Raw genomic sequence first — 223540 nt, forward strand, 5'->3', positions numbered from 1 at the left:
GCCGCACCGGCCCGCTTCGAGTCGCACGAGCGCGAGCCCCAGGCACGTCGAGTTACCAGCCTCTTGGCACGTCCCACCAGCCCCACGTTTATCGGGTCACCCGAGAATCGTGTGACGCATGTGACGCCGCGTCGGTGCGGGCTGCGCTCAGCAAGACTTACCCCTGCTCAGCATGAGTCTCTTACCCATGCTCACCCGGGGTTTATCGGGTGACCCGAGAAACTTGTGGTTCGTGGGGCGTCGCTCAGGGGGCGAAGGGGGCGGTGGGGCTACCCACGGCGGGTCACGTCCAGCCTCACGGGCCCCTTAGCCTGGACGGCATGACCGACGCCACCTCCGCAGCACCTGCGCGCCACGACGGCCGCGCCCCCGGCGACCTCCGCGAGGTCCGCATGACCCGCAACTGGCTCGACCACGCCGAGGGCTCGGTGCTCGTCGAGTTCGGGCGCACCCGCGTGCTCGTCGCCGCGAGCTTCACCGAAGGGGTGCCGCGCTGGCTCAAGGGCCGCGGCACCGGCTGGGTCACCGCCGAGTACGAGATGCTGCCCCGCTCGACGAACACGCGCAGCGACCGCGAGTCGCGCCGCGGCAAGGTCGGCGGCCGCACCCACGAGATCAGCCGGCTCATCGGGCGCAGCCTGCGCGCCGTCATCGACACCTCGGCGCTCGGCGAGAACACCGTCGTCGTCGACTGCGACGTGCTCCAGGCCGACGGCGGTACCCGCACCGCGGCGATCACCGGCGCGTATGTCGCCCTCGCCGACGCGGTGGCCGACGCCCGCGCCCGCGGTCTCATCCCCGCCTCCGCCCAGCCGCTCACCGGCTCGCTCGCCGCTGTCTCGGTGGGCGTCGTCGACGGCCGCGCCGTGTGCGACCTCGACTACCCCGAGGACTCGACCGCGCAGACCGACATGAACGTCGTCATGACCGGCACCGGCGACTTCGTCGAGGTGCAGGGCACGGCCGAGGGCGCCCCCTTCGACCGTGCGCTCCTCGACCAGCTGCTCGACCTCGGCGCGGCCGGCTGCGCCCAGCTCACCGTCCTGCAGCAGCAGGCCCTCGAGGCCCCGGCGCGCGAGCGCGTGCGATGAGGGTCGTCCTCGCCACGCACAACGAGCACAAGGTCGAGGAGCTGCAGCAGATCCTCTCCGGCCCGCTCGGCGACCTCGGTCTCGAGGTCGTCTCGATGGCCGCCTACCCCGAGGTCGGCGAGGTGCCCGAGACCGAGGTGACCTTCGTCGGCAACGCCACGCTCAAGGCGCGCGCGGTGGCTGCCGCGACCGGTCTGCCGGCTCTCGCCGACGACTCCGGCCTCAGCGTCGACGTGCTCGGCGGCTCTCCGGGGGTCTTCTCCGCGCGCTGGTCCGGTCTGCACGGCGGCGAGGACCTGCCCCGCGCCGAGCGCGACCGCCGCAACCTCCAGCTGCTCCTCGACCAGCTCGCCGACGTGCCCGACGAGCACCGCCGGGCGGCCTTCCGCTGCGCCGCCGTCCTCGCGCTGCCCGGTGCGGAGGACGTCGTGTCGACCGAAGGTCGGGTCGAGGGGGTCGTCGTGCGAGAGCCCGTGGGAGAGAACGGCTTCGGGTACGACCCGGTCTTCGTGCCCGACGGCGGGACCCGCACGCTCGCCGAGCACTCCGACGAGGAGAAGAACGCGATCAGCCACCGCGGCGCGGCCTTCCGCGCGATGGTGCCGCTGCTGCGCGAGCACCTCGCCTGATCTCACCGGTGCCGAAGGCGGGACTTGAACCCGCACACCCGAGGGCACGAGAACCTAAATCTCGCGTGTCTGCCAGTTCCACCACTTCGGCGCGACGCCCGTCGTGGGCGCGGTGGGAGTCTATGGGGGTGACGACCCACGACTACACCGCGACCCTCGTCTGGGAGGGATCCACGGCGCTCGGCTACGAGCACTACGACCGCGGCCACGCCGCCGGGGTCGGCGGTGAGCAGCTCGAGCTGAGCGCCGACCCCTCCTTCGGCGGTGACCCGGCGCGGCTCAACCCCGAGCAGCTGTTGCTCGCGGCGGCGAGCAGCTGCCAGCTGCTGTCCTTCCTCGCCGTCGCCGCGCGGGCGCGGCTCGACGTCGTCGGCTACCGCGACGCGGCGCAGGCCGTCATGGACGAGGCCGACCCACCCCTTCGCGTCGGGCGGATCACCCTTCGCCCCGAGGTGACGGTGCGCGGCGACGTGCCCGACTCCCGCATCCACCACCTGCTCGAGGTGGCCCACCGCGAGTGCTTCGTCGCCCGCTCGCTGACGAGCGAGGTCGTCATCGAGGCGACCGTCGTCCGCGCCACCTAGACCGCCCGCTACGACGCAGTACTGGTCGTGATCACGACCAGTACTGCGTGGTAGCCGGGGGTCGTGGCGGGGCGGTCGGGCAGGGGCGAAGGGGGGGCGAAGGGGGAGTCAGCCAGCCCGACGGGTGCGGGCGGGGACCGACGAGGGGTCGAAGCCGTAGGGCAGCTCGAGACGGTGACGCGTCATCAGCGCGTCGTCGCCGAGCACCTGCGCCGTCGCGCCGTCCGCGACGACCTGGCCCGCGGCGAGGACGACGGATCGCTCGCACAGCTGCAGGGCGTACGGGAGGTCGTGGGTGACCATGAGCACGGTGACGTCGAGCGCGTCGACGATCTCGGCGAGCTCGCGCCGCGACGCCGGGTCGAGGTTGCTGCTCGGCTCGTCGAGCACGAGGATCTCCGGCTCCATCGCGAGCACCGTCGCCACCGCGACGCGCCGGCGCTGCCCGAAGGAGAGGTGGTGGGGCGCGCGGTCGGCGTGGTCGCCCATGTCGACCGCCTCGAGCGCCGCGTGCACCCGGGCGTCGAGCGCGTCGCCGCGCAGCCCGAGGTTGCGCGGGCCGAAGGCGACGTCCTGGCGCACCGTCGGCATGAAGAGCTGGTCGTCGGGGTCCTGGAAGACGACGCCGACGCGGCGACGGACCTCGAGCATGTGCTCGCCGTCGACGGGCAGCCCGGAGACGCGCACGCTGCCCGCCTCGGGCACGAGGATGCCGTTGAGGTGGAGCACGAGGGTCGTCTTGCCGGCGCCGTTCGGGCCGAGGAGGGCCACCCGCTCGCCGGCGTGGACGTGCAGGTCGACGCCGCGCAACGCGTGGTGGCCGTCGGGATAGGCGTGGTGCACCCCGCTGAGGTCGAGCACCGGCGCGCTCATCGCACGCCCCCGCCGGTGAGCGCCCACGCGGTCGTCGCGACGACGACGGCCGCGGCGGGCACGACGAGCGCTGCGGACCAGGTCGTCGCCCGCACGGCGACGCCGTCGTCGAGGTCGACCCGGCCCTGGAAGCCCCGCGAGAGCATCGCGAGGTGCACCCGCTCCCCGCGCTCGTAGCTGCGCACGAAGAGCGCGCCCGCCGTTGAGCCGAGGACGGGCCAGGACCGCAGCCCGCCGGTGCGGAAGCCGCGGCTCTCGCGGGCGACACGCATCCGGCGCATCTCGCCGCTCACGACGTCGAGGTAGCGGATCATGAAGGACAGGACGAGCACGAGCTGGCGCGGGACGCGCAACCGGGCCAGCCCGCTCACGAGGTCGCCGGCCTCGGTCGTCGCGGCGAGCAGGACCGCGGCGAGGGCGCCGAGCGACCCCTTCGCGAAGAGCCCCCACCCGGCCCACAGGCCGGCCTGCGAGAGCTCGAGGGGGCCGACCGGCACCGTCGGGCCCGTGGCGATGAAGGGCATCGTCACGGCGAGCAGCACGAAGGGGATCTCGACGACGAGCCGTCGGGCGAGGTAGCGCGGAGGGACCGTCGAGACGACGGCGACGCCGACGAGCAGCGCGAGGTGGACCGCGAAGGCCCAGACCGCCTCGCGCGGCGTGCCGACGACGGCGAGCACGAAGCCGAGGGTGGCGACGACCTTGACGTGCGCGGGGGCGCGGTGCAGGAGGGAGTGGCCGTGGAAGTGCAGGGTGTGGCCGTGGGGGCCGCCCACCTACTCCTCCCGCCGGCGGCGCAGCAGGAGCAGCAGCCCGCCCATGAGGACCGCGGTGAGCCCGACGCCGACGACGCCGGCGAGCGCGCCGCCGAGTCGTCCCTCGACGCCGCGGGTCTCGTACTCGGCCATGGGTGAGTCGGCGGTCGGGCTCTCCTGCGCGGTGTCGCCGAAGCCGACCTGGCTCGCGACGTGCTCGAGGCCGTCGGGGTGCGAGGAGGCCCAGCCGGAGACGACCCCGGCGAGCAGGAGCGAGACGAGGAGGCCGACGACGACGAGGGTGCGGGTCGAGACGCGGCGGCCGGTGCCCTGGGTCTGCACGGCGGGACGGGTCATCGGGTGGCCTCCGGGGTCGTCGGGGCGAGGCGCTGCTCGCGCTGCCGGGCGAGCGCGGGCACGGCGCCGCGCACGAGGTCGGGCCGCGTGGCGAGCACGGCGGAGACGACGAGCGCGGTGATGACCGCCTCGCCGATGCCGATGACGGCGTGCCAGGTCACCATGAGCCCGACCATCGTGGAGAGGTCGACCGGCGCCTGACCGCCGACGGCGAAGAGCAGGGTGAAGACGAGGGCGGTCGCCGGCACGGAGACGGCCGCGGCGACGGCGGCCGCGGGGGTGACCATGGCCAGGCGGCGGGGGAGGACCGAGCGCACGGCGACGAAGACCGTCCAGCCGATCCACACGCCGGCGACGGCCATGAGCAGGACGTTGGTGCCGAGCGCGGTGATGCCGCCGTCGGCGAAGACGAGCGCCTGCACGACGAGGACGACCGTCACGGCGAGCGTCGCCACCCAGGGCCCCACGAGCACGGCGGCGAGGGCGCCGCCGAGGAGGTGCCCGCTCACCCCGACGCCGACGGGGAAGTTGAGCATCTGCGCGGCGAAGACGAAAACCGCGACGAGCCCGGCGAGCGGGGCGGCGCGGTCGTCGAGCTCGCGCCGGGACCGGGCGAGCGAAAGGGCGATCGCGCCGGCCGCGACCGCTGCGGTCCCGACCGAGGTCGGGATGTCGAGGAAGCCGTCGGGGACGTGCACAGGGTCGCTCCGTCGCGTTGGGTACGTTGGCAGGTGGACCTCGAGATCTTATTGCAGTTCTGTTGCACCTAGCGAAGGGAGACGGCCGATGGCCGCACGACTCAGCCCCGGGGACACCGCCCCCGACTTCACCCTCACCGACGACCGCGGCGAGCAGGTCACGCTGTCCGACCTGCGCGGTCGCAAGGTCATCGTCTACTTCTACCCGGCCGCGATGACGCCGGGCTGCACGACGCAGGCCTGCGACTTCACCGATCGCATCGACGTCCTTCAGGACCAGGGCTACACGGTCCTCGGCATCTCGCCGGACAGCCCGGACAAGCTCGCGACCTTCCGTGAGAAGGAGCACCTGCGGATCACGCTGCTCTCCGACCCCGACCGCGAGGTGATGACCCGGTACGGCGCCTACGGCGAGAAGAAGCTGTACGGCAAGACCGTCACCGGGGTCATCCGCTCGACCGTCGTCGTCGACGAGCAGGGCGAGGTGACGCACGCGATGTACAACGTCAAGGCGACCGGTCACGTCGCGAAGATCCAGCGTGACCTCGGGCTCCAGACCGCCTGACGCAGCCCCCATACTTGACCGCAAGTCACCGCGAGAAGGACGGACGAGCCTGACATGAGCAACACCACCCCGAGCCAGACGGCCCTGGAGAACGACATCTCGGCGCTGCGCGACCGCCTCGCCCGCTCGATCGACGAGCTGGCCGACCGCGCCGCCCCGAAGAACGTCGTGGCCCGCCAGAAGGAGTCGGCGAAGGCGTCGTTCTACAACGCCACCCGAACCCCCGACGGGCAGCTGCGCACCGACCGCGTCGCGATCGCCGCCGCCCTCGTCGTCGGCGTCGTCGCGCTGAAGATCATCTCGAGCCGCCGCAACCGCTGGTAGGCGAGCTCACCCCTTCGCCCACCAGCGCGAAGGGGGAGCGCGAGGGGCCCCGGTCAGCCGACCGGGGCCCTTCGTCGTGCTCGGGTCAGCGCTCGCCCGCGAAGGGGCCTCCCTCGCCGAAGACCCGCTCGGCGAAGCGGGTGGCGATGAGCTCGTGGGTCTGCGTGTCGGGGTGGAGGGCGTCGGGCAGCGGGTGCTCGGTCTCGTCCTGCTCGCCGTAGAGCGAGAGCCCGTCGAGGAGGTGCAGGTGGGGGTCGTCCCGGCGCGCGACGACCTCGGCGAGGGCCTCGCGCACGCGGCGCAGGGTGAGCCGGCCGAGCTCGTCGCCGCCGACCGGACCGGTGGCGACGAAGCGCACCTCACCACGCTGCAGCCGCTCGACGTCGAAGGCACCCGGGCCGGACGCGTCCTCGTGGATCCCGCAGTGGATCGGGGTGACGAGCACGAGCGGCGTCGTGGGGTGGCCGTCGCGGATCGTGTCGAGGAAGCCGTGCACGGCGGGCACGAAGGAGCGCAGCCGCATGACGTCGCCGTTCACGACGTTGATGCCGACCGCGACGCTGAGGAGATCGGCCGGGGTGTCCCGCATGACGCGGGCCATGAAGGGGTCGACGAGGGCGCTGCCGCCCAGGCCGAGGTTGCGCAGCTCGACCCCGGCGCCGCGGGCCACGAGCGAGGGCCAGGACCGCGCGGGGGAGGTCGCGTTCGACCCCTGGCTGATCGAGCTGCCGTGGTGCAGCCAGCGCGGCCCGACGGGCTCGACCGGGGCGACCGGGGCGTCGGCGCGCAGCTCGACGAGGTCGACGACCTCGTTGTGGGGGAGCCAGAGCTCGACGCGCTTCTCCCCGGCCGGCAGCCCCTCGAAGCGCGACACGTGCGCCTCGCCCGCGCTCGTCTGCGTGCTGCGCGTCGCGAGGTCGACGAGCACGGTGTCGCCGCCCGTGAGCTCGTCAGAGGCGACGAGAGCGCCGTCGACGACGAGATCGACCTGACCGCGCGGGCGCGACAGTCCGCGGTAGGCGGTCCGCGTCGGGTGGGTGACGAGCTCGACGACGCCGGCCGTCGTCGTCATCGCCACCCGGACCCCGCTCGGCTGCGCCTGCATCGAGAGAAGCTGCGGGTCGGGGAAGCGCGTCGTGACGTCCTCGGGCAGGCGGTGCGGGCGCAGCCCGCGAGAGGTCGTCTCGAGGTGGTCGTGACCGCGGACCAGGCCGGGGGCGAAGGGGACGGCGGTGACGGTGCTCATCGGGTCGGCTCCTCGGGGCGGGACGTCTCGGGCGGGACGACGAAGGGCCCCGGTCGTCGACCGGGGCCCTTGCTGTGGTGCGCCATCAGGGACTCGAACCCCGAACCCGCTGATTAAGAGTCAGCTGCTCTGCCAATTGAGCTAATGGCGCGCGAGAAGAGACAGTAGCACCGGTGCAGCGGAGGGTGAAATCGGCTGCGGGCCCTGCCTCCTCGCGGTCAGCGCAGGTCGTCGTCGCGGAAGTCGAACTCGTCGTCCTGGCGCTCGCTGCGACCTCGCAGGTAGGCCACGAGGGCACCGAGGAGGGCCAGTCCGCCGAGGGCGACGAGCAGCCAGACCCACCACGGGCTGCCGTCCTGGGCGCCGTCCGCGGTGCTCTCGACGGGCTCGTCGGTCGACGGGCTCGAGCTCGTCGTGCTCGGCTCGGTCGTCGTCTCGCTCGGGGTGGTCGTCGAGCTGCTGCTCGGGGTGTCGGACGTGCTCGACGTCGAGCTGGTGGAGGACGAGCTCGAGGTCGTCGTCGAGGTCGAGGAGGGCTCGCTCGTCGAGCTGCTCGACGGCTCGCTCGTCGAGGAGGTGGAGGGCTCGCTGGTGCTCGACGTCGTCGACGGCTCGGAGGTCGAGCTGCCGGAGGGCTCCGGGTCTTCGCCGCCCGAGGACGTGTAGGTGAAGGTGTAGGACCCCGACACCGGGTGGCCGTCGGCGCTCGTCACGCGGTAGGAGACGGTGTACGTGCCCTCGTCCATGCGCGGGTCGAGGGACTGGTAGACGGTCGGGCCCTCGACCGTGGGCTTGCCCGTGCTCGCGGTCGTGCTGCCGGACTTCACCGTCACCGAGGTGAACTGGGGGTCGATCGACTCGTTGAAGGTCAGCGCGACCTCCGGGGGCACCGCCGTGAGGGTCGAGCCCGAGGTCGGGCTCGAGCGGACCAGCGCCGCGTGGGCCGACGCGGGCAGCGCGCCGGCGAGGGCGAGCACCGCGGCGACGCAGGCGACGAGGGAGGCGCGCAGGGCGCTGGTGGGCGAGATGACGGCGCGAGCTGAGGTCACGTGTCCATCCTGCCCGAGGCCCCTGACAGGCGCCTGCGAGGGGGTGGTCGGAGCACCCCTGACGAGCAGGTAGGATCGTCGCCGTCGTGCTGGGCGCTCCGCCCAGCAGGTCGTGGTGGGTGTAGCTCAGCTGGTAGAGCACCGCGTTGTGGTCGCGGGGGTCGCGGGTTCAAGCCCCGTCACTCACCCCAATGACGAAGGGGACCCGGTCGAGCCGACCGGGTCCCCTTCGTGCGTCTCGTGCAGATCCCGCCCGACGCCGGCGGGCCCGACCGATCAGGCCTGCGGCGAGCCGACCTGGTGGCGGGCGGCGATGCCGCGCAGGGTCTCGCTGTCGAGGCCGGGCGGGGGCACGAAGACGGCCTCGCGGTAGTAGCGCAGCTCGGCGATCGACTCGGTGATGTCGGCCAGGGCGCGGTGGCCGCCCTGCTTCTCGGGGGAGGCGAAGTAGGCGCGGGGGTACCAGCGGCGGGCGAGCTCCTTGATCGAGGAGACGTCGATGATCCGGTAGTGCAGGTGCCCGTCGAGCTCGGGCATGTCGCGGGCGAGGAAGCCGCGGTCGGTCGCGACGGTGTTGCCGCCGAGCGGGGCCTTGCGGGCCTCGGGCGCGTGCTCGCGGACGTAGGCGAGGACCTGCTCCTGGGCGTCCTGCAGGGTCGTACCCTCCGCGAGCTGGTCGAGCAGGCCCGAGCTCGTGTGCATCTCGCGCACGAAGTCACCCATCTGGGCCAGGGCCGCCTCCGGCGGGCGGACCACGACGTCGACACCCTCGCCGAGCACCGTGAGCTCGTAGTCGGTGACGAGCGCCGCCACCTCGACGAGCGCGTCGTGCTCGAGGGACAGCCCGGTCATCTCGCAGTCGATCCAGACGATGCGGTCGTTCGTCGACCGGGCGGACGGGGCGGGCGTATCGGAGGTCACGCGACGACTCTAGCCACTGGGGTCGGCGCGGCCCGGGGCGCCGTCGGCGGGCTCGACTACCCTTCGCGCATGAGTTGGCCGCAGCAGCCCCCGTCGGGCGGGCACCCCCAGCCCCCCACCGGGCAGCCCCCGGCCCCCGGCGCCCCCGCCCGCAGCGGACCGCCCGCGCCCTCCGGCCCGCCCGCTCCGAGCGGCCCGCCCGCCCGCAGCGGTCCCCCCGCGCCGGTGTCGTCGCGCCCGGGCCCGCCCGCGCCCCAGCACGGTCAGCACGACTGGGTCGAGCCGTACTCCGAGCCCCAGGAGCACTGGAGCAAGCCGCTCAAGGAGGCGTGGGGCTACGAGCAGCGCGGCCACCAGCAGCCCGTGCAGCAGCACTACGACCCGCAGTACGTCACCGCGCAGGCCCAGCACAACCCCACGGTGCGCCCGGGCGTGCGGCGCTGGGTCATCGGCGGGCTGATCGCCACCGCCTTCTCGGTCATCGCGCTGATGTTCGCCGCGTACTTCTCGCTGAGCTTCGGGGTCATCGCGACCCTGCTCGGCCTGCTCTTCGCGATCATCCCGCTCGGCATCGTCATCCCGATCTTCTTGTGGCTCGACCGCTTCGAGGCCGAGCCGTGGCGCTACCTGCTCGTCGCCTTCCTCTGGGGAGCGCTCGCCGCCACGCTGCCCTCCATCGTCCTCAACACGGCGGCCACCGTCGTCGTCGCGTCCTCGCTCGACGCGACCTCGGCCAACACGGTCGGCGCCGTCGTCGTCGCACCCCTCGTCGAGGAGACCTTCAAGGGGCTCTTCCTCGTCGTCATGCTGCTCTTCCGGCGCAACCAGCTCAACGGCCTGGCCGACGGCGTGACCTACGCCGGGCTGTGCGCGGCCGGCTTCGCCTTCACCGAGAACATCCTCTACCTCGCCCGTGGTTACTCCGAGATGGGCGGCGAGGCCTTCGCGACGATCTTCGTGCTGCGCGGGGTCATGTCCCCCTTCTGCCACCCGATGTTCACGGCGATGACCGGCATCGGCGTCGGCCTGGCCGCGTCGACCCGCAGCACGGCCGTCAAGGTCGTCGCCCCCTTCGTCGGCTGGTGCGCCGCGGTGCTCCTCCACGCGGGGTGGAACCTCTCGGCGAGCAACGGGCTCATCGGCTTCGTCCTCGGCTACGGCGTCGGCTTCCTGCTGCTCATCGCCTTCATCATCTTCATCGTGTGGGCGCGCGGTCGTGAGGGCCGGATCATCGGCCACTTCCTCCAGCCCTACGTGCAGACCGGCTGGCTCGCCCCCGGCGAGGTGACGATGCTGTCCTCGATGCGTCAGCGGCGCGAGGCGCGCACGTGGGCCAAGCTCAACGGCGGTCCGCAGAGCCTGAGCTCGATGCGCGCCTTCCAGGACACCGCCTCCGAGCTGGCGCTGCTGCGCGCCCGGATGCACAACCACCGGGTCGACGACGCGTCGATCTCGAAAGAGCGCGTGCTCCTGGACTCGATGACCGCCCGCCGTCGTGAGTTCGCCGGGATGTCGATCCGCTGATCGCAGAGGGCCCGATCCCGCTGATCTCGGTCAGGGGAGGGTGACCACCTCGACGGGCTCGTCGGTGAGCGCGGCGACGCTCGCCCGGTGGTCCGGGCAGCGCAGGACGACGTCGGCGAGCGTCACGGCCGTCGGTCGCTCCTCGCGGGCCCGCCAGTCGACGAGCGCGGGGGCCTCGTCCGGCCCGGTGACGACGACCTCAGTGGGGTCGACGACGAGACCGTGGCCGGTGGCCTTGAGGATCGCCTCCTTGCGCGCCCAGACCTGGGCGCGGGCGGCGAGCAGCGCCTCGCCCTCGTGCCCGGCGAAGCCGTCGGCCTCCTCCGGTGCGAGCGTCACCTGGGCGAAGCCGCCGAAGTCGGCCTCCGTCACGTGCTCGACGTCGACGCCGAGCTCTGGCCCCTGGGCCACCGCGACGACGGCCAGGGCGTCCGTGTAGGACAAGGAGTACGACCACTGCGGGTGGCCGACGATCGTCGGCTTGCCGTGCTGGGTCGAGCCGCACGTCGGGCAGTGCCGGTCGAAGGCCAGGCTCGAAGGGTCCACGCCGAGCAGGTCGCCGAGGACGCGCCGCACGTGCGCGTGGGCGGTGACGAAGGGGGAGGGCGCGCGCTTGCGGTCGGCCCGCGCGCGCTCGGCGTCGTCGAGGAGGTCCCGCAGGGCGGGGTCGTCGACGACCTCCGTCTCGGCGAGGCTCACACGCAGGACCATGGCTCGCATCATGGCAGGTCGTCCGCGCTCGTACACTGACCCTCGCGCGGGCACGCCCGCGAGCCCCCGTAGCTCAGCTGGACAGAGCAAGGGCCTTCTAATCCCGAGGTCGCAGGTTCGAGTCCTGCCGGGGGCGCTGGGCGCAAGCCCGCTCCGCGGGCTGCACCCAGCGCGCGGGGCAGAAGCAAACAGGTGCTCGAACGAAGTGAGAGCGCCGCGGGGGCGCTGGGCGCAAGCCCGCTCCGCGGGCTGCGCCCAGCGCGCGGGGCAGAAGCAAACAGGTGCTCGAACGGAGTGAGAGCGCCGCGGGGGCGCTGGGCGCAAGCCCCGAGTCCGTGGGGGCGCGCCAGCCAGCGAGGGTCGGCGGCCGGGCATCTCTGCCCGGGCCGCCGACTCGGTCAGAGCAGCTCGACGCGGTCGGCCTGAGGCCCGCGGTCGCTCTGGCGCACCTGGTAGCGCACCCGGTCACCGGGGCGCAGCGGGTCGGCGCCACGGATCACCGAGACGTGCACGAAGAGGTCCGCGCCTCCCGCGTCGGGGGTGATGAAGCCGAAGCCGCGCTCGTCGTCGTAGCGGGCGACGACCCCTTCGCCACCTCGTGCCGGGGGACCGTCCGAGCCGCGCCGGTCGTCCGAGCGCCCACGCGACGGCGGGGCGTTGCGCGGGGGTGCGTTGCGCGGGGGTGCGCTGCGCGGCGCCTCGCGCACGAGGCGCACGTCGCGGGCCTGCGGGCCCCGGTCGCCCTCGACGACCTCGTAGGCCACGCGGTCGCCCTCGACGAGCCCGGGGAGCCCGTCGGCCAACGACCGGACGTGCGCGAAGACGTCGTCGCCGCCGGTGTCCGGCTCGATGAAGCCGAAGCCCTTGTCGTCGTCGTACCAGGACACGGTCCCGTCGGCGCCGTCGGACGGCGCGGCCTCGCGACCGGCCTGCGCCCCCAGGGGGATGAGGTTCTCGGCCTGCAGGCCCTTCTCGCCCTCGACGACGAAGAAGGCAGCCCGCATGCCCTCGGAGAGCACGCCGCCCCCGAGGACGGCCGAGCTGTGCACGAAGACCTCGGTGCTCTCCCCGTCGGGCGTGACGAAGCCGTACCCCTTCGCGGGCTCGTACCAGGCCACGGTGCCGAGGACGCCGAGCGCGTCTGCGTCCTGGTCTGCGGTCACCCGGACACGGCGCGCCTGCGGGCCGCGGTCGCCCTCGCCGATCTCGAGCTCGACGACCTGCCCCTCTCGGAGCACCCTCGTGCCGTCGCCACCGACGATCTCCGAGGCGTGGACGTAGAGGTCCTCGCCCCCGTCTGCGAGGGCGATGAAGCCGAACCCTCGCTCGGTGTCGAACCAGCGGACGGTTCCCTCGGTCATGGCTGACTCCTTCTTCGTGCTGCCACTGCTGTCACCCCAGTGTCCCCGACGCGGGCGCACCGGACCGACCGCGTCGCCCACCCGCTCGCGGGGGCGAGCCGGGAGACGCCGGGCGGCGTCCCCCTTCGCGCAGGTCAGCGACGGTGCCGTGCGGGGCGAAGGGGGGCCGCTGGGCTAGGTTTGGGCCATGGCCGCCACACCCCCTGCGCAGGGGCTCCCGAGCAGCGACCTCCTCTCTCAGGTCAGGGTCCTGCGCGACGAGGTGGAGCGCGCCGAGCTCCCCCTCGACATCCCCTCGACCGACTCCGCCCGCGAGGGCCGGGCCGCGCTGCTCGCCCAGCTCGACGACTACGTCATCCCGCGACTGGCCTCGATCGACGCGCCCCTGCTCGCGGTCGTCGGGGGCTCGACGGGCGCCGGCAAGTCGACCCTCGTCAACTCCGTCCTGCGCCGCGAGGTGAGCGCCGTCGGCGTCATCCGGCCGACGACGACGAGTCCGGTGCTCATCCACCACCCCGGTGACGAGCGGTGGTTCCGCGACGCCCGGGTCCTGCCGTCGCTCGCTCGGGTCACCGGCTCGCCCTCCGACCCGCAGCCGGGCACCGTGCGGCTCGTCCCCTCCGACACCCTGCCCGCGGGGCTCGCGCTCCTCGACGCCCCCGACATCGACTCCGTCGTCGCCGCCAACCGCAGCCTGGCCACCCAGCTGCTCCAGGCCGCCGACCTCTGGCTCTTCGTGACGACCGCCGCCCGCTATGCCGACGCCGTGCCGTGGGAGCTGCTGCGCCAGGCCTCCGAGCGGGGCACCGCCGTCGCGATCGTCCTCGACCGCGTCGACCCGGCTGCGATGGGAGAGGTGCGTGGCCATCTCGTCGAGATGCTGCGGGAGCAGGGTCTGCAGACCTCGCCGGTCTTCACCGTGCCCGAGGTCGACCTCGACCGTGCGGGCCTGATCCCCGAGCCGGACATCGCGCGGCTGCGCTCGTGGCTCGGCGCGCTCGCCGGCGACCAGCGCGCGCGCACCATCGTCATCCGGCAGACCCTCGACGGCGCGCTGCGCTCGCTCGACACCCGCACGGGGGAGCTCGTGGCCGCCCTGTCGACGCAGCAGAGCGCGGTCTTCGACCTCAAGGGAGCGGCCTTCGCCGCGTACGACAAGGCCGAGGAGCAGGTCAAGGACGGCATGAGCGACGGCCAGCTGCTGCGCGGCGAGGTCCTCGCGCGCTGGCAGGAGTTCGTCGGCACCGGCGAGCTCTTCAAGAAGGTCGAGGCCGGCGTCTCGCGCGTCCGCGACCGCATCGGCGCAGCCTTCCGCGGTGCGCCCGCCCCGTCCAAGCCGCTCGACGAGGCGCTCCACGACGGGGTCGCCACCCTCGTGCAGGCCGAGGCCGACGCCGCCGCCGCGACGGTCGCCCGGCGCTGGCGCAGCACCGAGGCCGGGCCCGCGCTCCTCGACGCCCGCCCCGACCTCGCCCGCTCCTCCGCCGACCTGCAGGAGCAGATCGAGCGGGCGGTGCGCGACTGGCAGGGCGACGTGCTCGACATCGTGCGCGCCGAGGGCAGCAACCGCCGCACCAACGCCCGGATCGCGGCCTACGGGGTCAACGGGATCGGGCTCTTCCTCATGCTCGTGAGCTTCGCCCACACCGGCGGTGTCCTCGTGGCCCCCGAGGTCGCCATCGCCGGTGGGACGACCGCCGTCGCGCAGAAGGTCCTCGAGGCGATCTTCGGCGACCAGGCGGTCCGCGAGATGTCGACGAAGGCCCGCGCCCTCCTCCTCGAGCGCGTCCAGGGCATCTACGCAGCCGAGCGCGAGCGCTACGAGCAGGCGCTCGGCGCGATGACGATCTCCGACGGCCAGGTCCGCCGGCTGGGCCAGGCCGCCGAGGCCGTGCGGGCGGCGCGATGAGCCCGCTGCTGCCGGGCCGGTCGAAGGCGAGGGCGCTGTCGGTCGAGGAGCTGCGCGACCGCTCGGCGAGCCTGCGCGAGGCGCTGGACGAAGGGGGAGACCTCCTCGACCCGACGGCGTCGGCGCGGGCGCGCGAGGTGAGCGACAAGGTCGACGAGCGCACCCGTCTCGTCGGCGGTCGCACTGTCGTCGCGCTCGCCGGGGCGACCGGCTCGGGCAAGTCCTCGCTCTTCAACGCGCTCGTCGGCGAGGAGGTCGCCCAGGCCGGCATGCGCCGCCCGACGACCTCGACGCCGACCGCGGCGGTCTGGGGCGAGGAGCCCGTCGGCGACCTGCTCGACTGGCTCGGCGTCGGCCGCCGGCACACGGTGCAGGGGCGTGACGACCTCGAGGGGCTCGTGCTGCTCGACCTGCCCGACTTCGACTCGCGGGAGTCGGCCAACCGCGAGGAGGCCCGCCGCGTCCTCGAGCTCGTCGACGTCTTCGTGTGGGTGACCGACCCGCAGAAGTACGCCGACGCGGTGCTCCACGACGAGTACGTCGCGGTGCTGCGCGAGTACGGCGCCGTGACGATCGTCGTGCTCAACCAGGCCGACCGCCTGCGCGGCGACGGGGTCGCCCGGGTGACCGCCGACCTGGCCCGGCTGCTCGAGCGCGACGGCATCCCGGGGTCGAAGGTCATCGCGACCTCGACCCGCACCGGTGAGGGCATCGACGCCCTCGGCGAGCGACTCCACGTCGCCGTCGCCGCGGCCGACGCGAGCCGCCACCGCCTCGGTCTCGACCTCGCCGACAGCGCCCGTCGTCTCGCCCGCTCGGTGGGCGAGCGCGAGGTGGAGGTCGACCGGCTCGGCTCCGGCGAGCTCGTCGACGCGCTGGCCCGCGCCGCCGGCGTGCCCACCGTCGTCGCCGCCGTCGAGCGCGACTACCTCATGCAGTCCGCCGCTCGCACGGGCTGGCCCCTCACCCGGTGGGTGCAGGGGCTGCGGGCCGCGCCGCTGAAGCGGCTGCGCCTCGACCGCGCCGAGGCCGGCATCACCGATGCCGACGTGCGCGCCGTGCTCGGCCGCTCCTCGATCCCGCCGCCCACCCGCTCGGCCCGCGCCGCCGTCGACCTCGCTGCGCGCCGGCTCGGCGAGCACGCCGGGCAGGGCCTGCCGACGCGCTGGGCCGACGCCGTCGCCGACGCCGCGGCACCCTACGACGAGCGTCTCGCCGACGAGCTCGACCAGTCGGTCCTGCGCACCTCGCTGCGCGGGCGCGACCCGCTGTGGTGGGGGCTGCTCGGGGCGCTGCAGCTGCTCCTCGCCGCGGCGGCGGTCGTCGGGCTGCTCTGGCTCGTCGTCATCGCGGTGGCCGGCTGGCTCCAGCTGCCGGACCTGCCCACCTACGACATCGGGCCCTTCGCCACCCCCTTCGTCCTGCTCGTCGGGGGGCTGATCGGCGGCCTGCTCGTCGCCGGTCTCGGGCGGGTCATGGCCCGGGCCGGGGCCCGACGGCGTGGTGCCGCCGCGGACAAGCGGCTGCGCGAGGCGATCCGCGAGGTCGCCGACCGCGTCGTCGTCGAGCCGGTGCGAGCCGTGCTCGCCCGCCACCGCCGCGCTCGCGAGGCGGTCGCCCGGGCCCACGCCCGGTAGTCGTCCACAGCCCCGCTCTCGCCCGGGCCGCCGTCCACAGCCGGACGGCGGCCCGTGGTGCGTCCGGGTGCACCGCCGGACAGTGGGCGTGCACGGACCACTTCGAGCAGTGAGGGCACGACATGTACGAGACCTATGTGACGATCACCGGCCGGCTCGTCGCCGACCCCGAGACCCGCACGACGCGAGCGGGCCAGGTCTTCACGACCTTCCGGCTCGCGACGAGTGAGCGGCGGCGCACCCGCGACGGAGTCTTCGAGGACGGGCCGACCTCCTTCTACAACGTGGCCGCCTACCGGGCGCTCGGCGTCAACACGCGCACGGCGCTGCACAAGGGCGAGCCGGTGGTCGTCGTCGGCCGCCAGCGCGTGCGTCAGTACCAGCGCTCCGACGAGAGCTACGGGACCTCCGTCGAGGTCGAGGCGATGCACGTCGGTCACGACCTGCTGTGGGGCCAGACGGTCTTCTCCCGCCCGGTGCGCGACGAGAGCGATGTCGTCGAGGCCGGCTTCGGCGGCGAGGGAGCCGTCCCCGGCGTCGGGCTCGTCGACCGGCTGAGCGGCGAGATCGGCGATGCGCGGCACGAGCACGAGGGCTCCGGGCCCGAGGGCGAGGACGAGCAGGAGGTGCTCGAGGAGCCGGTCGCGCGGAGCGCGTGAGCGGGGCGGTCGGCGGATTCGGGCGCGGGGTGCCAGGCCGATAGCCTGGCACCATGCCCGAGTTCATCTACACCATGACCCGTGCCCGCAAGGCGCACAACGAGAAGGTCATCCTCGACGACGTCACGATGTCGTTCTACCCCGGCGCCAAGATCGGCATGGTCGGCCCGAACGGCGCCGGCAAGTCGACGATCCTCAAGATCATGGCCGGGCTGGACCAGCCGAGCAACGGCGAGGCGCAGCTGGCCAAGGGTGCCTCCGTCGGCATCCTCCTGCAGGAGCCGCCGCTCACCGAGGACAAGACCGTCCTCGGCAACGTCGAGGAGGGCCTGGGCGAGATCAAGGCCAAGCTCGACCGCTACAACGCCATCTCCGAGGAGATGACCGAGCCCGACGCCGACTTCGACGCCCTCATGGCCGAGATGGGCTCGCTGCAAGAGGAGATCGACCACGCCGACGCGTGGGACCTCGACTCCCAGCTCGAGCAGGCGATGGACGCGCTGCGCTGCCCGCCGCCGGACGCCGACGTCACCGTCCTGTCCGGTGGTGAGCGCCGTCGCGTCGCGCTGTGCAAGCTGCTGCTCTCCAAGCCCGACCTGCTGCTCCTCGACGAGCCCACCAACCACCTCGACGCCGAGTCGGTCCTGTGGCTCGAGCAGCACCTCGCCGCCTACCCCGGCGCCGTCGTCGCCGTGACGCACGACCGGTACTTCATGGACAACGTCGCGCAGTGGATCGCCGAGGTCGACCGCGGCCGGCTCTACCCCTACGAGGGCAACTACTCGACCTACCTGGAGAAGAAGCAGGAGCGTCTGCAGGTCCAGGGCAAGAAGGACGCGAAGCTCGCCAAGCGCCTCGCCTCCGAGCTCGAGTGGGTCCGCTCCAACGCCAAGGCGCGGCAGACGAAGAGCAAGGCCCGTCTCCAGCGCTACGAGGAGATGGCTGCGGAGGCCGAGCGCACCCGCAAGCTCGACTTCGAGGAGATCCAGATCCCGCCGGGCCCGCGCCTGGGCAGCAAGGTCATCGAGGTCCACGACCTCACGAAGGGCTTCGGCGACCGCGTCCTCATCGACGGCCTGAGCTTCACCCTGCCGCGCAACGGCATCGTCGGCGTCATCGGCCCCAACGGCGTGGGCAAGACGACGCTCTTCAAGACCATCGTCGGCTTCGAGCAGCCCGACTCCGGCACCGTCGACATCGGCGACACCGTCGAGATCAGCTACGTCGACCAGAGCCGCGGCGGCATCGACCCGGAGAAGTCGCTGTGGGAGGTCGTCTCCGACGGTCTCGACCACATCCAGGTCGGCCAGGTCGAGATCCCCAGCCGCGCCTACGTCAGCCAGTTCGGCTTCAAGGGCCCGGACCAGCAGAAGAAGGCCGGGGTGCTCTCCGGTGGTGAGCGCAACCGTCTCAACCTCGCGCTGACGCTCAAGGAGGGCGGCAACCTGCTGCTCCTCGACGAGCCCACCAACGACCTCGACGTCGAGACCCTCGGCTCGCTCGAGAACGCCCTGCTCGAGTTCCCGGGCTGCGCCGTGGTCATCAGCCACGACCGGTGGTTCCTCGACCGCGTCGCGACGCACATCCTCGCCTACGAGGGCACCGAGCAGTCGCCGGCGAGCTGGTACTGGTTCGAGGGCAACTTCGAGGCCTACGAGAAGAACAAGGTCGAGCGCCTCGGCGAGGACGCGGCCCGCCCGCACCGGGTCACCTACCGTCGACTGACGCGCGACTGACCCGCCTCACGACGACGACGGCCGCCGCCGCCCACCCGGGCAGCGGCGGCCGTCGTCGTGCGGCGGGGTAAGGGGCGTCAGCCCCGGTAGAGCTCGCCGAGGGCGTCGTCGAGATGCGGGTGCTCGAAGACGAAACCGGCGTCGGCGAGCACCTGCGAGGTGCAGTGCCGACCGGTGAGGGCCAGCGCCGGGTCGGAGCGGAGGGCGACCGCCCCGACGCGCAGCAGGGCGGCCGGGGTCGGGGGAGCCGCCGGCCGGCGCAGCACCCGGCGCAGGGCGGCCATGAGCTCGGCGTTGCGCACCGGCTCCGGCGCGGCGGCGACGACCGGCCCGTCGGGCAGCGTCGTGTCGGGCTCGAGGCCGAGCGCGGCCCGGGCGACCCGCACCCAGTCGTCGCGGTGGATCCAGCTGAACCACTGCCGCCCGGACCCGACCCGCCCGCCGAGACCGGCCCGCGTGAGGCGGGCGAGGACCTGCAGCGCCGGGGCGTCGCGGTCGAGGACGATCGAGGTGCGCAGCAGGTGCACGTGCTCGGCGCGCGCTCCGTCGACGGCTGCCTCCCACGGCTGGGCCACCCCGGTCATCTGGGGCAGGCCGCCGTCGGCGGGCAGCGGGGTGGTCTCGGTGATGCGCTCCTCGCCGCTGTCGGACCAGATGGCGGTCGTTGAGGCCTGCAGCCAGCTGACGAGCGGGCGCTGAAGCTGCTGGCTGGCGCTCACGAGGGCGTGGGTCGGCTCGACGCGGGAGGTGCGCAAGGAGGCGATGTTCGCAGGGGAGGGACGCACGTCGACGAGACGGCCGGCGAGGTTGACGAGCGCCACGCCGGCATCTGCGGTCGCCTCGAGCTCGTCGGCCCAGGCACCGACGGTGCGGCCGTCCCACTGCACCTGCCGGTACGGGAGGGAGGCGTCGGGCGACCGGGTGAGCAGGACGACCTCGTGCCGGTGGCGCAGCAGGTCACCGGCGAGGAGCCGGCCGAGCGCCCCGGACCCGCCCGCGACGACGACCTTCACCCGCGACGGGTCGGGGGAGAGGCCGCACTCGAGGGCGAGGCGGGCGGACGTCGTCGAGAAGTCCTGCGCCAGCGCGCCGGCGACGCCGAGCACGACGGCCGGGGTCATCGCCCCGTGCACCGAGACGACCTGCTCGAGCCGGGTCGCGTCGTCGACCGCGTCGAGGGTCCAGCGCACCCGCATCTCCCCGGTCGGGTTGGGCTGGCTGATCTCGAGGACGCGGCCCTCCTCGTGCGCGGTGACCTGCAGCGGCGGCGCGGTGCGCTCGTGCAGGGCGCGGAAGGCCCGGCTGCTCAGGGAGTACGAGCCGGTGGCACCCACGGCGACGGGCCCGTCGAGCCTGGCCCCGGACACCGCCGGCTGCCACCGCGACCAGCGCGAGAGGTCCGAGATCACCGACCAGACCTGGGCGGGGGGGAGGTCGAGCTGGGCTGAGGTCGTCCGGGTCCACGCCATGCGGCCATCCTGTCCCACGCCGTAGCGTGGCCGGCATGAGCGGGCTGCACGAGTTGCTGGCAGGACGGGACCTCGTCGAGGACGAGGAGCTCCGTGGGGACCTCGCGGAGCAGGAGCGGCTCGAAGGGGTGACCTTCGTCGGGTGCACCATCACCGGCTCGGTCTGGGCGCACGCGGTCGTCGCGCGGTGCCGCTTCGAGGACTGCACCTTCGAGGGGGTGGACCTCTCGGGCACCCGTCTGCCGGACACCGTCCTCGACGGCTGCCGTCTCGTCGACGTCCGGGCCCTCGGCGCCGCCTGGAGCTCCTTGGCCCGCCCGACCATCCCGCCGGACCCGAGCACGTGGACCGGCTGCCGGCTCGACCTCGGCTCCTTCGGTGGCGCGGACCTCACCGGCGCCCGGTTCGAGCGCTGCTCGCTCGTCGAGGCCGATCTCGACGGCGTGGTCCTGCGCGGTGCCCGGCTGGACGACTGCGACCTGCGGGGGACCCGGGTCATCCGGGCCGATCTGCGCGAGGCCGACCTGCGCGGCAGCCACGGCTACGTCCTCGACCCGCGCGACAACGAGGTCGCGGGGCTGCAGGTCGACCTCGTCGGCGCGGTGGGGCTGCTCACCCCCTTCGGCATCGAGGTGGGCTGACCCGACCCGGTCAGGACCTGCTGGCCGCGGCCCAGGTCGCGGCGAGCTGGCGGGCGAGCCGACGCAGGTCCTGCGGGGCGTCCGCCATCGCCTGCTCCAGGGTCACCGGGCCGGGGGCGGCGGCGAAGACGGCGGTCACACCGGCGCCCACGAGCCGGTCGACGTCCGGGCCGAGCTGCCCGGCGACCGCGATCGTGGGCACCCCGTGCCGCTGCGCGACGCGCAGCACCCCGACGGGGGTCTTACCCGACAGGCTCTGCCCGTCGAGCCGTCCCTCGCCGGTGACGACGAGGTCGGCGCCACGCACATGGTCCTCGAGCCCGACGGCCTGCGCGACGAGGTCGACTCCGGTCGCGAGGCGCCCTCCGAGCAGCGCGACGACCGCGAAGCCGATGCCGCCCGCGGCCCCTGCACCGGCGACCTCGGGATCGGCGCGAGGGTGGTGGCGCTGCACCACGTCAGCCAGACGACGCAGGGCGTCGTCGAGCCGGTCGACGTCCGCGGGGTCAGCACCCTTCTGCGGGCCGAAGACCGCCGCGGCACCGCGGGTCCCGCACAGCGGGTTGTCCACGTCGCACGCGGCGACGAGGTCGACCTCCCGCAGACGCGGATGAGCCCCGGACAGGTCGACGGTCGCGAGCTCGGCGAGCCCGTCGCCACCGGGCGGGATCGTCTCGCCCCGGTCGTCGAGCAGCCGGATGCCCAGCGCCTGGCACAGACCGGCACCGCCGTCGGTCGACGCGCTCCCGCCCAGCCCCAGCACGACGCTGCTCACGCCGTCGTCCAGGGCCCGGGCGAGGAGCGCGCCGGTGCCGTAGGACGACGCGCGTCCGGCGTCGCGCAGCCCGGGCTCGACGAGGGCGAGGCCGGTGGCGGCGGCGACCTCGACGACAGCCGTCCGGCCGTCGGGCAGCAGCGCGTAGGTCGCGGCGACCGGGCGCCCGAGCGGGTCGGGCACCTCGAGCGCGCGCCGCGTGCCACCGGTGGCGCCGAGCACCGCTTCGACGGTGCCCTCGCCGCCGTCGGCCATGGGGACCTCGACGACGGTCGCCGACGGGTCACCCTCGCGCCAGCCCTGGGCGAGCGCTGCGGCGACGGCGGGGCTGCCGAGGCTCTCCTTGAAGGAGTCAGGGGCGATGACGACTCTCACGGGCCGCCTGCTCACACGACGACGAGCGAGAGGACCCAGACGACCGCGATGGCGGTGAGACCCTGCACGAGGGTGGCCATCGTCTGCGCCCGGTAGGCCTGCTTGACGCTCATCCGGCTGAACTGGCTGACCACCCAGAAGTAGCTGTCGTTGGCGTGCGAGACGGTCATCGCGCCGGCGCCGATCGCCATGACGACGAGGACGCGGCCGAGGTCGGTGTCGAGACCGAGGTCTCCGACGAGCGGTGCCATGAGCGCCGAGGTCGTCACGAGGGCCACGGTCGAGGAGCCCTGCGCGGTCTTGAGCGCCGCGGCGACGAGGAAGGGGACGAGGACCCCGATGCCGAGCTCGGAGAGCTGCTCGCCGAGGTAGGTCCCGACATCGGTCGCGGTGATGACAGCGCCGAAGGCGCCGCCCGCACCGGTGATGAGCAGGATCGGGGCGGCGGCGACGATGCCCTCGCCGACGCGCTCCTCGAAGGCCGCCATGAAGCCGCGCCGCGGCAGCAGGGCGAGGGAGCACACGAGCCCGATGAGGAGGGCGACGACCGGCAGGCCGACGAAGCGCAGGACCCCGGTGGCGGTGGAGCTGCCGAGCGGCGCGCTCGGCAGGGCGGCGATCGACCCGAGCATGATGAGGACGAGCGGGACGAAGATCGGGGCGAAGGCCGCGCCGGGGCTGGGCAGCCGTCCGGCGGACTCACGCATGCTCTCGAACTCGCGGATCTTCTCCTCGACCTCGGCCGAGCTCACGCCGTCCGGGGTCTCGTGGCGGAAGCGGGTCGCCCACAGGTTGCCCGCGACAGCCGAGACCGCGGCGATGGGCAGGCCGACGAGGATGACGAGCCCGAGCTGGCTCTCGAGACCGAGGTTGCCGGCCGCGGCGATCGGTCCGGGGGTCGGCGGCACGAGGGTGTGCGTCGCGTACAGGCCGGTGGCCAGGGCGACGGACATCGCGACCGGCGAGGTGCGCGCCCGGGTGGCGATCGACTCCTTGAGCGAGTTGAGGATGACGTACCCGGAGTCGCAGAAGACGGGGATCGAGACGATGTAGCCGATGACCGAGACGGTGATCGTCGGGTGCTTCTCGCCGATCTTGCGCACGACGAGGTCGGCCATCGTGATGGCGGCACCCGACTTGTCGAGGACGACCCCGATGATCGTGCCGAGCGCGATGACGAGGCCGATGTTGCCCAGGGTCGTGCCGAAGCCGGTGCTGATGATCCCGATGAGCCCGGGGTCCTCACCGACGGGCAGGAGCGGCAGCGTGAAGGCGAGCCCGCCGAGCAGGGCCGCGAGGAGCAGCGCGAGGAAGGGGTGGAGCTTGAGCACGCTGGCGGCCACGACGAGCGCGACGACCACGCCGACGAGGATGACGACGTCGACCATGGGAGGCCTCCTTGCCTTGAGTCGCGCCCGGGCCGTGGGGCACGGCGGGCGTCGGGACGTCCGGGTGACCGGACCCGGACAGCGTGGCGGACACCGCTCGCGTCGACCATGGTCGACTGCACAGGGATCGGTGATCTGATGACCCCTTCGCGATGCATCTGCACACCAGACGGCTAGCGTCTCCTCGTGACCACGCTGACCGCGGCCCTCGCCGCCCGGATCGTCGAGCGGACGATGGCGGTCGTCGCCCGCAACGTCAACGTCATGGACGAGCGGGGCGTCATCCTCGCGAGCGGGCAGCCCGACCGGGTGCACACCCGGCACGAGGGCGCGCTGCTCGCCGCCGAGCAGGACCGCACGGTCGTCATCGACGACGTCCACGAGCTCTTGCTCCGCGGGGTGCAGCCGGGGGTCAACCTGCCCCTGCACCACCGCGGCGCCGTCGTCGGGGTCGTCGGCATCTCCGGGCCGCCCCAGGAGGTCGAGGTCCTCGGCGACCTCATCCGCGTCACCGCCGAGCTGATGGTCGAGCAGGCCGCGGCGCTCGAGGTCGGTCGGTGGCGCGAGCGACGGCGGGAGGACTTCCTCGTCGCGGCCGCGGGCGGCCTGCTCGACGAGGACGCGACGACCGAGATGGCCGAGACGCTCGGCTGGGACCTCGCCCTGCCCCGCAGGTGCACCGTCCTGCGGCCCACGGGCGAGGCCCACGTCGACCTCCTGGCGCTCCAGCGCAGGGTCGCCGGTCTGCTCCCGGAGCAGGCGGGCGCGGCGCGGGTCGGCGCCGTCGGTGACCAGGAGCTCGCGGTGTGGTGGCCGGCGGGTCCGTCACCGGTAGCGGCCCTCGGGGCGCTGCCGGGCACCGCCGTCGTGACGGGCGAGGAGCACAGCGGTGGCGAAGGGGTGCACCGCGCCTTCGTCTCCGCGCACGAGTCCCTGCGGGTGACCACCCTGCCGGGCGGGGGCTACGACCCCCAGGACCTCGCCCTCCTCGCCCTGCTCGTCGGGCTGCGGGGCGACTGGCGCGGCGCGGGTGTCGCCGCGCCGTGGCGACGCCTCGTCGAGCAGGACCGCCACGGCGAGCTGCAGCGCACGGTGCGCTCGTGGCTCGCGCACGACCTCGACGTCGCCCGGTGCGCGGCGGACCTCCACGTGCACCGCAACACCCTGCGCCTGCGGCTGTCCCGCGTGGAGACGATCACGGGGCTCGACGTGCGGCGCGTGCCGTCGCTGCTCCAGCTCTACCTCGGTCCGCTGCTCGACGAGGGACCCGTCTCGAGCTGAGGGGCGTGGTCTCGACCTGTACCGGAGCGGTCAGCGGCGCACGAGCGCTGCGGACTGCCGCGCCGACCACGTCCGGTCGGCGGCGTCGATGCTGCGCCGCGAGCCCAGGTCGACACCGGCGCGCTCGGCGGCCCGGCGCACCCTCGGCGAGTCGAGGTCGGGCAGCCGCATCCGCTTCGGGGTGATCGTGCGGTCCTGCTCGGCATAGCCGCGCTGGCGCTGCGCCTGCTCGCCGGCGAGGGAGTCGGCGCGCTGCACGGTCGTGCTGGTGGCGCGCACCGTCGTGCCGGTGAGCGGCGTGCTGACGAGCGGGGTGTACCCGCTGCGGTGGCCCGCGACGTTCGGGTGGTAGCTCTCGCTGATCGGGCTGGAGAGCCCGTTGAGCCACTCGACGTCGTCGCACACGGCGTGACCGGTGAAGGCGCTCGTGGGGTTGGCGAAGGCGAAGCCCCGCGCGCTCGCCGCCGTGCGGATGCGCGAGTTGAGCAGGTCGGCGGTCGCGTTGAGGCGGCTCTGCTCGGTGGGGGAGAACCACGTGAGGGCGTTGCAGTCCTCGCCCATGAAGATCCGGGGGTAGCCCACGACGACGACGGTGGCGTCGGGGGCCTTGGCGCGGATCGAGCCGTAGAGCGTGCTGAGCCGGCCGGGCAGGGTGCCGTTGATGAAGGTCGTCGCCTTGTCGATCGCGGCGTTGCAGCTGCTCGCCCAGGCCGGCAGAGCGCACTCGGTGAGCACGTCGGCGAAGCCCGCGTCGTTGCCGCCCACGGAGATGCTCACCCGGCTCGTCGTCGTGCTGAGCGCGGAGAGCTGGGTGCTCGTGACGTCCGCCGTCGTCGCCCCCGAGCAGGCCCGGAAGTTGAGGTCGAGACCGCGTGCGGAGGCGATGAGCGAGGGGTAGGCCCGGGCCGAGCGCTGGCACGACGTGCCGTCGGCGAGGTAGTCGCGCGTGCCGGTGCCCGAGGAGTAGGAGTCGCCGAGGGCGACGTAGCCACCGGTGGCCGCGGCCCCGGCGTCGGTGACGGCCAGGGTGCTCACGAGGGTGAGGCTGGCCAGCGTGGCGAGGGTACGGACAGGGCGCACGGCATCTCCTTCGACGCGGGGTTCCGTCGCACCGTAGGGCAGCCCCGGCGGCTGCGGTCGAGCCCTTGCCAAGTCCGGGTGAAGTCGTGACCGGCCCCATACCGTGACCTCGTCGACCCCCCTTCGCGACCCGGATCAGGGCGCTCCGCTCTGCCATGCTCGCCTGATGGCGACGACGACAGCCCCGGACAGCTCCGAGCACGACACCAGGCTCAGTCGCAGCATCACGACGACGCTGCTCTTCTTCTTCATCGTCGGTGACACCCTCGGTGCCGGCATCTACACGCTCGTGGGCACGATGGCCACCGATGTCGGCGGGATGCTCTGGCTCCCGCTCGTCATCGCGCTCGTGCTGGCGCTGCTCACGGCCGGCACGTACGCCGAGCTCATCACGAAGTACCCCCACGCCGGAGGAGCCTCGCGGTACGCCGACCGGGCCTTCGACAAGCCCTTCGTCACCTTCATCATCGGCTTCCTCATGCTGTCCTCGGGCATCACGACGTCGGCGGCGCTGGCCAACGCCTTCGCCGGCGACTACCTCGCCTCGTTCTTCGGCGACGAGAGCCTGCCCTCGTCGGTCGCCATCCCGGTGCGGCTGGTCTTCCTCGCTGTCCTCATCGCGGTCAACCTGCGCGGGGTGCGCGAGTCGCTGTCGGCCAACGTCGTCTTCACCTGCATCGAGGTCTCCGGGCTCGTCCTCGTCATCGTGCTCGCGGCGATCGTCTTCGGCAGCGGCGACGGCGACCCCAGCCGCATCCTCACCCCGGCCTCGGACACGCCGCTGCTGAGCGGGGCCTTCGCGGCGTCGATCACCGCCTTCTTCTCCTTCCTCGGCTTCGAGGCCGCCGCCAACATGGCCGAGGAGGTCAAGGAGCCGACCCGGGCCTACCCGAGGGCCCTCTTCGGCGCGATCCTCACCGCCGCCACGGTCTACCTGCTCATCGCGCTCGGAGCGGCGATCGTCGTCGACCCCACGACGATGGCGGAGTCGACCGGACCGCTGCTCGAGGTCGTCAAGGCATCGGGCATCGGCGTCCCGTCCTGGCTGTTCTCGGCGATCGCGCTCGTCGCGATCACCAACGGCGCGCTGCTCTTCATGGTCATGGCCAGCCGCGCGACCTACGGGCTCGCCGAGGTGGGCCTGCTGCCGAGCGTCTTCGGCAAGGTGCTCGAGGGCCGTCGCACCCCCTGGGTCGCGATCCTCGTGGTAGGCGGCGCGACGATGGCCATGAGCATGATCGGCGACGTCAGCCAGCTCGCGGACACGACGGTGCTCCTGCTCGTCCTCGTCTTCATCTCGGCCAACGTCTCGGTGCTCGTCCTCAAGAAGAAGGACTCGGTCGACCACGACCACTTCACCATCCCCAGCGTCGTGCCGGTCCTCGCCCTGCTCGCCAGCCTGCTCCTGCTGACCCAGATGGAGTCGACGGTCTGGCTCGTCGGTGCCGGCTACCTCGTCGTCGGCGTCGTGCTCTTCCTCGTCGCCCGCGCCACGCGCAAACGTGAGGTCGCGTCCGAGGGCACCATGGAGGACCGCGTCTAGGGCCCGGCCCTCTCCGAGCATCACCCGGCCACCCGGTCAGCGGAAGTCCCGCGACCGGGTGGCTGCTGCGACCGGCAGGCGCTCGAGCCGGTCGGCGACGACGTTGATCGCGCCGGAGCGCCGCTCGAGCGTGCCGCGCACGAGCAGCGCGGAGGCCGTGCGCGAGTGCGGTCGGTAGCGGCGGAAGACCCCGACCGAGCAGATGACGTTGATCATCCCCGTCTCGTCCTCGAGGCTGAGGAAGGTCACGCCCTGCGCGGTCGCGGGCCGCTGACGGTGGGTGACGAGACCGGCGACCGTGACCCGCTGGTCGCTCTCGGCGGTGCGCAGCTCCTGCGCGGAGAGCACCCCCATGCTGTCGAGGAAGCCGCGCTCGTGCGCGATCGGGTGGTCGCCCGTCGCGATGCCCGTCGACCACAGGTCGGCGACGGTGCTCTCGCGCGCGCTCATCTCCGGCAGCTCCGGCGCCCCGACGTGGGGGGTGACGACCTCGAGCTGGCCGGGCCGCTCGCGCGCCGCCGCCCCGGCGCCCCACAGCGCCTGGCGACGGGTCAGCCCGAGCGCGTCGAAGGCCCCGGCCGTCGCCAGCGCCTCGACCTGCGGCGCGGTGAGCTCGACCCGCCGGGTGAGGTCGACGAGCGAGACGAAGGGGCCGTTCGCCTCGCGCTCGGCGACGACCCGCTCCGCCGTCGGCACGTCGATGCCCGTGACGTCGCTCAGCCCGAGCCGCACCCGCAGGTGGGCGTCGCGCCGGTGGGCCGCACCGGGCTCGGGGGCGTCGGGGTCGAAGGGAGGGATCGCCGGCTGCTCGCGCTCGAGGCAGCTCTCCATCCCGCTCGGGCGGACGTACCCGCCGGCAGGGGCGGGTCCCCCTTCGCCTGGCAGGTCCTCCTCACCCGCCCACCGGGGCACCTCGCCGCCCGCCTCGAGATCGGCGTGGACCGAAGAGGCGAGCAGGCACGGGCGGGCGACCTCGACGCCGTGCCGGCGGGCGTCGGCGACGAGGGTCTGCGGCGAGTAGAAGCCCATCGGCTGGCTGCGCAGCAGCCCGGCGAGGAAGGCCGCGGGGTAGTGCAGCTTGAGCCAGCTGCTCGCGTAGACGAGCAGCCCGAAGGACAGGGCGTGGCTCTCGGCGAAGCCGAAGTTCGCGAAGGCCTCGATCTTGGCGTAGATGTCGTCGGCGACCTCGCCGGTGATGCCGTTGGCGGCCATGCCCTCGTAGAGCCGCTCGCGCAGGCTGGCGATCTTCTCGACCCCCCGCTTGGAGCCCATCGCCCGGCGCAGCAGGTCGGCGTCGTCACCGGTGCACCCGCCGACGGCGACCGCCATCTGCATGAGCTGCTCCTGAAAGAGCGGGACGCCCATCGTGCGCTCGAGCACCGGCACGAGCTTCGGGTGGAGGTAGGTGACCGGCTCGGCACCGGTGCGCCGGCGGATGTAGGGGTGGATCGCGCCGCCCTGGATGGGGCCGGGCCGGATGAGCGCGATCTCGACGACGAGGTCGTAGAAGCGGCGCGGCAGCAGCCGGGTGAGCGTGCCGATCTGCGCCCGGCTCTCGACCTGGAAGACGCCGATGGAGTCGGCGCGGCACAGCATGTCGTAGACGGCCGCCTCCTCCTTGGTGATCCGCTCGAGGCTCCACTGCTCGCCGAGGTGGTGACGCAGGTGGTCGAAGGTGTGCTGGATGCAGCCGAGCATCCCCAGCCCGAGCAGGTCGAACTTCACCAGTCCCATCCACGCGCAGTCGTCCTTGTCCCACTGCAGGACGGTGCGGTCCTCCATCCGGGCCGGCTCGATCGGGCAGACCTCGCTCACCGGTCGCTCGGTGAGCACCATGCCGCCGGAGTGGATGCCGAGGTGGCGGGGGGCGCCGAGCAGCTCCTCGGCGAGCTCGACGACGGGGGCGGGGATGTCGTGGTGGCCGTCGAGGACCTCACCCCACCCGTCGATGGTCTTGCTCCACGCGTCCTGCTGGCCCGTCGAGTGGCCGAGCGCCTTGGCGACGTCGCGCACCGCCGAGCGGGGGCGGTAGGTGATGACGTTGGCGACCTGCGCGGCGTTGACCCGGCCGTAGCGGGCGTAGACCCACTGGATGACCTCCTCGCGGCGGTCGGAGTCGAGGTCGAGGTCGATGTCGGGCTCCTCGTCGCGGGTCGTCGCGAGGAAGCGCTCGAAGGGCAGGTCGTAGTAGATCGAGTCGATCGCCGTGATGCCCAGGGCGTAGCAGACCGCGGAGTTGGCCGCCGAGCCGCGGCCCTGGTGCAGGATCCCCTGCTCGCGGGCGAAGGCGGCGATGTCGTGGACGATGACGAAGTAGCCGGCGAAGTCCTTGGTCTCGATGACCGAGAGCTCGCGCTCGATCCGCTCGTGGTGGGCGGCGGTCGCGTGGGGGTAGCGCCGCGGCATGCCCCGGGCGACGAGCTCGCGCAGCCACGACATCGCCGTGTGGCCCTCGGGCACGTGGTGCTGCGGCAGCCGCGGGGTGGCCCGGCGCAACGAGAAGGCGCACTCGGCGGCGACGTCGACGGTGCGCTCGACCGCGCCGGGGATGTGCCCGAGCAGCCGGTGCATCTCCTCGCCGGAGCGCAGGTGGGCCGCGCCGGTGCCGGCGATCCAGCCGTCGAGCTCGTCGAGGCTGCGCCGGGCGCGCACCGCGGCGACGACCTGGGCGAGCCGGGCGGCGTCGGGCCGGGCGACGTGCGCCCCCGTCGTCGCGACGACCGGGGCGCCGGCCCGACGGGCGACCTCGGCGAGGGCGTCGGCGAGGTGGTCGTCGCCGGGCAGCCCACGATGGCTCACCTCGACGAGCACGGCGTCGTGCCCGAAGGTCTCCTGCTGGGCGCGCAGCGCCCGCTCGGCGGCGTCGAGGTCGAGGGGCCCGACGGGGGACCCGCCCCCGCCCGGTCCGGCGAGGGCCCGGCGCACCGCGCCCTTGCGACAGCCGGTGAGCACGACGACATGACCGGCCAGCTCGTCGGCGACCCGGCGCAGGTCGTGCACGGGCCGGCCCTTCTCTCCGGCGAGCTGCCCGGTCGTCAGGGTGGCGGAGAGGCGGTGGTAGCCCTCGGGCCCGCGGGCGAGGAGGAGGAGGTGCTCGCCGACGGGGTCGGCGACCCCGGCCTGCGGCTCGGGCAGCCCGAGGGAGAGCTCGGCGCCGAAGACCGTGCCGAGGTCGTGGCTCTCGGCGGCCTCGGCGAGGCGCACCGCGCCGTAGAGCCCGTCGTGGTCGGTGACGGCCAGCCCCGTGAGCCCGAGCCGCACCGCCTCCTCGACGAGCTCCTGGGGGCTGCTCGCGCCGTCGAGGAAGGAGAAGTGCGAGTGCGCGTGCAGCTCGGCGTACGGCCGGGTCGACCCGGGACGGGGCCGGTCGATGCGCGGGGGAGGGGTGTACGCCTCGCGCTTGCGCGACCACCCCGGCGCGTCGCCGCCGTCGGGCCACGGCAGGCCCTCGCGGGTGAGCCGGGTGTCGGAGAGGACCCGCTCGAGCTGCGACCAGCTCTGCTGGGGGTTGTGCCAGCCCATCAGGAGACCTCGGGCGAGATGTCAGTCATACCGGGCCTCGGTCCACCACTGCCCGTCGGCGTGCAGGAGCAGCCAGGCCTGACCGGTGACGTCGACGACCTGCAGGCGCGCGGTGCGCCGCCCGTCGGGCGCCCACCAGCGCTCGTCGGCGGGCCAGGGCCCGGCCCACCCCTGGACCGGACGGGCCGGGCCGCCCGGGGTCGCCCGGACCGTGGCGGGCGAGGCGCTCACGGCCCCGCGCTCGGTGACACCGACGAGATGGCCGCCGCGGTCGAGCAGCTCGGCGGGGGCGGGGGCGGTGTAGACGCTCGCCGGCGCGGGCGCCGGCAGGTGCCCGGGCCAGGGCGCGTCGTCGACACGTGGCGCGGCCACGCCCCACGGGACGAGCCGCTGCCGCTCGGCCGGCCCCCGCCCGCCGACGGGCTCGGGCCGACCGACGGCGTCGTGCCCGAGGGCGGACTGGATGCGCGAGGCGGCCTGGCGCACCTGCTCGCCGGCCGGGTCCGACCACAGCCCGTCGGCGACGGCGGTGACGTCGGCGGTCTCGTCGGGCACGAGACGCACCTCGCTCACCGGGGCGCCGGGGGCCTCGGCGTCGAGGGTCCACGCGAGCCGGTCGAGCAGCGCCGCGGCGTCGAAGAACCGGGGATGGGCCCAGCGTCGCTGGAGCGTGCGCCCGGAGTCGGTGACGACCTCGACCCACACCGCGGTGCACACGAGGTGCTCGCGCTCGAGGGAGTCGACGAGCCGCTGCGCGGCCGCGCCGGCACCGGTGACGACCTGCTCGGCGCGCCGCAGCGCGTGCTCGAAGTGCGCGCTCTCCTCATGGGTCGCCGGTGGCCGCCGGGGCAGGAAGGTCGCGTCCTCGAGACCCCGCGCCGTGCGGTGGCAGCGCACCCCGCGCTCGCCGAAGCGGGCCCGCACGTCGGCCTCGTCGAGCAGGGCGAGGTCGCCGAGGGTGCGCAGCCCGAGACGGCGCCACAGGTCGGCGAGATCGGGCTCGCCGAGGGCGGTGACGGGCAGCGGCGCGAGGAAGTCGGCGGTCTGCTCGCCGGGCAGCGCCGCGCAGTCCTGGGCGTCGGTGACGCGGGCGACCTGCTCGGCGGCGAAGACGGTGTCGGCGACACCGGCCCGCACGTCCTCGACCCCGCGCCCGACGAGCCGCTCGCACAGCAGCGCCCCGACCGGCACCTCGCCGCCGTGGAAGCGGGCCGGGCCGTCGACGACGAGGGTCGCCGTGCCCGGACGGACGACCTCGACCCCGGCGACGACCTCCTCGAGGTCGGGCAGCAGGCTGGCGAAGAGCCGCTCGTCGGCGCCCGGGTCGTGGGTGAGGGTGAGCAGCTCGGGGCAGCGGGACTGCGCCTCGCGCACGCGCAGCCCGCGCCGCACGCCGAGCCCGCGGGCCGCGGCGGAGCAGGCGTGGATCTCCCCCTTCGCCACGAGGCCGATCGGCTCGCTCAGGCGAAGGGGGGAGCCCTCGCCCGCGTCCCAGACGGCCGCGCGGACCGGCCAGTCGGGGCACCACAGGACGAGCCGGCGGCCGCCGGTGGCGAGCGCGGTCGTGCCGGTGCGCACGGCGGCGCGGGCCATCAGCTGGCCGCCTCGAGCAGCCCGCGTCGGTCGCGCCGCGTGGCGTCGTCGCTCGCGCCCGGCAGGCCGACGAGGCCGTCGGGCCGCTGGACGAGCGCCACCTGACGGACGGGGGCGCTGCGCGGGCGGACCTCGGCGACGAGCTCGCGGCCGAGCAGCCGGCCGCGGCCGTCGGCCAGACCGGTCCACGACTGCGAGAGCACGCGCACGCTCGCCTCGACCCCGGGCCACCGGGTCTGCTCGCCGGGGGCGTCGTCGAGCAGGACGACGAGGGCGGCGGAGCGGGCGCGCAGCCGGGCGGAGAGCCGCGTGACGTCAGCGCGCGACGGCGTGTGCGGCGGGCGGACGGCGACGAGGGGGAGGGCCTCGACGAGGGTCGCGGTCGTCTCGACCCAGGTCTCGCCAGGGGAGGGCACGGCGAGGGTGCGCTCGAGGTCGAGACCCAGCCCGCGGGCCGACTCGACGCCGAGGTCGGGCAGCCCGACGAGCCCGCACCAGCGGCCCTGCGCCGAGCCGCCGGCGAGGAGGCTGAGGAGCAGGGTGTGCGAGCCGTGCACCGCGTAGGTGCAGCCCGCGACGAGCCCGCCGGGGACGAGCGCGTCGACGACCGCGGAGCGCGAGAGCGGCTCTCGGGTGCTCGTCGTACGCTCCATCGCACGCACCCGGTCTCTCAGGGCGGCGATGTCGATCTCGGGCATGACGTCATCGAACACCTGTTCGACTGGCGTGGTCAACCTCGCGTCCACCCCGTGCGCCGAGCGGCCGGATAGCCTCCAGCCATGCCCCCGCGGACGCCCCGATGAGCCTGCTCGAGCCGACCCCGTGGCTCGTGCTGCTCGCCGGTGCGCACCTCGGCTTCCAGCTGACGGTCGACCGCGTCGTCTACCCGGCGCTCGTCGAGGTCGGGCACGAGCAGTGGGCCGGTGCCCACGCCGCCCACTCGCGCCGGATCACCCCGGTCGTCGCCGTGATCTACCCGCCGCTCGTCCTCGTCGTCGCGTGGCAGCTCGTCGCCCACCCGGCCGTCGCGGCGGGCTGGCTCGCGGCTGCCGGGACGCTCGTCGCGGTCGTCACGACGGCGCTCGTCGCGGCCCCGACCCACGGTCGTCTGGGCCGGGGGGCCGACGAGCAGGAGCGTGCGCGTCTGCTGCGCCGGCTGGCCCGCGCCGACCACGTGCGCACCGCCGGTGCGCTCGTCGCCGTGGCCGGCGCGGTCCTCCTCATCGCCTGAGCGTCGGGCACATCTGGCCCTCGCATCGAGTGAGCACGAATCGCCGTCACGCCGATGACGTAGCGGCGATCCGCGCTCACCGGGCCGAGCCGTGCGACGGGCGCCGCGTCTGGTCAGGTCGTGCGGGCCTCTCGTCGCCGGGCGAGCAGCCCCCGACCGGCGTCGATCAGCACGAAGACGAGCAGCGAGATCCCGACGAGCGGCAGGGCCAGGCCGACGACGAGGGCCACCGCCGCGACGCCCGCGAGCCCCCACCACGGGGCCCGGGCGAGAGCGCCGCGCGCCGGGGCGCGTCCGCCGACCCGTCCGGGCCGGGTGGTCCCCCGTCGCCACCACATCGCGTAGCCCCACACGACGCTCGCCGCGATGCCGCACGCGAGGACAAAGAGTGCCACCTGGTTGGCGACGCCGAAGAGGGCGCCGATGTGCAGGTCGATGCCCCAGCGAGCGAGCTTGGCGACGAAGGGGTGCTCGGCGAAGGTCACCCGGTCGGTCACCTCGAGGGTGTCGCCGTCGACGGCGACGGTGTCGACCTCGGTGGGGTAGGCGGCCCGGATCTCACGGACCACCCACGCGCTGCCCTCCGCCGCCGGGGCGGAGACCTCGACCTGGCCGGCGTCGATGCCCGCCTGCCGGGCCGCCCCGAGGACCGTGTCGAAGCTCACCGGTGCGACGCGCGGGGCCTCACCGGACCCGCCGTCGCCGTGGTGGCCCGCGTGGTGCGCACCCGCCGCGGCCGTCCCGCCCGACAGCTCGGTGTCGAGGGCCGGTGCTGACCAGCCCAGCTGCGCCCGGAGGTCGGTGACCCGCTCGCCGGCGAGCTGCGACCACGTGATGCCCGTCGCGGAGAGCCCGAGCGCCCCGACGAGCACCCACGCGCCGACCGCGGCGTGCCGGTCGCGGGTGCGCCGGTAGCCGGCCCGTCCTCGTGGGGGCAGGAGCATCTCGCGCAGCCGCCGGGTGCGCCGCAGCCGGCGCACCCACAGGCCGAGACCGGCGAGGGCGACGACCCACAGCCACGAGGCGGCGAGCTCGCTGTAGAGCCGCCCGGGCTCGCCGAGGTGGAGCCCGCGGTGCAGCTGGTCGACCCAGGTGCGTACGGGCAGCGCGCCGCTCGTGCCGTAGACGGTGAGGTCGCCGCGCACGGCGTTCGTGTACGGGTCGACGAAGATCGCCCGGCTCTCGCTCTCGCCGAGACCGGGGGCGGCGAACATCACCCGCGTCGTCGACCCGGCGTCGGGGGCGGGGCGCACGGCGGCGACGCGCTCGCCGCCCGTGTACGCCTGGGCCGTCGCCACCTGCTCGGACAGGGGGCGGTGCACGCCGGTGCCGTCGGTGCTCAGCTGCTCGGCGTAGACGACGCGCTCGATGCTCGGCGTCAGCGCGTAGATCGCCCCGGTGAGCGCGGCGACGAGGACGAAGGGGCCGACGAGCAGCCCGGCGTAGAAGTGCAGCCGCAGGAGCAGCTGCGGCAGCCATCCGCGGGCGGGGCGGTCGCGCCCGGGTGGCGCGGCAGATGGCAGGGGTGGGGTGGGGGAGGTCGTGCTCGACGTGGTCGTCGACATGGGGGGTCGCTTCCTGGTACGTCGCCGCCCGGGCTGCCGGGTCGGCGCGATGACGAAGGGGGAGCGCTCGCGCGACGAGAGGCCGTCGCGGTGCGCGGGTGGCGAGACCGGCCGTCCATGCTGGGCACGGCAGGTGTCGCCGACGACCCCTCGCCGGAGGCGGGGGTCAGGCGAAGGAGTCGGCGAGGCCCGACGGCGGGCCCCTGCGGCTGATCTCCTGCGCGAGCTCGACGAGCCGGGCGGTCGGCAGCGCGCGGGGCGCGGGGGCCGGTCGCACGTCGGTGCCAGGTCGGGCGAGGTGCACCGGGGCGGGAGGGGCGAGGAAGGCCGCGACCGCCAGGGCGAGCACGTGCAGCCGGCGCGACACCTCCTCGCCGCGGTGCAGCGCCGCGGTCGTCACGACGGCCGCGACGAGGTGCGCGAGCCACATCGAGCTCGAGGGCATCGTGTGCGCGCCGGTCGTGGTCGTCGTCAGCAGGGCCTCGCCCTGGGCGGTGAGCCCGAGCTGGCCGAGGTGCCCGGTCTGACGCACGTGCTCGAGGTGACCGGCACCGCCCGGGGCCGCGCCGAGCGAGAAGAGGGTGTGGAAGAGCAGCTGGCTCACGGCCACCGAGGAGCCCAGGCGCGGCAGGGCCGGGCGCCACCGGGCGAGCAGGGTGCACGCGGGCACGGCGAGGGCTAGCGGGACGACGACCCCGAGCACGTGCGGCACGGCGCCGCCGGCCAGGACGTGCGAGCACAGGGCGACCGCGGTGGCGAGCGCGGCGGCCGCGCTCCCGCGCGCGATCGCGCCGCCCCGGCTGGTCATGCGGTGATGATGGCAGAGGTGGGCCGGGCGCGCCGGTCGGGCGCGATCAGCCCGGGTGGGGCGAGGCGCCGACGAGCCGGAGGGCGAGCGCGCCGTAGGTCTGCTCGATCTGCTCCGGGGTCTGCTGCACGCCCGGGTGGTACCAGCGGGCGACGTCGACGACGAGCGAGAGCAGCGCGAGCGCGGCCGCGTGGGTGTCCTCGACCTCGAAGTCGCCCGAGGCCACCCCTTCGTCGACGACCCCGCGCACGACCGCGTCGATCTCACGACGCAGGGTGAGCACCTCGTGCTGGTGCTCGGGGGAGAGGTGGCGGAACTCGTACTGGACGATCCGGGCCACCTGGTGCTGCTCGGCGTGCCAGCGGGCGAAGGCGCCGATCATCGAGCGGAGCGTCTCGGCCGGGGCGCTCGAGCGCGCGGCGGCGCGGGCCAGCGCGTCGCGGGCGACGGTGTGCCCCTCGCGGGAGAGCTGGAAGAGCAGGTCCTCCTTCGAGGCGAAGTGGACGTACACGCCCGCGGGGGACAGCCCGGCCCGAGAGGCGATGTCTCGGGTCGTCGTCGCGTGGAACCCCTTCGCGCCGAAGGCATCTGCCGCCGCCTCGTAGAGGCGGGACACGGTGGGCGACTCGCTCGACGGCGTCGCGGATGAGGTGCTCGTCACTTGCCCAGCATGCCCGGCGACGCCTACGCTAAGCAAGCGCTTAGCCATGCTGGGCGCGTCCCGACCACCGCGAGCGAGAGGCCATCAGGCATGCCCCGCAACATCTACGACGAGGACCACGAGTCCTTCCGCGCCTCCGTCAAGGAGTTCGTCGAGCGAACGCTCGTCCCCCGTGCGGAGGAGATGATCCGCGAGCACCGGATCCCGCGCGAGGTGTGGCTCGAGGCGGGCAAGCAGGGCTTCTTCGGCCTGACGATCCCCGAGGAGTTCGGCGGCGCGGGCATCGACGACTACCGCTTCAACGCCGTCCTCGCCGAGGAGCTCGCAGCCTTCAACGCCGCGACCGCGTCGTGCTTCGGCATCCACTCCGACATCACCGCGCCGTACGTCGTCGCGCTCGGCACCGAGGAGCAGAAGCAGCGCTGGCTGCCGACGGTCGTCACCGGCGAGACGATCCTGTCGATCGGCATGACCGAGCCCTCCGGCGGCTCCGACCTCGCCGCGCTGAAGACGACCGCCGTGCGCGCCGACGACGGCTCGGGCGACTGGGTCATCAACGGCAGCAAGACCTTCATCACCAACGGCCACCAGTGCGACCTCGCGGTCGTCGCCGCGCGGACCGACCCGACGAAGGGGGCCAAGGGCATCTCGCTCTTCGTCCTCGAGGCCGGCGACGCGGGCTTCACCAAGGGCAACCCGCTGGACAAGATCGGTCAGCCCGAGTCCGACACCTCCGAGCTCTTCTTCGACGACGTGCGCGTGCCCGCCGACCGCCTCCTCGGCCCCGAGGGCATGGGCTTCGTCGCGATGATGCAGAAGCTGCCGCAGGAGCGCCTCGGCAACGCGATCGCCAACATCGCCGGCGCCGACCAGATCCTGCGCGAGACGATCGCGTACACGAAGGAGCGCAAGGCCTTCGGCCAGCCGATCGGCACCTTCCAGCACAACAAGTTCAAGATCGCCGAGCTCGTGACGAAGGTCGAGGTCACGCAGGCCTACGTGGACGACTGCGTCACCGCGCACGCGCAGGGCCGTCTCACCGCCGTCGACGCCGCGAAGGCCAAGTGGTGGGCCGCCGAGGTCCAGTGCGGCGTGCTCGACGAGTGCGTCCAGCTGCACGGCGGGTACGGCTTCATGACCGAGTACCGCGTGGCCCGCGCCTGGCGCGACGCCCGCGTCCACAAGATCTGGGCCGGCACGAACGAGATCATGAAGGAGCTCATCGGCCGCGACCTCGGGCTCTGAGGAGGGCGCAGGGGAGGTCGTGGGCGAGGAACGAGCCCGCGGCCGAGCCGGAGTCGACGAAGAGCCCGCAACGACTCGGGCTCTGAGGAGGGCGCAGGGGAGGTAGGCCTCCTGATTCGAGGAAGGACCGTCACCTCGAGGTGACGGTCCTTCTTCGAATCACCGGCGAAGGGGGGTCAGTCCCTGGTCCGCGCGGCCCAGATCGCGCCGACGTGGGTCGCGTCGGTGCCGCAGCACCCCCCGACGACCTCGAGCGCCGGCAGCGAGCGCTCGAGCTCGACGTGGGCCGCGGCGAGCTCGGCCGGGTCGCCGGGGTCGAGGCTCGTCATCGCGTCGAGCTCCTCGTGGCTGCGCTCGGAGGCGTTGACCTTGAGCCCACGCACGCGGTCCCACGGCCCGCTCAGCCCGGCGGCGACGTGCTGCGGGTGGGCGCAGTTGACCATGTACGCGTCCGGAGCGGCCTGGGTGTCGGTGGCCTCGACCGCCTCCTGCAGGCTCGTCCCACCGGGCAGGCGCCCGTCGACCTCGACGGTCCAGCCCACCCACACGGGCACCCCGACGTCGCGCGCCGCGCGCACGACGCCGACGGCCTCGCCGACGTCGGTGAGCGTGAGCACCTCGACGTGGTCGGCGCCCGCCCCAGCGAGAGCCGCGACCTGCGGGCGGTGGTACTCCGCGGCCTCGTCCGGGTCGACCCGTGCCCCCGGCCGGTAGCCGTCGCCCCTCGGGCCGAGCTGCCCCACGACCCGCACGGCCGGGACGCGGTCGGACCACTGCTCGCCGATCTCGCGCAGCAGGGCGACCGCGTCGGCGTTGGCGGCGGCGAGGGCCGAGGCGTCGTCGCCGAGGAGGTCGCCCCAGTCGCTGCTCGCCCGCCAGGTCGGCGTCTCGAGCTGCAGCCCGACGCCGTGCCGCTCCGCGACCTGCGCGTAGCCCTCGTAGTAGTGCCGGAGCAGGTCGCGGCCGTGCGCGTCGCGCAGCAGCACGTAGGCCGCGAAGTGCGGCAGGTCCACCCCGTGGTGGTAGATGAGGTCGGTCTCCAGACCCCCGTCGCTGACGTGCTGCATGGCGATCCCCTCCCCGTCGGCCCCCCGACCAGGCAGTGTCCCGCTCGGCGGGCGAAGGGGGCCACCCCCATGACGGGAGCGGTCCCCCTTCGCGGCGGTGGTCTCAAGGCTCAGGCCCTGGGGGGCCTTCGTCCCTCGACCATCGAAGGGGCTAGCGGGAGGCGAGCTCGGCGAGGACGTCGTCGACGGCGTCGTAGGAGCTCTGAAGGCCGCCCTCCATGCCCGACTCGACGACCATCTGCACGGTCTCGGGGGAGTCGTAGGTGATGACCGCGCGCAGGTGGGTGCGTCCCTCGCTCTCGGTGTACGTCGTGTCGACGAGCGAGTAGGGCGACTCGAGGTTGTCGAAGCGCTCGGTGTGCACGAGGTGGCCCGGTCGCTCGATCGTGCGGTAGTGACCGGAGAAGGACACCTCGTCACCCGAGGAGCCGGCGCGCTGGGCGAAGTGCCACGCCCCGCCCTCGCGCAGGTCGATCTCGCAGACGGTGACCTCGCCGTGCCCGGCTCCCCACCACCGCCGCACGTGCTCGGGGGTCGTCATGACCTCGAAGACGAGATCGGCAGGGGCGTCGAAGGTGCGGGTGACGACCAGCTCCGGGCCGTCGGTGGTGACGGTGGCGCGCTCGCGGGCGCCTCGGGGTGCAGTGCTCATGGCTTCTCCTGGGTGGTGCCCTGCGTCGAGGGCGTGCTCATGGTGGCGAGGTAGTCGCCGAGGTCGTCCAGCCGTCGCTCCCAGTGCTCCCGGTAGAGCTCGAGCCACGTCGTCGCGTCCTGCAGCGGGGTGGCCTCCAGGCGGCAGCGGCGTCGCTGCGCGTCGGGGGTCTTCGAGATCAGCCCGGCCCGCTCGAGCACCGAGAGATGCTTGGAGATGGCGGGCAGGGACATGGCGAAGGGCTGCGCCAGCTCGCTCACCGTGGCCTCGCCGTCGCCCAGGCGCGTGAGGATCGCGCGCCGGGTCGGGTCGGCCAGGGCGGCGAAGGTGGTGCTCAGCTCGTCTGCCATGTGCTTAACCTAGCGGTTGATTAACCAAGTGGTCAACGACTGGTCCGGTCCCGCCGGCTCCCGTCCCCGCACCCCCCAGGGGGCGTCGGGGCCGCAGGGCGTGGTGAGAGGATGGGGGTGATGACGCAGCCAGCCCCGACCACCGCGCCCGTGGGCGCCCATGTCCTCACCGTGTCGGACCGCTCGGCCCGTGGTGAACGCGAGGACCTGTCCGGTCCGGCCGGTCGCGAGGCCCTCGAGGGCGCCGGCTTCGTCGTGACGACCTCGGTCGTGCCGGACGGCGCCGACAGCGTGCGCGACGAGCTGCGGCGGGTGCTCGCCGAGGGGGTGCGCGTCGTGGTCTCGACCGGGGGCACCGGTGTCGGCCCGCGCGACCGCACGCCCGAGGGCACGCGCGAGGTCCTCGACGCCGAGCTGCCCGGCGTCGCCGAGGCGATCCGCGCCCACGGCGCGACGAAGACCCCGCACGCCGTCCTCACCCGTGGTCTCGCCGGCGTCGTCCACGCGACGGCAGACCACCCCGGTGCCGTCGTCGTCAACCTGCCCGGCAGCCCGAAGGCGGTGCGCGAGGGCCTCGAGGTCGTCGTCCCGCTGCTGGCCCACCTGCTCGACCAGCTCCACGGAGGCGATCACCGATGACCTGGCGCGCCCAGATCGCGACCGACCCGATCGACCTGACGGCCCTCATGGCCGAGGTGGGCGGTCCCTCGCACGGGGCTGTCTCCACCTTCGTCGGGCAGGTCCGCGACCACGACCCGGAGGCGTCCGGCGAGGTCGTCTCGCTCGACTACTCCGCGCACCCTGACGCGGGCCGTGTCATCGACGACGTCGTCTCCGCCGCGGTCGCCGCCGGTGATCCCGACGGCCAGGCCCAGGTCGTCGCCGTGCACCGCGTCGGCCACCTCGAGGTCGGCGACCTCGCCCTCGTCGTGCTCGTCGCGAGCGCGCACCGCGACCTCGCGATCACCCTGTGCCGCGACGTCGTCGAGGCGGTCAAGCACGGCGTGCCGATCTGGAAGAAGCAGCACGAGGTCGACGGCAGCCACCAGTGGAGCGGGCTCTCGTGCTGACCGACGGCCACGGACGCGTCCACCGGGACCTGCGGGTCTCGCTCACCGACCGGTGCAACCTGCGCTGCACCTACTGCATGCCCGCCGAGGGCATGCCCTGGCTGCCCACCCCCGACCTGCTGACGACCGACGAGCTCCTGCGCGTCATCGAGGTCGCGGTCGCGGCCGGCATCACCGAGGTCCGGCTCACCGGGGGCGAGCCGCTGCTGCGCCCCGACGTCGTCGACGTCGTCCGCGGTGTGGCCGCCATGAGCGGCGAGCACGGCCCGGTCGAGGTCTCGCTGACCTCCAACGCCCTGCGCCTGCCCAAGCTCGCCCAGCCCCTCGCCGACGCCGGCCTCGCCCGGGTCAACATCAGCCTCGACACCCTGCGGGCGGACCGCTTCGCCTCGATGACGCGGCGCGACCGCTTCGAGGACACGATGGCCGGCATCGCCGCGGCCGACGCGGCCGGCCTCGCCCCCATCAAGATCAACACCGTGCTCATGCGCGGCGTCAACGACGACGAGGCCGGCGACCTGCTGCGGTGGGCCCTCGACCACGGCTACGAGCTGCGCTTCATCGAGCAGATGCCGCTCGACGGCGGTCACACGTGGCAGCGCTCGGAGATGATCACCGCTGCCGAGATCCTCGGGTGGCTGCGCGAGGACTTCGACCTCGTCGAGATGCCCGGTCGCGGGGCGGCCCCGGCCGAGCGCTTCGTCGTCGACGGCGGCCCCGGCACGGTCGGGATCATCGCGTCGGTGACGATGCCCTTCTGCGGGGCGTGCGACCGGCTGCGCCTCACCGCCGACGGCCAGCTGCGCTCGTGCCTCTTCGCCCGCGGCGAGACCGACCTGAGGACCCCCCTTCGCGACGGGTCCTCCGAGGAGGAGGTCACCGCGCTGCTCCACTCGTGCCTCGCGGGCAAGCGCCCCGGTCACGGCATCGACGAGCCCGGATTCCTTCAGCCACCGCGCCCGATGAGCGCGATCGGCGGCTGATCAGCCCCCGGCGAAGGGGGGCAGCACGTCGACGACCGAGCCGGTCGGCACCTGCGGGTCCTCGCCCTGGGCGTTGCGCCCGTCGACGAGCACCGCGCACCGCGGCAGCACGCGCGCCACGGCGTCGCCGTGACGCTCGACCGTCGCGGCGAGCACCGCGGACAGCAGGCCCTCGGGCACCTGCTCCTCCTCGACGCCGGCGGCTTCCGCCGCCCCGCCGAACCACCTGACCTGCACGCTCATGACTGCTCCTCCGGCACCGGGGGTGCCTGCTCGATCGTCGCGACGATGGCCCGCCGCAGGGCGACCTGGTCGACCTCCTCGCCGCGCGCCTGCGCCGCACCGACGGCCAGGCCGAGGACGTAGGACGACACCGGCGCGAGCGGCCGGTCGTAGCCGTGGGCGACCTGCTTGGTGAGGACGTGGATGCCGGCGACGTCGACGAGATCGGGGTCGACCGCGACCGCCTCGCAGGCCATCTCGACCCACTGCCGCCAGCGCTGCACGGTCGCGGCGTCGCCGCGCAGCCGCGGCTCGCGGGGGGCGTCGGCCGGGCGCTGCGCCTGCCAGGTCCGGGCGTCCGTCGGGGTGTCGATGTCGGCGACCGCGGCCGGGTCGACGGCGACGGTGGTGAGGCGCAGCGAGGACAGCAGGGCCTTCATCGAGCGGTTGCGCACGGTGTCGAGAGACTCGACCGCGCCGCGCAGCGCCGCCGTGCGGTGGATGCCGAAGAGCCACTGCGGGTGCTCGGCGTCACCGGCCAGGCAGATGCCGTCGACGTCGTCCTCTCCGTCCTCGTCCGCGCGGGCCGCCGCCTCGAGCAGGGTGGCGATGCCGGCGGCGGGGTCGGCGAGGTCGCTCGCGAGGAGCAGGGTCCACCGCGCGGGGCTCGTCACGGCCTGCAGCCCGGCGTCGGTGCCGGCCGCCGGGCCGCCCGACGGGGGGTCCTCGAGCGTGCGCACCACGTCGTCGGGGGCGTCGATGCCTCGCCCGACGAGCACGCGGGTCGACGCCGACCCGGTCGCCGCGAGGACGCGGTCGAGCAGGCGCTCGCCGTCGACGGTGAGGTCCGCCTTGACCGCTCCTCCGAGGCGCGAGCCGGCGCCGCCGGCGACGACGACGACGTCGTACTCGACGGCGCTCATGCGTGGTCCTGCGTCTCGGGGCGGGTCCACGACCCGGAGCGCCCGCCCTGCTTGCTCAGCACGCGGATGTCGGTGATGCGGGCGGTGCGGTCGACGCCCTTGACCATGTCGACGACGGCGAGCGCTGCGACGCTCACGCTCGTCAGCGCCTCCATCTCGACACCGGTGCGGTCGGCGGTGCGCACCGTCGCGACGACGTCGACCCCCGTGTCGGTGATCGTCAGGTCGACGGTGCACCCGTGCACGCCGATGACGTGGGCGAGGGGGAGCAGCTCCGGGGTCTTCTTCGCGGCCTGGATGCCCGCGACGCGGGCGACGGCGAGCACGTCCCCCTTCGGCACGGCGCCGTCGCGCAGCAGGGCGACGACCTCCGGCGCGACCCGCACCGACCCGGCGGCGGTCGCGGCCCGGACGGTCGGCGACTTCTCGGTGACGTCGACCATGCGGGCGTGCCCGCCCTCGTCGAGATGGGTGAGGGGGTGGCTCATGCCAGGCTCCTGATCGTCAGGAGGTCGCCCGGGGCGACCTCGGTGGTCTCCTCGGGCACCTCGGCGAGCGCGTCGGCACCGGCGAGCGAGGTCACCATGTGCGACGCCGACCCCCGGCGGTGCGACGGGGTGGCGAGAGGGCGCAGGTCCTCGCCCTGGGTGATGCGCACCGGGACGAGCTGGCGCCGACCGGGCGGCGAGCGCCACCCGGTCGCGGCGACGGCGTGGGTGGTCGGGCGCGGCGCCCGGCCGAGCAGCGCGTCGAGGAGCGGCCGCACGACGACCTCGAAGGAGATGGCCGCGCTCACCGGGTTGCCCGGGAGCGCGACGACCGGGGTGCCCTGCCAGAGCGCCCAGCCCTGGGGCTTGCCCGGCTGGACGCGCACGTGACGGTAGGTCGCGCCCGCGTGCTCGGTGAGCACGTCGCGGGCCACGTCGTAGGCGCCGACGCTCGCCCCACCGGTGAGGACGACGACGTCGGCCTGCGCGGCGAGCTCGTCGAGGGCCCGCACGACGAGGGCGGCGTCGTCGCGCACCGTGGGCGGCACGACGACGTCGGCGCCCTGCTCGCGGGCGGTCGCCGCGAGGTGCGTCGCGTTGGACTCGTAGACCTGACCACGCCCCAGCTCGCCACCGGGGGCGACGAGCTCGTCGCCGGTCGCGGCGACGGCGACGACCGGTCGGCGGCGCACGGGCACCTCGGCGTGCCCGGCGGCGGCGACGGACGAGAGGACCCGTGCGGTGAGCGTGGTGCCGGGCTCGGCGACGAGGTCGCCGGCCTGGAGGTCCTCGCCGGCCCCGCGGACGTGGGCGCCCTGCCCGCGCTCGGGGGCTGCGGTGACGTGGACCCGCTGCTCGCCGCCGTCGGTGAGCTCGACGGGCACGATCGTGTCGGCGTCGCCCGGCACGGGTGCGCCGGTCATGATCCGCACGCACTCGCCCGGCCCGATCGCCGGGTCGTGCGGCGAGCCCGCGGGCACCTCGCCGACGACGGCCAGCTCGACGGGCGCGTCCGCGACGTCCGCCCAGCGCACGGCGTAGCCGTCCATCGCCGAGTTGGCGAAGGCCGGGACCTGGCCGCGCGCGGTGACCGCGCCCGCGAGCACGCGGCCGTGGGCGTCGTCGAGCGCGACGACCTCGACCGGGGTCGGGCCGGGCACGAGGCGCAGGACCTCGGCGACGTACTGCTCGAGCGTCAACAGCTCGCGGGTGGTGCTCACGGGTGCCTGCTCCTAGTAGCGGGGGAGAGAGGGGTCGACCTCGTCGACCCACGCGAGCATGCCGCCGTCGAGCACCTCGAGCTGCTCGTAGCCGTGGGCTCGCAGGGTCGCGGCGGCCAGGGTCGCGCGCGGCCCGGCCTTGCACACGAGGACGACGGTGCGGTCGCGCGGGACGCCGAGCGCGTCGGGGTCGCCGTCGCGCAGGGTGGCCAGGGGGATGTGCGCCGAGCCCGGCACCATCCCGAAGGCGATCTCGGCCGGCTCGCGCACGTCGAGGACGAAGGGGGAGCCCGGCGCCTCGACGAGGGCGGCGAGGGCGGTCGCGCTCACGGTCGTCGTCTCCGGCGCGGCCGGGGGAGCGGTCGCGGCCTGCCGCCGCACCGCGGCGTCGTACCGACCCGACGGGGCGAGGGGGATGGAGCGCTGCGTGCTCGCCATGCTGTCGACGTACAGGACGCGGCCCAGCAGCGGCTCCCCGGACCCGGTGACGAGCTTGATCGCCTCGCTCGTCATCATCGACCCGATCTGCCCGACGAGCGCACCGAGCACCCCGGCGTCGCCGCAGGCCGGGACCGACCCCGGCTCGGGCGGGTCCGGGAAGAGGTCGCGCAGGCCGACCGCGGGCAGCCCCTCGGGCGCAGCGGTCCAGAAGGTCGTCACGTGCGCGGCGGTGCGGTACACGGCGGCCCACACGAGCGGCACGCCGAGCTCGGCGCAGGCGGCGTCGACGGCGTACCGCGTCTCGAAGTTGTCGCTGCCGTCGAGGACGAGGTCGTGCCCGGCGAGGACGTCGCGGGCGTTCTCGTCGGTGATGCGCACGTGCCGTCCGACGACGTCGCAGTCGGGGTTGAGCCCGCGCACGCGGTCGACGGCGCTCTCGACCTTCGACAGTCCGACCGACATGGCGTCGTGGATGACCTGGCGCTGGAGGTTCGTCGCGTCGACGGAGTCGTCGTCGACGACGGTGATCGCGCCGACCCCGGCGGCCGCGAGGTAGAGCAGGGCGGGGGAGCCCAGGCCGCCCGCACCGACGACCGCGACCCGCGCCGCGAGCAGCCGGCGCTGGCCCGTCTCGCCGATGCTCGGCAGCAGCAGGTGCCGTGCGTATCGGGTCAGCTGCTCCGGGCTCAGGGGCGGTCCTGGCTCGACGAGGGCGGGGAAGGGCATGGGTCGACGGTACGTCGTCGTCGCGGGTGTCGCGGTGCTCGGGGTGGTGATCAGCGGCGGGTCAGCTCGGACTTGTCCCACCCCCGGCGAGGTGCCCGGCTGCCCGTGCCGCGGCCCGGACGGCTGTCGCGCGACCGGTAGACGAGGTAGGGCCGGGTGAGGTAGCCGATCGGCGCGCTGAAGACGTGGACGAGCCGGGTGAAGGGCCACATCGCGAAGAGGATCATCGCGGTGAGCGCGTGCAGCTGGAAGCCGAGCGGTGCGGCGGCCATGAGATCGGGCTCGGGCGCGAAGGTGAAGATGCTGCGCCACCACACCGACACCCCTTCGCGGTAGTCGTACTCGCCGCCGAGGCGCAGGAGCGAGCCCGCGATCGTGTTCCAGATCCCGAGGACCATGACGAGCCCGAGGAAGAGGTACATGACCTTGTCGTTGAGCGTCGTCGCGCTGAAGACCGGCCCGGTGGTGCGGCGGCGGTAGACGAGGATGACGAGCCCGGCGACGGCGGCCAGCCCCGCCGGGATGCCGCCCGCCAGCGCGACGACGTGGTACGTGTGCGCGCTGATGCCCAGCGCGTCGGTCGCGACCTTCGGGATGACGAGGCCGATGACGTGGCCGGCGACGACCCCGAGCATCCCGAAGTGGAAGAGCGGGCTGCCGATCCGCAGCAGCCGGTCCTCGTAGAGCTGCGAGGAGCGGGTGGTCCACCCGAACTTGTCGTAGCGGTAGCGCCAGACGTGCCCGACGACGAAGGTCGCGAGGGTGAGGTACGGGACGATGACCCAGAGGAAGGTGCTCACCGGGGTGCTCCTACGGGGATGGTCGGGCCGGGCGTGAGCGCCTGCGGCGGGGTCGGGCGAAGGGGGTCCGCGGCGGCGCTGCCGCAGGTGGTGCCCGAGGTGCGCGCGAGGTGCTCCTCGACCGCCGGGTCGTGGGTGTAGGGGGACTGGTCGATGCCGACGTCCTCCTGGGGCGGGCCCTGCGCGATGAGCCGGGCGAGGGCCTGCTCGTCGTCGTCGCCGAGCGCGGGCAGGGTTGCCCGCAGCGCCTGGACGACGGGCAGCCACGGCGAGGCCTTGCCCTTGAGCGCCGTGTGCAGCAGCTCGACGCCGACGCGGTGGTCGTTGATCAGCCGCCAGGCGGTGGCGGCGTCGACGGTCGCGCCGAGCTCGAGGACGACGCACAGGTGGTCGGGCAGCTCCGCGCCCTCGTCGGCGAGCTCGACGCCCGCGCGGCGGTAGGCCTGCTTGAACTGCACGAGCGCGGCACCGCGCTTGCGGGTGTCGCCGTGCAAGAAGTACGTGAGGTGCAGGGCGCACCGGCGGGTGACGTCGAAGGTGTCGACGTACTGCGCCTGCAGCTCGCCGAGGGGAGTGCTCTCGAGGTGGTCGACGACGCCGGTGAGGCGGTCGCCGACGCCGGGGGGCAACCCCTTCGCGCTCTCCCGCAGGACGGGCAGGAGCGTCAGGAGGCGCTCGTCGGGGTAGTCGAGGAGCAGCGAGATGATCTGCCACGCGTCGGCCTGGGCGCGCTCGTCGAGGGCGGGTGCGCTGCGGCGGTGGCGCCGCCACGGCATCACGGCCGATCACCGGACCCTCGGGTCGGGAACATGCCCTCGGGGGTGCCCTTGCCGTCCCAGTTGAGCAGGTTGACGCGCCCGGACTTGCTGCCGCCGCCGACGAGCTGGTCGGAGGTCTGGCGCTCGGCGAGCATGTGGAAGTTCTCCACCGCGACCGGGGTCGTGCCACCGCGCCCGGAGCCCTCGCCGAAGGGGCCGGAGAGGTCGTCGAGCTCGGTGTCGTAGCCCGAGACCGCGCAGTCCGTCGCGAGCTCCTCGAGCCCGTGCGCCTGCTCGCCGTGGGCGGTGGGGATGACGTAGCGCTCGTCGTACTTCGCCAGGGCGAGCAGGCGGAACATCTCGTACATCTCCTCCTCCTCCATCCCGACGGCCGCGGGGATCTCGCCGCGCGGGTCGCGCCCGAGGTTGATGTCGCGCATGTAGGAGCGCATCGCCGCGAGCTTCTTGAGGACCTCGTCGACGGGCCGGACGTCGCCGGCGGTGAAGAGGTTGGCGAGGTACTCGACGGGGATGCGCAGGGTGTCGATGGCGGCGAAGAGGTTGTCCGCGTCCTCGCCGTCGTGCCCGGTCTCGGCGACGACGTCGACGACGGGCGACAGCGGCGGGATGTACCAGACCATCGGCATCGTGCGGTACTCCGGGTGCAGGGGCAGGGCCACCTTGTAGTCCATGATGAGCCGCCGCACGGGCGATGCCTTCGCGGCCTCGACCCAGTCACCGGGGATGCCGGCCCGCTCGGCCTCGCGCTGCACCTCGGGGTCGAAGGGGTCGAGGAAGACCGAGCGCTGCGCCTCGTAGAGGTCGTGGTCGTCCTCCACCGAGGCCGCGTCGAGGACGCGGTCGGCGTCGTAGAGCATGATCCCGATGTAGCGCAGCCGCCCGACGCAGGTCTCGGCGCACACCGTGGGGATGCCGACCTCGACCCGGGGGTAGCAGAAGGTGCACTTCTCGGCCTTGCCGGTCTTGTGGTTGAAGTAGACCTTCTTGTACGGGCAGCCGGTGACGCACATCCGCCAGCCGCGGCAGCGGTCCTGGTCGACGAGGACGATTCCGTCCTCCTCGCGCTTGTAGATCGCGCCGGAGGGGCAGGACGCCGCGCAGCTGGGGTTGAGGCAGTGCTCGCAGATCCGCGGCAGGTAGAACATGAAGGTCTGGTCGAACTCGAACTTCACCTTGTCCTCGATGCCCTTGAGCATCGGGTCCTTCACGGCGTGCTCCATGCTGCCGCCGAGGTCGTCGTCCCAGTTCGCCGACCACGAGACGTTCATCGCCTTGCCCGAGATGAGCGAGTAGGGGCGGGCGACGGGGAAGGTCTTCTGCGCCGGGGCGTCGAGGAGGGTCTCGTAGTCGTAGGTCCAGGGCTCGTAGTAGTCCTGGATGCTCGGCATCTTGGGGTTGGAGAAGATGTTGAGCAGCTTGTTCAGCCGCCCGCCGGCGCGCAGGCGCAGCCGGCCGTTGGCGGCGCGCTCCCAGCCGCCCTTCCACTCGTCCTGGTCCTCGTACCCGCGGGGGTAGCCCAGACCGGGCCTGGTCTCGACGTTGTTGAACCACACGTACTCGGTGCCGGCTCGGTTGGTCCACGCCTGCTTGCAGGTGACCGAGCACGTGTGGCACCCGATGCACTTGTCGAGATTCATCACCATCGCCATCTGGGCCATGACTCGCATGTCAGTACTCCACGTCCTGGTCGGTGCGGCGGCGGATCGTCGTGACCTCGTCGCGGTTGTTGCCCGTCGGGCCGATGTAGTTGAAGAAGTAGGACAGCTGCGCGTAGCCGCCGATGATGTGGCTCGGCTTGAGCAGGATCCGCGTGAGGCTGTTGTGGATGCCGCCCCGCTTGCCGTCGGTCTCCGTGAGCGGCACGTCGATGAGCCGGTCCTGGGCGTGGTGCATGTAGACCGTGCCCTCGGGCATCCGGTGGCTGACGACGGCCCGGGCGGCGACGACGCCGTTGCGGTTGACCGCCTCGATCCAGTCGTTGTCGCGCACGCCGATCTTCGCCGCGTCGACATCCGACATCCACACCGTCTGACCGCCGCGGCTCAGGCTGAGCATGAAGAGGTTGTCCTGGTACTCGGAGTGGATCGACCACTTGTTGTGCGGGGTGAGGTAGCGCACCGACAGCGCGATGCCGCGGCCCTCCTCCTCGACCTGCTCGCCGAGCGGGGTCTCGCCGAAGAGCCGGGTCATGTCGAGCGGTGGCCGGTAGACCGGCAGCGCCTCGCCCATCCCGAGCATCCAGTCGTGGTCGACGTACATCTGCTGGCGACCGGTGAGGGTGTGGAAGGGCTTGTGCCGCTCGATGTTGATGGTGAAGGGGGAGTAGCGCCGTCCGCCGGACTCGCTGCCCGACCACTCCGGCGAGGTGATGACCGGCACCGGCGCGGCCTGGGTGTCGGCGAAGGTGATCTGCTTGCCCTCGTGCTCCGACGCGAGGTCGTGCAGCTGGGTCCCGGTGCGCTTCTCGAGGAAGCGGAAGCCCTGGGTGGCGAGGTGGCCGTTGCTCACGCCCGAGAGGTGCAGGATCGCGTCGGCGACCTGGATGTCGGTCTCCATCCGCGGCTGGCCGGCCCCGGCGCCCGTGCGGGCGACTCCGTGACGCCCGCGCAGCAGGTCGATCTCGCGCCCCACCTCGTAGCGCACGCCCTTGGTGAGCATCCCGGCCTTCTCCATGAGCGGGCCGATCGAGGTCATCTTCTCGTAGGTCGCGGGGTAGTCGCGGGTGACCTCGACGAGGACCGGCATGGTCTTCCCGGGGACCGGGTCGCACTCCCCCTTCGCCCAGTCCTGGACGCGGCCGTGCACGGTCGCCATCGCCTCGGGGGTGTCGTGCCACAGCGGCTTGGCGACGACGTCGGTGCGGGTGCCGAGGTGGTCGACGGCGAGCTCGGAGAAGCGCTTGGCGATCGTCTTCCACGTCTCCCAGTCGCTCTTGGACTGCCACGGGGGAGCGATCGCGGGGTTGAAGGAGTGCACGAAGGGGTGCATGTCCGTCGTGTTGATGTCGTGCTTCTCGTACCAGGTCGCGGCCGGGAGGACGACGTCGGAGAGCAGCGTCGAGCTCGTCATCCGGAAGTCGAGGGTGAGGAGCAGGTCGAGCTTGCCCTCCGGTGCCCGCTCGGGCCAGACGACCCCCTCGGGGCGCATCGACTCTGGCGCCTCGGCGGCCCGCACGGCGTTGTCGGTGCCGAGGAGGTGCTTGAGGAAGTACTCGTTGCCCTTCGCCGAGGAGCCGAAGAGGTTGGCCCGCCACAGCGAGAGGACCCGGGGGTGGTTGTCGGGGGCCTCGGGGTCCTCGACGGCCAGGCGCAGGGTGCCGGCCTTGAGCGCGGAGGCGACGTACTCGCCGACCGGCACCCCGGCCTCCTTCGCCTCGTCGGAGACGGCGAGCGAGCTGCGGTCGAACTGCGGGTAGGAGGGGGTCCACCCGAGGCGGGCCGACTGGACGAGCAGGTCCATCGTCGAGCGGCCGGCGAAGACGCCGGTGCTGCCGTTGACCTCGTCGGCGGTGAAGGTGTCGTAGCGGTACTGGCTCGTGTTGACGTACCAGTACGCCGTCTGGTTCATGTGGCGCGGCGGGCGCATCCAGTCCAGCGCGAAGGCCATGTGCTGGAAGCCCATGATCGGGCGGACCTTCTCCTGCCCGACGTAGTGCGCCCAGCCCCCGCCGTTGCGGCCCTGGCAGCCGGTGATCGTCGTGAGGACGAGCATGGCGCGGTAGATCTGGTCGGAGTGGTACCAGTGGTTGGTGCCGGCGCCCATGAGGATCATGCCGCGACCGGTCGTGTCGATGGCGTTCTGCGCCCACTCGCGGGCCAGCCGGACGATCTGCTCGAGCGGCACGCCGGAGATCTCGGCGCCCCACGCGGGGGTGGCCGGCACCCCCGGGTCGTCGTAGCCCGTCGGCCAGGCGCCGGGCAGGCCGTCGCGGGCGACGCCGTACTGGGCGAGCATGAGGTCGAGGACGGTCGTCACGAGGTGGTCGCCGACCCGTCGCACGGGGACGCCGCGGCGCTCCTCGCGCACGGCGCCGGCGACGTTGTCGAAGCGGGGCAGCTCGACCTCGACCGCGTCGGGTGACCCGTAGAGGGACAGGCGCGGGCGGATGTCGCCGAGCTCGAGGTTCCACCGGCCGGCACCCTCGTCACCGAATCGGTGCCCGATGGAGCCGTTGGGGATGACGACCTCGTCGGTGCGCTCGTCGATGACCGCCGTCTTCCACATGGCGTTCTCGCTCGTGCTCTCGGCGCAGTCGATGTCGCCGGCGACGAGGAACTTGCCCGGGCGGTAGGAGGTCGCGCCGTCCGTCGTGACCGCCTCGAGGCTGACGAGGTAGGGCAGGTCGGTGTACTGCTGGTTGTACTCGGTGAAGAAGTCGACCTGACGGTCGGCGAAGTACTCCTTGAGCACGACGTGCCCCATCGCCATCGCGAGGGCGCCGTCGGTGCCGGGCGCGGCGGCGACCCACTCGTCGGCGAACTTGACGTTCTCGGCGTAGTCCGGGGCGACCGCGACGACCTTCTGACCGCGGTACCGGGCCTCGGCCATCCAGTGCGCGTCCGGCGTGCGGGTGAGCGGGACGTTCGAGCCCCACATGATGAGGTACCCGGCGTCCCACCAGTCACCCGACTCGGGGACGTCGGTCTGGTCGCCGAACATCTGCGGCGAGGCGTTGGGCAGGTCGGCGTACCAGTCGTAGAAGGAGAGCATCGGGGCGCCGATGAGCTCGTTGAAGCGGGCGCCGGAGGCGTAGCTGACCGGTGACATCGCCGGGATGGGGGAGAAGCCGGCGATCCGGTCCGGGCCCCAGCGCTTGATCGTGTAGACGTACGCGGCGGCCACCATGTCGGTGACCTCCTCCCACGTGGCCCGCACGAGACCGCCCTTGCCGCGCGCGCTCTTGTAGCGTCGGGCGGCCTCCTCGTCCTGCACGACCGAGCCCCACGCGACGACGGGGTCGCCGTAGCGGGCCCGGGCCTCGCGGTACATCTCGAGCAGCACGCCGCGCACGTAGGGGTAGCGCACCCGGGTGGGCGAGTACGTGTACCAGGAGAAGGCGGCACCGCGGGGACACCCGCGCGGCTCGTACTCGGGACGGTCGGCCCCGGTGCTCGGGTAGTCGGTCTGCTGCGCCTCCCACGTGATGATCCCGTCCTTGACGTAGACCTTCCACGAGCACGACCCGGTGCAGTTGACGCCGTGGGTGCTGCGCACGACCTTGTCGTGGCTCCAGCGGTCGCGGTAGAAGGAGTCGCCGCTGCGTCCGCCCTCGACGAACATCGCGCGCTGGTCGGGCGAGATGCCGGCCCGGGTGAAGAAGCGGCGGGTGCCGACGAGCGCCTCGGAGATCGGGCCGTCGAGACCGGCCGAGCGCGGGGGCGTCGGGGTCGAGGGCGTGGGCGAAGGGGTCATGCGGTGCCTCCAGATCGAGAGAAGGGGGCCCGGGTCGTCACGTGGGCCAGGCAGCGGTGGGGCTCGACGAAGGGCTCGAGCGAGAGCTCGGTCTCGGTCTCGCCGAAGACCTCGAGGGTGCCGCGCATGAGTCCTCGGTGGACCCCGCACACCACCTCGGGGTTGGTGCGGGCGAGCGAGAGGAAGGGGCAGCTCTCGAGGGTGACCTCGGCGGTGCGCCCGGAGCTGTCGGTGCGCAGGTTCGGGGTGTAGCCCCACTCGCGCAGGACGTCGATCATCAGGCCGACCTTGCTCAGCCACACCCCGGGGCTGCGAGCCGGCTCGCTCGAGGGGGAGTGGTGCACCAGCGACGGCGCGTGGGTGTGCGCCCACGCGGCGCCGGCCTCCTCAGGCGTCATCGGCGCGCCGTCGCTGCGCACGAACATCTCGGCGAGCAGACCGGCGAGGACCTTGTATCCCTCGGCGTCCTTCGTCGGCTCGAGCTCGCCCGGCGCGACGGCGTAGCGCTTGCTCGGGCGTCCGGCGCCCGAGGAGCGCACGAAGTGGCTCGTGAGGATGCCGGCCCCGACGAGCTGGTCGAGGTGGAAGCGCACGGTCGTCGTGTGCAGGCCGACGAGCTCACCGAGCTCCTTGGCGGTGAGGCCGTCCTCACGGACGGCAGGCTCGAGGTTGGCGAGCGTGTCGACGATGTCGCGACGCACCGCCGACCGGAGCAGGCCGGCGCCCTCGTCCCCCGGCGGGACCGGGGGCTGGGACGGGAGTCGGGTGACGTTCACGCGCTCAGTCTGGCAGATAAAAAGCAATGACCGGACACCTGGTCCGGCGCGTCGACCGCGGCCCTATTCGGCAACGCTGAGAGGTCGTAATTCCCTGCTACGGCAGGGTTTGTCACGCGTTCAACCATCTGCGACCGGGCCGTCGTAGACGTGGTCGAAGGGGGTCTGCGCCGGGTGTAGGGTCATTTTTAAGCGATTAAAAGGAGACGTCCGAAGGGGGCGTCCGGGCTCACGAGGAGCACCCCATGGCGGCAGCGCCAGCAGCACGTCCCGCACCCGAGCAGACCGGCGGCGCCGGCTACCGCGGCGCGACCCGCGTGCTCGTCATGTCGAGCACGGCCTTCACCCTGATGTTCGCCGTGTGGCTGATGTTCGGCGTCCTCGGCGTGCCGATCCAGGCCGAGCTCGGTCTCAGCGAGCCCCAGCTCGCGTGGATCTCCGCGGTCGCGGTGCTCAACGGCTCGATGTGGCGCCTGCCGGCCGGCATGCTCGCCGACCGGGTGGGCGGCCGGGTCGTGACGATCGCGATGCTCCTGCTCACCGCGATCCCGTGCTTCCTCGTCACCCAGGCGGGCAGCTACGCCACCCTGCTCGTCCTCGCCTTCCTCGTCGGCTTCGCCGGCAACCTCTTCAGCGTCGGCGTCGCGTGGAACTCCGCGTGGACCCCCAAGGAGCACCAGGGCTTCGCGCTCGGCGTCTTCGGCGCGGGCAACGTCGGCGCGTCGGTGACCAAGCTGCTGCTCGTCCTCGTCCCCGGCCTGCTCACGGCCACCGCCGGCGCGACCTATCTCGGCGTGGTCGAGGGAGGGTGGCGGGTCATCCCGGCCATCTACTCGGTCGCGCTCGTCGTCGTCGCGCTGCTCACCTACCTCGTCGTGCCCCGGCAGGACCGGATGGCCGGCCAGGGCAAGCCGCTGCGGGCGATGCTCACGCCGCTGCGCGAGCTGCGGGTGTGGCGCTTCAGCCTCTACTACGCCGCCGTCTTCGGCGCCTACGTCGCGCTGTCGGCCTGGATGCCGCACTACTACGTGAGCACATTCGGGGTCGAGCTGCGCACCGCAGCCCTGCTCACCGCGCTCTTCATCTTCCCGGCCTCGCTGCTTCGCCCGCTCGGCGGCTGGGTCTCGGACCGGGTCGGGGCCCGGCGGGTCATGTACGCGACCTTCGTCGTCATGCTCCTCGCGAGCGGCGTCCTCATGATGCCGAACGGGCACCTCGTCGTCGTCCACGCCGACGGCTCGACGAGCGAGCACCTCGCCTACGGCCTGGGCATCGCCCCCTTCACCGCCCTCCTCGTGCTCCTCGGGTGCGCGATGGGCATCGGCAAGGCCGCCGTCTTCAAGCACATCCCCGAGTACTTCCCCGACAACGTCGGCTCGGTCGGCGGGCTCGTGGGGATGCTCGGCGGGCTCGGGGGCTTCTTCCTCCCGCTGCTCTTCGCCTACACGAAGCAGTGGAGCGGCTTCCCGACGAGCACCTTCTTCGTCGTCTTCGTCCTCACGGCCGTCTGCCTCGCGTGGATGCACCTCACGGTCGTACGGATGCTCCACGACGAGTCGCCCGAGCTCGCCGACCACTTCGAGGCGCCGCAGGGCGCCCTCGCCACCCGCTGATCCTCACCCCTTCGCGCAGACAAGGACACCACCGATGAGCAGCACGACCCCCACCGCCCGAGCAGGTCGCACCGGAGGCGAGTGGCTCCAGTCCTGGGATCCCGAGGACGAGCAGAGCTGGGACAAGCCGCTGGCCTGGCGCACCCTGTGGATCACGACCTTCTGCCTCACCCTCGCCTTCGTCGCGTGGTTCCTGCCGAGCGCGATCATCCCCAAGCTCACGGCGCTCGGCTATGACCTCAGCGCCTCGCAGTTGTACTGGATGGCCGCGATGCCGGGTCTGGCCGCCGGGCTCTTCCGGCTCGTGTGGATGGTGCTGCCCCCGATCATGGGCACCCGCAAGATGGTCGCGCTCACGACGCTGCTCCTCGTCTTCTCCACGCTCGGCTGGGGCGTGCGGGTCCAGCAGCCCACCGCGCCGTACTGGGAGCTCATGACCCTCGCCTTCCTCGCCGGCATCGGCGGCGGCGCCTTCTCGGGCTTCATGCCGAGCACGAGCTACTTCTTCCCGAAGCGGATGCAGGGCACCGCCCTGGGGCTGCAGGCCGGGCTGGGCAACTTCGGCGTCTCGCTGGTGCAGCTGCTCACGCCCTACCTCATCGCGCTCAGCGGTCTGGCGATCTTCGGTGGCAGCCAGATGCTCTCGGCGCCGGGCAAGGAGCCGACGCAGGTGTGGTTCCAGAACGCCGCCTTCGTGTGGATCCCGCTCATGGTGCTCGGCGCCGTCCTCGCGTGGACGATGCTGCGCTCGGTGCCGGTGCAGGCCAACATCCGTCAGCAGTTCGACATCTTCGGCAACCAGGACACCTGGTGGATGACGCTGCTCTACATCATGACCTTCGGCACCTTCTCTGGCCTGTCGGCGCAGTTCGGCCTGCTCATGGCCAACCTCTACGGCAGCGGCAACGACGCGATCGTCACCGGGGCGGGCGCGAGCGCCCAGCTCCTCGTCCCGGGCTACGAGGTGCCCGACGTCGTCAAGTACGTCTTCCTCGGCCCGCTCGTCGGCGCCGGCGCGCGCGTGCTCTTCGCGCCGCTCACCGACCGGATGGGCGGGGCGGTCTGGACGCTCGTCTCGGGCATCGGCCTCGTCGCCTCGATCGCCTTCACGATGACGGCCCTCACCCCCGACACGACCTCGGCGGCCACCCTTGAGGCCGGCTTCACGAAGTTCCTGTGGGGGATGCTCGCGATCTTCCTCTTCTCGGGCATCGGCAACGCCTCGACCTTCAAGCAGATGCCGATGATCTTCGAGCGCCGTCAGGCCGGTGGCGTCATCGGCTGGACCGCCGCCATCGCGGCCTTCGGGCCCTTCTTCTTCGGGGTCGGCGTGACGACCTTCGGGGCGCTCGCCTTCTACGGCATCGGCATCGCCTGGGCGCTCATGTGCATCGCCATCACGTGGTGGCGCTACGCCCGCCCGGGGGCGCCGAAGAAGAGCTGACCTGGCAGGACAGGGGGCAGGGGCCGTCCGTGCGGGAGCGCACGGGCGGCCCTTGTCGTCGGGATCGGGGCCTGCGCACCGTAGGCTCAGGGCGTCCTCGACCCCGACCGCAACAGCACAGGAGAAGACACGCGTGGAGATCTGGCCCGGCGCCCCCTACCCCCTCGGAGCGACGTACGACGGGTCAGGAGTCAACTTCGCCGTCTTCTCCGAGGTGGCCGAGCGCGTCCAGCTCTGCCTCATCGACGACGACGGCGAGCAGACCTGCGTCGAGCTCACCGAGGTCGACGCCTTCGTCTGGCACTGCTACCTGCCGCAGGTGCAGCCCGGCCAGCGCTACGGCTACCGCGTCCACGGGCCCTACGAGCCCGAGCAGGGCCACCGCTGCGACCCGAGCAAGCTGCTCCTCGACCCGTACGCGAAGGCGATCGAGGGCCAGGTCGTCACCGACCCGGCGCTCTTCTCCTACGACTTCGAGGACCCCTCGGTGCGCAACGAGGAGGACAGCGCCGGCAAGACGATGCTCTCCGTCGTCATCAACCCCTTCTTCGACTGGGGCCACGACCGCCCGCCGCGCCACGAGTACCACGAGTCGGTCATCTACGAGGCCCACGTCAAGGGCCTGACGATGACTCACCCCGACGTGCCGGAGGAGATCCGCGGCACGTACTCGGCCATCGCCCACCCGGCGATCATCGGCCACCTCACCGATCTCGGGGTCACCGCGATCGAGCTGCTCCCGGTGCACCAGTTCGTCAACGACACCGGCCTGCAGGACAAGGGCCTGTCGAACTACTGGGGCTACAACACCATCGGCTTCCTCGCCCCGCACAACGGCTACGCCTCGAGCGGGCGCGGCCAGCAGGTCACCGAGTTCAAGACGATGGTCAAGGCGCTGCACGAGGCGGACATCGAGGTCATCCTCGACGTCGTCTACAACCACACCGCCGAGGGCAACCACCTCGGGCCGACCCTGGCCTTCCGCGGTCTGGACAACGCGTCCTACTACCGCCTCGTCGACGACGCCCCCCAGCACTACTACGACACGACGGGCACCGGCAACAGCCTGCTCATGCGCAGCCCGCACGTGCTCCAGCTCATCATGGACAGCCTGCGCTACTGGGTCACCGAGATGCACGTCGACGGCTTCCGCTTCGACCTCGCGGCGACGCTGGCCCGGCAGTTCCACGAGGTCGACAAGCTCTCGGCCTTCTTCGACCTCATCCAGCAGGACCCGATCATCAGCCAGGTCAAGCTCATCGCCGAGCCCTGGGACATCGGTGACGGCGGCTACCAGGTCGGCAACTTCCCGCCCCTGTGGACGGAGTGGAACGGCAAGTACCGCGACACCGTGCGCGACTACTGGCGCGGCGAGGGCGCGACCCTCGGCGAGTTCGCATCGCGGCTGACCGGGTCCTCCGACCTCTACGAGCACTCGGGCCGCCGCCCCTTCGCGTCGATCAACTTCGTCATCGCCCACGACGGCTTCACCCTGCGCGACCTCGTCTCGTACAACGACAAGCACAACGAGGCCAACGGCGAGGACGGGCGTGACGGCGAGAGCCACAACCGCTCGTGGAACTGCGGCGTCGAGGGGCCGACCGACGACCCCGAGGTGCTCGCCCTGCGCGCCCGCCAGCAGCGCAACATCCTCACGACCCTGCTCCTCAGCCAGGGCGTGCCGATGATCGCCCACGGCGACGAGCTCGGTCGCACCCAGGACGGCAACAACAACGTCTACTGCCAGGACAACGAGACCTCGTGGATGGACTGGGAGCTCGAGCTGCCCGACCAGGAGCTGCTCGAGTTCACCCGCGCGGTCGTCTCGTTGCGCCGCGAGCACCCCGTCTTCCGTCGCCGGCGCTTCTTCGCCGGCCGGGCCGACCACGGCGGTGAGTCCGCGATCGGCGACATCGAGTGGTTCCGTCCCGACGCCCAGCACATGGGTGACGAGGAGTGGGGCGACTCGGCCTCCGGGGCCATCATGGTCTTCCTCAACGGCCAGGCGATCCCCGAGCCGGACGAGCGGGGCAACCCGCTCGTCGACGACGACTTCGTCATGCTCTTCAACTCCAGCCCCGACCCGGTGACCTTCACGCTCCCCGGCGAGGCGTACGGCCAGTGCTGGGTCTGCGTCATCGACACGGCGGCCGACGTCGTCGACGGCGGCGAGCACGACGCCGGCGCCCAGGTCGAGGTCGACGGCCGCAGCGTCGTCGTGCTGCGCAACCGGCGCGACGCCGGGGTGACCCCGACCGGCGCCAACCCGCTCGGCTGACCCGAGGGCACGAAGGGGGGGGGTCCCGACCAGCCGGTCGGGACCCCCTTCGTCGTCCGGGCGCGAGGCGTGCCGCGTCGTCCGGGCCGGTCGAGCGCTACGGGCGCAGGGCCGCCGTGAGCTCGGTGAGCGAGGTGCGGGGCGAGCCGGCGACGGCCTCGTCGAGCCACCGGCGGTGGGCGTCGCGGACGGCGGGCCACTCGTCGTCGGTGATGGAGAACCACGTCGTGTCGCGGCTGCGCCCCTTGTAGACGAGCGCGTTGCGGAAGGTGCCCTCGAGGGTGAAGCCGAGCCGAGCGGCGGCGGCGCGCGAGGGCGCGTTGAGCGAGTCGCACTTCCACTCGTAGCGGCGGTAGCCGGCGGCGAAGGCGTGCTCGGCCATGAGGTGCATCGCCTCGGTCGCGGCGGTCGTGCGCTGCAGCGGCGGGGCGAAGAGGATGTTGCCGACCTCGACGCTGCCGGCCGCGGTGTCGGTGCGCAGATAGCTCGCCATGCCGACGACGAGGTCGTCGCGGCAGATCGCCAGGGCCCAGGACGCGGGCGCGCAGAGCGCGTCCTGCAGGACGGCCCGCAGCTCGTCCTCGTCACGGGGCGGGTCGGTCTTGAGGTAGGTGAAGAGCGCCGGCGGGGCGGCCGGGCCTCCGAGGGCGGACCACAGCGAGGGGGCGTCGTCGACGCGCAGCAGGCGCAGCGTCACGGTGCGTCCGGCGAGACGCTGCGGGCGCAGCGGCTCGCGCGGGGTCCAGCCCGGCAGCGACGGGCCGACGGGCTCACTCACCCTTGACCCGCATCATGCCCTCCTGCGCGACGGAGGCGACGAGCCGGCCGTCCTGCGTGAAGAAGCGACCGGTCCCGAGCCCGCGCCCGCCCTGCGCCGACGGCGAGGTCTGGTCGTAGAGCATCCACTGCGTCGGGTCGACGTCGCGGTGGAACCACATGGCGTGGTCGAGGCTCGCCGGGCGCAGACGACGGTCGCCCCACGCGAGGCCGTGCCGGCGCAGCACCGGCTCGAGGAGGCTGAAGTCGGAGACGAAGGCGAGCAGCGCAGAGCGCAGGTAGGGGTCCTCGACGGGCTCGGAGATCATCCGCACCCACACCTGCTGGACCGCCTCGCCCGGCTCGCGGGCGGGCCCGGCGAGGTCGCCGGCGGGGTAGCGGTGGTCGAAGGGCCGCTCGGCCAGGCGCTTGGCCTGCGGGACGTCGTACTGGTCGTAGACGGCGTTCATCGACGGCAGGCTGTCGGGTCCGGGCACCTGAGGCATCGGGTCCTGGTGGTCCAGCCCGCCGGCCGGGTCCTGGAAGGACGCGGTGAGCGAGAGGATGGGGCGGCCGTGCTGGATCGCGTGGACGCGGCGGGTGGAGAAGGAGCGGCCGTCGCGCATCCGCTCGACGACGAAGCGGATGGGCATCGTGTCGTCGCCGGCGCGCATGAAGTACGCGTGCAGGGAGTGGGGGAGGCGCTGCGGGTGCTCCTCGCGCAGGCTGAGGCTCGACGCGACGAGGGCCTGGGCGAGCACCTGGCCGCCGAAGACCCGGTTGTGCGGCTGCTTGATGCTCGCGCCCTCGAAGACGTCGGCGCCCTCGGTGCCCAGGCTCGTCGAGCGCTCGCCGTCGATGCCGGTCACCTCGATGCGGGCGCTGCCGAGGGGGCGCAGGGTGAGCACGTCGAGCAGCTCGCGCAGGGTGGCGGCCTGACGCTCGGCGAGGGGACGCTGGTCGGTCACGGGGGTCCTTCGGGTCGGGGGCGCTGGGCGAAGACTAGGCGATGAGGGGGGTGGCGAGGTCGTGGCGGGCGTGCGCCCCCGGGTCGAGCTCGGCCCAGGCGCGGGCCATCCGGTGCACGGCGTCGCGCAGGGTCGGCTCGGGCAGGGTGAAGGGGATGCGCAGATGCCGCTCGAGACCGGGCTCGGGGGCGAAGCGCGGCCCGGGGGCGAGGATCACCCCGTGCCGCTCCGCGGCGACGACGAAGGGAGTCGACACCGGCTCGGGCAGGGTCACCCACAGGCACAGCCCGCCGTGCGGGACGCGGGTGCGCCACTGCGGCAGGTGCTCGTGCAGGGCGGCGACGAGCGTGTCGCGCCGGGAGCGGGCGACCTCGGCGCGCGAGGCGGTGATCTCGTCGTCGTGGGCCATGAGCTCGAGCAGGGCGAGCTGCTCGAGCACGGGGGAGCCGAGGTCGAGGGTCGTGCGCGCCGCGGCGAGCGGCCCCATGAGACGGGCGGGCGCCCGCAGCCAGCCCACCCGCAGGCCGGACCAGTGGCTCTTGCTCGCGCCGCCGAGGGTGATCGTGCGGCGGTGGTGAGCGGCGAAGGGGGAGGGCACCCCCGGCCCGTCGACCCGGGTCTCGACGAGGGTCTCGTCGACGACGGCGAGCACGTCGTGGCGGGTGAGTGCCCGACCCAGCCGCGCCCGCTCGCCCTCGCCCATGAGGTGCCCGGTGGGGTTCTGGTAGTCGGGCAGGAGCAACGTGGCGCGAGCGCCGGTGCGCGGCAGGGCGGCCTCCCAGGCGTCGAGGTCCCAGCCGGTCTCGTCGACGGGCATGGCGACGAGCCGGGCGCCGTCGGCGCGCAGGGCCTCCATGCCGTTGGGGTAGGTCGGGCTGTCGAGGAGCAGCCGGTCGCCGGGCCGGAGGAAGGCGCGCGACGCGATGGCGTGGGCACCCACCGCGCCGCTGGTGATCATCACCTCGTCCGCGCTCGTCGGCAGACCGCGCTGGGTGTACCGCGCGGCGACGGCCTCGCGCAGGGCGGGCACCCCGAGCGGGTAGTAGCCCGACCCCTGCAGGTAGGTCGGCCAGCGGGTGAGGGCCTGCTCGTAGGCCGTGTGCATCTGCACCGGCGGCGGCATGACGGCGCAGGTGAGGTCGACGACGCCGGTGTCGCCGCCCTCGATGCGCGGCATGAGGGCGCCGCGGCCGTCGCGGCTCGCGGCGTCGGGCAGGTCGGTGACGGTGCCGGACCCGCGCCGGGAGCTCGCGTACCCCTGCTCGGTGAGCAGGGCGTAGGCCCGCGTGACCGTCGCCCGGCTCACCCCGACGGTCTCCGCGAGCGCGCGCTCGCTGGGCAGCCGCGTGCCGGCCGGGACCCGGCCGTCGTCGACGAGCAGGCGCAGGGCCTCGGCGACGGAGCGGTAGGCGGGGTGGCGCTCCGGTGCGCGGCCGAGCAGGGTCGCCAGCCGGGTGGGAGAGATCGTGCGGGTCATGCGAGCCACTTTGTCATGATTGGCTCTTCTGCGGCAGGGGTCGGCACGGCACCATCGGTCTCATGAACGCACCACGCCGTGTCGCCCTCGAGGCGATGACCCCTCTCGAGCAGCTCCGTGCCGGGCAGACCGCCCGGCGGCTGCCGCAGCTCTTCGTCGGTCTGGCCCTCTACGGCGCCGCGATGGGCATGCTCGTGCGCAGCGAGCTCGGCCTCGACCCCTGGGACGTCTTCCACGACGGCGTGCGCCGTCTCACGGGTCTGAGCTTCGGCACGATCGTCATCGGCGTCGGGGTGCTCGTGCTCGTGCTGTGGATCCCCCTTCGCCAGTGGCCGGGGCTGGGCACGGTCGCCAACGCCGTCGTCATCGGCCTGGCCACCGACGCGACCCTGTCGCTGCTCGACACCCCCGACGGCCTCGTGTGGCGGTGGGTCCTGCTCCTCGGCGGCATCCTCGTCAACGGCTTCGCCGGGGCCCTGTACATCGGCAGCCAGTACGGCCCCGGGCCGCGCGACGGGCTGATGACCGGCATCGCCCGGCGCACCGGCGGGTCGATCCGCCTCGTGCGCACCTCGCTCGAGCTCACCGTACTGGCGCTCGGCTGGCTGCTCGGCGGGGTCGTGGGTCTGGGCACCGTCCTCTACGCCGTCCTCATCGGACCGACGATCCAGCTCTTCCTCCCCTTCGTCACCGTCGACCTCTCGGCGTCACGGCGCCGTCCTGCGCACGCGGGCGCGCAGCCGGCCGACGCCCCGCTCGAGCCGGTCGCCTCAGCCCTCGAGCCCGAGGGCGAGGGGCAGGACGGCCTCGGCACCCGCGCGGCGCAGCAGCCGGCCGGCGACGGTCAGGCTCCAGCGCGAGTGGACGACGTCGTCGACGAGGAGCACGGGGCCGCCTGCCGTCGCTAGGGCGGAGGCGAGCTCGGGCCCGACCGAGAGGCGGTCCCACACCCCGGCGAGCCGGAAGGCGCTGTTGCCCCCCGGCTCGCCGACCGGTCCGTCCTCGACGAGGTCGAGGGTGCCGAGCATCGTCAGCCGACCGACCTGCGCGAGGTGCTCGGCCACCGACCCGACGAGCAGGGGGTGTCGCCGCGAGGGCATCGCGACGACGCCGACCGGGCGCTGCGCCCACGGCCACGCGGCGAGCACCTGGACGAGCGCGCGGGTCATCGGCTCGGGCACGGGCGCGTCGGGCGCGGCGAGCACCTCGCGCACCCGGGGTCCCCACCCGAGGTCGGTCGTGCGGGCGAGGGCCCGGCCTTCCTCGACCTGCTCCTCGGCCGGGATCCGGCCCTTGACCTCGACGCCGAGCCGCGGCATCCCGGTCGGCCACGAGACCCGCGGGTCCAGCGGCACACCCGGACGCTGCAGCGCCTGGCTCGCGCTCGTGCGGGCATCGGCGGCGACGCCCTGCGGCACCCAGCCGGGGTCGCACACGTCGCACCGCCCGCACGGCTGCGCGCTCGGGTCGTCGAGGCAGGCCTGGAGGTAGGCCATCCGGCAGGTCGTCAGGGTGAGGTAGCGCCGCATCGCGTCCTGCTCGTCGCGACGGGCCTGGTCGACCCGGGCGTAGCGCTCGCCGTCGTAGGTCCACGGCTGCCCGGTGCTGATCCACCCGCCCTGGACGCGGCTCACCGCACCGTCGACGTCGAGGACCTTGAGCAGCAGCTCCAGACGGGTGCGTCGGATGTCGACGGCGGTCTCGAGGGCGGCGGTCGAGAGGGGGCGGCCGGCCTCGGCGAGGGTGCGCAGGACGACCTCGGCCTGGTCCTCGCGCGGCATCGACGCAGAGGCGAAGTAGCTCCAGATCGAGCTGTCCTCGTGGCCGGGCAGGAGCACGACGTCGGCGCGGTCGGTGGCGCGGCCGGCACGACCGACCTGCTGGTAGTAGGCGACCGGCGACGAGGGTGCTCCGAGGTGCACGACGAAGCCGAGGTCGGGCTTGTCGAAGCCCATGCCGAGCGCGCTCGTCGCGACGAGGGCCTTGACGTCGTCGCGTCGCAGCGCCTCCTCGAGCCGGGCGCGGTCCTCGGCGTCGGTGCGGCCGGTGTAGGCGGCGACCGTGTGGCCGGCGTCGCCGAGGGCCCGGGCGACGTCCTCGGCGGCCGAGACCGTGAGGGTGTAGATGATGCCGCTGCCGGGCAGGTCGTGCAGGTGCGTCGTCAGCCAGGCGAGGTGCTCGTCGGGACCGGCGACCGGCAGCACGCCGAGGCGCAGGGAGTCGCGGGCCAGCGCCCCGCGCACCGTCGTCACGTCGTGGCCCCCGGCCCCGAGCTGCTCGGCGACGTCGGCGACGACCCGCGCGTTGGCGGTCGCGGTCGTCGCGAGCACCGGGGTGTCCTGCGGCAGGCGCTCGAGCAGGTCGGCGATGCGCCGGTAGTCCGGTCGGAAGTCGTGGCCCCAGTCGGAGATGCAGTGCGCCTCGTCGACGACGACGAGGCCGCAGCGGCGCACGAGGTCGGGCAGCTGCTCCTCGCGGAAGCGGGGGTTGTTGAGCCGCTCGGGGCTGACGAGGAGCACGTCGACCTCGTCGGCGGCCAGCGCCGAGCGCACGTCGTCCCACTCCTGGGCGTTGGCCGAGCTCATCGACACCGCGCGCACCCCGGCGCGGTGGGCGGCGGCCACCTGGTCGCGCATGAGCGCGATGAGGGGCGAGACGATGAGCGCCGGGCCCGCGCCCCGGGCACGCATGAGCGAGGCGGCGACGAAGTAGACCGCCGACTTGCCCCACCCGGTGCGCTGCACGACGAGCGCCCGGCGCCGGTGCTGGACGAGGGCGGCGATCGCCTCGAGCTGCCCGTCGCGGAAGTCGACGTCCTCGCGCCCGACGAGACGGCGCAGGGCGGCACGGGCGGCCTGCGCGACCTGGGGGTCGACGTCGACGTGCGTGCCGTCGGTGCTCGCGAGGTCGGTGGGAGCGGGGGAGGAGCTCATGTCCTCCACCGTAGGCGAGGGGTGCGACGGCGCCGCCCGGGCGCGCGCTGGGCAGCGCCGCCCGGCTGCGGGCCGGGCTGGGAGGATGACGCCATGCCGATCACCACGACCCTCGTCCCCCTTCGCTGGAGCGACATGGACGCGTACGGGCACGTGAACAACGTCCAGTACCTGCGCCTGCTCGAGGAGGCGCGGATCACCGCCTTCGCGCAGTGGTTCGGGTCGGGGTCGGAGGAGATGCTCCAGGGCGGTGTCATCGTCGCGCGCCAGGAGATCGAGTACCTGCGCCCGCTCGTCTACCGCCTCGCCCCCGTGCGCATCGACCTGCGGGTGAGCCAGATCGGGGGCGCGAGCTTCGAGGTGGGCTACGAGGTGGGCGACCCCCAGGACGTCGGCGACGCGGTGTACGCCCGGGCCGAGACGACGCTCGCGGCCTTCGACCTCGCCACCGAGCGGCCGCGGCGCCTGCCGCAGACCGAGCGCGACGCCCTGCGCGCGCAGCTCGAGGCCCCCGTCGCGCTGCGGGGTCGGCGATGAGCGCCCTCGTGCTCGCCGACGAGCAGGTCGGCGCCGACCTGGCCACCTACGTCGGCCGCGCGAAGCGTCACGACGAGGACGGCGCCGCCCGGCTGCAGGCCGTGCCCGCGGGCGACGCCGGAGTCCTCGCCGTGTGGACGTGCGTGCTGCCCGGGGCCGGTCTGACGCGTTCAGGCCTCGTGCTCGGCCTGCGCACCCTGCCTCTCGGGGCCCCTCCCGAGCCCCTCGACACCGTCGTCGCGCTCGCCGCCCTCACCGACCGGCTGGCCCGAGCCGGCACGTCCGCCGAGCTCGCCGTGCCGCCGACGACCGTCGCCGCCTCGTGGGCGGCAGTCAGCCCGCCCCGCGGGGGCTGGGAGCCGGTCGGGTCGCTGCCGGCCTCGCGGCTCTACGACACCGCCACCGCAGGCATCGTCGAGGTGGCGACGGGCACCCCGCAGGGCGCGGGGTCGAGCGCCGTCGCCGACCTGCGCTCGCGCGTCTGGGATCGTCGCGTCGAGGTCCCCGGTGGGTCTGACGGCGCGTCGGTCCCGGCGGGCGCAGCCTTCGGGATGCACGTCCTGGGCTTCCTCGGCGAGGACCCGGTGACGGTCCACGCGCAGGGCCCGTGGGTGCGGCTCACCTCCCGGGCCGGCTACGTCCTCGCGCGCTGACCCCCCTTCGTAGGCTGGTGCCGTGAGCACCGACCCCACGACCGTCCCCGCCGACCTCGACGACGCGGCCCTGGCCTCCGAGCTCGTCCACCGCGCGGGCGCGCTCGCCGCGGAGATGCGCGCCGAGGGCCTCACCGGGGCCCGCAAGACGTCGGTCTCGGACGTCGTCACGGCCGCCGACCACGCCGCCGAGGAGCTTGTCGTCTCGGTCCTGGCCCGGCTGCGGCCCGACGACGGCATTGTGGGCGAGGAGGGCGCGGAGGCGCCCTCGCGCAGTGGGCGGACCTGGGTCATCGACCCCGTCGACGGGACGTACAACTTCTTGGCCGGGATGGCCTACTGGTGCAGCGCGCTCGCGCTGCGCGACGACACGGGCGTCGTGCTCGGCGCGGTGCACCAGCCGGTGACGGGCGAGCGGTGGCTCGGCGGGCGCGACCTGCCGACGACCCTCGACGGCGCACCGCTGGAGGCCCTCGCCGACCTGCCGCTCGAGCAGGTGTGCCTCGCGACCTACCTCCACCCGACGCGTCTGGCCGACCCCGCCCTGCGCGAGCCGTGGCTCGCCGCGTGCGAGGGGGCGGCGACGGTGCGCATGCTCGGGTCGGGCTCGTGCGACCTCGCCGCGGTCGCTGCCGGCCGCGTCGGCGTGTGGGCGCAGCCCCTCGTGCCCGCGTGGGACTGGCTGCCCGGTGAGGCCCTCGTCCTCGGCGCGGGCGGGCGCACGGCCCAGGTCGACGTCCGCGGCACGACATGGAGCGTCGCCGGCCGCCCCACCGCCGTCGAGCAGGTCCTCTCCGCCCTCACCCGCTGACGCGCCGCCCCAGCTTTCCCGCCCAGGGCGGGAACATTCGACCTCGGGCAAGAACATTTCTTTCCCGAGGTCGAACCTTCCCGCCCTGGGCGGGAAAGTGCGAAGGGGGGGAGCCCGTCTGTCAGTCGTCGGTGAGGGGGGTGCCGCGCTCGGCGAGGACGTCGCGCAGGACCTCGATCCGGTCGCTGACGATGCCGTCGACGCCGAGGTCGAGGAGGCGGTGCATCTCGTCGGCGTCGTCGATCGTCCACACGTGGACGTGCTTGCCGGTCGCATGGGCCGCGCGCAGCAGCGCCGGGGTGACGAGGGTGATCGGGCGGCGCCCGAGGAGGTGCTGGACGGGGATCTGCAGCGCCTGCGCAGGGGAGTGGAGCAGGCGCGAGAGCACCCCGGGCAGCAGCCGCATGCCGGCGACCCCCGCCGGGCCGGCCGACGTCGCCAGGCGCGGGCCGAGCAGGCGCCGCGCCGCGCGCAGCCGCTCGTCGGAGAAGGACCCGACGCACACCCGGTCGATCGCCCCGTGACGCCGCACGACCTCGGCGAGCGGCGCGACCGCGCCGGGCGCCTTGACGTCGATGTTGAAGCGGATCGTCGGGAAGCGCTCGAGCAGCTCGTCCATGAGCGGCACCGCGTCACCCGCCGGCGTGCGGGCCCGGCTCACGCGCGACCACGGCAGCTCGGCGAGCGAGCCGACCCCGTCGGTCACCCGGTCGAGCACCGCGTCGTGGAAGGCGACGAGCCGCCCGTCGGACGTCGCGTGCACGTCGGTCTCGAGGTAGCGGTAGCCCATGGCGACCGCCTCCTCGAAGGCTGCCGCCGTGTTCTCGCGCCCGACGTTCGGCTCGTACCCGGCCCCACCGCGGTGCGCGAGCCCGATGGGGGTCTGCGCCTGGAAGTACGGGTAGTCCGACGCCGGTCGGGCCACCCGGGCCGAGAGCATCAGCCCTCGCTCGCCAGGGCGGCCCACACGGCCGTGTCGCTCGGGACCTGGCCGTCGGCGAGCGGCCCGGAGGCGACGAGCACCTCGGCGCCGGCCGGCAGCGCGACGGTCGCGTCACCGAGGTTGGCCAGGACGAGCGTGCTCTCGCCGACGACGAAGGCGACGACGTCCTCGCCGAGCCCGTCGACGTGGGCCAGCGAGCCGCGGCCGAGGGCGCGCTCGCGGCGCACCGACAGCAGCCGGCGGTAGAGCTCGAGGGTCGAGCCCTCGACGCCGGTCTGGCGGTCGACGGCGAGCTCGCCGTAGGACGGCGGCTGCGGCAGCCACGTGCGCCCGCTCGGGCCGAAGCCGTACCCGGGGGCGTCGCCCTCCCACGGCATCGGCACGCGGCAGCCGTCACGACCGAGCTCCTCGCCGCCGGTGCGGCGGAAGGTCGGGTCCTGGCGGTACTCGTCGGGCAGGCTCGTGTGCTCGGGCAGCCCGAGCTCCTCGCCCTGGTAGACGTACGCCCCGCCGGGCAGCGCGAGCATGAGCGTCGTCGCGGCGCGGGCCCGGCGCAGACCGAGCTCGGCGTCGGGCTGGGGGTCCTCGGCGCCGATGCCGTTGGGTCGCGGGCCGTCCTGCGGCAGCCCGAAGCGGCTCGCGTGACGCACGACGTCGTGGTTGCTCAGCACCCACGTCGAGGGCGCGCCGATCTCGTCGTAGACCCGCAGCGAGGTCTCGACGACCTCGCGCAGGGCGCCGGCGTCCCACCGGGTGTCGAGGAAGTCGAAGTTGAAGGCCTGGTGCATCTCGTCGGGACGCACGTACCGGGCGAGACGCTCCGGCGGGCGCACCCACGCCTCGGCGCACAGGATCCGCTCGGGGCCCTCGGTGTAGGAGTCGAGCACCCGGCGCCAGTCGCGGTAGATCTCGTGCACGCCGTCCTGGTCCCAATACGGGCTGTCGGCGGTGTTGTTCTGCTGGAGCATGTGCTCGCGCGGCGCGTAGTCGGGCAGCCCCTCGGCCTTGACGAGGCCGTGGGCGACGTCGACGCGGAAGCCCGCGACGCCCCGGTCGAGCCAGAAGCGCAGCACGGACTCGAACTCCGCGCGCACCTGCGGGTTGGTCCAGTCGAGGTCGGGCTGACCGGTGTCGAAGAGGTGGAGGTACCACTGGCCGGGCTCGCCGTCGGCCTCGGTGACACGCGTCCACGCGGGCCCGCCGAAGACGGAGGTCCAGTCGTTCGGCGCCTCGCTGCCGTCGCCGCGCCCCTCGCGGAAGATGTAGCGGGCCCGCTCGGGGGAGCCGGGCGCGGCGGCCAAGGCGGCCTGGAACCACGCGTGGTCGACCGAGGTGTGGTTGGGCACGAGGTCGACGACGACCTTGAGGTCGAGCTCGGCGGCGCGGGCCATCATCGCGTCGACGTCGTCAAGGTCGCCGAAGAGCGGGTCGATGTCGCGGTAGTCGGCGACGTCGTACCCGGCGTCGCGCTGCGGCGAGACGTAGAAGGGGGAGAACCACACCGCGTCGACCCCGAGGGCGCGCAGGTGGGGCAGGCGGGCCGTGATGCCCGCGAGGTCGCCGACGCCGTCGCCGTCGCCGTCGGCCCAGCTGCGGGGGTAGACCTGGTAGATCACGGCGTCGCGCCACCACGCGGCGTCGGCCGGGGCACCGGCGTGCAGGGGGGTGGTCTGCAGGGTCGTCGTCGGGGACGCAGTCATGCGCAGATCGTCGCAGCGCGGGACCCGTCGGTGCAAAAGGGCGTCGGACCCTCATCCCACGGCCCAGCCGCCCCGGGCGCCCGGGCCGTCGACCCGGCGGAATGGCTCGGCCTCCCGCCGGGTTGGCATGAGCATGCGAGCGATCACCTATGACCAGTACGGCGACGACAGCGTCCTGCAGCTCACCGAGCGCGAGACGCCGAAGGTGGGACCGAGCGAGGTCCGCATCCGCGTCACCCGGGCGAGCGTCAACCCCGTGGACTGGAAGGTCATGTCCGGCGGGCTCGACCCGCTCCTCGACGCGCACTTCCCCGTCGTGCCCGGCTGGGACGTCGCGGGCGTCGTCGACGCCGTCGGCCCCGACACCCCCGAGCACGCCGTCGGCGACCGGGTCGCCGCGTACGCGCGCAAGCAGGTCGTCTCCGGCGGCACCTACGCCGAGTACGTCACCGTCGCCGTCGACGACGTGGCCGCCGTGCCCGACGGCGTCAGCGACGACGACGCCGCGGCGCTGCCGCTCGCGGGGCTGACCGCCCAGCGCGTCCTCGAGACCCTCGAGATCGGCTCGGGCGACGTCGTCCTCGTCCACGCGGCGTCCGGCGGTGTCGGTCACCTGCTCTCGCAGCTCGCCGTCGGGGCCGGCGCCCGGGTCATCGGCACCGCCTCGGCCCGCAACCACGAGCGGCTGCGCGCCCTGGGCGTCGAGCCGGTCGAGTACGGCGACGGCCTCGTCGAGCGCGTCCGCGAGCTCGCGCCCGAGGGCGTCGACGCGGTCGCCGACCTCGTCGGCGGGGTCCTCGACGACAGCCTCGCGCTGCGTCGCGACGGCGGGCGGCTGGCCTCGATCGCGGACGCCTCGGTCGAGGAGCACGGCGGCCGCTGGGTCTGGGTGCGCCCCGACGGCCCCCGGCTGGCCCGTCTGCTCGACGAGGTCGCCGCCGGGCGTCTGCACGTCGAGGTCGACCGGGTGGTCCCGCTCGAGCAGACCGCCGACGCCTTCGCCGCGAGCCGTGACGGCTCGGCGGCCGGCAAGATCGTCCTCTCGGTCAGCGACCCCGCCGTCGCCTGACCCACCACGCACGAAGGGGGACCCCCGACCGGCCGGTCGGGGGTCCCCCTTCGTCGTGCTCAGGGCGGCGCCGTGCTCAGAGCCGGTTGCCCTCGTCGTCGGAGTTGACGAGCATGTGCGCGGCCCGGAAGAAGTAGTCGCGCATCTGCTCGGCGTGCGCCTCGGGCAGGTCGACCTGGTCCATCGCCGCGTACATGTGGCGCAGCCAGCGGTCGCGCATGTCGAGCGTCACGGCGAAGCCGACGTGCCGCATCCGCAGGCGCGGGTGCCCGCGCAGCTCGTTGTACGTCGAGGGCCCCCCGAAGTACTGCTCGAGGAACATCCGCAGGCGCACCTCGGCTGGACCGAGGTCCTCCTCGGGGTAGAGGGCGCGCAGCTCGGGGTCCTCACGGACCCCCTCGTAGAAGGCGTGGACGAGGGCGACGAAGGTCTCGTGACCACCGACCTGGGAGTAGAAGGTCTCGCCGGGCTGGACGAACATGCGTCCAGTCTCTCAGGCGGCACGGGGGCGGGCCGAGCCCGCCCCCGTGCCGTGCCCGAGGTGCGCCGGGCTCAGACCGTGGCGACCGGGGGGAAGGGCGGGCCCTTGACCCCTTCGCGGTCGAAGGCGTCCTTGACCCGGCGCCTGATCTCGCGCTGGACGCCCCAGTGCTCGTCGGGCGCGCAGCGCGCGAGGACGCGCATCGTCACCGTGCCGCCGGTGATCGACTCGACGCCGAGCAGCTGCGGCGGGTCGAGCACCGCGCCGGACCACTCCGGCTCGTCCTCGAGACCGGAGATCGCCTCGCGGATGATCCGCCCCACCCGGTCGACGTCCTCGCGGTAGGAGAAGGGCAGGTCCACCGTCGCGGTCGACCACCCCTGCGAGCGGTTCGCGATCCGGATGATCTCGCCGTTGCGGACGTACCAGACGACCCCCTGCGCGTCCCGCAGCCGGGTGATCCGCAGGGTGACCTCCTCGACGGTGCCGATGGCCTCGCCGGTGTCGACGAGGTCGCCGACGCCGTACTGGTCCTCGAGGATCATGAAGACCCCGGAGAGGAAGTCCTTGACGAGGCTCTGCGCGCCGAAGCCGAGCGCGACACCGCCGACGCCCGCGGACGCCAGGAGCGGCGCGAGCGGGATGCCGAGGAGCGCCATCACCGTGAGCAGGGTGATGAGCGAGATGACGAAGGTGACGACCGAGCGCAGCAACGAGCCGAGCGTCAGCGTGCGCTGACGGTGCCGCTCGGTGTTGATGCCGGCCTTCGTCGCCACCATGCCGACGGCGGAGCGCCCGCGGTCGACGATGCGGCCCTCGCGACGCGAGACGGTCGTGTCGACGAAGCCGCGGATCGCCCGGTGCAGCACGGCCCGGGCGACCACCGCAGCGACGACGGTGACGAGGATCTGCAGCGGCACGCCGGAGAACCAGCCCCAGGCGTCCTGGGCGGTCACCGCCGCCATGCTGCTCGCGCCCTCGCTGACGGGGGACAGGGTCGAGCTCGTCCGCACCAGATCAGGCCCCCGTGCTCTGCGCGTCGCGCTGCTGGGCCGCCACCGCGCGCGCGACGGCGTCGCGCTGCTCGGTGAGGGTGCGGCGCAGCCCGGCCGGGGCGTCCGGGTGCTCGGCCAGCCACGCGTCGGAGGCGGCGAGCAGCTCGGGGCCGGCGAGGGCCATCGGGTAGAAGAGCACGACGATGCTCTCGGCGACCGCGTGCGTGCGCTCGGACCACACGCGCGTCAGCGCGTCGTGGTAGCGGGCGACGAAGGGGGAGAGCAGCGCCGGGTCGCCGACCCGGCCGAAGCCGAGGGCGTGGGCGTCGACGACGGAGTTCGACGTCGTCGCGTCCTCGACACCGGCGTGCCAGGCGGCCTCCTTCGCCTCCGGCGTCGGGGCCGCGCCCCGGGCCCGGGCGGCGCGCTCGCGACCGGTCGCGGTGTTGTCCTGACCGGCCTCGGCGTCGACGTCCTGCGCGGCGCGCTCGCCGGCGGCGACGAGGGCGGTGAGCAGGGTCCAGCGCATGTCGGTGTCGACGGCCAGGCCGCGCGCGTCCTGCGAGCCGTCGAGCAGACCGGCGACGAAGGACGTGTCGTCACCGGGGGCCGTGAGGTCGGCGACCGCGGTGACGAGCTGGAGCTGGGCGTCGCTGCCGGGCTCGGCGGTCCGGGCCAGCTCTTCGAGCCGGTCGCGCACCTGGGTGCGCAGCCCGGCCCGCGCGGCCGGGTCGGAGTAGGACAGGACCGCCGTGCGCAGCTGCTGCAGGAGCGTCTTGAGCAGGGTGGAGTCGTCCTGGCCCTCGAGGGCCGCCAGGGCGATGGGCACGTACTCGCGCGCGGGCAGCTCGGCGTCGCGCGTCATGTCCCACGCGCTCGCGAGGCACAGCGACTCGGGCAGCGAGTCGGCGAAGGCGCGCGGATTGCTGCGGAAGGTCGCCAGCGAGCGGGCGTCGAGCCGGATCTTCGCGTAGGCGAGGTCGTCGTCGTTGACGAGGAGCAGGTCGGGCTGCTGACGGCCGACGAGCGCGGGCACCTCGGTCACCGCCCCGTCGACGTCGAGCTCGATGCGGTCCGTGCGGGTGAGGACGCCGTCGACGAGGTCGTAACAGCCGATCGCGAGCCGGTGCGGGCGCAGCGTCGGGTGCTCGTCCGTCGCGCTCTGCTCGACGCGCGCCGCGGTGATCGCGCCGCGGTCGTCGACCTCGACGACGGGGCGCAGGGTCGCCACGCCAGCGGTCTCGAGCCACAGCGCCGACCACGAGCGCAGGTCGCGGCCCGAGGTGGCCTCGAGCTCGTCGAGGAGATCGCCGAGGGTCGTGTTGCCCCACGCGTGCTTGGCGAAGTAGGCGCGCAGGCCGTCGCGGAAGGCCTCGCGGCCGACGTAGGCGACGAGCTGCTTGAGCACCGAGGCGCCCTTGGCGTAGGTGATGCCGTCGAAGTTGACCTCGACGTCGGCGAGGTCGCGGATCGGGGCGACGATCGGGTGGGTGGTGCTCAGCTGGTCCTGGCGGTAGGCCCACGACTTCTCGTGCGTCGAGAAGGTCGTCCACGCCGAGGCCCACTGGGTGGCCGCGGCCTGGCACGTCGTGCTCGCCCACTCGGCGAAGCTCTCGTTGAGCCAGAGGTCGTTCCACCACTTCATCGTCACGAGGTCGCCGAACCACATGTGCGCGAGCTCGTGGAGCACGGTGAGCGCGCGGCGCTCGACGAGGCTGTCGGGGACCTTCGAGCGGAAGACGTACATCTCGTGCAGCGTCACGCACCCGGCGTTCTCCATCGCCCCGGCGTTGTACTCGGGGGTGAAGACCTGGTCGTACTTGTGGAAGGGGTAGGCCTGGTCGAACTCCTCCTCGAAGAAGGCGAAGCCGGCCTTCGTGAGGTCGAAGAGGTGGTCGGCGTCGAGGTGCGCGCTCAGCGAGCGGCGGCAGAAGATGCCGAGCGGCACCTCGCCGGCGCGGGTGATCACGCTGTCGCGCACGACGTCGTACGGGCCGGCGACGAGGGCGGTGATGTAGCTGCTCATCCGCTCGGTCGCGGGGAAGGCCCAGCGGGCGACCCCTTCGCGCACGGGCGACGGCTCCGGCGTCGCGGAGTTCGAGATGAGCACCCAGTGCGCGGGCGCGGTGACGTCGAAGGTGAAGGAGGCCTTGAGGTCGGGCTGCTCGAAGACCGGGTACATGCGCCGGCTGTCCGGCACCTCGAACTGCGTGTAGAGGTAGACCTCGCCGTCGACCGGGTCGACGAAGCGGTGCAGCCCCTCGCCGGTGTGCATGTAGCGCCCGGTCGCCTCGATCGTCAGGACGTTGTGCTCGGCCAGGCCGGGCACCCGCAGGCGGGAGTCGGCGTACAGCTCGCCGGGGGAGAGGGTCGTGCCGTTGAGGGTCACCGAGTCGACCGACTCGCCGATGAAGTCGACGAAGGTCTCGGCGCCCGGGGTCGTCGCGGAGAAGGTGATCGTCGACGTCGTCGCGAAGGTCTCCTCGGACACGGTGAGGTCGAGGGTGACGTCATAGCTCTCGACCCGGACGAGGCCGGCGCGGGTCGCGGCCTCCTCGCGGGTCAGGTTCGTGCCGGGCACGGGGCCTCCATCGGTGTCGTCCTGGGGACGGCGGCCGGGTCACGGCGCCGTCGGGTGATCCTCCTCATGCTGACACAGGGCCTGCGGGGCTCACCGGCCCGGGCTTCTGCCAGGATGCCGCCATGGCGACCGAGAGCGTTGACTTCTACTTCGACCCCGCGTGCCCGTGGGCATGGATGGCATCCCGCTGGATGATGGAGGTGGAGCAGGTCCGCGACGTCGACGTCCACTGGCGGCAGATGAGCCTGTGGGCGCTCAACGAGGGCCGCGACATCCCCGAGGGCTACCGCGAGTTCCAGGAGCGCATCCACGGCATGTCGCGTGTCCTGGCCAAGGCGCTCGACGCGCACGGCGACGAGGTCGCCAAGCCGCTGTACGACGCCCTCGGCGAGCGCATCCACCACCAGGGCCGCAGCGACTTCGACGCGATCACCGCCGAGGCGCTCGAGCAGGTCGGGCTGCCGGCCTCGCTCCTCGACGCCGCGCAGGACGAGTCGCTCGACGACGTGCTGCGCGCCAAGAAGCAGGCCGTGAGCGAGCTCGTCGGCGACGACGTCGGCACCCCGACGATCACCGTGGCCGGCTCGAGCTTCTTCGGCCCGGTCGTCAGCCCCGCCCCGAAGGGGGAGGCCGCCGGCCGGCTGTGGGACGGCTGCGTGGCCGTCGCGGGCACCGACGGGTTCTTCGAGCTCAAGCGCTCGCGCACCCGCGACCCGATCTTCGACGTCTGACCCGGTCCGCTCCCGGACCTCACCACCCAGCAGCACCCACCCGAGAGGTATCACCACCCCATGCGCGTGCACATCGGCGGAGACCACGCCGCCTACGAGCTCCAGCAGGAGCTCATCGCCCACCTGCAGTCCGAGGGCCACGAGGTCGTCAACCACGGCCCCTTCGACTACGACGCCGTCGACGACTACCCGGTCTTCGTGCTGCGCGCCGCCGAGGCGGTCGCGGCGGACCCGGGCAGCCGGGGCGTGGTCCTCGGGGGGTCCGGCAACGGCGAGCAGATGGCGGCCAACAAGGTGGCCGGCATCCGTGCGGCGCTGTGCTACGACGTCGAGCTCGCGCGCCTGGCCCGCGAGCACAACGACGCCCAGGTCATCAGCATCGGCGGGCGCATGCAGCCGGTCGAGGTGGCCACCGAGATGGTGCGCGTCTTCCTCTCCACGGACTTCACCGGCGAGCCCCGCCACCAGCGGCGGATCGACATGGTGACCCGCTACGAGCAGACCCGAGAGCTGCCCGAGCTCTAGGCAACGCCGGGGGATCGACCCACCCGAAGGTGGGCGATTGGCCCATATACAACGCCCAACCCTGGACAGTGAAGTCTTTTTCTTCAAGACTTGGTCAAGGAATCGTGTCCCACGAGGGCTGGGACCTAGTGTCGAGACGTCACCGCTCCTCCGAGCGGCGGCCCGACGACCAAGGGACACGCGATGTCGACCACCACCTCCCAGAGCGGGCGCCTCGCGCTGCCCGAGCTGGGGGCATCGTTGGTGCGCACGCTGGCGCACTCGAGCTCAGCGCCGCGCGTCGTCGTCCTCCTCACGGCGGCGCTCGCGATCACCCTCGGCAACCCCTACGCACCCCAGTACCTGCCCGTCTCCGCCTTCGTCCCCGTCATCCTCCTCGCGGGTGTCGTGCTGCCGGTCCGTGCGCTCGCGGCGACCTACGTCGCCGTGACGACGATGATCATCTGGGTCGTCGCCTTCGGCACCGGAGGCCCGTACTACATCGCCCCCTTCGCCTGCGCGGCGACCATGGGGACCCTGCTCGCCACCTCGTACTCGCGCTCCCAGCACGGGGTCGGCGCCTTCACCGGCGACCGGATGATCATGGAGCTGCGTGACAGCCTCTTCGCGATCGGCGAGATCCCGCCGCTGCCCGCCGGGTGGCACGCGGAGCGCGCCTTCGCCACGGCCCACCACCAGGCCTTCTCCGGTGACTTCGACGTCGCGGTGCTCCAGGAGGACCACAGCCGGCTCGAGGTGATCCTCGTCGACGTCGCCGGCCACGGGCAGAAGGTCGCGACGCGCTCGCTCGCCCTCTCCGGCGCGCTGTCCGGCCTCGTCGGGCAGGTCGACCCCGCGGGCGTGCTCACCGCGGCCAACGGCTACCTCGCCCGGGCGAACTGGGACGAGGGCTATGCGACCGCGGTCCACCTCGACGTCGACCTCGAGAACGGCTGCTTCAACCTCGCCCACGCCGGGCACCCGCCCGCCGTCCAGTTCGTCGCGGCGACCGGCCAGTGGCAGACCGTCACCGCCGCCCTCGGGCCGGCGCTCGGCCTGCTGCCCGACGCGGTGTACCCCCGCGTCGAGGGAGTGCTCGAGCCCGGTGACGCGCTGCTCGTCTACACCGACGGCGTCGTCGAGTCGCCGACCGCCGACGTCGCCGACGGCATCGACTGGATGCTCGGCCGGGCCGAGGCCTCCGTCGGCGCCGGCCTGAGCGGGCTGACGACCGAGCTCGTGCGCCAGGGTCGCGCCGGCGAGGCCGACGACCGCGCCGCAATCCTCATCCGGCGCAGCTGACCGGGCCGTCCGGACCGGGGCGGGGGCGCCGTAGGATCGGCGTCCGATGACCCCTGACCAGCCCCACGACGACCCGTTGCGCCGCCCCGCGCACGACCGCCCGCCCGCCCCGAACGGCCGGCCCTCCTCGGGGGTGCGCACCTTCACCCCCCGCTGGCGCAGCTCGCCGCTCACCGACGAGCGGATGGCTGCGCTCATGCCCCGCTACGGCGTCGAGTCGCAGCGGCTCGACGAGGCCGCCCGCGCCCGGATCTACGGGCGGGTCGCCCCCTTCGTCCTCGAGATCGGGTCGGGCCACGGCGCCGCGGCCCGCGCCTACGCCGCCGCGCACCCCGAGCACGACGTGCTCGCCGTCGAGGTGCACGTGCCCGGGATCGCCCGGATGCTCGCGGCCGCCGACGAGGAGGGCCTGACCACCCTGCGGGTCCACCGCGGTGATGCCCTCGACCTGCTCCACTACGCAGTGCCCGACGGCTCGCTCCAGGCGGTCCACCTCTTCTTCCCCGACCCGTGGCCCAAGGCGCGGCATGCGAAGCGCCGCTTCGTCCAGCAGCACACCCTCGACCTCTTCGCGCGACGGCTGCGGCCCGGCGGCCACGTCCTCGTCGCCACCGACCACGAGCTCTACGCCCAGCACGTGCGCGAGCAGCTCGCCGAGCACGGCGGGTACGAGGTCGTCGAGGGGGAGCGGCCGTCCTGGCGGCCCACCGACGGCTTCGAGGACAAGGGCACCCGCGCCGGTCGCGTCATCCACGAGCTGCGCCTCACGCCGCGCGGACGCGGATAGGGTCGCGACATGTCCCAGCGCACCAGCTATCTCCTCGTCGACGGCGAGAACATCGACGCCACCCTCGGCACCTCCGTCCTCGGCCGACGTCCCCACCCCGAGGAGCGGCCGCGCTGGAACAAGCTGCTCGGCCACCTCGAGCGGCGCTGGCAGCAGCCGGTCAAGGCCCTCTTCTTCCTCGCGGTCGACGAGGACCTGCCGATGTCCTTCGTCCAGGCGCTGCTCGCCATGGGCTACACCCCGGTCCCGCTGAGCGGCCCGGGCAAGGTCGTCGACATCGCCATCCAGCGCACCGCGGACGCGCTGCTCGACCGGGCCGCCGACGTCATGCTCGTCAGCCACGACGGCGACTTCACCCCGCAGATGACCGCGCTCTCGCGCGACGAGGACCGCCGCCTCGCCGTCGCCGGCTTCACCGAGTTCGTCTCCACCGGGCTGCGGCAGGTGCCCGGCCTCGAGGTCGTCGACCTCGAGTACGAGATCGGCGCCTTCACCTCCGCGCTGCCGCGCGTGCGGATCATCCCGATCTCCGAGTACGACCCCGCCGACTTCATCTGAGCGAGCCGGGACGACGAGACCCCCGCACCAGGTCGGTGCGGGGGTCTCGTGGCGTCCGTGGACGGACGGGGGAGCGGGCGACGGGAATCGAACCCGCGTAGCCAGTTTGGAAGACTGGGGCTCTACCATTGAGCTACGCCCGCACACCTCTCGCGGCCTGCCCGCGAGGTGCGGGCTCTGCTGCGCGAGGAGCACGGGTTAGCCTAATGCGCGCTCGGACGCCGACCGAATCGGCTCCCGGGTGACGGGGTATGGCGCAGCTTGGTAGCGCGTCCGCTTTGGGAGCGGAAGGCCGCCGGTTCGAATCCGGCTACCCCGACCCGTCGTGCGTCCGACCGCTCAGGTCGGGAGCATCGGGCCACCGGTGCCGGCGCCGAAGAGGCGCTCGGTCAGGCCCGTGCGGGCCCCCTTCGCCTCGAGCGCGCGCTGCACCTTGGCGACGTTGGAGCGGGTGGGCCAGGCGAGCCACAGCATGACGGGGACCATGACGAGCCCGAGCAGGGCGAGCGGGCCCCACCCGCTGACGAAGGCGAGCATCACGGCGACGATCCCGGGCGCCTCGACGAGCGCGCAGCGCACGATCGTCGAGGACTGGAGAGCGGCGACCGCGGTGCGACCGGGGTCGCGGTCGGCCGGGTCGACCGGCGGGACCCGGAAGCCGACGGTCGTCGCGGCGCCGACGCCGGCGAGGGCGACGACGGCGAAGACGGCCAGCCACAGCGGGTCGGCGCCGCCGTCGGTGCCGGCGCTCACCAGCCCGACGAGGCTGACGAGGACGAGACCGCTGCACATCGCGGCGACGACGATCTTCACGGGCTGCAGGGCGGTGGCGGGCGTGGCCGATGGCTGCGACATGGCTGGCACCCTAGGGCCCGGCGGGCTCGTTTGGGTCGCGCGGCCGGTGTGACGGTAGTGTGACGACCTACGTCTGCGTCCACCTCAAGGAGCAGCCGGGACCGGTCCCTGCGGGGTCGGAGACGGCTCGTGGGCGTCAACCGTTGACCACCCGCCAGAGATCCTTTGGAGTGCCTGCAGTGAAGAGTGCCGTCGAGAAGCTCAACCCGACCCGGGTCAAGATGACCGTCGAGGTCACCAGCGAGGAGCTCGCGCCGCACGTCGACGCCGCCCTGAAGACCATCGGCTCCCAGATCCAGGTCCCGGGCTTCCGCGCGGGCAAGGTCCCGAGCCGCATCATCGAGCAGCGCGTCGGCAAGGCCGCCGTCCTCCAGGAGGCCGTCAACGAGGCCCTGCCGGAGTTCTTCGGCCAGGCCGTCGAGGCCGAGGAGCTCAAGCCGCTGGGCCAGCCCGAGGTCGAGATCACCTCGCTGCCCCTCGAGGACGGCGAGCAGCTCGAGTTCACCGTCGAGGTCGACGTCCGCCCCGAGGTCACCCTCCCCGACTACGACGGCCTGGCCGTCACCGTCGACCCCGTCACCGTGAGCGACGAGGACGTCGAGGCCCGCATGACCGAGCTGCGCGAGCGCTTCGGCACCCTCACCGGTGTCGACCGTGCCGTCGAGGACGGCGACTTCGTCTCCATCGACCTGCGCGCCGAGATCGACGGCCAGGAGATCGACGCCGTCGAGGGCATCTCCTACGAGGTCGGCTCCGGCACGATGCTCGAGGGCATGGACGCCGCGCTCGTCGGTCTGAGCAAGGGCGAGAGCGCCGACTTCACCTCGCCGCTCGCCGGTGGCGACCAGGCCGGTCAGGACGCCTCGTGCACCGTGACGGTCCAGTCCGTCAAGGTCCGCGAGCTGCCCGAGGTCGACGACGACTTCGCCCAGATGGCCAGCGAGTTCGACACGGCCGAGGAGCTGCGCGCCGACGTCGCGAAGCAGGCCGAGCAGGCCAAGAAGTTCGAGCAGGGCATCCAGGCCCGCGACAAGGTCCTCGAGACCCTCCTCGAGCAGGTCCAGATCGACCTCCCGGAGAGCATCGTCGAGGGCGAGGTGCACCAGCACCTCGAGCAGGAGGGTCGCCTCGAGGACGACGAGCACCGTGCCGAGGTCGACGAGTCGACCCGCAAGGCGCTCACCTCGCAGTTCCTCCTCGACGCGATCGTCGAGGCCGAGCAGGTCGAGGTCGGCCAGCCCGAGCTCGTCGAGTACCTCGTCATGCAGGCCCAGCAGTACGGCATGGACCCCAACCAGTTCGCCCAGCTCATCGACCAGCAGGGTCAGGTGCAGGCGATGGTCGGCGAGGTCGGCCGTCGCAAGGCCCTCGCCGCGGTCCTCGACAAGGCGAGCATCACCGACACCGACGGCAACGCGATCGACCTCGACGAGCTCGTCCCGGACGCCGAGGGCGAGAGCGACGAGTCGCTCGAGTCCGAGGCCCCCGAGGTGACCGAGGACGACAGCGCGTCGACCGAGACCGAGGCCCCCGAGGCCGAGGCCACGCAGGAGCAGGACGCCCCCAAGGCCTGATCCACCGCACCTCGCGACGAAGGGGGGAGCCGACCACGCGGTCGGGTCCCCCCTTCGTCGCTGCCGCAGCACCGCAGCACGCACCACCGCAGCACGCACCACCGCAGAAGGAGCCCGGCGTGACCACCGCCGCCCGCACGTCCGCCGTGCCCCAGGAGCGCGCCCACCGCGCGCTCCTGCTCGTCTTCGCCCTCGCCGGGGTCGTCTTCGCGACCTGGGCGAGCCGGCTGCCGGACATCAAGTCGATGCTCGGCCTGACGAGCGGCGAGCTCGGCATCACCCTGCTCGCGGGCAGCGTCGGCTCCCTGCTCGCGCTGCCGGTCGCCGGTCGTCTCGCCGAGCGCGTCGGGACGGGCCAGGCCGTCGTCGTCGGCGCGGTCCTCGCCTCCGTCGGGATCCTCGGCGTCGGTCTCGGCGCCCAGGTCGCGGGCTCCCGACCGCTCATCTCCGCCGGCCTCTTCGTCACCTCGGCGGGCGTGAGCCTGTGGGACGTGTCGATGAACCTCCAGGGCACGACCGTCGAGCGCGCGCTCGGACGCTCGACGATGCCGCTCTACCACGCGTTCTTCAGCGGCGGCACGGTCCTCGCGGCCCTCGTCGGCGCCGGTCTCGTCGCCCTCGACGTCTCGTTGCTCGTGCACTTCGTCGTCGTCGTCGCGCTGGCCGCCACGCTCGCGCTGCGCACCCAGCGCCACTTCCTCGCCGACCCACGGCTGCCCGACGAGCCGGGCACGACCGGCGTCGCCCGCTCGGCGTGGCGCGAGCCGCGCACGGCGCTCATCGGCGTCTTCGTCCTCGTCGCCGCCTTCACCGAGGGCACGGCCAACGACTGGATCGCCGTCGCCTTCGTCGACGGGCACGGCGTGCCGACGTGGGCCGGCGTCGTCGCCTTCGCGTGCTTCCTCGGCGCGATGACCCTCGGACGGGTGCTCGGCACCCGCCTCCTCGACGTCTACGGCCGCCGGCGGGTGCTCCTGCCGATGCTTGTCGTCGCCGCGGTCGGCTCGCTGCTCGTCGTGCTCACCCCGCCCGCGACGGCCTACGTCGGCACGCTGCTGTGGGGCTTCGGCGTGAGCCTGGGCTTCCCCGTCGGCATGAGCGCCGCGGCCGACGACCCGCGCCGCGCCGCCGCGCGGATGTCGGTCGTCGCGACGATCGGCTACGCGGCCTTCATCGCCGGCCCTCCGGTGCTCGGCCTGCTCGGCGACCATGTCGGCATCCTGCGCGCGCTGCTGCTCGTCGCCGTGATGATCCTCCTCGCCCTCGTCACCCTGCCCGCCGTCGTCGAGCCCGACGACGACCGCGCCCCTCGGCCCGTGCGGGGCGCATGACAGGTGTCATGCGGCCCCGATGACGAAGGGGGCAGCGCCCCCTCCGCCCGCCGCGGCAGGGTGGGGGCATGGACCAGGACACGCGAACTGAGCAGGGGGCGCCCCCGGCGCTGCGGCTGCGGCAGGTGACGAAGCACTTCACGCTCGCCCGGCAGCGGGTCGAGGCCGTGCGCGGCGTCGACCTCGAGGTCGGGCACGGCGAGGTCGTCGCGATGCTCGGGCCGAACGGCGCCGGCAAGACGACGACCCTCGACATGGTGCTCGGTCTCACGCAGCCGTCGTCGGGCGGTGTCGAGGTCTTCGGCACCGTGCCGCGCGCCGCGGTCGACGCCGGGCGGGTGTCGGCGGTGCTCCAGACCGGCGGCCTGCTCCGCGACCTCACGGTCGAGGAGACCGTCGAGGTCATCGCCTCGACCTTCGCCTCGCCGCAGCCGGTCGCCGAGGTCATGGAGCGGGCCGGGATCACCGCGCTGGCCCGTCGCCGCGTGAGCAAGTGCTCCGGCGGCGAGCAGCAGCGGCTGCGCTTCGCCCTCGCGCTCCTGCCCGACCCCGACCTGCTCGTCCTCGACGAGCCCACGGCGGGCATGGACGTCGGCGCCCGGCGCGACTTCTGGGCGGCGATGCACGCCGAGGCCGCGCAGGGCCGCACGATCATCTTCGCCACGCACTACCTCGAGGAGGCCAACACCTTCGCCGACCGGATCGTCCTCATGTCCGGTGGCGTCGTCGTCGCCGACGGCACGACCGAGGCCATCCGCGCCCGGGCGACCGGGCGCGTCGTGAGCGCCGACCTCGCCCCCGAGCTCGACGCACGGCTCGAGGCCGCTGCGGGGGTGCACTCGCTCGAGCGGCAGGGGCCGCGGGTGCGGGTGCTCGCCGCCGACTCCGACGCGCTGGCCCGCACCCTGCTCGACCTCGGCGGGTCCAACCTCGAGATCACGACGGGCTCGCTCGACGAGGCCTTCCTCGCCCTCACCGGGCAGGGCGCCCACGAGCGCCACCGCACCACCGACGAGACCACCGAGCACGAGACGAGCGGGAGCCGGGCATGAGCATCAACCCCACGTACACGGGCATGGAGCTGCGACGGATCGTGCGCGACCCGGTCGGGCTCTTCTTCACCGCCGCGCTGCCGGCCTTCCTCTTCGTCATCTTCGGCGCGACCCAGTCCTTCAAGGACGAGTCGGCCGGCAACGGCAACGTCGGTCTCTACATCATGGTCTCGATGGCCGCGTACGGCGCCGTGACCGCCACGACCTCCATCGGCGGCGGGGCGGCGGTCGAGAAGATGCAGGGCTGGGGCCGTCAGCTCGGCCTCACCCCGATGCGCGACGCCTCCTTCGTCCTCAGCAAGGCGGTCACCGCGCTCACCGTCGCGTGCGTGCCGATCGGTCTCATCTACTTCATCGGGGCGCTCACCGGCGCCGAGGGCACCGTGCAGGCGTGGGTCCTCTCGGCGCTCGTCGTCCTGGCCGGTGCGGGGGTCTTCGCACTCTACGGGCTGTGCGTCGGGCTCGCCTTCCGCTCGGAGAGCGCCGTCGGCGCGGCCTCGGGCACGCTCGTCATCTTCGCCTTCCTCGGCAACGTCTTCACCCCCCTGTCGGGCACGCTGCTCGACATCGCCCGCTTCACCCCGCTCTACGGCTACATCTCGCTGGCGCGCTACCCCATCACCGAGGGCTGGCTCGTGAGCACGCAGGACGGTGCGGCGATGGTGCAGGAGCCGCTGTGGGTGCCGGTGACCAACCTGCTCGTCTGGGGCGCGATCTTCGCCGTCGTCGCCACCATGCTCGTGCGCCGCAGCCGCGGCCGTCAGTGACCCCCGGCGATGCCCGGCGCTAGCCTGCGGCCCATGGAGCGACGACGCGGCGACGTGGTGGGGGAGGAGGTCGAGCGCGACCCCTGGGCCCGCTTCGGCTGGCTGCTCGGCGCGGTCTGGCTCGTCTTCATCGTCTTCCCGGTCGTCTCCATCGTCCAGGACGACGCGCCGTGGCCGTGGCGCGCGCTGGGGATCCTCGTCGTCCTCGCCTTCTGCGTCGTCTACCTCCACGCGATGCGGGCGGAAGACCGGCCCGAGGGCACGAGCTGGAGCGTGTGGACCTACCTCGCGGTCCTCGTCGCCCTCACCCTCGCGACGATCCCCACCGCCGGCATCGCCTCGCTCGGGCTCGTCCCCTTCGTCCTGGCCCTCGCCGGCATCGCCCTGCGGCCCTGGCAGGCCCTCGTCGCGCTCGCCCTGGCCCTGGGCATCGCCTCGGTCGTCGTGTCCCAGGTGGGCATCGAGCAGCTCGCCTTCGTCTACCTCGTCTATCCGATGGTCACGCTGACGCTCATCCTCGTCGGCGGCCTCGACCGCAGCTCGTCGCGGCGGCGCGCCTCCGAGCAGCGCCTGTCGATCAGCCAGGAGCGCGAGCGGGTCGCCCGCGACGTGCACGACGTCCTCGGCCACTCGCTGACCGTCGTCACCGTCAAGGCCGAGCTCGCCGAGCGTCTCGTCGACGTCGACCCGGAGCGGGCCAAGGCCGAGCTCGCCGAGCTGCGCTCCATCGCGCGCCAGTCGCTCGCCGAGATCCGGGCCACCGTGGCGGGGCTGCGCGTCGCCCGCCTCGCGGACGAGATCGACTCGGCACGCGGGGCGATGGCCGACGCGGGCATCGCGCTCGTCGTCGACGGCGACCCGGCCGAGGTCGACCCGCGGCACCGGATCACCCTCGCCTGGGCGCTGCGCGAGCTCGCGACGAACGTCGTGCGCCACAGCGGCGCCACCGGGTGCGTCGTCACCCTGGGCGAGGACCGCCTCGTCGTCGTCGACGACGGGCGGGGGCCGCGCTCGGGACGCGAGGGCAACGGCCTGCGCGGGCTGCGCGAGCGGGTCGAGCCGTCCGGCGGGAGCGTCGTCGTCGAGGCGGCCGAGCCGGGCACGCGCGTGGAGGTGACGCTGTGAGCATCAAGGTGCTGCTGGCCGACGACCAGGCCCTCGTGCGGGGCGCCCTCGCGGCCCTGCTCGGTCTCGAGCGCGACATCGACGTCGTCGGCGAGGTCGGCCGCGGCGACGAGGTCCTCGCCGCGGTGCGGCGCACCGGGGCCGAGGTCGCCCTGCTCGACATCGAGATGCCCGGCATGTCGGGCATCGACGTCGCCGAGCAGCTCTCCCGGGAGGAGCCGTCCTGCCGGGCCCTCGTCGTGACGACCTTCGGGCGGGCCGGCTACGTGCGCCGGGCCCTCGAGGCCGGTGCGCGGGGCTTCGTCGTCAAGGACACCCCGGCGAGCGAGCTCGCCGAGGCGGTGCGCCGGGTGCACTCGGGTCTGCGCGTCATCGACCCGACGCTCGCCGCGGAGTCGCTCTACGAGGGGGTGAACCCGCTCTCCCCGCGCGAGCGGGAGGTCCTGCGCGAGGCGCTCACGGGCGCACCGGTCGCGAGCATCGCCGCGCAGGTATACCTCTCGCCGGGCACGGTGCGCAACCACCTCTCCTCGGCCATCGGCAAGACGGGCACGACGACCCGGATGGAGGCGGCGAGGGTCGCCCAGGACAACGGCTGGCTCTAGGTGCGGCGCGGTGTGCGATCCGGGCGGGTCGGACCCTAGGGTTGTGCGTCATGACCGACATCTCGCCGGACGTCTCCCCTGACGACGAGCTCCTCGAGGCCGCCGTGGAGTCCGACCTGCTCGAGCAGGACCCTCACGAGCCGAACTTCGCCCAGGTCTTCTACCCCGCCCGACCCCGCGCCCTTCGTCCGCGGGGCCGGCTGCGGCCCCAGGGGTCGCCCTCGCCGGCCGAGCTGCGCTCCGGTGAGCCGCTCGGGGACAACCCCGTCTACGTCGAGTGGCTGCGCGACCAGTCGATGCTCGCCGACGCGAAGGCCATCGCCCGGCAGTTCTCGGCCGTGGGCTCGATGTGGCAGAACCCCTACGCCACCCCGGACCCGCGCCTCGCGGTCCAGACCGCGTCGGTGTGGTTCACCGCCTACCCGATCTCGATGATCACCCCGCCCGGGCGCTCCTTCCTCGCCGCGCTCGGCGACGACGAGCTGTGGCGCACCTTCGCCGACATCGGCATCCACGGCCTGCACACGGGCCCGGTCAAGCAGGCCGGCGGGATCTCCGGGTGGAGCCCCACGCCGAGCATCGACGGGCACTTCGACCGCATCTCGACCCACATCGACACCGCCTTCGGCACCGAGGACGAGTTCCGCGAGATGTGCGTCACCGCCGCCGCGCACGACGGCACGGTCATCGACGACATCGTGCCCGGGCACACCGGCAAGGGCGCCGACTTCCGCCTCGCCGAGCTCGGGGTCGACGACTACCCCGGGATCTACCACATGGTCCTCGTGCCCGAGGAGGACTGGCACCTGCTGCCCGACGTGCCCGAGGGGCGCGACTCGGTCAACCTCGACGAGGAGGCCGAGGCCGCACTGTCGGAGGCGGGCTACATCGTCGGCCGGCTCCAGCGGGTGATCTTCCACGTGCCCGGGGTCAAGGACACGAACTGGAGCGCGACCTCGGCGGTCACCGGTCCCGACGGCATCCGGCGGCGCTGGGTCTACCTGCACTACTTCAAGGAGGGCCAGCCCTCGATCAACTGGCTCGACCCCACCTTCGCCGGCATGCGCATGGTCATGGGCGACGCCCTGCACAGCCTCGGCGACCTCGGTTCCGGGGGTCTGCGGCTCGACGCCAACGGCTTCCTCGGGGTCGAGAAGTCCGCGGAGGGCTCGCCCGCCTGGTCCGAGGGGCACCCCCTGTCCGAGGCGGCCAACCAGCTCATCGGGTCGATGGTGCGCAAGATCGGCGGCTTCACCTTCCAGGAGCTCAACCTCTCGATCGACGACATCGCGACGACCTCCGAGGCCGGGGCCGACCTGTCCTACGACTTCGTCAACCGGCCCGCCTACCAGCACGCGCTCGCGACGGCCGACACGGAGTTCCTCCGGCTGACGATGCGCGAGGCGATGGCTCGGGGCGTCCACGCGGTCGGGCTCGTCCACGCGCTGCAGAACCACGACGAGATGACCTACGAGCTCGTCCACTTCGCCAGCGAGCACCGCGAGGAGGAGTTCACCTTCCGCGGCGAGCAGGTGAGCGGCGAGGTGCTCGCCGAGACGATCCGCGGCGAGCTCACGGAGCGGCTCACCGGTGACGCCGCGCCATACAACCAGGTCTTCACGACCAACGGCATCGCCTCGACGACGGCGTCGATCATCGCCGGGTCGCTCGGCATCACCGACCTCGAGGCGATCGGCGAGGAGGAGGTCGCCCGGATCCGTCAGGCGCACCTGCTCCTCGCGAGCTACAACGCGCTGCAGCCGGGCGTCTTCGCCCTCTCCGGGTGGGACCTCACCGGCGCGCTGCCGCTGCCCGCCGACCACCCGGACGTCGCGCCGCTGCTCGACGGGGGAGACACCCGCTGGATCCACCGCGGCGCCTACGACCTGCTCGGCGTCGACCCCTCCGCCCAGCGCTCGATGTCCGGCATGCCCCGGGCCCGCTCGCTCTACGGCACCCTGCCCGAGCAGCTCGAGGACGAGACGTCCTTCGTCTACCGGCTCAAGCAGATCCTCCACCTGCGCGGGTACTTCCAGATCGCGACGACGAGCCAGGTCGACGTGCCCGACGTCGCGCACCCGGCGATGCTCGTCATGGTCCACGACTACGAGAGCATCGAGGGGCAGATGCAGGTGACGGTGCTCAACTTCGCCGCCGAGCCGATCTCCGGCACGGTCATCAGCGAGCACCTCGTCCCCGGCGCCCGGCTCATGGACATGGGCGACGGGTCGACCTTCGGCGAGGTCGACCAGCTGCACGGCTTCCACGTCGAGCTCGAGGCGCACGCGGCGCTGGCGCTGCTCGTGCGCTCCTGAGGCGGGGCGGACCGCCCCGGCGGGCCGCCCCGGCGGGCCGCTCTCTCATCGCCGTCTCATCCACGTCGTCCAGGGTGGGTGCATGCGCCGCACCCTCACCGCCGTCCTGCTCGCCGCCGCCCTCCCGCTCGGTCTCTCCGCCTGCGTGCTGCCGCTCGGGGGAGAGGACGAGCCCGGGTCGAGCCAGACCGAGGAGGACGGCGGCGACGGTCAGGACGAGGGCGACGACGGTGACGACGGTCAGGACGGCGGCGACGACGGCGAGGACGACGACGGCGGCGAGGACGACGACAGCTGACACGGTCGAGCCCCCGTCGCCGCCGTTAGCGTGAGGTGATGACCCAGCCCCCTCGCCGACGCGTCCAGGTCCGCCCCCTCGGGGGTGCCGCGGGATGCCTGACGATGATCGTCGTCTCGCTGCTCCTGTCGGTCCTGCTCACGGTGCTGCTCAACCTCGTGCTCTGAGCGGGCGCGCGGCTCCCCCTTCGCGCCCGGTTGCGCCCACGGCGAACACGCAGATGGGTCGGGAGTAGCGCCGGACCCTTCAACGTTAGGGTCACTGACAACGCCATCACGACACGAGAGCGAGCGAGCGTGAGCAACCCCAGCGAGATCGTCGCGGCAGGCCCCCAGGGCGGCCTCGGACTCGACGACCACATCTACCAGCGGCTCCTCAAGGAGCGGATCATCTTCCTCGGGTCGGACGTGCGCGACGACAACGCGAACGCCATCGCGGCCCAGATGCTGCTCCTCGCGGCGGAGGACCCGGAGAAGGACATCTGGCTGTACATCAACAGCCCCGGCGGCTCGATCTCCGCCGGCATGGCCATCTTCGACACGATGAAGTGGATCCCCAACGACGTCGCGACCGTGGCCATGGGCCTGGCCGCGTCGATGGGCCAGTTCCTCCTGTCGGCCGGCACCCCGGGCAAGCGCTACGCGACCCCCCACGCGCGGGTCATGATGCACCAGCCCTCGGGCGGCATCGGCGGCACCGCGTCCGACATCAAGATCCAGGCCGAGCAGATGCTCTTCGTCAAGAAGCAGATGGCCGAGCTCATCGCCCAGCACACGGGCCAGGACCTCGAGCGGATCGAGAAGGACTCCGACCGCGACCGGTGGTTCTCCGCCGAGGAGGCCAAGGAGTACGGCTTCATCGACCACGTCTTCGAGAGCGCGGCGCAGGCCGGGCCGCGCAGCGACAACCCGGTCACCGACTGAGCGCGCGAGAGACCAGGAGAGAGACACATGTACTTCGACCCCCAGGCCCGCACGTCCATGCCCGGTGACGCCCCGATGCGCCCCGGCCCGTCGAGCCGCTACATCCTGCCGAACTTCGAGGAGCGCACCTCCTACGGCATGAAGCGGATGGACCCGTACACCAAGCTCTTCGAGGACCGCATCATCTTCCTCGGGGTGCAGGTGGACGACGCCAGCGCGGACGACATCATCGCCCAGCTGCTCGTGCTCGAGTCGATGGAGCCCGAGCGCGACATCCTCATGTACATCAACAGCCCGGGCGGCTCCTTCACCGCCATGACGGCGATCTACGACACGATGCAGTACATCCGTCCTGACATCCAGACCTTCGTCATCGGCCAGGCCGCCTCGGCCGCCGCGGTGCTCCTCGCCGCCGGCGCCCCGGGCAAGCGCTTCGCCCTGCCGAACTCGCGCATCCTCATCCACCAGCCGGCTCTCGCCGGTGGGGCGGGCGGTCAGGCCTCCGACCTGGAGATCCAGGCCAACGAGGTGCTGCGCATGCGCGAGTGGCTCGAGGAGACCTGGGCCAAGCACTCGGGCAAGACCCCCGAGCAGGTCCGCGAGGACATCGAGCGCGACAAGATCCTCTCGGCCGCCGAGGCCAAGGACTACGGGCTCATCGACCTCGTGCTCACCCCGCGCAAGGCCTCGCTCGAGGACTGAGCAGGACCGCCGCCGACGGCCGCCGCCCCCCACGGGGACGGCGGCCGTCGTCGTGCCCGGGGGAGGGAACCGGGGGGATCGTCGGGACGTCGAAGGGGGATGAGGCTCCTCCTCGCGTCCGTGCTCGTGGGTCTCGGCGTCCTCGGCAGCACGCCGACCGCCCGTGCTGCCCCGTGCTCCCAGACCTGCTCGTGCGTGCGCGGGACCCCTCAGCAGCAGGCCGAGCGCGCCGATGTCCTCGCCGTCGTCACCGTCACCGACGTGGCACTACCCGGCGGCGGCGGGGCGGGCTACGCGTACTACCGGCTCGACGTGGACCAGCGCGTCGGCGGCGACGTCTCGCGGACTGCCACCGTCCGCGCCTACACCGTCTCGGACGGGTGCGGCGTGCGCCTCATGAGGGGCCGGACATATCTCCTCTACGCGCAGGAGGACGCACGCGGCGCACTCATGACGACGCTGTGCAGCGGGACGCGACGGGCCACCCCTTCGCTCGTCCTCGCGGTCACCGGATCGGTCGCCCTCACCGCGTTGCGCTGACAGCGGACAGGCGCGACGCGCCCCCCACACGCGGTGTCCAATAGCAGGACAGCGACGAGCCGACGGGTACCGTCGGGCACGTCGGCCGGCGGCGACCGGCGGCACCGGGCGAGCGAGAGGATCTGGACGTGGCACGAGTCGGAGAGAGCGGAGACCTCCTCAAGTGCTCCTTCTGCGGCAAGTCCCAGAAGCAGGTCAAGAAGCTCATCGCGGGTCCCGGGGTGTACATCTGCGACGAGTGCATCGACCTGTGCAACGAGATCATCGAGGAGGAGCTGTCCGAGGGCAGCAACCTCGGCTTTGACGAGCTGCCCAAGCCGCGTGAGATCTTCGACTTCCTGCAGAAGTTCATCATCGGCCAGGAGGGCGCGAAGAAGTCGCTCGCCGTCGCCGTCTACAACCACTACAAGCGGGTCCAGGCCCAGGAGGCCGCGAGCACCGCCGGCAAGCGCGACGAGGAGCACGTGGACATCGCCAAGTCCAACATCCTGCTCATCGGTCCCACCGGCTGCGGCAAGACCTACCTCGCCCAGACCCTCGCGAAGATGCTCGACGTCCCCTTCGCCATCGCCGACGCGACGGCGCTCACCGAGGCCGGCTACGTCGGCGAGGACGTCGAGAACATCCTGCTCAAGCTCATCCAGGCCGCGGACTACGACGTCAAGAAGGCCGAGCAGGGGATCATCTACATCGACGAGGTCGACAAGATCGCCCGCAAGAGCGAGAACCCCTCGATCACCCGTGACGTCTCGGGCGAAGGGGTGCAGCAGGCCCTGCTGAAGATCCTCGAGGGGACGACGGCCTCCGTGCCGCCGCAGGGCGGGCGCAAGCACCCGCACCAGGAGTTCATCCAGATCGACACGACGAACGTGCTCTTCATCGTCGGTGGGGCCTTCGCCGGGCTGGAGAAGCTCATCGAGTCGCGCAGCGGCAAGAAGGGCCTGGGCTTCGGCTCCGAGCTGCACACGCCGACCGATCTCGCCGACTCCATCGTCGACGTCATGCCCGAGGACCTCATGAAGTTCGGGCTCATCCCCGAGTTCATCGGTCGTCTGCCGGTCATCACGACGGTCTCGCCGCTCGACCAGGACGCGCTGACGAAGATCCTCACCGAGCCGCGCAACGCCCTCGTCAAGCAGTACCGGAAGATGTTCGCGCTCGACGACGTCGAGCTCGAGTTCACCGACGACGCAGTCGAGGCCATCGCCGACCAGGCGCTCGCTCGCGGCACCGGCGCGCGCGGTCTACGCGCGATCATGGAGGAGGTCCTCCTGCCGGTGATGTTCGACGTCCCGAGCGACGAGGGCATCAAGCAGGTCGTCGTCACCCGCGAGGTCGTCCTCGACAACGTGCTGCCGACCATCGTGCGCCACGAGCAGGAGACCAAGCGCAAGCCGAAGCAGAAGCGCTCGGCCTGAGCAGGTCGACGTGAGCGCACTCTCGCCCGAGGCCCTCGAGCGGCTCGTCGCCGCGCTGCCCGAGGGGGTCGTGGCCACCCGCGCGGAGACGCTCGAGAAGTACCGCCACGACGGGGCGAACGACCCCACCGCGCAGCTGCCCCTGGCGTGCGTGCGCGCGGAGTCCACCGACCACGTCGTGACGACGATGCGGTGGGCCACCGAGCACCGCGTCGCCGTCGTCCCGCGAGGTGCGGGGACGGGGCTGTCGGGTGGCGCGTCGGGGCAGTCCGGGGCGATCACCCTGTCGACCGAGCGCATGCGCGCCGTCGAGGTCGACCCGGCGAGCCGCACCGTCGTCGTCCAGCCCGGTCTGCTCAACGCCGAGGTCAAGGCCGCCGTGGCGGAGCACGGCCTGTGGTACCCGCCCGACCCCAGCTCGGTCCAGATCTGCTCCATCGGGGGCAACCTCGCGACGAACGCCGGGGGTCTGTGCTGCGTCAAGTACGGCGTCACCGCCGACTACGTCCTCGGGCTCGAGGTCGTCCTCGCCGACGGCACGGTGCTGCGTCTGGGCGGGCGTCACGTCAAGGACGTCGCCGGCCTGTCGCTCATGCCGCTCTTCGTCGGCAGCGAGGGGACCCTGGGCATCATCACCTCGGCCACCCTGCGCCTCGTGCCGGCGCAGCGGCCGGCCGCCACCCTCGTCGCGACCTTCCCGACCGTCGCGGCGGCCGCCGACGCCGTCGTGCGGGTCGGTCGTGACGTGCAGCCCTCGATGCTCGAGCTGCTCGACCAGGCCGCGATCAACGCCGTCGAGGACTACGCCCCGATGGGTCTGGACCGCGACGCAGGGGCGCTGCTCCTCGCGCAGTCCGACGCGCCGGGCGCCGCCCGGGCCGCCGAGGTCCAGCTCGTCGAGCGCGCGTTCGAGGCGGCGGGGGCCCTCGAGGTCTTCTCCACCGACGACGTCGACGAGGGCGAGCTCTTCATCCAGGCCCGCCGTCTCGCGCTGCCGGCGCTCGAGCAGCGCGGGCGGGTGCTGCTCGAGGACGTCGGCGCGGCGGTGCCGCTGCTGCCCGACCTGCTCGCCCGGATCGAGGCGGTCGCCGCCCGGCACGGGGTCGCCATCCCCGTCGTCGCCCACGCCGGCGACGGCAACACCCACCCGATCATCGTCGTCGACACCGACGACCCGGACGGCGAGGCGAAGGCGCAGGCCGCCTTCGTCGACGTCATGGCCGCGGCCGTCGAGATCGGCGGCACGATCACCGGCGAGCACGGCATCGGCCGGCTCAAGCGCGACGCCCTGCCGACGCAGCTCGGCCCGGAGGTCATGACCGCGAGCCGGCGGGTCAAGGACGCCCTCGACCCGCTCGGTCTGCTCAACCCCGGCGTCCTGCTCTAGCCGGCCTCGTTCGTCCGGGCGTGCAGGCCCGCCCAGGGGTGTGGCGTGCGCCCCGCTCTCGCGGTTGGATGGAGGCGTGAGCGCGTACCTCCTGCGGGCCGGTGACACCGGCCCGACCCAGCAGTCACCGGTGACGTGCGGCGCGGCCTGCCTCACGGTCGCGCGGATGCTCGTCGACGACCCCTTCGCCCGGTGGGTGACGACGGGCAGCGGCCTGCCGGTCCTCGGGGCCGAGGGCTCGACGCCCGTCGAGCGCTTCGCGAGCTACGAGCGCACCGTGCACCGCCGCACCAACGGGCTCAAGGTCTCGCGCGCCGGGCTCCGGCCGCCGTGGCCGCGCGCGCTCGGCACCCCGCCGTGGGGCGCGCGGGCCGAGCTCGAGGCCGGTGCGAGCCGGGTCGGCACCCGCTACGAGGTCGACGTCCTGCGCCCGCTCGGCGACGACGGGCTGCGGGCGGCCTTCGAGCGTCTGCACCGGGTCGTCGACGAGGGCGAGCCCGCCCTGCTCTACGTCGGCTCGGACATGCTGCCGCGCCACGTGACGCTCGTGCTGCCCGGCCAGCTCGACGACGTCGTCGACGTCTACGAGCCGGCGTCGGGGCACGTGCGCCAGGTGACCGTCACCGAGGTCGTCGAGGCCCGGCTGGGCCTGGGTGGCTGGGACCGTGCGTGGCTGCTCGTGCGCCCGACGGGGGAGCGTCCGGCCCGAGCCGGGTCGCGCCCCGCCTTCGACCCTCGCCGGGTCCCCGTGCCCCGTCTCGTGGCAGGGACGGCGCCGGCCCCCGACGCGGTGCGCAGCGAGCCCGTGCGCTGACCCGACCCCGCCTGACGCCGGCTACCACGCCGTAGTGGTCGTGATCACCACCAGTACGGCGTGGTAGCCGGGTGGGCAGGCGAGGGCGAAGGGGGCGGCAGCCCGGCGAAGGGGGTGGCGACCCCGGCGAAGGGGAGGGGCGGGTCAGCGGCGGTTGCGGCGCCAGATCGCGACGGTGAGGGCGGTGGCGAAGGTGCACCAGCCCGTGTATGTGCCGAGTGCGGCGGTGCGCAGCCGCCCGTGGGGGCGGGCCCGGCGGGTGAGCTCGGCGGCGGTCGCCGCCAGCGCTGCGGAGTCGATCGCGGCGAGACCGGGACGGTGCCCCTTGAAGAAGAGCGCGCTCCACCCCGCGTTGAGGGCGAGGTTCGCCGCGAGGGTGGCCGCGTACCCCTTCGCCGCCTTGGGGTCGTCCTCGGTCTCGGCGAGCGTCGCCGCGCTGCTCAGCGCGATGCCGGTGTACAGCGCCGTCCACACGACGGGGAAGGCGATGGCCGGCGGCTGCCAGCCGGGGGTGTCGAGACGGCGGTACCACCGCGAGCCGGGGTCGGTCGCGAGGCTCCCGACGACCGCGGTCGCAGCGGTGGCCAGACCGGCGACCTGGAGCGAACGGCGCCAGCGCAGCGGGTCGTAGCCCTCCATGGCGGCCTTGAGGGCGTCGGTGTACCCGGTCCGACCGCCGGGGGGCGGGCCGACGAGCTCGAGGAGGTCCTGCTCGTGGCAGACGGCGTCGTGGACGAGGCTGCCGATGAGCGGGCGGGCGATGCCGGCCTTGACGGGGGTGACGAGCCCGATCCAGTGGCTCGCGAGCGACGGGGTGAGGACGGGGACGGTGACGATGACGCGGGGGACGAGCCCGGCGACCTCGGCGTAGCGCTTCATCATCTCGGCGTAGGTGAGCACGTCCGGCCCGCCGAGGTCGAAGCTGCGGTTGACGTCGCCCTCGAGCCCGGCGGCCGAGGCGAGGAAGTAGACGACGTCGACGATGCCGATGGGCTGGATCGTGTTGAGCGCCCACTTCGGGGTGATCATCGCCGGCAGCCGCTCGGTGAGGTGGCGCAGCATCTGGAAGCTCGCGGACCCGTCCCCGAGGACGATGCCGGCCTGGAGCACGACGCTGGGCGTGGGGCTGTCGAGGAAGATCTCGCCGACCTCGACCCGCGAGCGCAGGTGGGGCGAGAGCTCGCCGTCGGGGTGCAGCCCGCCGAGGTAGACGATGCGCCCGACGCCGGCCGCCGCGGCCTCGTCGCTGAAGAGCTGGGCCATCTCGCGGTCTCGCTCGATGAAGTCGCCCTCGCCGTCCATCGAGTGCAGCAGGTAGTACGCGACGTCGACGCCCTCGAGCGCACGCGCGACGCTCTCGCGGTCGGTCGCGTCACCCTCGACGACGTCGACCCGGTCGGCCCACTCCCTGGGCAGGCGCGCGGCGGAGCGGGTGAGGACCCGCACGCGCCACCCGCGGTCGAGCAGCTCGGGCAGCAGGTTGGACCCGACGTAGCCGGTCGAGCCGGTCATGAGGACGGTGCCGGGCGCAGCGGTGGTGGTGCTCATGAGAAGAGTCCGATCGACGAGGAGAGGTCGAGGGTCGGCGGGAGGAGGAAGAGCATGCCGAGCGACCACGTGAGGTGGGTGATGATGGGGCCGAGCACACCGCCGGTGACACGGCGCTGCAGCCCCGTGACGACGCCGACGGCCAGTCCCGCGAGCGCGAGCAGGGCGATGCCGCTGGCCAAGGAGACCAGCGTGTAGATCACCGCGGTGATGGCGACGGCGTGCCGCCGCCCCGCGGCGGAGTAGAGGGCTCCGCGGAAGTACAGCTCCTCGGCGATGCCGTTGACGGCGGTGATCGCCGCGACGACCGGCAGCGAGCCGACCGTCGCGTGCGCGAGCAGGCCACGGACCGGCTCGGACAGAGCGGGGATCCCGGCGACGACGAAGCCGCCGGCGAGGAAGATCGCGAGCAGCAGCAGCCCGAGCGAGAAGGACTGGACCACCGGGCGGGCCGTCGTCCCCGCCCGGGTGTGCCCGCGCCCGAGCCACAGCCGGCCCGAGGCGAAGGCGCCGATCGTCCACACCGCGGCGAGCGCGAGCGTCGCCCCGTAGAAGAGCGGGTCGCCGGGCTCGATCCGCAGCGCGGACGCGAGCAGGACCGCCCCCAGGGCGAGCGTGATGACGGCGACGACGCGGCGCCGGCGGAAGGCGGCGTCGGACTCGGCGTGGTCGCGCTCCACGGGGGTGAGCAGCGCGGCATGGAGGAACTTCGAGACCTCGGTCACGGGGTTGATCACGGGTCGCTCCTGCCTCGGGGGCGGTCGGGGGTCAGGTCTGCTTGGGGGGCTTGACGAAGGGGACGAGCTCGACGTCGACGAGGGCGACGGCCTCGCCCTCGGCGTAGTCGAGCGTGCCGGTGAGACGTCCGGCGGTGCGCAGGTCCGGCTCGCCCTGCTGCACGAGCGGGGCGAGGGCGGCGGGGGTCTGCAGCGTCGCCGAGGTGATCTCGGAGCGCATGCCGACCTTCGCGTCGGACTTGGCCTTGCGCACCTGGCTCAGGGCCGCGCCGACGGCCGCGAGGACCTCGGGGTCGCCGGGCTGGCCCAGGGCGAGCTCGTCGACGAGCGGCCACGTCGAGCGGTGGACCGAGCCCTGCTGCCACCACGACCAGACCTCCTCGGTCGCGTAGGGCAGGAAGGGGGCGAGCAGGCGCAGGAGCACCGACAGCGCGAGCCGCAGGGCGGCGCGGGCGGAGGGGTCACCGGCGTGGGCACGGTCCTTGACGAGCTCGATGTAGTCGTCGCAGAAGGTCCAGAAGAAGGTCTCGGTGACGTCGAGCGAGCGGGTGTAGTCCCAGCCCTCGAAGCCGGCGGTCGCGTCGCGCACGACGTGGGCGAGCGCGGCGATCATCGAGCGGTCGAGCGGCTCGGTGATGACCGAGGCCAGACCCTGACGGGGCTCGAGCTCGGGCTCGCCGAAGCCGAGGGCGAACTTGCTCGCGTTGAGCAGCTTGATCGCCAGGCGCCGGCCGACCTTCATCTGACCCGTGTCGTACGCCGCGTCGGTGCCCAGACGCCCGCTCGCAGCCCAGTAGCGCACCGCGTCGGCGGAGTGCTCGACGACGACGTCCTCGGGGGTGACGACGTTGCCCTTGCTCTTGCTCATCTTCTTGCGCTCGGGGTCGAGGATCCAGCCGCTGATCGCGGCGTCGGTCCACGGCACGCTGCCGTGCTCGAAGTGCGAGCGCACGACGGTCGCGAAGAGCCAGGTACGGATGATGTCGTGCCCCTGCGGGCGCACGTCCATGGGGAAGACCTTGCCGAAGAGGTCGCTCGTCCCGGCCTCGGCGCCGCGCCAGTCGCCGGCGATCTGCGGGGTGAGCGAGCTCGTCGCCCACGTGTCCATGACGTCGGGGTCGCCGGTGAAGCCGCCGGGCTGGTCGCGCTGGTCCTCGGTGTACCCCGGCGGCGTCTGCGCGGCGGGGTCGACGGGCAGGGTGTCCTCGGCCGGGGCGATCGGGGCGTCGTAGTCGGGCTCGCCGGAGGCGTCGAGGCGGTACCAGACGGGGATCGGCACCCCGAAGAAGCGCTGACGGCTCACGAGCCAGTCGCCGTTGAGCCCGGCCACCCAGTTCTTGTAGCGCGAGCGCATGAAGGAGGGGTGGAAGTCGATCTCGTCGCCGCGCGCCTGCAGCGCCTCGTTGAGCTCGACGTCGCGCCCGCCGTTGCGGATGTACCACTGACGGCTCGTGACGATCTCGAGCGGCTTCTCGCCCCGCTCGTAGAAGTTGGCCTTGCGCTGGGTCTTCTGCGGCTCGCCGTCGAGGTCGCCGGACGCGCGCAGCGCCTCGACGACCACCTCGCGGGCGGAGTGCACGGTCTTGCCCGCCATCTCCTCGAAGACCTCGGTGCCGCGGTCCCCCTTCGCGTCGGCGACCCATGCGGGGACCTCGGCCTGCACGCGGCCCGCGCGGGTGATGACCGAGCGGGTCGGCAGGCGCAGCTCGCGCCACCAGATGACGTCGGTGAGGTCACCGAAGGTGCAGCACATCGCGATGCCCGCGCCCTTGTCCATCTCGGCGGCCGGGTGGGCGACGACGGGGATCTCGACGCCGAAGACCGGGGAGGTCACGCTCGTGCCGAAGAGGCCCTGGTAGCGCTCGTCGTCGGGGTGCGCGACGAGCGCGACGCACGCGGGGAGCAGCTCGGGGCGGGTGGTCTCGATGTGCACCGGCTCGCCGGTCGTGCCGTCCGCGGCGACGCGGTGGAAGGCGACGCGGTGGTACGCCCCCGGGTAGTCGCGCGCCTCGAGCTCGGCCTGGGCGACGGCGGTCTGGAAGGTGACGTCCCACAGCCCCGGCGCCTCGGCCGTGTAGGCCTCGCCGCGGGCGAGCTGGCGCAGGAAGGCCTGCTGCGCGGTCGCGCGGGAGCGGTCGTCGATGGTGCGGTACTGGATGTCCCAGTCGAGGCTGAAGCCGAGCCGGCGGAAGAGGGACTCGAAGGCCTCCTCGTCCTTGACCGTCAGCTCGTCGCACAGCTCGATGAAGTTCTGCCGGCTGATCGGCTGCTGGTCGGCGGCCTTGATGCTCTTGGTGTCCCCGGCGAAGGGGGGCACGTACCCGGGCTCGTAGGGCAGGGTCGCGTCGCCGCGCACGCCGTAGAAGTTCTGGACGCGCTTCTCGGTCGGCAGGCCGTTGTCGTCCCAGCCGATCGGGTAGAAGACGTCGAAGCCGGCCATCCGCTTGTAGCGGGCCATGCAGTCGGTGTGGGTGTAGCTGAAGACGTGCCCCATGTGCAGCGAGCCGGAGGCGGTCGGCGGCGGGGTGTCGATGGAGAAGACCTTCGAGCGGTCGGCGGTGCCGCCGAAGGCGTAGGTGCGCTCCTCGCGCCATACCTGCGCCCACTTGTCCTCGAGGCCGTCCAGGGACGGTCGATCGGGGATCGGCGAAGGGGTGGTGGGGGCGTTCGTCATGGGCCCGATCCTCCCATCACGGCGACCTCGCGACCCAATCGACCCGGGCCCTGTCGAGGGTGCCGTCGTAGGCTGGGCGCATGACGCCCCCGCGCTTCTCGGCAGAGCCGACGTACCGCACGATCATCGCCGTCGGCCGGCCGACCTTCCTCGCCCTGGGCTACCAGCTGCGCTACCGCGGCCGGCACAACGTGCCCCGTCATGGCGGCGCCGTCATGGCGGTCAACCACACGTCCTACGTCGACTTCCTCTTCGCCGGTGTCGCCGCGCGCAAGCAGCACCGCTTCGTGCGCTTCATGGCCAAGAAGTCGATCTTCGGGCACCCCCAGGCCGGCAAGATCATGCGCGGGTGCAAGCACATCCCCGTCGACCGGCGCGCGGGCACCGAGTCCTACCGCCTGGCCGTCGAGGCCCTGCGCAGCGGGGAGGTCGTCGGCGTCTACCCCGAGGCGACGATGTCGCGCAGCTTCGAGATCAAGGAGCTGAAGAAGGGCGCGGTGCGCATGGCCCAGGAGGCCGGCGTCCCCGTGCTCCCGACGATCGTCTGGGGCTCGCACCGGATCTGGACCAAGGACGCGCCCCGCCGCATCGGGCGCACGAAGACCCCGATCCACGTGACGATCGGCGAGCCGCTGCACGTCGGTCCCGACGACGACGTCACGGCCAAGACCGAGGAGCTGCGCGAGATCATGAAGCGCCTCCTCGACGAGACGATCGCGGGCTACCCCGAGCTCACCGGCGACGACCTGCGCTTCCTCCCCGCCCGCCTCGGCGGCACCGCCCCGACCTACGAGGCCGCGTACTCGAAGGACTTCTCCGACATGAGCCGCACCCGCGACGAGTTCACCGGCTGACCCCTTCGCCCCCGCAGGGCTGGGTCGTGAGGTGGCTGGGTCGTGGGTGGACCTTCGCGGCTGAGTCCCACCAGCCCCAAGATTCTCGGGTCACCCGATAAACCCCCGCCCAGCACGAGTAAGAAACTCCTGCTGAGCCGGTGTTTATCGGGTGACCCGATAAACATGTGGCGGGTGTGGCGAGCCCCCCCGGGGGACTAGGGGCGAAGGGGACCCGGCGAAGTGGTCAGACCGGGTGACCGAGGTGGGAGAGGGCCTGGCGCAGGAGGACGCCGTGGCCGCCGCCCATGTCGGCGAGCAGGCCCGGCTCGGAGGCCTCGCTCGGGGTGAGCCAGGAGAGGTCGAGCGCGTCCTGCTGGGGGGCGCAGTCGCCGCCGACGGGCACGACGTAGACCATCGCGACGGCGTGCTGGCGCGGGTCGTGGAAGGGCGTGACCCCGGGGGTGGGGAAGAACTCCGCCACGGTGAAGGGCTGGGGGCTCGGCGGCACCTGCGGCAGGGCCATCGGGCCGAGGTCCTTCTCGAGGTGGCGCACGAGCGCGTCGCGGATCCGCTCGTGGTACTGGACCCGACCGCCGACGAGCTCGCGCTCCATCCGGCCGGTGTCGGTGGCCCGCAGGAGCAGCCCGACGGAGGTGATCTCGCCGCTCTGGTCGACGCGCACGGGCACGGCGACGACGTAGAGCATCGGCACACGGCCCCGCACCGACTCGAGCTCTTCGCGAGGCAGCCAGGCCTCCTGGCGGTGGGTCTCGGTCGACATGGCCCCGATCCTGCCAGAGCGGGCGGCGCCCCGACGCACGGCGTCAGCCGGGCTGGTCCTGCGGCCCCTCGAAGCGTCCCTGCGCGTCGAAGGCCGCCTTGCGCGAGGCCCGCCGCAGGGCCCCGAGGACGGCCCGACCGGTGAGGCAGACGAGGAGCACGGTGGTCAGCGCCCGCCCGATGTCCCACCCCAGCGAGGTCGACACGGAGTAGACGAGGAAGCGCTGGAGGTTCTCCAGCGCCGGCGCCCCGGGCACGAAGGTGATCGCGCTCTCGCCCTGGACGGTGAAGGGCCAGAAGGCGAAGTTCAGCGCGACGCCGTAGAGCAGCGCGGCGAGCGCGCCGTACCCGGCGAGCAGCGCGATCTCGGCGCGCCCCCTCGCCCGCGGCAGCAGCCCGGCGCCGAGCCCGACCCACGCGGCGCCGAGCATCTGGAAGGGCAGCCACGGGCCGACGCCGGCTGTGAGCAGCGCCGACGAGAAGAGCGTCGTCGTGCCGAGCACGAAGCCGAAGCCCGGCCCGAAGACCCTCCCGGCCAGCACGAGGAGGAAGAAGACGGTCTCGACCCCCGAGGTGCCCGCGCCCATCGGCCGCAGGATCGCGCCCACGGCCGAGAGGACCCCGAGCATCGCGACGGCCTTGACGTCGAGCCCGCCCTCGGCGACCTCGGCGAGGACGACGGCCAGGACGAAGGGGAGGAGGAGGGCGAGCACGAGCGGCGCGTCGGCGCTGTGCTCGCTCGCCATCTCCGGGGAGATCAGGAGCGGCCAGCCGAAGGCGAGCAGCCCGACGACGCTCGACATGACGACCGCGGCGGTCGACCACGGCCGCAGCTGCACGGCCCGGACCCGGTGGCCGTCGACGACCGGGCGCGGCGGGCTCGTCGGGCTCATCGCCGAGCCTCGAGCTGCGCGCGCACCTCGGCGACGGTGAGGTAGCCCGCCGGCGCCGTGATCTTCGCGACCTGGGGGGCGAAGGCGGGGGAGGCCAGGACGACGTCGGCGGTCGGGCCGTCGGCGACGACCTCGCCGGCTGCGAGCAGGAGCACCCGGTCGGCGCTCTCGGCGACGAACTCCACGTCGTGGGTCGAGCACAGCACCGCGCGCCCGCTGCGCGCGAGCCGGCGCACGGCGTCGCGCAGGGCGGCCTTCGCGGTGTAGTCGAGCCCGCGCGTCGGCTCGTCGAGGAGCAGGACCGGCGGGTCGGCGGTGAGCTGCACCGCGAGCACGAGCGAGAGGCGCTGCCCCTCGGAGAGGTCACGGGGGTGGCGCTCGCCGGGGATGCCCGGGGCGAGGGCGTCGAGGTGCGCGCGAGCCGTGCCGGACGCGGCGTCGCTCTCGCGGTCGGCCTGCGCGAGCTCGGCGTCGACGGTGTCGAGGTAGAGCAGGTCGCTCGCGGTCTGCGGCACGAGCCCCACCCGGGCGCGACGCTGCGCCGCGCCGAGGTCGGCCGTGTCGGCCCCGTCGACGCGCACCCGCCCGGCGGTGCGCGGGCCGGAGCCCTGCAGGGCCCACAGCAGCGTCGACTTGCCGCTGCCGTTGCGGCCCATGAGGGCGGTGACGCTGCCGCGGGGCAGGACGAGGTCGACGTCCTGGACGGCGACGAGGTCGTCGTAGCGCACGCTCACCCCGCCCGCCTCGAGCACCGGCTCGGTGGCGGTCGGCGGCACCGGGGCGGGTCGGGGCGGCAGCTCGCGCCGCAGGGAGACGGCGGCGCGGCGGGCGTCACGCACCGACAGCGGCAGCGGGTCCCACCCGGCGACGCGGCCGAGCTCGACGACGGGCGGCGCCACGGTCGCGGTGCGCATGACGCTCGCGGGCGACCCGTGCTCGACCCGCCCGTCGACGACGTGGAGGACGGAGTCGGCGTGGTGGAGCACCCGCTCGATGCGGTGCTCGGCGATGATCACCGTCGTCGCGAGGTCGTGGACGAGCCGGGTGATCGCGGCGAGCACGTCCTCGGCGCCCGTCGGGTCGAGCGCCGACGTCGGCTCGTCGAGGACGACGACGCGCGGGTGGCAGGTGAGGACGGCGCCGATGGCGACCCGCTGCTGCTGGCCCCCGGAGAGGTCGCGCAGCGGGGCGTCGCGCAGGTCGGCGATGCCGAGGACGTCGAGGGTCTCCTCGACCCGCTTGCGCATCGTCGCCGGCGGCAGCGCGAGCTGCTCCATGCCGTAGGCGAGCTCGGCCTCGACGGTGTCGGTGACGAAGCCGGCGAGGGGGTCCTGCCCGACGACACCGACGACGTCGGCGAGGTCGCGCGGCCGGTGGGTGCGCGTGTCGCGCCCGGCGACGACGACCCGCCCCGAGAGGGTGCCGCCGGTGAAGTGGGGGACCGTGCCGTTGATCGTGCCGAGCAGGGTGCTCTTGCCCGAGCCGGTCCGACCGACGACGACGACGAGCTCGCCCTCCTCGATCTCGACGTCCACGTCGCGCAGCACCGGCTGCGTCGCGTCGGCGTAGGTCACCCCGACGTGCTCGAGGACCACGGCCGGCCCGTGGTGGCTGCCCGTGCTCATGCGCTCTCCTGCGGGGTCGCGACGGCTCGGGCAGGGGCACCGGACGCGCGGCGGGCGGCGCTCGCCCGGGTGACCGGCGGGAGCGGGGTGAGCACCCCGGGCAGCGCGGCGAGGAGGAGCCCGAGCGCGGCCGTCCACGGCAGCGCGGGCGCCCCGAGGGGCTGCAGGGGCAGCGACAGGCCGAGGGGGTCGAGCTCCTGGGCGGCGAGCACCCCGGCGGCCCCGGCGACGCCGCACGCGAGGACGAGCCACTCCGCGCCCCGCCACGGGTCGGGCCGGTAGACGGTGCGGTGCACCGCGGCGCTGCCCAGCCGCAGCCCGAGGGCGCCCAGACCGATCCCGCCGACGAGCATCGGCGTGCCGATCCACGCCGGGCTGCGGGTGTCGAGCAGTCCGTAGACCCCGAGGCAGATCGCGAGGAGCGACGCGAGGGTGACCCCGCTGACGAGCCGCCGGCGGCGAAGGGGGACGTCGCCGCGCCGGCCGTAGCCGCGCGAGTCCATCGCCGAGGCGAGCATGAGGGAGCGGTCGAGGGTGTCCTGCAGGACCGGCATCGCGACCCGGCGGAAGGCGCGCAGACCCCGCCCGGCGTCACCGCGCAGTCGCCGCGCCCGCAGCACCCGCTGGACGGACTCGGCGAGCTGGGGGGCGACGGTGATCGCGACGACGACGGCGGCCCCGATCTCGTGGAGCGCGCCGGGCAGCGCCGCGAGCAGCCGCTTGGGGTTCGCCAGCGCGTTGGCCGCGCCGACGCACAGGATCATCGTCGCCAGGCGCAGGCCCTCCAAGCCCGCGGCGAGCAGCCCCTCCAGTCGGACGGTGCCCAGCAGGTCGATGCCGGCGGCCCACGAGGGCAGGGTCGCGCTCGGCAGCTCGAGCAGCACGGTCTCGCCCCACTTGAGGCCGAGCAGGACGTGCAGGACGAGACGCAGGACGACGACGAGGACGCCGAGCCAGACGTAGAGGCGGAAGGCCCGGGCCCACGGGGTGCTCGGACGACGCGACACGACGACGAAGGTGACGACCGAGATCGCGAGGAGTAGCAGCAGCGGGTTCGTCGTCGCCGAGACGCCGACCGCGAGCGCGATGGCCCACAGCCACCAGGCCCCGGGGTGCACCGCCCGGGGGAGGGGTGGGGTCACGCGCGTCGACGACGGGCGGCGACGACCGCGCCCGCGCCGAGGAGGGCGACGAGCCCGAGGCCGGCGAGCGCCGGCAGGGCGGAGGAGCCGTCCTCCTCGCGCACCGGGGTGCTCGTCGGCAGCACGTCCTGGGGGGCGCCGGCCGTCGCGCCGGCCGAGCCCGAGGAGCTGCTGCGGGACGCCGACGGGGTGCGCTCGCGGGTCGAGCCCGATCGCGTCGACCCGGCAGTGGCGCTCGGGCGACCGCTCGAGGACGCGGAGGGGGTCGAGGTCGCCCCGGGAGCCGTGCCGGAGCCGTCGGTGGTCGCCCCGGGTGCAGGCGCGGAGGGGGTCGAGCCCGGAGCGGGCGCGCCGCTGCCGGTCGCCCCGCCCGAGCGACCCGCACCCGAGCCGCTCGTGCCAGAGCCGCCAGCACCCGAGCCAGAAGAGCCCTGCGCGCTCGAGCCGGAGCCCTGGGTGCTCGAGCCGGAGCCCGAGCCGCCGGAGCTCGAGCCGCCGGAGCCCGAGCCGCTGGACCCGCCACCCACGCCCCCGCTCGACGAGGGCGCCGCGCTCGGGGTGGGCGCCGGGGCAGCCGCGGGCACCGACCACGCCGGCGCCGACCCGGCACCGAAGCGCCAGCCCTGGTAGCTGCCGGGCGCCGGGTCGCTCTGCGGGCTGTACGCGCCGTAGCTGCTGTAGGCCCACGACCCGCCGGCCTCGGCCCGCCAGAAGGACCACGAGGCGCTGCCCGGGGGCGTGCGCACGCACGGGTCGCTGCTCGGCTGCCCGCTGATCCGGCACACGAAGCCGGGCTGGGTCTGGACGTCGGTGATGGTGAAGCCCGCCCTCTTCAGGGCGTCGGCCCCGGAGGTCGGGTCGCCCGGGGCGCAGCGCACGTCGACGCCGCCCGAGTACTGCACGACGACCGTGACGCCGGAGGTGCCCTGGCAGGCCGCGGCCTGCCCCGGAGCGGCGCTCACCGCGAGCGCCGGGGCGACGAGCAGCGTCGCGGCGGCGCCGCGGGCGAGCAGGCGGGTGGTCGTCGACATCGTGGTCCCGGGCCTCAGCGGTGCGCCCCGCGGCGGCGCGAGCCCATGACGGCACCGGCACCGACGAGGGCGAGCAGCCCGGCGCCGACCCAGCCGGCGGCGCCGAGGCCGCCGTCACGGGCGTCGTCGGTCTGGACGACCTCGGGTCGGGTGGGCTCCTGGCCGGGGGTCGTCGGGCGTGCGGTCGCGGTGACCGTCGTCGTGCTCGTCGACGGCTCGTCGCTCGGGTCGGTCGTGCTCGGGTCGCCCGGGGTGGGCTCGTCGGCGCAGTCCAGCGCGACGGGAGCGGCGGCCGCGCCGTCGGAGGTCACGTCGAGGTAGGAGACGTCGGTGCTGCCGAGCAGGGCCTGGGCGGTCGAGCGGTTGAGCTGGTCGCTCGGCTGCGTCGAGGCGTCGGCGGCCGCGGCGTCGGCCGGGGTGTAGGCCAGGGCGCCGGCGACGTCCGGGGACTCGCAGCCCAGGCGCACGGAGTCGAGGAAGCCGCGCGCGGAGGTCAGCGCGTCGGTGCGACCGGCGAGCCGGAAGGCGACCGCGGCCAGACCGGTGGAGTTGGAGTTCTCCTCGCTCGTCGAGGTGCCGCCGCCGACCCCGCCGTCCCCGCCCTGACGGGCCTGGAGGTAGTCGACCGCCTCGGTGATCGCCGCGTCCTGGCCGCCGGCGCCCGAGAGGGCCTGGACCGCGACGGAGGTCGCGTCCGGGTCCGAGGTGCACGCGCCGGCGTTCTCGAGGGCGAAGCCGCCGTCGGCGCACTGCCGGGTGAGCAGGAAGTCCACGGCCTCGTCGGACACGTCGACGCCGTGGCGCTCGAGCCCGATGATCGAGAAGGACTGGCCGAGGGTGTTCGAGTAGTCGCCGTACTGCGAGTCGTCGGTGAACTGCCCGCTCGCCTGCTCGCGGGCCTGCAGCGCGCCCAGGTAGTCGGTGCCGCCGACGGTCCCGCCGAGGCCGCGCGAGGCGGTGAGCGTCAGCAGCTTGCCGGTCGCGCCGACGTAGAGCTCGTCACCGGCGCTGCCGGTGTAGGTGCCGGCCGCACCGAGGACGTGGTCGGTCGAGGCCTGCGACTGGTCGCCGGCGGTGCCCGTGGCCTGCATCGCGAGGATCGCGTCGATCGTCACGCCGGGGTCGTCGTAGGACTGGTCGCCGTAGCTGACGCTCAGCCGGTCGTCGTTCGCCTCGAGCTGGGCGGCGAGGTAGGCCGCGGAGGTCGTGGCGCTCGGCTGCTCGGCGGCCTGCGCGGCGGGGGCGAGCGCGAGGGTGGCGGCCGCAGCGAGGGCAGAGCCGGTGAGCAGGGTGGCGAAGGGGGGACGGCGTGACGTGAGGGGCACGGTGGTCTCTCTCGGTCGGGTGGCGAGCTGGTCTGCACCCGGCACCGAGATGACGGGCTCGACCCGTGGTCCGCGACGGGTGGTGTGCTGAGCCCGCGCAGGCCAGGCGTTCCGACTTCGGCACGACGTGCCGTCACGGCTGCGGGACAGTGCCGGGATCTCACCGGCTTCCCCTGGGGCTGCGCGTCCCGCCCCGGCGACGGGGTGGGCACCATCAGGGTACGCCGGTCGCGGCGGTGCCCACTACACTGCTCGTAGCGTCTGAGCCGTCATCAGCGGCGAGCTGTCCGGAAGAACGGGACGCGACCCCTTCGCCCGAGGTGTCGCTCCTCACTAGAACCGGACGGGTGGGCCCGTCACAGCCCTCATGAGCGGTCGGCAGCACCCCCTTCGCCCGCGAAGGGGTGGTGACGGCAAGCGAGGTGGTACCGCGGTGCCGCCGAGACCGGGAGGTCGCGGCGACGTCGTCCTCGTCGACGACGACCGCGACGACCCGCTGGAGCCACAGCCGATGACCTACCCCAAGGCCTCCACCCACCCCGGCGCCGCCCTCGGCGTGCCCGCGAGCCCCTCCTTCCCCGCGATCGAGGAGGGCGTGCTCGCGTACTGGGAGGGCGACGACACCTTCCGCGCCTCCGTCGAGCAGCGCGCCTCCACGACGCGCGCCGACGAGTTTGTCTTCTACGACGGGCCCCCCTTCGCCAACGGCCTGCCGCACTACGGCCACCTGCTCACTGGCTACGTCAAGGACGTCGTCCCGCGCTACCAGACGATGCTCGGCAAGCGGGTCGAGCGACGCTTCGGCTGGGACACCCACGGGCTGCCCGCCGAGCTCGAGGCGATGCGCCAGCTCGGCCTGAAGACGACCGACGAGATCCGCGAGCTCGGCATCGAGCGCTTCAACGACGCATGCCGCGAGTCGGTCATGCGCTACACGGGGGAGTGGCGCGACTACGTCACCCGTCAGGCGCGGTGGGTCGACTTCGACGACGACTACAAGACGATGAACCCCGACTTCATGGAGTCGGTCATGTGGGCCTTCAAGAGCCTGCACGACAAGGGCCTGGTCTACGAGGGCTTCCGCGTGCTGCCCTACTGCTGGCAGGACGAGACCCCGCTGTCGAACCACGAGCTGCGGATGGACGACGACGTCTACCAGCAGCGTCAGGACCCCGCCGTCACCGTCGGCCTGACGATGGACTCCACGGGCGAGGACCCGGTGCTCGACGGCGCCCGGCTGCTCGTGTGGACGACGACCCCGTGGACCCTGCCCAGCCACCTCGCGGTCATGGTTGGCTCGAGCATCGACTACGTGGTCGTCGAGGCCCCGGTGCCCGGGACCGACGAGACGGGCAGGTTCGTCCTCGCCGAGGCGCGCCTGGGCCACTACGCCCGTGAGCTCGGCGAGGAGCCGACGGTCCTCGGTCGGTACACCGGTGCCCAGCTGCTCGGGCGGACCTACACGCCCCCCTTCGCCTACTACCTGGGGCACGAGCGGGCCTTCCGCGTCGTCGCCGCCGACGACGCCGTGACGACGACCGACGGCTCGGGCCTGGTGCACACCGCCGGCGCCTTCGGCGAGGTCGACAAGGAGGTCACCGACCGCGAGGGCATCGCCGCCGTCATGCCGGTCGCCAAGGACGGGCGCTTCACCGCGCCGGTCGCCGACTACGAGGGCCTGCAGGTCTTCGACGCCAACGGCCCGATCATCGACGCGCTGCGCGCGACGACGCGCGGCGAGGCGAGCGGCGGGGTCACCCCCGGCACGGTGCTGCTGCGCCGCGAGACCTACGAGCACTCCTACCCGCACTGCTGGCGCTGCCGTCAGCCGCTCATCTACAAGGGCGTCGAGTCGTGGTTCGTCGAGGTCACGGCGATCAAGGAGCGGATGCTCGCCAACAACGAGCAGATCACCTGGACGCCCGAGCACGTCAAGCACGGGCAGTTCGGCAAGTGGCTCGAGAACGCCCGCGACTGGTCGATCACCCGCAACCGCTTCTGGGGCTCCCCGGTGCCGGTGTGGAAGTCCGACGACCCGGCCTACCCGCGCCTGGACGTCTACGGCTCCTTCGCGGAGATCGAGCGCGACTTCGGCCGGCTGCCGCGCAACGAGGCCGGTGAGCCCGACCTGCACCGCCCGTGGGTCGACGACCTCACCCGGCCCAACCCCGACGACCCGACGGGCCGCTCGACGATGCGCCGCGTCGAGGACGTCCTCGACGTGTGGTTCGACTCCGGGTCGATGAGCTACGCGCAGGTGCACTACCCCTTCGAGCAGCGCGAGTGGTTCGAGGAGCACTTCCCGGGCGACTTCATCGTCGAGTACATCGGGCAGACGCGCGGCTGGTTCTACACCCTGCACGTGCTCGCGACCGCGCTCTTCGACCGGCCGGCCTTCTCGAGCTGCATCAGCCACGGCATCGTCCTCGGCAACGACGGCGCGAAGATGAGCAAGAGTCTCCGGAACTACCCGGACGTCCGCGAGGTCTTCGATCGTGACGGCGCCGACGCGATGCGCTGGTTCCTCATGAGCAGCCCGATCCTGCGCGGCGGCAACCTCGTCGTCACCGAGGAGGGCATCCGCGAAGGGGTCCGCCAGGTCCTCCTGCCGCTGTGGAGCAGCTGGTACTTCTTCAGCCTCTACGCCAACGCCATGCCGGGCGGGTACGAGGCGCGCTGGTCCACGGCGTCGACCGACCCGCTCGACCGCTACCTGCTGGCGAAGCTGCGCGAGCTCGTCGTGGACGTCCGCGAGCGGATGGACGCCTACGACATCGCCGGGTCGTGCGACGCCGTGCGCGGCTTCACCGACGTGCTGACGAACTGGTACATCCGGCGCTCGCGCGAGCGCTTCTGGGCGACGGGCGAGGACACGAGCGACGCCCAGGCCGCCTTCGACACGCTGCACACGACCCTCGAGGTCCTGTGCCGGGTCGCGGCGCCGCTGCTGCCGCTGACGACCGAGGAGATCTGGCGGGGCCTGACCGGCGGGCGCTCGGTGCACCTCGCCGACTACCCGGACGCCGCGGACCTGCCCGAGGACCACGCGCTCGTCGTCGCCATGGACACGGCTCGCCAGGTCTGCTCGACCGCGTCCTCGCTGCGCAAGTCCAACAAGCTGCGCACCCGTCTGCCGCTGCGCGACCTCACGGTCGTCGTCCCGGGCGCGGCCGCGCTCGCCCCCTTCGGCGCGATCGTCGCCGACGAGGTCAACGTGCGCCAGGTCAGCCTGCTCGACCTCGACGACCCCGCGGCCGACGGCTTCGGGGTGACCCAGCGCCTCACGGTCAACGCGCGCGCCGCCGGGCCGCGCCTGGGTCGCGAGGTGCAGCACGCGATCAAGGGCAGCAAGACGGGCGACTGGTCGGTGGCCGAGGACGGCACCGTCACCTCCGGCGGGCTCGCGCTCGTCGAGGGGGAGTACACCCTCGAGTCGGTCGTCGCCGACGACGGCTCGAGCAGCCGCGCGACGGCGATGCTGCCCGGGGGCGGCTTCGTCGTCCTCGACACCGAGGTCACCGAGGAGCTCGCCGCCGAGGGCCTGGCCCGCGACGTCGTGCGCGCCGTCCAGGACGCGCGCAAGCGCGCCGGGCTCGAGGTCTCGGACCGGATCAGCCTCACCGTCACCGGCAGCCAGCGGCTGTGGGAGGCGACCCTGGCCCACCAGGGCCTCGTCGTCGAGGAGACGCTCGCCGCCCAGTTCGGCGCCGCTCCCCAGCTCGAGGCGCTGCCCGTCGGCGAGGGCGTCGTCGAGACGACCCTGTCCGAGGGAGAGACGGTGCGCATCAAGGTGACCCGCCTTTAGCAGCCCGCCCCGGGGCCTGACTGCCTCCCTTCGGGGGGAGGCGCTCACGGCCCCGGGGAGCAGGCGCGTTGCTAGCGTCGCCGCATGACAGAAGCGCAGCGATGACCTCAGCCGTGGCCGACGCCGTCGTCATCGGCGGTGGGCCCAACGGGCTCGTCGCCGCCAACCTCCTCGCCGACGCCGGCTGGGACGTCGTCCTCCTCGAGGGCGCCGACGAGGTCGGGGGAGCGGTGCGCAGCGCCGAGGTGGCCGCGCCGGGCTTCGTCTCGGACCTCTTCAGCGCCTTCTACCCGCTCGCCGCGGCGAGCCCGGTCATCTCCGGGCTGCACCTCGAGGAGCACGGCCTCGAGTGGGTGGACGCGCCGTCCGTCGTCGGCCACGCCCTGCCCGACGGCCGGGCCGCCGTCATCGAGCGCGACGCCGAGGCGACCGCCGCCGGTCTCGAGGCCGAGGCGCCGGGCGACGGCGCCGCCTGGCTGCGGATGGTCGAGCACTGGCGCTCCGTGCGCGACCCCCTGCTCGACGCGCTCTTCACCCCCTTCCCGCCCGTGCGGGCGGGCCTGCGCCTCGCGCGTCAGCAGCGGGCCGCCGGTCTGGTCGAGCTGGCCCGTCTGGCCACCGTGCCGGTGCGCCGGCTCGGCGAGGAGTCCTTCGCCGGCGAGGGCGGCCGCGTGCTGCTCACCGGCAACGCGATGCACAGCGACCTGCCGCCCGACGGCGCGGGCAGCGGCTTCTTCGGGTGGCTGCTCGCGATGCTCGGCCAGGACGTCGGCTTCCCGGTGCCCCGCGGCGGCGCGGGCGAGCTCGCGCTGTCGATGGCCCGCCGGGCGACGGCGCGCGGCGTCGAGATCCGCACCGGCAGCACCGTCGAGACCGTCCTCGTCGAGCACGGCCGGGCGAGCGGCGTGCGGCTGCGTGATGGCAGCACGGTGCGGGCGCGTCGCGCCGTGCTCGCCGACGTCGGGGCGCCCCACCTCTACCGCGAAATGCTCGACCCGGACGTCGTGCCCGACCGGCTCCTCGCCGACCTCGAGCGCTTCGAGCTCGACGCCGGCACGCTCAAGGTCAACTGGGCGCTCGACGCACCGGTGCCGTGGGCCGCCCCGGGGCTCGCCGGCGCCGGCACGGTGCACCTCGGCGTCGACGACGACGGCCTGCTCGAGGTCTCGAAGGACCTCGCCCTGCGCCGGGTCCCGCGCCGCCCCTTCCTGCTCTTCGGGCAGATGACGACCGCCGACCCCACCCGGTCGCCCGAGGGGACCGAGTCGGCCTGGGCCTACACCCACCTGCCCGTCGGCACGCACGACCCGGCGGTCGTCGACGAGCACGTCGAGCGCATGCGCCAGGCGGTCGAGCAGGTCGCCCCGGGCTTCGCCGGTCATGTCGTCGGCGAGCACGTCCAGTCGCCGAGCGACCTCGAGCACTGGGACCCCAACCTCGTCGGGGGCTCGGTCAACGGCGGCACCTCGGCGCTGCACCAGCAGCTCTTCATGCGCCCCACCCCAGGTCTGGGTCGCTCAGAGACCCCGGTCCCCGGTCTCTACCTCGCGAGCGCGTCGGCCCACCCCGGCGGCGGGGTGCACGGGACGTGCGGCTCGAACGCCGCTCGTGCTGCGCTGTCCGCCCACGGCCGGCTCGGGGCCGTGCACCGGGCGGTGGTGCGCACCGCCTGGTCGCGCGTGCTCACGACGGGGGACCGGTCATGACCGCCCGGGTGGCTCTCGTCACCGGTGCGGGCAGCGGCATCGGCCTGTCCGTCGCCGAGCGGCTCGCGGCCCAGGGCCACGTCGTCGTCCTCGTCGGTCGCGGCGTGCCCGCGCTCGAGCGGGCCCGGGCCGCGTGCGAGCGGGTCGGCGGCTCCGCCATGGTCGTGCCCGCCGACGTCCGCGACGCCGAGGCGGTGCGGTCGGCCTTCGAGACCGCGGCCAGCCTGGGCCGCCTCGACGCCGTCGTGCACAGCGCCGGGGTGCTCACCTACGGGCGCTTCGAGGACGTGCCGGCCGAGGTCTTCGAGGCCGCGATCGACACGACACTGCTCGGCACCTCACGCGTCTTCCGCGAGGCGCTGCGGATCTTCCGCAGCAGCGGCGGCGGTCGCTTCGTCGTCGTCGGGTCCGTCCTCGGCAAGGTCGTCGTGCCCGAGATGTCGTCCTACGTCACCGCGAAGTGGGGCCTGCACGGCCTCGTGCGCACCTTGCAGGTCGAGCACCGGGGCGACCCGGACGTCGAGATCTCGCTCGTCTCGCCCGGCGGGGTCGACACCCCGATCTACCGCAGCTCGGGCACCTTCTCGGGCCGCCACGGCCGCCCGCCCGAGCCGGTCGCCGGTCCGGACAAGGCCGCCGACGCGGTGATGGCCTGCCTCGAACGACCCAGGCGCGAGGTCGACCTCACCTGGACCAACCACGTCATCGTCCTGGGCTCGCGGCTCCTGCCGTGGCTCTACGACGCGGCCGTCGGGCCCCTCGCCTCACGCGTGGCCCAGCAGGCCGGCCGGGGCGTCGAGCCGACGGCGGGCAACGTGCTCGAGCCGCGCGACGTCCCGCCCGAGGTGGAGGACCCGCCTGGCTCGCTGCCGGTCCGGCGCACCGTGGCCGCACCGGCCGACCGGGTGTGGGAGGTCCTCGCCGACCCCGCCCGTCTCCAGCAGTGGCTCCCCGGCGCCCGGGTGCACGAGGCCGAGGACGGACGCCACCTCGTCCTCGGCGCGCAGGGAGCCGCCGGGCCGACCCGACTCAGGGTCGAGGTCGAGCCGGACGACGGGCCGTCGTGCACGGTGACGATCCGCCAGGACGTCGTCGACGGGCCGGGTCGGGTCGTGCCGCGCCTGGCCCGGCAGGGCGCGGTCGTCGTGCGCAGCACGCTGGCGCTGCGCCGGCTCGCCGATCTCGCCGAGGCCCCGCAGCGCGACCTCGGCTCCGCCTGACGGCAGGATGGCGGGCATGCAGGCCGAGCAGATCACCGACCCCGTCGCCCATCACGCAGAAGGCCCGGTGTGGTCGCCCCGGTGGGGCGGCCTGCGCTGGGTCGACATGGTCGCCGGCGACGTGCTCAGCCTGGCGCCCGACGGCTCGGTCGCCCGGCGGCACGTCGGCACCGTCGTCGCGGCCCTGCGCCCGCGCACCCGCGGCGGCGCCGTCCTCGCGCTCGAGCGCGGCTTCGCCCTCGAGGACGCGGACGGGACGGTGACCCCCCTTCGCGACCTGTGGTCCGGACCGGTGCGGATGAACGAAGGGGGATGCGACCCCGACGGCCGCTTCTGGTGCGGCTCGATGGCCTACGACCAGGGCGAGGGGGCCGCGAGCCTGCACCGCCTCGACCCCGACGGGTCGACGAGCGTGCAGCTGACGGGCGTGACGATCTCCAACGGGCTCGAGTGGAGCCCCGACGGCGCGCTGGCCTACTACAACGACACGCAGACCGGGCGGGTCGACGTCTTCGACTACGACCGCGAGAGCGGGCTCACCGGCCGGCGCCCCTTCGTACAGGTCGGCGACGGCGGGCACCCCGACGGCCTGACCGTCGACGCCGAGGGCGGGGTGTGGACCGCGATCTTCGACCAGGGCGTCGTGCACCGCTACGACCGGGCGGGCCGGCTCGACGAGGTCGTCGAGGTCGACGCGCGGCAGGTGACGGCGTGCACCTTCGGCGGGCCCGCTCTCGACGAGCTGTACGTCACGACCTCGCGCGAGGGGCTCGAGGAGGGCGACGACCCGCTCGCCGGCTCGCTCTTCCGGGTCTCGCCCGGGGTCCGAGGTCTGCCGGTCCGCGAGTTCACCGGCTGACCCCCCCCTCGCCCCCCGCCGAGGTATGGCGATCGGTCGGGGTGGTGGGCCACGTCACGACCGATCTCCATACCTCGGCGAAGGGGGAGGAGGCGAAGGGGGAGGGGCGGGTCAGGAGGCGGAGGCCTGGCGCTCCCAGACGCCGCGCTCCATCGGCTCGCCCCGCTCGAGGACGGTCTTGATGCCCGAGAGCACCCACGGCCAGCCGCCGCCGCCCAGACCGGACGGGTCGGGGTTGCCGGCCACCTGCTCGGCGGTCTGCGGCCGGTCGGTGACGTCGTGGGTGAGGGTGAGGCGGGTCGCGCCGTCGGCGGTGACCTCGATGTCCCAGGTGAGCGTGCCCGCGGGCTCCTCGGGGATCCACACGGGTGCCCAGGTCTGCACGAGCCGGCGCGGCGGGTCGCTCTCGAGGACCTCGCCGGTGACGACGACCTCCGGCATGCCCATCTCGAGCATCTGCTCGCTCGCGTGGTGGCGGAAGTCGCCGCCGGGCCGCAGGTCGTAGGAGACGTCTCCCGTGTAGCCGTACATGCGGCTCATCTCGGGGGTGGTGATCGCCTGCCACACCCGCTCCGGGGTGGCGTCGATGAAGATGCGGTACATCTGGGTCTGGCTCATGGCTGGTCCTCCAGGGCTCTCTTGAGGTCGAGCAGCGCGGAGGCCCGCGCCGCCGTGTACTTGCCGATCCAGCGCTCGTGGATCGTCTGGATCGGGACGGCGTTGAGGAAGTGGTGCTTGCTCCGTCCCTCCTTGCGCGTGACGACGAGACCCGCTTCCTCGAGCAGCCGCAGGTGCTTGGCCACCCCGAACCTCGTCATCTCCACCTGGCCCTGCACGACCTGCTCCAGCTCGGACTGCGTCCGCCCGCCGCGCTCGTGCAGCGCGTCGAGGAGCAGCCGGCGGGTGGGATCCGCCAGCGCTCGGAAGACGAGGTCGTCATCGGCCATGCGTCGAGATTAGGTGACCAAAAGGTCACGTGTCAACGGGGCGAAGGGGGGAGCCGCCCCCCTGGGTAGCCTGCCGCCCATGGATGCTCCGGCGCGGGTCGAGATCGAGGACGTCGGCGTGAGCATCGGGCCGCGCCCGCTGCTCGCCCTCGTGAGCGCGACGGTCGAGCCCGGTCGCTGCCTCGCCGTGCGGGGCGACAACGGCACCGGCAAGACGACCCTGCTGCGGGTCGTCGCCGGGGCGCAGGCCCCGAGCACCGGCGAGGTGCGCGTCGCGGGCACGCGGGTCGACGCCCGGTCGTCCGGGCTGCGCCGCCGTCTCGGCGGGCTGCTCGGGCCCAGCGCGATCTACCCGGACCTCACCGTCTACGAGCACCTGCTGCTCGTCGACGCGTCGTGGGGCGGGGACCCGGCCACCGTCGAGCAGCGGGTCGACGAGGTGCTCGACGGGCTGACGATCGGCGGGCTCGCCGACCGCTTCGTCACCGAGCTGTCCTCGGGGCAGCGCCAGCTCGCCGACATCGCACTGGTGCTCTTCCGCCCCGCCGACCTGCTCGTCCTCGACGAGCCCGAGCAGCGCCTCGACGAGGACCGGCGCCGCGTCGTCGCCGAGCTGCTCCGCGAGCGGGTCCGGGCCGGCACGACGATGCTCCTCGCGACGCACGACCCGCTCCTCGCCGAGATCGTCGCCGACGACGAGCTCGTCCTGCGCCCGGCCGAGGCGTGAGCGAGCCGGTGGCGGCCTCCGCGCCGCCCGATGGCGGGCCCGGGAGTGAGCCCGCGGTTGACTCCCGACGTCTCGTGTCGGACGCGCTCGCCGTCGTGCGTCGCGGCGCGCAGCTGACGAGCCTCGGCTCGGTCGCCTACGTCGTCTACGTCGTCGTCCTCCTCGGCGCCGTCTACCTCTTCCCCTACGGGCACGTCGTCTTCGCCGCGCTCGGCCGCTCCGGGCTCGTCGACGTGCTCACCGACCCCGTCGGGGCGGGGGCTCTCGTCCTCGCCGTCGTCGCCGCGCCCGTCGTCGCGCACCGGGTGGGCCGGGTGCGCGGTCCCGTCGCGCCCCCGATGCTGTGGGTGCGCCACGTCGTCGCCGGCCCGGCCGACCGGGCGGTGTCGCTGCGACGCTGGTGGCTGCTGCTCGGCGGTGCGGTGCTCGCCGCTGCGGCGGCGCTCGGGCTGCTGCTCGCCCTCGCGCTGTGGTCGGCCGCCGTCGTCGGGCCGCTCGGCGCGCTCGGCGTCACCGCCGCCTCGGTGCTCCTCGGGGCCGTCGTCGCCCGTGCCTGGCTGGCCGGTCAGGTCGCCGCCGACGGCGGGGGGCACCCCCTTCGTCCCGCCGACGCGCTGCGCCGGCTCACCGAGCAGGGGCTTGGTCGCCAGCGCGACCGGGGCGAGGGCGTCTACGGGTCCTTCCTGTCCGGGCAGCGCACGGCGCTCGTGCGCGAGCTCGGGGGGCGACCGCCGCGCCACCTCGGCCGGCTGCGCCCTGGTCGGGCGATGCTCCTGCGCCGAGACCTCCTCGCCGTGCGGCGCGGCCCGGGGCTGGTGCGCGCGGCCCTGCTCCTCGCCCTCGGGGGGCTGGGGGTCGGTCTGCTCACGCCCCGCTCGGCCGTCCTCGGGGTGCTCGCATCGCTCGTGCTCTACCAGGGCGTCGTCGCGTGGGCGACGGGCCTGCGCGGGCAGTCCGCGCCTCTCGTGCCCGTGCTCGGGTGGGGACCGCGGCGCGAGACGCTCGGCCATCTCGTCCTGCCGGGGGTGGCTGCGCTCGTCGGGGGCCTGGTCGCCGTCGCCGCGGCGACGGGGCTCGGCGACCCCGGCGTGACGACGGCCCTCGTCGTCGTCCTCGTGCCGCTGCACCTGTGGGTCGTCACGTGGACGACCCACCGCGCCGCCCCTCCGCTCGTCACCGTCATGCCGCAGTCGGTCATCCCCCGCGTCGTCGCGTGGTGGCTCCTGCCCCCAGGTGTCCTCGTCAGCGTCCCGGCCCTCGCGGCCTACCTCGCCGTCTGACCCGTTCGCCCTCGCCCACCCCTTCGCCCTCGCCCACCCCGCCCACCCCTTCGCCGAGCACCGCTCCTCGTCCGTGAGCACCGCTCCTCGCCGGGCCGCGACGAGCGGGTCTCGCGGACCACGAGCGGTGCTCAGCGCGAAAGGGGAGGGGGATGTGGCGCGAAGGGGGAGGTGGCGCGCGAAGGGGGGAGGGGGAGGTGGCGCGAAGGGGGGTCGCGGCGGTGGGAGGATGGCGGGCATGCCCAGTGGTGACCCGCAGGCCGCGCAGAAGGCGGCCGCCCAGCAGCTCGAGATCCGCAAGCAGATGCGTCTGGTCGAGGAGGCGATCCTCGCCCGCACGCCCGAGCACGACCTCCAGCCCAGCCTCGACCGGATCCAGGCGGTCATGGACCTGCTCGGGGAGCCGCAGCGCACCTTCCCCGCGATCCACGTCACCGGCACGAACGGCAAGACGAGCACCGCGCGCATCATCGAGGCGGTCCTGCGCGAGATGGGCCTGAAGACCGGGCGCTTCACCAGCCCCCACCTGCACGACATCCGCGAGCGGATCAGCATCGGCGGCGAGCCGATCAGCCGAGAGGACTTCCTCGACGCGTACGCCGACGTCCTGCCCTTCGTCGAGGCCGTCGACACGAAGTCGGTCGCCGAGGGCGGCCCGCGGATGACCTACTTCGAGGTCGTCGTCGCCGTCGCGTACGCGGCCTTCGCCGCCGCCCCGGTCGACGTCGCCGTCGTCGAGGTCGGCATGGGCGGGGCGTGGGACGCGACGAACGTCATCGACGCCCCCGTCGCCGTCATCACCCCCGTCGACCTCGACCACCAGCACTTCCTCGGCGACTCCGTGCTCGACATCGCCGGCGAGAAGTCCGGGATCATCAAGGCCGACGCCATCGTCGTCTCGGCCGAGCAGGAGGAGGACGTCGCCGAGATCCTGCGCGAGCGGGCCGAGGAGGTCGGCGCGCGCATCGTCTTCTCCGGCCGAGAGCTCGGCATCACCGCCCGCGACGTCGCCGTCGGCGGCCAGCAGATCTCCTTCACCTCGCTCGCCGGCGAGCACGAGGACCTGCTCCTCGGGCTGCACGGCGAGCACCAGGCCCACAACACCGTGCTCGCGGTCTCCGCCGTCGAGGCCTTCGTCGGCGGGGGAGAGCAGCGCCTGTCGCAGGACGTCCTGCGCCCCGCGCTCGAGCAGGTCACCTCGCCCGGTCGTCTCGAGATCGTGCGCCGCAGCCCCACCGTCATCGTCGACGCCGCGCACAACCCGCACGGGGCCCGGGCGCTCGCGGCCGCGCTCGCCGACTCCTTCACCTTCACCCGTCTCGTCGGCGTCATCGGCATCCTCGCCGACAAGGAGGCCACCGAGATCCTCGAGATCCTCGAGCCGGTCCTCGACCACGTCGTCGTCACCCGCACGACCTCGCCGCGGGCGATGTCACCGCGCGCGCTGGGAGCCGCGGCCGAGGAGGTCTTCGGCGAGCACCGCGTGACCGTCGTCCCCGAGCTGCCGGACGCGCTCGACCGCGCCGCGGAGCTCGCCGACGACGGGGGAGTGGGCGGCGGCGTCCTCGCCACCGGCTCGGTCATCACCGCTGCCGAGGTGCGCCTGCTCCTCGGCCACGGCGGCGAAGGGGAGCCCGCCCGCACCTTCGACCGGGGTGCCCCGGCCCCCGTGCAGGACGACGGCGACGCCGCAGACATCCTCGACGACGTCTTCGGCGACGGCGACGAGGACTGACCTCCCCGCCCCGGCGGGAATACGACGGGGCGCGAAGGGGTTGGACGTCCGACCAGACCCCGCAGTAGCCTGGTCGTATCGGTGCAGCCTGTGCACCTTCGTCGGCCCTGACCTCCGCACAGCCGCGAGGTCGGCCCCCCTTCGCGCCGTCCGGGCATCCTCGGACCGGCCCCTCTGCCACGAGAGAGTCATCACCGCATGTCCTCAACCGCTCCTGCCAGGACGCAGGCGTACCCGGAGAAGATCGACGCGGCCGTCCTCAAGGTCGCCGGCGTCGTCGTGCTCGGCGCCATCATGTCGATCCTCGACATCACGGTCGTCAACGTCGCCCTCCCGCACTTCCAGACCGACCTGGCCACCGGCCCGGACCCGCTCCAGTACTCCACCGTCGCGTGGACCGTCACCGGCTACACCCTCGCCCTGGCGACGGTCATCCCGCTCACCGGCTGGGCGGCCGACCGCTTCGGCACCAAGCGCCTCTACCTCACGGCGGTCGCGCTCTTCGCCCTCGGCTCGACGCTGTGCGCCTTCGCCCCGAGCATCGAGGCGCTCATCGGCTTCCGGGTCCTGCAGGGGCTCGGCGGCGGCATGCTCATGCCGCTCGGCATGACGATCATGACCCGCGCCGCGGGCCCGCAGCGGATGGGCCGGCTCATGGCCATCCTCGGCGTCCCGATGCTCCTCGGCCCGATCGGCGGCCCGATCCTCGGCGGCTGGCTCATCGACAACGCCCACTGGCTCGGGCGCCCGAGCTGGACGTGGATCTTCCTCATCAACCTCCCCATCGGTGCCGCGGCCCTCGTCTACGCCTGGGTCGTCCTGCCCAAGGACTCCGCCGTCCCGAGCGAGTCGCTCGACGTCGTCGGCCTGCTCCTCATGTCGCCCGGTCTCGCGCTCTTCCTCTACGGCGTGAGCTCGATCCCCGACACCGGCACCATCCTCGCGACGAAGGTCCTCGCGCCGGCGCTCGTCGGCATCGTCCTCATGGCGGCCTTCGCCTGGTGGTCCTTCAAGCCCGAGCACCCGCTGCTCGACCTCAGCCTCTTCACCAACCGCAACTTCACGGTCGCGGCGCTGACGATGTTCCTCTTCGCGGCGGCCTTCTTCGGCGGGCTGCTCCTCGTCCCGACGTACTTCCAGCAGGTGCGCGGCGAGGACACCTTCACCGCGGGCCTGCTCCTCGCCCCGCAGGGCATCGGCGCGCTCATCACCATGCCGATCGCGGGCGCGCTCGTGGACAAGATGCCGGTCGGGCGGATCGTCCCCTTCGGCATCGCCCTCATCACCGGCGGCATGTTCGCGCTCACCCAGATCGACGCCGAGACCTCCTACTGGGGCTACATCATCCCGGTGCTCTTCGTCATGGGTCTGGGCATGGGCGGCACGATGATGCCGCTCATGACCTCGGCGCTGAAGACGCTCACCGCCCACCAGGTCGCCCGCGGCTCGACGCTGCTCAACATCACCCAGCAGGTCGCGAGCTCCTTCGGCGTCGCGATCATCTCGGTGCTGCTGACGAACTCCATCGAGTCCCGTCCGCTCGTCGACCAGGCGCAGAAGTACGGCGACGCGGCGAAGGGGGTCACCGACCCGAACCAGGTGCAGCAGCTCCTCGAGCGCTTCCCCGAGGTCGCCCGGGTCATCGGCCAGGTCGCCGACCCGGCGCGCGCCCAGGAGGTCCTCATGGCGGCGGTCCGCTCCGACCTCGCCGGCGCCTTCGCCAGCACGTACTGGGTCTCGGGCGGGCTGTGCGCGCTCACCCTCGTCGTCGCCCTCTTCCTCCCGCGCAAGCGCGAGGAGAGCCACCTGCTCGACGGGGACGAGGACGCCGAGCCGGTGCACGTGGCGATGCACTGACCCACCTCGCATACCCTGGTCCGTCATGAGCACCATCGACGGACCCCGGCGGCCCGGCGCGATCGCGTCGGGCCGCTTCACGTGGCGCATGCTCGCCACCGTGCTCGGCGGGCAGTCGGTGGTCATCTTCCTCGGGGCCCTCGTCGCGCGGGGCTTCGCCGGCAACGACAGCTCGGCCACCCCCTTCGTCGTCATGTGCGTCCTCGCGATCGCCTGCGCCGTCGCCGCCGGCCTCGTGCGCCGGCCGGGCGGCGTCGCCATCGGCTGGGCCGTCCAGCTGGCCACGGTGCTCTGCGGCTTCCTCGTGACATCGATGTTCGTCGTCGGGCTGATCTTCGGCGCGCTGTGGCTGCTGTGCCTGCGGGTGGGGCGCCGCGTCGACGCCGAGGACGCCGAGCGCGCCCGCGCCGCCGGCGGGGCCTGAGCGGCGCCCACGGCGCACGCCGATAGGGTGGCGCCCGTGACCACCGAACGCTCCCTGATCCTCGTCAAGCCCGACGGCTACCGCCGCGGCCTCACCGGTGAGGTCCTGCGCCGCATCGAGGCGAAGGGGTACACCCTCGTCGCCCTCGACGTCACCTCCGCGACCCAGGAGCAGCTGGCCGCGCACTACGCCGAGCACGAGGGCAAGCCCTTCTACCAGCCGCTCGTCGACTTCATGTCCTCCGGCCCGCTCACCGCGGTCGTCGTCGAGGGCGAGGACTGCATCCGCGGCTTCCGCTCGCTCGCCGGCGCGACGAACCCGACCGAGGCCGCCCCCGGCACCATCCGCGGCGACCTCGGGCGCGACTGGGGCCTGAAGGTCCAGCAGAACATCGTCCACGGCTCGGACTCCCCGGAGTCGGCGGCGCGCGAGATCGCGATCTGGTTCCCCCAGCTCGCGTCCTGACGCGACCTCGTCCGCAGCGCTCGTGCCGTCCCGTCGGTGGCTCCCCGGCCGTGACCTCGCCCTCGACCTCGGCACCGCCAGCACCCTGATCCACCAGCAGGGACGCGGCGTCGTGCTCGACGAGCCGAGCGTCGTCGCCCTCGCGGCGGACTCCGACGAGGTCCTCGCGGCCGGCCGTGCGGCCAAGGAGATGCTCGGGCGCACCCCGGGCTCGATGCGCTCGGTGCGACCTCTGCGCGGCGGGGTCATCCACGACCCCGACGTCGCCGAGCGCATGCTGCGCGTCTTCGCCGACACGGTCGGCGTCTCCTCGGTGCTGCGACCCCGCGTCGTCGTGTGCGTGCCGAGCACCGTCTCGCCGCTGGAGCGCCGGGCCGTCGAGGACGTCGCGCTGCGGGTCGGCGCCCGCCGCGTCTACGTCGTCGAGGAGCCCGTCGTCGCGGCCATCGGCGCGGGCCTGCCCCTCACCGGCAGCGACGCCTCGACCGTCGTCGACATCGGCGGTGGGTCGACCGACGCGGCCATCCTCGCCCTCGGGGGCGTCGTCGCCTCGCGGTCCGTGCGCGTCGGCGGCGAGAGCATGGACGAGGCGATCGCCGCGCACGTCGAGCAGCACTACTCGCTGCTGCTCGGCGAGCGCTCCGCCGAGCACATCAAGATCGAGGCGGGCTCCGCCTTCCCCCTCGGCCAGGAGCGGCGCACCCGGGTCCGCGGCCGTGACCTCGTCACCGGGCTGCCCCGCACGGTCGAGATCGGCTCGTCGGAGGTCCGCCGCGCCCTCGACGCCCCGGTACGGGCCGTCGTCGACCTCGTGCGCTCGCTCCTCGACGCCAGCCCGCCCGAGCTCGTCGGCGACGTGCTCTCACGAGGTGTCGTGCTCACCGGCGGCGGCGCCCTCCTGCGCGGGCTCGACGCCCGGCTCGAGCACGAGCTCGGGGTGCCCACGCGCGTCGCCGACGAGCCGCTGCGCGCCGTCGTGCGCGGCGCGGGCCGGTGCGTCGACGACTTCGCCACGCTCGAGCCCGTCCTCGTCGACGGCCGGAGGTTCTGACGTCGTGCGCCGGGGTCTGGCCGTGCTCGTCACGCTCACCGTGCTCCTGCTGCTCCTCGACGTGGCCGGGGGGCCGACCGGCCCTGTCCGCTCGGTCGGGGCGAGCGTCTTCGGCCCGATGCTGCGGGCGACGAGCACCGACGCGGGCGACCCCCGTGACGCCGAGCTGACCCGGCTGCGCCTGCGTGTCGCCGAGCTCGAGGACGAGCGCTCCGCGGGCGAGCAGGAGAGCGAGCTGCGCGACCTCGCGCAGGACCACCGGGTTGACGTCGTGCCGGCGCGGGTCGTCGCCGTCGGCGCCCGGGACGCCCGGGGCGCCGTGCGCGTCACCCTCGACGTCGGCTCGCGCGACGGCGTGAGCACCGACCGGGCGGTCGTCAGCCCCGACGGGCTCGTCGGGCGGGTCGTCTCCGTCTCGCGGTGGACGAGCGACGTCGAGCTGCTCGGCGCCTCGGGCACGAGCGTCGGCGTCCGTGTCGGCACCGCGCCCGGCGTGCTGGCCGAGCTCTCCGGCAGCGAGCCGACCCTCGACGAGCGGCCCGGCGAGCTCGCCGTCCGCGCCGTGCAGGAGGGCCGGCTCGAGCCCGGTCAGCAGGTCCGCACCCTCGGCAGCCAGGACGGCCGGCCCTACCCGCCGGGTCTGCCCGTCGGCGAGGTCGTCACGGCGCCTCAGGACGCCACCGGGCTCACCGCCGTCGCGACGGTCCGCCCCGTCGCCGACCTGCCCGCCCTCGACGTCGTCGGCGTCGTCACGGGGACGACGCGATGACGCGCTCGGTGTGGCTGTGGCGGGTGCCCGCCCTCGCCCTCGCGGCCGTCGGCTCGGCCGTCCTCGCGGCGCGCGGCGTGCCCGTGCCCCCCACCCTCGTCCTGCTCGTCGTCGTCGCGATCGGCATGGCCTCGGGGCCCGCCGACGGGATCCTCGCCGGTCTCGTCGGCGGCTGGATGAGCGACCTCGTGCCGCCCGGTGGCGAGATCCTCGGGCTGGCCGCGGCCACCCACGCCGTCGTCGGGGCCGTCGCCGGCGCGGCCCGGCGGGTGTCGGGGTGGCCGCTGTGGTGGCCCGGGGCGGTGGCCGCCGCCTGCTGGGTGGTCGTCACGGCCGTCCCGGTCGTGCGCGCCCTGACGACCGGGGCGCCCGTCGCCTGGCTCGCGCTGCTCGGTCAGCTCGTCGGCACGGTCGTCCTCGCCGTGCTCCTCACGCCCGTCCTGCTCGCCCTCGACCGCCGGGTCGCCGGCCGCCGCCCCCGGTGAGGCGACCTGCGGTGAGGCGGCCGCCGGTGAGCCGGCGGCCGTCACGCCGGCGAGGGCCGAGACGGGTGGGGTCGCGACGCCCGAACCTCCACGCCCGGCTCGTCGCCGTGCTCGCCGTCATCGCGGTGCTCCTCGCCGGTCTCGTCGGACGTCTCGGCCAGCTCCAGCTCGACCCCGCCCCGGTCGCCGCGGGCGACGCCGGACCGAGCACGAGCACCCAGGTCGTCCTCACCCCGGCTCCCCGCGGGCGCATCCTCGACCGCCGCGGCGTGCCGCTGGCCGACGACGCGGTCCGTCTCGACGTCACCCTCGACCGCGCGGTCCTCGCCGACGAGGACGACGCGGGCCGCTCCTCCCTTCGCGCCCTCGCCCGTGACCTCGGGGTGACGCCGGAGTCGCTGCGCGACCGGCTCACCCTGTGCGGCGCCCCCGACGCCGCGCCCGCCCCGCGCTGCTGGCCCGGGTCTGCCTACGTGCCCGTCACGGTGGCCGAAGGGGTGTCCTCCCGCCTCGCCCTGCGCCTGGGCGAGCGCGGCGACCGCTACCCCGCGGCCGAGGTCGTGACGACCGCGGTGCGGCGCGACCAGGAGGTGCCGCTCGCCCCCCAGGTCCTCGGCTACCTCACGCCCGCCGACGCCGCGACGGTCGAGGCCTCGGCGGGGCGCATCCACGACGGCGACCTCGTCGGGCGCGCCGGTCTGGAGCAGCAGTACGACGACGTGCTCCGCGGCGAGCCCGGCTCGGCAGAGGTGCGCGTCGACGCACGCGGCATCGTCACGGGCACCGAGCCCGGCAGCGACCCCGTGCCGGGTGACGACGTCGTCACGACGATCGACGCCCGCGTCCAGCGCGCGACGCAGGAGGCCCTCGCCGAGGGCGTGCGCGACGCGCAGGCCCGCGGGCTCCCGGCCGACGAGGCGGCCGCCGTCGTCGTCGACGTGCGCGACGGGGGAGTGGTGGCCTCGGCGAGCGTGCCGACGTACGACCCGTCCGTGTGGACCGGGGGCATCAGCAGCGCCGAGTACGAGCGCCTCACGGGTCGGCCCGGGTCGACACCGCTCACCGACCGGGTGACGGGCGGGGCCTACCCGCCGGCCTCGACCTTCAAGGTCGTGACGATGCCCGCCGTCGTCGCCCCCGACGAGCTCGACGAGCAGGTCGACTGCGCGTCGAGCGTGCGCATCGGCGACCGCACCTTCCGCAACTTCGAGTCACGGGCGTACGGCCGGATCAGCTGGCACCGCGCGCTCGTCGTCTCGTGCGACACCGTCTTCTACACGAACGCCGAGCGGGTGTGGGAGCGTGCCGGGGGGCTGTCCGGCCGCGACGCCGACGACGCGATCCTCGCGACGGCCCGCGACCTCGGGCTCGGCGCGCGCACCGGGGTCGACCTGCCCGTCGAGAGCGCCGGACGCCTGCCGGGCCGGACCTGGAAGCGCGAGTACTGGGAGGCGACGAAGGACGAGTCCTGCCGCCGCGCCCGTGACGGCTACCCCGCCGTCGCCGACGCCACCCGCGCGGCCTACCTCAGGGCGCTCGCCCGCGAGAGCTGCGCGAACGGCTACCAGTTCCGCCCCGGCGACGAGGTCAACCTCTCCATCGGGCAGGGCGACACGCTCGTCACCCCCCTGCAGATGGCCCAGGTCTACGCCGCGATCGCGACCGGCGGCAGCGTGCGCACCCCGCGGCTCGTCTCGGCCACGCGCACCGCGCAGGGCGAGCGGACGGACCGCCCGCTTGCGCCGGCGCGCACCGTCGACCTCGACCCCGCGATGGGGCGCTACCTGCGCTCCGCGCTCGAAGGTGTCGTCACCGAGGGCACCGGCGCCGGCGCCTTCCGGGGCTTCGACCTCGACGCCTGGCCGGTGGCGGGCAAGACCGGCACCGCGGAGGTCTTCGGCGAGGAGGACACGGCGTGGTTCGTCAGCTACGCCCCGGCCGACCGTCCCCGCTACGCCGTCGCCGTCGTCGTCGGCCAGGGCGGCACCGGCGGCGGTACGGCCGCGGGCATCGCCCGCGAGATCCACGCCTCTCTCGCCCGCACGACGCGCTGATCCCCCTCCGCCCGGGGGACGAAGGGGGATCAGCGGTGCCGCTCAGCAGCAGCGGGTGGAGGGGTTGCGCTCCTGCTCGTCGTACTTCTCACGCCAGAAGTCGCGCTTGCTCGGCACGGGGCGCTCGGGGTGCGTGCGCCGCAGGTGCTCGACGTAGCGCTCGTAGGCGCTGCCGCCGGTGACGCCGCCGACGAACCAGCCCACCCCGGACAGGACCGAGCGCAGCCGGCCCTGCTCCGCGGGGGCGGCGGCCATCAGTGGTGCCCCCGGCTGGCGGCGGGCGACGGGTCGAGCCCGGCCTCCTGCCACTGCTCGAGGACCCGCTTCTCCGCCGGCGTCGGGACGAAGCCGGCGGGGGCGAAGATCCGCGACGGGACGTCCTCGTCCTCGGTCGTCGGCAGCCCGCCGGCCCGCAGGGCCTTGACGACGACGACGGCCGCGGCGGCGACGACGATGATGACGAGCACGGCGAAGACGATCGAGAGCGTGCCCTGGACGAGGGAGTTGAAGATGATCTTGTCCATGTCGGCCGCGCTCTTGGCCGGGGCGAGGACCTCGCCCGCGTCACGCGCGGTGACGAAGGCGTCGCGCTGAGCGAAGTAGCCGATCTTCGGGTTGTCGCTGAAGATCTTCTGGTACGACGCCGACATCGTGACGACGAGGTCCCACACGAGCGGGATGCCCGGCACCCAGGCCCAGCGGACCTTGCCCTGCTTGACGAGCACCGCGGTGACGACGGTGAGCGCGATGGCGGCGAGCAGCTGGTTGGCGATGCCGAAGAGCGGGAAGAGCGTGTAGATCCCGCCGAGCGGGTCGAGGATGCCCATGACGAGGATCGAGCCCCAGCCCGCGACGACGATGAGGGAGCAGATCCACGCCCCGACGCGCCAGCTCGGGTCCTTGAAGCGGGACATGCCGGGGACGTTGCCGATGGAGTCGGAGAACATGAAGCGCGCGACGCGGGTGCCGGCGTCGACGGTCGTGAGGATGAAGAGCGCCTCGAACATCACCGCGAAGTGGTACCAGAAGGACTTCATCGAGTCGCCGCCGAAGGCCGACATCACCTCGGACATGCCGAAGGCGAGGGTCGGCGCGCCGCCGGTGCGCGAGATGATCGTCTCCTCGCCCACCCCTTCGGCCGCGTTCTGCAGCACGCTCGGGTCGATCGGCGGGATGGGGGTGCCGCCGGGGCTGAGCAGTCCGAGGCCGTTGACGTAGTCGGCGGCCGAGCCGGGCTCGCCGCCGGTGAGGGCGACCGGGGCGTTCATCGCGAAGTAGATGTGCTGGTCGATGCTCACCGCGGCGACGAGCGCCATGATCGCGACGAAGGACTCGGTGAGCATGCCCCCGTAGCCGATGAGACGGGCCTGGCTCTCCTTCTCGATGAGCTTGGGCGTCGTGCCCGAGGAGACGAGGGCGTGGAAGCCCGAGAGGGCGCCGCACGCGATGGTGATGAAGAGGAAGGGGAAGAGCGAGCCGGCGAAGGCGGGACCGGTGCCCGTGCTCGCGAACTCGGTGACCGCCGGCATCTGCGCGACCGGCCGGGCGATGAGGATGCCGACGGCGAGCAGGACGATCGTCCCGATCTTCATGAAGGTCGACAGGTAGTCGCGCGGTGCGAGGAGCAGCCAGACCGGGAGGACCGAGGCGGCGAAGCCGTACGCGATGAGCAGCCAGGCGAGGGTGATCGGCTCGAGGGTGAAGGTGTCCGACAGCGTCGGGTGCTCGGCGACCCAGCCGCCGGCGACGATGGCGAGGACGAGGAGCACGACGCCGATGACGGAGACCTCGTTGACCGCGCCGGGGCGCAGATAGCGCAGGTAGACGCCCATGAAGAGGGCGATGGGGATCGTCATCGCGATGGAGAAGACGCCCCACGGGCTGCCGGCGAGGGCGCCGATGACGACGATGCCGAGCACCGCGATGAGGATGAGCATGATCGACAGCACGCCGAGGATCGCGGCGACGCCGCCGACGACGCCGAGCTCGTCGCGCGCCATCTGGCCCAGGCTGCGCCCACGGCGGCGGATCGACAGGTGCAGGACCATGTAGTCCTGGACGGCGCCGGCGAAGACGACGCCGATGATGATCCACAGCGTGCCGGGCAGGTAGCCCATCTGGGCGGCGAGGACGGGGCCGACGAGCGGACCGGCGCCGGCGACCGCGGCGAAGTGGTGCCCGTAGAGCACCCGCCGGTCGGTCGGCATGAAGTCCTTGCCGTTCTCGAGCTCCTCGGCCGGGGTGGCGCGGGTGTCACGCGGCTGGAGCACCTTGTACTCGATGAGCCGGGCGTAGAAGCGGAAGGCGATGAGGTAGGTCGCGACGGCCGCGACGACGAACCACACGGTGTTGACCTGCTCGCCGCGCACGATCGCGAGCATGACCCACCCGATCGCGCCGAGCACGGCGATGACGCCGAAGACCGCCTTCTCGCGGGTCGTCACGCGGTGGCGCTGCTCCACCGCGACCGGTGGCCGGTCTGGGTCGGTCCGCAGCTCGCGGACCTCGGGGTCGAGCGACGTGCTCATGGGTGCCTCCCGGCGGACGTGCCACCGACCCGTCGCCGATGACGCACGCACGTTAGTGCGGGAGGGCGTGATCCGCACCACGGCGCGCCAGATAGTCTTCGATCATGTCTGACTTCGATGTGGTCGTGCTCGGTGCTGGTCCTGGTGGTTACGTCGCGGCGATCCGCGCCTCGCAGCTGGGGAAGAAGGTCGCCGTCGTCGAGAAGAAGTACTGGGGCGGTGTCTGCCTCAACGTCGGGTGCATCCCCTCCAAGGCGCTCATCAAGAACGCCGAGCTGGCGCACACCCTCGCCCACGACAAGGCGAAGTTCGGCATCGAGGGCGACGCCACGATGTCCTTCGGCCCGACCCACAAGCGCTCGCGCCAGGTGAGCGACGGGATCGTCAAGGGCGTCCACTTCCTCATGAAGAAGAACAAGATCGAGGAGATCGACGGCTGGGGCACCCTGACCTCGCCCACCTCGATGGACGTCGCGCTCGAGGGCGGCGACACCCGCAGCATCACCTTCGACAACCTCATCATCGCCGCCGGCGCCGTCACCCGGATGCTGCCCGGCGTCGAGGTGAGCGAGAACGTCGTCACCTACGAGGAGCAGATCCTCGACCCCGAGCTGCCCGGCTCGATCATCATCGCCGGCTCGGGCGCCATCGGCGTCGAGTTCGCCTACGTCATGAAGAACTTCGGCGTCGACGTGACGATCGTCGAGTTCCTCGACCGCATGGTCCCGACCGAGGACGAGGAGGTCTCCAAGGAGCTCTTCAAGCACTACAAGAAGCTCGGCGTCAAGGTCATGCTCGGCACGAAGGTCGAGTCCGTCGAGGACACCGGCTCCGGCGTCAAGGTCACCGTCACCCCGGCGAAGGGGGGCGACCAGCAGGTCCTCGAGGCCGACCGCCTCATGTCGGCCATCGGCTTCGCCCCGCGCACCGAGGGCTACGGCCTCGAGGCGATCGGGGTCGAGCTCACCGACCGCGGCGCCGTCGCCATCGACGACTACATGCGCACCAACGTCGACGGCGTCTACGCCATCGGCGACTGCACGGCCAAGCTCATGCTCGCCCACGTCGCCGAGGCCCAGGGCGTCGTCGCGGCCGAGACCATCGCCGGTGCCGAGACGATGCCGGTCGAGTACGACTTCATCCCGCGCGCGACGTACTGCCACCCGCAGATCGGCTCCTTCGGCTACTCCGAGGCGCAGGCCAAGGAGAAGGGCTTCGAGACGAAGTCGGCGAAGTTCCCCTTCAGCGCCAACGGCAAGGCCATGGGCCTGGGCGACGCGGTCGGCTTCGTCAAGGTCGTCGCCGACGCGAAGACCAACGAGATCCTCGGCGCGCACATGATCGGCCCGGACGTCACCGAGCTGCTCCCGGTGCTCACGCTCGCCCAGAAGTGGGACCTGCGTGCCGACGAGGTCGCCCGCAACGTCTTCGCCCACCCGACCCTGTCCGAGGCGGTCAAGGAGTCCGTCGAGGGCATCGTCGGCCACATGATCAACCTCTGACCTGACCGTGCGAAGGGGGAGCCCCGTGCGTCGTGCCCTGCCCGTCGCCCTCGCCGCGGCGCTCCTCGCGGGCGCCCTCGGCGCCCCGGCCGCCCGGGCAGGAGAGATCTCGACCTCGCGCGCCGACGGTGCTGCGGCCCTGGCCGCGGCACCGCGCACGGCGCTGCTCGCGTCGTCGCGCGGCCACTCCGGCACGTGCACGACGAGCCGGGGGGTGAGCGTCGTCGTCGACTTCCGCGAGCTCGGCGGGTCGACCCTGCGTCGGTGCGCCCTGCCCGACCCGGGGCAGACGGCCTTCCGCGGGACCGGTCTGGACGCGCTGCGCGCGGCCGGCCTCGACGTCACCGGCGTCGACACCTACGGCCTGGCGGTCGTGTGCCGTCTCGCCGGCAAGCCGTCGGCGAGCACGACCCTCACCGTGGCCGGGAGGGACTACCGCGAGTCCTGCCGCACGACCCCGCCGACCGGCGCGCACTGGAGCTACTGGCACACCTCGAGCGCGAAGGGGGCGTGGCAGCTGAGCCGGTACGGCGCGGCGGGCCGGCAGGTTGTCAACGGCGGCTGGGAGGGCTGGTCCTTCTCGCTGGGGCGCACGAGCGACCCGGCACCGCGCCTGGCGCCGGCCCCGGCGGCGACGACGGCGTGGCGTCCGTACTCGGCGCCGCTGCCGCGCATCTCCGGCACGTCCGCCGTGGGGTCGAGCCTGCGGGTCACCGTCGGGACGTGGTCGCCCACGCCGTCGACGCGCACCATCCGCTGGTACCGCGACGGCATCGCCATCAGCGGCGCCACGGCCTCGACCTACCGCCTCACCTCGGCCGACCGCGGCCGCCAGGTGAGCGTCAAGGTCACCGGGTCCGGGTCGGGCCGGGCGAGCACCTGGGCGACCTCGGCCGCCCGCTCGGTCTCCTAGCCGGCCGCGCCGAGCAGCCGGCGCTGGGACCGCGCCCGGGGTCCGAGGTGGGCGACGAGCTCGTCGGCGGCTGCGGTGAGCGCGTCGTCGCTCATCGGGGCCAGGGCGTCGAGCACGAAGAGCGCCCGGGTCGTGCCGGCGCCCAGCCGGGTGCGCCGGCCCTGGCGCCAGCTCCAGCGTCGGCAGGTGACGCCGACGTCGTCGCGCCAGACGACCTCGCCGGGGGAGGGGTGCTCGAGGACCTCCTCACCACCGGCGGTCGTGTCGAAGAGCTCGTCGCCGCTCGCCCGGACGAGCCGGGGCGCGCCGGCGTACCGGTCGAGGTCCTCGCCGCCGAGCGGCACCTGGTGGATGACGCTCAGCGCGTTGTAGACGTCCGTGGCCCGGTTGACCCGTGGCAGGCCCGCGGCGGCCCGCCGGGTGAGCGCCTCGAGGCTGCTGCGTGTGCGCTGCGGCTTGGCGCCGAAGGCGCGGTAGGCGTCACGCCACGCGGCGACGTGGGGGAGCTCCTCGACGGGTGCGCCCGCCGTGAGCGCGATCGCCGTCGACTCCGCCCGGAGCAGCAGGGCCTCGCTCGCGTCGTCACCGGGACCGGGGGAGATGTCCTCGACGACGAGGAGCAGGGCGCGGTAGTCGGGGCGCAGGGCGAGGACGTCGTCGGCGACCTCCGCGTCGCGCAGGACCTCGGGGAGCATGCTCTCTTCTTCCTCGCTCGGGTGCGGGTGCGGGTGAGGGTGCTTTGTAGTGCACCACGGTCGCGGGGCGCGGTGCCGCCGACCCTGGACGAAGGGGGGTCGTCCCACCCGTCGTCGTCGGTGCCCGCGTCTACGGTCGGCACATGAGCGAGCCCACCCAGCACGACCAGCAGACCGGGGCCCCCGTGCCCACCGACGACAGCACGACCTCCACCGCCGGGGCCGGCGGCGAGACCATCGGCGCCACCCCCGACGCGACGACGGGCAGCGACGGGTCCCTCGAGCGCGACCCCGAGCAGTGGGTCACGGGCGACGAGCCGATGACCGCCGCCCAGCGCAGCTACCTCGACACCCTGGCGAAGGAGGCGGGCGAGGAGCTGCCGGCCGATCTCACCAAGGCGCAGGCCTCGGAGCACATCGACCGTCTGCAGCAGGGCAGCAAGCGCGTCGGCTGACGCCGCCGCGGGACGGTGCCCCGCCCCTAGCCGGAGTGCCGGAAGGACGTGAGGAAGTCCGGCGGGCCGCCGTGGGTCGACCAGACCTGCGGCGGCACCAGCCGCAGCGGTGCGAGCAGCGCCTCGAGCTCGTCGATCATCCGCTCCTCGCCGGAGTAGAAGGTCCACGGGGTGACCCGGGTGATCCACCCGGGCTGGAAGACGAGCGCGTGCCCGTGCTCGTCGATGGCCGCGCGCACGGGCTCGGTGAGCAGGTCGGCGCCGAAGGCCGCGTCGCCGAAGGTGTCGAAGCGCCGGTCGAATCGGGCGTCGCCCGTCTCGAACCGGCCCTCGGGGACGCCGTGGTAGTGCCTGCCGCGCACGACGCTGAGCCGGGGGTAGCGGTGGCGGGTCGCGACGGCGACGACGTTGTACGTCTCGGAGTCGCCGCCGCCGTCTCCCCGGCCCGACTCGAGCTGCGACCAGCGCAGCGACATGAAGCGCACGCCCCCGTGGACACCGGTGAGGACGTCGTTGGTGCGCCCGCCCCCACGGATGGCCTCGGTGAAGGGCCAGTCCTGCCAGCCGGCCACGACGTCGGTGCCGTCCGGCACCCGCTCCCAGCCCTGCTGCTGCGCGTGCTGGGACCCGCGTCGCTGCCGGCGCACGGCGCTGACGACGATCGCGACCCCACCGACGACGAGCAGGAGGCAGCAGCTGCCGAAGACGACCGCGACGACGCTCTCGTTCATCGCGCCACCGTATCCGGCCGCGATTAGGGCTGCCGTGCACGCCACTGGTAATCTGGGCGACGCCGTGAGATCGGCCGCGGATCCAGAGAGCCTCGGTGAACATGCCCGGGCGCGCCGCGCAACGACCCAGAGAAGGAGCAGTGAGACCCAGCATGCCGCTGACCACTGACGTCAAGAAGCAGATCATCGCCGAGTACGGCACGGGCGAGGGCGACACGGGCTCCCCGGAGGTCCAGATCGCGATGCTCACGCAGCGCATCAAGGACCTGACCGAGCACTCCCGCGAGCACAAGCACGACCACCACAGCCGCCGCGGGCTGCTGCTCCTCGTCGGTCAGCGCCGCCGTCTGCTGCGCTACCTCGAGAGCACCGACATCGAGCGCTACCGCTCGCTGATCAAGCGCCTCGGCCTTCGCCGATAAGACCTACGCGACAAGCGGTTCCCGCCACGGGGACCGCTTGTTTCGCGTATGGGGCCGCCGCCTGACCAGGCGCGTCCCCGGGGCACCGCCCCGGCACCCGTGACGGGTGCACCGCTAGACGCCAGGGCGCAACGACGACGTCCCTCGGCGAGCGCAGAGAGTAAGGAGGGCCCGATGGAGGGTCCAGAGATCACCACCGCCGAAGCCGTCATCGACAACGGCTCGTTCGGCACCCGCACCATCCGCTTCGAGACCGGCCGACTGGCCAAGCAGGCCGGCGGCTCCGTCGCTGCCTACCTCGACGGCGAGACCATGCTCCTGTCGACCACGACGGCCGGCAAGAAGCCCAAGGACCAGTTCGACTTCTTCCCGCTGACCGTGGACGTCGAGGAGCGGATGTACGCCGCCGGACGCATCCCCGGCAGCTTCTTCCGTCGCGAGGGCCGCCCCGGCACCGACGCGATCCTCACCTGCCGTCTCATCGACCGCCCGCTGCGCCCGTCCTTCGTCAAGGGCCTGCGCAACGAGGTCCAGGTCGTCATCACCGTGCTGTCGATCCACCCGGACCACCAGTACGACGTGCTCGCGATCAACGCGGCCTCGCTGTCCACGCAGATCTCGGGTCTGCCCTTCTCCGGCCCGATCGGCGGCGTGCGCGTCTCGCTCATCGACGGCCAGTGGGTCGCCTTCCCGAACTTCAGCGACATCGAGCGCTCGACCTTCGACATGGTCGTCGCCGGCCGCGTCGTCGGTGACGACGTCGCGATCATGATGGTCGAGGCCGAGTCCACCGAGTCCACGTGGGACCTCGTGAAGAACCAGGGCAAGACCGCTCCCACCGAGGAGGTCGTCGCCGAGGGTCTCGAGGCCGCGAAGGGCTTCATCCGCACCCTGTGCGACGCGCAGGCCGAGATCGCCACCAAGGCCGCCAAGCCGGTCCAGGAGTTCCCGGTCTTCCTCGACTACGAGGACGACGCGTACGCCGCGGTCCAGCAGGCCGTCTCCGAGCAGGCTGCCCAGGCGCTCACCATCGCCGACAAGCAGGAGCGCGAGGACCGCCTCGACGAGATCAAGGCGAGCATGACCTCCGAGCTCGCCGGCTCCGCCGACGCGCCCGCCGCCTTCGCCGGCCGTGAGAAGGAGCTCTCCGCTGCTTTCCGCTCCGTGCAGAAGCAGCTCGTGCGCGAGCGCATCCTGCGCGACAAGGTCCGCATCGACGGTCGTGGGCTCGCGGACATCCGCGCGCTGTCGGCCGAGGTCGAGGTCCTGCCGCGCGTGCACGGCTCGGCGATCTTCGAGCGTGGCGAGACCCAGATCATGGGTGTCACGACGCTCAACATGCTCAAGATGGAGCAGCAGATCGACTCGCTGAGCCCGGTGAGCAAGAAGCGCTACATGCACAACTACAACTTCCCGCCCTTCTCCACCGGTGAGACCGGTCGCGTCGGCTCGCCGAAGCGTCGCGAGATCGGGCACGGGGCCCTGGCCGAGCGCGCGCTCATGCCGGTGCTGCCGAGCCGCGAGGAGTTCCCCTACGCGATCCGTCAGGTGTCCGAGGCCCTCGGCTCCAACGGCTCGACGTCGATGGGCTCCGTGTGCGCCTCGACCCTGTCGCTGCTCAACGCCGGTGTGCCGCTGCGTGCACCGGTCGCCGGCATCGCGATGGGCCTGGTCACCGACGAGGTCGACGGGCAGACGCAGTACGCGGCGCTCACCGACATCCTCGGCGCCGAGGACGCCTTCGGCGACATGGACTTCAAGGTCGCCGGCACCCGTGAGTTCGTCACGGCCATCCAGCTCGACACCAAGCTCGACGGCATCCCCGCCTCGGTGCTCGGCGGCGCGCTGACCCAGGCCCGCGACGCTCGCCTGCACATCCTCGACGTCATGAACGAGGCGATCGACGCCCCGGACGAGATGGCTCCCACCGCCCCGCGGATCATCACCGTCCAGGTCCCCGTCGACAAGATCGGCGAGGTCATCGGGCCCAAGGGCAAGATGATCAACCAGATCCAGGACGACACCGGCGCCGACATCTCCATCGAGGACGACGGCACCGTCTTCATCGGTGCGGCCGACGGCGCCTCCGCGGACGCGGCGCGCAACGCCGTCAACGCGATCGCCAACCCGCAGATGCCGGAGATCGGTGAGCGCTTCCTCGGGACCGTCGTGAAGACGACGACCTTCGGCGCGTTCATCTCGCTCCTGCCGGGCAAGGACGGTCTGCTGCACATCTCCGAGGTGCGCAAGCTCGTCGGTGGCAAGCGGATCGACGCGGTCGAGGACGTCCTCGGCGTCGGCACGAAGGTTCAGGTCGAGCTCAAGGAGATCGACCCCCGCGGCAAGCTGAGCCTGGCCGCCGTCCTCTCGGACGAGCAGCAGGCCGAGCTCGAGTCCGGCGCGGGCGACCGCGGTGAGCGTGGCGGCGACCGCGGTGACCGCGGCGGCGACCGTGGCGACCGTGGTGGCCGTCCCGAGCGCGAGGAGCGCTCCGGCGACGACGACGCGCGCGAGGGTGGCCGTCGCCGCCGTCGTGGCGGTCGCGGCCGTGGCGCCGACTCCGAGGAGACGGGCGCCGAGGCCCCCGCGTCCTCCGAGGACGCCGCCGGCTGATCCAGCCGCACATCACGAAGGCCCCGTCCCCCTCGTGGGGGCGGGGCCTTCGTCGTCCTGGTCTGCGTCGTCCTGGTCTGCCTGCGCCGCGGCGGATGGTCCAGGCGGTCGCTCAGGCGGCGTGGCGTGCGCGGCGCGGGGCCGGCTCGACCCAGCGCATCTCCATGCGCGTGCGGCCGTCCTCGCCGCGGACGGGCACCCAGGTGCAGGTGAGGCGGCGCTCGGCGGGAGCCGGCGCGGTCGTCGTCAGATGAGTCACGGTCATGTCGTACACCCCTTGTTCACTCTGTGTTCATCTACGACTGTAGCACCAAGGTGAACGGCAGGTGAACGACACGCGGCCAGCAGATGCGTACGGTGCCGCGCCGGGACGCGCCCGGGCGGCACCGCTGCTCGGTCGTAAGGTGCTGCGCATGAGCGAGAGCATCGTGCGGGTGTCGGTCGTCGGGGCGTCGGGACGGATGGGGTCGGCGGCCTGCCGCGCCGTCGAGGGGGCCGAGGGCATGGAGCTCGTCGGCCGCTTCGACGCCGGCGACGACCTCGGCGATCTCGCGGGCGCCGATGTCGTCGTGGAGTTCTCCGTGCCCGAGGCGAGCCCGGCGAACGTCGCCCACTGCGTCGAGCGGGGGATCCATGTCGTCGTCGGGACGACGGGGTGGACGCCGGAGCGCCTGGCGAGCCTCGAGGAGCAGGTGTCGCTCCATGACGGTGTCGGCGTGCTCATCGCGCCGAACTTCGCCATCGGCGCGATCCTCATGATGTCCTTCGCGCGCCAGGCCGCTCGCTTCTACGAGTCCGTCGAGGTCGTCGAGCTGCACCACCCCGACAAGGTCGACGCGCCGAGCGGCACGGCCGCGCGGACGGCTGAGATCATCGGCGCGGCCCGCGACGAGGCCGGGCTGCCGGCCTCGCCGGACGCGACGACGCAGGACCCCGACGGGGCGCGCGGCGCGCAGGTCCACGGCGTCTCGGTGCACTCCGTGCGGTTGCGCGGGATGGTGGCCCGCCAGGAGGTCCTCTTCGGCGGCGAGGGCGAGACCCTGACGATCCGGCACGACTCCTTCGACCGCACCTCCTTCATGCCCGGGGTGCTCGAAGGGGTCCGAGGCGTCGCCTCGCACCCCGGCGTGACCGTGGGTCTGGAGAAGTATCTGCAGATGTGAGGCCCTCCCGCCGGACAGGTCGTCGTGGACGGCCTGCTGGGCCGTCATGCCTGCGGTGTGACCCGGGTCATGCTGCGACTTTCAACTAGTTCTGGCGAAAGTCAGCAAATGGTAAAGACTCTCCAGTAACGTCGGTGGTGGGAGAGGGCGTCCAGGGGGACTGCCCGGGGTCGACGCCGACCTGTCTGCTCCCACCCACCCCAGCGCGGGCTGATCCCCGCGCGGAGCCGATTGGATCTCGCATGCCCATCTCCATGTCCCGGACCACCACCTCGCTCGTCGCCGTCGGTGCCGGTGTCATCCTCCTGTCCGCCGCGGGCGGCAGCTTCGCCCAGTGGAGCGAGGGGAAGGACGTCGCCCCGGGGAGCATCACCGCCGGTCACCTGGACATGCAGGTCGACGGCGGCGGCTGGTTCGACACCAAGGGGACCTCGGACACGGGCGACGACACGTCGATCACGCCCTCCGCCTTCAAGATGGTCCCCGGCGACGAGGTCGAGTACCGGGCGAAGGTCCGGCCGAACCTCGTCGGCAACACCCTCAAGGCCCAGCTCACAGCGAACCTCCCGGGCGTGAGCAACACCCTCAAGGATCACGTCGTCATCGCGACGAAGGTCGACGGCGCCGACAGCGTGACGGTCACCTCCCAGGACACTGCGAGCGGCAAGGCGTACGACGCCCGGGTCACCGTCACGATGCCCTTCGACGACGTGAAGACCAACGGCACCGCTGGTGAGGACAAGACGCTCGACCTCAACACCCTGCGCATCTCGCTCGTCCAGCAGCAGCGCTGACCTGGGGGGAGCGGTGAGGACGACGAGGGGGGCAGGCATGAGGGGGGACGCGGCGCCATGGCGCGCGCTGCTCGCGCTCGGCCTGGGTCTCGTCGTCCTCACCGGGGCCGGAGGGACCGGTGCGAGCTGGGCCGAGCACGACGCCCGGAAGCCCGGCACCATCACCTCGGGAGGGGTGAGCCTGACGACGGGCACGCTGCGCACCGAGCTGCACTCGCAGCAGCCCGCGGGGTCGAGGACGTACGCGTCGAGCACGACGTGCACCCCCGACCCCGGCTACGTCGAGTGCCGGGTCATCAGCGCGACGCTCGCCTCCGAGGCGCTCGTCCCCGGTGACCGGGTCGTCATCACTCAGCCGGTGACGCTCGCCGCGAGCGGCACGACGCTGCGGGGCACCCTCGCCGTGTCGAGCACCGAGCTCACCTCGGCGGCCCGCTCGGCCTTCAGCGGCAGCGCGACGACCACGACGACGATCACGGCGCTGGGAGGCGCGGTGACGTCGGGCAGCTCGGTGAGCATCCCCGTCTCGGTGCCGACCGGCGCGGGGGTGGGGACCTCGACGGTCCGCATCTCGATCAGCACGCCCGTGACGGCGAGCGCCGGCGGCTGGGGGAGCGCCCTGCAGGACCAGTCGCTCTTCGGCGGCACCTTCACCTACACCTTCGCCCAGACGCGGGCATGAGCCGAGAGGCACGACGGATGAGAGCGACGCGGCTGTGGCCCGTGGCGGCTGTGGCCCTCGCCGGCGTGCTCCTCGTGAGTGCGCCGAGCGGCCAGACCCAGGCCCAGTGGCGGGAGAGCGCGACGACCACGATCAGCGGCCCGAGCTCGGACGTCTTCGAGATGACCGCGACCGCGTCGGGGCCCCAGGTCGACCTGACGAACCTCTCACGCCGCCAGAGCGCCGACCTCGACGTGCGCAGCACGAGGGTCACCCGGGTCGACGCCGGGGACACCAACGACCTCCTCGCTCGGGCCGCGCTCGTCTACACCTCCGGCCAGGGAGCCTGCGGCGGCACGACCCAGAGCACCTACTGGGCGGCCCGCTCGGCCGGCCAGATCACCGCAGGCACGACGTACACCCGCCCCCAGGGAGCCGTGGCCGGCGCGACCCTCGCACCGGGCGCTGGCCGGGTGCTGTGCCCGACCCTGTCCCTGCCCTACCCCGCGACGGCCGCAGGTGAGCGCGACACCTATCTCGCGCACGCCGGACGCTCCGTCGACATCACGACCGTCGTGCGGCAGACGAGCAAGCCGCCGGCCACGTGGACCTCGACCCAGCGCACGACGATGACCCGCTTCTCGATCGGCACCCCCGCGCCGACCTCGCCGGCGGGCGCGAGCCCCTGCCGCAGCGAGGTCTCCGGCGGGCAGGGTTCGGGCTCGGTCGGCCGGCTCGCGTTCGGCTGGCCCCTCGCCTCGACGACCGCGACCACCCCCACCCCCGCGATGGCGGGTGGGTGGGAGGTCCTCGTCCGACCGGTCGCGGGCAGCTGGCGGAGCCTGGGCCCGCTCGACGCGTCGGCCCGCCTCTCCGGTCCGCTGCTGGGCAGCGACCTCGGCCCGGTCGGGGCGACCCGCGAGCTCGTCCTGCGCGGGTACCCCTTCGCCGGCGACCGCACCCGCTACGTCGAGTCCGACTGGCTCGTGCGGGCCACCAACGACTCTGCCGGCCGCAACGACCGCTTCGTGTGCACCGGCGTCATCCCCAACCCCGACCAGGGACAGGTGAACCTGCCATGACCGCCACCCTCCACCCGCCCGCCGACGCGCCGGCCGAGGTCGTCGAGGACGAGCCCACGACCGCTGCGCGTCCTGCGTCGCGCGCGCTGAGGCTCGTGCTCCTCGCCCTGCTCACGCTGCTAGGCGCGGTCCTCGTCCTCGTCGTCGCGGTGCCGCGCGTGCTCGGCCTCGTGCCCCTGACGATCCTCTCGGGCTCGATGGAGCCGACCCTGCCGGTCGGCAGCCAGGTCTTCGTCGACCCTGTCGAGAGCGCGGAGCAGGCCCGTGAGGAGGTCACCGTCGGCTCGATCATCACGGTCATGCCGCGCCCGGACGACCCCACCCTCGTCACCCACCGCGTCGTCGCGGTGGAGCAGGACGTCTCGGGCCGTCCGGTCTGGACGACGAAGGGGGACGCCAACGGCGGCGTCGACGACTGGGAGGTCACCCCGACCCAGCTGCGCGGGGTCGTGCGTTACCACGTGCCGTGGGTGGGCTACGTCGCCTCGAGCATGAGCCAGACCGACAAGGACACCGTCGTGCGCTGGAGCGCGGGCGCGCTCTTCGTGTACGCGGCCTACCAGCTGCTCGCCGCCTGGCGCGGGCGTCACCGCGGCGGCCGGCACGCGGCCTAGGCAGCCCAGCCGAGGGCGCGCAGCCCGGCGGCCGTCGCGGCCGCGGCGAGGACGACGAGCAAGAAGTTGACCCGCAGCGCGAAGAGCGCGACGGCGACGACGACCGCGGGCAGGCGGGCGTCGAGGGTCAGGGTGTCGGCGCCGCCGGCCGTCTGGACGACGAGCAGGCCCGCGAGCAGGGCCACCGGCAGGAGCGTGATGACGCGCGAGCGACGCGGCCCCTCGACGAGGGACGGCGGGGCGAGGTACCCCGCGAGCTTGAGCGCGTAGCCGAGGACGGCGGCGAGCAGGACGGTGGCCCAGGCGCTCACGGCGTCGGGTCCTCTCCGTCGAGGTGCCCGGGCTCGGGCTCCGTGCGTCCTGCGCCGGTGAGCCCGACGACGAGCGCGGCGAGGGCCGCGAGGAGCACGGGGATGCCGGCCGGCACCGACGCGTAGGAGACGAGCGCGACGAGCGCGGCCACCGCGGCGGTGACGACGGTCGGGGCCGAGCGCAGCCGCGGCCAGATGAGCCCGACGAAGGCTGCCGCCGCCGCCGCGTCCAGCCCCCACGTGCGCGGGTCGCCGAGCGCGTTCCCGAGCGCCGAGCCGGCCAGCGTCGCGAGGTTCCAGAAGGCGAGGACGGCCAGGCCGGTCCACCAGAAGCCGACCCGACGAGAGCGCGTCGTCGGCTGCGCGAGACCCACGGCGGTCGACTCGTCGATCGTCACGTGCGCGGCGGCGAGCCGGCGCCACCCCCGCACGTCGAGCACCCGCGAGGTCTCCAGCGCGTACAGCCCGTTGCGGATGCCGAGCATCGTCGAGGTCGCGACGGCGGTCGCCGGGCTGCCGCCGGCCCCCATCACCGAGACGACGGCGAACTGCGAGCCGCCGGTGAAGAGCAGGAGCGAGAGGGCCTGGGTCTGCAGCACGTCGAAGCCGGCGGCGACCGCGAGCGCGCCGAAGCTCACGCCGTACGCACCCGTCGCCACGCCGACGGACAGGGCCTGACGCCGTGCCGTCCCGACAGCGGCGTCCTCGACGGCCGCGCTCACGGCTCGGGGTCGGCGAGCGAGGCGACGAGGCGCACCTCGCGGGCGGTCGCCCCGTCGGGGGAGACCACGCGGTCGCGGAAGGCGCCGTCGGGCGCGAGACCGGCGCCGACGAGGAAGGCACGAGTCTGCTCGTGGGGGACGAGCACCCACGTGGCGAGGGTGTCCGCGCCCGCGCCCGTGAGCGTGTCGACGACGGCGTTGAGCAGGCGCGAGCCGTGCCCGGTGCGCCGGGCCTGGGGGTGCACGCCGATCGCCGTGAGCTCGCCGGTCGCCTGACCGGTGTCGGGGTCCTGGCTCGGGCCGAGGGCGGCGAAGCCGACGACCTGGCCGCCGGCCGTCGCGACGAGGAGGCGGTGCACCCCTTCGGGCGGCTCGGCGAGGGCCTGGCGCCACGCGGCGGCGAAGGCCTGCGGCTCGAACTGCGCGTGGACCTCCGGGGGGACGACGCCGTCGTAGGCCTCCTGCCACACGAGGGCCTGGACGACGCCGAGGGCCGGCAGGTCGTTGGGCCCGGCGGTGCGGACGCCGGCATCGGGGGTGGGGGTGCTCATCAGCGTCCTTCGAAGGTGGGGGGTCGTCGGTCGGCAAAGGCGGCGCGGCCCTCCTGGAGGTCCGCGCTCGCCCAGGCGGTGGCGAAGGCGTCGCGGTAACGCGCGAGGTCGTCGGGGGTGCGGGCGTCGAGCCCGGTCTTCGAGCCGGCCTGGGTCAGCGGGGCCAGCCGGGCGGCGGAGGTCGCGAGCTCGAGGGCGTCGTCGAGATCACCGCGGCGCTGGACGAAGCCGAGGCGCCAGGCGTCGTCGGCGTCGAGGACGGCGGCGGTGAGGACCATGTGGCGGGCCGCTCCCTCGCCCCAGCAGCGGGCCACCCGCTCGAGGGTCCAGTGGTCGACCATGAGCCCGAGCCGGGCGACGGGCACGGCGTACCGGGCGTCGTCGGTGGCGACGCGCACGTCGCACGCGACGGCGAGCTGCATGCCGAGCCCCATGCACGACCCGGAGATCGCGGCCACGGTCGTCACCGGGAGCGAGGCGAGGTGCCCGAGCACCTCGGCGAGGCGCTCGGTGAAGGCGACGTCCTCGAGCTCGGTGAGATCGGCGCCGGCGCAGAAGTGCCCCTGCGCCCCGGTGAGGACGAGGGCGCGGGCACCGCCCTGCTCGGCGGCCCGGACGGCCGCGTCGAGCGCGTCGAGGTGCTCGTGGTCGATCGCGTTGCGCCGCTCCGGGCGCTCGACCGTCACGACGTGGACGTCGCCGTGGACGTGGCTGCGGATGGGCACGGGGCCAGGATAGGCGGCCCTCAGGAGGCGAGCGCGAGGGCTCCCAGCGCGACGAGCCAGCTGACGAAGGAGCCGACGAGGAAGTACTCGGTGACCTTGTCGATGTCGTGCCGACCCTCGTCGTCGGCGTGCGAGCGCAGCTCCGGCCAGCGGATGAGGCCCTTCGCGGCGATGACGAGGCCGGCGGCGGTGACCTCGCCGGCGAGCCCGAGACCGAGGACGAAGAGCCGCTCGAGCGGGCCGAGGAGACGCCCGCCGCGCAGCTCCTCCTGGCCGCGGTCGTGCCCGGGGCGCATCGCGCCGGTGCTCGTGAGGACGAGTCGGACGACGAGGTTGCCCGTGCTCAGCTGGACGAGGACGAGACCGGCCACGAGCAGGGCGCGCGCGGGGTCGCCGGCCCACGGCAGCTCGGCCCAGGCGAGCCAGCGGGCGAAGGGGCCCCCGACCTCCGGCGCCGCCCCGGCCCACAGCAGCGGCACGAGACCGCTGACGAGCAGGACGGCGAGGGGCAGGAGGTAGGCGCGCCCGGTGCGCAGGGTGCGCTCGGTCGTGAGGACCCAGGCGAGCAGCCCGAGGGCCGCGGCGACGGCGAGCCACCGGCCCGCGGCCGTGCCGAGCGTGCCGGCCAGAGCCGAGGTCGCGACGACGAGCACGACACCGGCGGCAGCGGCGACGACCGGGCGCCGCGGCCGGACGGGCAGCGCGCTGCGCAGCAGGTCGGTGACGCCGACGGCGACGAGGAGCACGGCGAGCACGCTCATGACGCCTCCACGCCGGCGAGCTGCTCGGCCGCCAGCCGCACGACCCCGATGCCCGCGCTGCGCACCCGCTGCGAGACCGCGGAGGCGCTGATGCCCTCGGCCTGCGCCACCGCGGCCTGCGACTGCCCGGCGACGAGGGCGGCGAGGATGCGCAGGGAGCGCTCGTCCATGACGCCGACGAGGTGGTCGCGGCACTGCAGGGCGGCGTTGACGGCCGCGACCTCCGGTCCCTCGTCCGCGCTGCGGTAGGCGGTGCGCAGGTGCTCGGTGGTCGCCCGCGACTGGGTCTGCTTCACCCAGTCGATCGCCTCGCGGGCCGCCCACCAGCCGGGCCCGTCCTGGGTCGTCTCGTCGAGCCGGGCGACCGGCCCGTGACCGAGGCCGATCCGCACGTCGACGTCGGGCGAGAGCCGCAGCCGCAGCCGCCATGCGGCGTCGAGGGCCGCCCCGGGCGTGGCGTAGCTGCCCTGGAACTCGTCGCCGACGGTGACGAGCGGGGCGTCGACGGCGCCCGGCGCGATCCCCCGCAGCGCCCGTGCGAGCCGGTCGTGCAGACCGGCGCGGTCACGCGCACGGCGCGAGCCGACGACGTCGCCGATGAGGGTGGCGACAGCCCGGTCCTTCATCTGAGCCATATGAAGAACATACCTTCATATCGTCGTGATGAAGCCTCAGACTTCACCACGATCGCGTCGCTCGTAGCGCACGAAGGTCATGCCCTCGCGCGGCGCGCGCCGGACCTCGACCCAGACGTCGGGGTCGATCGGGGGGAAGAAGACCTCGGCCTGCGGGGAGGCCTCGACGTGCGTGATCTCGAGCGCGCTCGCCACCTCGATCGTCTGGGCGTAGATCTCGCCGCCCCCGACGACGAAGACCTCGCGGTCGCCCGCGACGAGGAGGGCCTCCGGCAGCGAGTGGGCGACCTCGGCGCCGGGCGCCGACCACGCGAGGTCGGAGGTGACGACGACGGTGCGCCGACCGGGCAGGGCCCGCCCGATGGAGTCCCACGTGCGGCGGCCCATGACCATGACGCCGCCCGTCGTCACCTCCTTGAAGTGCCGCAGGTCCTCCGGGAGGTGCCAGGGCATCCCCCCTTCGACGCCGATGGCGCGGTTGGCGCCGACGGCGGCCACGAGGGTGAGGTGCTGCTCGAAGCCCAGCTCGAGCACCGCGGGCACGGCCGGCCCGCCGCTCGTCGCGGCCGCGAGCGCGTCGAGGACGAGCCGCTCGTGCGGGACGACCCGCTCCGGCAGCTCGTCGAGGGGGTACCACCGCAGGTCGGCGGCCTTGTCCGGCTCGGCGAGCCGGGGCTCGCCGGAGATCTCGGTGACGTGGAAGAAGAAGTCGGCCCGCTGCTCGATCGTCCCGACGAGGCAGCCGCGGTGCACCGTCGTCAGGGGCGTGGCCCGCACGACGTCGACGCCGAGCTCCTCGCGGACCTCGCGGCGCAGCGCCGCGCTCGCCGACCCGGCGTCCTCGACGTGGCCGGCCGCCCCGCAGGCCCACCACCCGTCCATGAAGGGGGTGCCGCTGCGCAGCTGGAGGAGCACCTCGAGCCCGGTGGCCCCGGCGGCCGGCCGGGTGATCACCGCGTACGACGCGGCACGAAGGGGGATGCGTCCCCGCAGCTCGGGGTGGACCGGTCGGGGCTCGCGGTCGGTGCCGCTCATACGGCGATCGGCGCCTTGATGCTCGGGTGCGCCTCGTAGCCGACGAGCTCGAAGTCCTCGAGCTCGTACGCGTCGACGCTGTGCCGCGGGGTGATCCGCATCGTCGGCAGCGGGTAGGGCTCGCGCCCCAGCTGCTCGTCGGCCTGCTCGAGGTGGTTGAGGTAGAGGTGGGCGTCGCCGAGCGTGTGCACGAGGTCGCCGAGCTCGAGGTCGCACTGCTGGGCGACGATCATCGTCAGCAGCGCGTAGCTGGCGATGTTGAAGGGCACGCCGAGGAAGACGTCGCCGCTGCGCTGGTAGAGCTGGCAGGACAGCCGGCCGCGGCCCCCGTCGGCACCGGGCGCGACGTAGAACTGGAAGAGGGTGTGGCACGGCGGCAACGCCATGTCGTCGACCTCGGCGACGTTCCACGCCGAGACGACGTGCCGGCGGCTGTCGGGATTCGTGCGGATCGACTCGATGACCTTCGCGATCTGGTCGACGGTGCCGCCGTCGGGCGTGGGCCACGAGCGCCACTGGTGCCCGTAGACCGGGCCGAGCTCGCCGTCCTCGTCGGCCCACTCGTCCCAGATCGAGATCCCGCGCTCCTGCAGCCAGCGCACGTTGGTCTCGCCGCGCAGGAACCACAGCAGCTCGCCGATGATCGAGCGCAGGTGCAGCTTCTTCGTCGTGAGGACGGGGAAGCCCTCGGCGAGGTCGAAGCGCATCTGGTAGCCGAAGACCGAGCGCGTGCCCGTCCCGGTGCGGTCGGACTTCTCGACCCCGTCGTCGCGCACGTGCTGGAGGAGGTCGAGGTACTGGCGCATGGGCAGCAAATCTACCGGCGTCCGCCGCGATACCCTCGAGGCATGCCTGACACCACCCCCTTCGGCCACGTCCTGACAGCGATGGTGACGCCGATGACGCCAGATGGTGCGGTCGACGAAGGGGGAGTGCGCGCGGTCGCCCGCCACCTCGCCGACACCGCCCACGACGGCGTCGTCGTCAACGGCACGACCGGCGAGTCGGCCACCCTCACCTCCGACGAGAGCATCGAGGTCGTGCGGATGGTCGTCGACGAGGTCGGCGACCGGCTCGCCGTCGTCGCGGGCGTCGGCTCGAACTCCACCGCGCACAGCATCGAGATGGCCGCCCGCGCCGCCGAGGCCGGGGCCGACTCGCTCCTGCTCGTCTCGCCGTACTACAACAAGCCGACCCAGCCGGGTCTGGTCGCGCACTGCACGGCGGTGGCGGACTCGACCGAGCTGCCGATCATGCTCTACGACATCCCCGGCCGCACCGCCGTCCCCTTCGCCACCGAGACCCTCGTCGAGCTCGCGGGCCACGACCGGATCGTCGCGGTTAAGGACGCGAAGGGGGACCTCGCCGCCTCGATCCGCGTCATGGCCGCGACCGACTACCTCTGGTACTCGGGCGAGGACGCCCTCAACCTGCCGCTGCTCGCGCTCGGTGCCGTCGGCGTCGTCTCCGTCACCGGCCACGTCACCGGCCGTGAGAACGCCGCGCTCGTCGAGGCCGTCGCCGCCGGCGACCTCGTGCGAGCCCGCGAGATCCAGGACCGGGTCATCCCGGTCATCGACGCGATCATGACGACCTCGCAGGGGGCGATCATGGCCAAGGCTGCGCTCGTCGAGCTCGGCGTCATCGAGCATGCGACCGTCCGCCTGCCGCTCCTCGAGAGCCCGCCCGAGCACCTCGACATCCTGCGAGCCGGTCTCGCCGCCACGCACGCAGAGAAGGTCGCATGAGCCACCCGCACCCCGAGCTCGACATCCCCGCCCCGCTCGCGAAGGGTGCCGTGCGGGTCGTCCCGCTCGGTGGCCTCGGCGAGATCGGGCGCAACATGACCGTCGTCGAGCACGACGGCCAGCTGCTGATCATCGACTGCGGAGTCCTCTTCCCCGACGACCACCAGCCCGGTGTCGACCTCATCCTCCCGGACTTCGAGTACATCGAGGACCGGCTCGACGACATCCAGGCGGTGATCCTCACCCACGGGCACGAGGACCACATCGGCGCGGTGCCCTACCTGCTGCGCCTCAAGCCCGACCTGCCGCTCATCGGCTCGCAGCTGACCCTCGCGCTCGTCGAGGCCAAGCTCAAGGAGCACCGGATCAAGCCCTACACCCTCGGCGTCGCCGAGGGCATGCGCGAGGTCTTCGGGCACTTCGACTGCGAGTTCATCGCCGTCAACCACTCGATCCCCGACGCGCTCGCCGTCTTCGTGCGCACGCCCGGCGGCACCCTCCTGCACACGGGCGACTTCAAGATGGACCAGCTGCCGCTCGACGGCCGGATCACCGACCTGCGCGCCTTCGCCCGCGCCGGCGAGGAGGGGGTCGACCTCTTCCTCACCGACAGCACGAACGCGACGGTCCCGGGCTTCACCGCGCCCGAGCGCGACATCTCGGCGGCGATCGACAAGGTCTTCCGCGGGGCCGAGCGGCGGATCATCGCCGCGTGCTTCTCCTCGCACATGCACCGCGTCCAGCAGGTGCTCGACGCCGCGGAGCGCAACGGGCGCAAGGTCGCCTTCGTCGGTCGCTCGATGATCCGCAACATGGGGATCGCGGCCGACCTCGGTCATCTCCACGTGCCCGACCGGGTGCTCGTCGACGTCAAGAAGCTCGGCGACCTGCCCGACGACCAGGTCGTCCTCATCTGCACCGGCAGCCAGGGCGAGCCGATGGCGGCCCTCAACCGCATGGCCAACCGCGACCACCGCATCGACGTCGGCGTCGACGACACGATCATGCTGCTCTCCTCGCCGATCCCCGGCAACGAGGGCTCGGTGTGGCGGGTCATCAACGGCCTCATGCGCCTGGGGGCCCACGTCGTGCACAGCGGCGGCACCGACCGGGTCCACGTCTCCGGCCACGCGAGCGCCGGCGAGCTGCTCTACTGCTACAACATCGTCAAGCCCAAGAACGTCCTGCCGGTGCACGGCGAGTGGCGTCACCTCGTGGCCAACCGCGACCTCGCGATCGCGACCGGGGTCCACCCCGACCACATCCCGCTCGCCGAGGACGGCGTCGTCGTCGACCTCGTCGACGGCCGGGCGCGGGTCGTCGGCGCGGTGCCCTGCGGCTACGTCTACGTCGACGGCAGCAGCGTGGGCGAGGCCGACGAGGACCTGCTCAAGGACCGCCGCATCCTGCGCGACGAGGGCTTCATCTCGGTCATGGTCGTCATCAACTCCTCGAGCGGCGCGATCCTCGCCGGCCCGGAGATCGTCGCCCGCGGGTTCGCGGAGGGTGACGAGATCTTCGAGCAGGTGCGTCCGAAGATCGTCGCGGCGATCCAGGACGCGACGGCGAAGGGGGTCACCGACCCCCACCAGCTGCAGCAGGTCATCCGCCGCGCCGTCGGCGGCTGGGTCGGCGGCAAGATCCGTCGCCGCCCGATGATCATCCCGACGGTCGTCGAGGCCTGAGGCGCACCCCTTCGCCCCGGCACCCCCGAGCTACCACACCCCCCGAGCTACCACGCAGTACTGGTCGTCATGACGACCAGCACTGCGTGGTAGCTCGCGTCGTAGCCGGGTCGGTAGCCGGAGGCGGGCGAAGGGGGAGTCAGCCCCGCGGGGCGAGGGAGCGGACCGCGGCGACGAGGCGGTCGACGTGCTCGGGGGAGTTCGCCAGACCCAGGCTCGCGCGGACCGCGCTCGTGCTGCCCGACCCCTGCCGCGCGAGGAGCGCGTCGACGAGGACGTGGGCGCAGAAGCGTCCGTCGCGCACCCCGATGCCGTGCTCGTCGGACAGCCGGCGCGAGACATCTTGCGCCGAGCGGCCCTCGACGGTGAAGGTGACGACCGGCGCCCGGTCGTGCGTCGGGCCGAAGATCGAGTGCGTCTGCACCCCGGGGATCGCGTCGAGCCGGCTGACCAGGCCCCGCCCGAGCGTCTCGTCGAGCTCGGCGATGGCCTCGCGGTGCTCCTCGACGACCTCGCACGCGACGGCCAGGGCCACCGCGCCGAGGACGTTCGGGCTGCCGGCCTCGTGGCGGGCGGGCCCGATCTGCCACGTCGTGTCCTCGTCGGAGACCGCGGCGGTCGCACCGCCCCCGGCGAGGTAGGGCTCGGCCGCGTCGAGCCAGTCCGAGCGCCCGACGAGCACGCCGGCGCCGTAGGGCGCATAGATCTTGTGCCCCGAGAAGGCGACGTAGTCGAGCTCCTCGAGCGCGAGGTCGACGGCGCGGTGCTGGACGAGCTGGGCGGCGTCGAGCGCGACCCGGGCGCCGTGCCGGCGGGCGACCGCCGCGATCTGCGCGACCGGCCAGTACTCGCCCGTGACGTTCGACGCGCCGGTGACGACGACGAGCGCGTCGGCGGTGCGCGAGGTCCGCAGCGCCGCGTCGACGACCGAGACCGCCTCGGCCGGGCTCGAGGGCACGGGGAGGCGGACGAGCTGCTCGGCGCGCCACGGCAGGATCGTCGCGTGGTGGTCGGAGCCGAAGACGAAGACCTGCGCGTCCTGCGGCACGACCGAGGCGAGGAGGTTGAAGGAGTCGGTGGTGTTGCGCGTGAAGATCACGTGGTCGTCCGCGCGCGCGCCGACGAAGCGGGCCACGACCTCGCGGGCCTGCTCGTAGCGCGCGCTCGTCACGCGCGAGGCGTAGCCGTTGCCGCGGTGCACCGACGAGTACGTGAGGCTCGCCTCGTCGACGGCGGCCTTGACGGCGACGAAGGCCGAGGTCGAGGCCCCGTGGTCGAGATTCGCGTACTCGACCTCGGCGCCGGACTCGAGCGGGCAGACGAGCCCGTCGGAGACGAGGGCCGGGGTCGACGGCGCGCTCGGGCGGGGTCGCAGCTGGTGCACGGCCGCCAGCGTCGGCTCGGCGGGGCGGGGGAGCGTCGGCGCAGCGGCCGGGGCGAGAGCGGTGGTGGACATGGCATGCCTCCCATGAGGTCTGGGACCTCGGGGCAGCCGGGGTCCGCGCTTGCCGGCGTCGTCTGGCGTCGGCCAGGTCGTCACCCGGAGCACCCCACCGCGGAGGAGGGTTGCCGACCAGCGAGCCGGGGCTTGACGCTGGCACTCATGACCTTGGCCGCGACGATAGCAGCGGGTCGGGGAGCGGCGTCGAGCCCGTCCGGCCCCGTCTTGTCTGCTGAGACCTGGGCGGGGGAGGGGCGTGCTCAGGCGCGTACGAGGAGCGCGAGGACCGCCCCGAGCACGAGGTACGGGCCGAAGGCGAGGTGCGTGGCCCGGTCCACCCGGCGCAGCACGAGGAGCACGAGTGCGGCGGCACCGCCGAGCGCGAAGGCCGCGTACACGCCGATGGTGAGGGTGCTCCACCCGTACCAGCCGAGCAACGGGGCGAGAGCGAGCACGAGCTTGGCGTCGCCCATCCCGATGCCGCGCGAGCCGAGGACGAGGCTGACGAGCACGAAGGCGCCGCCGACGACCGCCGTGGCGACGAGCGCCCGGCGCAGGTCGTCCCACTGCCCCGAGGTCGCCGCGGCGAGGGCGAGGAGGGCGAGGACGGCGGCGGCGAAGGGGAGGGTGAGGGCGTTGGGCAGCCGGTGGACGTCGGCGTCGACGGCGAGCAGGAGCAGGCCGACGGGGGCGAGGAGAGCGGTCGCGGCAGCGGCGGCGAGGGGCTCGTCGCGGGAGACCCAGACGAGCGCGGCCGCGAGCGCCGGCACGGCCGGGACGAGCCACTCATGGGCGGGCAGGGGAGCCGTCTCGTCCGGGCGTCGATAGGTGCCCGAGCGGCCCCATCGCCACGCGAGGGGCGTGCCCACGAGCGCGACGGCGAGCGCGACGAGGACATGGGGCACGCACGCAGGGTATGCGGGCGCCGGTGGCTCTCCCCGGCGCCGTCCACACCCCCCTTCGCCCGGAACCGGCGGCCCCTGGTGCGCGTGTGACACGTGTGAAAGGGGTGGCGATCGCCTAGCCTGCGAGCATGGCAACACGTAACGGCACCCCCGCGCGCCCGCGTGGGGGATCCACCCGCGCACCCGGTCGCACGGCCGCGACCAAGGGCCCGGGGCGGTCCACGGGCACCAAGGCCCGGTCCTCCTCGCGCTCCTCCGGCCGCACCGGCTCGAAGGGGTCGGGCACGACCTCGGCGAAGGGGGGAGGTCTCCCGCTCCCGCTCGCCGCCGTGCGCAGCACGTGGATGGGGGTCGCCGGCGCCGCCGGCGCCGGTGCCCGCCGGGTGGGACACCAGGCCGGCCAGATCGAGCCCGAGCACCGTCGTGACGGTCTCGGCTTCACCCTCGTCGCGCTCGCCGTCGTCGTCGCCGCCGTCGAGTGGTGGGGCCTGCAGGGCGGGCTCGCCGATCTCGTGCACGCCGTGGCCGCAGGGACCTTCGGCCGCGTCGCCTACGCCCTCCCGCTCGTCCTCGTCCTCGCCGGGTGGCGCCTGCTGCGCGGCGCCGACGACGCGACGAGCGCCCGGCTCGGCTTCGGCCTGGCCCTGCTCTCGCTGTCGGTCTGCGGTCTGACGCACATCGCCCGCGGCATCCCGCAGCCCCCCGACGGCGCCGGCCCGATGCGCGACGCCGGCGGCATCGTCGGCTTCCTCGCCTCCGACCCGCTCGCCACCGGGCTCACCGTGTGGCCGACGGCGATCATCCTCGTGCTGCTCGGCACCTTCTCGCTCCTGCTCGTCACGGGCACGCCCCTGCACGAGATCCCCACCCGGGCCGCCTACCTGCGGGCCGTTTTCACCGGCGCCCCGCCGCAGCCGCACGACGAGGTCGAGAGCACGCCGGCGGCCGCCCGTGCCGTGCAGGCCGCCCGCAAGCGCCGCTTCGACGAGCTCGACGAGCGCGACGGCGACACCGCCTTCGACCAGGCCGCCCAGGTCTCGCCCGCGGAGAAGGCACGCCGCCGGCGGGCCGCGAAGGCCGAGTCCGACGCCGCGAAGGCGGCCGAGGACGCCGCGGCAGAGGAGGCCGCCGCCCCGGAGGCCCCGGCGAAGGGGGGCCCGCGCCCCGGCGAGAAGCGCTCGACCGGCAACGGCGTCGTCGCCCCGGTCGCCAAGGACAAGACCCCGCTGCAGGCGCCCCCGACGACCCAGCTGCCGCAGCGCGTCGAGCAGCTCGCCCTCGCCGGCGACGTCACCTACACGCTGCCCGACTCGGCGGCGCTCAAGGCCGGCTCGCCGCACAAGGAGCGCTCCGCCGCCAACGACCAGGTCGTCGACGCCCTGACCAACGTCCTCGACGAGTTCGGCATCGACGCGCAGGTCACCGGCTTCCACCGCGGCCCCACCGTCACCCGGTACGTCGTCGAGCTGGGCCCCGGCGTCAAGGTCGAGCGCGTCACCGCGCTCAGCAAGAACATCGCCTACGCCGTGGCCTCGGCCGACGTGCGCATCCTCAGCCCCATCCCGGGCAAGTCGGCCATCGGCATCGAGATCCCGAACGCCGACAAGGAGATGGTCTGCCTCGGCGACGTGCTGCGCAGCGACGTCGCACGGACCAACGAGCACCCGATGGTCATGGGTGTCGGCAAGGACGTCGAGGGCGGGTACGTCATCGCCAACCTCGCGAAGATGCCCCACATCCTCGTCGCCGGCGCGACGGGCTCCGGCAAGTCGAGCTTCGTCAACTCGATGATCACCTCGATCCTCATGCGGGCCACGCCCGACGAGGTGCGCATGGTGCTCGTGGACCCCAAGCGCGTGGAGCTCACCGCGTACGAGGGGATCCCGCACCTCATCACGCCCATCATCACCAACGCGAAGAAGGCCGCCGAGGCCCTCCAGTGGGTGGTGAAGGAGATGGACATGCGCTACGACGACCTCGCCGCCTTCGGGTACAAGCACGTCGACGACTTCAACAAGGCGGTCCGCGCCGGCACCGTGCAGCCGCTGCCCGGCAGCGAGCGCACGATCCAGCCCTACCCCTACCTGCTCGTCATCGTCGACGAGCTCGCCGACCTCATGATGGTCGCGCCGCGCGACGTCGAGGACTCGATCGTGCGCATCACCCAGCTGGCGCGCGCCGCCGGCATCCACCTCGTGCTGGCGACCCAGCGGCCCTCCGTCGACGTCGTCACCGGCCTCATCAAGGCCAACGTGCCCAGCCGGATGGCCTTCGCGACCTCCTCGCTCGCCGACAGCCGGGTCGTCCTCGACCAGCCGGGCGCCGAGAAGCTGCTCGGCCAGGGCGACGCGCTCTTCTTGCCCATGGGCAAGAGCAAGCCGATGCGCGTCCAGGGCGCGTGGGTCACCGAGTCCGAGATCCACGAGGTCGTCCAGCACGTCACCGGCCAGCTCGCCCCGCGCTACCGCGAGGACGTCGCCGTCGAGGTGCCGAAGAAGCAGATCGACGAGGACATCGGCGACGACCTCGACGTGCTGCTCCAGGCCACCGAGCTCGTCGTGACGACGCAGTTCGGCTCGACGTCGATGCTCCAGCGCAAGCTGCGCGTCGGCTTCGCCAAGGCCGGTCGTCTCATGGACCTGCTCGAGTCCCGCGGCGTCGTCGGCCCCTCCGAGGGCAGCAAGGCCCGGGACGTGCTCATCACGCCCGACGAGCTGCCGGTGACCCTGGCGCTCATGCGCGGTGACGACGTGCCGGACGCCGCCCCGGTGTCCCCGGACGACACGCAGGAGGTGCCGGGTCAGGACGAGGGCCCTCGCCCCTTCGCCGGTGAGGAGGAGGTCGTCGACGTCGAGCGCGACCCGCAGCCGACCCCTCCGACCGGGCGCTACGCGGTCGACCCCATCGGCACGGACATCCCCGTCGACGACGACGAGGACGACGAGGACGCGTGGTCGCTCACCGGGCGCTGACCGGGGCCCCCGCGGCTCTACGCTGACGTCATGCCCGAGGTCTGGTACGCCCCGAAGAAGCCCCTGTCCGGCCGGGACTACTGGGTGGCGGTGCTGCGCAAGCAGCCGTCGGCGATCCTCCTCGCGATCCAGCTGCTCGCGATCCTGCTGCTGCCGTGGCTGGAGGCACAGCTGTGGGGGCGGCTCGTCTTCGTCGTCATCTCCTTCTTCGCGGTGACGATCGCCGCCTTCGTCACACGCTCGACGCCCTCGCTCACCTGGCTGGCGCTGCTCATCGGCTTCCCCTGCGTGGCGCTCGAGGCGTGGAGCGTGCTCTCGCCGGACAACGTCCTCGTCGGGGCCGTCGGCCACTTCGGGCTCGCGGCCTTCTACCTCTACGTCGCGTACGGGCTCGTGTCCTACGTCTTCTCCGACAGCTGGGTGACGAGCGACGAGCTCTTCGCGGTGGGCGCGGCCTTCACCGTCCTGCTCTTCGCCTTCGCCTACCTCTACCTCGGGGTCCAGTTCATCTGGCCCGACTCCTTCACCGGGCACGTGCCCGGGCCGCGTCGCAGCTTCCTCGAGCTGCTCTTCTTCTCCGCGGCCAACCTCACGAGCGTCGGGCTCTCCGACGTCGGGGCGATCCGCCCGCACGCCCGGGCTGTGACGATCATCGAGCAGCTCACCGGCGTCATGTACGTCGCGATGGTCATCTCCCGGCTCGTCGCGCTCACCGTGGCCAAGGCGCGCCGCTGACCGAGCCCCTCCGCGCGAGACCTAGAGTGGGGGCCATGTCTGAGCCGTCTCGCAGCGTCGCCCTCGTCACCCTCGGGTGCACCCGTAACGAGGTCGACTCCGAGGAGCTCGCCGGGCGCCTCGCCGCCGAGGGGTGGCAGCTCGTCGACGACGCCTCGCAGGCTGACGTCGCCGTCGTCAACACGTGCGGCTTCATCGAGCAGGCGAAGAAGGACTCGATCGACGCCGTCCTCGAGGCCGGACAGCTGCGCGAGACCGGGCGCACCCAGGCGGTCGTCGCCGTGGGCTGCCTCGCCGAGCGGTACGGCCGCGAGCTCGCCGAGGAGCTGCCCGAGGCCGACGCCGTGCTCGGCTTCGACTCCTACCGCGACATGTCCTCGCACCTGCGCGCCGTGCTCGACGGGCACCCGCCGGAGGCGCACGTCCCCGGCGACCGCCGCACCCTGCTCCCGCTCGCACCGCTCCAGCGTGCCGACGCCGCGGCCGCGGTGGCCCTGCCCGGCCACGGCGACGACGGCATCTCCGCCGCTCCGGGCGGCGATTCCGCCGCCGTGCGCGACCTGCCCCGTGCCCGGCTCGACGACCGGCCCTGGGCGCCGCTGAAGATCGCCTCGGGCTGCGACCGGCGCTGCGCCTTCTGCGCGATCCCCACCTTCCGCGGCTCCTTCGTCTCGCGCCGGCCCACCGACGTCATCGCCGAGGGGCGCTGGCTGGCCCAGCAGGGCGTGCGCGAGCTCTTCCTCGTCTCGGAGAACTCGACGTCGTACGGCAAGGACCTCGGCGAGCTCGACCTCATGCAGGCGCTCATGCCCCAGCTCACGCAGATCGAGGGCGTCGAGCGGGTGCGCGTCAGCTACCTCCAGCCCGCCGAGATCCGTCCCGGCCTCCTCGAGGCGATGGCGGCCACCCCCGGGGTAATGCCCTGGTACGACATCTCCTTCCAGCACTCGAGCCCGACCCTGCTGCGCCGGATGCGCCGCTTCGGCTCGACGCAGGCCTTCCTCGAGCTCGTCGAGGGCATCCGGGAGCGCCAGCCCGAGGCGGGCATCCGCAGCAACGTCATCGTCGGCTTCCCCGGCGAGAGCGAGGACGACCTCGCCGAGCTCGAGCGCTTCCTCGTCGCGGCTCGCCTCGACGTCGTCGGCGTCTTCGGCTACTCCGACGAGGACGGCACCGAGGGCGAGCGCCTCGACGACAAGATCGACCCCGACGTCGTCGCCGAGCGCGTCGAGCGCGTGCGGGCCCTCGTCGACGAGCTCTCGGCGCAGCGCGCCGAGGAGCGCATCGGCCAGCACGTCCGTGTCCTCGTCGAGCAGGTCGAGGACGAGGACGGGCACCCCGAGGTCGTCGGACGCGCCGAGCACCAGGGCCCTGACGTCGACGGCGAGACGATCCTGCTCGGCGAGGTCGAGGGCCTGGCCGTCGGTGACCTCGTCGACGCGGTCGTCGAGGGCACCGAGGGGATCGACCTCGTGGCCCGGGTCGGGCGATGAGCACCCCCGCGCCGGTCCCCGCGCCCGCACCCGAGCCGAGCCCGTGGAACCTGCCCAACGCGCTGACCGTCCTGCGCATCCTGCTCGTCCCCGTCTTCGTCTGGCTGCTGCTGCGCGGCGGCGGCGACGACGCCGCGTCGCGCTGGTGGGCCTTCGGGGTCTTCGCCGTCGCGATCGTCACCGACCGGGTCGACGGCGACATCGCCCGGGCCCGTGGCATCGTCACGAACTTCGGCAAGGTCGCCGACCCGATCGCCGACAAGGCCCTCACCGGGGCCGGCTTCATCACCCTGTCGATCATCGACGTCATCCCGTGGTGGGTGAGCGTCGTCGTCGTCGCGCGCGAGCTCGGCATCACCCTCATGCGCTTCTTCGTCATCCGCCACGGCGTCATGCCGGCCAGCCGCGGGGGCAAGGTCAAGACCTTCCTCCAGGCCCAGGCACTGCTCATCCTCATGGCCCCGCTGTGGGTCCTGCCGTGGTCGCGGGTGTGGGAGGTCGTCGGCTACGTCATCCTCGCCGCGGCCGTCGCCGTGACCATCGCCACCGCCGCCGACTACGTCATGAAGGCGCTGACGCTGCGCGAGACGAGCGAGCGCGCCGCGATGAAGCGGGCCCGGGCCGGTCGCGACCGCCAGGTCCCATGACCCCGCACCCGGTCGCGGCGGCGGCGCTCGACGAGCTGCGCGCTCGCGGGCTGACGCTGGGCTGCGCCGAGTCGCTCACCGGCGGTCTGCTCTCGGCGGCGGTCGTCGCGGTGCCGGGCGCCTCGGACGTCCACCGGGGGGCGGTCGTCGCGTACGCCGCGGAGGTCAAGGCGCAGGTGCTCGGCGTGGACCTCTCGCTCCTCGACGCGGTCGGCACGGTCCACCCGGACGTCGCCGCCGCGATGGCGAAGGGGGCGCAGCGCGTCCTGCGGTGCGACGTCGCCCTGGCGACGACGGGGGTCGCCGGTCCCGGGCCGAGCGAGGGCCACCCCGCCGGCACCGTGCACCTCGCGTGCGCCTGGGGCGGGGAGGTGCACCTGCGCCGGCTCGACCTGCCGGGCGGCCGCGCCGAGGTACGCGAGGCGAGCGTGCGCGGCGCGCTGGACCTGCTCCTCGCCGTGGCGTCGTCGCATGCTCGCGGTACGGTGGGGTCAGCACCACAGCCGCACGTCGAGCGAGAGGAGGGCCGGTCGTGATCCTGCTGCGCGAAGAGCTCGGGGAGGTCCTGCGCGAGGCCCGGACCACCCAGGGCCGCACGCTGCGCCAGATCTCCGCCGACGCCTCCATCTCGCTGGGCTACCTCTCCGAGATCGAGCGCGGCGAGAAGGAGGCGAGCTCCGAGCTCCTCTCCTCCGTCTGCGTCGCGCTCGGCATGCCGCTGTCCGAGGTCCTCGCCGAGGTGGCGACCCGGGTCAGCCGCGCCGAGCACGCCAGCGCTCCTGTGCCGCTGCGCGTCGGCGGTGGCGTCTCCGCCTCCGCCGCCTGAGCGGTCCCGCTCGGCGCCGTCTGCAGTCCCCTCAGCGACGTCCGCGCGGTCCCAGCGGGGCCTGGCGTCGACCGTCGTCGGTCGGGGCGAGCCCGCCCTGGCACGTCGGGCAGGAGAAGATCGTGCGCTCCTGGCCCGCCCGACCGGCCATCGCCACACGGATCGTGTCGCCGCACCGGCGGCACGGCCGACCCGAGCGGGCGTGGACGTAGGACTCGTGACCGCGCCGCGTCTCGCCGGTCGAGCCCTGCACCCCGGTGACCACGGCGCGCTGCATGAGGCGCGCGACACGGCTGATGATCTGGCTGAGCTCGTCGGCGCCCACGTCGCGCGCCGGTCGCCACGGGTGCACCCGTCGCACGAAGAGGATCTCGCTGGCCCAGAAGGTGCCGATCCCGCTGACGACACGCTGGTCGAGCAGCGCCTCGGCGATCGGGCGCGGGTCGCCCTCGAGCCGGCGGACGACCTCGTCGAGGTCGAGCGGGTCGGCGAGGATGTCCGGCCCGAGATGACCGACGAGCGTGCCCTCGTCGCGGGTGCGCACGAGGTCGAGCTCGCCGAGACGCAGGCCGACCGCTCGCCATCGGGTGCCGTCGAGCACGGCACGCGTCTGCGGGTTGGCCAGCGCGCGGCGTCCTTGGGGCGAGTCGAGCCCCTCGACCCGCCACTGCCCCTCCATCCGCAGGTGCGAGTGGATCGTCCACCCGCCCTCGACCCGGTGGAGCAGACGCTTGCCGTGGCTGACGACCTCGAGGGTCCGGGATCCGACGAGCGCCGCACCGTCGAGCGACCCCCAGCGCAGGTCGACCCGCTCCAGCGGGTCGCCGGCGAGGGCCTGGTGGAGCCGCTGGGCCGTCCGGCGCAGCGTGTCGCCCTCAGGCACGGGGCCGCTGCCGCAGACGCAGCCCTCGGGGCGTGGCGGTGAAGCCGGCGTCCTCGAGGGCCTGACCGAGCGGGTGGTCGCTGCCGAGGAGCTGCTGGCCGTCGGCCTTCTGCACGGTGAGGCGGCCGAGCGCCCCCTTCGTCACGGCTCCGGCCAGGCCTCGGGCCGCGGCGGCGAGCGGCTCGGGGTCGTCGGTCCAGGACAGCAGCGTGCGACCGCCGCGCTCGACGTAGAGGACGAGCCGGCCGTCGACGAGGACGACGAGCGCCCCGGCCTTGCGGCCCGGCTGGTGGCTGCCCTCGCGCTCTGAGGGCGGCCAGGGCAGCGCGGCGCCGTAGGGGTTGGCGGGGTCGGTGGCGGCGAGGACCCAGGTCTGCCCGCGGCCGCTGGCCGAGCGCACCTGGTCGACCGCACCCGGCAGGGCGAACTGCGAGCCACCGAGCCCCTCGACGAAGTAGCCGCGGCGCACCTGCCCGGCCTCCTCTGCGGCGGAGAGCACCCGGTGGATGGCCGCGAAGCCCCCGGGCACCGACTCGGACTGCACGGCCCCCCGGGTGAGGACGCCGTGCCGGTCGAGCAGGCCCTCGGCGAAGGCGTGGGTGCGCACCGTGGCGTCGCTCGTGGCCTCGGGCAGCAGCGACCACCGCCCGGCGACCCGCGGCGGGCCGCTGCGGGCCGGCATCGCGGCCCGGCCCAGGCTCGTGCGCCGGCCGTACCGCGTGCGCGCCGCCGGTCGGCGGGTCGTCTTGTGAGCCGAGCGCCCTCCGGCGAGCAGACCGCGGACCGGGGCCGCGGTGTCGCCGGTGACGAGCCCGCGCCACACGAGATCCCACAGGACGTCGGCGAGCGCCTCGTCGTCGATTGAGGCGACCTCGTCGCTCAGCCGGCGGAAGAGGAAGGACCCGCCGCCGTCGAGCGCCTCGAGCACCGACTCGTGGGCGGGGGAGAGGCCCTCGCGGTCGGGCGCCGGCAGGGTGAGGTGCGCCGTGTCGGCGAGGTGCAGCGAGACCCAGCCGTCGTCGCCCGGCAGGCTCCCGTGACCGGCCCAGACGACCTCGCCGGTCGCGACGAGGGAGTCGAGCATGCCCGGGGTGTAGTCGGCGACCCGCGAGGGCAGGACGAGCGACTCGAGCGCGGAGGCCGGCAGGCGCACCCCTCCGAGCTGCTCGACGACGCGCACGAGACCGTCCTCGCCACGCATCGTCGCCCCGACCCCCTGCCACGCGGGCACGAAGACGGCGAGCTGCTCAGGGGCGACCGGCTCGACCTCGTGGCGCAGCGCGGCCAGCGAGCGGCGCCGCAGCAGCCGCAGCACCTCGGCGTCGCAGAAGTCGCTCCCGCCACCCCCGCCGAGCTCGGCCGGACGCAGGTCGCCCTCGACGACCCGCCCGGACTGCACGAGCCGGCGCAGCCCGTCGCGGGCGACGGCGGCGCCGACCCCGAGCCAGGCCGCCGCCTCGGTCGCGGCGAAGGGGGTGTGCGTCCGGGCGTAGCGGGACAGGAGGTCTCCGAGCGGGTCGGCGACCGGCTCGAGGAAGACCTGGGGCACCCCGACGGGCAGCGGCACGCCGAGGGCGTCGCGCAGCCGCCCGGCGTCCTCGACGACGGCCCACCGCTCCTGGCCGGCGACCTGCACGGCGATGACCTGCCGGCTGGCCCGCAGCTCCTCGAGGGCGGCGCGCACGGCGGTCTCGTCGAGCTCGTCGACCGAGCGCGCCACGAGGTCGTCGACGGTGATCGGGCCGAGGGTGCGCACGAGGTCGGCCACGTCCTCGCCGTCACGGGCGCGGCGGCCCTCGGCGAGGCGCTGCAGCTCGCCCTGGGTGCGCTGGACCGCCTCGACGTCGAGCAGGTCCGCGAGAGAGAGCTGCTCGCCCTGCCCGAGCAGGTCGGCGAGCAGGGCCGGGTCGAGGGTGAGCGCGGCCGCCCGACGCTCGGCGAGCGGGGAGTCGCCCTCGTAGAGGAACTGCGCGACGTAGCCGAACATCAGCGACGCGGCGAAGGGGGAGGGACGCGGGCTCTCGAGCTCGACGAGGGTGATCTCGCGGCGGTCGATGCCCTCCATGAGACGCACGAGACCCGGCACGTCGTAGACGTCCTGGAGCACCTCGCGCACGGTCTCGAGGATGATCGGGAAGCTCGGGTAGCGGCTGGCCACCTCGAGCAGCGAGGCGGCCCGCTGGCGCTGCTGCCACAGCGGCTGGCGCCGGTCGGGCCGGCGCCGGGGGAGCAGCAGGGCGCGGGCGGCGCACTCGCGGAAGCGCGAGGCGAAGAGGGCCGAGCCGCCCACCTGCTCGGTGACGACGGGCAGGACCATCGACGGCTCGACGGTGACGAGGTCGAGCAGCTCGGAGCCGATGGCCGCGCCGTCGTCGAACTCGAGGTCCGGCAGGCGCAGCACGATCCCGTCGTCGCCGTGCATCGCCTGGACCTCGACCCCGAAGCGCTCGCGCATCCGGGCGGAGATGGCCAGCGCCCACGGCGCGTGCACCTGCCCGCCGAAGGGGGAGAGCACCGCGACCCGCCAGTCGCCGATCTCGTCGCGGAAGCGCTCGACGACGATCGTGCGGTCGTCGGGGACGTGCCGGGTCGCCGCGCGCTGCTCGCCGAGGTAGGCCAGGAGGTTCTCGACCGCCCAGGTGTCGAGCCCGGAGGCGCTGAGCCGCTCGCGGGCGGCCTCGGGGGAGAGGGCGACGAGCTCACGCACCGTCGCGCCGAGGGCTTCGCCGAGCTCGGCAGGCCGGCCGAGCTGGTCGCCGTGCCAGAAGGGGAGCTTGCCCGGCTGCCCCGGCGCCGGGCTCACGAGCACCCGGTCGTGGGTGATGTCCTCGACCCGCCACGACGACGTGCCGAGGGTGAAGACGTCGCCGACCCGCGACTCGTAGACCATCTCCTCGTCGAGCTCGCCGACGCGGCGGCCCGGGCCCTCGCCGGTGGCGAGGAAGACCCCGAAGAGCCCGCGGTCGGGGATCGTGCCACCGCTCGTCACGGCGAGGCGCTGGGCGCCCCGCCGGCCGGTGAGGGTGCCGGCGACGCGGTCCCAGACGACGCGCGGGCGCAGCTCGGCGAAGTCCTCGGAGGGGTAGGCGCCGGCGAGCATGTCGAGGGTCGCGGTGAGGACGGGGTCGGGCAGCGAGGCGAAGGGGGCGGCCCGCCGCACGAGCGCACCGAGGTCCTCGACCGACCAGTCGTCGAGCGCGCACATGGCGACGACCTGCTGGGCGAGCACGTCGAGCGGGTTGGCGGGCACGGCGATGGACTCGATCGCCCCCTGACGCATGCGCTCGACGACGACGGTCGCCTGGACGAGGTCGCCGCGGAACTTCGGCATGACGACGCCGTGGCTCACCGCGCCGACCTGGTGACCGGCGCGCCCGACCCGCTGCAGGCCGGACGCCACCGACGGCGGTGACTCGATCTGCACGACGAGGTCGATGGCACCCATGTCGATGCCGAGCTCGAGGCTCGACGTCGCGACGACGCAGGGCAGGCGGCCCGCCTTGAGGTCCTCCTCGATCTCGTCGCGCTGCTCCTTGCTCACGGACCCGTGGTGGGCCCGGGCGAGGATCGCGGGGGCACCGCTCGACGTGCCGGCCTGCGCCATGACCTGGGCGGGCGGCCCGGCCGGGCGGACGGGCGCGCCCTCGGCGGGAGCCGGGGCGCCGTCGTCGAGCGCCGCCGCCTCGAGCCGCTCGGCGTGGATCTCGTTGAGCCGGGTCGTCAGGCGCTCGGCGAGCCGTCGGCTGTTGACGAAGACGAGGGTCGAGTCGTGCGAGGTGACGAGGTCGACGACCTGCTCCTCGACGTGCGGCCAGATGGAGGTGCGGGCGACCTGGCCGCTCGCCGGGCCGCTGAGGTCCTCGACCTCCTGACCGAGGTCGGCGAGGTCGGGCACGGGCACGACGACGTCGAGGTCCCACTGCTTCGTCGACGGGGGCGCGACGACCTCGACGAGGCGTCCGCCCGCGAGGTAGCGGGCGATCTCCTCGACCGGGCGCACCGTGGCGGACAGGCCGATGCGCTGGGCGGGCTGCGGCAGCAGCGCGTCGAGCCGCTCCAGCGACAGGGCGAGGTGGGCCCCGCGCTTGGTGCCGGCGAGGGCGTGGATCTCGTCGATGATGATCGTCTCGACCCCGACGAGCGCCTCGCGTGCGGCCGAGGTGAGCATGAGGAAGAGCGACTCGGGCGTCGTGATGAGGACGTCCGTGGGGGTCCGGGCGAAGGCGCGTCGCTCGTTGGCCGGGGTGTCGCCGGAGCGCACCGAGACGCCGACCTGCGGGGCCTCGAGCCCGAGCCGGGTCGCGGCGTGGCCGATGCCGACGAGCGGGGAGCGCAGGTTGCGCTCGACGTCGACGGCGAGCGCCTTGAGCGGCGAGACGTAGAGGACCCGGCAGCGGGCGAGCCGCTCGGCCGGGGGCTCGGTGGCGACGAGCCGGTCGAGGGCCCACAAGAAGGCGGACAGCGTCTTGCCCGAGCCGGTCGGGGCGACGACGAGCGCGTGCGCGCCGCTGCTGATGGCGCGCCACGCGCCCTCCTGCGCGGTCGTCGGCCCGGCGAAGCTCGTGGAGAACCAGGCGCGCGTCGCGGGCGAGAAGAGGTCGAGGACGTCCTCGGCGGGGGCGGGGTCGGCTGTCATGGCAGGGACAGCCTGCCACCGGGCACCGACAGCGCGGCCGCTCGTGGGAGGTGCGACCTGCGGACGTCCAGGGTTGCCCGGCTCAGGTCGCGGAGATCCCGATCCGGCCCTCGCGGAAGGCGTTGACGAAGAGCGCGTGGTCGCGCCGCACATCCTGCGCGTACTCGACGGCGAAGTCCGCGAGGAAGCCCCCGAAGGCCCGCCGCCGGCCGTCGAGCGAGGCGATGATCGCCTCCTCGACCTGGAAGTCGACGAGGTCCTGGTCGCTGTCCTCGTCGGCGGCGCAGTGGATCTTCGCGGTCGCGCGGCCGAGGAGGTCGACGACGGCGGCCATCTGCGAGGGCTCGGTGAGCTCGGCCCAGTCGAGGTCGACCTCGTAGGGCGAGACCTCGCTCACGACGTAGCCGACGCCGTCCATCTCCGTGTGGCCGAGGAGGGGGTCGGTGTGGGCCTGCAGCGCGCGCTGGCTGACGACCGTGCGGTGGCCCTCGTGCTCGAAGTACGCGTCGATCCGCGCCGTGTCGACGAAGCGGCTGAGCGCCGGCACGTTGGCCTGCTTCATCGACAGCAGGACGTCGTTGTCGAGCGCCTGGCTCGTGCCCTCGACGAGCACGGTGTACGCGGGCAGCCCGGCGCTGCCGATGCCGAAGCCGGAGCGCCCGATGACGTCACGCACCTCGTAGAAGAGCTCGCGGTCGATCTTCTTGTGCTCGGGGATGGTCTCGAGGTAGCGCTCGAAGGCGCGCATGACCTTCGCCCGCTCGCGCTGGCCGAGCGGGCGTGCCCCGGCGCCCTCCGCGAACATCCGCACCCCGTCGACCCGGTGCGTCATCGAGTCGAGCAGCTCGGAGCGCTCGGTCATCCGGGCGACGACGAGGGCGTCGCGCACCGGGCCCTCGGTGTTGTCGAGGTGGAGCGAGAAGTCCTCGCGCGCGGTGCCGGCGTAGTGGTCGACCTGGGCGAGGTAGGCGCGCAGGTAGCGGCCGATGAGCCGTCGGATCTCGTCGTCGGGCAGCGCCTTCTGCCAGCCGAGCAGCGCGAGCGAGGAGGCGAAACGCATGAGGTCCCACGTGAAGCTGCCGAGGTAGGCCTCGTCGAAGTCGTTGACGTCGAAGACCATCCGGCCGTCGGAGTCGAGGTAGGTGCCGAAGTTCTCGACGTGGAGGTCGCCGTGGATCCACACGGCGGACGCACGCTCGTCGGCCCAGTCGTCGTCGCGCTGCGTGACGTCGTGGAAGAACAGGCACGCGGTGCCCCGGTAGAAGGCGTGCGGGTCCCGGGCCATCTTGCGGTACTTCACCCGGAAGGCGGCGGGGTCGGTGCGCTGGAGGTCCTCGAAGGCGTCCGCCAGGGTCGTGATGATCTGCTCGGTGCGCTGCTCGTCGGACGTCATGGCGTCAGTCTCGCGCCGAGCCAGGGCCCCGGGCCGCGCGAGTCGACGGCTGATCCGTCGTCCACCCGACCCGCTCGGTGCGGGCCAGCTCGATCGCGTCGGCGAGGGTGGCGGGCAGACGCAGCTCGGCGAGGCGCTGCGCGACCGCCCGCCCGGGCACCGCCGGACGCAGCCACGGGGGCGCGACGACGTGCCGGCTGCGCCGGGCGATCCCGCGCTCGAGCGCTCGCAGCGCGGTGGGCAGCGGGGTCACGCCCGTGATCGTCCCCCCACCGGTGAGCAGCCGCGCCGTCTCGGTGGCGAAGCCCCGCTGCGTCATCTCGGTGTCGATCTCGGAGTAGTAGGCGACCCCGACCCTCGCCCCGGTGTGCCGGATCTCCAGACGCAGCGTGTTGCCGATCGCCTCGACGGCGGCCTTGCTCGCGGAGTAGGCACCGATGAGGGGCAGGTGGATCGCGGCGGCGAGCGCCGCGGTCGCCAGGGCGTAGCCGCGCTCGTGGCTGATGTGCGGGCCCGCCGCGCGCAGCGTGTAGAAGGTCCCGAGCGCGTTGACGGCGAGGTGGGTCTCCATGACCCCCGGCTGGCCGCCGATGACGGGCAGCTGCCGGGCGATGCCGGCGTTGGCGACGACGACGTCGAGACCGCCGAGATCGGCGACGAGCCCCTCGACCGCGTCGTCCACCGCCACGGGGTCGGACACGTCGCACTCGCGCCACGGACCGCCGCACCGCCCGGCGACCTCCTCGAGCAGGGCGGGCTCGAGCCCGAGCACGGCGACCTGCGCGCCGTGCGCGGCGAGCAGCTCGGCGAGCGCGGCACCGATGCCCCGGGCCCCGCCCGTGACGAGCACCCGCCGTCCGCGCAGCGACGGGGTGTGCCGGGGGTTCGGTGCGAGGGTCATGCCCGACGCTAACCCCGGGCACCGGCGGCGGGGGCGAAGGGAGACCGCCTCAGACCGCGGGGACCGCCGGCTGCTGCTGGGTGATGCAGTGGATGCCGCCGCCGCGGGCGTAGAGCGGGCGGGCGTCGACGCCGACGACCTCGCGCCCGGGGTAGGCGGCGCGCAGCACGTCGAGCGCCTCGTCGTCGCGCTCGTCCTCGAAGGTGCACGCGACGACCCCGCCGTTGCACACGAGGTGGTTGATGTAGCTCCAGTCGACCGGGCCCTCGTCGTCGGCGAGGGTGCGCGGTGCCGGCACGCGGACGACCCGCAGCGGGCCCCCCTTCGCATCCCGGGCGGCCGACAGGACGGCCTCCGCCTCGCGGCTCACCTCGTGGTCGGGGTGCTCGGGGTCGTCCTGCCAGTGCACCAGCACGGTCCCCGGCTCGCTGAAGCAGGCGACGATGTCGACGTGCCCGCGGGTGCCGAAGGAGTCGTAGTCGCGGGTGAGGCCCCGGGGCAGCCAGATCGCCGTCGTCGCGCCGATGGTGCGCGCGAGCTCGGCCTCGACGTCCTCGCGGGTGAGGCCGGGGTTGCGGCCCGGGTCGAGCTGGACGGTCTCGGTGAGCAGGACCGTGCCCTGGCCGTCGACGTGGATGCCGCCGCCCTCGTTGACGAGGGTCGAGGGCAGGTGCGCGCCGCCGGCGACGTCGGTGACGAGCTCGGCGACGCGCGCGTCGTCCTCCCAGCTCGCCCAGTCCTGGCCGCCCCAGCCGTTGAAGACCCAGTCGACCCCGCCGAGGCGCCCGTCACCGAGGACGAAGCTCGGCCCGATGTCACGCATCCACGCGTCGTCGAGCGAGGCGACGACGATGTCGATCTCGTGCGGGCTGTCGGTGCCGAGGTGCTCACGGGCGATGCGCACGTCCGGGCTGGTGACGACGACGGTCACCGGCTCGAAGCGGGCCACCGCGCGGGCCACGGCCGCCCACGTCGTGCGGGCCTCCTCGGCGTCGGCGGCGGTGTCGCCGAGCGTGTAGCCGGCGCTCGGCCACGCCATCCAGGTGCGCTCGTGCGGCTCCCACTCGGCCGGCATGCGCCAGGCGGGCTGGCTCACAGGCTGACGTCCGTGCTCGTCGTCGGGCCGTCGAGCTCGCGGCGGTGCTCGTCGCGGATCGGCTCGGTGAGGACGCCGTAGGTGTCCGGTCGACGGGTGGCGAGGAAGGGGAAGAGCGCCAGCCAGTCCTCGCGCTGGGCGAGGTCGAGGTCGGCGACGAGGACCGCCTCCTCGTCGCGCGGGGCCTGGACGAGCACCCGGCCGTAGGGGTCGGAGATGAAGCTGCTGCCGTAGAAGTCGTTGACCCCTTCGTCGCCCGTGCGGTTCGGGACGACCATGAAGAGGCCGTTGGCGATGCCGTTGCCGACGATGACCTGCTGCCACAGCGGCTGCGTGTCGAAGTCGGGGTGGTCGGGCTCGGAGCCGATCGCCGTCGGGTAGCACAGGACCTGCGCGCCGCCGAGCGAGTACGCACGGGCGACCTCGGGGAACCACTCGTCCCAGCACGTCGGCAGACCGAGGCGAAGGGGGACCGAGGTCTCCACCTCGTGCACCGGGTAGGCGTCCTCGGCGGGCCCGGCGCGGAAGTACTTGTCCTCGTAGTAGCCGGCGGTGACGGGGATGTGGGTCTTGCGGGTGCGGGCGACGACCTCGCCGTCGGGGCTGACGACGACGGCGCTGTTGTAGCCCAGGCCGTCGACGGGGGAGCCTTCCTCGGCGCCGTCGGCGTGCTCCGCCCGCTCGTAGAGGGAGGCGTGGACGAAGACGCCGTGGCGGGCTGCGGCCTCGCGCGCGAGGGTCACCGTCGGTCCGTCGTCGAGCGACTCCGCACCGGGACCGGGCGCCTCGGCCGGCAGGACGTCGGCCGGGTAGCGCAGCAGCGTGATCTCGGGCAGGAAGACGATCTCGGCACCGGCCTGCGCGGCCTGGCCGATCGCCTCGTCGAGCACGCGGGCGAGCTCGACGGCGTCCTCGCGCCAGCGGTGCTGGACGAGGGCGACCCGCAGCGGGGCCTGGGTCGGCTCCTCGACGCGGGCGAGGCTGGTGGGCACGGCGTCGGCAGTGATGAGGCGCACGCGGGCAGTCTAGGGGCGAGGCGTGCCTACACTGCGCGCGTGCGGATGAGTCAGTTCTGGTCGCTCATGGAGGGCGAGTTCGGTGCCGGGTACGCCCATACCCTCGCCCGCCACCAGGTCCTCGGCAGCCTCGGCGGTCGAAACGCCGTCGACGCCCTCGAGGCCGGTGTCCCGGCCCGCGAGGTGTGGCAGGCGGTGTGCGACGCGATGGACGTCCCGGAGTCCCGCCGGCTCGGCGAGGACGTGACGATGGACGTGCCGCGCCGGGTCGTCGACTCCATCGGGGACTGATCGGCGTGGGCCACCGGATGTTCGTCGCGGTGGCCCTGCCCGAGGCGGTGCGCGAGGACCTCGCCGCCTTCCTCGAGCCACGCGAGGGCATGCCGTGGGTGGACCCCGCCCAGTGGCACCTCACCTTGGCCTTCATGGCGTCCGTGCCCCCGTCCCGTGCGGACGAGCTCGTCGAACGGCTCGCCCACGCGGCGGGGCGGGCCGCCCCCTTCGCCCTCTCGCTCGGGGGAGCGGGAGCCTTCCCCCACGCCGGTCGCGCCTCGGTGCTCTGGCTCGGCGTCGACGACGCCGCCCAGGACCCGCTGGCCCGGCTCGCCCGCGGGTGCCGGGCCGCTGCCTCGGTGTCGGGGGCGAGCCCGGACGGGCGGGCCTTCGTGCCCCATCTCACCCTCGCGCGGCTGCGGCGACCGGTCGAGGCGACGCGGTGGCTGCGGGTCCTCGACGCGTGGCAGGCGGACCCCTTCGTCGTCGACGAGGTCGAGCTCGTCGCCTCCTTCCTCGGCGAAGGGGCGAAGGGGCGACCCCGTCACGAGGTCGTCGCGACCCTGCCGCTCGGAGCGGACCCGTTGCCGCCGGGAGAGGCGCTGCGCGAGGGTTGACGCATGGCCGAGCGCTTCGTCGACGTGGATCTCAGCGGGGCCCGCTTCGAGCGGGTCGACCTGTCGGGGGCGGTGCTGCGCTCGGTCGAGGTCGACGGTGCCGAGATCGAGGCCCCGTGGCTGCTCGGCGGCGGCGCCTCGCTCGTCGTCAACGGCGTGGACGTGGCCCCGCTGGTCGACGCCGAGCTCGACGCCCGGATGCCCGGCCGGTCGCTGCGACGCGCGAGCGACCCCGAGGGGCTGCGGGCGGCGTGGGCGGCGCTGGAGGCCTCCTGGGCCCGGGTCCTCGACCGGGTCGCGACGATGCCGGCCGGCACGGTCGATGCGAGCGTCGACGACGAGTGGTCCTTCGCGCAGACCTTGCGCCATCTCGTCATGGCGACCGACACGTGGCTCGGGCGCGCGGTGCTCGGGCTGGATCAGCCCTACCACCCCCTCGGCCAGCCGCACGCCGAGTACGAGGCCGACGGCTACGACATGTCGGTCTTCACGACGCGGCAGCCGACGTACGAGGAGGTGCTCGAGGCGCGGGCAGGGCGTCAGCGGATGGTCCGTGAGCACCTCGCGACGCTCGTCGCCGACGACCTCGCCCAGGTGCGGGCCAACCCCTGGGCGCCGCAGCACGCGGAGACGACGCTGTCGTGCCTGCGCACGATCCTCGACGAGGAGTGGGAGCACCAGCGCTACGCGGTGCGCGACCTCGACCTGCTCCAGGCCCGGTCGGCGTCGTCGGACGCTCAGCCGACGAACATGCAGAAGGGGTGACCGGCCGGGTCGGCGACGACGTAGAGGGGCTCCTCGGGGTCCTGCGAGCGGTCGAGGACGAGCCGGCCGCCGAGGTCGAGGGCACGGCGCAGGTTCGCCTCGAGGGCGGGGACGTCGGGGACGGTGCAGTCGACGTGGAGCTGCATCGGCACGTCGTCGTCGGGCCACGTCGTCGGGGTGAGCCGCTCGACCTGCTGGAAGGCCAGCGCCCGGCCGCCGTCGGGCTGGCGAAGGACGAGCCAGTCGGCAACGTCGCGCTCGCCGTCGGCCGGCGGCTCGTCGCCGGGTCGGTAGACGAGGCCGAGGAGACGGCGGTAGAACTCGGCGAGGGCTCGGGCGTCGGTGGTGTCGAGGACGGTCTGGCACAGGCGGGGGAGGGGGACCTCGTCGCCCTCGTCGGGCCTGCTCCCGGGCTGGGTCGTCATCGCGTGTCCTCCTCGTGGCGGCCGTCGGCGGCCCGACACGCCGTCCGGCGCGTCGGTGCACGACCTCGAACACCTGTTCGGCTAGGTTTGTGCACAGCGGTCATCCCGACGGCATCAGTATCCACAGCCTCACGGCGGCTGGGGTCGTTGTCGGTGGTGGTCCCTAGCGTCTGACCCGACAGCACGACGAGACCGACCGTGCGACGGTTCGCCGGTGGGCGCGCCCGACCCGAGCAAGAACAGGCAGGTACCTGGCATGGCTGATGTCACCGCCATCGACACCAAGCTCCACGAGCAGAAGCTGAAGTCCCTCGACTCCGTCATGGGCCAGATCGAGAAGTCGCACGGCAAGGGCGCGATCATGCGCCTGGGCGACGACGTCCGGCCGCCCATCGCCGTCATCCCGACCGGGTCGATCTCCCTCGACATCGCGCTCGGCATCGGCGGGCTGCCCCGCGGCCGGGTCGTCGAGATCTACGGCCCCGAGTCGAGCGGCAAGACGACGGTCGCTCTCCACGCCGTCGCCAGCGCCCAGCGCGCCGGTGGCATCGCGGCCTTCATCGACGCCGAGCACGCCCTCGACCCCGATTACGCCAAGAAGCTCGGCGTCGACACCGACGCACTCCTCGTCTCCCAGCCCGACACCGGTGAGCAGGCGCTCGAGATCGCCGACATGCTCATCCGCTCCGGTGCTCTCGACATCATCGTCATCGACTCGGTGGCGGCGCTCGTGCCGCGCGCCGAGATCGAGGGCGAGATGGGCGACAGCCACGTCGGTCTCCAGGCCCGTCTCATGAGCCAGGCGCTGCGCAAGATCACCGGTGCGCTCAACACCTCGGGCACGACGGCGATCTTCATCAACCAGCTCCGCGAGAAGATCGGCGTGATGTTCGGCTCCCCGGAGACGACGACCGGTGGCAAGGCGCTGAAGTTCTACGCATCCGTGCGTCTCGACGTCCGGCGCATCGAGACGCTCAAGGACGGCAGCGAGCCGGTCGGCAACCGCACCCGCGTCAAGGTCGTCAAGAACAAGGTCTCCCCGCCCTTCAAGCAGGCGGAGTTCGACATCCTCTACGGGCAGGGCATCTCCCGCGAGGGCGGTCTCATCGACCAGGGCGTCGACCACGGCTTCGTGCGCAAGGCCGGTGCCTGGTACACGTACGAGGGCGACCAGCTCGGCCAGGGCAAGGAGAACGCCCGCAACTTCTTGAAGGACAACCCGCAGCTCGCCGACGAGATCGAGGTCAAGATCAAGACCAAGCTCGGCATCGGGGTCCCGGTCGAGGAGCCCGAGGGCAGCGTCGACGTCCCGGTCGACTTCTGATCGCACCGGCTGACGCCGTCACGCAGAGCTGATCGCCCGCGATGAGCAGCACCGACGAGACCGCCGCGCCCGGCACGCCCCAGGAGCAGACCCTGGAGCGGCTGCGCGCGGCGGTCGCGCGTGCCCAGGCGGGGGAGCCGACCCCGGGCGGGCAGAGCGCGCCGAGTGCGCCGAGCGGGCCCCCGCCGCCCGAGGCGCCCGACGACGATGCCGACCCCCGGGCGGTGGCCCGGGCCGTCGTGCTGCGGGCGCTCACCGGGTCGCCGAAGTCGCGCGCCGAGCTCGAGCGCACGCTGCGGCGCAAGGGCTGCCCCGACGACGTCGCCGCCGAGGTGCTCGACCGCATGGAGCACGTGGGCCTCGTCGACGACGAGGCGTACGCGCAGATGTTCGTGCGCTCCAAGCGCACCGGTCGGGGCCTGGCCCGGCGGGCGCTGCAGCACGAGCTGCGGGCGAAGGGGGTCGACGACGAGACGGCGAGCGGGGTGCTCGCCCAGATCGGCGTCGACGACGAGCGCGACGTGGCCCGTGAGCTCGTCGCGAAGAAGCTGCGCTCGATGCACGGCCTCGAGCGTGTCGTGCAGACCCGCCGGCTCGCGGGGATGCTCGCCCGCAAGGGCTACTCCTCGGAGATCTCCCGTCAGGTGATCGCCGAGTCCCTCGACGCGCTGCCCGAGCACCAGCGCGACTGACCGGCGCGCGCACCCTGTCGCACCCCGGCACGGGGAGCGCTCCCCATTCCCCACCGCGAGGGGCCCGCCCTAGCGTCGCTGGCACACCGGCGAGGGAGCGGGCATGGGCACGAGCGGTCACGAGCACGACCACGACCACGACCACGAGCACGAGCACCAGGGCGGGGGCGGGACCCGCTCGATGACCATCCGGCGGGTCAGCCTGCCGGCCTTCGAGACCGCCCTCGCCGCGGCCACCGGCCAGGACGTGCCGGCGCTGGAGGGAGCATGGGCGGAGCTGGAGCGCGCCGAGATCGCGAGCGGTGGGACGCTGCGCCCGTCGTGGGCTCGTGTCCTCGCGGCGGCCCCGGGAGCGCCGGTGCAGGTGCGGGTCGTCGCCCGCCAGGACCTCGTCTCCTTCGAGAGCGACATCGCCCTGCTGCCCGGCATCGCGCTCGTGCGCACCCAGCGGGTCCGCCTGCGCGCCACGGCCGAGGGCTACGAGCCGGCGGGCCGAGAGGGCGCCGTCGAGCTCGTCGCGGTGGACCCCGAGCAGCTCTGGGCGGCGGTGCGCCGGGTGCTGCCTCCCCACGAAGCGCTGCGGGCAGCCGCTCACGTGACCCCGCTGAGCCGGGAGCGCCATCTCGCCCCGCCGCGCGGTGTCGCCGAGGACCTGCGTCGACGCGTCGAGGCTGACCCGCTCGGGCGCACCCCCGGCGCCGTCCTCGAGTCTGCCGTCGACGACCCCGAGCTGTCGGCGGTGCTCGCTGGCGGCGAGGCCCAGGTCGCTCTCACCGTCCTGGCGCGCACCGGTGCGGACGTCGCCGTGCCGGTGGGCAGCGGCCACTGGGTGCTCGCCGACGAGCACCTGTGCGCCGTGCGCACGGCGTCCGGGACCCCCGATGTCGTCGGGGTCGAGCCGGGTGATGTCGCCGCGCAGCTGCGCTACCTCGTCACCGGCGCCCACGCTCTCGTCGACGAGGCGATCACCGGGCAGGTCGGGGCATGAGCGTCACCGAGGGCCTCGACCCCGCGCTCGTGCTCGAGGTGGCCGCGCACCTGGCCGACCAGGCGGGCCGCGCCGACGACGTCGGCACGAGCGGCACCGCGATGCTGCGCGTCCTCGACGGGTGCTGGGCCGGGGGCGACGTCGAGGACTTCGCCCGGGGGTGGCAGCAGGCCGCGCCGTCGATCTCGGCCGCGGCTCGCGCGCTGCGCTCGGCCGCCGACGACCTCGAGCGCCAGGTCGCCGACCAGGAGGGCGCGAGCGGCGGTCGCGCCCCGTCGGTGCCGGTGGCCCACGAGTCGCCCGACCGGCCCTGGTGGCAGGACGCGTGGGAGGGCGCGGGCGATCTCGCCGACGACCTCCTCGGCGCGGGTGAGGAGGTGGTCGACACCGTCGCCGACGGCGCGGAGTGGCTCGGGGCTCGTGCCGAGGAGGGGCTCGACTGGCTCGGTGACCGCGGCGAGGACACCGGGCGCTGGCTGGGCGACCGCGCGAGTGATCTCGTCGTCGGGCTGTCCCGGTACGAGGAGAGCGTCGCTCACACCTTCGTCCGTCTCGCCGAGGCCGCCGACCACCACCTCGACCTCTTCACCGACGTCTTCACGCAGGGCCGGTGGCCCCGGCTCAGCGAGGTCGTCGCGAGCACGCTGCTCCTCGGCGGCAGCGTCGCCAACCTCGCCGGGGCGCTGCTCACCGGGCAGGACCTCGACCTCCTCGACGACGGCACCGGCACCGTCACCGGCTCCACCGAGCTGTCGACGTCGGGCTCGGTCGACGGGCATCCCGCGCTGCGCCGACCGACCTCGCTCGCCGAGATCATGCTCGGCACGACCGACGCGTACGCCGTCGACGGCTCGATCCGGGTCACCCAGGTGACGCAGCCGGACGGCAGCACCGCCTACGTCGTCGCCACGCCGGGGACCCTGTCCTGGGGCCCGACGACGGGGAGCAACACCTTCGACCTCACCGGCAACCTCGTCGCGATGTCCGGCCAGCAGTCGGCGGCCATGCAGGCGGTGCAGGAGGCGATGGCGCAGGCCCAGATCCCGCCCGACGCGCCGGTCATGCTCGTCGGCCACTCCCAGGGCGGCATCGTCACGACCGCCCTGCTCGAGGACCCGGCCTTCACGTCGCGCTACGACATCACCCACTCCCTGACCTACGGCGCACCCGTCGACACCTTCGACACCGACCCCTCCGTCCTGCGTCTGGACCTCCAGCACGCCTCCGACGCGGTGCCGCGCCTCGACCTCGGCGACTCGCTCTACGACCCCCTGGCGCCGCTCGTGCCGCTGCCGAACCCCGACCAGCTGGCCCACGGGAACGGGCCGGGCGCGACGACGGTGACCCTGCCCGACCCGGCGGGCCCCCTCGACCTCGCGGGCAACCACTCCCACGCCGCCTACGCCGACTCGGTCGCCGCGTCGCAGGACCCGGCCGTCGCGGCCTACGAGGCGAGCCTCGCGGCCTTCCTCGCCCAGGACGGCGCGGTCGTCACGGGCACGGACTACGAGGTCGGTCGAGAGGACTGAGCCGGCCCGCTGGCATGCTGGCCCGACGAAGGGAGGGCCACCATGGGCCTGCTGAGCCGGCTGCTGCGTCGTGACGACCTCGACGTCGAGCAGCTCACCGCTGCGGTCGCCGTCGTCGACGGCGTGCGCGGGGTCGAGCTCGACGTGCGCGAGACCGGCGGTGCGGGCCGGGTCCTCGAGGGCGTGGTCGTCGTGCCGCAGACCGGGGGATCGGCGGTCCTGCGGGCCGCGCTCGAGACCCTCTCGGACGCCCTCGGCCCGGACCCCCTTCGCCTCACGCTCTACGTCGAGGGGCAGGTCGAGGGCGGCGGGAGCCGCCTGACCTCGGCAGACGCCGGTCTGCCGCTCAACCCGACCTCGGTGCAGCTGTGGCGGCACCGAGGATCGGGTGGGCGAGGGTGAGGCCTGCGACCCCCTGCTGTGCGAGGGTGACCCCGTGACCCAGGTGCAGCGACAGTCCCAGGGCCCCGCCGCTCGTTCGCTCTTCGCCGACTACGCGGCTGGCCCGGCGTGGGACGAGATGTTCGCGGCTGACGCGCAGGAGCCGCGGCAGCCGTACAAGCCGATCCATCACACCCTGCGCTCGATGGAGCCCGAGAGCCTCAAGGAGCGGGCCGACGCGCTCGCCCGGATGTTCCTCGACCAGGGCGTGACCTTCGACCACGCCGGCGAGGAGCGCCCCTTCCCGCTCGACGCCGTGCCCCGCGTCATCGACGCCGAGAGCTGGCAGAGCGTCGAGAGCGGCGTGGCCCAGCGCGTCCAGGCGCTCGAGGCCTTCCTCGACGACATCTACTCGCGCCAGGGCTCGATGCCGCGCGCCGTCGAGGACGGGATCATCCCGTGGCGGCTCATCGCGACGTCGAGCCACTTCCACCGCGCCGTCGCCGGGCTGCGGCCCGCGAACGGCGTGCGGGCCCACGTGAGCGGCATCGACCTCATCCGCGACGAGCAGGGCGACTTCCGCGTGCTCGAGGACAACGTCCGGGTGCCCTCGGGGGTCTCCTACGTCATCGCCAACCGCCGCGCGATGGCCAACGTCTTCCCCGAGGCCTTCGCGACGATGCGCATCCGGCCCGTCCACGACTACCCGCGCCTGCTCCTCCACGCGCTGCGTGCCGCGGCGCCCGAGGGGCGCAGCAACCCCACGGTCGTCGTGCTCACCCCGGGCGTCTACAACAGCGCGTACTTCGAGCACACCCTGCTCGCCCGGATGATGGGCGTCGAGCTCGTCGAGGGGCGCGACCTCGTCGTGCGCGACGGCGAGGTGCGCATGCGCACCACCCAGGGCGAGGAGCGCGTCGACGTCATCTACCGGCGCATCGACGACGACTTCCTCGACCCGGTGCACTTCCGCCGCGACTCGATGCTCGGCGTCACCGGGCTCGTCTCCGCGCTGCGAGCCGGGCGCGTCACCCTCGCCAACGCCATCGGCAACGGCGTCGCCGACGACAAGCTCGTCTACTCCTATGTGCCCGACCTCATCCGCTACTACCTCGACGAGGACCCGATCCTGCGCAGCGTCGACACCTACCGGTGCAACGAGCCCGAGGCCCTCGCCGAGGTGCTCGAGCGGCTCGACGAGATGGTCGTCAAGCCGGTCGACGGCTCCGGCGGCAAGGGCCTGGTCATCGGCCCGAAGGCGACCGGCGAGGAGCTCGACCAGCTGCGCGCCAACCTGCGCCGGGACCCGCGCGGGTGGATCGCCCAGCCGGTCGTCCAGCTCTCGACCGTGCCTACCCTCATCGACGGCCAGCTCCGGCCGCGCCACGTCGACCTGCGCCCCTTCGCGGTCAACGACGGCGACCAGGTGACGGTGCTGCCCGGGGGGCTGACGCGCGTCGCGCTGCCCGAGGGTCAGCTCGTCGTCAACTCCAGCCAGGGCGGCGGCAGCAAGGACACCTGGGTGCTCGCCGGCCGGTACGCGAAGGTGCCGACGACCGACGACGCCGAGGTCATCCTCCTCGGCGCCAACCGGCCGATGACGACGGACGCGGACGCGCCCCCGGCCGACCCGCTGCCGGGCGAGCCCGACCTCGGGCAGGACGCACCCCCCTTCGCCGTCCCCGACGAGGTCACCGTCGTCGAGCGGGAGGAGCGCTGATGCTCAGCCGGATCGCGGACTCGCTCTTCTGGATCGGCCGATACATCGAGCGGGCCGACGGCACCGCCCGGATGGTCGACGTCCTGCGCCTGTCCCTCGTCGAGGACCCGGGCCAGGACGAGAGCTACACCTCCTCGATGCTCCTCGGCGGCATCATGGGCTACGACGACGTGGCCCATGACGTCGCCTACTCCGACGTCGCCGCGCGTCTCGTCTTCGACGCGAGCAACCCCAGCGCCGTCTCCGGGTCCTGGCTCGCCGCCCGGGAGAACGCCCGGCGTGCCCGCGAGACCCTCTCGACCGAGCTGTGGGAGGTCATCAACACCTCGTGGCGCCGGTGGAACGGCCTCGGGGCGAGCACCGCCACGCAGCAGCACCTCAGCTGGGTCACCGAGCGTGCCGCCCTCGTCGCCGGCATCGCCGACTCGACGATGAGCCACGACGAGGCCTGGGAGTTCCTCAGCCTGGGCCGCTCGCTCGAGCGGGCCGACATGACGGCGCGCATCGTCGCGACCGGGGCGCTCCAGGGCGGCCCGAGCTGGGGTGTCGTGCTCGCGAGCTGCGGTGCCCAGCAGGCGATGCTGCGCACGATGCGAGGGATGATCACCGACCGCACGGCCGCGGCCTTCCTCACCCTCGACCGGCGCTTCCCGCGCTCCGTCCTCGCCGCGCTGCGCGACGCGGAGGACCGGCTCACGGTGCTCGCGCCCGACATCGACCGCGTCGGCTTCTCCGACGAGGCCCGTCGCATCCTCGGGCAGACCCGCACCCAGCTCGAGTACGCGAACCCCGACGACGTGCTCGAGGACCTGCCGACGATGATGGGCATGGTGCAGCGCTCGGTGACCCGGGCGTCGGACGAGATCGGGGCCCGCTACTTCCGCTCGGGCCCGGTCCAGGAGTGGACGGGGGAGATCCTGTGAGCAGCCGCCGGCACCGCATCACGCACCGCTCGACGATGCGCTACCAGGGCGAGGTCGTCGCCTCGCACAACGAGCTTCGGATGACCCCGCTGACCGACGCCGGGCAGACCACCCTCGAGGCGCGCATCCGGATCCGCCCCCACTCGTGGAGCAACGTCTACACCGACCACTGGGGCACCTCCGTCATGGCCGTCGAGTCCCAGGGCGCCCACGAGGTGCTCGAGATCGAGGCCATCTCGACCGTCGAGCGCACCGAGGCGGTCGCCGAGGCGTCCGCCAGCGGATGGGACTCGCTCGCCGAGCCCGGCATCTGCGACCGGCTCAGCGAGCTGCTCGCGCCCACCCCGCGCACGCAGGCCTCGCCCGACCTCGCCGAGATCGCCCGCGCCGCGCGCGACGAGCCCACGCCGCGGGCCGCGGCCCAGGCCATCTCCGCGAAGGTCCATGAGCGCATGCGCTACTCCGAGGGCGCGACCCAGGTGAGCAGCACCGCCGAGGACGCGTGGAGCACCGGCCAGGGCGTGTGCCAGGACTTCGCGCACGTGACCCTCGCGGCGCTGCGCTCGATCGGCGTCCCCGCGCGCTACGTGTCGGGCTACGTGGCCCGCCAGCCCGACCTGCAGCGCGGCCAGTCCTGCCCAGGGGACTCGCACGCGTGGATCGAGATCTGGGACGGAGCCTGGTTGCCCTATGACCCGACCCACCTCGCCCCGGTCGGGCTCGACCACGTCGTCGTCGGGCGAGGCCGCGACTACGACGACGTCGCCCCCTTCCGCGGGATGTACGCCGGGCCCGAGCTCGCCGACCTCGACGTCGAGATCACCTTCACCCGGGTCAGCTGAGAGGGCGGGGGTGCCCGTCACCGCGCCGAGCGGAGAGAGCCTGCGGGACCTGCTGCGTCCCGTCCCGGTCGACGTGCTGCGTCTCGCAGCGGCCGTGAGCCTCGTGCCCGGCACGCTGGGCTGGGGCTTCATCGGCTTCGCGCTCTTCATGCTCGTCCTCGGCGGCTCGATGGTGCCGCGGGCGCTGCGCACGCCCGCGCCGCTCGACCTCGCGTACTGCGCGACGATCCTCTTCGGGGCGTGGGCCGCGATGCTCGACTGGTACGTCGCCGTGAGCTGGCTCGACCTCGTCGTGCACGCGGCGATGACCGGCCTCGTGGGCGCCGTCGGCTACGCGGCCCTCGACCGCGTCGGGGTCTTCGGGCGCGACGTGCCGCGCGCCGGGGTCGTCGTCGTGAGCACGACGATCGCGACCACCCTGGCCCTGCTGTGGGAGATGGGCGAGTGGTTCGGCCACACCTACCTCGACGACCGCATCCAGGTCGGCTACGACGACACGATCGGCGATCTCGCCGCGGGTGTCGTCGGGGCCGTCGTCGCCGCCGTCCTGCTCGCGCTGAGCATGCCCGGCCGACGGGACCGCTCGTGAGCTCCCGGGCACGGCTCGCCCCGGTGCTGCCCTCGGTCTCCGTCGTCATCCCCTCGCGTGACGACGCCGAGGCCCTGCGCACCTGCCTCGACCTCCTCGCCCGCCAGAGCGTGGCCCCCTTCGAGGTCGTCGTCGTCGACAACGGGTCGAGCGACGGCACCGCCGAGCTGGCCCGCAGCCTCGGTGCGGTCGTCGTCGACGAGCCGCGCGTCGGCATCCCGTCCGCCGCGGCGGCGGGCTACGACGCGGCGCAGGGCGACGTCATCGCCCGCCTCGACGCGGACTCCCGGCCCGGGCGCCGATGGGTCGAGCGCGTGGCCCGCTCGATGCGCGACCCGCGACGCGACGCGGTGACCGGTGTCGGCACCTTCTACGACCTGCCACGCCCGGTCGGGGGTGCCCTCGCCGCCGTCTACCTCGCCGCGTACTACGTGCTCAGCCATCTCGCCCTCGGCCACACGGTCCTGTGGGGGTCGAGCATGGCGGTGCGCCGGCGCACGTGGCTCGCGGTGCGCGACGACGTGCACCGCGACGACCCCGAGCTGCACGACGACATGGATCTGGCCTTCGTCCTCGGACCGACGCGTCGGGTGCGGCTCGCGCCGAGCCTGCACGTCGGGGTGTCGGCCCGCTCGCTGCGGGGCGCCGCGCAGATGCGTCGGCGCTTCGAGCGCGCCTTCCGCACCCTCGTGGTCAACTGGCGGGTGCACCCGCCGTGGCTGCGCTGGCGCGACCGGGTCGAGCGCGCGCAGAGCGAGGTCAGCGACCGGGCAGGCCGATCGTCACGACGATCATCAGCTGGGTGACGAGGAAGCCCATGAGGTAGTTGAGCCACAAGAAGCGTCGCCAGCCCGCATGCGCCCGCTCGCACTGCGCGTCGGTGAGGCGCAGGTACGGCACGACGTTGGCGACGTAGGGCAGGACGAGCGCGGCCGCGAGCGTGCTCGGCCAGGGCAGGACGAGCAGGAGCAGCCCGCCGAGCACGTACGCCAGCAGGGCGAAGCACGTCGTCACCCGGGCACCGAGCACGGTGCCGATCGAGGAGATGCCACCGGCCCGGTCGGCCTCGATGTCCTGGACCGCGCCGAAGGCGTGCGACCCGACGCCCCAGGCGAAGAAGCCGCCGAGCGCGGCGAGGGTCACCGGGTCGAAGGCCCCTCCGGCGAGCGCGATGCCGAGGACCGCCGGGCTGACGAAGTGGGTGCTCGAGGTGAGGGAGTCGACGAAGGGCCGCTCCTTGAAGCGCAGCCGGGGCGCCGAGTACGCGACGACCGCGAAGACGCTCACGGAGAGCACGAGGGTCGAGCGCAGGTCGCCCAGGAGCACGAGGGCGAGGACGAAGGGGATGTTGGTCACGGCGACGGCCCACAGGGTGGTCCGGTGCAGCGACCGGTCGAGGACGACCCCTTCGACACCTCCCTTGCGCGGGTTGCGGATGTCGGACTCGTAGTCGAAGACGTCGTTGACGCCGTACATCAGCAGGTTGTACGGCACGAGGCACCACAGGGTACCGACGACCCACACGAGGTCGACCCGGCCGCCGGCGAGCAGGTACGCGGCGGCGAAGGGGTAGGCGGTGTTGACCCAGGACAGCGGCCGCGAGGACGCGAGGACGTGGGCGAAGGGGGAGACCGGCGCCGCCCGCTCGCCGGGCGCGGTGGTCATCGGCGGGCTCCCCGGGTGGCCCGCGGGTCGTCGGGGGAGAGCAGCAGGGCGAGGGCGGGCAGGGCCGTCGCGGCGGCGACCGGCCAGGCGAAGTCCTCCAGCGGGGCCAGGCCGACGTGGATGCCGGAGAGCTGGGATTCGTCGAAGCGAAAGAGGTCGACGGCGATCATCACGTTGTCGAAGACGGCGGTGAGCACGACGAGGGCCAGGGCCGTCGCGGCGGTCGCGAGCCACCAGCGCCGGTCGGGCCGGCGCAGGACGGTCGCGGCGACGAGGACGAGCACCGAGGCGGCGAGGAAGCAGGCGGCCAGGCCGGCGTACGTCATGAGGTCGCCTCGCCACCGGCGAGCAGGCGCGAGAAGAGCCCGTGGAGCACGCAGGTGATGTAGCTGAGGAAGACGATGAAGAAGATCTCCTCGACGGGCAGCTCGGGCAGCAGCTCGGCACCGGTCATCGCCGGGGACTCGCCGCGCACGTACATGCCCGACTCGATCGCCACGAGGTCCCACACGAGGAAGAGCAGGGTGCCGGCGGCGACGACGCCGAGGGTGCGCCGGGGCCGGTCGAAGAGGGCGAGGCGCCAGCGGTGGTCGACGAGACCCATGCAGAGCGTCGAGACGACGACGAAGCCGAGGTACAGCAGACCCACTCAGCCCACCTCGACGTCGGTGGCGGCCGCGGTGGCGCTGGGCCCGCTCGAGGAGTCGCCGCGCAGCCGCTTGAGCACGAGCTCGGCGCTGATGAGGCACATCGGCAGCCCGATGCCCGGGCGGGTGGAGTAGCCGGCGTAGTAGAGGCCGTCGACCTTCTTCGAGACGTTGTCGGCGCGGAAGAAGGCGCTCTGCCGCAGGACGTGACCAGGCCCGAGCATGCTGCCCGAGTACGAGGCGAGGTCCTGCGCGAAGTCCTGCGGGCCGACGGTGCGGCGCACCTCGACCCGGTCGGCGAGGTCCGGCACCCCCGCCCACGAGGAGATCTGCTCGATCGCCGCGTCCACCGCCCGCTCCACGCGCGGGTCGCCGGCGCCGTCCGTGCCGCCCCGGCCGATCGTCGGGTCGGCCGGGACTGGCACGAGGACGAAGAGGTTCTCCTTGCCGGCGGGGGCGACGGTGGTGTCGCTCGCCGACGGACGGCACACGTAGATCGACGCGGGGTCGGGGACCTGGGGGTCGGGGCCGAGGATGTCGTCGAAGTTGCGGCGCCAGTCGGTGGTGAAGAAGAGCGAGTGGTGGGCGAGCTGCGGCAGCTCGCCGTCGACGCCGAGCATCGCGAGCACCCCGCCGGGCCCGGGGTCGACCCGCTCCCACCACGACTGCGGGTAGGTCTGCAGGTGCTCGGGGAGGAGCTCGGTCTCCACGTGGTGCAGGTCGGCCGCGCCGACGACGACGTCGCACGTGATCTCGGCGGTCGTGCCGTCGGCCTCGACGACACCCACGCCGGTGACCCGGGGGCTGCGTCCGGAGGTGGTGCGGATGGCCGTGGCCGTCGTGCTTGTGCGGATCCGCACCCCGTGACGCTCGGCTGCTCGCACGAGCGCGTCGACGAGCGTCGTGAAGCCGCCCTGCGGGTAGAGCACGCCCTCGGCGAGGTCCATCCAGCTCATGAGGTGGTACATGCTCGGCGCCCGGTCGGGGGAGGTGCCGAGGAAGACGGCGGGGTAGCCGAGCACCTGGCGCAGCCGGGGGTCCTCGAAGCGCGCGGCGACGTGCGACTCCAGCGAGCGGGTGAGCAGACCCGACAGCCGAGGCCCGTTGCGCAGCACGTCGGTGTTGAGCAGCGAGGTACCCGAGTCGAAGCTCGTGTAGAGGAATCGGTCGACGGCCAGCTCGTAGACGTGCTCCGCCGAGTCGAGGTAGTCCGACAGGGCCTCGCCCGCTCCCGGCTCGAGGGACTCGAAGAGCGCCTCGTTGGCCGCGCGGGTCGCCTGGACGTCGAGCGGCCCGTCGTGGTCCTCGAAGAAGACGCGGTAGCCGGGGTCGAGACGCACGAGGTCGAGCTCGACGTGGACGTCCGTCCCGAGCATGTCGAAGAAGTGCTCGAAGACCTGGGGCATGAGGTACCACGACGGCCCGGTGTCGAAGCGGTAGCCGTCGTGCTCCCACAGGCCGGCCCGGCCGCCCGGTCGCTCGCCGCGCTCGACGAGCTCGACCTGCCAGCCGTCGGCGGCGAGCAGCGCCGCGGTCGCCAGACCGCTCACGCCGCCGCCGATGACGCAGACGGTGCCGGGCTCTCGGGGGGCGCTCGCGCGCCCGGTCCACGGCAGGGGCCTCATCGCTCGCCCCGCACGAGGGTGTCGAGCACGAGGGCGGCCTTGCGCGGCCCGGGCACACGGACGCGCTCCTGCCGCAGCCGCTCCGCCGGGGTCTCGCGCAGCCGGGCGGAGAGCTCGGCGAAGAGCCGGTGGGCCACCCTCACCGCCCGTCGGCTGCTCGGGGGCAGCCGGTCGACGGCGAGCGCCGCGACCGCGAGATCGGCGTCGACGTCGTCGAGGAGCCGGTCGCGCTGGGCGTCGTCGAGGCCGCGGGGGTCGACCCCGGGGAAGTACCCGCGGCCCAGGTCGTCGCTGTCGGCAGCGATGTCGCGCAAGAAGTTCACCTTCTGGAAGGCGGCGCCGAGGCGCCGGGCCCCGGGGGCCAGCTGCTCGTAGGACTGCTCGGGCGACGGCTCGTCGGCGACGAAGGCGCGCAGGCACATGAGCCCGACGACCTCGGCCGACCCGTAGACGTAGGTCGCGAAGCTGTCGGGGTCGTGGGTGGTGCGGGTGAGGTCGGTGCGCATCGAGGCGAAGAAGGGCTCGACGAGGTCCATCCCGATCCCGCACGCCCGGGCGGTGCGAGCGAAGGCGTGGACGACGAGGTCCGAGCTCAGCCCTCGCTCCAGCGCGTGCCGGACCTCCTGCTCGAGGTGGTCGAGCACGACCCGCTGCTCCTGCGCGCCGATGCCGGGCCGCGGTGCGTCGACGACCTCGTCGGCGACCCGCACGAGCGCGTAGATGCTGCGGACCTGGGCGCGCACGGGCTCCTCGAGCAGCCGGCTGGCCAGCCCGAAGGAGCTCGAGTACCGCTCGATGACGAGCTCTGCGGCCGCCTGGGCGGTCGCGTCGTAGCGCACGTGGGCCGGGCCCTCGTCGAGACGACGTCGGCGGGACGCGATCACGCGGCGCCCTGCTCGAGGGCACCGGAGAGCTCGCCGACCCAGGTGACGAGAGCCGGCGGGAGGGCGAGGTCGGCGGCCAGGCCGGTCGCGGAGCGCAGGCGCTGCGTCGCGAGCTCGCTGACGAAGGAGCGAGACCCCGCGGCGGTGAGCGCGGCGCGCACCTGCTCCACGCCCTGCTCGTCGAGCTCGGGGTCACCGAGGTGGCGCTCGATGACCGGCCACGCCGAGGTCGTGCGGGCGTGGACGACGAGCGGCGTGCGCTTGCCCTCGCGCAGGTCGCCGGCGACGACGTCCTTGCCAGTCTGGGCCGGTGCGCCGAAGACGCCCATGAGGTCGTCGAGCAGCTGGAAGGCCAGGCCGAGGTCGCGCCCGATGCGCCCGAGGCCGTCGACGACGGCTCCCGAGGCCCCGGCGAGCACCGCGCCGCACTGCATCGGCAGGCTGAAGGAGTAGACGGCCGTCTTCTGCTCGGCGACGGTCAGCGCCTCCTGCAGGGTCGGCTCCTGCGCCCCGAGCGAGAGCCGTACGTCCGCGAGCTCGCCGGCTGCGGAGACGGCCAGGGCGTGGTCGAAGAGGTCGAGCATGTGGTGCACCCGGTCGCGCTGGACGGGCGCCATGGCGACGGCCCGCAGGGCCGCGCCGAGGGCGAGGTCGCCGGTGAGGATCGCGCCGGCGGTGGCGTACGACTGCGCCGAGGCCGGCGGTGCGCCGCCCTCGAGCGCGTCGGCCCGGAAGCGCCCGGGCGCACTCGGGGCGCCCCGTCGCAGGTCGTCGCCGTCGATGACGTCGTCGTGGACGACGAAGGCGGTGTGCAGCAGCTCGACGGCGTCGGCGACCTGCCCGACGGCCGGCCCGGCGTCACCGCCGAGCAGGTCGTGCACCGAGTGGACGAGACGGGGACGGAAGCGCTTGCCGCCGCTCGCGGCCGAGGCGAGCGCGTCCTGGAGGACCTCGGCGTCACCGAGGTCGACCGCCGGGCCGAGAGGGTCCGGCCCGGTGAGGTGCGCGGCGTAGGTCGTGGGGCCCGGGTCGGTGCCCGCGCTCATACGTGGTCACCCACCGCGTCGAGGGCGCTGGCGCCGACGGGCAGCTGCTCGAGCTGCATGACGAGCCACGGGCTGAGCGCCCACGGGGCGACCTCGGCCGTCGTGCGCAGCTCGCGCGGGGTGACCCAGCGGGACTCGACGGCCTCGTCGGGGTTGAGCTGCGGGGCGGCCGTCGCGCGGGCGAGCCACACCGGGCACACCTCGTGCTCGACGACGCCCGAGGCGTCGACGGCGCGGTAGCGGAAGTCGGGGAGCATCGGCTCGAGGTGGTCCAGGACGAGGCCGAGCTCGTGCTCGGCGTAGCGGTGCACCGCGTCGACCGGGTCCTCGTTGGGTCGGGGGTGGCCGCAGAAGGCGTTGGTCCACACCCCGGGCCAGGCCCGCTTGCCCAGGGCGCGGCGGGTGAGGAGCAGGCGTCCGGCGCCGTCGGTGACGTGGCAGGAGAAGGCGAGGTGGAGCGGGGTGTCGGTCGTGTGCACCTCCGCCCGGGGGGCGGTGCCGGTGGGCACGCCGTCGTCGTCGAGCAGGACGACGAGGTCTGCTGCGTCGCGGTCCTGCGGGGCCGTGGCGTCCATCGGTCGCCCTCTCGTCGGCACGCGTCCGCGCACCGGGTCAGGGCCCCGCGAGAGCAGGGCCGGTCGGTCACGGCCCTGTGCCGGGTCCGCACCCTCGCCGGGCGGTCTCGACCGGGCCGCTGCGCCCAGCATGTCACGAGGACCGGGGGCTCCCGGGCGTCGGGGCCGCCCCGGGCGAAGGGGGCAGCGCCCCCCTTCGCCCGCGCGGTCGGCGCCGACGGGAGGGCCGACTACCCTGGACCGGTCATGACTGCTGCGCCCAAGACCTACGACGTGCGCACCCACGGGTGCCAGATGAACGTGCACGACTCCGAGCGCCTCGCCGGCCTGCTCGAGACGGCGGGGTACGTCGACCTCGCCTCGGTGCCCGCGGGCGAGCGCGGCGACACCGCCGACGTCGTCGTCTTCAACACCTGCGCCGTGCGCGAGAACGCCGACAACAAGCTGTACGGCAACCTCGGCCAGCTGCGCCCGCACAAGCAGCGCAACCCCGACCTGCAGATCGCCGTCGGCGGGTGCATGGCGCAGAAGGACCGCGACACGATCGTGCAGCGCGCGCCGTGGGTCGACGTCGTCTTCGGCACCCACAACATCGGCTCGCTGCCGGCGCTGCTCGACCGCGCGCGGCACAACCGCGAGGCGCAGGTCGAGATCCTCGAGTCGCTCGAGACCTTCCCCTCGACGCTGCCGACGCGCCGCGACTCCGCGTACTCGGGGTGGACCTCGATCTCGGTCGGGTGCAACAACACGTGCACCTTCTGCATCGTCCCCGCGCTGCGCGGCAAGGAGAAGGACCGCCGGCCGGGCGAGATCCTCGCCGAGGTCGAGGCGCTCGTCGCCCAGGGCGTGCTCGAGGTGACCCTGCTCGGCCAGAACGTCAACAGCTACGGCGTCGAGTTCGGCGACCGGCTCGCCTTCGGCAAGCTGCTGCGCGCCTGCGGCGACGTCGAGGGCCTCGAGCGCGTGCGCTTCACCAGCCCGCACCCCGCGGCCTTCACCGATGACGTCATCGAGGCGATGGCGCAGACGCCGAACGTCATGCCGAGCCTGCACATGCCGCTGCAGTCCGGCTCCGACCGGGTCCTGAAGGACATGCGCCGCTCCTACCGCAGCGCGAAGTTCCTCGGGATCATCGAGCGCGTCCGCGACCGCATCCCCGACGCGGCGATCACCACCGACATCATCGTCGGCTTCCCCGGCGAGACCGAGGCCGACTTCGAGGAGACCCTGCGGGTCGTGCGGGAGTCGCGCTTCTCGAGCGCCTTCACCTTCCAGTACTCGATCCGCCCCGGCACGCCCGCGGCGACGATGGCCGACCAGGTCCCCAAGGCGGTCGTGCAGGAGCGCTTCGAGCGTCTCGTCGCGCTGCAGGACGAGATCAGCTGGCAGGAGAACAGGGCGCAGGAGGGGCGCACCGTCGAGGTGCTCGTCGCCACCGGCGAGGGGCGCAAGGACGGCGCGACCGACCGGATCTCCGGGCGCGCCCGCGACAACCGGCTCGTCCACGTCGCGGTGCCCGAGGGGGCGCAGCGCCCGCGGCCGGGCGACATGGTGAGTGCGGACGTCACGTACGGCGCCCCGCACCACCTGCTCGCCGACGGCGCGCTGTCCGGCGGCACGTACTCCGTGCGGCGCACGGCCGGCGGCGACGCGTGGGAGCGGGCCCAGGCCCAGCCCGCGGGCAAGCCCTCGGTCTCGCTCGGCATGCCCCGCATCGGCGCCCCTGACCCGGTCACCCCCGCCGCCCCCGTCTGCGGCGCCTGACCCCGTCGGCGGTCGAGGGGCGAAGGCCGCCAGGCCGCAGCCTCGAGACCTCGTCCCGCGGCTCGCCTCAGCGCACGACGCTCATGTACGCGCCGTACGCGTCCGCCATCGCCCGGCTCGCCGCGACCGCTCGGGCGCGGATGCTCTCGTCGGCGCTGAGGCGCAGCAGCGGCTCCGCCTCGACGTGCCGGCCGAGCCAGCTCACCCGCTCCCACCGCTGCACCGCGTCCTCGTCCTCACGCGGACGGAGGTCGAGCTCCCACGCCGTGAGCATCCGGTCTGCGGTGGCGCTGACGTCGGTCGTGGCCGGCGGGTAGAGCGCACGGAGCCGGGAGACCAGCTGACCGCCGGCAGTGCGGGGGTCGCGGGAGTGCACCTGGACGTCGACCCGGCCCCAGGCGTCGTGCAGGGAGCGCGGGGCGAGCCCGAGACGCTGCTCGGCCCGGTGGCGGTCCGACACGAGCCGCCCGGCGGGGCGGGAGGTCAGCGCGAGGACGACCTCGCCGATCGTCGTGACGTCGTCGTCGAGCGAGCCGTGAGACGCCCAGTCGCAGACGTTGCCGTCGAGGTCCCGGACGAGCACGAGGCGCCGTGCGTGGTCGACGTGCGCGCGGACCCGGGCGTGCTGCGGACGCGGCGCGTAGTGCGGCGAGCGCAGGTCCTCGGGGCGCAGGACGGTCGTCGCGATCACGGCGCGAGTCTGCCAGCGCAGGACGAAGGGGGGCGTCCCACCTGCTGGGTGGGACGCCCCCGTCGTCAGACGACGGTGGGGCTACTCGTTGCCGATGGCCCCGTCGGCGGCGTCGCGGCCCTGCTGGACCTGGTCGGCGCCCAGACCCTTGCCCTCGGCGAAGTCACCGGCTGTGTCGAGCCCGGTGTCCGAGTGCTCCTCGATCTGGTCGCCGTGCTTCTCGCTCAGCTCGCCGGCCTTGTCCTTGGCGTTGTCGAAGATGCTCATGCGTCGATCTCCTCTGCTGCGGGGACGGGTCGCGGGGGCGGCCCTGCTCTCAGCGTGGCAGCGCGACGGTCGCGAACGGGGGCGAAGGGGGCGGGTCGAAGAAGTTGAGGATTCAACTTGCGGAATAGTGAAACCATCAACTATGTTGGGACCCAGCGACGCACCCCACGGCGTCCCGACCACCTGGTCGACACAGACATCACGCACAAGGAGCCCCTCATGACCCACGACATCACCCCCGGCACCTACGTCATCGACCCCAGCCACAGCGAGGTCGGCTTCGTCGCCCGCCACGCGATGGTCACCAAGGTCCGCGGCTACTTCCGCGACGTGGCCGGCGAGATCGTCGTCGGCGACGACTTCGCCCAGTCCTCCGCGACCGCCACCATGCAGGTCGCCTCCGTCGACACCGGCAGCGCCGACCGCGACGGCCACCTCAAGTCGGCCGACTTCTTCGACGCCGAGACCAACCCGGAGATCACCTTCGTCTCCACCGGTGTCAAGGACCACGACGGCAACCGCTTCGTCCTCCTCGGCGACCTGACGATCAAGGGCACGACCCAGCCCGTCGAGCTCGAGGCCGAGTACGAGGGCACCGCGCAGGACCCCTTCGGCAACACCCGCGTCGGCTTCACCGCCAAGACCGAGGTCGACCGCGAGACCTGGGGCCTGACCTGGAACGCCGCGCTCGAGACCGGTGGCGTCCTCGTCAGCAAGAAGATCACCCTCAACCTCGAGATCTCCGCGATCAAGCAGGCCTGAGCACACGCGGCCGGGAGGCCGCAGCACCTGACATGGGGCGGGTGGTCGTGATGGGAGAGAATCCCGCCATGACCATCCGCCCCATCGTCATCTCCGGCGACCCCGTCCTGCACACCCGGGCCCGGCCCGTCGAGATGATCGACGACGAGATCCGCACCCTGGTGCAGGACATGTACGAGACCCAGGACGCCGCGCACGGCGTCGGCCTGGCCGCCCCCCAGGTGGGCGTCGGGCTGCGCATCTACACCTGGCAGATGGACAACGAGGACGGCGTGCCCGCGCGCGGGCACGTCATCAACCCCTTCGTCCGGGCGACCAAGGCGCCGGTCGGCGAGCCCAGCCGCGACGACGAGTCCGAGGGCTGCCTGTCGGTGCCCGGCTACTCCTTCCCGCTGCGCCGCGGCGAGAGCGCGCACGTCACGGGCTACGACGTCGACGGCAACGAGCTCGACTTCACCGCGACCGGGTGGTTCGCCCGATGCATGCAGCACGAGTACGACCACCTCAACGGCTTCCTCTACGTCGACCGGCTCGGGGAGCGGTGGCAGAAGAAGGCCCGCAAGGCCGTCAAGGCCGAGGGCTGGGGCGTGCCCGGCCACAGCTGGATGCCGGGGGAGGACCGCGACCCCTTCGGTCACGACGACGACGAGTGAGCGCGAAGGGGGAGCCCGTCGAGGTCGTCGCGGTCGTCGGCGCGACCGCGACCGGCAAGTCGGCGCTCGCGCTCGACCTCGCGCAGTCCCTCGGCGGCGAGGTGGTCAACGCCGACTCCATGCAGCTCTACCGCGGCATGGACGTCGGGACGGCGAAGCTGGCGCCGCAGGAGCGTCGCGGGGTCCCGCACCACCTCCTCGACGTCCTCGACGTCACCGACGAGTCCACCCTCGCCGCCTATCAGACGCGCGCCCGGTCGGCGATCGAGGACATCCGCTCGCGCGGCGCCCTGCCGGTGCTCGCCGGCGGGTCGGGCCTGTACGTCCGCGCTGCGCTGGACCACCTCGAGATCCCGCCGACCGACCCCGAGGTGCGGGCCCGGCTGGAGGCGCGGAGCGCCGCCGGCGAGGACGACGCCCTGCGCGCGGAGCTGCGCCGGGTCGACCCGCAGGCGGCCGAGGCGATCCAGGAGCAGAACGTGCGGCGGATCATCCGCGCGCTCGAGGTCGTCGAGCTCACCGGGCGGCCCTTCTCCGCGACCGCCCCGACGAAGACCTACGTGCGCCCCTCGCTCGTCATCGGGCTGCGCGACGACTGGGACCTGCTGACGACGCGCATCGAGCAGCGGGTCCTGCGGATGTGGGCCGAGGGCATGCTCGACGAGACCCGCCGGCTCGAGACGGCCGGGCTGCGGCGAGGACGGACGGCGAGCCGGGCCATCGGCTACGCCCAGGCCCTCGCGGAGCTCGCCGGCGAGCTGACGACGGCCGAGGCGGTCGCGTCGACCCAGGCGGCCACGCGCCGCTACGCCCGACGTCAGGAGTCCTGGCTGCGGCCCGACCCCCGGGTCGTGTGGCTCGACGCGTCGGCACCGGACCTGCTGGGGCGAGCGCACGAGGTCGTCGCGCGGGGCGATCTCAGCCGCGCCTGAGACGTGCAGCACAATGGCGGCATGAGCGTGCGCTTCACCAAGGGTCATGGCACCGAGAACGACTTCGTGCTCCTGGCCGACCTCGACGGCCGGCTCGACCTCTCCGCGGCGCAGGTCGCCCGGCTGAGCGACCGGCACGCCGGCATCGGCGGCGACGGGGTGATCCGCGTCGTGCGCACGGTCCACGCCGAGGAGCCGGAGGTGCGGGCGCAGGCCGACGAGGCCGAGTTCTTCATGGACTACCGCAACGCCGACGGCTCGAAGGCCCAGATGTGCGGCAACGGGACCCGGGTCTTCGCGACCTGGCTGCGCCGCGAGGGGCTCATCGGCGATGGGGAGAGCGTCGTCGCGACCCGCGCCGGCACCCGGCGCGTGCGCTTCGAGGGCGACGAGGTCGTCACCCACATGGGCACGTGGTCTCTCGTGCACCCGACCGAGGCCGCCGAGCGCGGTGTCGACTCCTTCGTGCACGTCGACGAGGCCGAGGACGTCGACGACCCGTACAGCGCCCTCTCCCTCGACCTCGGCAACCCCCACACCGTCGTCGCCCTCCCGCCCGAGGTGAGCCTCGACGGGCTCGACCTCACCCGCGCGCCCGTCGTGCGCCCGGTGCCGCCGGAGGGCAGCAACGTCGAGTTCGTCCGCGTCCTCGGGCCCGGCCACCTCGCGATGCGCGTCCACGAGCGCGGTGTCGGCGAGACCCGCTCGTGCGGCACCGGTGTCTGCGCGGCCGCGCTCGCCGTCGGCATCTGGTCCGACTCCGTCGGGTCCGGCGCCTGGCGCGTCGACGTCCCCGGGGGCACCCTCACCGTCCGGGCGCTGCCCGACCACCAGGTCGAGCTCGCCGGCCCCGCCGTGCTCGTCGCCGACGGCCAGACGGACCTCCTCACCGGGGTCTGAGGTGCTCGGCCGGGTCGGTGCCGCGGCCGGCGAGGTCGCCCGCGCGAGCGTCGAGATCGGGCCGCACGCAGGGGCCCACCGGGTCGCCCTTCGCGCCGGGGTGTCCGTCCTCGTGCCGCTCGCCGTGCTCGTGCTCGCCGGACGGGTCGACCTCACCCCGTACGCCGCCTTCGGCGCCATGACCTCGCTCTACGGCCGTCACCACGGCCATGTCGACCGGTCCGGCATGCAGCTCGGGGCGGCGACCGCCTTCACCGCCACGGTGGGGCTCGGCGTGCTCGCCGCCGTACTGCCCGGGCAGCACGCGTGGCTCGTCGTCCTCGTCGGGGCGCTCGTCGCCGGCGCCGGACAGGTCCTCGCGGACGCCCTGGCGTGGCACCCGCCCGGGTCGACCTTCCTCGTCTTCGCCTTCTGCGTGTGCGCCTCGATCCCCGGGCTCGGTCTGCTCGACGTGCCGCTGGCCCTCGCGGTGTCTGCGCTGAGCGCGGCCTTCTCGCTGCTCGTCGGTCACGTCGGGGTGCTGCGGGACCGCACCGGCTACCGGGTGCCGACCCTGCCGGCGATGTCCGTGCGCACGGCGCTCGGCACCCCGGCCCGGCGCCGCTGGGTCGCCGTCGTCCTCGGCTGTGCCCTCGTCGGCGGCAGCGCCTGCCTGCTCGTCGGCTTCGAGCACCCCTACTGGGGCATCGTCGCGGCCGTCGCGGCCCTGGGCGGGGCCGACCACCGGACCCGTCTCGTGCGCGCGGTGCACCGCGCCGTCGGCACCGTCCTCGGGGTCCTCGTGGCCTGGCCCCTCCTTGCTGCCCACCCCCGCGGTCTGGCCGCGGTCGCCGTCGTGTGCGTGACGCAGATCGGTGCCGAGCTCTTCATCGGGCGCAACTACGCGCTCGCCCTGCTCTTCATCACCCCGCTCGCGCTGATGATGAGCCAGCTCGCCCACGAGCAGCCGGTCGGACCGCTCCTGCTCGACCGCGTCGGGTCGACCGCCGTCGGCGCCGGTGTCTCGCTCGTCGCGGTCGTCGCCCTGCTCGCGGCCCGCCGCACCCCCTCCGCCCCCGCCTGACCTCCCCGACCCCTCTGCCCCCCTTCGCCCACCCCGCCCCCCTGAACCCGCCCCCCACCCCGCCGAGACCCGCTCGTGGTCCGCGAAGGCCGGTCGTCGCGGGGCTGCGATGACCGGGTCTCACGGACCACGAGCGGGTCTCGGCGAAGGGGGCGGGTGCGGGCGAGGTGCGTCCTCGCGACGGGGCCGGGCGAAGGGGTCTGCGGCGGGGGCTAGGACCGGCGGGGCAGGGCGTCGATCGCTCGGCGCACCCGCGCAGCGACCAGGCCGAGGTCGTAGAGGTCGGCCCACGTCAACCGGACGAAGCCGTACCCGCGTGAGCGGATCCGGTCCTCGCGGATCTTCTCTGCGACGAGAGCGTCCTGGTCCGTGTACTTGAGTGCGCCGTCGAACTCGACGACGACGGGCTCGTCGTCCAGGAGCGCGTCGACGCGATCCTGCCCGATCCAGACCTGCGGCGTGTACGCCAGCCCGAGTCGGTGCAGGCACACCCCGGTGCGGGTCTCGCCCGGCGTCTCGTGGCGGCCGTCGGCCCATGCGAGCATCTGCCGCAGCGAACGCACACCCCGGTGACCGACGACGAGGTCGAGGGCCGCCGAGAGGTCGTCGACGGTGAGCGAGCCCTCTCGGATGGCGGCGTCGGCGGGGACGAGTGCTGCTTCGCCCCCGCGCAGCAGCCCCACCTGCACGACGCAGTCGGCCACCGGGAGTGCCGGCACCGTCGTCGACCCGACGACGACCTCGTCGAGCACCACAGACCTGCGCACCCAGTGGTGCACGTGCGGGGGGACCCGTTTGCGTCGCCGGGTCGACGTCACGTGCACCCGCGACAGGTCGGCGGCGAAGGTCGGCAGCCCGCGCACGACGAGCCCGCTGTCATGGCTCAGCCCCGTGCGTTCCAGCCCGTCGACGACCGCGATCGACCGTGACCTGTGCAGCTCACGCAGGTCCGGCGCAGGGCTGACGAGGTACTGACCCCGCGCGAGCCGCTCGATCTCTCCTCTCGCAGCGGCCTCAGCGAGGAGCCGGCGATCGAGACCGCAGGCCCGCGCGTCAGCCGCGGAGAGGAGTCCGTCGGCAGCCAGGGCGCGCATCGTGGTGAGCAGATCGTCCACCTGTGCACGGTGGCAGAGCCGGCGATGCCGTCTGCCTCGTCATCCACAGCCCGCCGAGACCCGCTCGTGGTCCGCGAAGGACGCTCGTCGCGGGACCGCGACGAGCGGGTCTGACGGACCACGAGCGGGGCTCGGCGAAGGGGGGCGAAGGGGGGCGGACGCGGAGCCGGGGGAGCGCAGGGCACGGGCCGGTGGGCTCGACGAAGGGGGGGCGAAGGGGGAGTCAGCGCGAGACGCGCAGGACGCGGAAGCCCTTCGCGGTGGCGGTGCGCTCGCAGCGCAGGTCGAGCTCGGACTCGACCCAGCGCTGGAGCGAGTCGGCGCCGAGGTTCTTGCCGACGACGAGCCAGGCCTGCCCCTGCGGCGCGAGGCGCGGCAGCCAGGTCCTCAAGAGCTCGTGGAGCGCGACCTTGCCGATCCGGATCGGGGGGTTGGACCAGATGACGTCGTAGCGCACGTCGGGGTCGACCGCGTCGGCACGCACCGCACGCACGCGCTCGCACCCGAGGGCCGCGGCGTTGCGCCGCACGAGGTCGAGCGCGCGCTCGTTGACGTCGACGGCGGTGACGTCGAGCTCGGGGGAGCGCAGGGCGAGCTCTAGTGCGATCGGACCCCAGCCGCAGCCGAGGTCGAGCGCCTGCCCGGTCGTGGGCGGCGGCTCGACCTCCTCGAGCAGCACCTGCGTGGCCTTGTCGAGGGCCCCGGCGGAGAAGACCCCGCCCGCGGTCTCGACGACGACGTCCTGACCGGCGAGGCGGACGCTCAGCCGGCGCCGCTCGGCGTCGGTCGCGGGGACCCCTTCGCTGAAGTAGTGCTCGGTCACGGCGTCAGTCCACGTCCTCGTCGACCCAGTCGAGGGTGCGCGAGACGGCCTTGGCCCAGTTGCGGCACATCCGCTCGACGTCGGCGCGGTCCAGCCGTGGGGTCCACCGCTCGTCCTCGGACCAGTTGGCCTCGACCTGCTCGGTCGAGCTCCAGTACCCGACGGCGAGACCGGCGACGTAGGCCGCCCCGAGGGCCGTCGTCTCGGCGATCTTCGGTCGGACGACGTCGACGCCGAGCACGTCGGCCTGGAACTGCATGAGCGTCTCGTTGGCGACCATCCCGCCGTCGACCTTGAGCTCGGTGAGCCGGCCGCCGGCCCGCTCGGCGTCGGCCTGCATCGCGTCGAGGACGTCGCGGGTCTGGAAGGCCGTCGACTCGAGCACCGCCCGGGCGAGGTGCCCCTTGTTCGCGTACCGCGTGAGCCCGAGGATCGCGCCGCGGGCATCGGGTCGCCAGTACGGCGCGAAGAGACCCGAGAAGGCCGGCACGAAGTACACGCCGCCGTTGTCCTCCACCGAGCACGCGAGCTGCTCGATCTCCGGGGCGCTGCGGATGAGCCCGAGGTTGTCGCGCACCCACTGCACGAGCGACCCGGTGACGGCGATGGACCCCTCGAGCGCGTAGACCGGCGCGTCGTCGCCGAGCTGGTAGCACAGCGTCGTCAGCAGGCCGTTCTCGCTCTCGACGATCTCGGTGCCGGTGTTGAGCAGCATGAAGTTGCCCGTGCCGTACGTGTTCTTCGCCGTGCCCGGGGCGAGGCAGGCCTGCCCGAAGGTCGCCGCCTGCTGGTCGCCGAGGATGCCGGCGACGGGGGTGCCCGCGAGGACGCCGGGGGTGCACTCGCCGTAGACCTCCGAGGAGCTGCAGATGCGGGGGAGCACCTCCATCGGCACGCGGATCGCCTCGCACAGCTCCTCGCTCCACTGCAGCGTGCGCAGGTCCATGAGCATCGTGCGCGAGGCGTTGGTGACGTCGGTGACGTGCTCGCCGTCGTGCTCCCCACCGCCGGTGAGGTTCCACACGAGCCAGCTGTCGATCGTCCCGGCGAGCAGCTCCCCCTTCGCCGCCCGGTCGCGGGCCCCCTCGACGTGGTCGAGGACCCAGGCGATCTTCGGCCCGGCGAAGTACGTCGCGAGCGGCAGGCCGCAGACGTCCTTGAAGCGGTCGAGCCCGCCGTCGGCGGCGAGCTCGTCGACCATCGCCTGGGTCCGGGTGTCCTGCCACACGACGGCGTTGTGGATCGGGCGCCCGGTGGCGCGCTCCCACACGACGACGGTCTCGCGCTGGTTGGTGATGCCGATCGCCTCGACGTGACGGCTGTTGAGGTTGCCCTTGCCGAGCGCCCCGCCGATGACCCGGCGGGTGCTCTCCCAGATCTCCATCGGGTCGTGCTCGACCCACCCGGCCCGCGGGAAGATCTGCTCGTGCTCGATCTGGTCCTGCGCGACGACCTCTCCCGACGCGTCGAAGATCATCGCCCGGGTGCTCGTCGTGCCCTGGTCGATGGCCAGGACGTAGGTGCGCGAAGGGGTCATGGGCGGCAGTCTGGCAGGCGAGGGGCGGCGGATATCGTGGCGGCATGCGCGGACCCGCTCAGCTCGACCCCGCCCAGCGAGCCGCGGCGTGGGAGCACCTCGCCTCGGCCGAGCTCGACGTGCTCGTCGTCGGGGGAGGGGTGACCGGGGCCGGGGTGGCGCTCGACGCCGCGACCCGCGGCCTGCGGGTGGCGCTCGTCGAGCAGCGCGACTTCGCCTCGGGTACCTCCTCACGCAGCAGCAAGCTCTTCCACGGCGGGGTGCGCTACCTCGAGCAGCTGAACTTCGCCCTCGTGCGCGAGGCGCTCAAGGAGCGCGAGCTCATGCTCACCCGGATCGCGCCGCACCTCGTCAAACCGGTCTCCTTCCTCTACCCGCTCGAGCACGCGGTGTGGGAGCGCCCCTACGTCACCGCCGGCCTGACGATGTACGACACGATGGGCGGCGCCCGCTCGGTCCCGCGGACCAAGCAGCTGACGAAGGGGGGCGTGCGGCGCATCGCGCCCGCCCTCAAGCCCGAGAGCCACCACGGCGGGCTGCTCTACCACGACGCCCAGTGCGACGACGCCCGTCACACCCTCACCGTCGTGCGCACCGCCGCGTCCTACGGGGCCACCGTCCTCAGCTCGGCGAAGGTCGTCGGCCTGCTCCACGCGGGCGAGCGCGTCGTCGGCGCCCGGGTCCTCGACGTCGAGACCGGTGCGGAGGTGGAGGTGCGCGCCTCGGTCGTCGTCAACTGCACCGGGGTGTGGACCGACGACATCCAGCGCATGGCCGGTGGGCGCGGCCGCTTCCACGTGCGCGCGAGCAAGGGCGTGCACATCGTCGTGCCGCGTGACCGGATCAACTCCGAGACCGGGCTCATCCTGCGCACGGCGACCTCCGTCCTCTTCTGCATCCCGTGGGGCACGCACTGGATCGTCGGCACGACCGACACCCCGTGGGAGCTCTCGCGGGCGCACCCGGCCGCCACCTCGGCCGACATCGACTACCTCCTCGGCGAGATCAACGACGTCCTGCTCACCCCGATCACGCGTGAGGACATCCAGGGGGTCTACGCGGGCCTGCGCCCCCTGCTCGCGGGCGAGAGCGAGGAGACCTCGCAGCTGAGCCGCGAGCACGCGGTCGCCCGGCCGCAGCCGGGGCTCGTCTCGATCGCCGGGGGCAAGTACACGACCTACCGCGTCATGGCCGCCGACGCCGTCGACGCCGCCCGTGAGGACCTGCCGCCGGGCGTGCCCGACAGCGTCACCGAGCACATCCCGCTCGTCGGGGCCGAGGGCTACCAGGCGCTCGTCAACCAGCTCGACACCCTGAGCCGTCGGCACGGGCTGCCGGTGTGGCGCATCACCCACCTGCTCGACCGGTACGGCTCGCTCGTCGTCGACCTCTTCGAGCTCATGGCGCAGCGCCCCGAGCTCGCCGAGCCGCTGGTCGGCGCCGAGGAGTACCTCGCCGTCGAGGTCGTCTACGCCGTGCGGGCCGAGGCGGCCCTGCACCTCAACGACGTGCTCACCCGCCGCACCCGGATCTCCATCGAGACGCCCGACCGGGGCGCGGCCGCCGCCGAGACGGCCGCCGCCCTCATGGCCGGCGAGCTCGGGTGGGACGACGCGCAGGTCGCGGCCGAGGTCGAGCACTACCGGCGCCGCGTGCAGGCCGAGCTCGACAGCCAGCAGATGACCGACGACGAGCGCGCCGACGCCGAGCGGCTCCACGCGAGCGACATCCGCACCCGCGCCCACGGCTGAGCCGCCGACCCGCCGCGCGCACGCCCCCTTCGCCCACGCCCCCTTCGCCCCGCCGACCCACCTGCCGACCCCGCTCGACACCCACCTACCACGCCGTAGTGGTCGTGATCACCACACATACGGAGGGGTAGCCGGAGGCGAAGGGGGAGGCGCCACGGCCGCCCATCGTGCGGACGGGAGTATTCGGTGGCCCCGGGGCGTTCTGAGGTGAGACCCTGAGGAGAACATGACCGAACCACGTAGCACCGCGACCGACGACATCCTGGCCCGCAGGGCGAGCGCCCTGGCCGACGACGACGGCTTCTTCGACGACGCAGACCGCTTCGACGGGGACCAGCTCGACCGCGAGGAGCGCACCGCGCTGCGCCGCGTCTCCGGGCTCTCCACCGAGCTCGAGGACATCACCGAGGTCGAGTACCGCCAGCTGCGGCTCGAGCGCGTCGTGCTCGCCGCCGTGTGGTCCGAGGGCACCGCCCAGGACGCCGAGAACTCCATGCGCGAGCTCGCCGCGCTCGCCGAGACCGCCGGCTCCGAGGTCCTCGCCGGCGTCCTGCAGCGCCGCCAGCGCCCCGACCCGGGCACCTATCTCGGGTCCGGCAAGGCCCTCGAGCTGCGCGACATCGTCATCGCCGAGGGCGCCGACACCGTCGTGTGCGACACCGAGCTCGCCCCGAGCCAGCGTCGTGCCCTCGAGGACGTCGTGAAGGTCAAGGTCATCGACCGCACCGCCCTCATCCTCGACATCTTCGCCCAGCACGCGAAGTCCAAGGAGGGCAAGGCCCAGGTCGAGCTCGCCCAGCTGCAGTACCTCCTGCCGCGTCTGCGCGGCTGGGGTGAGTCGATGTCCCGCCAAGCCGGTGGCCAGGCCGCCGGCGGCCAGGGCATGGGCTCGCGCGGACCGGGTGAGACGAAGATCGAGCTCGACCGCCGCCGGATCAACTCGCGCATCGCCAAGCTGCGCCGCGAGCTGTCGTCGATGAAGACCCACCGCGACACCCGCCGCGGGGCCCGCGACGCCCACGGCGTGCCCGCCGTCGTCATCGCCGGGTACACCAACGCCGGCAAGTCGACCCTGCTCAACCGGCTCACCCACGCCGGCGTCCTCGTCGACAACCAGCTCTTCGCCACGCTGGACACGACGGTGCGCCGCGCCGAGACCCCCGAGGGCCGCGACTTCACCCTCGCCGACACCGTCGGCTTCGTGCGGGCGCTGCCCCACCAGCTCGTCGAGGCCTTCCGCAGCACGCTCGAGGAGGTCGCCGACGCCGACCTGCTCCTCCACGTCGTCGACGGCAGCCACCCCGACCCCGAGGGTCAGATCAGCGCGGTCCGCGCGGTGCTCGCCGACGTCGACGCGACCGACGTCAAGGAGGTCGTCGTCATCAACAAGGCCGACCTCGCCGACCCTGAGGTCGTCGACCGGCTGCTGCGCCACGAGCGTCACTCCATCGCCGTCTCGGCCCGTACGGGCCTGGGCGTCGACGCGCTGCGCGAGCTCATCAGCGTCGAGCTGCCCCAGCCCGACATCGAGGTCGACGTCGTCCTGCCCTACGACCGCGGCGACCTCGTCTCGCGGATCTACGAGGAGGCCGACATCCTCGGCGAGGACCACCTCGCCGAGGGCACCCGGGTCCGCGCGAAGGTCATGGGTGACCTCGCCGCCGAGCTCGCCCCCTTCGCGGCGAAGACCGCCTGACGTGCGCGCGCTCGAGGACCTCGGCGGCCGCCGGGGTGGGGTCGTCCTCGCCGTCGCGGGGTCACTGGTGTGGCTGCTCGCGCTCGCCGGCGGCTCGGTCGAGAGCCGCACGGTGTGGGCGGTCGTCGGCGTGGGCATCGGCGTCTTCCTCGTCGCCAACGCGCTGCGCCTGGGCGGCCCGCAGGGCCACCTCAGCCGCACCGTCGTGCGCCGCGCGCTCGTCGTGCTCGGCCTGTCCGTCATCGGCGCGGTCGCCGCGCTCGTCGGGGCCGGGCTCGGCCCGGCCCTCTTCGTGCTCGGCGGGACCTCCGGCATCACCTTGTGGGTGATGAGCAGCGTCGCCGTCGCGGTGAGCGTGCCCGAGAGCCGCGGCGGGCGCGGCTGAGCCGTCCCCTCGGGGGCGAAGGGGGAGTCAGCCCAGCGCGGTGAGGACCTCGGCCGAGGTGGCCAGGACGACCTGCGGCGGGTAGAGACCCATGACGTGCAGCGCCGCCGTGTGGTGCTCGCGGCTCGAGCCGGCGCAGCCGTCGGTGACGACGACGACGCGCGCACCCGCGTCGGCGGCGGCGAGCACCGTCGAGACGACGCAGCAGTCCGTCGAGACCCCGGTGACGAGCAGGGTCGGTGTCGGGCCGACGACGTCGACGAGGTCCTCGCCCCACTTGCCGAAGGTCGGCACGTCGACCGTCGGGTGCGCCGAGATCTCCTCGGCCTGGCCGACGAGGGCGAACATCGGGTCGTCGTCGGGGCGGTCGGCGAAGGGCCAGGCCTCGAAGTAGTCGGCCCACGACCCCACCCGCGAGCGTCCGGGCACCCAGCGGGTGACGACCGTGCGCTGCGGCCCGAGCCGCTCGGCGAGGTGGTGCACCGGCGCGATGATGTCGCCGAACATCAGCGAGCCCCACTGCGACTCGGGGTCGGCGAAGATGCGTTGCGGGTCGACGACGAGGAGCCAGGCCCCCGAGAGGTCCGGCAGCGGGGCGGAGGTCACGCCCGTCCCTCCTGCCGCGCGACCGTGCCGCGCCGGGCGACGAGGGTGACGAGGAAGGACAGGACGAGCGCGAGCAGGACGCCGAGGTTGGCGTAGGCGAAGGTGCCCTCCCAGAAGCCCCCGGCCGCGTCCCACGTGCCGAGGCCGAGCGGCTCGAGCAGGTAGCCCTGCCAGTTGTTCCAGCTCGCGTCCGCGGCGAAGGAGTTGACGACGAGGCCCCAGCCGAGGACGGACGCGACGACCATCGTCGCGATCGAGGTCCAGTCCCACGCGCCGTACCGGCCGCGCGGGTCGAAGAGCGCCTCCTCGTCGTAGTCGCGCCGGCGCAGGGCGATGTCGGCGATCATGATCCCCGCCCAGCTCGCGAGCGGCACCCCGAGGGTGATGAGGAAGGACTGGAAGGGGTTGATGAAGCTCTCGGCGACGAAGACGACGTAGAAGGTGCCGATGGTGAGGATGACCCCGTCGACCGCGGCCGCCGCCGGCCGGGGGATGCGCACCCCGAGGGAGAGCAGCGTCAGGCCAGAGCTGTAGATGCCGAGGACGGCCCCCGAGACGAGCGCGAGCACCGCCGCGACGAGGAAGGGCACGAGCACCCACGTCGGCAGGAGGGTCGCCAGCGTGCCGATCGGGTCGCCGCCGATGCCGGTGAGCACCGCCTCGTCCGAGCCGGCGAGCGCCAGGCCGTAGCAGACGAGCAGGGCCGGGGCGATCGCGCCGCCGAGGGTGTTCCACCCGACGATCGCGGCGCCCGATGCATCACGGCGCTGGTAGCGCGACCAGTCGGCGGCGATGTTGATCCAGCCCAGGCCGAAGCCCGTCATCACCATGACGAGGGCTCCCGTCATCGCGCCGATCGACCCGGACGGCAGCGAGGTGACCGCGCCCCAGTCGACGTGCTGCACCGTCATGACGACGTAGAGGACGGTGATGGCCCCGGTGACCCACGTGAGCACCGACTGCATCCGCATGATGACGTGGTAGCCCGCGACCGAGGCGGCGACGACGAGCCCGGCGACGACGACCGCGGCGACGACCTTCGTCCCGGTGCCACCGCCCCAGCCGAGCCGCTCGAAGATCGTCGCCGTCGCGAGCGTGGCGAGGATCGCGAGGAAGGTCTCCCAGCCGATCGAGGTCAGCCAGCTGATGACGCCGGGCACCTTCTGCCCGGTGACGCCGAAGGCGGCCCGCGAGAGCACCATCGTCGGTGCTGACCCGCGCTTGCCGGCGAGCGCGATGACGCCGCACAGCGCGAAGGAGATGACGACGCCGAGGACGGTGACGACGACCGCCTGGACGAAGGAGATGCCGAAGCCGAGGACGAAGGCGGCGTAGGAGATGCCGAAGACGCTGACGTTGGCCGCGAACCACGGCCAGAAGAGGTCGCGGGGCCGGGCGGTGCGCTCGGACTCGGCGATGATCTCGATGCCTGTGGTCTCGACGCCGCGTCGCCGCACGGCGTCGATCCGCGAGCCGTCCGTGTCGCTCACCGGGGTGCTGGTCATGCTCGCAATGTCCCACATTCGCGCCCCGCCGGGGCGCACCACGACGCGAGCGGCACGGGCGTGCGCGCCGTCACGCCCGGGCACGGCAGACGGCTCAGCGCAGCCGGGCCTCGATCGCGTCGGCGAGGCCCGGGGTGTCGTCGACGAGCTGCTCGGTGAAGTCGGCGGCGCCCTGGGGGGCGAGGTGGATCTCGTCGCGGCTCGAGCCGTCGCCCCACCAGTCGCCGTAGGAGGCGACGGGGAAGTGCTGCGTCCCGCCCTCGCGGGCGAGCCGGGCCGCGGCCTTCTGCCGCTTCGCGTCGTAGTCGCGCCCGATCCGCTCCAGGCCCGCCTGGTGGGCCGGGCTGTAGGGGATCTCGGTCGAGATGGCGGTGACCCCTTCGGCCTCGAGCAGGTCGACGAGCTCGGTGTACTCGTCGATCGAGCTCTGGAGGATCGTCGGGAAGCCGGGGAAGCCCCGCTCGGCCAGCCGGGTGCGAGAGCGCTGCTCGACCTCCGCCCGGGTCATCGACGGGTGCTCGATCATGCCGTCGGCCCGCAGCCGCGAGCCCGGCGCGATCTGCAGGGTGGTCTGGAGCGGTCTGCCCTCGAGGGCGCGGCGCACCTGCCCGCCGCCGAGCGCGAAGCGGTGCCGCAGGTCGGTGCGGTCGGCCTCGCAGTCCGCGCGCTCCGCGGCGTCCCACACGGGGCTGCTCGGGCGCTCGCACCCCTCGACGACGTGCGAGAAGGGCGTGCGCTGCACCGTGCTCGTGTAGAAGCCGTCGTCCTCCGCGGCCCGGGTCGAGATGCTGAGCACGGCCACCCGCGGCAGCCGGTCGACGGACCGGGCGTAGCGCGCGACCATGCGGTTGACACCCCACCGCGCGCGGCTGCTCGCCGCGTTGAAGACGCTCACCGGCGACCCGGTGCGCTCGGCGAGCTGCTCGCCGAGGACCTGCGGGTCGATGCCCTGCTGGGTCATCGAGTCGCCGAAGATCATGACGTCGGGGGCCTCGTCGAGGGCGCGCAGGGAGTTCGTCATCGTCTCGAAGGCGCCCCCGTGCGTGGGGGCGACCGGCACGCGCTCCTCGTCGACGAGGCGCTGCAGCTGGGCGGCCGTCACGTCGTCGGCGAGGGGCTCGTTGAAGACCGGCCCGTCGTCGAAGCGGACCGGCCGGTAGGTCTGCTCCGGGGCGGGGGAGCGCGTCTGCGAGGGCACCGGCTCCTCGGGGCTCGTCGAGCCGGCCGAGGTGGTGCCCCCGTCCTCGCGCTGACCGCCCTGGCAGCCGGCCGCGAGAGCGCCGCAGAGCGCGGCGAGCGCGACGGCGCGGCGGCGGGTGGTCGGCATGGTCCTCCAGGTCTGCGGACGGCAGGGCGGGCGGGCGAAGGGGGCATCTAAAGGCTAGCCCGGTGCACCGACGCCCGGCGGTCCGGGACCCCCGGGCTGCGAGGATGACGCGGTGGAGAAGAGCTCGTACGACGACGCGGTGACTCGGCTCGGGGGCGCCCCGGGGGACATGGCGACGTCCGTGCTCGACCGCTACTCCGAGCCCCAGCGCGGCTACCACGACGGCCGTCACCTCGCCGAGGTGCTCACCGCCGTCGACCTGCTCGGCGGTGATCTCGACCCGCGCGATCATGCGCTCGTCGTGCTCGCCGCGTGGTACCACGACGCCGTCTACGACCCCGTCGCGGCGTCAGGGGCCAACGAGGAGGCGAGCGCCGTCCTCGCCGAGCGCGAGCTGGCCACGGCCGGGTGCGACCCGAGCGCTGCCGGGGCGGTCGCCGGGCTCGTGCGGGCCACGCTCGAGCACGACCTGCCGGGGACGCCCGGGCCCGAGGCGGTGCTCCACGACGCCGATCTGTGGGTGCTGTCAGCCCCGCCGCAGCGCTTCGACGAGTACTGCGCCCAGGTCCGCGACGAGTACGCCCACGTCCCGGCTGAGGACTTCGCGCGGGGGAGGACGGCTGTCCTCGCCCCCTTCGCCACCCGTCCGCGGCTCTACGCGACGCCGCTCGCCCACGAGCGCTGGACCGACGCGGCGCGGACCAACCTGCGCCGTGAGCTCGACCGGCTCAGCGGCGGTGCGGGCGGCGCTGAGCGGCGGTGACCCGCAGCCCGGAGGTGCGCAGCGCGACGATGAGCTCGCGACCGCTCACCTCGTGGGCCCCGGCGGCGACGACCTCGGCGTAGCGGCTGCGCGGGACGTCGTAGTGGTCCTCGTCGAAGAGCCGTCTCGGCAGGCCGACGCCCTCGGCGAAGGCGTGGAGCTCGGCCAACGAGGTGTCGGAGACGAGATGGCTCCACACCGTGTCCCAGCCCGGCCAGGTCGGCGGGTCGACGAGGATCATCGGCTCAGATCGGCTCGAGGATGCGCTTGAGGAAGGCCTGGGTGCGGGCCTCGCGCGGCGCGAGGATCACCTGCTCGGGCGCGCCCCGCTCGACGACGACCCCGCCGTCGATGAAGAGGACGTCGTCGGCCACCTCTCGCGCGAAGCGGATCTCGTGGCTGACGACGACCATCGTCCAGCTCTGCTGCGCGAGGTCGCGCATCACCGCGAGCACCTCGCCGACCGTCTCGGGGTCGAGCGCCGAGGTCGGCTCGTCGAAGAGGACCACCTCGGGCCGAAGGGCGAGCGCCCGGGCGATGCCGACGCGCTGCTGCTGACCGCCGGAGAGCTGGTAGGGGTACTTGTCGGCGTGCTCGGTGAGCCCGACCTGCTCGAGCAGGGCCATGCCGCGCTCGCGGGCACCCGCCGGGTCCTCGCCCTGGACGACGACCGGGCCCTCCACGACGTTGTCGATCGCGGTCTTGTGAGCGAAGAGGTCGTGCCCCTGGAAGACGAACCCCGTGTGCGAGGCGAGCCGGTCGGCCTGCTCCCGCTGGGCGCGGGGGAGCCGTCCGCGCCGGTTGGGGGTGAGCTCGGCGAAGTCCACCGTGCTGTCGCCGATGGTGATGACCCCGGCGTCGGGGGTCTCCAGCCCGCCGAGGGCGCGCAGGAGAGTCGTCTTGCCGGACCCGGACGGGCCGAGGACGACGGTGACGGTGCCCGCACCGACCTCGAAGGAGATGTCGCGCAGCACCTCCTTCTCGCCGAAGCTCTTGCGCACTCCCTGTGCGGCGAGCACGGGGGTGGTGGGGTGCTCAGTGGGCGACATAGCGGCTCAGCCTCTCCTCGGTGCGGTCCTGGACGAAGGAGACGACGAGGCAGATCACCCAGAAGTAGAAGGCGGCCAGACCGTACATCGCCATGAACTGGAAGGTCGGGGCAGCGGCGAACTGCGCCTGCCGCACCATCTCGACGACGAGGATGATCGACGTCAGCGAGGTGTCCTTGATGAGCGAGATCAAGGTGTTCGACAGGGGTGGGACCGCGGTGCGGGCGGCCTGCGGCAGGATGATCCGCCGTAGCGCGGTCCGCTGGCTCATGCCGATGGTCCGGGCGGCCTCCCACTGACCTCGGGGGATCGACTCGACCGCCGAGCGGATCACCTCCGCCGCGTAGCCGCCGACGTTGAGCGACAGCGCGATGACGGCAGCGGGGAAGGGGTTGAGGTCGATCCCGATCTGGGGGAGCGCGAAGAAGATGAGGTAGAGCTGGACCAGGAGGGGCGTCCCGCGGATGATCGAGATGTACGAGCGGGCCACGGCCCTCGGGACGGCGGCCTGAGACATCCGGCCGACGGCTGCGAGCAACGCGATCGCCAGGCCGAGCGTGAAGGAGAGCGCGGTGAGCGGGATGGTCACCGAGATGCCCTTCCACGCGATGGGCCAGGCGTTCTCCTTCACCAGCTCCCACCACGTGGGCGCCTGGACATCCGCAGCGAAGTACGTGTCGTAGATCGCCTGGGTGGTGCCGTCGTCCTCCATCTCGGCGAGCGCCTTGTCGATCGCCGGCATGTAGCCGGAGCCCTTCTTCGCCGCGAAGACCGACTCGGACTTCTCCTCGGTCTCGGCGACGATCTTCACACCCGGGTCGGGGTTGGTCGCGATGTAGTTGCGCACGGCGAGCTTGTCGTTGACGAGGGCGTCGACCCGGCCCTCCTTGAGGCTGGCCATCGCCTCCGTCATGCCGTCGACGCCGACGACCTTCGCGCCGTACTCCTCCGCGACCTCGGCCCAGCTGCTCGTGATGTTCTGCGCAGAGCGCTTGCCCCGCAGGTCCTCCAGGGACTCGATGCCCTCCGGGTTGTCCTCGGCGACGACGAGGACCCCGCCGGTCTCGACGTAGGGGTCGGAGAGGTCGTAGAGCTGCTCTCGCTCCGGGTTGGAGGTGACCTGGTTGGCGACGACGTCGAAGCGACCCGCGTCCAGGGCGGCGAACATCGAGTCCCACTGGGTCGGGACGTACTCGACCTCGACGCCGAGCCGCTCCGCGACGGCGTCCATGACCTCGATGTCGAAGCCGGTGAACTCATCGCCCTTGCGGATCGAGAAGGGGGCGTACACCCCTTCGGTCCCGACACGGAGGGGGTCGGGGATCTCGGCCTGCTGCGCCATCTGGCGAGCGGTCGGACCCTGCTCGGCGCCCGTCTGCGCCCCGGCGGGTGCCGCGAGCGCGAGGGCGGGGAGCAGCGCGAGCAGGAGCGCGGCGAGCACCCGCAGCCGGGCTGCGAGCGGGCCGGGCGCAGGGCGCGGCGTGGTGACGGGCATGCCCCACAGCCTAGGTCGGTGACCCGGTGGGCGCCCTCGCGGCGTCCAGGCCTCGGCGCGGTGCCCCCGGGGTCTCAGAGCCGCCGCATCGCCGTCGCGAGGACGACGGCCTCGCCGACGCGGTCGGACGCGTCGAGGTCGACCTCGGCCTCGACCACCCAGTCGCCGTCACCCGCGGGGTCGGCGAGCACCTGACGCACCCGGCGGACCCGCACGTCGGCGATCGCCTCGTCGCCCTCGTCGGGCATGCCGGGTGCCGGCGCCACGACGTCCTCGGTCGAGATGCGGTGCGGCCCACGGGCGTCGGCATCGGTCGCGATCTCGTCGTGCTCCTGCCAGTACTCGCCGAGCGCCTCGTCCCAGGCGTCGCGCGTCATCACCGCGGAGCGCCCGTCGTCGGCGAGGGCCGCGGCGGCGTGCTCGATCGCGGCGAGCCCGTCGACGTCGTCGCGGGCCGCGCGAGCGACCCGCTGCCACATCGCGCCCCGGACCATGGGGGTGAAGGCGTGGGGCTGCGCGCTGATCGGGCGCGACGGCGGGCGCAGGTCGCCCGCGTCGTGGTGCGAGACGACCTCGGCGAGGTGGGCGTCGGGATGAGCCAGCGCCTCCCACTCGTCGAGGAGGGAGGAGTCGGTCTGGCGGATGGTCTCGCCGAGCCAGGAGATGATCTCCTCGAGCGCCTCGCTGCGGTGCTCGGCCGGCACGGTGTGCGCCATCGTGCGGTAGGCATCGGAGAGGTAGCGCAGCAGCAGGCCTTCGCGCGGTGCGAGGTCGTAGCGGCGCACGAGGTCGCTGAAGGACATGCCGTCCTCCCACATGTGCCGCACGATGCTGCACGGCACGAGACCGTCGACGGGCAGCCACGGGTGGGCGACGAGGTACTCCTCGTAGGCCGGGCGGAGGAGCTCGGCGAGCGGCTCGGGCCAGGTGATCTCGTCGAGGCGCGCCATCCGCTCCTCGTACTCGACGCCGTCGGCCTTCATCTCGGCCAGGGCCTCGCCGCGGGCGGCGTGCTGCTGGGCGAGCAGGAGCGGTCGGGGGGCGTCGAGGACCGCCTCGACGACGGAGACGACGTCGAGGGCGTAGGTGTCGGCGTCGCGGTCGAGCAGCTCGAGGACGGCCAGGGCGAAGGGGGCGAGCGGCTGGTTGAGCGCGAAGTCGCTCGGCAGGTCGAGGGTGAGGGCGACGGTGCGCCCGCTGTCGTCGGGCTCGTCGAGGCGCACGAGGACGCCGGAGTCGAGCAGGGATCGGCCGAGGCGGATCGCTCGCTTGGCCAGGCGGGCCTGGCCGCGCGGGTCCTCGTGGTTGTCTCGGGTGAGGGCCGACAGTGCGGCGACGGGGTCGCCGGGCCGGGCGACGACGTTGAGGATCGTCGAGTTCTCCACTCGCATGCGGCTGGCCAGCGGCTCGGCCGGGGCGGTCGTCAGCTTGGTGAAGGTGTCCTCGGTCCACACGACGAAGCCCTCCGGGGGCTTCTTGCGCTGGATCTTCTTCAGCTTCTTCGGGTCGTCGCCGGCCTTGGCGACGAGGCGCTCGTTCTCGATCGTGTGCTCGGGGGCCTGGACGACGACGAAGCCCTGCGTGTCGTAGCCGGCGCGACCGGCGCGACCGGCGACCTGGAGGAACTCGCGGACGCGGAGCACCCGGTGGCGACGCCCGTCGAACTTCGTCAGCGAGGTGAAGAGGACGGTGCGGATCGGCACGTTGATGCCGACGCCGAGGGTGTCGGTCCCGCAGATGACCTTGAGCTTGCCCTGCTGGGCGAGCCGCTCGACGAGCCGGCGGTAGCGCGGGAGCATCCCGGCGTGGTGCACGCCGATGCCCTTGCGCAGCAGTGCCGAGAGGGTGCGCCCGAAGCCGGCGGAGAAGCGGAAGCCGGCGATCTCGGCCGCGACGGCGTCGCGCTCGGCGGGGGTGAGCAGCTTCGTCGACGAGAGGGTGCGCGCGTGCTCGGCGGCGTTGGCCTGGGTCTGGTGCACGACGTAGACCGGCACGCGGTCCCACTCGACGAGGTCCTCGATGGTGTCCTGCAGCGGGGTCGTCGACCAGGTGAAGGTGAGCGGCACCGGGCGGGGCGCGTCCGAGACGACGGTGACGTCGCGGCCGGTGCGCGCCTCGAGGTCCTCGACGAAGCGTGAGGTGTCGCCGAGGGTCGCCGACATGAGGAGCATCTGCGCGTCGACGAGGGTGAGCAGCGGGACCTGCCAGGCCCAGCCGCGCTCGGGCTCGGAGTAGTAGTGGAACTCGTCCATGACGACGAGGCCGACGTCGGCGGCCCGGCCCTCGCGCAGCGCCATGTTGGCGAGCACCTCGGCCGTGCACACGATGATCGGGGCGTCGGGGTTGACCGACGCGTCGCCGGTGAGCATGCCGACGTCCTGCGCCCCGAAGGTCGCGCAGAGGTCGAAGAACTTCTCGCTGACGAGCGCCTTGATCGGCGCGGTGTAGAAGGCGACCTTGTCCTGCGAGAGGGCGTGGGCGATGGCGGCGGTCGCGACGAGCGACTTGCCCGACCCGGTCGGGGTCGAGATGACGACGTGCTCGTCGGCGAGCAGCGCGAGCGCTGCCTCCTCCTGGTGGGGGTAGAGCGTGATCCCGCGCCCCGCCGCCCACCGCTCCAGCGCGTCGAAGACCTCGTCGGGGGTCGAGCCGGTACGCACGTCGAGGGTCTGGGGCTGGCTCACCGACCCATCCTCGCAGCCCGCCCGAGGTGCCCCGGTCGTGCGGTGCTCCGTGGCGGTCGAGGTGCGACGAAGGGGTCGTTGGTGGTCGAGGTGCGATGAAGGAGCCTCGAGACCACGGGCCGCGTGGCCTCACAGCATGCAGGGGCGGGGTGGGACAGGATGGGGCGATGACGACGCGGCCGACGACCATCGCCGGGGTGGGACTCGCCCTGCGGCCGCCGCGGGCCGAGGACGCGGACGCGCTCGGGCAGCTCGTCGGTGACGTCGACCGCTCGCACGACGTCGTCGCGGGCTGGGTCCGGCGCTGGGAGCGCGACGGCTTCGGCAGCTGGGTCGTCGCGGTCGAGGACGAGCCGGTCGGCTTCGTCGGGGTGCGCCCCCGCGAGGACGACATCGCGCTCACGGTGCGCTCCACCCCGGCCGTCGCGGCCGACGGTCGCGCCCGGGCCGCGCTGCGCCTCGCGGTCGCCGACGCGATCGAGTGGCTGCCCGACGTCCCCCTTCGCCTCCGTGTCGCCGAGGACGACCCGACGACCCGCGCGGTCGCCGAGTCCTCGGGCCTGGTCCACGTCCCCGAGGACGACCACGAGGCACGCGGCACGCGGTGGCAGGTCCTCGAGAGCCCCTACGTGCGCACCTTCACGACCCTGCCGCCCCGAGCCCGGCGCAGCCTCGTCGACCTCTGGGTGCGGGTCAACGACGCCGGGGGAGCGGTCGGCTTCGTCGCCGGGGCACCGCGCGAGGACGTCGAGGCCGAGGTCGAGCGCCGCGAGGACGGCCTGGCCTCCGGCCACCTGCGCGGGGTGGGCCTGATGACCCCGGCGGGCGACCTCGTCGGTGCCGCCTTCCTGCGCACCCCGACCACCCCCCTCCAGGCCCACATCCGCAGCGTCGAGAGCGTCATGGTCGACCCGCAGCGCCGCGGCGCCAGCCTCGGCCGGCATCTCATGGCCGGGGTGCACCGGGCCGCGAGGGACGAAGGGGTCGAGATCCTCACCCTCGACTACCGGGACGGCGTCGGGCTCGGCCAGTTCTACGCGAAGGTCGGCTACACCGAGGTCGGCCGCCAGCCCGGGGTGATCCGCGTCGCGCCCGGCGACGACCGCGACTCCGTGCTGCTGTGGCGTCGCCTGGCCGAGACGCCCGCCCCGGACCAGACAGGTGCGCAGGAGGAGCCCGAGCGGCGATAGCCTTGCGGTCCGTGAGCGCACCCGCACCGACGCCCCCGGACCTCGACGACACCCAGCGCGGCTGGACCCTCCACGGCGACGGCCGCAGGGTCGCCCCCGGCGAGGTCGTCCGCCCTCGCGAGCGTCTGTCCTGGGACCTGACGATCGGGCTGGGCATGCAGCACGTCGTCGCGATGTTCGGCGCGACCTTCCTCGTGCCGCTGCTCACCGGCCTGTCGCCGGCGACCACGCTGCTCTTCTCCGGCGTCGGCACGATGCTCTTCCTCCTCATCACCCGCGGCCGGGTGCCGAGCTATCTGGGCAGCTCCTTCGCCTTCATCGCCCCGATCGGCGCGGCCACGGCGAGCCACGACATCCCGACCGCCCTCGGCGGCGTCGTCATGGCCGGCATCGCGCTCGCGCTCGTCGGCCTGGCGGTGCAGCTCTCCGGCGACCGCTGGCTCCGGGCGCTCATGCCCCCGATGGTCACCGGCGCGATCGTCGCCCTCATCGGCCTCAACCTCGCCCCCGCCGCGAAGGCCAACTTCGTCGTCTCCCCGGTCACCGGCGTCGTGACCCTCGTCGTCATCGTCGTGCTCAGCGTCGCGACGAAGGGGATGATCTCGCGCCTGGCGATCCTCGGCGGCGTCGCCGCCGGCTACGCCACCGCCGCGATCCGCGGCGAGCTGAGCTTCACCAAGGTCGGCGAGGCCGACTGGCTCGGCCTGCCGGACCTCACCGCACCGACCTTCGACATCTCCGTCCTCGGTCTTTTCGTCCCCGTCGTCCTCGTCCTCGTCGCCGAGAACGTCGGGCACGTCCGCTCCGTCGCGGCGATGACCGGTGACGACCTCGACCCCTACATGGGTCGGGCGCTCATCGCCGACGGTCTCGCGACCACCCTCGCCGGCTCCGGCGGAGGCTCCGGCACGACGACCTACGCGGAGAACATCGGCGTCATGGCGGCGACCCGCGTCTACTCCACGGCGGCGTACTGGGTCGCGGCCGTCACCGCCGTGCTCCTCTCGATGAGCCCGAAGTTCGGCGAGCTCATCAACACCGTCCCGTCCGGCGTCCTCGGCGGGGCCGCGACCGCCCTCTACGGGATGATCGGCCTGCTCGGCGTGAAGATCTGGATCGAGAACCGCGTCGACCTCGGCAACCCGATCAACCTCATGACCGGTGCCGTCGCGCTCATCATCGGCATCGCCGACTTCACGTGGAGCATCGGCGACGTCCAGCTCGCCGGCATCGCGCTCGGCACGATCGCCGCCCTCGTCGGCTTCCACGGACTGCGGGCCCTCAACTCGGTGACGGGCGCGGTCGCCGACCCGCTCATCCCCCTTCGCGCAGCCGACCACGACCGGGCGGACGGTCCTACGCTGCCTGCATGACCGAGCAGCCCCCGACCGCACCCGACCTGCCCGCCGGGGCCTCGCCCCGGCCCCTCGAGGACCGGGTGGTCGTCGTCACGGGAGGGAACTCCGGGATCGGCGAGGGCATCGTGCGCGAGGCCAGCGCCCAGGGCGCGCGGGTCGTCATCGACTACGTGAGCGACGCCGACCACGCGCACGCGATGGTCGACGAGCTCGGCGGGCCCGAGCGGGCCGTCGCGGTCGAGGCCGACGTCTCCTCGGTCGCCGACCTCGAGCGGCTGCGCGACGCGGCGGTCGACGCCTTCGGGCGGGTCGACGTGTGGGTGAGCAACGCCGGCATCGAGCTGAAGGAGACGCTGCTCACCCTCACCGAGGAGGGCTTCGACAAGCAGCTCGCGATCAACCTGCGCGGCGCGGTCTTCGGCGCGAAGGTCGCCGCGGAGCGCTTCGTCGAGCAGGGCGGCGGCGGGGTCATCATCAACACCTCGAGCACCCACGAGGACTGGCCGATGCCGAGCGACCTCACGTACTGCGTGAGCAAGGGCGGGATGCGCATGCTCACCCGCACCGCGGGCGTCGAGCTCGGCGAGCACGGCATCCGGATGGTGAGCATCGCTCCGGGCGCGATCGTCACCCCCATCAACGCCGACGACGACCCGGCCGAGCAGGACGCCCTGCGCGCGGCGATCCCGCTGGGCTACATCGGCACCCCGCAGCAGATGGGCAAGCTCGCCTGCTTCGTCGCCTCCGACTCGGCCAGCTACATCACCGCGACGACGATCTTCGCCGACGGCGGGCTCATGCAGAAGCCGGGAGCCGTCTGAGGCTCAGCCCTGCGCACGACCGGTGCGAAGGGGGAGGTGCATGACGTGCAGCCCGACGAGACCGTGCGTCGGGTGGCGGAAGGCCTCCGGCACGGTCCCGACGACCTCGAAGCCCAGCGAGCGCCACAGCGCGACCGCCGCAGCGTTGGTCTCCACGACGGCGTTGAACTGGATCGCGTGGAAGCCGCGCTCGCGGTGCCACGCGACGACGTGCTCGCCGAGCGCCCGGCCGACCCCCAGACCCCGCGCGCTGCTCGCGACCATGAAGGACGCCGTGCCCACGTGGTCGCCGTGGCCGGGCCGGTTCGGGCCCATCTTCGCCGTGCCGAGCACCGACCCGTCGTCGTCGAGGGCCACGACGCTCTCGCCGGGCGGGGCCTCGAGCCACAGCTGCTGGGCCTGCTCGCTCGTGAGGTCGAGGGGGTAGGCGTAGGTCTCGCCGGCCTGCACGACCTCGGCGACGACCGGCCAGATCTGGGGCCAGTCCTGCGCGGTGGCGGTGCGGATGTGGATCGTCACGGCGGCGAGGATATCGAGCGCTAACCTAGGGCCGGTGCCCTCCCTGACCGACCTGCTCAACGCCGCCGTCGACGGGGTCGGCGGCAGCACCCGCCCAGGTCAGGTCGAGATGGCCCAGGCCGTCGAGCGGGCGGTGACGACGGGCGAGCACCTGCTCGTCCAGGCCGGCACCGGCACCGGCAAGTCGCTGGCCTACCTCGTGCCCGCGATCGCCCACGCGATGCGCAGCGGGCGGCCCGCGGTCGTCGCGACCGCGACCCTCGCCCTGCAGGCGCAGATCGTCGACCGCGACATGCCCCGGCTCGCCGACGCGCTCACCGGGCCGCTCGGCCGGCGCCCGACGTACGCCCTCGTCAAGGGCCGCCGCAACTACGTCTGCCAGCACAAGCTCGTCGGCGGCTTCCCCGACGACGAGGACGGGCTCCTCGACGTCGGCGAGGTCGACGCGGCGGCCGGCCGGCTCGGCCAGGAGGTCGTGCGGCTGCGCGAGTGGGCCGAGCAGACCGAGTCCGGTGACCGTGATGAGCTCGTGCCCGGTGTCTCGGAGCGGGCCTGGCGGCAGGTGTCGGTGAGCGCGGACGAGTGCCTCGGCAGCAAGTGCCCGGAGTTCGGCGACTGCTTCGTCGAGCGCTCGCGCACGGCGGCCAAGGAGGTCGACGTCGTGGTCACCAACCACTCCTTCATGGCCATCGACGCCTTCGAGGGGCGCCACCTGCTGCCGCCGCACGACGTGCTCGTCGTCGACGAGGCCCACGAGCTCGTCGACCGCGTCACCTCGACGATCACCGACGACATCACCCCGGGCGCGGTCCGCGGCGCGAGCAAGCGTGCCGGGCGCCTCGTCCAGTCCACCGAGGAGCTCGACGACCTCGCGGTGGCGCTCGAGGCCCAGCTCGAGGACGTGCCGGAGGGCCGGCTGCGCGGGGGCATGCCCGACGCGCTGGCGCTCACGGTCTCGCGGCTGCGCGAGGTCACCCGCACCCTGCTCACCGAGCTCAAGCCGGAGAAGGGCGCCGAGGTCGACGGGGGCCGGCAGATCGCCATGGCCGCGATGGAGGACCTCTTCGACACCGCGGGCCGTGTGCTCGAGGAGCGCGAGCTCGACGTGCTGTGGGTGAGCAAGGACCCCCGGCGCGGTCCCGTCCTGCGGGTCGCGCCGATGAGCGTGGCGATGCTCGTCCGGGACAAGGTCTTCGAGGACGACTCGACCGACGAGGACGGCAACCGCACCGACCGCACGGTCGTGCTCACGTCGGCGACCCTCGAGCTCGGCGGCACCTTCGACGCGGTCGCCGGCACCCTCGGGCTGCGCGGGGACGGCGCACCGCCGTGGCGCGGCCTGGACGTCGGGTCCCCCTTCGCCTACCCCGAGCAGGCGATCGCCTACGTCGCCGAGCACCTGCCCGCGCCCGGTCGTGACGGGCTCGCCCCGCAGACCCTCGACGAGATCGAAGAGCTCGTGCGGGCGGCCGGCGGGCGCACCCTCGGTCTCTTCTCCTCGATGCGCGCCGCCCGCGAGGCCGCCGAGGCGATGCGCGAGCGGCTGGGCGGCGAGATGGAGGTGCTCTGCCAGGGCGAGGACCAGATCACCACGCTCGTGCGGCAGTTCGCCGCCGAGCCGACGACCTGCCTCTTCGGCACGCTCACGCTCTGGCAGGGCGTCGACGTGCCCGGCTCGAGCTGCCAGCTCGTGCTCATCGACCGCATCCCCTTCCCGCGGCCCGACGACCCGCTGTCATCCGCGCGCACCGAGGAGATCGGGCGGCGCGGCGGCAACGGCTTCATGGCGGTGTCGGCGACCCACGCCGCGCTGCGGCTCTCGCAGGGCGCGGGTCGGCTCGTGCGGCGCTCCGACGACCGCGGGGTCGTCGCCTTCCTCGACAACCGCATGGTCAAGGCGCGCTACGCCGGCTTCCTGCAGCGCTCGCTGCCGCCCTTCTGGCCCACGACCGACAAGTCCCTCGTGCTCGGCGCCCTGCGCCGCCTCGACGAGACCGCACCGCCCCCGGTGGCCGTCGCCGACCCCGCCCGACGCGGCCTGACCGGCGCCGTCGTCGAGGGAGCCGTCGCCGCCAGCCGGGACGAGGACGGGGCGGAGCACCCGCGACCGGTGTCGGCCCCCGGTGCGAAGGTGTCCCGGTGACCGATCTCGTCGACGTCCGCTCCGGCGTCCCGCCCCTCGTGCTCGTCACGGGCCCCGAGGAGCTGCTCGCCGAGCGCGCCGTCGACCAGGTGCTCGCCGACCTGCGCGTCGCCTCCCCGGAGATCGAGCTCGTGGCCGTCGAGACCGCCGGCTACGAGGCGGGCGCGCTCGCGATGCACGCGAGCCCGTCGCTCTTCGGCGAGGACAAGGCCATCGTCGTGCGCGGGCTGCACGAGGCCTCCGACGCGCTGCAGCAGGACGTCCTGGCCTACCTCGAGCACCCGGCCGAGGACGTGACGCTCGTCGTGCTGCACTCCTCGGGCAACCGGGGCAAGAAGGTCCTCGACACGATGAAGAAGTCGCGCGCGCGCGTCGTCGAGTGCCCCGCGATCAAGTCCGACCGCGACAAGGCCGACTTCGTCACCGGCGAGTTCCGCCGGGCCCGGCGCAAGATCGCCCCGGACGCCGTCCAGGCCCTTGTCGAGGCCGTGGGCAAGGACCTGCGCGAGCTCGCCTCGGCGTGCACCCAGCTCGTCGACGACACGACCGGTGTCGTCGACCACGACGTCGTCGACCGCTACCACGGGGGCAAGGTCGAGGCCACGGGCTTCCGCGTGGCCGACGCGGCCGTGACCGGCGAGGCCGGTGAGGCGCTGCGGCTGCTGCGTCATGCCGTGGCCGTCGGGGTCGACCCGGTCCCGATCGTCGCCGTCCTCGCCGGCCAGCTGCGCCAGCTGGCCAAGGTCGGGGGAGCGGGGCGCGGCCGGTCGGCCGACCTCGCCCGTGACCTCGGCATGGCCCCGTGGCAGGTCGACAAGGCCCGCCGCGCGCTGCGCGGGTGGTCGGGGCCGGCCCTCGGGCGGGCCATCCAGGCCGTCGCCGCGGCCGACGAGGAGGTCAAGGGCGGGGGGCGCGACCCGGTCTACGCCGTCGAGCACGCGGTGCTCACCGTCGTGCGCGAGCACGAGTCCGGCTGACCGGTTTTGCCCGGCACGACCGCCCGCTGATATCGTCGATCCTTGCGTGCGCGCTGCGGTCGTGCGCGCAACGCAGCACCACCCAGGGCGTCTCTCCCAACGGTCTCCCCACGCCGGTCCCGAGACGTCCTGCCGCCCTCAACGGCACATCATCGACCTCTAGGAAGACATACACGTGGCAAACATCAAGTCCCAGATCAAGCGGATCAAGACCAACGCGGCCCGCACCGAGCGCAACCGTGCGCACAAGTCGGAGCTGCGCACCTCGATCCGCAAGGTCCGTGAGGCTGTCGCCGCCGGCGACGCGACCGCTGCGGGCACCGCCCTGCAGGCCGCCTCGAAGCGCCTCGACAAGGCCGTCAGCAAGGGCGTCATCCACGCCAACCAGGCGGCCAACAAGAAGTCGGCCCTGGCGAAGAAGGTCAACGCGCTGTCCAAGTGACCCGCGCCTGACCCGCGAAGGGGGCCCGTACCGTCTCGACGGTGCGGGCCCCCTTCGCGTGCCCGGGGTGCCCTCCTGGGCTCGCTCAGACCGGGTCGTCGTCGTAGGGCTCGCCGCGACGCACGGCCTCGAGGGCGACGAGGACGGCGTCGTAGACCGCGCGGTCGACGGACCCACCGGCACGCCGGACCTGTGCGGGGTCGAGCCGCACGACGCGGTCGAGACGGGCCTCGCTGCGCCGACGGCGGCGGTCCCAGTCGCCGGAGCCGACGTCGATCCACTGCCGCCCTGCGCGGCGCTCCTGGGTCTCGTCGAGGTCGTGGTCCTGGCTCGTCATGGGCAGCCCGAGCAGCCACGGCCCGTCGGCCCCGATGACGAGCGCAGGCCGGTCCTTGCCCCGCCGGTGGTCCTCCTCGAAGGGCACCCACGCCCACACGACCTCGCCCGCGCCCACCGAGCCGGTCGGGGTGGCGAAGGGGGAGCCCGCCTCGCCCGAGAAGTCGCCGGGGTAGGCCCGCCCAGGCGGGGCCGTCGGCGGGGGAGCCGACGGCGGGGTCGACGGCGCGGTCGACGTCGAGGCGGTGCTCGGCCGCGGCGTCGTGCGCAGCAGCCGGCGCACGAGCGAGCGCAGCATGTCTGCGAGGTTACGCAGCCGGGCCTGCCGGTGGTGTCGTCGGCGGCCCCCACGACGGGGCCTGCCCGGGGGGCTGCGGGGTGGGGCCGCCCTGCGGCGTCGTGGGCGGGGTCGGCCGGGCCTCGGGCATGCCGATCTGCGGTGCACCGATCGCCGCCAGGCGCTGCGAGGGGTGCGTCCCGCCCGCGACGGCGGCGTTCGGCGGGAGGGTGCCCACGTAGGGGCTCACCGGCGGCGGGCCCCAGCGGTCCGGCCGCGGGCGCCACAGCAGCCGCCCACGCTGGGTGCGGTCGCGCAGCGCGTGCCCGCGCCACAGCAGCACCGGGTGCGAGGCGATGGCGTTGGCCCACCACACGAAGAAGCCGCGCTCGTCACCGACCCGCCCGAAGTACTGCGTCGTGTCGACGGAAGCGTTGAGGTACTTGCCGGCGCCGAGGGTGGCCATCGCGCCCATCGCTCCCTGCGGGCACAGGTGGTACCCGTAATTGTCCGACGTGTACTCCTGGCTGCGTGACAGGACCGGCCCCACGAGCGGGAAGTAGGCCGAGGCGAAGGTGCCCAGCTGACGCCAGTACGACGTGTGCCCGGCGGCGATGTGGCCGAGCTCGTGGCCGATGATGAAGCGCAGCGAGTCCGGCTGACGCGCGCGCCCACCCACCTCGAAGAGGTCGGAGTACACGACGACGAAGCGGCGGAAGCCGTGCCCGGAGGCGAAGGCGTTGATGAGCCCGTTGCCCCCGACGACGTAGGCCCGCGGCGGCTCCTCGAGCCCGAAGGTCGCCGACGCCTCCACGAGGATCTCGTAGGCCTCGGGGTACTGCGTCGGGGTGATCTGCACGCCGCGCAGGCGGATCTGCGCGAAGAGCAGGCCACGGGCGAACCACACGAGTACCGGGGCGAGCACGAGGATCACGGCGTAGGTGCTCGGCTCGCGCCGGTCACCGATCGCCTGCACGATCTCGAAGATCGCGAAACCCAGGTAGATCAGCGAGGCGACGACCGCCACGACGAGGCAGAGGATCTCCAGCGGGTGGCGCACCCCGCGCCGCACCGCGAGACGCTGGCCGTGCCGGGGACCGCGGGGGTCGGCGGGGCCGCGCGGCCGTCGTCCGGCGGGCGGGTAGGCGGCCGGGGGAGTCCCCGGCGCGGGTGGCCACTGCGAGCTCATCGGGATTCCCCTGTCGTCGGCGGCCGGTGTCAGGCCGCTCCGGGCAGGATCATCGCAGCCACCCCAGGTGGTCGCGGGCCAGGGTGTACCCCACGAAGGCGACGACGTCGAGCAGCGTGTGCGCGACGACGAGCGGGCCGACCCGTCGGGTGCGGGTGTAGAGCCAGCCGAAGAGCAGTCCCATGACGACGTTGCCGACGAAGCCGCCGAAGCCCTGGTAGAGGTGATAGCTGCCCCGGACGAGCGCGCTGACGACGATCACCCGCCACCGGCCCCACCCCGCCTGGGTCCACCGGGTGAAGAGGTAGCCGACCATGACGACCTCCTCGAGCACGGCGTTCTGCAGCGCGGCGAGGACGAGTACCGGCACGGCCCACCACACCGGCGCGAGGTCCGCGGCGGCCACCGTCGTGTTGATGCCGAGCGCCCGCGACCCGAGGTACCAGGCGAGCCCGGGGATGCCGACGGCAGCGGTGAGCAGGACGCCGCGCAGCAGGTCGCTGCCCGGGCGGCGCAGGTCGGCGCCGATCCGGTGCGGCGCGTCCCGGTCCTCCCGGGTGAGCAGGTGCAGCGCGAGCAGGGCGGGCACCACGCCGAGCCCGACGCCGACGAGCTGGTGGACGAGGTCGAGCCACGGCCGGTCGGGGTAGGCCGAGGAGTTCATCGTCGTCGTCACCCCCGACAGCCCGCCCTGGGTGAGCAGCGAGACGATGCGCAGGAGCGACCAGATGGCGCTGGCGCCGAGCGAGACGAGCAGGACGAGCGCGGTCTCGGCGAGGAGGGTGCGACGGCCGAAGGGGGAGGGGGGCACCCCGTCGACGGCGGGCTCGGCGGCTGCGGTCACGGGCGCGAGCCTAGGTCGCGTTCTCGTGGGTCGGCTGGGAGGTGCGATGATGAGCGCTGATCCATCGCCGCCCATCGACGAGGTTGAGTCTCCCCCGTGTCACCCATGGCCACGAAGGCGCTGCAGCCGCACGCGACCCCGCCGCAGCAGATCCGCAACTTCTGCATCATCGCCCACATCGACCACGGCAAGTCCACCCTGGCCGACCGCATGCTGCAGATCACCGGCGTCGTCGAGGCGCGGCAGATGCGCGCGCAGTACCTCGACCGCATGGACATCGAGCGCGAGCGCGGCATCACGATCAAGAGCCAGGCCGTGCGCATGCCCTGGGAGCTCGAGGGCCAGACCTACTGCCTCAACATGATCGACACCCCCGGGCACGTCGACTTCACCTACGAGGTCTCGCGCAGCCTCGCCGCGTGCGAGGGCGCCGTCCTGCTCGTCGACGCCGCGCAGGGCATCGAGGCGCAGACCCTGGCCAACCTCTACCTGGCCATGGAGAACGAGCTGACGATCATCCCGGTGCTCAACAAGATCGACCTGCCGGCCGCTCAGCCCGAGAAGTACGCCGCCGAGCTCGCCGGCCTCATCGGCTGCGACCCCGAGGACGTGCTCAAGGTCTCGGGCAAGACGGGCGAAGGGGTCGAGGCCCTCCTCGACCGCGTCGTCGGCGACCTGCCCGCGCCGGTGGGCGACCCCGATGCCCCGGCCCGAGCGATGATCTTCGACTCCGTCTACGACACCTACCGCGGGGTCGTCACCTACGTCCGCGTCGTCGACGGCAACCTCAACCCCCGCGAGCGCATCGCGATGATGAGCACGAAGGCGACGCACGAGCTGCTGGAGATCGGCGTCATCAGCCCCGAGCCCAAGCCCTCGAACGGCCTGGGCGTCGGCGAGGTCGGCTACCTCATCACCGGGGTCAAGGACGTGCGCCAGTCCAAGGTCGGCGACACGGTGACGAACATGGCCAAGCCGGCCACCGACGCCATCGGCGGCTACAAGGACCCCAAGCCGATGGTCTTCTCCGGTCTGTACCCGATCGACGGCTCGGACTACCCCGACCTGCGCGACGCGCTCGACAAGCTCAAGCTCAACGACGCGGCGCTCGTCTACGAGCCGGAGACCTCCGCGGCGCTCGGCTTCGGCTTCCGCGTCGGCTTCCTCGGCCTGCTCCACCTCGAGATCGTCCGCGAGCGCCTCGAGCGCGAGTTCGACCTCGACCTCATCTCGACCCAGCCCAACGTCGTCTACCAGGTGACGATGGACGACGGCACCGAGATCGAGGTGACCAACCCCAGCGAGTTCCCCTACGGCAAGGTCGCCGAGGTCCGCGAGCCCGTCGTCAAGGCGACGATCCTTGCCCCGAGCGAGTTCATCGGCGCGATCATGGAGCTGTGCCAGGGCAAGCGCGGCCAGCTCGGCGGCATGGACTACCTCTCCGAGGACCGCGTCGAGATGCGCTACACCCTGCCGCTCGCGGAGATCGTCTTCGACTTCTTCGACCAGCTGAAGTCCAAGACCCGCGGCTACGCCTCGCTGGACTACCAGGAGGCCGGCGACCAGGCGGCCGACCTCGTCAAGGTCGACATCCTCCTCCAGGGCGAGGGCGTCGACGCCTTCAGCGCCGTCGTCCACAAGGACAAGGCCTACTCCTACGGCACGATGATGGCCGGCAAGCTCAAGGACCTCATCCCGCGCCAGCAGTTCGAGGTGCCGATCCAGGCCGCCATCGGCGCCCGGGTCATCGCCCGCGAGACGATCCGCGCGATCCGCAAGGACGTGCTCGCCAAGTGCTACGGCGGCGACATCTCGCGCAAGCGCAAGCTGCTCGAGAAGCAGAAGGCGGGCAAGAAGCGGATGAAGAACATCGGCAGCGTCGAGGTGCCGCCGGAGGCCTTCGTCGCCGCGCTGTCCTCCGACGAGCCGACGAAGGACAAGGCGAAGAAGTAGCCGCCGGGCGAGCACGTAGGGTGCCCCCGTGGCCCAGCAGACCTACGCCCTCTACCGACGCCTGACCCGCTACCCGGGAGGCACACGGCTCTTCTCGCTCGCGTACGCCCGGTTCGCCCCGTACTTCTGGACGGTGCGTCCGCAGGTACGCGAGGTGCGTCCGCACCGGGCCGAGCTGACGATCAAGAACCGCCGCCGGGTGCACAACCACATCGGCACCCTGCACGCGATCGCCGTGTGCAACGGGCTCGAGGCGGCGATGGGTCTCGTCGCCGAGGCGACCTGCCCGGACCACCAGCGGTGGCTCCCGCGCGGCCTGCAGGTCGAGTACCTGCAGAAGTCGACGACCGACCTGCTGTGCGTCGCCGAGACCTCGCCCTCGGACTGGGAGCGCGAGGCCCCCTTCGACATCGACGTGCGGGTCAAGGCCGTGCGCACCGACGGCGTCGTCGTCGTGCAGGGCGTCATCCCGATCTACGTCTCGGACAGGCCCGCGAAGGGGTGACCCTCCCGGTCGTCGGGGCGCTCAGTCGCGCAGGCGGGCGGCCAGCCGCTGGATCTGCTCGGCGCTCCACCCCTGGTCGCGCAACCACGCCCGCGCCCCGCCGTGCTCCGCGACGGAGTCGAGCAGACCGGTGATGGCCTCCGGCACCGGCTCCTGCTCGCTCATCGGCCGGTCGCGCAGGCGGCTGTAGAAGCCGGTGCCCTGGAGCCGCTCGATGATCCGGGGCAGGCGCTCGGCGGTGAGCACGTAGTCGGCGACGATCTCCTCGTCCGGCACGCCCGCGACGGACAGGGCGAGCGCGACGACCGTGCCCGTGCGGTCCTTGCCCGCCGCGCAGTGCACGAGCGCCGCCCCCTTCGCGTCGGCGACCCGGCCGAGAGCCCCGGCGACCGAGTCGGGCCGGTGCTCGAGGTAGCCGCGGTAGTGGGCGCTCCAGTAGGAGGCGTCCTTGACCGGCTGCTCCTCCTCGCGCAGGACCATGAGGTCGCGCAGGTCACCGCCGACGGTGCGGAAGAAGGTGTGGTGGTGGTGGGCGACGGCCGTGCGCCGCAGCGGCCCCGGGCCGGTCTCGTCCAGCTCGTCGTGGGTGCGCAGGTCGACGACGTCGGTGACGCCGAGCACGTCGACGACGTGCGCCACGTCGCTCTCGGTGAGGTCCTGGAGGTTGTCGCTGCGGATGAGGCGACGCTCGCGCAGGCGCCCGCCGTCCCGGGTCGGCAGACCGCCCACGTCTCGCATGTTGACGACACCGTCGAGCTCGATCCAGCGGGGCTGCGTCATGCCGCCACCCTACGGGGGGAGCGCGCCGCGCCCTCAGGCCGGCAGGCCGCCCCGGGGACGGGCCGCGGCTAGCCCGTGGCCCGTCCCGCCCGCTCGGCGAGCAGGGCGAGACGGCGCAGCGCCTCGCGGTTGCGCAGCACGATGCCGAGCTGGCGCGCTGGTGCGGGGAGGAGGAGCGAGGGGCCGCTCTCGGCGTCCTCGCGGATCTCGACCCGGGTGCCCTGGGCCTGCGGGTGGAGGGTGATCTCGACGCGTGCCGCGCCGATGGGCATGGCACGAGCACGCAGGACGAGGCGGCGGCCGGGGTCGACCTCTCGCACGGACGTCTCGTCGTCGAGCATCCAGGGCCAGCTGCCGACGGAGTGGTGGAGCCGGGCACCTGCTCCTGGCCACCCGGGGGTGACCGCCCGCATGCGTGACGCGCCGACGACCCAGCCCGGGTAGGTCCACCCGTCGGCGAGCACCGACCAGACGGCGTCCGGCCGGGCGGGTGTCCAGCGGCTGACCGTCCTCATCTGCCGACCGTAGGTCGCCCGGCCCGGGGTGCGGACCACCCGCAGGGGCGAGCGGGGGCGCGAGCACCGGCCGCGGTGGGGGACGATGGACCCCGTGCCACAGCTCCCCGACGGCGACCCCGCGCCCCGCGACGGCCGGCTGCCCGACGCCAGTGCCGAGGCGGTCGGGCGGCGCGCGCTCGCGATGTACGTCCACGTGCCCTTCTGCGCGGTGCGCTGCGGGTACTGCGACTTCAACACCTACACCGCCTCCGAGCTCGGCGGCCAGGACGGCCCGCCCGGGTCGAGCCGGGCCACCTTCGCGCAGGGCGCGCTGCGCGAGCTCGACCTCGCCCGCGACGTGCTCGGCTCGGCAGGTGCTGCGCCGGGTCCGGTGAGCACGGTCTTCCTGGGCGGGGGGACCCCGACCCTGCTGCCGTCGGCGGATCTCGTCGTCGTGCTCGACGGCATCCGCGAGCGCTTCGGGCTCGCTGCTGACGCCGAGGTGACGACCGAGGCGAACCCGGACTCGGTCACCCCTTCGTCCCTCGCCGAGCTCGCCCGCGGCGGGGTCACCCGGGTCTCGGTCGGCATGCAGTCGGTCCGTCCCGGCGTGCTGAAGACCCT

210 protein-coding genes, 6 tRNA genes, 1 pseudogene and 2 riboswitches (1 of these 219 running past the window's edge) are annotated in these 223540 nt (G+C 73.5%); of the genes and pseudogenes, 114 read left to right on the plus strand and 103 right to left on the minus strand.

Features of this window, described 5'->3' with window-relative positions:
- The first annotated feature begins 320 nt into the window (after nt 1-320).
- Nucleotides 321-1091 carry a ribonuclease PH gene (gene rph, locus EEW87_RS01095; RefSeq protein ID WP_123091004.1) on the plus strand — a complete coding sequence of 257 codons (771 nt, stop codon included), beginning with the start codon at nt 321-323 and terminating at the stop codon, nt 1089-1091.
- Nucleotides 1088-1720 carry an RdgB/HAM1 family non-canonical purine NTP pyrophosphatase gene (gene rdgB, locus EEW87_RS01100; RefSeq protein ID WP_068273679.1) on the plus strand — a complete coding sequence of 211 codons (633 nt, stop codon included), beginning with the start codon at nt 1088-1090 and terminating at the stop codon, nt 1718-1720. Before rph ends, rdgB begins: the two co-directional genes overlap by 4 nt.
- Before the next feature lie 9 nt (nt 1721-1729).
- Here the strand turns inward: rdgB and EEW87_RS01105 are convergent.
- Nucleotides 1730-1811 (minus strand) — tRNA-Leu (locus EEW87_RS01105).
- 37 nt (nt 1812-1848) lie between these two features.
- Here EEW87_RS01105 and EEW87_RS01110 point away from each other — a divergent pair.
- Complete coding sequence (locus EEW87_RS01110; protein WP_192826132.1) at nt 1849-2304, plus strand: OsmC family protein; 456 nt, start codon at nt 1849-1851, stop codon at nt 2302-2304.
- Between the two features lie 108 nt (nt 2305-2412).
- On the opposite strand, the gene EEW87_RS01115 is transcribed toward EEW87_RS01110, so the two are convergent.
- Genes EEW87_RS01115 through EEW87_RS01130 form a run of 4 tightly spaced genes read right to left on the minus strand, consistent with a single transcriptional unit; the run spans nt 2413 to nt 4987 of the window.
- Nucleotides 2413-3177, minus strand: a complete 765-nt coding sequence (locus EEW87_RS01115; RefSeq protein WP_068274313.1) for an energy-coupling factor ABC transporter ATP-binding protein — start codon at nt 3175-3177, stop codon at nt 2413-2415.
- Nucleotides 3174-3953 carry a cobalt ECF transporter T component CbiQ gene (cbiQ, locus tag EEW87_RS01120; protein WP_123091002.1) on the minus strand — a complete coding sequence of 260 codons (780 nt, stop codon included), beginning with the start codon at nt 3951-3953 and terminating at the stop codon, nt 3174-3176. The genes EEW87_RS01115 and cbiQ overlap by 4 nt, the downstream gene beginning before the upstream one ends.
- Complete coding sequence (locus EEW87_RS01125; RefSeq protein WP_123091001.1) at nt 3954-4289, minus strand: PDGLE domain-containing protein; 336 nt, start codon at nt 4287-4289, stop codon at nt 3954-3956.
- On the minus strand, nt 4286-4987 hold the full coding sequence (locus tag EEW87_RS01130; RefSeq protein ID WP_123091000.1) for an energy-coupling factor ABC transporter permease: 702 nt from the start codon (nt 4985-4987) through the stop codon (nt 4286-4288). Before EEW87_RS01130 ends, EEW87_RS01125 begins: the two co-directional genes overlap by 4 nt.
- A gap of 88 nt (nt 4988-5075) precedes the next feature.
- On the opposite strand from EEW87_RS01130, the gene bcp reads away from it, so the two are divergent.
- Complete coding sequence (gene bcp, locus EEW87_RS01135) at nt 5076-5552, plus strand: thioredoxin-dependent thiol peroxidase (protein WP_123090999.1); 477 nt, start codon at nt 5076-5078, stop codon at nt 5550-5552.
- 54 nt (nt 5553-5606) lie between these two features.
- On the plus strand, nt 5607-5876 hold the full coding sequence (locus tag EEW87_RS01140) for a DUF3618 domain-containing protein (protein ID WP_068273690.1): 270 nt from the start codon (nt 5607-5609) through the stop codon (nt 5874-5876).
- An 85-nt stretch (nt 5877-5961) separates the two neighbouring features.
- Here the strand turns inward: EEW87_RS01140 and EEW87_RS01145 are convergent, their stop codons facing one another.
- From EEW87_RS01145 to EEW87_RS01155, 3 genes are all read right to left on the minus strand, one after another.
- Nucleotides 5962-7122 (minus strand): GDSL-type esterase/lipase family protein, encoded by a 1161-nt coding sequence (locus EEW87_RS01145; RefSeq protein WP_123090998.1) that lies wholly within the window; start codon nt 7120-7122, stop codon nt 5962-5964.
- A 75-nt stretch (nt 7123-7197) separates the two neighbouring features.
- Nucleotides 7198-7273 (minus strand) — tRNA-Lys (locus EEW87_RS01150).
- Nucleotides 7274-7340: 67 nt separating this feature from the next.
- Complete coding sequence (locus EEW87_RS01155; RefSeq protein WP_163562357.1) at nt 7341-8171, minus strand: copper resistance CopC family protein; 831 nt, start codon at nt 8169-8171, stop codon at nt 7341-7343.
- Between the two features lie 115 nt (nt 8172-8286).
- Between EEW87_RS01155 and EEW87_RS01160 the strand changes: the two genes are divergently transcribed.
- A tRNA-His gene (locus EEW87_RS01160) sits at nt 8287-8362 on the plus strand.
- 85 nt (nt 8363-8447) lie between these two features.
- Here EEW87_RS01160 and orn read toward each other — a convergent pair.
- A complete protein-coding gene (gene orn, locus EEW87_RS01165; protein ID WP_083968574.1) occupies nt 8448-9092 on the minus strand; it encodes an oligoribonuclease in 645 nt (214 codons plus the stop codon).
- 69 nt (nt 9093-9161) lie between these two features.
- On the opposite strand from orn, the gene EEW87_RS01170 reads away from it, so the two are divergent.
- On the plus strand, nt 9162-10616 hold the full coding sequence (locus tag EEW87_RS01170) for a PrsW family intramembrane metalloprotease (protein WP_225985960.1): 1455 nt from the start codon (nt 9162-9164) through the stop codon (nt 10614-10616).
- Between the two features lie 30 nt (nt 10617-10646).
- Here the strand turns inward: EEW87_RS01170 and EEW87_RS01175 are convergent, their stop codons facing one another.
- Nucleotides 10647-11327, minus strand: a complete 681-nt coding sequence (locus EEW87_RS01175; RefSeq protein ID WP_163562358.1) for a 4'-phosphopantetheinyl transferase family protein — start codon at nt 11325-11327, stop codon at nt 10647-10649.
- Between the two features lie 62 nt (nt 11328-11389).
- On the opposite strand from EEW87_RS01175, the gene EEW87_RS01180 reads away from it, so the two are divergent.
- A tRNA-Arg gene (locus EEW87_RS01180) sits at nt 11390-11463 on the plus strand.
- A 262-nt stretch (nt 11464-11725) separates the two neighbouring features.
- On the opposite strand, the gene EEW87_RS17110 is transcribed toward EEW87_RS01180, so the two are convergent.
- Complete coding sequence (locus EEW87_RS17110) at nt 11726-12688, minus strand: cold-shock protein (RefSeq protein ID WP_123090996.1); 963 nt, start codon at nt 12686-12688, stop codon at nt 11726-11728.
- Between the two features lie 187 nt (nt 12689-12875).
- Here EEW87_RS17110 and EEW87_RS01190 point away from each other — a divergent pair, with 187 nt between their 5' ends.
- The 4 genes from EEW87_RS01190 (at nt 12876) to ettA (ending at nt 18629) form a co-directional block, all read left to right on the plus strand.
- A complete protein-coding gene (locus EEW87_RS01190) occupies nt 12876-14597 on the plus strand; it encodes a dynamin family protein (RefSeq protein ID WP_123090995.1) in 1722 nt (573 codons plus the stop codon).
- Complete coding sequence (locus EEW87_RS01195) at nt 14594-16234, plus strand: GTPase (RefSeq protein ID WP_123090994.1); 1641 nt, start codon at nt 14594-14596, stop codon at nt 16232-16234. Before EEW87_RS01190 ends, EEW87_RS01195 begins: the two co-directional genes overlap by 4 nt.
- A 122-nt stretch (nt 16235-16356) precedes the next feature.
- The gene (locus EEW87_RS01200; RefSeq protein WP_123090993.1) at nt 16357-16893 is read left to right on the plus strand and encodes a single-stranded DNA-binding protein; all 537 of its coding nucleotides are present in this window, start codon (nt 16357-16359) and stop codon (nt 16891-16893) included.
- 53 nt (nt 16894-16946) lie between these two features.
- Entirely contained in the window at nt 16947-18629 is a 1683-nt protein-coding gene (gene ettA, locus EEW87_RS01205; protein WP_123090992.1) for an energy-dependent translational throttle protein EttA, read from the plus strand.
- Nucleotides 18630-18706: 77 nt separating this feature from the next.
- Here ettA and EEW87_RS01210 read toward each other — a convergent pair whose 3' ends face one another.
- Nucleotides 18707-20098, minus strand: coding sequence for a DUF1731 domain-containing protein (locus EEW87_RS01210; protein ID WP_123090991.1), 1392 nt, complete (start codon nt 20096-20098; stop codon nt 18707-18709).
- A gap of 35 nt (nt 20099-20133) precedes the next feature.
- Here EEW87_RS01210 and EEW87_RS01215 point away from each other — a divergent pair, with 35 nt between their 5' ends.
- On the plus strand, nt 20134-20739 hold the full coding sequence (locus EEW87_RS01215; protein WP_123090990.1) for a pentapeptide repeat-containing protein: 606 nt from the start codon (nt 20134-20136) through the stop codon (nt 20737-20739).
- A gap of 10 nt (nt 20740-20749) precedes the next feature.
- Here EEW87_RS01215 and EEW87_RS01220 read toward each other — a convergent pair whose 3' ends face one another.
- Both EEW87_RS01220 and EEW87_RS01225 read right to left on the minus strand, forming a co-directional pair.
- On the minus strand, nt 20750-21889 hold the full coding sequence (locus tag EEW87_RS01220; RefSeq protein WP_123090989.1) for a glycerate kinase: 1140 nt from the start codon (nt 21887-21889) through the stop codon (nt 20750-20752).
- Between the two features lie 11 nt (nt 21890-21900).
- Entirely contained in the window at nt 21901-23277 is a 1377-nt protein-coding gene (locus EEW87_RS01225; RefSeq protein ID WP_123090988.1) for a GntP family permease, read from the minus strand.
- Nucleotides 23278-23463: 186 nt separating this feature from the next.
- Between EEW87_RS01225 and EEW87_RS01230 the strand changes: the two genes are divergently transcribed.
- Nucleotides 23464-24558, plus strand: coding sequence for a sugar diacid recognition domain-containing protein (locus EEW87_RS01230; RefSeq protein WP_123090987.1), 1095 nt, complete (start codon nt 23464-23466; stop codon nt 24556-24558).
- 30 nt (nt 24559-24588) lie between these two features.
- Here EEW87_RS01230 and EEW87_RS01235 read toward each other — a convergent pair whose 3' ends face one another.
- Nucleotides 24589-25638: an SGNH/GDSL hydrolase family protein gene (locus tag EEW87_RS01235; protein ID WP_123090986.1), complete on the minus strand. Its 1050-nt coding sequence runs from the start codon at nt 25636-25638 to the stop codon at nt 24589-24591.
- A 166-nt stretch (nt 25639-25804) separates the two neighbouring features.
- Here EEW87_RS01235 and EEW87_RS01240 point away from each other — a divergent pair, with 166 nt between their 5' ends.
- The gene (locus tag EEW87_RS01240) at nt 25805-27181 is read left to right on the plus strand and encodes an APC family permease (RefSeq protein ID WP_123090985.1); all 1377 of its coding nucleotides are present in this window, start codon (nt 25805-25807) and stop codon (nt 27179-27181) included.
- A 36-nt stretch (nt 27182-27217) separates the two neighbouring features.
- Here EEW87_RS01240 and EEW87_RS01245 read toward each other — a convergent pair whose 3' ends face one another.
- The 3 genes from EEW87_RS01245 to EEW87_RS01255 are packed head-to-tail and all read right to left on the minus strand — an operon-like array spanning nt 27218 to nt 32994.
- On the minus strand, nt 27218-30703 hold the full coding sequence (locus tag EEW87_RS01245) for an error-prone DNA polymerase (protein WP_123090984.1): 3486 nt from the start codon (nt 30701-30703) through the stop codon (nt 27218-27220).
- Between the two features lie 21 nt (nt 30704-30724).
- Nucleotides 30725-32296 (minus strand): DNA polymerase Y family protein, encoded by a 1572-nt coding sequence (locus EEW87_RS01250; RefSeq protein ID WP_123090983.1) that lies wholly within the window; start codon nt 32294-32296, stop codon nt 30725-30727.
- A complete protein-coding gene (locus EEW87_RS01255; RefSeq protein WP_148041522.1) occupies nt 32296-32994 on the minus strand; it encodes a hypothetical protein in 699 nt (232 codons plus the stop codon). Before EEW87_RS01255 ends, EEW87_RS01250 begins: the two co-directional genes overlap by 1 nt.
- A gap of 101 nt (nt 32995-33095) precedes the next feature.
- Between EEW87_RS01255 and EEW87_RS01260 the strand changes: the two genes are divergently transcribed.
- A complete protein-coding gene (locus EEW87_RS01260; RefSeq protein ID WP_123090981.1) occupies nt 33096-33527 on the plus strand; it encodes a DUF1772 domain-containing protein in 432 nt (143 codons plus the stop codon).
- Nucleotides 33528-33640: 113 nt separating this feature from the next.
- On the opposite strand, the gene EEW87_RS01265 is transcribed toward EEW87_RS01260, so the two are convergent.
- From EEW87_RS01265 to EEW87_RS01275, 3 genes are all read right to left on the minus strand, one after another.
- Entirely contained in the window at nt 33641-35092 is a 1452-nt protein-coding gene (locus tag EEW87_RS01265; RefSeq protein WP_123090980.1) for a PepSY-associated TM helix domain-containing protein, read from the minus strand.
- A gap of 166 nt (nt 35093-35258) precedes the next feature.
- Complete coding sequence (locus EEW87_RS01270; RefSeq protein ID WP_123090979.1) at nt 35259-35900, minus strand: hypothetical protein; 642 nt, start codon at nt 35898-35900, stop codon at nt 35259-35261.
- 46 nt (nt 35901-35946) lie between these two features.
- Nucleotides 35947-36561 (minus strand): TetR/AcrR family transcriptional regulator, encoded by a 615-nt coding sequence (locus EEW87_RS01275; protein WP_224766963.1) that lies wholly within the window; start codon nt 36559-36561, stop codon nt 35947-35949.
- A 90-nt stretch (nt 36562-36651) separates the two neighbouring features.
- Here EEW87_RS01275 and EEW87_RS01280 point away from each other — a divergent pair, with 90 nt between their 5' ends.
- Nucleotides 36652-37806 (plus strand): acyl-CoA dehydrogenase family protein, encoded by a 1155-nt coding sequence (locus EEW87_RS01280; protein ID WP_123090977.1) that lies wholly within the window; start codon nt 36652-36654, stop codon nt 37804-37806.
- 176 nt (nt 37807-37982) lie between these two features.
- Here the strand turns inward: EEW87_RS01280 and EEW87_RS01285 are convergent, their stop codons facing one another.
- From EEW87_RS01285 to EEW87_RS01295, 3 genes are all read right to left on the minus strand, one after another.
- The gene (locus EEW87_RS01285) at nt 37983-38873 is read right to left on the minus strand and encodes a homocysteine S-methyltransferase family protein (protein WP_123090976.1); all 891 of its coding nucleotides are present in this window, start codon (nt 38871-38873) and stop codon (nt 37983-37985) included.
- A gap of 151 nt (nt 38874-39024) precedes the next feature.
- Nucleotides 39025-39525: an SRPBCC family protein gene (locus tag EEW87_RS01290; RefSeq protein ID WP_123090975.1), complete on the minus strand. Its 501-nt coding sequence runs from the start codon at nt 39523-39525 to the stop codon at nt 39025-39027.
- A complete protein-coding gene (locus tag EEW87_RS01295; RefSeq protein ID WP_123090974.1) occupies nt 39522-39875 on the minus strand; it encodes an ArsR/SmtB family transcription factor in 354 nt (117 codons plus the stop codon). The genes EEW87_RS01290 and EEW87_RS01295 overlap by 4 nt, the downstream gene beginning before the upstream one ends.
- A gap of 120 nt (nt 39876-39995) precedes the next feature.
- Between EEW87_RS01295 and EEW87_RS01300 the strand changes: the two genes are divergently transcribed.
- Genes EEW87_RS01300 through moaA form a run of 3 tightly spaced genes read left to right on the plus strand, consistent with a single transcriptional unit; the run spans nt 39996 to nt 41928 of the window.
- On the plus strand, nt 39996-40514 hold the full coding sequence (locus EEW87_RS01300; protein WP_123090973.1) for a MogA/MoaB family molybdenum cofactor biosynthesis protein: 519 nt from the start codon (nt 39996-39998) through the stop codon (nt 40512-40514).
- The gene (locus EEW87_RS01305; RefSeq protein WP_068273737.1) at nt 40511-40945 is read left to right on the plus strand and encodes a molybdenum cofactor biosynthesis protein MoaE; all 435 of its coding nucleotides are present in this window, start codon (nt 40511-40513) and stop codon (nt 40943-40945) included. The genes EEW87_RS01300 and EEW87_RS01305 overlap by 4 nt, the downstream gene beginning before the upstream one ends.
- Complete coding sequence (moaA, locus tag EEW87_RS01310) at nt 40939-41928, plus strand: GTP 3',8-cyclase MoaA (RefSeq protein WP_229300799.1); 990 nt, start codon at nt 40939-40941, stop codon at nt 41926-41928. Before EEW87_RS01305 ends, moaA begins: the two co-directional genes overlap by 7 nt.
- On the opposite strand, the gene EEW87_RS01315 is transcribed toward moaA, so the two are convergent.
- From EEW87_RS01315 to EEW87_RS01360, 10 genes are read right to left on the minus strand one after another with little or no spacing between them, the layout of a single operon-like run.
- Nucleotides 41929-42171, minus strand: a complete 243-nt coding sequence (locus tag EEW87_RS01315; protein ID WP_068273741.1) for a MoaD/ThiS family protein — start codon at nt 42169-42171, stop codon at nt 41929-41931.
- Nucleotides 42168-43073, minus strand: coding sequence for an NTP transferase domain-containing protein (locus tag EEW87_RS01320; RefSeq protein WP_123090972.1), 906 nt, complete (start codon nt 43071-43073; stop codon nt 42168-42170). Before EEW87_RS01320 ends, EEW87_RS01315 begins: the two co-directional genes overlap by 4 nt.
- Complete coding sequence (gene moaC / locus EEW87_RS01325) at nt 43070-43561, minus strand: cyclic pyranopterin monophosphate synthase MoaC (protein ID WP_123090971.1); 492 nt, start codon at nt 43559-43561, stop codon at nt 43070-43072. Before moaC ends, EEW87_RS01320 begins: the two co-directional genes overlap by 4 nt.
- Nucleotides 43558-44781 carry a molybdopterin molybdotransferase MoeA gene (locus tag EEW87_RS01330; protein ID WP_123090970.1) on the minus strand — a complete coding sequence of 408 codons (1224 nt, stop codon included), beginning with the start codon at nt 44779-44781 and terminating at the stop codon, nt 43558-43560. Before EEW87_RS01330 ends, moaC begins: the two co-directional genes overlap by 4 nt.
- A 12-nt stretch (nt 44782-44793) precedes the next feature.
- Entirely contained in the window at nt 44794-45948 is a 1155-nt protein-coding gene (locus tag EEW87_RS01335) for a ThiF family adenylyltransferase (RefSeq protein ID WP_123090969.1), read from the minus strand.
- A gap of 50 nt (nt 45949-45998) precedes the next feature.
- Complete coding sequence (gene narI, locus EEW87_RS01340) at nt 45999-46748, minus strand: respiratory nitrate reductase subunit gamma (protein ID WP_123090968.1); 750 nt, start codon at nt 46746-46748, stop codon at nt 45999-46001.
- Nucleotides 46745-47524 carry a nitrate reductase molybdenum cofactor assembly chaperone gene (gene narJ, locus EEW87_RS01345; RefSeq protein WP_123091525.1) on the minus strand — a complete coding sequence of 260 codons (780 nt, stop codon included), beginning with the start codon at nt 47522-47524 and terminating at the stop codon, nt 46745-46747. The genes narI and narJ overlap by 4 nt, the downstream gene beginning before the upstream one ends.
- Nucleotides 47524-49194 (minus strand): nitrate reductase subunit beta, encoded by a 1671-nt coding sequence (gene narH / locus EEW87_RS01350; RefSeq protein ID WP_123090967.1) that lies wholly within the window; start codon nt 49192-49194, stop codon nt 47524-47526. Before narH ends, narJ begins: the two co-directional genes overlap by 1 nt.
- Before the next feature lies 1 nt (nt 49195).
- Nucleotides 49196-52939 carry a nitrate reductase subunit alpha gene (locus tag EEW87_RS01355; protein ID WP_123090966.1) on the minus strand — a complete coding sequence of 1248 codons (3744 nt, stop codon included), beginning with the start codon at nt 52937-52939 and terminating at the stop codon, nt 49196-49198.
- Nucleotides 52936-53715 carry a helix-turn-helix transcriptional regulator gene (locus EEW87_RS01360; RefSeq protein WP_123090965.1) on the minus strand — a complete coding sequence of 260 codons (780 nt, stop codon included), beginning with the start codon at nt 53713-53715 and terminating at the stop codon, nt 52936-52938. Before EEW87_RS01360 ends, EEW87_RS01355 begins: the two co-directional genes overlap by 4 nt.
- A gap of 245 nt (nt 53716-53960) precedes the next feature.
- Between EEW87_RS01360 and EEW87_RS01365 the strand changes: the two genes are divergently transcribed.
- The 3 genes from EEW87_RS01365 to glgX all read left to right on the plus strand — a co-directional run bounded on the left by EEW87_RS01365 (nt 53961) and on the right by glgX (nt 59050).
- Nucleotides 53961-55328 carry an MFS transporter gene (locus tag EEW87_RS01365; RefSeq protein WP_123090964.1) on the plus strand — a complete coding sequence of 456 codons (1368 nt, stop codon included), beginning with the start codon at nt 53961-53963 and terminating at the stop codon, nt 55326-55328.
- A 34-nt stretch (nt 55329-55362) separates the two neighbouring features.
- Entirely contained in the window at nt 55363-56772 is a 1410-nt protein-coding gene (locus EEW87_RS01370) for an MFS transporter (RefSeq protein WP_123090963.1), read from the plus strand.
- Between the two features lie 133 nt (nt 56773-56905).
- Nucleotides 56906-59050, plus strand: a complete 2145-nt coding sequence (gene glgX / locus EEW87_RS01375) for a glycogen debranching protein GlgX (RefSeq protein WP_123090962.1) — start codon at nt 56906-56908, stop codon at nt 59048-59050.
- A 97-nt stretch (nt 59051-59147) separates the two neighbouring features.
- On the opposite strand, the gene EEW87_RS01380 is transcribed toward glgX, so the two are convergent.
- The 3 genes from EEW87_RS01380 to yczR are packed head-to-tail and all read right to left on the minus strand — an operon-like array spanning nt 59148 to nt 62251.
- Nucleotides 59148-59828: a GNAT family N-acetyltransferase gene (locus tag EEW87_RS01380; RefSeq protein ID WP_123090961.1), complete on the minus strand. Its 681-nt coding sequence runs from the start codon at nt 59826-59828 to the stop codon at nt 59148-59150.
- Nucleotides 59821-60774: an acyl-CoA thioesterase gene (locus EEW87_RS01385; protein WP_083968588.1), complete on the minus strand. Its 954-nt coding sequence runs from the start codon at nt 60772-60774 to the stop codon at nt 59821-59823. Before EEW87_RS01385 ends, EEW87_RS01380 begins: the two co-directional genes overlap by 8 nt.
- Nucleotides 60775-60808: 34 nt before the next feature.
- Nucleotides 60809-62251: a MocR-like transcription factor YczR gene (gene yczR / locus EEW87_RS01390; RefSeq protein ID WP_123090960.1), complete on the minus strand. Its 1443-nt coding sequence runs from the start codon at nt 62249-62251 to the stop codon at nt 60809-60811.
- Between the two features lie 95 nt (nt 62252-62346).
- Here yczR and yczE point away from each other — a divergent pair.
- A pseudogene (yczE, locus tag EEW87_RS17285) lies at nt 62347-62922 on the plus strand (membrane protein YczE); the annotation flags it as partial.
- Nucleotides 62923-63021: 99 nt separating this feature from the next.
- Here yczE and EEW87_RS01400 read toward each other — a convergent pair.
- Nucleotides 63022-65184 carry a RecQ family ATP-dependent DNA helicase gene (locus EEW87_RS01400; protein ID WP_083968693.1) on the minus strand — a complete coding sequence of 721 codons (2163 nt, stop codon included), beginning with the start codon at nt 65182-65184 and terminating at the stop codon, nt 63022-63024.
- Nucleotides 65185-65277: 93 nt separating this feature from the next.
- Between EEW87_RS01400 and EEW87_RS01405 the strand changes: the two genes are divergently transcribed.
- The 3 genes from EEW87_RS01405 to EEW87_RS01415 are packed head-to-tail and all read left to right on the plus strand — an operon-like array spanning nt 65278 to nt 67185.
- Nucleotides 65278-65721: an acyl-CoA thioesterase gene (locus EEW87_RS01405; protein ID WP_123090959.1), complete on the plus strand. Its 444-nt coding sequence runs from the start codon at nt 65278-65280 to the stop codon at nt 65719-65721.
- Nucleotides 65718-66374, plus strand: a complete 657-nt coding sequence (locus tag EEW87_RS01410) for a DUF8185 domain-containing protein (RefSeq protein ID WP_123090958.1) — start codon at nt 65718-65720, stop codon at nt 66372-66374. The genes EEW87_RS01405 and EEW87_RS01410 overlap by 4 nt, the downstream gene beginning before the upstream one ends.
- 22 nt (nt 66375-66396) lie before the next feature.
- Nucleotides 66397-67185 carry an inositol monophosphatase family protein gene (locus EEW87_RS01415; RefSeq protein WP_240341627.1) on the plus strand — a complete coding sequence of 263 codons (789 nt, stop codon included), beginning with the start codon at nt 66397-66399 and terminating at the stop codon, nt 67183-67185.
- Nucleotides 67186-67306: 121 nt separating this feature from the next.
- Here EEW87_RS01415 and EEW87_RS01420 read toward each other — a convergent pair whose 3' ends face one another.
- A complete protein-coding gene (locus EEW87_RS01420; protein ID WP_123090957.1) occupies nt 67307-68125 on the minus strand; it encodes a glycerophosphodiester phosphodiesterase family protein in 819 nt (272 codons plus the stop codon).
- Complete coding sequence (locus EEW87_RS01425) at nt 68125-69828, minus strand: glycoside hydrolase family 13 protein (protein ID WP_068273777.1); 1704 nt, start codon at nt 69826-69828, stop codon at nt 68125-68127. Before EEW87_RS01425 ends, EEW87_RS01420 begins: the two co-directional genes overlap by 1 nt.
- 133 nt (nt 69829-69961) lie before the next feature.
- On the opposite strand from EEW87_RS01425, the gene EEW87_RS01430 reads away from it, so the two are divergent.
- The gene (locus EEW87_RS01430) at nt 69962-70897 is read left to right on the plus strand and encodes an NADP-dependent oxidoreductase (RefSeq protein ID WP_123091523.1); all 936 of its coding nucleotides are present in this window, start codon (nt 69962-69964) and stop codon (nt 70895-70897) included.
- Nucleotides 70898-70973: 76 nt separating this feature from the next.
- Here the strand turns inward: EEW87_RS01430 and EEW87_RS01435 are convergent, their stop codons facing one another.
- From EEW87_RS01435 to pepN, 3 genes are all read right to left on the minus strand, one after another.
- Nucleotides 70974-71378 (minus strand): globin, encoded by a 405-nt coding sequence (locus tag EEW87_RS01435; protein WP_068273781.1) that lies wholly within the window; start codon nt 71376-71378, stop codon nt 70974-70976.
- A 71-nt stretch (nt 71379-71449) separates the two neighbouring features.
- Nucleotides 71450-72343, minus strand: a complete 894-nt coding sequence (locus EEW87_RS01440; RefSeq protein WP_068274329.1) for a mechanosensitive ion channel family protein — start codon at nt 72341-72343, stop codon at nt 71450-71452.
- Nucleotides 72344-72395: 52 nt separating this feature from the next.
- On the minus strand, nt 72396-74954 hold the full coding sequence (pepN, locus tag EEW87_RS01445; RefSeq protein WP_123090956.1) for an aminopeptidase N: 2559 nt from the start codon (nt 74952-74954) through the stop codon (nt 72396-72398).
- Between the two features lie 122 nt (nt 74955-75076).
- Here pepN and EEW87_RS01450 point away from each other — a divergent pair, with 122 nt between their 5' ends.
- The 5 genes from EEW87_RS01450 (at nt 75077) to EEW87_RS01470 (ending at nt 78836) form a co-directional block, all read left to right on the plus strand.
- A complete protein-coding gene (locus EEW87_RS01450) occupies nt 75077-75685 on the plus strand; it encodes a mycothiol-dependent nitroreductase Rv2466c family protein (RefSeq protein WP_068273785.1) in 609 nt (202 codons plus the stop codon).
- A gap of 60 nt (nt 75686-75745) precedes the next feature.
- Nucleotides 75746-76210, plus strand: a complete 465-nt coding sequence (locus EEW87_RS01455; RefSeq protein ID WP_123090955.1) for a ribose-5-phosphate isomerase — start codon at nt 75746-75748, stop codon at nt 76208-76210.
- A gap of 183 nt (nt 76211-76393) precedes the next feature.
- Nucleotides 76394-77491: a PP2C family protein-serine/threonine phosphatase gene (locus EEW87_RS01460; protein WP_123090954.1), complete on the plus strand. Its 1098-nt coding sequence runs from the start codon at nt 76394-76396 to the stop codon at nt 77489-77491.
- Nucleotides 77492-77537: 46 nt separating this feature from the next.
- A complete protein-coding gene (gene trmB / locus EEW87_RS01465) occupies nt 77538-78278 on the plus strand; it encodes a tRNA (guanosine(46)-N7)-methyltransferase TrmB (protein ID WP_123090953.1) in 741 nt (246 codons plus the stop codon).
- Between the two features lie 9 nt (nt 78279-78287).
- Entirely contained in the window at nt 78288-78836 is a 549-nt protein-coding gene (locus EEW87_RS01470; protein ID WP_068273791.1) for an NYN domain-containing protein, read from the plus strand.
- Between the two features lie 72 nt (nt 78837-78908).
- Here the strand turns inward: EEW87_RS01470 and EEW87_RS01475 are convergent.
- Nucleotides 78909-78979, minus strand: a tRNA-Gly gene (locus tag EEW87_RS01475).
- Nucleotides 78980-79081: 102 nt separating this feature from the next.
- Here EEW87_RS01475 and EEW87_RS01480 point away from each other — a divergent pair.
- A tRNA-Pro gene (locus EEW87_RS01480) sits at nt 79082-79155 on the plus strand.
- A gap of 20 nt (nt 79156-79175) precedes the next feature.
- Here the strand turns inward: EEW87_RS01480 and EEW87_RS01485 are convergent.
- Nucleotides 79176-79691, minus strand: coding sequence for a hypothetical protein (locus EEW87_RS01485; protein ID WP_123090952.1), 516 nt, complete (start codon nt 79689-79691; stop codon nt 79176-79178).
- Nucleotides 79692-79870: 179 nt separating this feature from the next.
- On the opposite strand from EEW87_RS01485, the gene tig reads away from it, so the two are divergent.
- The 15 genes from tig (at nt 79871) to EEW87_RS01555 (ending at nt 94542) form a co-directional block, all read left to right on the plus strand.
- Nucleotides 79871-81265, plus strand: coding sequence for a trigger factor (gene tig, locus EEW87_RS01490; RefSeq protein WP_123090951.1), 1395 nt, complete (start codon nt 79871-79873; stop codon nt 81263-81265).
- Nucleotides 81266-81384: 119 nt separating this feature from the next.
- Nucleotides 81385-82596 (plus strand): MFS transporter, encoded by a 1212-nt coding sequence (locus tag EEW87_RS01495; protein WP_240341628.1) that lies wholly within the window; start codon nt 81385-81387, stop codon nt 82594-82596.
- 68 nt (nt 82597-82664) lie between these two features.
- On the plus strand, nt 82665-83648 hold the full coding sequence (locus EEW87_RS01500) for an ABC transporter ATP-binding protein (RefSeq protein WP_123090950.1): 984 nt from the start codon (nt 82665-82667) through the stop codon (nt 83646-83648).
- Nucleotides 83645-84415 carry an ABC transporter permease gene (locus EEW87_RS01505; RefSeq protein WP_225985047.1) on the plus strand — a complete coding sequence of 257 codons (771 nt, stop codon included), beginning with the start codon at nt 83645-83647 and terminating at the stop codon, nt 84413-84415. The genes EEW87_RS01500 and EEW87_RS01505 overlap by 4 nt, the downstream gene beginning before the upstream one ends.
- 33 nt (nt 84416-84448) lie before the next feature.
- Complete coding sequence (locus EEW87_RS01510) at nt 84449-85540, plus strand: ATP-binding protein (protein ID WP_123090949.1); 1092 nt, start codon at nt 84449-84451, stop codon at nt 85538-85540.
- Entirely contained in the window at nt 85537-86145 is a 609-nt protein-coding gene (locus EEW87_RS01515; RefSeq protein ID WP_068273811.1) for a response regulator transcription factor, read from the plus strand. Before EEW87_RS01510 ends, EEW87_RS01515 begins: the two co-directional genes overlap by 4 nt.
- Before the next feature lie 50 nt (nt 86146-86195).
- On the plus strand, nt 86196-88460 hold the full coding sequence (gene treS / locus EEW87_RS01520) for a maltose alpha-D-glucosyltransferase (RefSeq protein WP_123090948.1): 2265 nt from the start codon (nt 86196-86198) through the stop codon (nt 88458-88460).
- A gap of 82 nt (nt 88461-88542) precedes the next feature.
- Complete coding sequence (locus EEW87_RS16785) at nt 88543-88758, plus strand: hypothetical protein (RefSeq protein WP_191563938.1); 216 nt, start codon at nt 88543-88545, stop codon at nt 88756-88758.
- Between the two features lie 38 nt (nt 88759-88796).
- Nucleotides 88797-88925, plus strand: a complete 129-nt coding sequence (locus EEW87_RS17115; protein WP_263596795.1) for a hypothetical protein — start codon at nt 88797-88799, stop codon at nt 88923-88925.
- Between the two features lie 129 nt (nt 88926-89054).
- Nucleotides 89055-89681, plus strand: a complete 627-nt coding sequence (locus EEW87_RS01530; protein WP_068273817.1) for an ATP-dependent Clp protease proteolytic subunit — start codon at nt 89055-89057, stop codon at nt 89679-89681.
- Nucleotides 89682-89708: 27 nt separating this feature from the next.
- A complete protein-coding gene (locus EEW87_RS01535) occupies nt 89709-90383 on the plus strand; it encodes an ATP-dependent Clp protease proteolytic subunit (RefSeq protein WP_068273819.1) in 675 nt (224 codons plus the stop codon).
- 99 nt (nt 90384-90482) lie between these two features.
- On the plus strand, nt 90483-90923 hold the full coding sequence (locus EEW87_RS01540; RefSeq protein WP_123090947.1) for a hypothetical protein: 441 nt from the start codon (nt 90483-90485) through the stop codon (nt 90921-90923).
- A gap of 128 nt (nt 90924-91051) precedes the next feature.
- Nucleotides 91052-92341, plus strand: a complete 1290-nt coding sequence (clpX, locus tag EEW87_RS01545) for an ATP-dependent Clp protease ATP-binding subunit ClpX (protein ID WP_068273821.1) — start codon at nt 91052-91054, stop codon at nt 92339-92341.
- 10 nt (nt 92342-92351) lie between these two features.
- The gene (locus tag EEW87_RS01550; RefSeq protein WP_123090946.1) at nt 92352-93728 is read left to right on the plus strand and encodes an FAD-binding oxidoreductase; all 1377 of its coding nucleotides are present in this window, start codon (nt 92352-92354) and stop codon (nt 93726-93728) included.
- A 76-nt stretch (nt 93729-93804) separates the two neighbouring features.
- A complete protein-coding gene (locus EEW87_RS01555) occupies nt 93805-94542 on the plus strand; it encodes a hypothetical protein (RefSeq protein ID WP_123090945.1) in 738 nt (245 codons plus the stop codon).
- Nucleotides 94543-94686: 144 nt separating this feature from the next.
- Here EEW87_RS01555 and EEW87_RS01560 read toward each other — a convergent pair whose 3' ends face one another.
- From EEW87_RS01560 to valS, 3 genes are read right to left on the minus strand one after another with little or no spacing between them, the layout of a single operon-like run.
- The gene (locus EEW87_RS01560) at nt 94687-96090 is read right to left on the minus strand and encodes a tryptophan-rich sensory protein (protein ID WP_123090944.1); all 1404 of its coding nucleotides are present in this window, start codon (nt 96088-96090) and stop codon (nt 94687-94689) included.
- Nucleotides 96087-96827, minus strand: coding sequence for a type II CAAX endopeptidase family protein (locus EEW87_RS01565; protein WP_068273829.1), 741 nt, complete (start codon nt 96825-96827; stop codon nt 96087-96089). The genes EEW87_RS01560 and EEW87_RS01565 overlap by 4 nt, the downstream gene beginning before the upstream one ends.
- A 31-nt stretch (nt 96828-96858) precedes the next feature.
- The gene (gene valS / locus EEW87_RS01570; protein WP_123090943.1) at nt 96859-99501 is read right to left on the minus strand and encodes a valine--tRNA ligase; all 2643 of its coding nucleotides are present in this window, start codon (nt 99499-99501) and stop codon (nt 96859-96861) included.
- A gap of 80 nt (nt 99502-99581) precedes the next feature.
- Here valS and EEW87_RS01575 point away from each other — a divergent pair, with 80 nt between their 5' ends.
- Nucleotides 99582-100355, plus strand: a complete 774-nt coding sequence (locus tag EEW87_RS01575; protein ID WP_068273835.1) for a lysophospholipid acyltransferase family protein — start codon at nt 99582-99584, stop codon at nt 100353-100355.
- Between the two features lie 226 nt (nt 100356-100581).
- On the opposite strand, the gene EEW87_RS01580 is transcribed toward EEW87_RS01575, so the two are convergent.
- From EEW87_RS01580 to EEW87_RS01605, 6 genes are read right to left on the minus strand one after another with little or no spacing between them, the layout of a single operon-like run.
- On the minus strand, nt 100582-101118 hold the full coding sequence (locus EEW87_RS01580; protein WP_068273837.1) for an NUDIX hydrolase family protein: 537 nt from the start codon (nt 101116-101118) through the stop codon (nt 100582-100584).
- 43 nt (nt 101119-101161) lie between these two features.
- On the minus strand, nt 101162-102010 hold the full coding sequence (locus tag EEW87_RS01585) for an ECF transporter S component (protein WP_123090942.1): 849 nt from the start codon (nt 102008-102010) through the stop codon (nt 101162-101164).
- Complete coding sequence (locus tag EEW87_RS01590; RefSeq protein WP_123090941.1) at nt 102007-103635, minus strand: ABC transporter ATP-binding protein; 1629 nt, start codon at nt 103633-103635, stop codon at nt 102007-102009. The genes EEW87_RS01585 and EEW87_RS01590 overlap by 4 nt, the downstream gene beginning before the upstream one ends.
- Nucleotides 103632-104777, minus strand: a complete 1146-nt coding sequence (locus EEW87_RS01595) for a CbiQ family ECF transporter T component (RefSeq protein WP_123090940.1) — start codon at nt 104775-104777, stop codon at nt 103632-103634. The genes EEW87_RS01590 and EEW87_RS01595 overlap by 4 nt, the downstream gene beginning before the upstream one ends.
- Nucleotides 104774-105808, minus strand: a complete 1035-nt coding sequence (locus EEW87_RS01600) for a hypothetical protein (RefSeq protein ID WP_163562359.1) — start codon at nt 105806-105808, stop codon at nt 104774-104776. The genes EEW87_RS01595 and EEW87_RS01600 overlap by 4 nt, the downstream gene beginning before the upstream one ends.
- 14 nt (nt 105809-105822) lie before the next feature.
- Nucleotides 105823-107133: a prenyltransferase/squalene oxidase repeat-containing protein gene (locus tag EEW87_RS01605; RefSeq protein ID WP_148041520.1), complete on the minus strand. Its 1311-nt coding sequence runs from the start codon at nt 107131-107133 to the stop codon at nt 105823-105825.
- A 105-nt stretch (nt 107134-107238) separates the two neighbouring features.
- Nucleotides 107239-107306, minus strand: a riboswitch (cobalamin riboswitch).
- A 338-nt stretch (nt 107307-107644) separates the two neighbouring features.
- On the opposite strand from EEW87_RS01605, the gene ileS reads away from it, so the two are divergent.
- The 4 genes from ileS to EEW87_RS01625 all read left to right on the plus strand — a co-directional run bounded on the left by ileS (nt 107645) and on the right by EEW87_RS01625 (nt 114723).
- The gene (gene ileS, locus EEW87_RS01610) at nt 107645-110938 is read left to right on the plus strand and encodes an isoleucine--tRNA ligase (RefSeq protein ID WP_123091520.1); all 3294 of its coding nucleotides are present in this window, start codon (nt 107645-107647) and stop codon (nt 110936-110938) included.
- Nucleotides 110939-111039: 101 nt separating this feature from the next.
- Complete coding sequence (locus EEW87_RS01615) at nt 111040-112644, plus strand: phytoene desaturase family protein (protein ID WP_123090936.1); 1605 nt, start codon at nt 111040-111042, stop codon at nt 112642-112644.
- The gene (locus EEW87_RS01620; RefSeq protein WP_123090935.1) at nt 112641-113864 is read left to right on the plus strand and encodes an SDR family NAD(P)-dependent oxidoreductase; all 1224 of its coding nucleotides are present in this window, start codon (nt 112641-112643) and stop codon (nt 113862-113864) included. The genes EEW87_RS01615 and EEW87_RS01620 overlap by 4 nt, the downstream gene beginning before the upstream one ends.
- Nucleotides 113865-113880: 16 nt before the next feature.
- Nucleotides 113881-114723: an SMP-30/gluconolactonase/LRE family protein gene (locus EEW87_RS01625; RefSeq protein WP_123090934.1), complete on the plus strand. Its 843-nt coding sequence runs from the start codon at nt 113881-113883 to the stop codon at nt 114721-114723.
- Between the two features lie 111 nt (nt 114724-114834).
- Here EEW87_RS01625 and EEW87_RS01630 read toward each other — a convergent pair whose 3' ends face one another.
- Nucleotides 114835-115341 (minus strand): SRPBCC domain-containing protein, encoded by a 507-nt coding sequence (locus EEW87_RS01630; protein WP_068273853.1) that lies wholly within the window; start codon nt 115339-115341, stop codon nt 114835-114837.
- Complete coding sequence (locus tag EEW87_RS01635; RefSeq protein ID WP_123090933.1) at nt 115338-115670, minus strand: ArsR/SmtB family transcription factor; 333 nt, start codon at nt 115668-115670, stop codon at nt 115338-115340. Before EEW87_RS01635 ends, EEW87_RS01630 begins: the two co-directional genes overlap by 4 nt.
- Before the next feature lie 79 nt (nt 115671-115749).
- On the opposite strand from EEW87_RS01635, the gene EEW87_RS01640 reads away from it, so the two are divergent.
- The 10 genes from EEW87_RS01640 (at nt 115750) to EEW87_RS01685 (ending at nt 126517) form a co-directional block, all read left to right on the plus strand.
- Complete coding sequence (locus EEW87_RS01640; protein ID WP_123090932.1) at nt 115750-116397, plus strand: ABC transporter ATP-binding protein; 648 nt, start codon at nt 115750-115752, stop codon at nt 116395-116397.
- Between the two features lie 74 nt (nt 116398-116471).
- Complete coding sequence (locus EEW87_RS01645) at nt 116472-117677, plus strand: hypothetical protein (protein WP_123090931.1); 1206 nt, start codon at nt 116472-116474, stop codon at nt 117675-117677.
- 238 nt (nt 117678-117915) lie between these two features.
- Nucleotides 117916-119412 carry a bifunctional folylpolyglutamate synthase/dihydrofolate synthase gene (locus EEW87_RS01650; protein WP_123090930.1) on the plus strand — a complete coding sequence of 499 codons (1497 nt, stop codon included), beginning with the start codon at nt 117916-117918 and terminating at the stop codon, nt 119410-119412.
- Nucleotides 119413-119610: 198 nt separating this feature from the next.
- Nucleotides 119611-121269: a DHA2 family efflux MFS transporter permease subunit gene (locus tag EEW87_RS01655; RefSeq protein WP_123090929.1), complete on the plus strand. Its 1659-nt coding sequence runs from the start codon at nt 119611-119613 to the stop codon at nt 121267-121269.
- Between the two features lie 25 nt (nt 121270-121294).
- Nucleotides 121295-121693, plus strand: a complete 399-nt coding sequence (locus EEW87_RS01660) for a DUF4233 domain-containing protein (RefSeq protein WP_123090928.1) — start codon at nt 121295-121297, stop codon at nt 121691-121693.
- Nucleotides 121694-121729: 36 nt separating this feature from the next.
- On the plus strand, nt 121730-122158 hold the full coding sequence (ndk, locus tag EEW87_RS01665) for a nucleoside-diphosphate kinase (RefSeq protein WP_123090927.1): 429 nt from the start codon (nt 121730-121732) through the stop codon (nt 122156-122158).
- A gap of 22 nt (nt 122159-122180) precedes the next feature.
- Nucleotides 122181-123209 (plus strand): rod shape-determining protein, encoded by a 1029-nt coding sequence (gene mreB / locus EEW87_RS01670; RefSeq protein ID WP_123090926.1) that lies wholly within the window; start codon nt 122181-122183, stop codon nt 123207-123209.
- A 4-nt stretch (nt 123210-123213) separates the two neighbouring features.
- Nucleotides 123214-123978 (plus strand): rod shape-determining protein MreC, encoded by a 765-nt coding sequence (gene mreC, locus EEW87_RS01675; RefSeq protein WP_123090925.1) that lies wholly within the window; start codon nt 123214-123216, stop codon nt 123976-123978.
- Nucleotides 123975-124463, plus strand: coding sequence for a rod shape-determining protein MreD (locus tag EEW87_RS01680; protein WP_123090924.1), 489 nt, complete (start codon nt 123975-123977; stop codon nt 124461-124463). Before mreC ends, EEW87_RS01680 begins: the two co-directional genes overlap by 4 nt.
- A 65-nt stretch (nt 124464-124528) precedes the next feature.
- Nucleotides 124529-126517 carry a peptidoglycan D,D-transpeptidase FtsI family protein gene (locus EEW87_RS01685; RefSeq protein WP_123090923.1) on the plus strand — a complete coding sequence of 663 codons (1989 nt, stop codon included), beginning with the start codon at nt 124529-124531 and terminating at the stop codon, nt 126515-126517.
- A 42-nt stretch (nt 126518-126559) separates the two neighbouring features.
- Here the strand turns inward: EEW87_RS01685 and EEW87_RS01690 are convergent, their stop codons facing one another.
- Both EEW87_RS01690 and EEW87_RS01695 read right to left on the minus strand, forming a co-directional pair.
- Nucleotides 126560-126772 carry a YbdD/YjiX family protein gene (locus tag EEW87_RS01690; RefSeq protein WP_068273871.1) on the minus strand — a complete coding sequence of 71 codons (213 nt, stop codon included), beginning with the start codon at nt 126770-126772 and terminating at the stop codon, nt 126560-126562.
- Nucleotides 126772-129045, minus strand: a complete 2274-nt coding sequence (locus EEW87_RS01695; RefSeq protein ID WP_123090922.1) for a carbon starvation CstA family protein — start codon at nt 129043-129045, stop codon at nt 126772-126774. The genes EEW87_RS01690 and EEW87_RS01695 overlap by 1 nt, the downstream gene beginning before the upstream one ends.
- Nucleotides 129046-129149: 104 nt before the next feature.
- On the opposite strand from EEW87_RS01695, the gene lpdA reads away from it, so the two are divergent.
- The gene (gene lpdA, locus EEW87_RS01700; protein WP_068273875.1) at nt 129150-130547 is read left to right on the plus strand and encodes a dihydrolipoyl dehydrogenase; all 1398 of its coding nucleotides are present in this window, start codon (nt 129150-129152) and stop codon (nt 130545-130547) included.
- A gap of 25 nt (nt 130548-130572) precedes the next feature.
- Entirely contained in the window at nt 130573-131460 is an 888-nt protein-coding gene (locus EEW87_RS01705) for a hypothetical protein (RefSeq protein WP_191563263.1), read from the plus strand.
- On the opposite strand, the gene EEW87_RS01710 is transcribed toward EEW87_RS01705, so the two are convergent.
- A complete protein-coding gene (locus EEW87_RS01710; protein ID WP_123090921.1) occupies nt 131457-132155 on the minus strand; it encodes a B3/B4 domain-containing protein in 699 nt (232 codons plus the stop codon). The genes EEW87_RS01705 and EEW87_RS01710 overlap by 4 nt on opposite strands.
- A gap of 143 nt (nt 132156-132298) precedes the next feature.
- On the opposite strand from EEW87_RS01710, the gene EEW87_RS01715 reads away from it, so the two are divergent.
- Nucleotides 132299-132610, plus strand: a complete 312-nt coding sequence (locus EEW87_RS01715) for a DUF3072 domain-containing protein (RefSeq protein ID WP_068273881.1) — start codon at nt 132299-132301, stop codon at nt 132608-132610.
- Nucleotides 132611-132636: 26 nt separating this feature from the next.
- On the opposite strand, the gene EEW87_RS01720 is transcribed toward EEW87_RS01715, so the two are convergent.
- Complete coding sequence (locus EEW87_RS01720; protein ID WP_123090920.1) at nt 132637-133341, minus strand: hypothetical protein; 705 nt, start codon at nt 133339-133341, stop codon at nt 132637-132639.
- A 152-nt stretch (nt 133342-133493) separates the two neighbouring features.
- Between EEW87_RS01720 and rpsO the strand changes: the two genes are divergently transcribed.
- Complete coding sequence (rpsO, locus tag EEW87_RS01725; RefSeq protein ID WP_068273884.1) at nt 133494-133763, plus strand: 30S ribosomal protein S15; 270 nt, start codon at nt 133494-133496, stop codon at nt 133761-133763.
- A 174-nt stretch (nt 133764-133937) separates the two neighbouring features.
- Nucleotides 133938-136376, plus strand: a complete 2439-nt coding sequence (locus tag EEW87_RS01730; protein WP_123090919.1) for a polyribonucleotide nucleotidyltransferase — start codon at nt 133938-133940, stop codon at nt 136374-136376.
- Between the two features lie 112 nt (nt 136377-136488).
- Here EEW87_RS01730 and EEW87_RS01735 read toward each other — a convergent pair whose 3' ends face one another.
- On the minus strand, nt 136489-136641 hold the full coding sequence (locus EEW87_RS01735; RefSeq protein WP_163562347.1) for a hypothetical protein: 153 nt from the start codon (nt 136639-136641) through the stop codon (nt 136489-136491).
- Nucleotides 136642-136789: 148 nt separating this feature from the next.
- Between EEW87_RS01735 and dapB the strand changes: the two genes are divergently transcribed.
- The 5 genes from dapB to EEW87_RS01760 all read left to right on the plus strand — a co-directional run bounded on the left by dapB (nt 136790) and on the right by EEW87_RS01760 (nt 140690).
- Nucleotides 136790-137539 carry a 4-hydroxy-tetrahydrodipicolinate reductase gene (gene dapB, locus EEW87_RS01740; protein ID WP_123090918.1) on the plus strand — a complete coding sequence of 250 codons (750 nt, stop codon included), beginning with the start codon at nt 136790-136792 and terminating at the stop codon, nt 137537-137539.
- Between the two features lie 242 nt (nt 137540-137781).
- Nucleotides 137782-138333, plus strand: coding sequence for an alternate-type signal peptide domain-containing protein (locus EEW87_RS01745; protein ID WP_123090917.1), 552 nt, complete (start codon nt 137782-137784; stop codon nt 138331-138333).
- A gap of 37 nt (nt 138334-138370) precedes the next feature.
- Nucleotides 138371-139015, plus strand: coding sequence for a hypothetical protein (locus EEW87_RS01750; RefSeq protein ID WP_123090916.1), 645 nt, complete (start codon nt 138371-138373; stop codon nt 139013-139015).
- 17 nt (nt 139016-139032) lie between these two features.
- Nucleotides 139033-140076: a hypothetical protein gene (locus EEW87_RS01755; RefSeq protein WP_148041518.1), complete on the plus strand. Its 1044-nt coding sequence runs from the start codon at nt 139033-139035 to the stop codon at nt 140074-140076.
- Nucleotides 140073-140690, plus strand: a complete 618-nt coding sequence (locus EEW87_RS01760; protein ID WP_123090914.1) for a signal peptidase I — start codon at nt 140073-140075, stop codon at nt 140688-140690. The genes EEW87_RS01755 and EEW87_RS01760 overlap by 4 nt, the downstream gene beginning before the upstream one ends.
- Here EEW87_RS01760 and EEW87_RS01765 read toward each other — a convergent pair.
- From EEW87_RS01765 to EEW87_RS01800, 8 genes are read right to left on the minus strand one after another with little or no spacing between them, the layout of a single operon-like run.
- Nucleotides 140687-141001 carry an AzlD domain-containing protein gene (locus EEW87_RS01765; protein WP_123090913.1) on the minus strand — a complete coding sequence of 105 codons (315 nt, stop codon included), beginning with the start codon at nt 140999-141001 and terminating at the stop codon, nt 140687-140689. The two genes, EEW87_RS01760 and EEW87_RS01765, sit on opposite strands and share 4 nt — an antisense overlap.
- Nucleotides 140998-141723, minus strand: coding sequence for an AzlC family ABC transporter permease (locus EEW87_RS01770; protein ID WP_123090912.1), 726 nt, complete (start codon nt 141721-141723; stop codon nt 140998-141000). Before EEW87_RS01770 ends, EEW87_RS01765 begins: the two co-directional genes overlap by 4 nt.
- Nucleotides 141720-142274 carry a GNAT family N-acetyltransferase gene (locus EEW87_RS01775; protein WP_123090911.1) on the minus strand — a complete coding sequence of 185 codons (555 nt, stop codon included), beginning with the start codon at nt 142272-142274 and terminating at the stop codon, nt 141720-141722. The genes EEW87_RS01770 and EEW87_RS01775 overlap by 4 nt, the downstream gene beginning before the upstream one ends.
- Entirely contained in the window at nt 142274-142999 is a 726-nt protein-coding gene (locus EEW87_RS01780; RefSeq protein WP_068273904.1) for an enoyl-CoA hydratase-related protein, read from the minus strand. Before EEW87_RS01780 ends, EEW87_RS01775 begins: the two co-directional genes overlap by 1 nt.
- 20 nt (nt 143000-143019) lie before the next feature.
- Nucleotides 143020-143760 carry a hypothetical protein gene (locus tag EEW87_RS01785; protein ID WP_123090910.1) on the minus strand — a complete coding sequence of 247 codons (741 nt, stop codon included), beginning with the start codon at nt 143758-143760 and terminating at the stop codon, nt 143020-143022.
- Nucleotides 143757-144395 carry a SatD family protein gene (locus tag EEW87_RS01790; protein WP_123090909.1) on the minus strand — a complete coding sequence of 213 codons (639 nt, stop codon included), beginning with the start codon at nt 144393-144395 and terminating at the stop codon, nt 143757-143759. Before EEW87_RS01790 ends, EEW87_RS01785 begins: the two co-directional genes overlap by 4 nt.
- A 36-nt stretch (nt 144396-144431) precedes the next feature.
- On the minus strand, nt 144432-145430 hold the full coding sequence (locus EEW87_RS01795) for a dihydrofolate reductase (RefSeq protein WP_123090908.1): 999 nt from the start codon (nt 145428-145430) through the stop codon (nt 144432-144434).
- Nucleotides 145427-146236: a thymidylate synthase gene (locus EEW87_RS01800; RefSeq protein WP_123090907.1), complete on the minus strand. Its 810-nt coding sequence runs from the start codon at nt 146234-146236 to the stop codon at nt 145427-145429. The genes EEW87_RS01795 and EEW87_RS01800 overlap by 4 nt, the downstream gene beginning before the upstream one ends.
- Nucleotides 146237-146278: 42 nt before the next feature.
- Between EEW87_RS01800 and dapA the strand changes: the two genes are divergently transcribed.
- Both dapA and EEW87_RS01810 read left to right on the plus strand, forming a co-directional pair.
- Nucleotides 146279-147178: a 4-hydroxy-tetrahydrodipicolinate synthase gene (gene dapA / locus EEW87_RS01805; RefSeq protein ID WP_123090906.1), complete on the plus strand. Its 900-nt coding sequence runs from the start codon at nt 146279-146281 to the stop codon at nt 147176-147178.
- The gene (locus EEW87_RS01810) at nt 147175-148863 is read left to right on the plus strand and encodes a ribonuclease J (protein ID WP_123090905.1); all 1689 of its coding nucleotides are present in this window, start codon (nt 147175-147177) and stop codon (nt 148861-148863) included. Before dapA ends, EEW87_RS01810 begins: the two co-directional genes overlap by 4 nt.
- 139 nt (nt 148864-149002) lie before the next feature.
- On the opposite strand, the gene EEW87_RS01815 is transcribed toward EEW87_RS01810, so the two are convergent.
- Both EEW87_RS01815 and EEW87_RS01820 read right to left on the minus strand, forming a co-directional pair.
- Nucleotides 149003-150319 carry an aminotransferase class V-fold PLP-dependent enzyme gene (locus tag EEW87_RS01815; protein WP_123090904.1) on the minus strand — a complete coding sequence of 439 codons (1317 nt, stop codon included), beginning with the start codon at nt 150317-150319 and terminating at the stop codon, nt 149003-149005.
- A 40-nt stretch (nt 150320-150359) separates the two neighbouring features.
- Nucleotides 150360-150472, minus strand: a riboswitch (SAM riboswitch).
- Nucleotides 150473-150564: 92 nt separating this feature from the next.
- Nucleotides 150565-151209 carry a prepilin peptidase gene (locus EEW87_RS01820; RefSeq protein WP_163562360.1) on the minus strand — a complete coding sequence of 215 codons (645 nt, stop codon included), beginning with the start codon at nt 151207-151209 and terminating at the stop codon, nt 150565-150567.
- Nucleotides 151210-151337: 128 nt separating this feature from the next.
- Here EEW87_RS01820 and EEW87_RS01825 point away from each other — a divergent pair, with 128 nt between their 5' ends.
- Genes EEW87_RS01825 through EEW87_RS01850 form a run of 6 tightly spaced genes read left to right on the plus strand, consistent with a single transcriptional unit; the run spans nt 151338 to nt 157882 of the window.
- A complete protein-coding gene (locus EEW87_RS01825) occupies nt 151338-154181 on the plus strand; it encodes an FtsK/SpoIIIE family DNA translocase (protein WP_123090903.1) in 2844 nt (947 codons plus the stop codon).
- A gap of 30 nt (nt 154182-154211) precedes the next feature.
- Nucleotides 154212-154916: an ion channel gene (locus tag EEW87_RS01830; protein ID WP_123090902.1), complete on the plus strand. Its 705-nt coding sequence runs from the start codon at nt 154212-154214 to the stop codon at nt 154914-154916.
- Nucleotides 154917-154951: 35 nt separating this feature from the next.
- The gene (gene rimO / locus EEW87_RS01835) at nt 154952-156409 is read left to right on the plus strand and encodes a 30S ribosomal protein S12 methylthiotransferase RimO (protein WP_123090901.1); all 1458 of its coding nucleotides are present in this window, start codon (nt 154952-154954) and stop codon (nt 156407-156409) included.
- A complete protein-coding gene (pgsA, locus tag EEW87_RS01840) occupies nt 156406-157056 on the plus strand; it encodes a CDP-diacylglycerol--glycerol-3-phosphate 3-phosphatidyltransferase (protein WP_123090900.1) in 651 nt (216 codons plus the stop codon). The genes rimO and pgsA overlap by 4 nt, the downstream gene beginning before the upstream one ends.
- Nucleotides 157053-157592, plus strand: a complete 540-nt coding sequence (locus tag EEW87_RS01845) for a CinA family protein (RefSeq protein WP_123090899.1) — start codon at nt 157053-157055, stop codon at nt 157590-157592. Before pgsA ends, EEW87_RS01845 begins: the two co-directional genes overlap by 4 nt.
- Nucleotides 157589-157882, plus strand: coding sequence for a helix-turn-helix domain-containing protein (locus EEW87_RS01850; protein ID WP_123090898.1), 294 nt, complete (start codon nt 157589-157591; stop codon nt 157880-157882). The genes EEW87_RS01845 and EEW87_RS01850 overlap by 4 nt, the downstream gene beginning before the upstream one ends.
- Nucleotides 157883-157913: 31 nt before the next feature.
- Here EEW87_RS01850 and EEW87_RS01855 read toward each other — a convergent pair whose 3' ends face one another.
- The 6 genes from EEW87_RS01855 to EEW87_RS01880 all read right to left on the minus strand — a co-directional run bounded on the left by EEW87_RS01855 (nt 157914) and on the right by EEW87_RS01880 (nt 167807).
- Nucleotides 157914-158765 (minus strand): Fpg/Nei family DNA glycosylase, encoded by an 852-nt coding sequence (locus EEW87_RS01855; protein ID WP_123090897.1) that lies wholly within the window; start codon nt 158763-158765, stop codon nt 157914-157916.
- Complete coding sequence (locus EEW87_RS01860) at nt 158758-163401, minus strand: ATP-dependent helicase (protein WP_123090896.1); 4644 nt, start codon at nt 163399-163401, stop codon at nt 158758-158760. The genes EEW87_RS01855 and EEW87_RS01860 overlap by 8 nt, the downstream gene beginning before the upstream one ends.
- Before the next feature lie 82 nt (nt 163402-163483).
- Nucleotides 163484-164794, minus strand: a complete 1311-nt coding sequence (locus EEW87_RS01865) for a DUF2252 domain-containing protein (protein ID WP_123090895.1) — start codon at nt 164792-164794, stop codon at nt 163484-163486.
- Between the two features lie 4 nt (nt 164795-164798).
- On the minus strand, nt 164799-165695 hold the full coding sequence (locus EEW87_RS01870) for an SDR family NAD(P)-dependent oxidoreductase (protein WP_123090894.1): 897 nt from the start codon (nt 165693-165695) through the stop codon (nt 164799-164801).
- Between the two features lie 49 nt (nt 165696-165744).
- Nucleotides 165745-166770, minus strand: a complete 1026-nt coding sequence (locus tag EEW87_RS01875) for an agmatine deiminase family protein (RefSeq protein WP_123091518.1) — start codon at nt 166768-166770, stop codon at nt 165745-165747.
- A 17-nt stretch (nt 166771-166787) separates the two neighbouring features.
- Nucleotides 166788-167807, minus strand: a complete 1020-nt coding sequence (locus tag EEW87_RS01880) for a nitrilase-related carbon-nitrogen hydrolase (protein ID WP_123090893.1) — start codon at nt 167805-167807, stop codon at nt 166788-166790.
- A gap of 45 nt (nt 167808-167852) precedes the next feature.
- Here EEW87_RS01880 and EEW87_RS01885 point away from each other — a divergent pair, with 45 nt between their 5' ends.
- Genes EEW87_RS01885 through EEW87_RS01895 form a run of 3 tightly spaced genes read left to right on the plus strand, consistent with a single transcriptional unit; the run spans nt 167853 to nt 169462 of the window.
- Nucleotides 167853-168098, plus strand: coding sequence for a DUF3046 domain-containing protein (locus tag EEW87_RS01885; RefSeq protein WP_123090892.1), 246 nt, complete (start codon nt 167853-167855; stop codon nt 168096-168098).
- A gap of 17 nt (nt 168099-168115) precedes the next feature.
- Nucleotides 168116-168697 (plus strand): RNA 2',3'-cyclic phosphodiesterase, encoded by a 582-nt coding sequence (gene thpR / locus EEW87_RS01890; RefSeq protein ID WP_123090891.1) that lies wholly within the window; start codon nt 168116-168118, stop codon nt 168695-168697.
- A 3-nt stretch (nt 168698-168700) separates the two neighbouring features.
- Nucleotides 168701-169462 carry a DinB family protein gene (locus EEW87_RS01895; RefSeq protein WP_123090890.1) on the plus strand — a complete coding sequence of 254 codons (762 nt, stop codon included), beginning with the start codon at nt 168701-168703 and terminating at the stop codon, nt 169460-169462.
- On the opposite strand, the gene EEW87_RS01900 is transcribed toward EEW87_RS01895, so the two are convergent.
- Nucleotides 169435-169887: a VOC family protein gene (locus EEW87_RS01900; protein ID WP_123090889.1), complete on the minus strand. Its 453-nt coding sequence runs from the start codon at nt 169885-169887 to the stop codon at nt 169435-169437. The two genes, EEW87_RS01895 and EEW87_RS01900, sit on opposite strands and share 28 nt — an antisense overlap.
- Nucleotides 169888-170143: 256 nt before the next feature.
- Between EEW87_RS01900 and recA the strand changes: the two genes are divergently transcribed.
- The 10 genes from recA (at nt 170144) to EEW87_RS01950 (ending at nt 179681) form a co-directional block, all read left to right on the plus strand.
- A complete protein-coding gene (recA, locus tag EEW87_RS01905; protein WP_123090888.1) occupies nt 170144-171211 on the plus strand; it encodes a recombinase RecA in 1068 nt (355 codons plus the stop codon).
- Nucleotides 171212-171252: 41 nt separating this feature from the next.
- Nucleotides 171253-171903: a regulatory protein RecX gene (locus EEW87_RS01910; RefSeq protein ID WP_123090887.1), complete on the plus strand. Its 651-nt coding sequence runs from the start codon at nt 171253-171255 to the stop codon at nt 171901-171903.
- 103 nt (nt 171904-172006) lie between these two features.
- Nucleotides 172007-172891, plus strand: a complete 885-nt coding sequence (locus EEW87_RS01915; RefSeq protein ID WP_123090886.1) for a hypothetical protein — start codon at nt 172007-172009, stop codon at nt 172889-172891.
- Nucleotides 172888-174420, plus strand: a complete 1533-nt coding sequence (locus EEW87_RS01920) for an alpha/beta hydrolase family protein (protein WP_123090885.1) — start codon at nt 172888-172890, stop codon at nt 174418-174420. Before EEW87_RS01915 ends, EEW87_RS01920 begins: the two co-directional genes overlap by 4 nt.
- A 42-nt stretch (nt 174421-174462) precedes the next feature.
- The gene (locus tag EEW87_RS01925; protein ID WP_123090884.1) at nt 174463-174822 is read left to right on the plus strand and encodes a hypothetical protein; all 360 of its coding nucleotides are present in this window, start codon (nt 174463-174465) and stop codon (nt 174820-174822) included.
- A gap of 118 nt (nt 174823-174940) precedes the next feature.
- Nucleotides 174941-176521, plus strand: a complete 1581-nt coding sequence (locus tag EEW87_RS01930; protein WP_123091517.1) for a circularly permuted type 2 ATP-grasp protein — start codon at nt 174941-174943, stop codon at nt 176519-176521.
- Nucleotides 176521-177444, plus strand: a complete 924-nt coding sequence (locus EEW87_RS01935; RefSeq protein WP_123090883.1) for an alpha-E domain-containing protein — start codon at nt 176521-176523, stop codon at nt 177442-177444. Before EEW87_RS01930 ends, EEW87_RS01935 begins: the two co-directional genes overlap by 1 nt.
- Nucleotides 177441-178286, plus strand: coding sequence for a transglutaminase family protein (locus EEW87_RS01940; RefSeq protein ID WP_123090882.1), 846 nt, complete (start codon nt 177441-177443; stop codon nt 178284-178286). Before EEW87_RS01935 ends, EEW87_RS01940 begins: the two co-directional genes overlap by 4 nt.
- 10 nt (nt 178287-178296) lie before the next feature.
- Nucleotides 178297-178875 (plus strand): DUF2238 domain-containing protein, encoded by a 579-nt coding sequence (locus tag EEW87_RS01945; protein WP_229300875.1) that lies wholly within the window; start codon nt 178297-178299, stop codon nt 178873-178875.
- Nucleotides 178872-179681 carry a glycosyltransferase family 2 protein gene (locus EEW87_RS01950; protein ID WP_240341629.1) on the plus strand — a complete coding sequence of 270 codons (810 nt, stop codon included), beginning with the start codon at nt 178872-178874 and terminating at the stop codon, nt 179679-179681. The genes EEW87_RS01945 and EEW87_RS01950 overlap by 4 nt, the downstream gene beginning before the upstream one ends.
- Here EEW87_RS01950 and EEW87_RS01955 read toward each other — a convergent pair.
- From EEW87_RS01955 to idi, 7 genes are read right to left on the minus strand one after another with little or no spacing between them, the layout of a single operon-like run.
- On the minus strand, nt 179635-180540 hold the full coding sequence (locus tag EEW87_RS01955; protein ID WP_123090881.1) for a prenyltransferase: 906 nt from the start codon (nt 180538-180540) through the stop codon (nt 179635-179637). The two genes, EEW87_RS01950 and EEW87_RS01955, sit on opposite strands and share 47 nt — an antisense overlap.
- Entirely contained in the window at nt 180537-180866 is a 330-nt protein-coding gene (locus EEW87_RS01960; RefSeq protein WP_123090880.1) for a lycopene cyclase domain-containing protein, read from the minus strand. Before EEW87_RS01960 ends, EEW87_RS01955 begins: the two co-directional genes overlap by 4 nt.
- On the minus strand, nt 180863-181189 hold the full coding sequence (locus EEW87_RS01965) for a lycopene cyclase domain-containing protein (RefSeq protein WP_123090879.1): 327 nt from the start codon (nt 181187-181189) through the stop codon (nt 180863-180865). The genes EEW87_RS01960 and EEW87_RS01965 overlap by 4 nt, the downstream gene beginning before the upstream one ends.
- Nucleotides 181190-182812, minus strand: coding sequence for a phytoene desaturase family protein (gene crtI / locus EEW87_RS01970; RefSeq protein ID WP_123090878.1), 1623 nt, complete (start codon nt 182810-182812; stop codon nt 181190-181192).
- Nucleotides 182809-183696: a phytoene/squalene synthase family protein gene (locus tag EEW87_RS01975; protein ID WP_318825902.1), complete on the minus strand. Its 888-nt coding sequence runs from the start codon at nt 183694-183696 to the stop codon at nt 182809-182811. The genes crtI and EEW87_RS01975 overlap by 4 nt, the downstream gene beginning before the upstream one ends.
- Nucleotides 183693-184742, minus strand: a complete 1050-nt coding sequence (locus EEW87_RS01980; protein WP_123090877.1) for a polyprenyl synthetase family protein — start codon at nt 184740-184742, stop codon at nt 183693-183695. The genes EEW87_RS01975 and EEW87_RS01980 overlap by 4 nt, the downstream gene beginning before the upstream one ends.
- Nucleotides 184739-185317, minus strand: a complete 579-nt coding sequence (gene idi, locus EEW87_RS01985) for an isopentenyl-diphosphate Delta-isomerase (protein WP_123090876.1) — start codon at nt 185315-185317, stop codon at nt 184739-184741. The genes EEW87_RS01980 and idi overlap by 4 nt, the downstream gene beginning before the upstream one ends.
- A 246-nt stretch (nt 185318-185563) precedes the next feature.
- On the opposite strand from idi, the gene miaB reads away from it, so the two are divergent.
- Nucleotides 185564-187081 carry a tRNA (N6-isopentenyl adenosine(37)-C2)-methylthiotransferase MiaB gene (miaB, locus tag EEW87_RS01990; RefSeq protein ID WP_123090875.1) on the plus strand — a complete coding sequence of 506 codons (1518 nt, stop codon included), beginning with the start codon at nt 185564-185566 and terminating at the stop codon, nt 187079-187081.
- Between the two features lie 67 nt (nt 187082-187148).
- Here the strand turns inward: miaB and EEW87_RS01995 are convergent, their stop codons facing one another.
- Together EEW87_RS01995 and EEW87_RS02000 are read right to left on the minus strand one after the other, a co-directional pair.
- The gene (locus tag EEW87_RS01995) at nt 187149-187772 is read right to left on the minus strand and encodes a hypothetical protein (protein WP_123090874.1); all 624 of its coding nucleotides are present in this window, start codon (nt 187770-187772) and stop codon (nt 187149-187151) included.
- 81 nt (nt 187773-187853) lie between these two features.
- Complete coding sequence (locus EEW87_RS02000; protein ID WP_123090873.1) at nt 187854-188039, minus strand: antitoxin; 186 nt, start codon at nt 188037-188039, stop codon at nt 187854-187856.
- 219 nt (nt 188040-188258) lie between these two features.
- Here EEW87_RS02000 and EEW87_RS02005 point away from each other — a divergent pair, with 219 nt between their 5' ends.
- The 5 genes from EEW87_RS02005 to EEW87_RS02025 all read left to right on the plus strand — a co-directional run bounded on the left by EEW87_RS02005 (nt 188259) and on the right by EEW87_RS02025 (nt 192349).
- On the plus strand, nt 188259-188801 hold the full coding sequence (locus tag EEW87_RS02005; protein ID WP_123090872.1) for a YceI family protein: 543 nt from the start codon (nt 188259-188261) through the stop codon (nt 188799-188801).
- Nucleotides 188802-188869: 68 nt separating this feature from the next.
- Complete coding sequence (gene def / locus EEW87_RS02010; protein ID WP_123090871.1) at nt 188870-189454, plus strand: peptide deformylase; 585 nt, start codon at nt 188870-188872, stop codon at nt 189452-189454.
- Nucleotides 189451-190386 (plus strand): tRNA (adenosine(37)-N6)-dimethylallyltransferase MiaA, encoded by a 936-nt coding sequence (gene miaA / locus EEW87_RS02015; RefSeq protein WP_205473760.1) that lies wholly within the window; start codon nt 189451-189453, stop codon nt 190384-190386. Before def ends, miaA begins: the two co-directional genes overlap by 4 nt.
- Nucleotides 190387-190407: 21 nt before the next feature.
- The gene (gene dapF / locus EEW87_RS02020; RefSeq protein WP_123090869.1) at nt 190408-191286 is read left to right on the plus strand and encodes a diaminopimelate epimerase; all 879 of its coding nucleotides are present in this window, start codon (nt 190408-190410) and stop codon (nt 191284-191286) included.
- 1 nt (nt 191287) lies between these two features.
- Nucleotides 191288-192349: an FUSC family protein gene (locus EEW87_RS02025; RefSeq protein WP_240341630.1), complete on the plus strand. Its 1062-nt coding sequence runs from the start codon at nt 191288-191290 to the stop codon at nt 192347-192349.
- 212 nt (nt 192350-192561) lie between these two features.
- Here EEW87_RS02025 and EEW87_RS02030 read toward each other — a convergent pair whose 3' ends face one another.
- From EEW87_RS02030 to glpK, 3 genes are all read right to left on the minus strand, one after another.
- Nucleotides 192562-193464 (minus strand): type IV toxin-antitoxin system AbiEi family antitoxin domain-containing protein, encoded by a 903-nt coding sequence (locus EEW87_RS02030; RefSeq protein ID WP_123090868.1) that lies wholly within the window; start codon nt 193462-193464, stop codon nt 192562-192564.
- Between the two features lie 223 nt (nt 193465-193687).
- On the minus strand, nt 193688-194287 hold the full coding sequence (locus EEW87_RS02035) for a class I SAM-dependent methyltransferase (RefSeq protein ID WP_123090867.1): 600 nt from the start codon (nt 194285-194287) through the stop codon (nt 193688-193690).
- Between the two features lie 4 nt (nt 194288-194291).
- A complete protein-coding gene (glpK, locus tag EEW87_RS02040; RefSeq protein ID WP_123090866.1) occupies nt 194292-195824 on the minus strand; it encodes a glycerol kinase GlpK in 1533 nt (510 codons plus the stop codon).
- A gap of 44 nt (nt 195825-195868) precedes the next feature.
- On the opposite strand from glpK, the gene EEW87_RS02045 reads away from it, so the two are divergent.
- From EEW87_RS02045 to EEW87_RS02055, 3 genes are all read left to right on the plus strand, one after another.
- Entirely contained in the window at nt 195869-197575 is a 1707-nt protein-coding gene (locus EEW87_RS02045; RefSeq protein ID WP_123090865.1) for a glycerol-3-phosphate dehydrogenase/oxidase, read from the plus strand.
- Between the two features lie 226 nt (nt 197576-197801).
- Nucleotides 197802-199271, plus strand: a complete 1470-nt coding sequence (gene hflX / locus EEW87_RS02050; protein WP_123090864.1) for a GTPase HflX — start codon at nt 197802-197804, stop codon at nt 199269-199271.
- Nucleotide 199272: 1 nt separating this feature from the next.
- Nucleotides 199273-199656 (plus strand): hypothetical protein, encoded by a 384-nt coding sequence (locus EEW87_RS02055; RefSeq protein ID WP_123090863.1) that lies wholly within the window; start codon nt 199273-199275, stop codon nt 199654-199656.
- Nucleotides 199657-199683: 27 nt separating this feature from the next.
- Here EEW87_RS02055 and EEW87_RS02060 read toward each other — a convergent pair whose 3' ends face one another.
- The 3 genes from EEW87_RS02060 to EEW87_RS02070 form a co-directional block, all read right to left on the minus strand.
- On the minus strand, nt 199684-200262 hold the full coding sequence (locus EEW87_RS02060) for a cysteine hydrolase family protein (protein WP_240341631.1): 579 nt from the start codon (nt 200260-200262) through the stop codon (nt 199684-199686).
- Nucleotides 200259-201767, minus strand: a complete 1509-nt coding sequence (locus EEW87_RS02065) for a purine-cytosine permease family protein (RefSeq protein WP_123090862.1) — start codon at nt 201765-201767, stop codon at nt 200259-200261. Before EEW87_RS02065 ends, EEW87_RS02060 begins: the two co-directional genes overlap by 4 nt.
- 94 nt (nt 201768-201861) lie before the next feature.
- Nucleotides 201862-203094 (minus strand): hypothetical protein, encoded by a 1233-nt coding sequence (locus EEW87_RS02070; protein WP_123090861.1) that lies wholly within the window; start codon nt 203092-203094, stop codon nt 201862-201864.
- 112 nt (nt 203095-203206) lie between these two features.
- On the opposite strand from EEW87_RS02070, the gene EEW87_RS02075 reads away from it, so the two are divergent.
- A complete protein-coding gene (locus EEW87_RS02075) occupies nt 203207-203857 on the plus strand; it encodes an HD domain-containing protein (RefSeq protein WP_123090860.1) in 651 nt (216 codons plus the stop codon).
- Here the strand turns inward: EEW87_RS02075 and EEW87_RS02080 are convergent.
- From EEW87_RS02080 to EEW87_RS02095, 4 genes are all read right to left on the minus strand, one after another.
- Nucleotides 203823-204098, minus strand: a complete 276-nt coding sequence (locus EEW87_RS02080; protein ID WP_068273982.1) for a DUF4031 domain-containing protein — start codon at nt 204096-204098, stop codon at nt 203823-203825. The two genes, EEW87_RS02075 and EEW87_RS02080, sit on opposite strands and share 35 nt — an antisense overlap.
- A gap of 4 nt (nt 204099-204102) precedes the next feature.
- Nucleotides 204103-204906, minus strand: coding sequence for an amino acid ABC transporter ATP-binding protein (locus EEW87_RS02085; RefSeq protein WP_123090859.1), 804 nt, complete (start codon nt 204904-204906; stop codon nt 204103-204105).
- Complete coding sequence (locus EEW87_RS17200; RefSeq protein WP_123090858.1) at nt 204893-206401, minus strand: ABC transporter substrate-binding protein/permease; 1509 nt, start codon at nt 206399-206401, stop codon at nt 204893-204895. Before EEW87_RS17200 ends, EEW87_RS02085 begins: the two co-directional genes overlap by 14 nt.
- Before the next feature lie 74 nt (nt 206402-206475).
- A complete protein-coding gene (locus EEW87_RS02095; protein WP_123090857.1) occupies nt 206476-209085 on the minus strand; it encodes a DEAD/DEAH box helicase in 2610 nt (869 codons plus the stop codon).
- Nucleotides 209086-209252: 167 nt separating this feature from the next.
- Here EEW87_RS02095 and EEW87_RS02100 point away from each other — a divergent pair, with 167 nt between their 5' ends.
- From EEW87_RS02100 to EEW87_RS02110, 3 genes are read left to right on the plus strand one after another with little or no spacing between them, the layout of a single operon-like run.
- Complete coding sequence (locus EEW87_RS02100; protein ID WP_123090856.1) at nt 209253-210275, plus strand: GNAT family N-acetyltransferase; 1023 nt, start codon at nt 209253-209255, stop codon at nt 210273-210275.
- An 11-nt stretch (nt 210276-210286) separates the two neighbouring features.
- The gene (locus EEW87_RS02105) at nt 210287-211648 is read left to right on the plus strand and encodes a uracil-xanthine permease family protein (protein ID WP_123090855.1); all 1362 of its coding nucleotides are present in this window, start codon (nt 210287-210289) and stop codon (nt 211646-211648) included.
- Complete coding sequence (locus EEW87_RS02110) at nt 211645-212454, plus strand: SDR family oxidoreductase (protein WP_123090854.1); 810 nt, start codon at nt 211645-211647, stop codon at nt 212452-212454. The genes EEW87_RS02105 and EEW87_RS02110 overlap by 4 nt, the downstream gene beginning before the upstream one ends.
- 3 nt (nt 212455-212457) lie before the next feature.
- Here EEW87_RS02110 and EEW87_RS02115 read toward each other — a convergent pair whose 3' ends face one another.
- Nucleotides 212458-212973, minus strand: coding sequence for a GNAT family N-acetyltransferase (locus tag EEW87_RS02115; protein ID WP_318825903.1), 516 nt, complete (start codon nt 212971-212973; stop codon nt 212458-212460).
- Between EEW87_RS02115 and EEW87_RS02120 the strand changes: the two genes are divergently transcribed.
- From EEW87_RS02120 to rpsT, 3 genes are all read left to right on the plus strand, one after another.
- Nucleotides 212960-215116 (plus strand): ATP-dependent DNA helicase, encoded by a 2157-nt coding sequence (locus EEW87_RS02120; RefSeq protein ID WP_123091510.1) that lies wholly within the window; start codon nt 212960-212962, stop codon nt 215114-215116. The genes EEW87_RS02115 and EEW87_RS02120 overlap by 14 nt on opposite strands.
- The gene (gene holA / locus EEW87_RS02125) at nt 215113-216093 is read left to right on the plus strand and encodes a DNA polymerase III subunit delta (RefSeq protein ID WP_240341632.1); all 981 of its coding nucleotides are present in this window, start codon (nt 215113-215115) and stop codon (nt 216091-216093) included. The genes EEW87_RS02120 and holA overlap by 4 nt, the downstream gene beginning before the upstream one ends.
- A gap of 175 nt (nt 216094-216268) precedes the next feature.
- Nucleotides 216269-216535: a 30S ribosomal protein S20 gene (gene rpsT / locus EEW87_RS02130; protein ID WP_068273994.1), complete on the plus strand. Its 267-nt coding sequence runs from the start codon at nt 216269-216271 to the stop codon at nt 216533-216535.
- Nucleotides 216536-216620: 85 nt separating this feature from the next.
- On the opposite strand, the gene EEW87_RS02135 is transcribed toward rpsT, so the two are convergent.
- The 3 genes from EEW87_RS02135 to EEW87_RS02145 are packed head-to-tail and all read right to left on the minus strand — an operon-like array spanning nt 216621 to nt 219181.
- Nucleotides 216621-217169, minus strand: coding sequence for a type II toxin-antitoxin system PemK/MazF family toxin (locus tag EEW87_RS02135; protein ID WP_123090853.1), 549 nt, complete (start codon nt 217167-217169; stop codon nt 216621-216623).
- A gap of 10 nt (nt 217170-217179) precedes the next feature.
- On the minus strand, nt 217180-218337 hold the full coding sequence (locus tag EEW87_RS02140) for a M48 family metallopeptidase (RefSeq protein WP_192826130.1): 1158 nt from the start codon (nt 218335-218337) through the stop codon (nt 217180-217182).
- A gap of 49 nt (nt 218338-218386) precedes the next feature.
- Nucleotides 218387-219181, minus strand: a complete 795-nt coding sequence (locus EEW87_RS02145; RefSeq protein ID WP_236571980.1) for a CPBP family intramembrane glutamic endopeptidase — start codon at nt 219179-219181, stop codon at nt 218387-218389.
- Nucleotides 219182-219286: 105 nt separating this feature from the next.
- On the opposite strand from EEW87_RS02145, the gene lepA reads away from it, so the two are divergent.
- Both lepA and EEW87_RS02155 read left to right on the plus strand, forming a co-directional pair.
- The gene (gene lepA, locus EEW87_RS02150; protein WP_068274000.1) at nt 219287-221134 is read left to right on the plus strand and encodes a translation elongation factor 4; all 1848 of its coding nucleotides are present in this window, start codon (nt 219287-219289) and stop codon (nt 221132-221134) included.
- Between the two features lie 28 nt (nt 221135-221162).
- Entirely contained in the window at nt 221163-221639 is a 477-nt protein-coding gene (locus tag EEW87_RS02155) for a hotdog fold domain-containing protein (protein WP_123090851.1), read from the plus strand.
- 21 nt (nt 221640-221660) lie between these two features.
- On the opposite strand, the gene EEW87_RS02160 is transcribed toward EEW87_RS02155, so the two are convergent.
- Together EEW87_RS02160 and EEW87_RS02165 are read right to left on the minus strand one after the other, a co-directional pair.
- Nucleotides 221661-222419, minus strand: coding sequence for a tyrosine-protein phosphatase (locus EEW87_RS02160; RefSeq protein ID WP_123090850.1), 759 nt, complete (start codon nt 222417-222419; stop codon nt 221661-221663).
- Between the two features lie 68 nt (nt 222420-222487).
- Nucleotides 222488-222934 (minus strand): SRPBCC family protein, encoded by a 447-nt coding sequence (locus EEW87_RS02165; protein WP_123091508.1) that lies wholly within the window; start codon nt 222932-222934, stop codon nt 222488-222490.
- 85 nt (nt 222935-223019) lie between these two features.
- Between EEW87_RS02165 and hemW the strand changes: the two genes are divergently transcribed.
- Nucleotides 223020-223540, plus strand: partial view of a radical SAM family heme chaperone HemW gene (gene hemW / locus EEW87_RS02170; protein WP_123090849.1) — the 5' portion only. The gene runs 736 nt beyond the window's last position; the window shows 521 of its 1257 coding nt (coding positions 1-521); it begins with the start codon at nt 223020-223022; its stop codon lies off the right edge, out of view.

It is taken from the genome of Janibacter melonis (assembly GCF_003721155.3).
Lineage (GTDB): Bacteria > Actinomycetota > Actinomycetes > Actinomycetales > Dermatophilaceae > Marihabitans > Marihabitans melonis.

What these genes read in the sequence shown, in the direction of transcription:
- EEW87_RS01320 (WP_123090972.1), bottom strand. Translation starts at nt 43,073, where the DNA reads ATGAGCGCCGTCGAGTACGACGTCGTCGTCGTCGCCGGCGGCGCCGGC.
- EEW87_RS01265 (WP_123090980.1), bottom strand. Translation starts at nt 35,092, where the DNA reads ATGTCGACGACCACGTCGAGCACGACCTCCCCCACCCCACCCCTGCCA.
- EEW87_RS01710 (WP_123090921.1), bottom strand. Translation starts at nt 132,155, where the DNA reads ATGCTCCCCGAGGTCCTGCGCGACGCGGAGGTCGCCGACGACGTCCTC.
- EEW87_RS01625 (WP_123090934.1), top strand. Translation starts at nt 113,881, where the DNA reads ATGCAGGCCGAGCAGATCACCGACCCCGTCGCCCATCACGCAGAAGGC.
- EEW87_RS01170 (WP_225985960.1), top strand. Translation starts at nt 9,162, where the DNA reads ATGAGTTGGCCGCAGCAGCCCCCGTCGGGCGGGCACCCCCAGCCCCCC.
- EEW87_RS01175 (WP_163562358.1), bottom strand. Translation starts at nt 11,327, where the DNA reads ATGGTCCTGCGTGTGAGCCTCGCCGAGACGGAGGTCGTCGACGACCCC.
- EEW87_RS01925 (WP_123090884.1), top strand. Translation starts at nt 174,463, where the DNA reads ATGGGCCTGCTGAGCCGGCTGCTGCGTCGTGACGACCTCGACGTCGAG.
- EEW87_RS01535 (WP_068273819.1), top strand. Translation starts at nt 89,709, where the DNA reads ATGTACTTCGACCCCCAGGCCCGCACGTCCATGCCCGGTGACGCCCCG.
- EEW87_RS01980 (WP_123090877.1), bottom strand. Translation starts at nt 184,742, where the DNA reads ATGAGCGCGGGCACCGACCCGGGCCCCACGACCTACGCCGCGCACCTC.
- EEW87_RS01695 (WP_123090922.1), bottom strand. Translation starts at nt 129,045, where the DNA reads ATGAGCACGTCGCTCGACCCCGAGGTCCGCGAGCTGCGGACCGACCCA.
- EEW87_RS01470 (WP_068273791.1), top strand. Translation starts at nt 78,288, where the DNA reads ATGTCCCAGCGCACCAGCTATCTCCTCGTCGACGGCGAGAACATCGAC.
- EEW87_RS02065 (WP_123090862.1), bottom strand. Translation starts at nt 201,767, where the DNA reads ATGACCAGCACCCCGGTGAGCGACACGGACGGCTCGCGGATCGACGCC.
- EEW87_RS01755 (WP_148041518.1), top strand. Translation starts at nt 139,033, where the DNA reads ATGAGAGCGACGCGGCTGTGGCCCGTGGCGGCTGTGGCCCTCGCCGGC.
- EEW87_RS01680 (WP_123090924.1), top strand. Translation starts at nt 123,975, where the DNA reads ATGACGCGCTCGGTGTGGCTGTGGCGGGTGCCCGCCCTCGCCCTCGCG.
- EEW87_RS01210 (WP_123090991.1), bottom strand. Translation starts at nt 20,098, where the DNA reads ATGGCGTGGACCCGGACGACCTCAGCCCAGCTCGACCTCCCCCCCGCC.
- EEW87_RS01870 (WP_123090894.1), bottom strand. Translation starts at nt 165,695, where the DNA reads ATGACCCTCGCACCGAACCCCCGGCACACCCCGTCGCTGCGCGGACGG.
- EEW87_RS02160 (WP_123090850.1), bottom strand. Translation starts at nt 222,419, where the DNA reads ATGACGCAGCCCCGCTGGATCGAGCTCGACGGTGTCGTCAACATGCGA.
- EEW87_RS01280 (WP_123090977.1), top strand. Translation starts at nt 36,652, where the DNA reads ATGCCCCGCAACATCTACGACGAGGACCACGAGTCCTTCCGCGCCTCC.
- ettA (WP_123090992.1), top strand. Translation starts at nt 16,947, where the DNA reads ATGCCCGAGTTCATCTACACCATGACCCGTGCCCGCAAGGCGCACAAC.
- thpR (WP_123090891.1), top strand. Translation starts at nt 168,116, where the DNA reads ATGTTCGTCGCGGTGGCCCTGCCCGAGGCGGTGCGCGAGGACCTCGCC.
- hflX (WP_123090864.1), top strand. Translation starts at nt 197,802, where the DNA reads ATGACCGAACCACGTAGCACCGCGACCGACGACATCCTGGCCCGCAGG.
- EEW87_RS01200 (WP_123090993.1), top strand. Translation starts at nt 16,357, where the DNA reads ATGTACGAGACCTATGTGACGATCACCGGCCGGCTCGTCGCCGACCCC.
- EEW87_RS01295 (WP_123090974.1), bottom strand. Translation starts at nt 39,875, where the DNA reads ATGGCAGACGAGCTGAGCACCACCTTCGCCGCCCTGGCCGACCCGACC.
- ileS (WP_123091520.1), top strand. Translation starts at nt 107,645, where the DNA reads ATGACCTACCCCAAGGCCTCCACCCACCCCGGCGCCGCCCTCGGCGTG.
- EEW87_RS01575 (WP_068273835.1), top strand. Translation starts at nt 99,582, where the DNA reads ATGACGCCCCCGCGCTTCTCGGCAGAGCCGACGTACCGCACGATCATC.
- EEW87_RS17200 (WP_123090858.1), bottom strand. Translation starts at nt 206,401, where the DNA reads ATGCCCGTCACCACGCCGCGCCCTGCGCCCGGCCCGCTCGCAGCCCGG.
- rph (WP_123091004.1), top strand. Translation starts at nt 321, where the DNA reads ATGACCGACGCCACCTCCGCAGCACCTGCGCGCCACGACGGCCGCGCC.
- EEW87_RS01455 (WP_123090955.1), top strand. Translation starts at nt 75,746, where the DNA reads ATGCGCGTGCACATCGGCGGAGACCACGCCGCCTACGAGCTCCAGCAG.
- EEW87_RS01810 (WP_123090905.1), top strand. Translation starts at nt 147,175, where the DNA reads ATGAGCCACCCGCACCCCGAGCTCGACATCCCCGCCCCGCTCGCGAAG.
- EEW87_RS01215 (WP_123090990.1), top strand. Translation starts at nt 20,134, where the DNA reads ATGAGCGGGCTGCACGAGTTGCTGGCAGGACGGGACCTCGTCGAGGAC.
- EEW87_RS01885 (WP_123090892.1), top strand. Translation starts at nt 167,853, where the DNA reads ATGAGTCAGTTCTGGTCGCTCATGGAGGGCGAGTTCGGTGCCGGGTAC.
- recA (WP_123090888.1), top strand. Translation starts at nt 170,144, where the DNA reads ATGGCTGATGTCACCGCCATCGACACCAAGCTCCACGAGCAGAAGCTG.
- EEW87_RS01255 (WP_148041522.1), bottom strand. Translation starts at nt 32,994, where the DNA reads ATGCCCGAGATCGACATCGCCGCCCTGAGAGACCGGGTGCGTGCGATG.
- idi (WP_123090876.1), bottom strand. Translation starts at nt 185,317, where the DNA reads ATGGACGCCACGGCCCCGCAGGACCGCGACGCAGCAGACCTCGTCGTC.
- EEW87_RS17110 (WP_123090996.1), bottom strand. Translation starts at nt 12,688, where the DNA reads ATGACCGAGGGAACCGTCCGCTGGTTCGACACCGAGCGAGGGTTCGGC.
- EEW87_RS01690 (WP_068273871.1), bottom strand. Translation starts at nt 126,772, where the DNA reads ATGGCCGCCGCCCCCGCGGAGCAGGGCCGGCTGCGCTCGGTCCTGTCC.
- EEW87_RS01720 (WP_123090920.1), bottom strand. Translation starts at nt 133,341, where the DNA reads ATGAACGAGAGCGTCGTCGCGGTCGTCTTCGGCAGCTGCTGCCTCCTG.
- EEW87_RS01910 (WP_123090887.1), top strand. Translation starts at nt 171,253, where the DNA reads ATGAGCAGCACCGACGAGACCGCCGCGCCCGGCACGCCCCAGGAGCAG.
- narH (WP_123090967.1), bottom strand. Translation starts at nt 49,194, where the DNA reads ATGCGAGTCATGGCCCAGATGGCGATGGTGATGAATCTCGACAAGTGC.
- EEW87_RS01500 (WP_123090950.1), top strand. Translation starts at nt 82,665, where the DNA reads ATGGACCAGGACACGCGAACTGAGCAGGGGGCGCCCCCGGCGCTGCGG.
- EEW87_RS02000 (WP_123090873.1), bottom strand. Translation starts at nt 188,039, where the DNA reads ATGAGCATCTTCGACAACGCCAAGGACAAGGCCGGCGAGCTGAGCGAG.
- EEW87_RS01775 (WP_123090911.1), bottom strand. Translation starts at nt 142,274, where the DNA reads ATGAGCACCCCCACCCCCGATGCCGGCGTCCGCACCGCCGGGCCCAAC.
- EEW87_RS01920 (WP_123090885.1), top strand. Translation starts at nt 172,888, where the DNA reads ATGAGCGTCACCGAGGGCCTCGACCCCGCGCTCGTGCTCGAGGTGGCC.
- EEW87_RS01895 (WP_123090890.1), top strand. Translation starts at nt 168,701, where the DNA reads ATGGCCGAGCGCTTCGTCGACGTGGATCTCAGCGGGGCCCGCTTCGAG.
- EEW87_RS01450 (WP_068273785.1), top strand. Translation starts at nt 75,077, where the DNA reads ATGGCGACCGAGAGCGTTGACTTCTACTTCGACCCCGCGTGCCCGTGG.
- EEW87_RS01290 (WP_123090975.1), bottom strand. Translation starts at nt 39,525, where the DNA reads ATGAGCACTGCACCCCGAGGCGCCCGCGAGCGCGCCACCGTCACCACC.
- EEW87_RS01420 (WP_123090957.1), bottom strand. Translation starts at nt 68,125, where the DNA reads ATGCTCTCGGCCCGGGTGGCCCGACCGGCGTCGGACTACCCGTACTTC.
- EEW87_RS01400 (WP_083968693.1), bottom strand. Translation starts at nt 65,184, where the DNA reads ATGAGCTCCTCCCCCGCTCCCACCGACCTCGCGAGCACCGACGGCACG.
- EEW87_RS01735 (WP_163562347.1), bottom strand. Translation starts at nt 136,641, where the DNA reads ATGACCGTGACTCATCTGACGACGACCGCGCCGGCTCCCGCCGAGCGC.
- EEW87_RS02100 (WP_123090856.1), top strand. Translation starts at nt 209,253, where the DNA reads ATGACGACGCGGCCGACGACCATCGCCGGGGTGGGACTCGCCCTGCGG.
- EEW87_RS01115 (WP_068274313.1), bottom strand. Translation starts at nt 3,177, where the DNA reads ATGAGCGCGCCGGTGCTCGACCTCAGCGGGGTGCACCACGCCTATCCC.
- EEW87_RS01865 (WP_123090895.1), bottom strand. Translation starts at nt 164,794, where the DNA reads ATGACGTCCGACGAGCAGCGCACCGAGCAGATCATCACGACCCTGGCG.
- EEW87_RS01630 (WP_068273853.1), bottom strand. Translation starts at nt 115,341, where the DNA reads ATGAGCCAGACCCAGATGTACCGCATCTTCATCGACGCCACCCCGGAG.
- EEW87_RS01830 (WP_123090902.1), top strand. Translation starts at nt 154,212, where the DNA reads ATGCCCGAGGTCTGGTACGCCCCGAAGAAGCCCCTGTCCGGCCGGGAC.
- EEW87_RS01285 (WP_123090976.1), bottom strand. Translation starts at nt 38,873, where the DNA reads ATGCAGCACGTCAGCGACGGGGGTCTGGAGACCGACCTCATCTACCAC.
- trmB (WP_123090953.1), top strand. Translation starts at nt 77,538, where the DNA reads ATGACCCCTGACCAGCCCCACGACGACCCGTTGCGCCGCCCCGCGCAC.
- dapF (WP_123090869.1), top strand. Translation starts at nt 190,408, where the DNA reads ATGAGCGTGCGCTTCACCAAGGGTCATGGCACCGAGAACGACTTCGTG.
- bcp (WP_123090999.1), top strand. Translation starts at nt 5,076, where the DNA reads ATGGCCGCACGACTCAGCCCCGGGGACACCGCCCCCGACTTCACCCTC.
- EEW87_RS01795 (WP_123090908.1), bottom strand. Translation starts at nt 145,430, where the DNA reads ATGAGCGGCACCGACCGCGAGCCCCGACCGGTCCACCCCGAGCTGCGG.
- EEW87_RS01585 (WP_123090942.1), bottom strand. Translation starts at nt 102,010, where the DNA reads ATGAGCCCGACGAGCCCGCCGCGCCCGGTCGTCGACGGCCACCGGGTC.
- EEW87_RS01240 (WP_123090985.1), top strand. Translation starts at nt 25,805, where the DNA reads ATGGCGACGACGACAGCCCCGGACAGCTCCGAGCACGACACCAGGCTC.
- yczR (WP_123090960.1), bottom strand. Translation starts at nt 62,251, where the DNA reads ATGACCCGCACGATCTCTCCCACCCGGCTGGCGACCCTGCTCGGCCGC.
- EEW87_RS01715 (WP_068273881.1), top strand. Translation starts at nt 132,299, where the DNA reads ATGAGCGAGCCCACCCAGCACGACCAGCAGACCGGGGCCCCCGTGCCC.
- EEW87_RS01660 (WP_123090928.1), top strand. Translation starts at nt 121,295, where the DNA reads ATGAGCACCATCGACGGACCCCGGCGGCCCGGCGCGATCGCGTCGGGC.
- pgsA (WP_123090900.1), top strand. Translation starts at nt 156,406, where the DNA reads ATGAGCACCCCCGCGCCGGTCCCCGCGCCCGCACCCGAGCCGAGCCCG.
- EEW87_RS02135 (WP_123090853.1), bottom strand. Translation starts at nt 217,169, where the DNA reads ATGCTGCGCTCGCTCGTGCGCCGGCTGCTGCGCACGACGCCGCGGCCG.
- EEW87_RS02085 (WP_123090859.1), bottom strand. Translation starts at nt 204,906, where the DNA reads ATGTCGCCCACTGAGCACCCCACCACCCCCGTGCTCGCCGCACAGGGA.
- EEW87_RS01730 (WP_123090919.1), top strand. Translation starts at nt 133,938, where the DNA reads ATGGAGGGTCCAGAGATCACCACCGCCGAAGCCGTCATCGACAACGGC.
- EEW87_RS01435 (WP_068273781.1), bottom strand. Translation starts at nt 71,378, where the DNA reads ATGTTCGTCCAGCCCGGCGAGACCTTCTACTCCCAGGTCGGTGGTCAC.
- EEW87_RS01440 (WP_068274329.1), bottom strand. Translation starts at nt 72,343, where the DNA reads ATGGCGGCGGTGACCGCCCAGGACGCCTGGGGCTGGTTCTCCGGCGTG.
- EEW87_RS01315 (WP_068273741.1), bottom strand. Translation starts at nt 42,171, where the DNA reads ATGAGCGTGCAGGTCAGGTGGTTCGGCGGGGCGGCGGAAGCCGCCGGC.
- EEW87_RS02110 (WP_123090854.1), top strand. Translation starts at nt 211,645, where the DNA reads ATGACCGAGCAGCCCCCGACCGCACCCGACCTGCCCGCCGGGGCCTCG.
- EEW87_RS01560 (WP_123090944.1), bottom strand. Translation starts at nt 96,090, where the DNA reads ATGAGCACCACCACCGCTGCGCCCGGCACCGTCCTCATGACCGGCTCG.
- lpdA (WP_068273875.1), top strand. Translation starts at nt 129,150, where the DNA reads ATGTCTGACTTCGATGTGGTCGTGCTCGGTGCTGGTCCTGGTGGTTAC.
- EEW87_RS01540 (WP_123090947.1), top strand. Translation starts at nt 90,483, where the DNA reads ATGAGGCTCCTCCTCGCGTCCGTGCTCGTGGGTCTCGGCGTCCTCGGC.
- lepA (WP_068274000.1), top strand. Translation starts at nt 219,287, where the DNA reads ATGGCCACGAAGGCGCTGCAGCCGCACGCGACCCCGCCGCAGCAGATC.
- EEW87_RS01195 (WP_123090994.1), top strand. Translation starts at nt 14,594, where the DNA reads ATGAGCCCGCTGCTGCCGGGCCGGTCGAAGGCGAGGGCGCTGTCGGTC.
- EEW87_RS01930 (WP_123091517.1), top strand. Translation starts at nt 174,941, where the DNA reads ATGTTCGCGGCTGACGCGCAGGAGCCGCGGCAGCCGTACAAGCCGATC.
- EEW87_RS01615 (WP_123090936.1), top strand. Translation starts at nt 111,040, where the DNA reads ATGACCTCAGCCGTGGCCGACGCCGTCGTCATCGGCGGTGGGCCCAAC.
- EEW87_RS01825 (WP_123090903.1), top strand. Translation starts at nt 151,338, where the DNA reads ATGGCAACACGTAACGGCACCCCCGCGCGCCCGCGTGGGGGATCCACC.
- crtI (WP_123090878.1), bottom strand. Translation starts at nt 182,812, where the DNA reads ATGAGGCCCCTGCCGTGGACCGGGCGCGCGAGCGCCCCCCGAGAGCCC.
- EEW87_RS02005 (WP_123090872.1), top strand. Translation starts at nt 188,259, where the DNA reads ATGACCCACGACATCACCCCCGGCACCTACGTCATCGACCCCAGCCAC.
- EEW87_RS01145 (WP_123090998.1), bottom strand. Translation starts at nt 7,122, where the DNA reads ATGAGCACCGTCACCGCCGTCCCCTTCGCCCCCGGCCTGGTCCGCGGT.
- rimO (WP_123090901.1), top strand. Translation starts at nt 154,952, where the DNA reads ATGTCTGAGCCGTCTCGCAGCGTCGCCCTCGTCACCCTCGGGTGCACC.
- EEW87_RS01270 (WP_123090979.1), bottom strand. Translation starts at nt 35,900, where the DNA reads ATGACCAGCCGGGGCGGCGCGATCGCGCGCGGGAGCGCGGCCGCCGCG.
- EEW87_RS01590 (WP_123090941.1), bottom strand. Translation starts at nt 103,635, where the DNA reads ATGAGCACGGGCAGCCACCACGGGCCGGCCGTGGTCCTCGAGCACGTC.
- EEW87_RS01935 (WP_123090883.1), top strand. Translation starts at nt 176,521, where the DNA reads ATGCTCAGCCGGATCGCGGACTCGCTCTTCTGGATCGGCCGATACATC.
- EEW87_RS01655 (WP_123090929.1), top strand. Translation starts at nt 119,611, where the DNA reads ATGTCCTCAACCGCTCCTGCCAGGACGCAGGCGTACCCGGAGAAGATC.
- EEW87_RS02140 (WP_192826130.1), bottom strand. Translation starts at nt 218,337, where the DNA reads ATGAGCTCGCAGTGGCCACCCGCGCCGGGGACTCCCCCGGCCGCCTAC.
- EEW87_RS01815 (WP_123090904.1), bottom strand. Translation starts at nt 150,319, where the DNA reads ATGTCCACCACCGCTCTCGCCCCGGCCGCTGCGCCGACGCTCCCCCGC.
- treS (WP_123090948.1), top strand. Translation starts at nt 86,196, where the DNA reads ATGACCGACATCTCGCCGGACGTCTCCCCTGACGACGAGCTCCTCGAG.
- EEW87_RS01485 (WP_123090952.1), bottom strand. Translation starts at nt 79,691, where the DNA reads ATGTCGCAGCCATCGGCCACGCCCGCCACCGCCCTGCAGCCCGTGAAG.
- EEW87_RS01875 (WP_123091518.1), bottom strand. Translation starts at nt 166,770, where the DNA reads ATGCCGGCCGAGTGGGAGCCGCACGAGCGCACCTGGATGGCGTGGCCG.
- EEW87_RS01425 (WP_068273777.1), bottom strand. Translation starts at nt 69,828, where the DNA reads ATGACTGCGTCCCCGACGACGACCCTGCAGACCACCCCCCTGCACGCC.
- EEW87_RS01620 (WP_123090935.1), top strand. Translation starts at nt 112,641, where the DNA reads ATGACCGCCCGGGTGGCTCTCGTCACCGGTGCGGGCAGCGGCATCGGC.
- EEW87_RS02165 (WP_123091508.1), bottom strand. Translation starts at nt 222,934, where the DNA reads ATGAGGACGGTCAGCCGCTGGACACCCGCCCGGCCGGACGCCGTCTGG.
- EEW87_RS01640 (WP_123090932.1), top strand. Translation starts at nt 115,750, where the DNA reads ATGGATGCTCCGGCGCGGGTCGAGATCGAGGACGTCGGCGTGAGCATC.
- EEW87_RS01955 (WP_123090881.1), bottom strand. Translation starts at nt 180,540, where the DNA reads ATGACCACCGCGCCCGGCGAGCGGGCGGCGCCGGTCTCCCCCTTCGCC.
- EEW87_RS01900 (WP_123090889.1), bottom strand. Translation starts at nt 169,887, where the DNA reads ATGACGACCCAGCCCGGGAGCAGGCCCGACGAGGGCGACGAGGTCCCC.
- EEW87_RS01125 (WP_123091001.1), bottom strand. Translation starts at nt 4,289, where the DNA reads ATGACCCGTCCCGCCGTGCAGACCCAGGGCACCGGCCGCCGCGTCTCG.
- EEW87_RS02080 (WP_068273982.1), bottom strand. Translation starts at nt 204,098, where the DNA reads ATGATCCTCGTCGACCCGCCGACCTGGCCGGGCTGGGACACGGTGTGG.
- EEW87_RS01335 (WP_123090969.1), bottom strand. Translation starts at nt 45,948, where the DNA reads ATGCCCTTCCCCGCCCTCGTCGAGCCAGGACCGCCCCTGAGCCCGGAG.
- EEW87_RS01960 (WP_123090880.1), bottom strand. Translation starts at nt 180,866, where the DNA reads ATGACGTACGCCGGCCTGGCCGCCTGCTTCCTCGCCGCCTCGGTGCTC.
- EEW87_RS01800 (WP_123090907.1), bottom strand. Translation starts at nt 146,236, where the DNA reads ATGCGCCAGTACCTCGACCTCCTCCAGCACGTGCGCGACGACGGGGTC.
- valS (WP_123090943.1), bottom strand. Translation starts at nt 99,501, where the DNA reads ATGACGAACGCCCCCACCACCCCTTCGCCGATCCCCGATCGACCGTCC.
- EEW87_RS01225 (WP_123090988.1), bottom strand. Translation starts at nt 23,277, where the DNA reads ATGGTCGACGTCGTCATCCTCGTCGGCGTGGTCGTCGCGCTCGTCGTG.
- EEW87_RS01785 (WP_123090910.1), bottom strand. Translation starts at nt 143,760, where the DNA reads ATGAGCGTGCTCGCCGTGCTCCTCGTCGCCGTCGGCGTCACCGACCTG.
- EEW87_RS01410 (WP_123090958.1), top strand. Translation starts at nt 65,718, where the DNA reads ATGAGCGCCCTCGTGCTCGCCGACGAGCAGGTCGGCGCCGACCTGGCC.
- EEW87_RS01750 (WP_123090916.1), top strand. Translation starts at nt 138,371, where the DNA reads ATGAGGGGGGACGCGGCGCCATGGCGCGCGCTGCTCGCGCTCGGCCTG.
- EEW87_RS01650 (WP_123090930.1), top strand. Translation starts at nt 117,916, where the DNA reads ATGCCCAGTGGTGACCCGCAGGCCGCGCAGAAGGCGGCCGCCCAGCAG.
- EEW87_RS01430 (WP_123091523.1), top strand. Translation starts at nt 69,962, where the DNA reads ATGCGAGCGATCACCTATGACCAGTACGGCGACGACAGCGTCCTGCAG.
- EEW87_RS01245 (WP_123090984.1), bottom strand. Translation starts at nt 30,703, where the DNA reads ATGGGCTGGCACAACCCCCAGCAGAGCTGGTCGCAGCTCGAGCGGGTC.
- EEW87_RS01305 (WP_068273737.1), top strand. Translation starts at nt 40,511, where the DNA reads ATGACCTGGCGCGCCCAGATCGCGACCGACCCGATCGACCTGACGGCC.
- EEW87_RS01845 (WP_123090899.1), top strand. Translation starts at nt 157,053, where the DNA reads ATGACCCCGCACCCGGTCGCGGCGGCGGCGCTCGACGAGCTGCGCGCT.
- EEW87_RS16785 (WP_191563938.1), top strand. Translation starts at nt 88,543, where the DNA reads ATGCGCCGCACCCTCACCGCCGTCCTGCTCGCCGCCGCCCTCCCGCTC.
- def (WP_123090871.1), top strand. Translation starts at nt 188,870, where the DNA reads ATGACCATCCGCCCCATCGTCATCTCCGGCGACCCCGTCCTGCACACC.
- EEW87_RS02045 (WP_123090865.1), top strand. Translation starts at nt 195,869, where the DNA reads ATGCGCGGACCCGCTCAGCTCGACCCCGCCCAGCGAGCCGCGGCGTGG.
- EEW87_RS01365 (WP_123090964.1), top strand. Translation starts at nt 53,961, where the DNA reads ATGGCGGCAGCGCCAGCAGCACGTCCCGCACCCGAGCAGACCGGCGGC.
- EEW87_RS17115 (WP_263596795.1), top strand. Translation starts at nt 88,797, where the DNA reads ATGACCCAGCCCCCTCGCCGACGCGTCCAGGTCCGCCCCCTCGGGGGT.
- dapA (WP_123090906.1), top strand. Translation starts at nt 146,279, where the DNA reads ATGCCTGACACCACCCCCTTCGGCCACGTCCTGACAGCGATGGTGACG.
- EEW87_RS02120 (WP_123091510.1), top strand. Translation starts at nt 212,960, where the DNA reads ATGTGGATCGTCACGGCGGCGAGGATATCGAGCGCTAACCTAGGGCCG.
- EEW87_RS01300 (WP_123090973.1), top strand. Translation starts at nt 39,996, where the DNA reads ATGACGCAGCCAGCCCCGACCACCGCGCCCGTGGGCGCCCATGTCCTC.
- EEW87_RS01355 (WP_123090966.1), bottom strand. Translation starts at nt 52,939, where the DNA reads ATGACCCCTTCGCCCACGCCCTCGACCCCGACGCCCCCGCGCTCGGCC.
- EEW87_RS01860 (WP_123090896.1), bottom strand. Translation starts at nt 163,401, where the DNA reads ATGACAGCCGACCCCGCCCCCGCCGAGGACGTCCTCGACCTCTTCTCG.
- EEW87_RS01505 (WP_225985047.1), top strand. Translation starts at nt 83,645, where the DNA reads ATGAGCATCAACCCCACGTACACGGGCATGGAGCTGCGACGGATCGTG.
- EEW87_RS02070 (WP_123090861.1), bottom strand. Translation starts at nt 203,094, where the DNA reads ATGCCGACCACCCGCCGCCGCGCCGTCGCGCTCGCCGCGCTCTGCGGC.
- EEW87_RS01635 (WP_123090933.1), bottom strand. Translation starts at nt 115,670, where the DNA reads ATGGCCGATGACGACCTCGTCTTCCGAGCGCTGGCGGATCCCACCCGC.
- EEW87_RS01915 (WP_123090886.1), top strand. Translation starts at nt 172,007, where the DNA reads ATGGGCACGAGCGGTCACGAGCACGACCACGACCACGACCACGAGCAC.
- narJ (WP_123091525.1), bottom strand. Translation starts at nt 47,524, where the DNA reads ATGCCGTGGCGGCGCCACCGCCGCAGCGCACCCGCCCTCGACGAGCGC.
- EEW87_RS01510 (WP_123090949.1), top strand. Translation starts at nt 84,449, where the DNA reads ATGGAGCGACGACGCGGCGACGTGGTGGGGGAGGAGGTCGAGCGCGAC.
- rdgB (WP_068273679.1), top strand. Translation starts at nt 1,088, where the DNA reads ATGAGGGTCGTCCTCGCCACGCACAACGAGCACAAGGTCGAGGAGCTG.
- glpK (WP_123090866.1), bottom strand. Translation starts at nt 195,824, where the DNA reads ATGACCCCTTCGCGCACCTACGTCCTGGCCATCGACCAGGGCACGACG.
- EEW87_RS01405 (WP_123090959.1), top strand. Translation starts at nt 65,278, where the DNA reads ATGCCGATCACCACGACCCTCGTCCCCCTTCGCTGGAGCGACATGGAC.
- EEW87_RS01190 (WP_123090995.1), top strand. Translation starts at nt 12,876, where the DNA reads ATGGCCGCCACACCCCCTGCGCAGGGGCTCCCGAGCAGCGACCTCCTC.
- EEW87_RS01140 (WP_068273690.1), top strand. Translation starts at nt 5,607, where the DNA reads ATGAGCAACACCACCCCGAGCCAGACGGCCCTGGAGAACGACATCTCG.
- EEW87_RS01790 (WP_123090909.1), bottom strand. Translation starts at nt 144,395, where the DNA reads ATGGCTCAGATGAAGGACCGGGCTGTCGCCACCCTCATCGGCGACGTC.
- rpsO (WP_068273884.1), top strand. Translation starts at nt 133,494, where the DNA reads ATGCCGCTGACCACTGACGTCAAGAAGCAGATCATCGCCGAGTACGGC.
- EEW87_RS01760 (WP_123090914.1), top strand. Translation starts at nt 140,073, where the DNA reads ATGACCGCCACCCTCCACCCGCCCGCCGACGCGCCGGCCGAGGTCGTC.
- EEW87_RS01460 (WP_123090954.1), top strand. Translation starts at nt 76,394, where the DNA reads ATGTCGACCACCACCTCCCAGAGCGGGCGCCTCGCGCTGCCCGAGCTG.
- EEW87_RS01250 (WP_123090983.1), bottom strand. Translation starts at nt 32,296, where the DNA reads ATGGCCCGCGCCGCCGTGCGCACCGGCACGACCGCGCTCGCCACCGGC.
- EEW87_RS01745 (WP_123090917.1), top strand. Translation starts at nt 137,782, where the DNA reads ATGCCCATCTCCATGTCCCGGACCACCACCTCGCTCGTCGCCGTCGGT.
- dapB (WP_123090918.1), top strand. Translation starts at nt 136,790, where the DNA reads ATGAGCGAGAGCATCGTGCGGGTGTCGGTCGTCGGGGCGTCGGGACGG.
- EEW87_RS01370 (WP_123090963.1), top strand. Translation starts at nt 55,363, where the DNA reads ATGAGCAGCACGACCCCCACCGCCCGAGCAGGTCGCACCGGAGGCGAG.
- EEW87_RS01580 (WP_068273837.1), bottom strand. Translation starts at nt 101,118, where the DNA reads ATGTCGACCGAGACCCACCGCCAGGAGGCCTGGCTGCCTCGCGAAGAG.
- EEW87_RS01600 (WP_163562359.1), bottom strand. Translation starts at nt 105,808, where the DNA reads ATGTCGACGACCACCCGCCTGCTCGCCCGCGGCGCCGCCGCGACGCTG.
- moaC (WP_123090971.1), bottom strand. Translation starts at nt 43,561, where the DNA reads ATGAGCCACCCCCTCACCCATCTCGACGAGGGCGGGCACGCCCGCATG.
- EEW87_RS01260 (WP_123090981.1), top strand. Translation starts at nt 33,096, where the DNA reads ATGAGCCTGCTCGAGCCGACCCCGTGGCTCGTGCTGCTCGCCGGTGCG.
- miaB (WP_123090875.1), top strand. Translation starts at nt 185,564, where the DNA reads ATGACTGCTGCGCCCAAGACCTACGACGTGCGCACCCACGGGTGCCAG.